The 192,478-nt window shown below is 69.7% G+C and carries 145 protein-coding genes and 7 pseudogenes; 91 read left to right on the top strand and 61 right to left on the bottom strand.

Annotated features, from left to right (window positions below):
- Positions 1 to 337: 337 nt before the first annotated feature.
- The 15 genes and pseudogenes from ABZX65_RS24300 to ABZX65_RS24230 all read left to right on the top strand — a co-directional run bounded on the left by ABZX65_RS24300 (position 338) and on the right by ABZX65_RS24230 (position 21,138).
- Entirely contained in the window at positions 338 to 4,429 is a 4,092-nt protein-coding gene (locus ABZX65_RS24300; RefSeq protein ID WP_355343674.1) for a discoidin domain-containing protein, read from the top strand.
- A gap of 93 nt (positions 4,430 to 4,522) precedes the next feature.
- Positions 4,523 to 5,332 (top strand): phosphatase, encoded by an 810-nt coding sequence (locus ABZX65_RS24295; protein WP_355343671.1) that lies wholly within the window; start codon positions 4,523 to 4,525, stop codon positions 5,330 to 5,332.
- A 215-nt stretch (positions 5,333 to 5,547) separates the two neighbouring features.
- Complete coding sequence (gene msrA / locus ABZX65_RS24290; RefSeq protein WP_355343668.1) at positions 5,548 to 6,060, top strand: peptide-methionine (S)-S-oxide reductase MsrA; 513 nt, start codon at positions 5,548 to 5,550, stop codon at positions 6,058 to 6,060.
- A 203-nt stretch (positions 6,061 to 6,263) separates the two neighbouring features.
- A complete protein-coding gene (locus ABZX65_RS24285; protein ID WP_355343665.1) occupies positions 6,264 to 7,553 on the top strand; it encodes an SGNH/GDSL hydrolase family protein in 1,290 nt (429 codons plus the stop codon).
- Positions 7,554 to 7,853: 300 nt separating this feature from the next.
- Complete coding sequence (locus ABZX65_RS24280) at positions 7,854 to 10,247, top strand: polysaccharide lyase 8 family protein (protein ID WP_355343662.1); 2,394 nt, start codon at positions 7,854 to 7,856, stop codon at positions 10,245 to 10,247.
- A 79-nt stretch (positions 10,248 to 10,326) separates the two neighbouring features.
- A complete protein-coding gene (locus ABZX65_RS24275; RefSeq protein WP_355343659.1) occupies positions 10,327 to 11,868 on the top strand; it encodes a glycoside hydrolase family 88 protein in 1,542 nt (513 codons plus the stop codon).
- Positions 11,869 to 12,000: 132 nt separating this feature from the next.
- Positions 12,001 to 13,236, top strand: a complete 1,236-nt coding sequence (locus ABZX65_RS24270; protein WP_355343656.1) for an epoxide hydrolase — start codon at positions 12,001 to 12,003, stop codon at positions 13,234 to 13,236.
- 124 nt (positions 13,237 to 13,360) lie between these two features.
- A complete protein-coding gene (locus tag ABZX65_RS24265) occupies positions 13,361 to 14,209 on the top strand; it encodes an oxidoreductase (RefSeq protein ID WP_355343653.1) in 849 nt (282 codons plus the stop codon).
- Positions 14,209 to 14,823: a TetR/AcrR family transcriptional regulator gene (locus ABZX65_RS24260; RefSeq protein WP_355343650.1), complete on the top strand. Its 615-nt coding sequence runs from the start codon at positions 14,209 to 14,211 to the stop codon at positions 14,821 to 14,823. Before ABZX65_RS24265 ends, ABZX65_RS24260 begins: the two co-directional genes overlap by 1 nt.
- 227 nt (positions 14,824 to 15,050) lie before the next feature.
- The gene (locus ABZX65_RS24255; RefSeq protein ID WP_355343687.1) at positions 15,051 to 15,473 is read left to right on the top strand and encodes an aldo/keto reductase; all 423 of its coding nucleotides are present in this window, start codon (positions 15,051 to 15,053) and stop codon (positions 15,471 to 15,473) included.
- A 47-nt stretch (positions 15,474 to 15,520) separates the two neighbouring features.
- Positions 15,521 to 15,790: a Gfo/Idh/MocA family oxidoreductase gene (locus ABZX65_RS24250; protein WP_355343647.1), complete on the top strand. Its 270-nt coding sequence runs from the start codon at positions 15,521 to 15,523 to the stop codon at positions 15,788 to 15,790.
- Between the two features lie 196 nt (positions 15,791 to 15,986).
- Positions 15,987 to 16,313, top strand: coding sequence for a LacI family DNA-binding transcriptional regulator (locus ABZX65_RS24245; RefSeq protein ID WP_355343644.1), 327 nt, complete (start codon positions 15,987 to 15,989; stop codon positions 16,311 to 16,313).
- Positions 16,288 to 17,025: a substrate-binding domain-containing protein gene (locus tag ABZX65_RS24240; protein WP_355343641.1), complete on the top strand. Its 738-nt coding sequence runs from the start codon at positions 16,288 to 16,290 to the stop codon at positions 17,023 to 17,025. The genes ABZX65_RS24245 and ABZX65_RS24240 overlap by 26 nt, the downstream gene beginning before the upstream one ends.
- A 137-nt stretch (positions 17,026 to 17,162) precedes the next feature.
- Positions 17,163 to 20,270 (top strand): glycoside hydrolase family 38 C-terminal domain-containing protein, encoded by a 3,108-nt coding sequence (locus ABZX65_RS24235; protein ID WP_355343638.1) that lies wholly within the window; start codon positions 17,163 to 17,165, stop codon positions 20,268 to 20,270.
- 105 nt (positions 20,271 to 20,375) lie between these two features.
- Positions 20,376 to 21,138, top strand: a pseudogene (locus ABZX65_RS24230) (MerR family transcriptional regulator).
- A 49-nt stretch (positions 21,139 to 21,187) separates the two neighbouring features.
- Here ABZX65_RS24230 and ABZX65_RS24225 read toward each other — a convergent pair.
- Together ABZX65_RS24225 and ABZX65_RS24220 are read right to left on the bottom strand one after the other, a co-directional pair.
- Positions 21,188 to 22,444, bottom strand: a complete 1,257-nt coding sequence (locus tag ABZX65_RS24225) for a DUF6596 domain-containing protein (RefSeq protein ID WP_355343635.1) — start codon at positions 22,442 to 22,444, stop codon at positions 21,188 to 21,190.
- Positions 22,441 to 22,812, bottom strand: coding sequence for a YciI family protein (locus ABZX65_RS24220; protein WP_355343632.1), 372 nt, complete (start codon positions 22,810 to 22,812; stop codon positions 22,441 to 22,443). Before ABZX65_RS24220 ends, ABZX65_RS24225 begins: the two co-directional genes overlap by 4 nt.
- A gap of 323 nt (positions 22,813 to 23,135) precedes the next feature.
- On the opposite strand from ABZX65_RS24220, the gene ABZX65_RS24215 reads away from it, so the two are divergent.
- From ABZX65_RS24215 to ABZX65_RS24200, 4 genes are all read left to right on the top strand, one after another.
- Positions 23,136 to 23,429 carry a hypothetical protein gene (locus ABZX65_RS24215; protein WP_355343689.1) on the top strand — a complete coding sequence of 98 codons (294 nt, stop codon included), beginning with the start codon at positions 23,136 to 23,138 and terminating at the stop codon, positions 23,427 to 23,429.
- A 237-nt stretch (positions 23,430 to 23,666) separates the two neighbouring features.
- Positions 23,667 to 24,830: a glycoside hydrolase family 88 protein gene (locus tag ABZX65_RS24210; protein WP_355343629.1), complete on the top strand. Its 1,164-nt coding sequence runs from the start codon at positions 23,667 to 23,669 to the stop codon at positions 24,828 to 24,830.
- Positions 24,831 to 25,051: 221 nt separating this feature from the next.
- Positions 25,052 to 26,290, top strand: coding sequence for an alginate lyase family protein (locus ABZX65_RS24205; protein WP_355343626.1), 1,239 nt, complete (start codon positions 25,052 to 25,054; stop codon positions 26,288 to 26,290).
- A 208-nt stretch (positions 26,291 to 26,498) separates the two neighbouring features.
- The gene (locus ABZX65_RS24200; protein ID WP_355343623.1) at positions 26,499 to 27,296 is read left to right on the top strand and encodes an alpha/beta hydrolase; all 798 of its coding nucleotides are present in this window, start codon (positions 26,499 to 26,501) and stop codon (positions 27,294 to 27,296) included.
- Here the strand turns inward: ABZX65_RS24200 and ABZX65_RS24195 are convergent.
- Positions 27,269 to 27,892 carry a thaumatin family protein gene (locus ABZX65_RS24195; protein WP_355343620.1) on the bottom strand — a complete coding sequence of 208 codons (624 nt, stop codon included), beginning with the start codon at positions 27,890 to 27,892 and terminating at the stop codon, positions 27,269 to 27,271. The two genes, ABZX65_RS24200 and ABZX65_RS24195, sit on opposite strands and share 28 nt — an antisense overlap.
- 10 nt (positions 27,893 to 27,902) lie before the next feature.
- Here ABZX65_RS24195 and ABZX65_RS24190 point away from each other — a divergent pair, with 10 nt between their 5' ends.
- Complete coding sequence (locus ABZX65_RS24190; RefSeq protein WP_355343617.1) at positions 27,903 to 28,175, top strand: hypothetical protein; 273 nt, start codon at positions 27,903 to 27,905, stop codon at positions 28,173 to 28,175.
- Positions 28,176 to 28,742: 567 nt separating this feature from the next.
- Here the strand turns inward: ABZX65_RS24190 and ABZX65_RS24185 are convergent.
- Both ABZX65_RS24185 and ABZX65_RS24180 read right to left on the bottom strand, forming a co-directional pair.
- A complete protein-coding gene (locus tag ABZX65_RS24185; protein WP_355343684.1) occupies positions 28,743 to 29,723 on the bottom strand; it encodes a helix-turn-helix domain-containing protein in 981 nt (326 codons plus the stop codon).
- Positions 29,724 to 29,895: 172 nt separating this feature from the next.
- Entirely contained in the window at positions 29,896 to 30,492 is a 597-nt protein-coding gene (locus tag ABZX65_RS24180) for an HD domain-containing protein (protein WP_355343614.1), read from the bottom strand.
- A 125-nt stretch (positions 30,493 to 30,617) separates the two neighbouring features.
- Between ABZX65_RS24180 and ABZX65_RS24175 the strand changes: the two genes are divergently transcribed.
- Positions 30,618 to 32,993 carry an FUSC family protein gene (locus tag ABZX65_RS24175; protein WP_355343611.1) on the top strand — a complete coding sequence of 792 codons (2,376 nt, stop codon included), beginning with the start codon at positions 30,618 to 30,620 and terminating at the stop codon, positions 32,991 to 32,993.
- Here ABZX65_RS24175 and ABZX65_RS24170 read toward each other — a convergent pair.
- Positions 32,974 to 34,197, bottom strand: a complete 1,224-nt coding sequence (locus tag ABZX65_RS24170) for a cytochrome P450 (RefSeq protein WP_355343608.1) — start codon at positions 34,195 to 34,197, stop codon at positions 32,974 to 32,976. The two genes, ABZX65_RS24175 and ABZX65_RS24170, sit on opposite strands and share 20 nt — an antisense overlap.
- A gap of 124 nt (positions 34,198 to 34,321) precedes the next feature.
- Here ABZX65_RS24170 and ABZX65_RS24165 point away from each other — a divergent pair, with 124 nt between their 5' ends.
- The gene (locus ABZX65_RS24165) at positions 34,322 to 34,861 is read left to right on the top strand and encodes a hypothetical protein (protein ID WP_355343605.1); all 540 of its coding nucleotides are present in this window, start codon (positions 34,322 to 34,324) and stop codon (positions 34,859 to 34,861) included.
- A gap of 31 nt (positions 34,862 to 34,892) precedes the next feature.
- Here the strand turns inward: ABZX65_RS24165 and ABZX65_RS24160 are convergent, their stop codons facing one another.
- Together ABZX65_RS24160 and ABZX65_RS24155 are read right to left on the bottom strand one after the other, a co-directional pair.
- Positions 34,893 to 35,195, bottom strand: a complete 303-nt coding sequence (locus ABZX65_RS24160; protein WP_355343602.1) for a DUF1330 domain-containing protein — start codon at positions 35,193 to 35,195, stop codon at positions 34,893 to 34,895.
- Between the two features lie 171 nt (positions 35,196 to 35,366).
- Entirely contained in the window at positions 35,367 to 38,627 is a 3,261-nt protein-coding gene (locus ABZX65_RS24155) for a family 78 glycoside hydrolase catalytic domain (RefSeq protein WP_355343599.1), read from the bottom strand.
- 451 nt (positions 38,628 to 39,078) lie between these two features.
- Here ABZX65_RS24155 and ABZX65_RS24150 point away from each other — a divergent pair, with 451 nt between their 5' ends.
- Both ABZX65_RS24150 and ABZX65_RS24145 read left to right on the top strand, forming a co-directional pair.
- Positions 39,079 to 43,368, top strand: a complete 4,290-nt coding sequence (locus ABZX65_RS24150) for a glycoside hydrolase family 3 C-terminal domain-containing protein (RefSeq protein WP_355343596.1) — start codon at positions 39,079 to 39,081, stop codon at positions 43,366 to 43,368.
- 159 nt (positions 43,369 to 43,527) lie between these two features.
- Positions 43,528 to 44,754, top strand: a complete 1,227-nt coding sequence (locus ABZX65_RS24145; RefSeq protein WP_355343593.1) for an FG-GAP-like repeat-containing protein — start codon at positions 43,528 to 43,530, stop codon at positions 44,752 to 44,754.
- Positions 44,755 to 44,875: 121 nt separating this feature from the next.
- On the opposite strand, the gene ABZX65_RS24140 is transcribed toward ABZX65_RS24145, so the two are convergent.
- From ABZX65_RS24140 to ABZX65_RS24130, 3 genes are all read right to left on the bottom strand, one after another.
- Entirely contained in the window at positions 44,876 to 45,829 is a 954-nt protein-coding gene (locus ABZX65_RS24140) for a GNAT family N-acetyltransferase (protein WP_355343590.1), read from the bottom strand.
- A 126-nt stretch (positions 45,830 to 45,955) separates the two neighbouring features.
- Complete coding sequence (locus ABZX65_RS24135; RefSeq protein ID WP_355343587.1) at positions 45,956 to 46,573, bottom strand: hypothetical protein; 618 nt, start codon at positions 46,571 to 46,573, stop codon at positions 45,956 to 45,958.
- Between the two features lie 232 nt (positions 46,574 to 46,805).
- Positions 46,806 to 47,246: a protein-tyrosine phosphatase family protein gene (locus ABZX65_RS24130; RefSeq protein ID WP_355343584.1), complete on the bottom strand. Its 441-nt coding sequence runs from the start codon at positions 47,244 to 47,246 to the stop codon at positions 46,806 to 46,808.
- Positions 47,247 to 47,336: 90 nt separating this feature from the next.
- On the opposite strand from ABZX65_RS24130, the gene ABZX65_RS24125 reads away from it, so the two are divergent.
- On the top strand, positions 47,337 to 47,981 hold the full coding sequence (locus tag ABZX65_RS24125; protein ID WP_355343581.1) for a substrate-binding domain-containing protein: 645 nt from the start codon (positions 47,337 to 47,339) through the stop codon (positions 47,979 to 47,981).
- A 128-nt stretch (positions 47,982 to 48,109) separates the two neighbouring features.
- On the opposite strand, the gene ABZX65_RS24120 is transcribed toward ABZX65_RS24125, so the two are convergent.
- The gene (locus ABZX65_RS24120) at positions 48,110 to 48,712 is read right to left on the bottom strand and encodes a PepSY domain-containing protein (protein ID WP_355343578.1); all 603 of its coding nucleotides are present in this window, start codon (positions 48,710 to 48,712) and stop codon (positions 48,110 to 48,112) included.
- A 135-nt stretch (positions 48,713 to 48,847) separates the two neighbouring features.
- Here ABZX65_RS24120 and ABZX65_RS24115 point away from each other — a divergent pair, with 135 nt between their 5' ends.
- Both ABZX65_RS24115 and ABZX65_RS24110 read left to right on the top strand, forming a co-directional pair.
- Positions 48,848 to 49,510, top strand: coding sequence for a response regulator transcription factor (locus ABZX65_RS24115; RefSeq protein WP_355343575.1), 663 nt, complete (start codon positions 48,848 to 48,850; stop codon positions 49,508 to 49,510).
- Complete coding sequence (locus tag ABZX65_RS24110; RefSeq protein WP_355343572.1) at positions 49,507 to 51,111, top strand: HAMP domain-containing sensor histidine kinase; 1,605 nt, start codon at positions 49,507 to 49,509, stop codon at positions 51,109 to 51,111. Before ABZX65_RS24115 ends, ABZX65_RS24110 begins: the two co-directional genes overlap by 4 nt.
- Positions 51,112 to 51,127: 16 nt before the next feature.
- Here ABZX65_RS24110 and ABZX65_RS24105 read toward each other — a convergent pair whose 3' ends face one another.
- The 3 genes from ABZX65_RS24105 to ABZX65_RS24095 form a co-directional block, all read right to left on the bottom strand.
- The gene (locus tag ABZX65_RS24105) at positions 51,128 to 52,108 is read right to left on the bottom strand and encodes an aldo/keto reductase (protein ID WP_355343569.1); all 981 of its coding nucleotides are present in this window, start codon (positions 52,106 to 52,108) and stop codon (positions 51,128 to 51,130) included.
- A gap of 244 nt (positions 52,109 to 52,352) precedes the next feature.
- A complete protein-coding gene (locus ABZX65_RS24100) occupies positions 52,353 to 53,039 on the bottom strand; it encodes a response regulator (protein WP_355343566.1) in 687 nt (228 codons plus the stop codon).
- The gene (locus ABZX65_RS24095) at positions 53,036 to 54,751 is read right to left on the bottom strand and encodes a sensor histidine kinase (RefSeq protein ID WP_355343563.1); all 1,716 of its coding nucleotides are present in this window, start codon (positions 54,749 to 54,751) and stop codon (positions 53,036 to 53,038) included. The genes ABZX65_RS24100 and ABZX65_RS24095 overlap by 4 nt, the downstream gene beginning before the upstream one ends.
- Before the next feature lie 136 nt (positions 54,752 to 54,887).
- Here ABZX65_RS24095 and ABZX65_RS24090 point away from each other — a divergent pair, with 136 nt between their 5' ends.
- From ABZX65_RS24090 to ABZX65_RS24065, 6 genes are all read left to right on the top strand, one after another.
- A complete protein-coding gene (locus tag ABZX65_RS24090) occupies positions 54,888 to 56,324 on the top strand; it encodes a cation:dicarboxylase symporter family transporter (RefSeq protein WP_355343560.1) in 1,437 nt (478 codons plus the stop codon).
- A gap of 264 nt (positions 56,325 to 56,588) precedes the next feature.
- Positions 56,589 to 57,755 carry an ROK family transcriptional regulator gene (locus ABZX65_RS24085; RefSeq protein WP_355343557.1) on the top strand — a complete coding sequence of 389 codons (1,167 nt, stop codon included), beginning with the start codon at positions 56,589 to 56,591 and terminating at the stop codon, positions 57,753 to 57,755.
- Complete coding sequence (locus ABZX65_RS24080) at positions 57,752 to 59,362, top strand: sugar ABC transporter ATP-binding protein (protein ID WP_355343554.1); 1,611 nt, start codon at positions 57,752 to 57,754, stop codon at positions 59,360 to 59,362. The genes ABZX65_RS24085 and ABZX65_RS24080 overlap by 4 nt, the downstream gene beginning before the upstream one ends.
- Positions 59,359 to 60,378 carry an ABC transporter permease gene (locus ABZX65_RS24075; RefSeq protein ID WP_355343551.1) on the top strand — a complete coding sequence of 340 codons (1,020 nt, stop codon included), beginning with the start codon at positions 59,359 to 59,361 and terminating at the stop codon, positions 60,376 to 60,378. The genes ABZX65_RS24080 and ABZX65_RS24075 overlap by 4 nt, the downstream gene beginning before the upstream one ends.
- Positions 60,379 to 60,474: 96 nt before the next feature.
- The gene (locus ABZX65_RS24070; protein WP_355343548.1) at positions 60,475 to 61,536 is read left to right on the top strand and encodes a substrate-binding domain-containing protein; all 1,062 of its coding nucleotides are present in this window, start codon (positions 60,475 to 60,477) and stop codon (positions 61,534 to 61,536) included.
- Between the two features lie 68 nt (positions 61,537 to 61,604).
- A complete protein-coding gene (locus ABZX65_RS24065; protein ID WP_355343545.1) occupies positions 61,605 to 62,813 on the top strand; it encodes a Gfo/Idh/MocA family oxidoreductase in 1,209 nt (402 codons plus the stop codon).
- 43 nt (positions 62,814 to 62,856) lie between these two features.
- Here the strand turns inward: ABZX65_RS24065 and ABZX65_RS24060 are convergent, their stop codons facing one another.
- On the bottom strand, positions 62,857 to 65,097 hold the full coding sequence (locus ABZX65_RS24060; protein WP_355343542.1) for a glycogen debranching N-terminal domain-containing protein: 2,241 nt from the start codon (positions 65,095 to 65,097) through the stop codon (positions 62,857 to 62,859).
- Positions 65,098 to 65,262: 165 nt separating this feature from the next.
- On the opposite strand from ABZX65_RS24060, the gene ABZX65_RS24055 reads away from it, so the two are divergent.
- The 5 genes from ABZX65_RS24055 to ABZX65_RS24035 all read left to right on the top strand — a co-directional run bounded on the left by ABZX65_RS24055 (position 65,263) and on the right by ABZX65_RS24035 (position 71,466).
- Positions 65,263 to 66,348, top strand: a complete 1,086-nt coding sequence (locus ABZX65_RS24055; protein WP_355343539.1) for a LacI family DNA-binding transcriptional regulator — start codon at positions 65,263 to 65,265, stop codon at positions 66,346 to 66,348.
- Between the two features lie 222 nt (positions 66,349 to 66,570).
- A complete protein-coding gene (locus tag ABZX65_RS24050; RefSeq protein WP_355343536.1) occupies positions 66,571 to 67,812 on the top strand; it encodes an extracellular solute-binding protein in 1,242 nt (413 codons plus the stop codon).
- Between the two features lie 49 nt (positions 67,813 to 67,861).
- The gene (locus ABZX65_RS24045) at positions 67,862 to 69,079 is read left to right on the top strand and encodes a sugar ABC transporter permease (protein WP_355343533.1); all 1,218 of its coding nucleotides are present in this window, start codon (positions 67,862 to 67,864) and stop codon (positions 69,077 to 69,079) included.
- The gene (locus tag ABZX65_RS24040) at positions 69,076 to 69,993 is read left to right on the top strand and encodes a carbohydrate ABC transporter permease (RefSeq protein WP_355343530.1); all 918 of its coding nucleotides are present in this window, start codon (positions 69,076 to 69,078) and stop codon (positions 69,991 to 69,993) included. Before ABZX65_RS24045 ends, ABZX65_RS24040 begins: the two co-directional genes overlap by 4 nt.
- Before the next feature lie 201 nt (positions 69,994 to 70,194).
- Complete coding sequence (locus ABZX65_RS24035) at positions 70,195 to 71,466, top strand: isocitrate lyase/phosphoenolpyruvate mutase family protein (RefSeq protein WP_355343527.1); 1,272 nt, start codon at positions 70,195 to 70,197, stop codon at positions 71,464 to 71,466.
- Here the strand turns inward: ABZX65_RS24035 and ABZX65_RS24030 are convergent.
- From ABZX65_RS24030 to ABZX65_RS24020, 3 genes are all read right to left on the bottom strand, one after another.
- The gene (locus ABZX65_RS24030) at positions 71,446 to 72,246 is read right to left on the bottom strand and encodes an SAM-dependent methyltransferase (RefSeq protein WP_355343524.1); all 801 of its coding nucleotides are present in this window, start codon (positions 72,244 to 72,246) and stop codon (positions 71,446 to 71,448) included. The genes ABZX65_RS24035 and ABZX65_RS24030 overlap by 21 nt on opposite strands.
- Positions 72,247 to 72,269: 23 nt before the next feature.
- Positions 72,270 to 72,680, bottom strand: coding sequence for a MazG nucleotide pyrophosphohydrolase domain-containing protein (locus tag ABZX65_RS24025; RefSeq protein ID WP_355343521.1), 411 nt, complete (start codon positions 72,678 to 72,680; stop codon positions 72,270 to 72,272).
- 141 nt (positions 72,681 to 72,821) lie between these two features.
- Positions 72,822 to 73,400 (bottom strand): CGNR zinc finger domain-containing protein, encoded by a 579-nt coding sequence (locus ABZX65_RS24020; RefSeq protein ID WP_355343518.1) that lies wholly within the window; start codon positions 73,398 to 73,400, stop codon positions 72,822 to 72,824.
- Between the two features lie 56 nt (positions 73,401 to 73,456).
- Here ABZX65_RS24020 and ABZX65_RS24015 point away from each other — a divergent pair, with 56 nt between their 5' ends.
- The 8 genes from ABZX65_RS24015 to ABZX65_RS23980 all read left to right on the top strand — a co-directional run bounded on the left by ABZX65_RS24015 (position 73,457) and on the right by ABZX65_RS23980 (position 81,148).
- The gene (locus ABZX65_RS24015; RefSeq protein ID WP_355343515.1) at positions 73,457 to 74,656 is read left to right on the top strand and encodes an MFS transporter; all 1,200 of its coding nucleotides are present in this window, start codon (positions 73,457 to 73,459) and stop codon (positions 74,654 to 74,656) included.
- Positions 74,657 to 74,699: 43 nt separating this feature from the next.
- Positions 74,700 to 75,884, top strand: a complete 1,185-nt coding sequence (locus ABZX65_RS24010; protein ID WP_355343512.1) for an FAD-dependent oxidoreductase — start codon at positions 74,700 to 74,702, stop codon at positions 75,882 to 75,884.
- Positions 75,881 to 76,141 (top strand): (2Fe-2S)-binding protein, encoded by a 261-nt coding sequence (locus ABZX65_RS24005; RefSeq protein ID WP_355343509.1) that lies wholly within the window; start codon positions 75,881 to 75,883, stop codon positions 76,139 to 76,141. Before ABZX65_RS24010 ends, ABZX65_RS24005 begins: the two co-directional genes overlap by 4 nt.
- Positions 76,128 to 77,669, top strand: coding sequence for an NAD(P)/FAD-dependent oxidoreductase (locus tag ABZX65_RS24000; protein ID WP_355343506.1), 1,542 nt, complete (start codon positions 76,128 to 76,130; stop codon positions 77,667 to 77,669). Before ABZX65_RS24005 ends, ABZX65_RS24000 begins: the two co-directional genes overlap by 14 nt.
- Before the next feature lie 10 nt (positions 77,670 to 77,679).
- Complete coding sequence (locus ABZX65_RS23995) at positions 77,680 to 78,609, top strand: dihydrodipicolinate synthase family protein (protein WP_355343503.1); 930 nt, start codon at positions 77,680 to 77,682, stop codon at positions 78,607 to 78,609.
- Between the two features lie 75 nt (positions 78,610 to 78,684).
- Positions 78,685 to 80,133, top strand: coding sequence for an aldehyde dehydrogenase (NADP(+)) (locus tag ABZX65_RS23990; RefSeq protein ID WP_355343500.1), 1,449 nt, complete (start codon positions 78,685 to 78,687; stop codon positions 80,131 to 80,133).
- Positions 80,134 to 80,190: 57 nt separating this feature from the next.
- Complete coding sequence (locus ABZX65_RS23985) at positions 80,191 to 80,406, top strand: hypothetical protein (RefSeq protein WP_355343497.1); 216 nt, start codon at positions 80,191 to 80,193, stop codon at positions 80,404 to 80,406.
- Between the two features lie 64 nt (positions 80,407 to 80,470).
- Entirely contained in the window at positions 80,471 to 81,148 is a 678-nt protein-coding gene (locus ABZX65_RS23980) for a GntR family transcriptional regulator (protein WP_355343494.1), read from the top strand.
- A gap of 10 nt (positions 81,149 to 81,158) precedes the next feature.
- On the opposite strand, the gene ABZX65_RS23975 is transcribed toward ABZX65_RS23980, so the two are convergent.
- The 3 genes from ABZX65_RS23975 to ABZX65_RS23965 all read right to left on the bottom strand — a co-directional run bounded on the left by ABZX65_RS23975 (position 81,159) and on the right by ABZX65_RS23965 (position 82,601).
- A complete protein-coding gene (locus ABZX65_RS23975; RefSeq protein ID WP_355343491.1) occupies positions 81,159 to 81,695 on the bottom strand; it encodes a TetR family transcriptional regulator in 537 nt (178 codons plus the stop codon).
- Positions 81,692 to 82,015, bottom strand: coding sequence for a multidrug efflux SMR transporter (locus tag ABZX65_RS23970; RefSeq protein WP_188282846.1), 324 nt, complete (start codon positions 82,013 to 82,015; stop codon positions 81,692 to 81,694). Before ABZX65_RS23970 ends, ABZX65_RS23975 begins: the two co-directional genes overlap by 4 nt.
- A gap of 181 nt (positions 82,016 to 82,196) precedes the next feature.
- Positions 82,197 to 82,601 (bottom strand): MerR family transcriptional regulator, encoded by a 405-nt coding sequence (locus ABZX65_RS23965; protein ID WP_355343487.1) that lies wholly within the window; start codon positions 82,599 to 82,601, stop codon positions 82,197 to 82,199.
- A gap of 431 nt (positions 82,602 to 83,032) precedes the next feature.
- Between ABZX65_RS23965 and ABZX65_RS23960 the strand changes: the two genes are divergently transcribed.
- The gene (locus ABZX65_RS23960; RefSeq protein ID WP_355343484.1) at positions 83,033 to 84,535 is read left to right on the top strand and encodes a SulP family inorganic anion transporter; all 1,503 of its coding nucleotides are present in this window, start codon (positions 83,033 to 83,035) and stop codon (positions 84,533 to 84,535) included.
- A gap of 48 nt (positions 84,536 to 84,583) precedes the next feature.
- Here ABZX65_RS23960 and ABZX65_RS23955 read toward each other — a convergent pair whose 3' ends face one another.
- Positions 84,584 to 85,417: a tat (twin-arginine translocation) pathway signal sequence gene (locus tag ABZX65_RS23955; protein WP_355343481.1), complete on the bottom strand. Its 834-nt coding sequence runs from the start codon at positions 85,415 to 85,417 to the stop codon at positions 84,584 to 84,586.
- 487 nt (positions 85,418 to 85,904) lie between these two features.
- Between ABZX65_RS23955 and ABZX65_RS23950 the strand changes: the two genes are divergently transcribed.
- From ABZX65_RS23950 to ABZX65_RS23915, 8 genes are all read left to right on the top strand, one after another.
- Positions 85,905 to 87,137, top strand: a complete 1,233-nt coding sequence (locus tag ABZX65_RS23950) for an ROK family protein (RefSeq protein WP_355343478.1) — start codon at positions 85,905 to 85,907, stop codon at positions 87,135 to 87,137.
- Positions 87,138 to 87,142: 5 nt separating this feature from the next.
- Positions 87,143 to 88,429, top strand: coding sequence for an extracellular solute-binding protein (locus ABZX65_RS23945; RefSeq protein ID WP_355343475.1), 1,287 nt, complete (start codon positions 87,143 to 87,145; stop codon positions 88,427 to 88,429).
- A 16-nt stretch (positions 88,430 to 88,445) separates the two neighbouring features.
- Complete coding sequence (locus ABZX65_RS23940) at positions 88,446 to 89,426, top strand: sugar ABC transporter permease (RefSeq protein WP_355343472.1); 981 nt, start codon at positions 88,446 to 88,448, stop codon at positions 89,424 to 89,426.
- Positions 89,423 to 90,265: a carbohydrate ABC transporter permease gene (locus ABZX65_RS23935; protein ID WP_355343469.1), complete on the top strand. Its 843-nt coding sequence runs from the start codon at positions 89,423 to 89,425 to the stop codon at positions 90,263 to 90,265. The genes ABZX65_RS23940 and ABZX65_RS23935 overlap by 4 nt, the downstream gene beginning before the upstream one ends.
- 65 nt (positions 90,266 to 90,330) lie before the next feature.
- Complete coding sequence (locus tag ABZX65_RS23930; RefSeq protein ID WP_355343465.1) at positions 90,331 to 91,800, top strand: glycoside hydrolase family 3 N-terminal domain-containing protein; 1,470 nt, start codon at positions 90,331 to 90,333, stop codon at positions 91,798 to 91,800.
- Entirely contained in the window at positions 91,797 to 92,969 is a 1,173-nt protein-coding gene (gene nagA, locus ABZX65_RS23925) for an N-acetylglucosamine-6-phosphate deacetylase (RefSeq protein WP_355343462.1), read from the top strand. The genes ABZX65_RS23930 and nagA overlap by 4 nt, the downstream gene beginning before the upstream one ends.
- Positions 92,970 to 93,085: 116 nt before the next feature.
- A complete protein-coding gene (locus tag ABZX65_RS23920) occupies positions 93,086 to 93,454 on the top strand; it encodes a VOC family protein (RefSeq protein WP_355343459.1) in 369 nt (122 codons plus the stop codon).
- Between the two features lie 910 nt (positions 93,455 to 94,364).
- Positions 94,365 to 94,877 (top strand): AAA family ATPase, encoded by a 513-nt coding sequence (locus ABZX65_RS23915; RefSeq protein WP_355343456.1) that lies wholly within the window; start codon positions 94,365 to 94,367, stop codon positions 94,875 to 94,877.
- Positions 94,878 to 95,045: 168 nt separating this feature from the next.
- Here ABZX65_RS23915 and ABZX65_RS23910 read toward each other — a convergent pair.
- A pseudogene (locus tag ABZX65_RS23910) lies at positions 95,046 to 95,929 on the bottom strand (transposase); the annotation flags it as partial.
- 107 nt (positions 95,930 to 96,036) lie between these two features.
- Positions 96,037 to 96,537, bottom strand: coding sequence for a hypothetical protein (locus ABZX65_RS23905; RefSeq protein WP_355343453.1), 501 nt, complete (start codon positions 96,535 to 96,537; stop codon positions 96,037 to 96,039).
- Positions 96,538 to 96,777: 240 nt separating this feature from the next.
- Between ABZX65_RS23905 and ABZX65_RS23900 the strand changes: the two are divergent.
- The 3 genes and pseudogenes from ABZX65_RS23900 to ABZX65_RS23890 all read left to right on the top strand — a co-directional run bounded on the left by ABZX65_RS23900 (position 96,778) and on the right by ABZX65_RS23890 (position 100,253).
- Positions 96,778 to 97,358, top strand: a pseudogene (locus tag ABZX65_RS23900) (dihydrofolate reductase family protein).
- 849 nt (positions 97,359 to 98,207) lie between these two features.
- Positions 98,208 to 98,450, top strand: a complete 243-nt coding sequence (locus tag ABZX65_RS23895; RefSeq protein ID WP_355343450.1) for a hypothetical protein — start codon at positions 98,208 to 98,210, stop codon at positions 98,448 to 98,450.
- 885 nt (positions 98,451 to 99,335) lie between these two features.
- Complete coding sequence (locus ABZX65_RS23890) at positions 99,336 to 100,253, top strand: hypothetical protein (protein WP_355343447.1); 918 nt, start codon at positions 99,336 to 99,338, stop codon at positions 100,251 to 100,253.
- Positions 100,254 to 101,302: 1,049 nt separating this feature from the next.
- Here ABZX65_RS23890 and ABZX65_RS23885 read toward each other — a convergent pair.
- Positions 101,303 to 102,994 carry a VCBS repeat-containing protein gene (locus ABZX65_RS23885; protein WP_355343444.1) on the bottom strand — a complete coding sequence of 564 codons (1,692 nt, stop codon included), beginning with the start codon at positions 102,992 to 102,994 and terminating at the stop codon, positions 101,303 to 101,305.
- A 134-nt stretch (positions 102,995 to 103,128) separates the two neighbouring features.
- Entirely contained in the window at positions 103,129 to 106,059 is a 2,931-nt protein-coding gene (locus ABZX65_RS23880; protein WP_355343441.1) for a VCBS repeat-containing protein, read from the bottom strand.
- A 596-nt stretch (positions 106,060 to 106,655) separates the two neighbouring features.
- Between ABZX65_RS23880 and ABZX65_RS23875 the strand changes: the two genes are divergently transcribed.
- A complete protein-coding gene (locus ABZX65_RS23875; RefSeq protein ID WP_355343438.1) occupies positions 106,656 to 112,877 on the top strand; it encodes an RHS repeat-associated core domain-containing protein in 6,222 nt (2,073 codons plus the stop codon).
- Positions 112,878 to 113,205: 328 nt separating this feature from the next.
- On the opposite strand, the gene ABZX65_RS23870 is transcribed toward ABZX65_RS23875, so the two are convergent.
- Positions 113,206 to 115,290 (bottom strand): DUF6531 domain-containing protein, encoded by a 2,085-nt coding sequence (locus tag ABZX65_RS23870; RefSeq protein ID WP_355343435.1) that lies wholly within the window; start codon positions 115,288 to 115,290, stop codon positions 113,206 to 113,208.
- A gap of 16 nt (positions 115,291 to 115,306) precedes the next feature.
- Positions 115,307 to 115,705 carry a hypothetical protein gene (locus ABZX65_RS23865; protein ID WP_355343432.1) on the bottom strand — a complete coding sequence of 133 codons (399 nt, stop codon included), beginning with the start codon at positions 115,703 to 115,705 and terminating at the stop codon, positions 115,307 to 115,309.
- 542 nt (positions 115,706 to 116,247) lie between these two features.
- Here ABZX65_RS23865 and ABZX65_RS23860 point away from each other — a divergent pair.
- Together ABZX65_RS23860 and ABZX65_RS23855 are read left to right on the top strand one after the other, a co-directional pair.
- Complete coding sequence (locus ABZX65_RS23860) at positions 116,248 to 116,460, top strand: hypothetical protein (protein WP_355343429.1); 213 nt, start codon at positions 116,248 to 116,250, stop codon at positions 116,458 to 116,460.
- Between the two features lie 105 nt (positions 116,461 to 116,565).
- Positions 116,566 to 116,973 carry a hypothetical protein gene (locus tag ABZX65_RS23855; RefSeq protein WP_355343426.1) on the top strand — a complete coding sequence of 136 codons (408 nt, stop codon included), beginning with the start codon at positions 116,566 to 116,568 and terminating at the stop codon, positions 116,971 to 116,973.
- A gap of 116 nt (positions 116,974 to 117,089) precedes the next feature.
- Here the strand turns inward: ABZX65_RS23855 and ABZX65_RS23850 are convergent, their stop codons facing one another.
- The 3 genes from ABZX65_RS23850 to ABZX65_RS23840 all read right to left on the bottom strand — a co-directional run bounded on the left by ABZX65_RS23850 (position 117,090) and on the right by ABZX65_RS23840 (position 119,670).
- On the bottom strand, positions 117,090 to 117,521 hold the full coding sequence (locus ABZX65_RS23850) for a hypothetical protein (RefSeq protein ID WP_355343423.1): 432 nt from the start codon (positions 117,519 to 117,521) through the stop codon (positions 117,090 to 117,092).
- Positions 117,522 to 117,772: 251 nt separating this feature from the next.
- Positions 117,773 to 118,177: a DUF6262 family protein gene (locus ABZX65_RS23845; protein ID WP_355343421.1), complete on the bottom strand. Its 405-nt coding sequence runs from the start codon at positions 118,175 to 118,177 to the stop codon at positions 117,773 to 117,775.
- On the bottom strand, positions 118,174 to 119,670 hold the full coding sequence (locus tag ABZX65_RS23840; protein WP_355343418.1) for a tyrosine-type recombinase/integrase: 1,497 nt from the start codon (positions 119,668 to 119,670) through the stop codon (positions 118,174 to 118,176). The genes ABZX65_RS23845 and ABZX65_RS23840 overlap by 4 nt, the downstream gene beginning before the upstream one ends.
- Before the next feature lie 350 nt (positions 119,671 to 120,020).
- Between ABZX65_RS23840 and ABZX65_RS23835 the strand changes: the two genes are divergently transcribed.
- Entirely contained in the window at positions 120,021 to 120,332 is a 312-nt protein-coding gene (locus ABZX65_RS23835) for an HNH endonuclease family protein (protein ID WP_355343415.1), read from the top strand.
- A gap of 102 nt (positions 120,333 to 120,434) precedes the next feature.
- Positions 120,435 to 120,737 (top strand): hypothetical protein, encoded by a 303-nt coding sequence (locus ABZX65_RS23830; protein WP_355343412.1) that lies wholly within the window; start codon positions 120,435 to 120,437, stop codon positions 120,735 to 120,737.
- A 109-nt stretch (positions 120,738 to 120,846) separates the two neighbouring features.
- On the opposite strand, the gene ABZX65_RS23825 is transcribed toward ABZX65_RS23830, so the two are convergent.
- Positions 120,847 to 121,020 carry a hypothetical protein gene (locus ABZX65_RS23825; RefSeq protein WP_355343409.1) on the bottom strand — a complete coding sequence of 58 codons (174 nt, stop codon included), beginning with the start codon at positions 121,018 to 121,020 and terminating at the stop codon, positions 120,847 to 120,849.
- Positions 121,021 to 121,501: 481 nt separating this feature from the next.
- Between ABZX65_RS23825 and ABZX65_RS23820 the strand changes: the two genes are divergently transcribed.
- A complete protein-coding gene (locus tag ABZX65_RS23820; RefSeq protein WP_355343406.1) occupies positions 121,502 to 122,596 on the top strand; it encodes a transposase in 1,095 nt (364 codons plus the stop codon).
- Positions 122,597 to 122,623: 27 nt separating this feature from the next.
- Positions 122,624 to 123,097, top strand: a pseudogene (locus tag ABZX65_RS23815) (transposase); the annotation flags it as partial.
- A 49-nt stretch (positions 123,098 to 123,146) separates the two neighbouring features.
- On the opposite strand, the gene ABZX65_RS23810 reads toward ABZX65_RS23815, so the two are convergent.
- Positions 123,147 to 124,682 (bottom strand): serine/threonine-protein kinase, encoded by a 1,536-nt coding sequence (locus ABZX65_RS23810; protein WP_355343403.1) that lies wholly within the window; start codon positions 124,680 to 124,682, stop codon positions 123,147 to 123,149.
- A gap of 162 nt (positions 124,683 to 124,844) precedes the next feature.
- On the opposite strand from ABZX65_RS23810, the gene ABZX65_RS23805 reads away from it, so the two are divergent.
- Positions 124,845 to 125,027, top strand: a complete 183-nt coding sequence (locus ABZX65_RS23805) for a hypothetical protein (protein WP_355343400.1) — start codon at positions 124,845 to 124,847, stop codon at positions 125,025 to 125,027.
- A gap of 239 nt (positions 125,028 to 125,266) precedes the next feature.
- The gene (locus tag ABZX65_RS23800; protein WP_355343397.1) at positions 125,267 to 125,668 is read left to right on the top strand and encodes an XRE family transcriptional regulator; all 402 of its coding nucleotides are present in this window, start codon (positions 125,267 to 125,269) and stop codon (positions 125,666 to 125,668) included.
- Between the two features lie 250 nt (positions 125,669 to 125,918).
- Here ABZX65_RS23800 and ABZX65_RS23795 read toward each other — a convergent pair whose 3' ends face one another.
- From ABZX65_RS23795 to ABZX65_RS23780, 4 genes are all read right to left on the bottom strand, one after another.
- A complete protein-coding gene (locus ABZX65_RS23795; protein WP_355343394.1) occupies positions 125,919 to 126,263 on the bottom strand; it encodes a hypothetical protein in 345 nt (114 codons plus the stop codon).
- A 685-nt stretch (positions 126,264 to 126,948) separates the two neighbouring features.
- The gene (locus ABZX65_RS23790; protein WP_355343681.1) at positions 126,949 to 127,368 is read right to left on the bottom strand and encodes an SLATT domain-containing protein; all 420 of its coding nucleotides are present in this window, start codon (positions 127,366 to 127,368) and stop codon (positions 126,949 to 126,951) included.
- A 303-nt stretch (positions 127,369 to 127,671) separates the two neighbouring features.
- A complete protein-coding gene (locus tag ABZX65_RS23785) occupies positions 127,672 to 128,943 on the bottom strand; it encodes a hypothetical protein (RefSeq protein WP_355343391.1) in 1,272 nt (423 codons plus the stop codon).
- A gap of 102 nt (positions 128,944 to 129,045) precedes the next feature.
- Positions 129,046 to 131,121, bottom strand: coding sequence for a hypothetical protein (locus ABZX65_RS23780; protein WP_355343388.1), 2,076 nt, complete (start codon positions 131,119 to 131,121; stop codon positions 129,046 to 129,048).
- A gap of 629 nt (positions 131,122 to 131,750) precedes the next feature.
- Between ABZX65_RS23780 and ABZX65_RS23775 the strand changes: the two genes are divergently transcribed.
- Entirely contained in the window at positions 131,751 to 132,242 is a 492-nt protein-coding gene (locus tag ABZX65_RS23775) for a hypothetical protein (RefSeq protein ID WP_355343385.1), read from the top strand.
- Between the two features lie 1,065 nt (positions 132,243 to 133,307).
- On the opposite strand, the gene ABZX65_RS23770 is transcribed toward ABZX65_RS23775, so the two are convergent.
- Positions 133,308 to 134,450, bottom strand: a complete 1,143-nt coding sequence (locus tag ABZX65_RS23770; RefSeq protein WP_355343382.1) for a hypothetical protein — start codon at positions 134,448 to 134,450, stop codon at positions 133,308 to 133,310.
- A 237-nt stretch (positions 134,451 to 134,687) separates the two neighbouring features.
- Between ABZX65_RS23770 and ABZX65_RS23765 the strand changes: the two genes are divergently transcribed.
- A complete protein-coding gene (locus ABZX65_RS23765) occupies positions 134,688 to 137,093 on the top strand; it encodes a Helicase associated domain protein (RefSeq protein ID WP_355343379.1) in 2,406 nt (801 codons plus the stop codon).
- Positions 137,094 to 137,156: 63 nt separating this feature from the next.
- Here ABZX65_RS23765 and ABZX65_RS23760 read toward each other — a convergent pair whose 3' ends face one another.
- The 6 genes from ABZX65_RS23760 to ABZX65_RS23735 form a co-directional block, all read right to left on the bottom strand.
- A complete protein-coding gene (locus ABZX65_RS23760; RefSeq protein ID WP_355343377.1) occupies positions 137,157 to 137,606 on the bottom strand; it encodes a hypothetical protein in 450 nt (149 codons plus the stop codon).
- A gap of 241 nt (positions 137,607 to 137,847) precedes the next feature.
- Positions 137,848 to 138,201, bottom strand: a complete 354-nt coding sequence (locus ABZX65_RS23755) for a hypothetical protein (RefSeq protein WP_355343374.1) — start codon at positions 138,199 to 138,201, stop codon at positions 137,848 to 137,850.
- Positions 138,202 to 138,271: 70 nt separating this feature from the next.
- The gene (locus tag ABZX65_RS23750) at positions 138,272 to 140,665 is read right to left on the bottom strand and encodes an integrase (RefSeq protein WP_355343371.1); all 2,394 of its coding nucleotides are present in this window, start codon (positions 140,663 to 140,665) and stop codon (positions 138,272 to 138,274) included.
- Between the two features lie 29 nt (positions 140,666 to 140,694).
- Positions 140,695 to 141,453, bottom strand: a complete 759-nt coding sequence (locus ABZX65_RS23745) for a TnsA-like heteromeric transposase endonuclease subunit (protein WP_355343368.1) — start codon at positions 141,451 to 141,453, stop codon at positions 140,695 to 140,697.
- Positions 141,454 to 141,680: 227 nt separating this feature from the next.
- Positions 141,681 to 142,187, bottom strand: coding sequence for a pentapeptide repeat-containing protein (locus ABZX65_RS23740; RefSeq protein WP_355343365.1), 507 nt, complete (start codon positions 142,185 to 142,187; stop codon positions 141,681 to 141,683).
- A gap of 128 nt (positions 142,188 to 142,315) precedes the next feature.
- The gene (locus ABZX65_RS23735; RefSeq protein WP_355343362.1) at positions 142,316 to 143,047 is read right to left on the bottom strand and encodes a hypothetical protein; all 732 of its coding nucleotides are present in this window, start codon (positions 143,045 to 143,047) and stop codon (positions 142,316 to 142,318) included.
- A gap of 227 nt (positions 143,048 to 143,274) precedes the next feature.
- Here ABZX65_RS23735 and ABZX65_RS23730 point away from each other — a divergent pair, with 227 nt between their 5' ends.
- The 3 genes from ABZX65_RS23730 to ABZX65_RS23720 all read left to right on the top strand — a co-directional run bounded on the left by ABZX65_RS23730 (position 143,275) and on the right by ABZX65_RS23720 (position 148,296).
- Positions 143,275 to 143,787, top strand: a complete 513-nt coding sequence (locus ABZX65_RS23730) for a hypothetical protein (RefSeq protein WP_355343359.1) — start codon at positions 143,275 to 143,277, stop codon at positions 143,785 to 143,787.
- 462 nt (positions 143,788 to 144,249) lie between these two features.
- The gene (locus ABZX65_RS23725) at positions 144,250 to 146,016 is read left to right on the top strand and encodes a hypothetical protein (RefSeq protein WP_124272249.1); all 1,767 of its coding nucleotides are present in this window, start codon (positions 144,250 to 144,252) and stop codon (positions 146,014 to 146,016) included.
- 240 nt (positions 146,017 to 146,256) lie between these two features.
- Positions 146,257 to 148,296 (top strand): hypothetical protein, encoded by a 2,040-nt coding sequence (locus ABZX65_RS23720; RefSeq protein ID WP_355343356.1) that lies wholly within the window; start codon positions 146,257 to 146,259, stop codon positions 148,294 to 148,296.
- A 287-nt stretch (positions 148,297 to 148,583) separates the two neighbouring features.
- Here ABZX65_RS23720 and ABZX65_RS23715 read toward each other — a convergent pair whose 3' ends face one another.
- On the bottom strand, positions 148,584 to 149,711 hold the full coding sequence (locus tag ABZX65_RS23715) for a hypothetical protein (RefSeq protein WP_355343353.1): 1,128 nt from the start codon (positions 149,709 to 149,711) through the stop codon (positions 148,584 to 148,586).
- 18 nt (positions 149,712 to 149,729) lie between these two features.
- A complete protein-coding gene (locus tag ABZX65_RS23710) occupies positions 149,730 to 150,464 on the bottom strand; it encodes a hypothetical protein (RefSeq protein ID WP_355343350.1) in 735 nt (244 codons plus the stop codon).
- 137 nt (positions 150,465 to 150,601) lie between these two features.
- Between ABZX65_RS23710 and ABZX65_RS23705 the strand changes: the two genes are divergently transcribed.
- Both ABZX65_RS23705 and ABZX65_RS23700 read left to right on the top strand, forming a co-directional pair.
- Positions 150,602 to 150,877, top strand: a complete 276-nt coding sequence (locus ABZX65_RS23705) for a hypothetical protein (protein WP_124272246.1) — start codon at positions 150,602 to 150,604, stop codon at positions 150,875 to 150,877.
- Positions 150,878 to 151,161: 284 nt separating this feature from the next.
- On the top strand, positions 151,162 to 151,722 hold the full coding sequence (locus tag ABZX65_RS23700; protein ID WP_124272245.1) for a hypothetical protein: 561 nt from the start codon (positions 151,162 to 151,164) through the stop codon (positions 151,720 to 151,722).
- 190 nt (positions 151,723 to 151,912) lie between these two features.
- Here ABZX65_RS23700 and ABZX65_RS23695 read toward each other — a convergent pair whose 3' ends face one another.
- Positions 151,913 to 152,935: a hypothetical protein gene (locus tag ABZX65_RS23695; RefSeq protein ID WP_124272244.1), complete on the bottom strand. Its 1,023-nt coding sequence runs from the start codon at positions 152,933 to 152,935 to the stop codon at positions 151,913 to 151,915.
- Between the two features lie 884 nt (positions 152,936 to 153,819).
- Here ABZX65_RS23695 and ABZX65_RS23690 point away from each other — a divergent pair.
- The 5 genes from ABZX65_RS23690 to ABZX65_RS23670 all read left to right on the top strand — a co-directional run bounded on the left by ABZX65_RS23690 (position 153,820) and on the right by ABZX65_RS23670 (position 159,652).
- Positions 153,820 to 154,377: a hypothetical protein gene (locus ABZX65_RS23690; RefSeq protein ID WP_355343346.1), complete on the top strand. Its 558-nt coding sequence runs from the start codon at positions 153,820 to 153,822 to the stop codon at positions 154,375 to 154,377.
- 370 nt (positions 154,378 to 154,747) lie between these two features.
- Positions 154,748 to 157,135 carry an AAA family ATPase gene (locus ABZX65_RS23685; RefSeq protein ID WP_355343343.1) on the top strand — a complete coding sequence of 796 codons (2,388 nt, stop codon included), beginning with the start codon at positions 154,748 to 154,750 and terminating at the stop codon, positions 157,133 to 157,135.
- Complete coding sequence (locus ABZX65_RS23680; RefSeq protein WP_355343340.1) at positions 157,132 to 157,929, top strand: ATP-binding protein; 798 nt, start codon at positions 157,132 to 157,134, stop codon at positions 157,927 to 157,929. Before ABZX65_RS23685 ends, ABZX65_RS23680 begins: the two co-directional genes overlap by 4 nt.
- Positions 157,926 to 159,068 carry a hypothetical protein gene (locus tag ABZX65_RS23675; protein ID WP_124272239.1) on the top strand — a complete coding sequence of 381 codons (1,143 nt, stop codon included), beginning with the start codon at positions 157,926 to 157,928 and terminating at the stop codon, positions 159,066 to 159,068. The genes ABZX65_RS23680 and ABZX65_RS23675 overlap by 4 nt, the downstream gene beginning before the upstream one ends.
- Before the next feature lie 11 nt (positions 159,069 to 159,079).
- The gene (locus ABZX65_RS23670; RefSeq protein WP_124272238.1) at positions 159,080 to 159,652 is read left to right on the top strand and encodes an XRE family transcriptional regulator; all 573 of its coding nucleotides are present in this window, start codon (positions 159,080 to 159,082) and stop codon (positions 159,650 to 159,652) included.
- A gap of 233 nt (positions 159,653 to 159,885) precedes the next feature.
- Here ABZX65_RS23670 and ABZX65_RS23665 read toward each other — a convergent pair whose 3' ends face one another.
- The 4 genes from ABZX65_RS23665 to ABZX65_RS23650 all read right to left on the bottom strand — a co-directional run bounded on the left by ABZX65_RS23665 (position 159,886) and on the right by ABZX65_RS23650 (position 162,513).
- Complete coding sequence (locus tag ABZX65_RS23665) at positions 159,886 to 160,593, bottom strand: hypothetical protein (RefSeq protein ID WP_124272237.1); 708 nt, start codon at positions 160,591 to 160,593, stop codon at positions 159,886 to 159,888.
- A 276-nt stretch (positions 160,594 to 160,869) separates the two neighbouring features.
- Positions 160,870 to 161,586: a restriction endonuclease gene (locus ABZX65_RS23660; RefSeq protein WP_355343336.1), complete on the bottom strand. Its 717-nt coding sequence runs from the start codon at positions 161,584 to 161,586 to the stop codon at positions 160,870 to 160,872.
- A gap of 43 nt (positions 161,587 to 161,629) precedes the next feature.
- Entirely contained in the window at positions 161,630 to 162,301 is a 672-nt protein-coding gene (locus tag ABZX65_RS23655) for a restriction endonuclease (RefSeq protein ID WP_124272235.1), read from the bottom strand.
- Positions 162,301 to 162,513, bottom strand: a complete 213-nt coding sequence (locus ABZX65_RS23650) for a hypothetical protein (protein WP_124272234.1) — start codon at positions 162,511 to 162,513, stop codon at positions 162,301 to 162,303. Before ABZX65_RS23650 ends, ABZX65_RS23655 begins: the two co-directional genes overlap by 1 nt.
- A 632-nt stretch (positions 162,514 to 163,145) precedes the next feature.
- Between ABZX65_RS23650 and ABZX65_RS23645 the strand changes: the two genes are divergently transcribed.
- The 5 genes and pseudogenes from ABZX65_RS23645 (at position 163,146) to ABZX65_RS23625 (ending at position 167,919) form a co-directional block, all read left to right on the top strand.
- Positions 163,146 to 163,748 carry a helix-turn-helix domain-containing protein gene (locus ABZX65_RS23645; protein WP_124272233.1) on the top strand — a complete coding sequence of 201 codons (603 nt, stop codon included), beginning with the start codon at positions 163,146 to 163,148 and terminating at the stop codon, positions 163,746 to 163,748.
- A gap of 22 nt (positions 163,749 to 163,770) precedes the next feature.
- Positions 163,771 to 165,951, top strand: coding sequence for a hypothetical protein (locus ABZX65_RS23640; protein WP_355343331.1), 2,181 nt, complete (start codon positions 163,771 to 163,773; stop codon positions 165,949 to 165,951).
- Positions 165,951 to 166,664 (top strand): helix-turn-helix domain containing protein, encoded by a 714-nt coding sequence (locus tag ABZX65_RS23635; protein WP_124272231.1) that lies wholly within the window; start codon positions 165,951 to 165,953, stop codon positions 166,662 to 166,664. Before ABZX65_RS23640 ends, ABZX65_RS23635 begins: the two co-directional genes overlap by 1 nt.
- Positions 166,665 to 166,993: 329 nt before the next feature.
- Positions 166,994 to 167,281: pseudogene (locus tag ABZX65_RS23630) on the top strand (SUKH-4 family immunity protein); the annotation flags it as partial.
- A 215-nt stretch (positions 167,282 to 167,496) separates the two neighbouring features.
- Positions 167,497 to 167,919, top strand: coding sequence for an SUKH-4 family immunity protein (locus ABZX65_RS23625; RefSeq protein ID WP_355343678.1), 423 nt, complete (start codon positions 167,497 to 167,499; stop codon positions 167,917 to 167,919).
- On the opposite strand, the pseudogene ABZX65_RS23620 reads toward ABZX65_RS23625, so the two are convergent.
- Positions 167,910 to 168,271 (bottom strand): annotated as a pseudogene (locus ABZX65_RS23620) (VOC family protein); the annotation flags it as partial. The gene ABZX65_RS23625 and the pseudogene ABZX65_RS23620 overlap by 10 nt on opposite strands.
- 175 nt (positions 168,272 to 168,446) lie before the next feature.
- Between ABZX65_RS23620 and ABZX65_RS23615 the strand changes: the two are divergent.
- Positions 168,447 to 169,061: pseudogene (locus ABZX65_RS23615) on the top strand (3'-5' exonuclease); the annotation flags it as partial.
- A gap of 183 nt (positions 169,062 to 169,244) precedes the next feature.
- On the opposite strand, the gene ABZX65_RS23610 reads toward ABZX65_RS23615, so the two are convergent.
- Positions 169,245 to 169,931, bottom strand: coding sequence for a hypothetical protein (locus tag ABZX65_RS23610; protein ID WP_124272229.1), 687 nt, complete (start codon positions 169,929 to 169,931; stop codon positions 169,245 to 169,247).
- A gap of 1,145 nt (positions 169,932 to 171,076) precedes the next feature.
- Here ABZX65_RS23610 and ABZX65_RS23605 point away from each other — a divergent pair.
- The 3 genes from ABZX65_RS23605 to ABZX65_RS23595 are packed head-to-tail and all read left to right on the top strand — an operon-like array spanning position 171,077 to position 174,769.
- On the top strand, positions 171,077 to 172,297 hold the full coding sequence (locus ABZX65_RS23605) for an ABC-three component system protein (protein WP_241192747.1): 1,221 nt from the start codon (positions 171,077 to 171,079) through the stop codon (positions 172,295 to 172,297).
- Positions 172,298 to 172,300: 3 nt separating this feature from the next.
- A complete protein-coding gene (locus ABZX65_RS23600; protein WP_355343327.1) occupies positions 172,301 to 172,795 on the top strand; it encodes a three component ABC system middle component in 495 nt (164 codons plus the stop codon).
- Positions 172,796 to 172,819: 24 nt separating this feature from the next.
- On the top strand, positions 172,820 to 174,769 hold the full coding sequence (locus ABZX65_RS23595) for a DUF3732 domain-containing protein (RefSeq protein WP_124272227.1): 1,950 nt from the start codon (positions 172,820 to 172,822) through the stop codon (positions 174,767 to 174,769).
- Positions 174,770 to 174,810: 41 nt separating this feature from the next.
- Here the strand turns inward: ABZX65_RS23595 and ABZX65_RS23590 are convergent, their stop codons facing one another.
- The 4 genes from ABZX65_RS23590 to ABZX65_RS23575 all read right to left on the bottom strand — a co-directional run bounded on the left by ABZX65_RS23590 (position 174,811) and on the right by ABZX65_RS23575 (position 178,236).
- Entirely contained in the window at positions 174,811 to 176,346 is a 1,536-nt protein-coding gene (locus ABZX65_RS23590) for a CHAT domain-containing protein (protein WP_355343324.1), read from the bottom strand.
- Between the two features lie 34 nt (positions 176,347 to 176,380).
- Positions 176,381 to 177,301 (bottom strand): IS3 family transposase, encoded by a 921-nt coding sequence (locus ABZX65_RS23585; RefSeq protein ID WP_355343321.1) that lies wholly within the window; start codon positions 177,299 to 177,301, stop codon positions 176,381 to 176,383.
- Positions 177,298 to 177,606 (bottom strand): transposase, encoded by a 309-nt coding sequence (locus ABZX65_RS23580; RefSeq protein ID WP_164877949.1) that lies wholly within the window; start codon positions 177,604 to 177,606, stop codon positions 177,298 to 177,300. Before ABZX65_RS23580 ends, ABZX65_RS23585 begins: the two co-directional genes overlap by 4 nt.
- Positions 177,607 to 177,672: 66 nt before the next feature.
- A complete protein-coding gene (locus tag ABZX65_RS23575; protein ID WP_355343317.1) occupies positions 177,673 to 178,236 on the bottom strand; it encodes a hypothetical protein in 564 nt (187 codons plus the stop codon).
- A gap of 359 nt (positions 178,237 to 178,595) precedes the next feature.
- On the opposite strand from ABZX65_RS23575, the gene ABZX65_RS23570 reads away from it, so the two are divergent.
- The gene (locus tag ABZX65_RS23570) at positions 178,596 to 180,563 is read left to right on the top strand and encodes an endonuclease domain-containing protein (RefSeq protein ID WP_355343314.1); all 1,968 of its coding nucleotides are present in this window, start codon (positions 178,596 to 178,598) and stop codon (positions 180,561 to 180,563) included.
- 409 nt (positions 180,564 to 180,972) lie between these two features.
- Here the strand turns inward: ABZX65_RS23570 and ABZX65_RS23565 are convergent, their stop codons facing one another.
- A complete protein-coding gene (locus ABZX65_RS23565) occupies positions 180,973 to 185,199 on the bottom strand; it encodes a hypothetical protein (protein ID WP_355343311.1) in 4,227 nt (1,408 codons plus the stop codon).
- A gap of 288 nt (positions 185,200 to 185,487) precedes the next feature.
- Positions 185,488 to 185,757: a hypothetical protein gene (locus ABZX65_RS23560; protein WP_355343308.1), complete on the bottom strand. Its 270-nt coding sequence runs from the start codon at positions 185,755 to 185,757 to the stop codon at positions 185,488 to 185,490.
- A gap of 202 nt (positions 185,758 to 185,959) precedes the next feature.
- Here ABZX65_RS23560 and ABZX65_RS23555 point away from each other — a divergent pair, with 202 nt between their 5' ends.
- Both ABZX65_RS23555 and ABZX65_RS23550 read left to right on the top strand, forming a co-directional pair.
- On the top strand, positions 185,960 to 186,787 hold the full coding sequence (locus ABZX65_RS23555) for a sigma-70 family RNA polymerase sigma factor (protein WP_124272222.1): 828 nt from the start codon (positions 185,960 to 185,962) through the stop codon (positions 186,785 to 186,787).
- Between the two features lie 20 nt (positions 186,788 to 186,807).
- The gene (locus ABZX65_RS23550; protein WP_124272221.1) at positions 186,808 to 188,322 is read left to right on the top strand and encodes a hypothetical protein; all 1,515 of its coding nucleotides are present in this window, start codon (positions 186,808 to 186,810) and stop codon (positions 188,320 to 188,322) included.
- A 193-nt stretch (positions 188,323 to 188,515) separates the two neighbouring features.
- Here ABZX65_RS23550 and ABZX65_RS23545 read toward each other — a convergent pair whose 3' ends face one another.
- A complete protein-coding gene (locus tag ABZX65_RS23545; RefSeq protein WP_124272220.1) occupies positions 188,516 to 191,563 on the bottom strand; it encodes a hypothetical protein in 3,048 nt (1,015 codons plus the stop codon).
- Between the last annotated feature and the right edge of the window lie 915 nt (positions 191,564 to 192,478).

Genomic DNA, 192,478 nt, shown 5'->3' with positions numbered 1-192,478 from the left:
CGGACCGCGCGGCGCCGCCCGGTCGGACCGCGCGCGGGGGAGGGGCGGCGGCTCCCGCGAATCCGCACGAAGGCGTGCCGTTCGCGGGCGGCCGGTACGCACGGGCGGCGCCGCCCCTCCGGGGGCGGAAAGGCCAGCTGACGTCGCGTGTCGGCATCGCTCGACAACGGTCCCTCGCTCGCCGCTCACCCCCTTTTCCATCCGTGTCGGAGATTCGGACATCGCGGCAGGTCTTGACAGAAGCCGGTAGGGATTACAGCCTATGGCAACGTTGTCATCCGAGTTGAGAGCCGGGCCGATCGTTCCGTCGGCTCACGTGGGATTGGACTTTTTGGACATGTCGGATCAGCCGCACCTTTCCCGGCGAAGGATCGTCGCCACCGGCTCCACCCTCCTGGCGGGCTTCGGCCTGGGCACCGCCTTTCCCACGGCTGCCTCCGCTACCACCCCGGCCCCCGCCGCCGGGCCCGCGGCGCCGTCGGGGACCGCCGCCGCGCGGGCCGAACTCGCCGCCTACCGCCCGATCACCGTGTCGTCCACGGACTACGCCCCCACGCCCGGCGAATTCGCGGTCGACGGGATCGGCACCGTCGGCGTACGCGGCACCGGCTGGCGGGCCGCGGCGGGCGACCCGCAGTGGATCTGTGTCGACCTCCAGGCGGACTGCGAGGTCGACTCCGTGAAACTGACCTTCGAGGCCACGGTCAACGACCCGGTCTTCACCCCCTCCGACAGCGGCAATCCGCGCGACAGCACCACAGGGCAGGAGATCCTGTCGAGCTGCGCGGTGGACTTCGTCATCGAGACCTCGCGCGACCAGCACGCCTGGACCACCGTGTACCGGACCACCTCGGGCACCGGCGGCGTCGTGGACATCGCGCTGGACCGCAGGGTCACCGCGCGCTGGGTGCGGCTGACCGTGCGCAAGCGCTCCAACGCCAACCCGCTGGGCCTCAACGGCTTCGCGGTGTACGGCACTTCGCGCGCCCACCGCCCCGCCGCCACCGGCTGGACCGACTGGGGCACCCATCACCACCACGCCCCCGCGCTGAAGACCGCCGCCGACGGCACAGTGCCGCTGGAGTCCGGCTGGACGCTGACCATGGACGACTGGGCGGGCGGCGAGGGCGCCGACCTGTCCCGCCCGTCGGTGGACACCAGCCGCTGGCTGCCCGCGACCGTGCCCGGCACGGTCCTGGCCTCACTGGTCGAACAGGGCCATCTGCCCGACCCCGTGTCCGGCCTGAACAACCTGCACATCCCCGAGGCGCTGTCCCGCCACTCGTGGTGGTACCGGCGCGGCTTCGAGCTGCCCCGTAACCTGACGACCGGCTCGGGCCGCCACATCTGGCTGGAGTTCGACGGCGTCAACCACACCGCGGACATCTGGTTGAACGGCAAGCGGGTCGGCGGCCTGACCTACCCCTTCGCCCGCTCCGCCCACGACGTGACGGCGCTGCTCACCGCCCGCGGCGAACAGGCCCTCGCCGTGAAGATCACCCCGATGCCGTTCCCCGGCAGCCCCGGCGACAAGGGGGCGGCCGGACTGGCCTTCGTGGACGCGGGCGCCACCATGATGAACCGCAACTCGCCCACCTACCTGGCCTCTTCCGGCTGGGACTGGATGCCCGCCGTACGCGACCGCGTCTCCGGGATCTGGAACCACGTACGGCTGCGCTCCACCGGCCACGCCGTCATCGGCGACCCCCGCGTCGACACCGTTCTGCCCGACCTGCCCGACACCCGCAGCGCGGAGGTGACGATCGTCGTCCCCGTGCGCAACGCGGACACCACCGAGCGGCGCGTCACCGTCACCGCCGCCTTCGACGACGTCAAGGTGACCCAGACGGTCACCGTGCCCGCGGGCGGCGGCAAGGACGTCACCTTCACCCCGTCCGTGTACGGCAAACTGCGGCTGCGCAACCCCAAGCTGTGGTGGCCCAACGGTTACGGCGAGGCCGCCCTGCACGACCTGACGCTGACCGCGACCGTCGACGGCCGCACCAGCGACCGGCGCACCACCCGGTTCGGCATCCGGCAGTTCGGCTACGAATTCGCCGTGCCGCTGCCCTTCACCGCCGGCGGCGACGCGTACACGCAGTCCGTCGACCTCGGGGCGCGGACCGCGCGGTACGTACGGGTGCGCTGCCTGACCCGCGCCACCGCCTGGGGCTCGTCGCTGTGGAGCCTGTCGGTGGTCAACAGCGCCGCGCCCGGCACCGACCTCGCGCTGCGCAAGACGGCCACCGCCTCGTCGGTCGACGAGGACGACCACCAGCCGGGCAATGTCACCGACGGCGACCAGGGCACCCGCTGGTCCTCGTCCTTCGAGGACGACCAGTGGGTCCAGGTCGACCTCGGCGCCCAAGTCGCCTTCGACCGCGTCGACCTGACGTGGGAACAGGCGTACGCGCGCACGTACGTCGTCCAGGTCTCGGCCGACGGCTCGGCCTGGACCGACGCGAAGTCCGTCGACAACTCCGCGGTCCCGCTGCCCTTCAACGGCGGCGACGCCAGCCTCCAGACCGAGGACTTCAGCGCGGTGACCGCCCGCTACGTCCGCATCAACGGCGGTGCCCGCGCGACCAGTTGGGGCAACTCGCTGTGGACGCTCTCCGTGGTCGACAGCACCAGGCCCGGCACCGACCTCGCACTCCACAAGACCGCGAGCGCCTCCTCCGAGGACTCCGGCAGCCCGGCGTCCCACGCCACCGACGGCGACCCCAACTCCCGCTGGTCGTCGGAGTATCTGGACAACCAGTGGATCCAGGTCGACCTCGGCTCGGCCCAGAGCTTCGACCGCGTCGTCATCGTGTGGGAAGCGGCCTACCCGAAGACGTACACGATCCAGGTGTCCGCCGACGCGAAGACCTGGACGGACGTGAAGTCCGTCGACAACACGCCCGAACCGCTGAAGATCAGCGTCAACGGCGTCCGGGTCTTCTGCCGCGGCGGCAACTGGGGCTGGGACGAACTGCTGCGCCGGATGCCCGCCGCGCGGATGGACGCCGCCGTGCGGATGCACCGCGACATGAACTTCACGATGATCCGCAACTGGGTGGCCAGCAGCAACCGCGAGGAGTTCTTCGCCAGTTGCGACGAGCACGGCCTGCTGGTGTGGAACGACTTCCCCAACGCGTGGGGCATGGACCCGCCGGACCACCAGGCGTACAACGACCTGGCGCGCGACACCGTACGGCGCTACCGCGTCCACCCCAGCGTCGTCGTGTGGTGCGGGGCCAACGAGGGCAATCCGCCCGCCGCGATCGACACCGGCATGCGCGACGCCGTCACCTCCGAGGCGCCCGGCGTGATGTACCAGAACAACTCCGCGGGCGGCATCATCACCGGCGGCGGCCCCTACGGATGGGTGGAGCCCGCCCGTTACTACGCGCCGTCCACGTACGGCAGCGGCAGCTTCGGCTTCCACACCGAGATCGGCATGCCGGTGGTTTCCACGGCCGCCAGCATGCGCAATCTCGTCGGCGACGAGCCGGAGTGGCCGGTCGGCGCGGCCTGGTACTACCACGACTGGAGCACACGCGGGAATCAGGCGCCGCAGAACTACCAGGCCGCCATCGAGGCCCGCCTCGACACCGCCACCGGCCTCGACGACTTCGCGCGCAAGGCGCAGTTCGTCAACTACGAGAACACCCGCGCCATGTTCGAGGCGTGGAACGCCAACCTGTGGAAGGACGCCAGCGGCCTGATGCTGTGGATGTCCCACCCGGCGTGGCACAGCACGGTGTGGCAGACCTACGACTACGACTTCGACGTCAACGGCACCTATTACGGGGCCCGCAAGGCGTGCGAGGCGCTGCACGTCCAGGCCGACCCCGACAAGTGGCAGGTCATCGCCGTCAACCACACCCCGCACACGGTCACCGGCGCCCGGGTGACGGCCAACTACTACGACCTCGACGGCCGCCGGCTCGTCCCGGAACAGCGCAAGTTGGTGAACATCGCGCCGTCGTCGTCGGTCACCGCCTTCACCGCCGACCGGATGGACACCCTGCCGTCCTTCCACCTGCTCCGGCTCCGCCTGGAGGACCCGCTCGGCCGCGTGCTGTCCGAGAACACCTACTGGCGCTACCGCGACACCAAGGACATGCGGGCCCTGAACAAGGCCAAGCAGACCCGCCTGTCCACCGACCTCGGCCGCCTCTCCCACTCCGGCGCCCGCCGCAACCTCACCGCCACCGTCCGCAACCGCGGCTCCGCCGTCGCCGCCATGGTCCGGCTGTCGCTCCTCGACGACCACACCGGCGAGCGTGTCCTGCCCACCCTCTACAGCGACAACTACCTCTGGCTGCTGCCCGGCGAGTCCCGCACCCTCACCCTGACCTTCCCCGCCGCCGCCCTGCCCTCCTCCCGCCCCGCCCTGCGCGCCGAGTCCTACACCACCCCCACCACCCTCACCCGCCCCTGACCCCGGGACGCGAGGCGGGCGGCGGCGGGGGAATCCGCAGGTCAGTCCTACCCCCGCCGTCGGCGGACGGCGGGGGACACGGAGAATGGGGGCATGGATTCGGTGGACATATGTTTTTCGCGTGACGAGCTGATCGACCATCTGCGACGGACCCGCATCGCCGGGGACGTCGCCACCCCGCGGCAGGGGAATCTGCGGCACTACAGCGAGCTGGTGAAGGGGAACCGGCGCTTCTGGCTGGGGCTGGAGCTGGGGGAGCGGTGGACCGAGGAGACGGTGCTGGCGGTGATGGCCGAGCGCGTCGGCGTGGTGGCCGACCCCGGACACCTCCAGGGTCAGGACACCATCGACGCGCGGCTCACCGTGGAAGGACTCGACCGGATGGCGGCCGTCCTGCGGGAGGCGGCCCGGCAGCGGTGGCGGGTGCTGGTCGCCACCGGGCACCCGGGCGGGCTGCTCGATGTGCACCAGGCCATCGCGCGGGCGCTGCGCGCGGCCGGGGCCACCGTCGTCGCCATTCCCAAGGGCCTGTCCACCACCGAGGGCGACGACGACTCCTACGGCGACGTCCGTCAGTTCGGCAGCGTCGCCGTGCTGGAGGACGGTGCCACCCTGTGGCACACCCACGCGCCGCAGCCGATGTCGGCCATTCTCGACGCGCTGACCGCCGCGGGCGAGCCGCTGCCCGACCTGGTGGTGGCCGACCACGGCTGGGCGGGCCGCGCGGGCCAGCGCGGGATCAGGACCGTCGCCTTCGCCGACTGCAACGATCCGGCGCTCTTCCTCGGCGAGGCGGAGGGCACCATCGCGGTGACCGTCCCGCTCGACGACCACGTGGTGGACCCGCAGGCGTACGAGCCGATGACCGCCTATCTGCTGTCGGAGGCCGGGCTCACCGCCTGAGACCCGCGCGAGCCCGTACGACGCGCCGGTACGACCGCGCCCCGTCCCGTACGACCCCGCGGAACGCAGCCGCGTCGCCCCGGCGGGACCCACCGGCCGCCCACGGCCAGTAGGCTTCCCGTGGGTGCCCGAAGCACCGCAGAGACCGCCGCGGACGCCCCGGAACACGGGGCGTCCGCCGTGTGTTACCGCCAAGGAACACGAGGAGGACTGAGATGACCGCTCAGACACAGAAGGCCGTCCTCGCCGGCGGATGCTTCTGGGGCATGCAGGACCTGATCCGACGCCTGCCCGGCGTGACGGACACCCGGGTCGGATACGCGGGCGGCGACGTGCCGAACCCCACGTACCGCAACCACGGCACCCACGCCGAGTCGATCGAGATCACCTACGACCCGGAGCGGACCGACTACCGGGCGCTGCTGGAGTTCTTCTTCCAGATCCACGACCCGAGCACGAAGAACCGCCAGGGCAACGACATGGGCCTCAGCTACCGGTCGGCCATCTTCTACGAGGACGACGAGCAAAAGCGCGTCGCCGAGGACACGATCGCCGACGTCGACGCCTCCGGCCTGTGGCCCGGCAAGGTCGTCACCGAGGTGTCGCCCGCCGGTACCTTCTGGGAGGCCGAGCCCGAGCACCAGGACTACCTGGAGCGCTACCCCGACGGCTACACCTGCCACTACGTACGCCCCGGCTGGCGCCTGCCCGCCCGTACCAAGGACTGACGCCCGGCACGCCCAGCAAACTCAGCAAGCCCGGCAAGCCCGGCACGCCCGGCGCCGCTGGTTACGGCATCCGGCCTTTCCCCGCCGGCGGTCCGACGCCCCATTGATAGCGTCGGACCGTGGCGCATACAGTGCGCGCGGCGACTCGTATCCGGGGAGGCCAGATGTCGGGTTCACCGTCGGGCGGGACGCCGAGGCGCGCCGTGGGGCGAAGGGCTCTGCTGCTCGCGGGGGCCGCCTCCGCGGCGGCGGCCGGCGCCGGATCCCTGGCCTCCGCGGAGCCCGCGCACGCGCGCCCCGGTGGCCCGGGGGCCGAGTGGGTCGGCAGTTGGGCCGGGTCGCCGAACGCCGCGCCGACGGCCGCCGTCGTCCACCTGGAGAACCAGACGGTCCGCCATGTGCTGCGTCTGAGCCTCGGCGGCTCCGCGCTCCGGTTACGGCTGACGAACGAATTCGGTGAGAGCGCCGCGTCCATCGGCGAGGTACGGGTCGCCCGCCGCGCGGGAACGCAGGGCACGGCGATCGTCCCGGCCACCGACCGCCGGGTGACGTTCGGCGGCAGCGGGTCCGTCCTGATCCCGGCCGGGGCCCCGGCCGTCAGCGATCCCGTCGACCTGGCCCTGCCCGGCGGCGCCGACCTGGTCGTGAGCCTCTACCTGCCGGAGCGTACGGCCGCCACCAGCCTGCACGCGTACGCCCTCCAGAAGAACGCCGTGGCCGCGGGCAACGTCACCGGCGCGACGACGGTCACGCCGACCGCCGAGCCGCAGGCGGTGTATCTCGTCTCCGGTGTCAGCGTCCGGGCCGGACGGCAGGCGTCCGCGATCGTCGCGCTCGGGGACTCGATCACCGACGGCGGCAAGAGCACCGTCGGCGCCGATCTGCGCTGGCCTGACCAGCTCGCCGCGCGGCTGCGGTCGGCCCGCCCGGCCGCCGACCGCGCGGTGGTGAACGCGGGCATCTCCGGCAACCGTCTGCTGCACGACCCCAATCCGCCCGCGGGCGACCCGGCCGAGGCGTACGCGCTCAACTTCGGACCGAGCGCCCTGCGCCGCTTCGACCGCGACGTGCTCGCCCAGCCCGCGGCGGGGTACGTCATCACCCTGATCGGCGTGAACGACCTCGGCCACCCGGGCACCGTGGCGCCGCTGTCCGAGACGGTGACGGCCGAGCAACTGATCGCCGGGCACGGGCAGTTGGCGGCGCGCGCGCACGCCGCGGGCCTGATCGCCATCGGCGGCACGATCATGCCCTTCAAGGACGACACCTTCGGCTTCTGGAGCCAGGCCAACGGCGAGAAGCGGAACGCCGTCAACGACTGGATCCGCACCAGCGGTGTGTACGACGCCGTGATCGACTTCGCCCGCGTCACCGCCGACCCGGCCGACCCGGACAAGCTGGCCGCCGCGTACAGCAGCGGCGACGGCCTGCACCCCAACGACGCGGGCCACACCGCGATGGCCGCCGCCGTTCCGCTCGACCTGTTCCGCTGAGCCGTCTCCGTACGGCTCGGCGGCCACGGCGCGCGGCGGCAGGACGTGCGCGCCTCGGCCCTGAGCGACCCGTGCCCGGCCCTCCGGCACGGCCGCCCCGGCACGCCACCGAGCCCTCCTGGACGGGTCGCTGACCGGCCGTCGGACGCGCGGCGGTCGGCGCCGAGCCCCGTACTAATACGTATTATCCCTTGACTTCCGGGAATCCGGAAGCCACGATCCCTCACGGCGCCGAGCGTCTCCCGATCGGCCGCGCCGCTCCCGTGGCCGATGTCCTCCCCCCAACCGTGAGGGTGCTCCATGTCCGTTGACCACTCGTCCCGCGGCCTCACCCGTCGCTCCGCCCTGCTGGCCGGTGCCGCGCTGGCGCCCGCGTGGTTCCTCGGCACCGCCGGCGCCGCGCCCAGCCGCGCCGCCGCGGCGACGGCCTCGGACTTCGCGACGGTCCGCACCCAGTGGGGCACCACGCTGATCGGCAGCTACGACGCCTCCGACCAGGTGATCTCCGCCTACGCGCAGGCGATGGCCGACACGGCGAACGGCCTGTGGTCGACGCTGAACACCGCCAACTCCCGCACCTACCTGTGGGCGGACCTGAACAGCTCCACCGTCTCGGCCGTCCAGCGCGACGTGATCGGACGGCTGCGCCAACTCGCCCTCGCCTACGCCTCGCCGGGCTCGTCGCTGGCGGGCAACGCGACGCTCCTGGCGGACCTCACATCCGCGCTCGACTGGTTCCTCGCCCACAAGTACGGCGTCACCGCGCGGTACGACAACTGGTGGGACTTCGAGATCGGCATACCGCTGGCCCTCAACGACACCTGCGTCGCCCTGTACGACCACCTCTCGGCGAGCCAGATCTCGACCGCGATGGCCGCGATCACCCGCTACGCGCCCGACCCGACCAAGGTCAACGGCGGGACGGCCACCGGCGCCAACCTCAACTGGAACTGCGCCATCGCGACCGTGCGCGGCGCGCTGAGCCAGGACGCGGCCGTCATCGACAGCGCCATGGCGGCGATCGCACACCTCTTCCCGTACAGCACCGGCGGCGACGGCTTCTACCCCGACGGCGGCTTCATCCAGCACGCGGTCTACGCCTACAACGGCTCCTACGGGGTGTCTCTGCTCCAGTACCTGACCTACCTGCTGGTCACCGTGCAGGGCACCCCGTGGGCGGCGACAACGGACCAGGTGCAGCGCGTCTACACCTGGACGCAGGCGAACTACCGGCCGTGGATCTACCGCGGGGCGTTCATGGACATGGTGCGCGGACGGGCGCTCTCCCGCTTCTACGAGACGGACCACCGTATCGGCCGCCTCACCACCGCCACCCTGCTCCAACTCGCCCGCGTCTTCCCGGCCGACCAGGCGCTCACCGTCCGGTCGCAGGCCAAGGGCTGGATCGGCGCGGACACCTACCAGGACTTCTTCGCCTTCGACGCGGCCCCGCTCGAACAGGTGCGGATCTCGTCCATCGCGCTCGGCCGCGCCGTCGTCGCCGACAGCGCCATCCCGGCGGCGGCGGAGTCCACCACCTCCGTCGTGTCGACCTCGATGGCGCGGATCGTGCACCGGCGGCCCACGTTCGCCTTCGGCATCGCGATGGACAGCACGCGGATCAAGCCGTACGAGTCCGCGAACAACGAGAACCTCCAGGGCTGGTACACCGGCGAGGGCGCCACGTACCTGTATCTGCCCACGCAGCCCGGTCACTGGGTGAACGGGTACTGGCCGGCCGCGGACAAGTACCGGCTGCCCGGGGTCACGCTCGACACCAAGACCCTCGCGCCCGGCGCGAACCGCGGCTCGACCAACACCTGGGCGGGCGGCGCGCTGCTGGAGGGGAACGTGGCGGCCGGTATGGGGCTGTCGTTCGCCGTCCAGACCCTCACGGGCCACAAGTCGTGGTTCTGCGTCGACGACGTCGTCATCTGCCTGGGCGCGGGGATCACCAGCGACGACGGCCATACGATCGAGTCGGTCATCGAGAACCGCAACACCGGCCCCAACGGGCAGGCGGACATCCACGTCGATGGCAACGTTGTCCTGTCCACGCCGAGCAACACGCCGACGGTGGTCCAGCCGCGGTCGATCTTCGTGGACAACCTCGGCGGCTATGTCTTCCCGGTCGGCGGCCACGTCACCCTCCTGCGCCAGGACCGCACCGGCAAGTGGACCGACATGGACCACCGCGGCGTCTACGACGACACCGCCGCGTACACCCGCAGGTTCGTCACCATGTGGGTCGACCACGGCGTGAGCCCGACCGCGGGCAGCTACCGCTACATCCAACTGCCCGCCGCCACCTCGGCCCAGACCTCGGCGTTCGCCGCGTCGAACGACGTGACCGTCGCCTCGAACACCGCCGCGGTGCAGGCCGTCAGCCGCTCCGGCTCCGGCGTGGCCATGGCCAACGTCTGGCAGGCCGGAGCGCCCAAGGCCGCCGGAATCCAGGTCGACAGGACCGCCTCGGTCGTCACGCACCGGACGAACGGAACGCTCAGCGTGGCCGTGAGCGACCCGACCCAGCAGCTCACCGGGTCGGTCGTCGTCACCGTCGACGGCGCCGTCTCGGCCGCCACCTCCGTCGACCCCGGGGTGACGGTCCTCGCCACGACGCCTGACCTCCGCCTCTCGGTAGCGGTCACGGGAGCGGCCGGAAGGACCTTCGTCGCACGCTTCACCGTCTGACAGCCGTCGGCCCGGCACCCAGTCGGCCCGGCACCCCGTCGGCCCGTCGGCCCGCGAGATAAGGAAGTCGCACATGCGCATGAGGGCTTTAGCAGTGGTGATCGGCATGCTCGTCGCGAGCTACGGCGTGACGTCGGGCGCGGCGCACGCGGCGTCATCGCTCTACGAGGCGGAGAACGCCACCGTCTTCCACGGGACGGTGGACCGCGACCACCTGGGATACACCGGGACCGGCTTCGTCAACACCGCCAACGAGGTGGGCGCGTACGTCGAGTTCAGCGTGAGCGCACCGGCCGCGGGCGGCTTCGCGCTGGCCCTGCGCCACGCGAACGGGACGGGGGAGGGACGCGCCGGCACCGTCAGCGTCAACGGCGCGGTGATCTCCGCACCGGCCTTCGCCGCGACCGCGGACTGGAACACCTGGGCCGTCACCCGGATACCGGTGACGTTGCGGGCGGGAACCAACGCGATCCGCGTGACCGGCGCCACGGCGGGCGGCCTGCCCAACCTCGACTCGCTGACCGTCTCCGACCCGCGGAGCACGGACTGGGCCGACGCACTGGTCGACTCCACCATGGAGCGCTACACCCCCGCGACCGTCGGCGGCTGGAGCTACCCGGTCGCGCTCTACCTGATGGGGCAGTACCAGGTCGCCCGGCACACGGCGGACCCCGCGCGCCGGGCGGCCCTGATCGCGTACATCAAGGCGTGGGCCGACCGCTTCGTGGACGCCTCGGGGCACATCGGTATCACCTTCAACAGCCTGGACAGCATGATGCCGGGTCAGGTGATGATCGCCCTGTACCGCGAGACCGGTGAGGCCAAGTACGGCCTGGCCGCCAAGCAGATCCACGACCGGCTGCTGCCCGGCGCCGGGTACCCGACCACGAGCGACGGCGGCTTCTGGCACGCCAACAGCGCCGACCGGGCCAACCAGCTCTGGTCCGACGGCACCTTCATGGCCGACCCCTTCATGGCGCAGTACGGCAGGTACATCGGCGACAGCGCGCAGTCCTACGACATCGCGGCCAAGCAGCTCGTGGTCTACGCCAGCCATCTGCAACAGGCGAACGGGCTGCTGAAGCACGCCTACGACGCGTCCAAGGCGGCGACCTGGTCCGACCCGACCAGCGGCCTGTCCTCCGAATACTGGTGCCGCGCCGTCGGCTGGTACGGCGTCGCCGCCACCGAGATCCTCGACCTGATCCCGGCCGACCACCCGCTGCGCGCCCAGTTGACCGCGACCGTACGCGACCTGGTGCGCGGCATCGCCGCCTACCAGGACCCGGCCAGCGGGCGGTGGTTCCAGGTCGTGGACAAGGGGAGCAGCGCGGGGAACTGGACCGAGACGTCGTGCTCGGCGATGTTCACCCTGACCGCCGACGCGGCGATCAAGCGCGGATACGTCCCCGCCGCCGCGTACCAGGCCACGGTGGACGCCGGAAAGCGCGGCGCATTGGACCGGATCTCCCTGCACAGCGACGGTCTGACGTATCTGACCTCGATCTCGGTCGGCACCAATGTCGGGGACTACGCGTATTACACCGCCCGGTCCCGGGCCACGAACGACTTCCACGGGCTGGGCGCCTTCCTCTACTTCTTCGAGCAGGTCAACGGCTGAACCCGGCTCCTGCGAGCAAATCCGCGGCGGGGGAGTGGCGGTGGAGCGCCGTTCCCGGTTCTGGAACGCTACGACCGTCGGCCCGACAGGCCGACGGCACGGCTCTCCTCGACCCGGTGAAGGAACGACGCCATGACCACCGCGCACCCCATCGCGCTGGAGCCCACCGCGATCCATGTGGCCGACCGCGTCCTCGACGACCTGCGCGCCCGTCTCGAACTGACCCGTCCGCCGCTGGACGAGGGGAACGAGGACTGGTCGTACGGCGTCCCGGCCAGCTATCTGCGGGAGTTGGTCGCCTACTGGAAGGACGGCTACGACTGGCGGGCGGCCGAGCGCGCCATCAACGCCTACGAGCACTACCAGGTGGAGGTCGCCGGTGTCCCCGTGCACTTCCTGCGCAAGCCGGGGCGCGGCCCCCGCCCGATCCCGCTGATCCTCACCCACGGCTGGCCGTGGACGTTCTGGCACTGGTCGAAGGTGGTCGACCCGCTCGCCGACCCGGCCGCCTTCGGCGGCGACCCCGCCGACGCCTTCGACGTGATCGTGCCGTCCCTGCCCGGCTTCGGTTTCCCCGGCCCGCTCACCGGCTTCCCCGACGTCAACTTCTGGAAGGTATCCGACCTCTGGCACACCCTGATGACCCGGACCCTGGGATACGAGAAGTACGCCGCCGGGGGCTGCGACATCGGCGGGATCGTCACCAGCCAGCTCGGCCACAAGTACGCCGGTGAGCTGTACGGCATCCACATCGGCTCGGGGCTGCCCCTCGACTTCTTCACCGGCCCCCGCGCCTGGGACTTCGCCCGGAACCGGCCCCTCACCGACGACCAGCCCGCCGACATCCGCGCCCGCATCATCGAACAGGACCGCCGCTCGGCGACCCACCTGGTGGCGCACATGCTCGACGGCGCCACCCTGGCCCACGGGCTGAGCGACTCACCCGCGGGACTGCTCGCCTGGCTGCTCGAACGCTGGAACGCCTGGAGCGACAACGGCGGCGACCTCGAATCCGTCTTCACCAAGGACGACCTGCTCACCCACGCCACGATCTACTGGGTCAACAACTCCATCGCCACGTCGATGCGGTACTACGCCAACGCCAACCGCTACCCCTGGACCCCCGCCCACGACCGCACCCCGGCCGTCGAGGCCCCGGTCGGCCTCACCTTCGTGACGTACGAGAACCCGCCCGGCGTTCACTCCGCCGCCGACCGCGTCCAGGCGTTCAAGACCGGCCCGCAGTCCCGCTGGTTCCACCACGTCAACGTGAACGCCCACGACCACGGCGGCCACTTCATCCCCTGGGAGAACCCCGACGCCTGGGTCACCGACCTCCGCGGCACCTTCCGCACGCGCAGGCCCTGAGCGCAGGAAGGTCGCTCCCTCCCCGGACGGCGGAATCGACACGGCGGTGATAAAAATCGACACGGTGTAGACTTTTTGACGTGGGAGGACGTCGACTCCCCGCGAGACCGTCGAGGAGGAGCACATGGAGACGCGGAACTGGCTCATCACGGGCGTCAGCACGGGTCTCGGGCGCGCTTTCGCCCGGGCCGCGCTGACAGCCGGGCACACCGTCGTCGGCACCGTCCGCTCGGAGAAGGACCTGCGGGCCTTCGAGGAGCTGGAATCCGGGCGCGCGCACGGCCGCGTCCTGGACGTGACCGACGGCGACGCCGTCACGGCCGTGGTCGCCGAGGTCGAGCGGAGCGTCGGCCCGCTGGACGTCGTCGTCGCGAACGCCGGCTACGGCCTGGAGGGCACCTTCGAGGAGACGCCGCTGGCCGAGGTGCGGCGGCAGTTCGAGGTCAACGTGTTCGGAGCCGTGGCCACCTTGCGGGCCGCGCTGCCCCCCATGCGGCGCCGTCGCCGCGGACACCTGATGGCCGTCACCTCCATGGGCGGCCTCATGGCCGTGCCCGGCATGTCCGCCTACTGCGGCAGCAAATTCGCCCTGGAGGGCATCCTCGAAGCGCTGGGCAAGGAGGTCGCACAGTTCGGGATCCATGTGACGGCGATCGAGCCGGGCTCCTTCCGCACCGACTGGGCCGGACGGTCCATGACGCGCGCCGAGCAGTCCGTCGACGACTACGACGAGCTGTTCACCCCCATCCGCGAAGCGCGGCGGAAGGCCAGCGGGAATCAACTGGGCAACCCGGCCAAGGCCGGAGAGGCGGTCGTGCACATCGCGTCGGTCGACCGGCCGCCCGCCCACCTCGTCCTGGGCTCGGACGCGCTGCGCCTGGTAGCCGCCGCGCGCACGGCCGTCGACGAGGACATCCGCGCATGGGAGACGCTGTCGCGTACGACCGACTTCGCCGAGGGCGCTCAGCTCTGATGCCAGGCCACGAATCCGCCCGAGGCCGCCGGACCGCCGAACGCAAGGGCGATGTCCGGGAGCGCGCCATCCTCGACACCTGCGAGGCACTGCTGGCGACCAAGGGCCACGAGGCCATGACGGTCGCCGACATCGCCCAGGGCGCAGGCATCACCCGCGCCGCGCTGTACTTCTATTTCGGCTCGAAGCAGGAAGTGGTCACCGCGCTCGTGGCCAGAACGGTCGAGCACCTGTGGGAGCGGTCCAGGACCACCGCCCAGGCCGACGAACCGCGCCAGGCTGTCGCGGCGGCCATGCGGCGCACGGTCGAGCTGTGGAACGCGCACGGCCTGGTCATGCGCACCGCGATCGACCTGTCTCTGACCGTGCCCGAGATCGGCGAGCTGTGGAACCACACGGCGGACCTCTTCATCACGGCCATCACCGCCGTCCTGGAACGCGCCGGAATCGCACCGGGCACCGCGCCCCACCAGTCCTCCGCCCTGGCCCGCGCCCTGTGCTGGATGATCGAGCGGACCTTCTACCACGCCTCGCGGGAGTCCCCGGAAAAGCTGCGCGAGGCGTCCGCGACCTGCGAACACATCTGGCTGACCACCGCCGGCCTGACCGCGTGAGCCGTCCGCGGCGACCTCCCGACGATCGAACGGCATGTGCGCACCGGACACTTCGACGTCCTGCTCACCCCCAACCGCTGGACCCTGGTCAACCGTTCCGCCGGTCCGCTCATCGACCTGGCGGTGTCGATGAACGCCGGGGTCGTCAACGCCGCCGTGTCCGGCGGCCAGATCCTGCCGACCGGCATCGGCGGCTCGCGGTGGTGCCCCTACCGTGAGAGGCCGAACTGCTCGCCGCCATCGGCGCGATCGAAGAGGCGTGCCGTGACCGCGGTGTGCCGCTCGCAGCGGCGGCGGTGCGTTTCTCCACGCGCGACCCGCGGATCGCCAGCACCGTCATCGGCACCTCGCGGCCCGAACGGATCGAGCAGACCCTCGCGCTCGACGCGACCGAGGTGCCCGACGCGCTCTGGGACGACGTGGACGCCATCGCCGCGCGCGTCGATCCCGCACACCTGCCCGCCTGGGGCCGACGCGCCGTCATCTCGAAGCCCTCGAAGCCCTCGAAGTCCTCGGAGTCCGATGAGGAGCCCCATGTCCGACCCCCTGCGCGTCCTGCTGTTCGGCTACGGCCTGGCGGGCCGCGTGTTCCACGGCCCGCTGCTCGCCACGAATCCGCACTACACGGTCCGGGCGATCGTCACCTCTGATCCGGCCCGCGCCGCCGCCGCGGCCCGACCACCCGGACGCCCGCGTGGTGGCCGACGCCGACACGGCGTTCGCGGCGGCCGACGGCTACGACCTCGCGGTCGTGGCCACGCCCCACCTGACGCACGTCGAACTGGCCGGGCGCGCTCTGAAGGCGGGTCTGCACGTGGTCGTGGACAAGCCGCTCGCGCTCACCGCCTGTGACGCGCAGGAACTGGCCGACGCCGCCGACGCCGCGAACCGCGCCCTGTCGCTCTTCCAGAACCGGCGCCGGGACGGCGACTTCCTCACCCCCGCTTCGGCGCCACCGCGCTCGTGATGGGCGGTTCGATGACCGGCTCCTGGGACCTGATCGGTCCGGCACTGGCGGGGGCTGGCCGCCGGCCTCCCGCCGCCGCTGCCCGCGGCCCGGCCGGCCGGAGCAGGGCTGATCGGCGCGGCACGATACGCGGCCGAGGTTCCGGAAGACAACGATGCCTCTATTCTCTAGTCAACGAGCCGAGAGGGAGACCACCGTGGCCGGCGCGCCGCTCACCACCGCACCACCGACCACGAAACAGGTCGCCACCCTCGCCGAGGGCAGCGCGATGACCGTGTCCCGCGTCCTGCGCGGCGACACCGGGGTGTCGGCGTACAGACGCGCACGCGTCGAGGCCGCGGTACGGCAGCTCGGCTACCGGCCCAACGCTCTGGCCCGCAACTTCCGGCACGGACAGGGCACCGGCACCATCGGCCTGATCGTCACGAACCTCGCCAACCCCTTGCGCCCGGCTCGCGCTCGGCATCGAGGCGACGGTCGCCGAGGAGGGACTGCGGGTGGTGATCACCAACACGGCCGGTGACGCGGGCCGCGAGCGCGACGCCGTCCGGGACTTCTCCGCGCGCCGGGTCGACGGCGTGATCCTCGTCCCGGCGGGGGCCGACCAGGCCCATCTGGCCGAGGAGTTGCCCACCTCCCCGCCCGTGGTCACCGTCGCCCGGCCCCCGGCTGGATTCGAGGCGGACTGCGTCCTGGTCGACGACTTCGGCGGCGCATACGCGGCGACCAGCCGACTGCTGGCGGCAGGACACCGCAGGATCGGCTTCCTCGGCAACCCGCCGTCGGTGTGCACCGGTTCCGAGCGCTACCGCGGCTACAGCGCGGCCCTCCACAAGGCGGGCATCGACCCCGACGACGCCCTGGTCAAGCGCGGCCGGGAGGATCTCGCCTCCGCCGAGGCGGCTGCCGCCGAATTGCTCGCGCTGCCCGAGCCGCCCACCGCGCTGTTCTGCGCCAACAACCGCAACACCCAGGGCGCCTACCGGGCGTTGCGGCACCACGGCGCCGGCGCGACGCTCGCGGGGTTCGACGACTTCGACCTCGCCGACGTGCTCAGCGTGCCGGTGCTGGTGGTGGACTACGACCCCGACGAGATCGGGCGCCGCGCCGCCCAGTTGCTCGGCGAGCGCCTGGCCCGCCAGGGCGCCGGAGCGCTGCCGCCGCGCCGGGTCGTGGTGCGCACCACGATCATCGCCCACGGGGAGGACCGCGGCCCGGCGCGGGACGTGTCCTAGCCGCGCGCCACGGACAACGCGCCCCGGAAGCAGGCGCGTTGCCCGTCCGGAGCCTCGCGGTCCCTGAGCCCTGCCTCCACCGCGCCACGCCCGTCAGCCATTCGACCCGGCCGCCCACCACACCCCGGAGCCCGTACATGCACGACGACCGCAGCCTCATCGAGTCCCGCCTGGAACGCGTCCTCAACGAGCGCGTCCGCCCCGCGGTGTACGGGGAGCGGGTGCCGCTGACCGTCGGCATCTGGGACGCGCCCGACGAGCCGGTCCCGGTGGCCGAAGGCATCGCCGCGGCCCGCAGGCCGATCGCGCCCGGCGAGCCGTGGGGTCCGCCGTGGGGAACGAGCTGGCTCACCGTCAGCGGTACCGTGCCCGAGGAGTGGGCGGGCCGCACCGTCGAGGCGCTGCTGGACCTCGGCTTCGAGCGGGACACCCCCGGCTTCCAGTGCGAGGGCCTGGTCTACCGGCCGGACGGCACCCCGGTGAAGGGCCTCAACCCGCGCAATCAGTGGGTGCGCGTCGGCGACCCCGTCACCGGCGGTGAGCGGATCCTGCTGCACGTCGAGGCCGCCTCCAACCCGATCGTGCTGGACAACCCGCCCTTCGGCCCGACCGCTTTGGGCGACAAGGCGACGGCGGGCCGCGCGCCGCAGTACGTCCTGGGCCGGATGGACCTGGCCGTGCTGGACCGCACGGTCTGGGAGCTCGTGCAGGACCTCGAAGTGCTGGGCGAGCTGATGCCGGAGCTGCCCGCCGACTCGGCCCGCCGCTGGGACATCCTGCGCGCGGTGGAACGGGCGCTCGACGCGATCGACCTCCAGGACGTCGGCGGCACCGCCGACTCGGCCCGAGCCCTGCTGGCCGACGTGCTGGCCGCGCCCGCGCACGCGTCGGCCCACCGGATCAGCGCGGTGGGCCACGCGCACATCGACTCCGCGTGGCTGTGGCCGCTGCGCGAGACCGTCCGCAAGGTGGCCCGCACCACCGCGAACATGACGGCCCTGATCGAGGACGAGCCCGACTTCGTCTACACCATGTCCCAGGCGCAGCAGTACGCCTGGATCAAGGAGCACCGCCCCGAGGTCTACGCCCGGGTCCGACAGGCCGTCGCCGACGGGCGGTTCGTGCCCACCGGCGGAATGTGGGTCGAGTCGGACACGAACATGCCCGGCTCCGAGGCGATGGCCCGTCAGTTCGTGCACGGCAAGAGGTTCTTCCTGGACGAGTTCGGCATCGAGAGCGACGAGGTGTGGCTGCCGGACACCTTCGGCTTCGCGGCCGGGCTGCCGCAGATCATCCGGGCGTCCGGGTCGAGTTCGCTGCTGACCCAGAAGATTTCCTGGAGCCGCACCAACTCCTTCCCGCACCACACCTTCGCCTGGGAGGGCATCGACGGCAGCCGGGTCTTCACGCACTTCCCGCCGATGGACACCTACAACGCGGGCCTGGAAGGCCGCGAAGTCGCCCACGCCGCACGCAACTTCAGGGAGAAGGGCATGGCCGGGCGGTCGCTGGCGCCGACCGGGCTGGGCGACGGCGGCGGTGGCACGACCCGCGAGATGATCGCCAAGGCCGCCCGGCTGCGCGACCTGGAGGGTTCGGCCCGGGTGGAGTGGGAGTCCCCGGCGGAGTTCTTCGCCAAGGCCCGCGCCGAGTATCCCGAACCGCCTGTCTGGGTCGGGGAGTTGTACCTCGAACTGCATCGCGGCACGCTGACCAGCCAGGCCGGCACCAAGCAGGGCAACCGCCGCAGCGAGCACCTGCTGCGCGAGGCGGAGCTGTGGTCCGCGACCGCCGCCGTACGGGCCGGACTGCCCTACCCGTACGAGGAGTTGGACCGGATCTGGAAGACGGTGCTGCTGCACCAGTTCCACGACATCCTGCCCGGCTCGTCCATCGCGTGGGTGCACCGCGAGGCAGAGGCGACGTACGCCGCCCTCGCGGTGGAGCTGCGGTCGATCATCGACGCCGCCCAACTCGCCCTGGCCGGTGGGCCGTCGCGGGAGGGGGGCGAGGAGGGGGAGGGGGACCAGGAGGGAGAGGGGGCCCTGGTCTTCAACGCGGCCCCGCACGCCCGCGCCGGTGTCCCGGCAGGAGGCGCCGCGCCCGTCGCCGACCCCGGCGTCGACGGGACGGTCACCGCTTCGGCCCGCCCCGACGGCGGCCACGTACTGGACAACGGCCTGCTGCGGGTCGAGATCGACGACCGCGGCCTGGTGGTGTCGGTCCACGACCTCGCCGCGGACCGCGAGACCCTCGCCGAGGGACGCCCGGCCAACCTGCTCCAACTCCACCCCGATTTCCCCACCATGTGGGACGCCTGGGACGTGGACGCGTACTACCGCAACACCGTCACCGACCTGACCGCCGCCGACCGCGTCGAGGTGGCCGCCGCGACGGCCCACGCCGTCACCGTCCGGGTCGAGCGCTCGTTCGGCCACTCGCGCGCCGTGCAGGACCTCACCCTCACTGCCGGGCACAAGCGCCTGGACGTCTCCACCGAGGTCGACTGGCGCGAGACGGAGAAGTTCCTGAAGGTGGCCTTCCCGCTGGACGTCCACGCCGACCGCTACGCGGCCGAGACCCAGTTCGGCCACGTCTACCGGCCCACCCACACCAACACCAGTTGGGACGCCGCCCGTTTCGAGGCGTGCAACCACCGATTCCTGCACCTCGCGGAGCCCGGCTGGGGCGTGGCCCTGGTCACCGACTCCACCTACGGCCACGACGTCACCCGCTCCACAAGCGGCAGCACCCCCGGCGCCGCCGTCACCGTGCGCCTGTCCCTGCTGCGCGCACCCCGTTTCCCCGACCCGCGGACGGACCAGGGCGTGCACCGCTTCCGCTACGCCCTGCTTCCCGGCGCGTCCATCGGCGACGCCGTCCGCGAGGGGTACGCCATCCACCTGCCCGAGCGCCGCGTGCCGGGCGCCGCCGCGGTCGAACCGCTGGCGACGGTCGGCCACGAGGGCGTCGTCGTCAGCGCCGTGAAGCTCGCCGACGACGAGAGCGGCGACATCGTCGTACGTCTCTACGAAGCCAACGGCGCCCGGACCCGCACCACCCTCACCCCCGGCTTCGCCCTCCACACCGCCACCCCCTGCGACCTGCTGGAACGCCCCCTGACCGACCAGCCGCCCGCCGAGATCCGGGACGGCGCCGTGGACCTGCGCCTGCGACCGTTCGAGATCGTCACGCTGCGCCTGACCCCCTCGACGGACACCGCGCCGCCCCTGGCCGAGCACTGAGCCCGGCGTCGGCACCGCCCGCTGTCGGCTTGCGCTTTACGCCGCGTCAACTTCTACGGTCGTCCATGTGGCCGGAACGACCGGCCGGCGAGGGGAGGCAGGGTGATGGCCTGGTCGATCGCGGACGTGGCCCGGCTGTCCGGAGTGACGTCCCGGACGCTGCGGTACTACGACGAGATCGGTCTGCTGCCCCCTGCGGGGACCGGCCGCAACGGGCACCGCTCCTACGAGCGGCGGGATCTGCTGCGGCTGCAACAGATCCTGCTGATGCGGGAGTTGGGGCCTGGGCCTGCGGGACATCGCGGCCGTCCTCGACAGGCAGGCGGACCGGGTGGCCGTGCTCCGGGAGCACCACCGGCGTCTGTTGGCGGAGCGGAACCGACTCGACACCCTGCTCCGCACGGTCGGTCGCACCATCGCGGAGTTGGAGGAAGGAAAGGACGGGGACGACATGGCGGAGATCAACAGGCCGGAGAATCTTTTCGAGGGCTTCGACGCCTCGCGCTACGAGGACGAGGCGCGCGAGCGGTGGCCGCGCGAGTACGAGCGGTCCCGGCGGATCGCCGGCCCGCTCACGGCCGAGGACCAGGAGCGGACGCAGCGCGAGATCACGGCGCGGATGGTCCGCATGGCCGATTTCATGGCGGCCGGCACGCCAGTGGCCGACCCGGCGGTGCAGGCCGAGACGGATGCCCACTACCAATGGCTGTGCGGATTCTGGACCCCCAGCGCGACCGCGTACAAGGGACTGGGGCAGATGTTCACCGACGACCCGCGCTTCCGTTCGGCGTACGACAAGATCGCGGCCGGGCTGGCGGAGTACCAGCGCGACGCGATGGCGGTCTACGCCGACGCCCGGCTGAGCTGACCCACCGCTGACGCCCGTCGGGTACGCGGTCGTCGCCGCTGTCACCCGCTCAGCGCGCGCCGGGCTTCAGACGGCTCGCGCGGGACTCCAGGAAGCGGCGCTCGGTGAGGCTGGCCGTGCCGCGCGCGGCGAGGAGATAGTGCTCGCGGGCGGCCGGGAGGTCGCCGGAGCGCTCCAGGAGATGGGCGCGGACGACGTGGAGCCGGTGGTGGCCCTCGACGCGGGCGTCGTCGTCCAAGGTGGCCAGCAGGTCGAGCCCGGCCCGCGGCCCCTGGATCTCGGCGAGGGCGACGGCGCGGTTGAGGGTGACCATCGGGTTGGGCGCGATCCGCTCCAGGATCTTGTACAGGGTGTGCACCTGGTGCCAGTCGGTGTCCTCGGTGCGCTCCGCGGCGGCGTGCGTCGCGGCGATGGCGGCCTGGAGCTGATACGGCCCGAGCGCCGAGCGGGCCATGGCCGTACTGATCAAAGCGGTGCCCTCGGCGATCAGGTCGGCGTCCCAGAGCGTACGGTCCTGCTCGTCCAGCGGGATCAGGTCGCCGCCGGGCCCGGTCCTGGCGGCGCGGCGCGCGTCGGTGAGGAGCATGAGGGCGAGCAGGCCGGCGACCTCGCCGTCGTCGGGCAGCAGCCGACCGACCACACGGGTCAGCCGGATCGCCTCGCGGGCGAGGTCGGCGCGGTGCAGCGCGGCCCCGGAAGTCGCGGTGTAGCCCTCGTTGAAGATCAGGTACAGCACGTGCAGGACGACCCGCAGCCGTTCCTCGCGCTCGCGTGCCTCGGGCAGGGTGAAGCGGCTGCCCGCCGCCTTGATCCGCTGCTTGGCCCGGCTGATCCGTACGGCCATGGTGGCCTCAGGCACCAGGAACGCGTGGGCGATCTCCGCCGTGGTCAGACCGCCGACCGCGCGCAGGGTCAGGGCGGTCTGCGAGCCGGGCGTCAGCGCCGGGTGGCAGCACAGGAACAGCAGTATCAGGGTGTCGTCACCCTCCGGCGCGCCGTCCTCGCCGGGACCCGGGCTGACGCCCGCCTCCCGCTCGGGGGACTGGGCCGCCGCGGCCGTCTCCCGCGCCTTGCGGGCGTGGTCGCTGCGGATCTGGTCGATCAGCCGACGGGAGGCAGCGGTGATCAGCCAGCCGCGCGGATGGTCCGGCACACCGTCGGCCGGCCACTTCACGGCCGCGGCGAGCACCGCCTCCTGCACGGCGTCCTCGCACTCCTCGAACTGGCCGTGCCTGCGGACCAGCACACCGAGGACCTGCGGCGTCAGCTCGCGCAGCAGGTCCTCGGTCACGGTGTCGGTGCTCACATCTCCAATTGTCCACCGGAGAACATCACCTGGCGCACCTCGATGCCCAGCCCCTCCACCTTCGCGTCGGGGATCATCGTGGCGAGCTCCAGAGCGCGCTCGCGGTTCTCGCAGTCGACCAGGTAGAAGCCGCCGAGGTACTCCTTGGTCTCCAGGTACGGCCCGTCGGTGACCACCCGCTGCCCGTCGCGGACCCGCACGACGGCGCTCTGCGAGATGTCGGCCAGGCCCTGGGTGAGGATCATCTCGCCCGACTCGGTGACCGTGTTGATGAAGGCGTCGTGGCCGCCCATGACCTCGTTGCGCTCCTCCTCGGTCAGCGCGTTCCACACCGCCGGGTTCATGTGCATGATCAGCAGAAACTTCATCGCTACTCCTCTGTCCCGCGTGGACGCCGTCCGCGGATGCCTGCTCGGACGTCTCGCGCGTATGTCGTACGTGTGTGCCGTACGCCGAACCCCTTCCGGGTCCGTGCACCACACAGTCGGAGCCGCGGACGGCTTCTTGACATCGGCGGCGCATCGAATTCCGGCGCGTTCCGATCCGTGCCGATACGTTCCGATCCGCTCCAATGCGGCCCGGTCCGGCCCGCTCCGAAAAATTCTTCCAGCCGGACCTCAAGAAGCCTGTCGCCGCTCCGACCGGTGCGTGAAAGAGACCCGACACGGCGGAGGAGCGGACATGCCGGACAATGGGGATACGGTCGCGCCGGGCGGACCGGCGCGAGTGGCTGGGCCTGACCCTGCTCGCCCTGCCGACGCTGCTGGTGGCGATGGACATGACCTCGCTGTGCCTCGCGCTGCCCCGAGTGACCGCCGACCTCGGCGCGAGCGGTGTCCAGCACCGGATGTCGGGCGCGCCGCCCGACGCGGCCCCGCCGCCGGCCGTACGCTCGCCGGTGCCACCGCCGCCAGTGACCGGCTCCCGCCCGGTCCGGACGCCGAGCTGGTGCGCACGGCCAGGTCGCCCTTCACCGCCGGGGTGAACCTCACCGGAGTCAGCGCGACCGGGGTTGACGTACGGCGGGCGCGGTCATCTAAGCTCCATTGAGTTCACAAGGACACTCATCGTTCATGTCCCTGAATTCGCCGGTGAGCGGGCGTCCCGTACGCGCCACCCGCGCGTCACCCGCATCGAGAGCCGAGAGCCGAGCCGTACCGACGCCACCACCGGCCATCCATGCCCGCAGCGCACCTAGCACGCACGGCACTTGGAGACTCCGATGGACCGACGCCACTTCCTGATCGGCGGTGCGGCACTCGCCGCGACCGCCACCGCGACCGCGATCCCCGCCACCGCGCACGCCACCGCCCGCGCAGCGGCCTCTGCCGCCGCCCCGCCCTCCCCGGTGCTGCCCTCCAGGGCGGCCGTCGTCACGGCACTGCGCCGCGTCGCCGACCACTGGATCGGCGCCCACGCCGACCCCGGCAACAACCAGTGGGCCAACGCCACCTTCTTCAGCGGCCTGACCGCCCTGTACCGGCTGACGTCCGACACCCGCTATCTGGCCTACGCGCGCTCCTGGGCCGAGCGGAACAACTACGGCCTCAACGGCGGCACGACCACCCGCAACGCGGACAACCAGTGCGCGGGCCAGGTGTATCTGGACCTGTACGAGATCGAACCCGACCCGGCGAAGCTGACCGCGATCGAGACCTGCCTGCACCGCATGGTCTACACCGACCAGGCCGGCAAGGGCGACGACTGGTGGTGGGACGACGCGCTGCACATGGCGATGTCGCCCTTCGCCCGCCTGGGCGTGCTGCGCGGTGACGCGAACTACCACCGCAAGCTGCACGACCTGTACCGGCACACCAAATCGGCCGAGGGCGGCCCCGGTCTCCACGACCCGGCCACCGGGCTGTGGTACCGCGACAAGAACTTCCTGCCCGGCGGCATCCTCTCGCCCTCGGGCAAGCCCGTGCTGTGGTCGCGCGGCAACGGCTGGGTCGCCGCCGCGCACACCAAGACCCTCAAGGCGCTGCCCGCCGATCAGGCCGACACCGCCGAATACCGCGCCACGCTCGAGGAGTTGGTACGGGCGGTCGCCGCGGTGCAGCGCACCGACGGCTTCTGGAACGTCAACCTCGCCGACCCCGCGCACTTCCCCGGCCCCGAGACGAGTGGAACCGTTTTCTTCGCCTACGGCACCGCGTACGCCGTACGCGCGGGACTCGTCGACCGGGCCACGTATCTGCCGGTCGCCGCGCGCGCCTGGAACGGCCTGCTGGCCACGGCGGTTCACCCCGACGGCGCCCTCGGCTACGTCCAGAAGGTCGGCGACCGGCCGGACTCCAGCCAGCCTGTGACGTACGACAGCACGGCCGACTTCGGCGTCGGCGGATTCCTGCTCGCCGGGACCGAACTCGCGGCGCTCGCCACCTGATCGCGAGCCGGGTTCGGCCAACTCCCGCACCGCGCAGGGGCTTGACGGGGGTATTAGTCCGTACCTATGGTCTGCGGTCAGTCAAGTGTTCAGAAATGCAAGCTCGGTTCACACTCAGGAACGCCACGGTGCACACCGGGGAACACGCGCTCACCAAAGCGCTCACCCGGGAACGCGCCCGCTCACGAACAGCCCCCCACTCAAGATCGGATGGTCACCGCATGGCAGGCACCCCCACGCCCTCGCCCGCGCGCCACCGCCGCCGCGTACGGCGCCCCGTTCTGCTGGTCACCGCCGCCTGTGCGGCCGCGGCCCTTGTAACCGGTTTCTCCGCCTGGCCCGGAGGCGCCCAGCGCGCCAGCGCCGCACCGGCCGCCTTCGTCCACCCCGGAGTGACCGTCTCCGCCGCCCAACTCGACTTCGCCCGCGCCAAGGTGCAGGCCAACGCCGAGCCGTGGAAGAGCGCGTACAACCAGATGATGGCCAGCTCGTACGCCTCGCTGACCCGTACGCCCAAGCCGCGCGCGAACGTCGAGTGCGGCTCCTACTCCAACCCCAACAACGGCTGCACGGACGAGCGCGAGGACGCGATCGCGGCCTACACCGACGCGCTGGCCTGGTACTTCACCCGTGACGCGCGCTACGCGCAGGAGTCCATCAAGCTGATGGACGCGTGGTCGGCGACGATCACCCAGCACACCAACAGCAACGCCCCGTTGCAGACCGGCTGGGCGGGCTCGTCGTGGCCCAAGGCCGCCGACATCATCAAGTCGACCTACACCGGCGGCTGGCCGAACGCCGGGCGCTTCGGCACCATGCTCCGCAACGTCTACCTGCCCGAGATCATCAACGGCTCGAACAGCAACGGCAACTGGGAGCTGTCGATGATGGAGGCCGCCGTCGGCATCTCCGTCTTCCTCGACGACAAGGCCGACTACGACAAGGCGATGGCCAAGTTCCGCACCCGCGCCGCGGCCTATGTCTACATCGCCGCGGACGGGGCGCTCCCCAAGACGGTGCCGAGCCAGAACCTCGACACCAAGGCCAAGATCGTCAGCTACTGGCAGGGGCAGTCCACCTTCGTCGACGGGCTGACCCAGGAGACCTGCCGCGACTTCACGCACACCGGCTACGGCATCTCCGCGATCTCGCACATCGCCGAGACCAGCCGCATCCAGGGCGACGACCTGTACGGCACGGACATCGGCGAGCGGCTGCGGCAGGCGCTCGGCTTCCAGTCCAAGTACGAACTGGGTACGGCGCCGCCGAGCTGGCTGTGCAACGGCAGTGTCAACCGCGGCCTCGGCCCGATCACCGAGACCGGCTACAACGCGCTGCACACCCGGCGCGGGGTCGCGATGACCAACACGCAGACCCTCACGCAGAACAACCGGCCCGCCGGTTCCAACAACCTCTTCGTGGCCTGGGAGACCCTTACGAACGCCGAGAACCCCAACTGACCCACGCGGACGGTGAATCACGCGAGGGCCGCGCACCCCACCGGGCTGCGCGGCCCTCGTCGCGCGCTCTGCGCGGAGCCCCGCGGCCACGGCGTCCGGCAGGCGCCTGACGGACACCAAATGTTCGGCCCCGGCAGCGGCGGCCGACAGCGTCGCCGAGAGCGAAAACCGGAGGGAATCACGCGGCGCGGTGCGTACCGTCTGCCGGGTGACTCTCTCTTACGACACGGCGGGCGATGGCCCCGCACTGGTATTCCTGCACGCCGGGGTCTGCGACCGGCGGATGTGGGACCCGCAATGGCAGCCGCTGGCCGACGCCGGTTACCGCGTGGTCCGCTGCGACCTGCGCGGCTTCGGCCGGACCCCCGCGCCGGACGCGCCGTACAACAACGCCGACGACGTGATCGGACTCCTCGACACGCTCGGCATCGGTCAGGCGGCGCTCGTCGGCGCCTCCTACGGCGGCAAGACCTCGCTGGAGATCGCCGCGCGCCACCCCGAGCGGGTCGGCGCGATGGTGCTGCTGTGCCCGGGAATGGCCGGGCACGAAGCCTCCGCCGAACTCGACGCGCTGGACGAACGCGAGGAGGCGCTGCTGGAGGCGGGCGACCTCGCGGGCGCCGTCGAGCTGATGGTCGAGACCTGGATCGGCCCCGAGGGCGACGAGGCCGCCCGGCGGGCCGTACGCGTCCAGCAGCGGAACGCCTACGAAGTACAGCTCGCCGCCGAGGAGTTCGACCAGCTCCGCCCGCCGTACGACCTCGCGGCGGTACGGGCGCCGTCCCTCGTCGTCTCCGGCGCCCACGACCTGGCGGACTTCCGGCAGATCGCCGCCCGGCTGCCCGGACTGCTCGCCGACGCCGGCCACGTCGAACTGCCCTGGGTCGGACACCTGCCCAGCATGGAACGGCCCGCCGCCGTCACCCACCTGCTGAAGGACTTCCTGGGGGAGCGGTGGAGCGAGACCCCGCGCGCGCCTCAGGTGACGCCGAAGGTCACCCGGTAGTCGCACCGCCCCTTGCACGACATCGTCGCCGCGTCGTCGAAGGCGTACGAATAGGCGTACGGCGCGGCCTTCTTGAACACCTGCGTGTAGTCCACCGGCCACTTCGACGGCACGCAGTTCTCCCGCCCGGCCCAGGCGCCTTGGCAGCAGTAGGTGTCCCCGCCGAAGGCCGCGCACGGCGGCTTGCAGCCGACGACCCGGCCGCCCGACATGGCCCGCATGGCGCTGGGGCAGTCCACCGGCTTGGTGCACGCGCCCTTGTAGCAGCCCGTCGCGCTCACCGGATCGGCGGTCACGGTGTGCGAGATGTTGATGTACATCGGCAGATTCGCGCCGTCGACCATGCTCACGTCGTAGAAGTCGAGCCCGGCGTACGCGTCGAAGGTGAACTCACCCAGCGTGGTGGGCGGGTTGGCGCCCGAGCACTGCGACGTGCAGTCCCCGGTCAGGCACGCGCCCTGGCCGCCGGACGTGCAGCCGGTACGGCCCCAGATCCGGCCGCCCCATTTGTTGCCCACGGTGAGGGACGTGCTCTGCCCCGGCCGCAGCTCCCGGCCGTTCGGATACGCGGCGGTGCCGGTGACGATCGCCCACACCGTCTCCTGCGTGCGGTTGACGACGGTGATCGTCCGCCCGCCGCCCGAACCGGCCCCGGCCGCCGCTGACTTCGGCGCGGACGGCTTCGGCGGCGACGGCTTGGGACTCGGCCGCTGCGACGGGCGCGCGGTCGCCGACGGCGAGGCGGACGCGCGGGTCGCGGTCGCGGACGCCGTCGGCGACCCGGACACGGTCGGGGCCGCCGGAGCCGTAGCCGCGGCCTGGCGGGTCACCGCCTCCGTACTCGCGGACCCGTCACCGCCCGGCGAGGACGGCCAGTAGTAGACCACCCCGCTCGCGACCACGGCGGCCACGACCAGCCCCCACCAGCCCCGTACGGATCTCGTCCGCCGCCTGCGTCCCATCGTGCCGCCTCCAGCCGTGCCACGTGCATCGGTACATGTCGGAGACCCCGTGGGACGCGGCCGGATAACACAAACCGTCCGGCGACGGCATGGCGAAGGGCGGGAACACCCCCGTGGCTCCCGCCCCTGTCATTCGGACCGCAACCGCCGTCGCGCCCCGGCCGTCCGGCCGAGGCGCGGAGGAAGGGCCGGCGCCTGCCGTCCGGGATTCCGCTAGGTCTCGTCGTCGTGCAGCGGGAGCCAGTTGGCGCGGCGGCGGGCCGCCTTCGGCGTGTCGAGGTGCATGATCGGTTCCTGTCTGTCGGCGAACCGTCCGTGGACCGCCCTCATGGGCGACGGACGGGCCGCCCCGTGGCCGGGGTTCGCGGGTGGCGGGTCCGACCTGGGGCATGCACGGGCAAGCCTGCCGGTCACGGCACCGGCCTGTCGTTAGCAGCCGGTCGCCTGACGACTTGGCAATGCGTCCACAACGGGCGGAGCCACCCTAGGAACCCGCGCCCGGACGTACGGACCGCTGGCGGTGGTCGGTGGGCGCCGCCCCGTGGACGGCGCGGTAGGCGCGGCTGAAGTCGGCCGCCCGCGGAAAGCCCCAGCGGGCCGCGATGAGATGGATCGGCGTCTCCAGCAGCGCCGGATCGGCCAGGTCGCGACGCGCGCCCTCCAGCCGCAGGCGGCGTATGTACGAGGCGACCGTCTCGTCCTCCGCCTGGAAGAGCCGGTGCAGGTAACTGCGCGAAATGTGGTGCACCGCGGCGATATGACGGGGCGTCAGCTCCGAGTCGTGGAGATTCTGCCGGATGAAGGACTTCACCCGCAAGGTGAGCGCCCGGGTCCGCGTCTCCGGTGTCAGCGCCGCCTCGGCGTCCAGGGCGTTCGCGAGGAGCGCCGCCACCAGGTCGACCAGCACGGCGCCCAGCCGAGGACCGTCGGAGGGCGCGTACGGCACGGTGTCCGCGGCGAGCTGGGTGAGGAACTGCGCGAGCAGCGCGCCCACGCCCTCGCGTCCGGTGATGTGCCGCCCGATCACCTTGTCCAGCCGGTGCTGCGGAAGCGGCAGCAGCACCTTGGGGATCTCGACGCCCACCGAGGAGATCGACCCGTGCCCGGTCCAGATCTCGTACGGCCGCGAGGAGTCGTTGGTGTGGATGTCGAACGCGCCGTAGGAGTTCTCCTCCCGGCCCCACGACACCCCGGCCTCACCGCTCAGCAGGAGCGAGAGGTGGTAGACCTCGGGGTCCGACTGCCGGATCAGCTTCGGGGTGCGCAGGAAGACCAGCTGCTCGAAGGTCGCGGGCCAGATCGACACCGCGCCCAGCCCGATCAGCCGCTGATGCGCCTTGAAGTCGGCCGCGCACTCGCTCTCCAGCCGCATCGGGGCGTGCGTACGGTTCATGCACTCGCGCCAGGCGTCGAATCGGTCCTCGACCGCCAGGTCCTCGCTGCGGAAGACCGTCTCCGCCAGCATCGCCACACCCACTTCCGCACCGCGACATCGCGCCGCCGACGTCGTGCCCGCCCCGGCCGTCCCGGAAAGCGGAACGTACGGCGCCGCGTCGGCGACCCCGGTGAGTTTGCCATGCGCCCCGGCGAGCCCCGCACGGCACCCGGCCGGGCCGCCGCCCCGGCACACGCTCCGGTCAGGTCCTTCGCGCGTCACCGCGCAGGACGCGGTGCCCGTACTCGGCGATCAGCGGGTCGAGGTCCGGCTCACCGAATTCGGCGATCAGCGCGCGGAACGCGACCACCTTGTCCGGGCCGAACCGCGCCACCTTCCCGGCGTACGCGGCGGCGTCCAGGAACTTCGGCGGGCTCGACTTCGAATGGAACTTGTCCGCGTACATCACCAGCCGCTCCTCGACGGACTCGGCGACATACTCACCGGGCGGGATGGGCAGCCGCTGCCGCTCGATGTCGGCGCGCGTCAGCCCGACGCCGGTGTGGTGAGAGGCGAAACGGCACAGCTCCTCCGGCAGGCCCTCCGCGCGCAGCAGCTCGTGGCCGAGCACACCGTGCCGGACGTACGCGTCGTCGCCCAGCCGGTAGACACCGATGTCGTGCAGGAGCGCACCGGTCTCGACGAGCCCGGTGTCCACCGGCTCGGGCGAACGCGCGGCCAGGTCGAGGGCGATCCGCGCCACGATCTCGCAGTGGGTGCGGACGAGGGACAGGGACTCACGGGTCGGAGCGTACTTCTCGTGCAGTGCGCGCACGCTCTCGGCGGTGGGAAGAATCACTTCCGCAGCGTATGACCCGACACCCCGCGCCGGGGGCCTGCGGGCGGCCGTACGGAGTGCGATGCTCTGCTGATGACCACAGAACCGGACGCGGCGCGGCGAGCACGACGACACGTGGCACCGCCGTGCTGAACGTCCTGAACTGGCTCCGCACCCGCGACGCGGACCTGTCCGCGCTGCGCCGCGCCGGACGCGCCGCGATCGTCATGCCCGCCCTGTTCGCCCTGTGCGACAAGGTCGTCGGCAACCCGGCCATGGCCACCTTCGCCTCGTTCGGCGCGCTGTCAGGCCTGCTCTTCGTCGACTTCAGCGGCGCGATGGGCCAACGGCTCGCCGCGCAGACCGGTCTGGTGGCGGCGGGCGCGGTCCTGGTCACCGTCGGGACGCTCGCGTCGCGGACGGCGTGGCTGGCCGTCCTGGTCACCCTCGTCGTCGGCTTCCTCGTGCTGTTCGCCGGGGTCGTGAGCTCGGTGCTGGCCAGCGCCTCGACCGCGCTGCTGGTCGCCTTCGTGCTGCCGGTGACGCTGCCCGCCCCGGTGAGCGCGCTGCCCGACCGGCTCGCGGGCTGGCTGCTGGCCGGCGCGGCGTCGGTGATCGCCGTCGGCCTGCTGTGGCCCGCGCCCCGGCGCGAACCGCTGCGGCTGGCCACCGCCACGGCGTGCGCGCTGCTGGCCCGGCGGCTGCGCTCCGAGGTCGACTGCGTCCGCGGCGGCTTCGGACCGGTCGGCGCGGCCGAGTACCGGGCGCTGTCCGACGAGGCGGGCGCCGCCGTCGCCGCGCTGCGCACCTCGTTCTTCGGGACGCCGTACCGCCCCACGGGACTGTCCACGTCGGCGCGCACGCTGGTCCGGCTGGTCGACCAGGTGGTGTGGCTCGACGCGATCTTGGAGCGCATGCCGCTCGACGAGGAGCCCGGGCCGACGGACGCGGTCGTCTGCGACGTGAAGGTGGCCGCCGCGACCCTGCTCGAACACGGCGCGGCCAGCCTGGAGTCGGTCGCCGACAGCTCCGCGGAGCTGGAGCGCGACCTGCGGCGGCTGGAGGCCGCCCGCGAGGCGATGGAGACGGCCGTCACCGGCGATCTGCCGCTGCACCGGCCCCGGACGACGAAATCAGGCTCCGCCGACGCGCCGGGCCCGTCCGGCGCGCCCGACACCCCTGCCGCCGACGACGCCGTGGCCGGAATCCTTGGCGCCCTCGAACCGAGCTTCCGCGCCCAGGAGATGAGCTTCGCGATCTCCGCCATGGCCACCAACATCGGCCTCACCGTCGCCGCCCTGCGCCGCGGCTGGTGGGACCACGTCCTGGGCCGCGGGCCCTCGGGCGTGCCGTCCTTCCTGTCCTCCGCGCAGGAACGCGCCGGGGCCCACGTCGAGCGCCACTCCGTCTGGCTGCACAACAGCGTCCGCGGCGCCATCGCGCTCGCCCTGGCCGTCCTGCTCGCCGAGTCGACCGGAGTCCAGCACTCGTTCTGGGTCGTCCTCGGCACCCTCGCGGTGCTGCGCTCCAACGCCCTGAGCACCGGCCAGAACGCGCTGCGCGGCCTGCTCGGCACGGGCGTCGGCTTCGTCATCGGCGGCGGCATCGTCTACGGCGTCGGCACCCACACCACCGCCCTGTGGCTGCTGCTGCCCTTCGCCGTGGCCTTCGCGGGACTCGCGCCCGCCGCCATCTCCTTCGCCGCCGGACAGGCCGGGTTCACCACCGTCCTGCTCATCCTCTACAACATCATCGAGCCCGCGGGCTGGCAGATCGGGCTCGTCCGCGTCGAGGACGTCGCCCTCGGCTGCGGGGTCTCCCTGGTGGCCGGGGCGCTGTTCTGGCCACGCGGGGCAGGACGCGCCCTCGGCCAGGCACTGGCCGACGCCTACGAGGAAGGCGCCCACTATCTGCGCGGCGCCATCCAGTACGGCGTCGCCCGCTGCGACGCCGCCGCCCCCGCGCCCGCCACCCCGCAGGACGAGCGGCGCCGGGCCGCCGCCGCCTCGCGCCGCCTCGACGACGCCTTCCGCGGCTTCCTCGCCGAGCGCGGCACCAAGCACATCCCGCTGGCCGACGTGACGACCCTCATCACCGGCGTCGCCGCGCTGCGGCTCACCTCCGACGCGATCCTCGACCTGTGGGAGCGCGAGACCGTCACCTCGCAGGAGGACAGGACGGCGGCCCGCGGCGAGATCCTCTACGCGGGCACCTTGCTGGTCGACTGGTACGAGGCCGCCGCGCGGGCCCTCGCGGGCTCCGGCGCCGTCCCCGACCGTGCCGCCCGCGACGAGGCCGCGGACGGGCGGCTGCTCGACGCCGTACGCCGCGACCTCACCGCCGACGACGGGCGCGGCACCTCCACCGCCGTCAAGATGATCTGGACCTTCGACCACATCGACGCGGCCCGCCGCCTCCAGGCGGGCATCCTGCGCCCGGCGCGGGCCGCCGCGACCCTGCGACAGGGCCGCGGCCCGTTCGGCCCGCGTCCGGCGCTGCGGGTCAGGTCGTCGCGGGCGTGAGGCTCAGGTCGAGGCGCTGCGGACCGCGGACGAACACCCCGCTGTCCGGGGCCGGCGTCCCGTCGGCGAAGCCCATCTCGGCGAAGGCGTCCAGGAGTTGGTTGGCGCCGACCTCCACCTCGGCCTTCGCCAGCAGCGCGCCCACGCAGAAGTGCCGCCCGAGCGCGAACGCCAGGTGATCGGCGGCGGCGCTGAAGGCGTTCGCGGTGGTCAGGTCCGTGCGGTGGATGTCGAAGGTGTCGGGCCTGTCGTAATGCCGCTCGTCCCGGTTGGCCGCGCCGATCAGACAGGTGACCGTCGCGCCCGCCGGGATGGTGACGCCGTGGAGCGTGACGTCCTGGGCCGGCTGCCGCATGATCATCTGGAGCGGGGGAGTGAACCGCAGGGACTCCGCGAAGGCCGCCGCCACCAAGTCGCGGTCGGCCCGCACGGCCTCCAACTGCTCGGGGTTGGCCAGCAGATTGCGGAACATCCCGGAGATCGCCTTGTCGGTGGTCTCGCCGCCCGCGGACAGCAGCAGGCTCACGAACGAGGTGATGTCCTGGTCGGTCATCACCGTGCCGTCGATCTCCGCCGTGCACAGCGACGACAGCAGGTCCTCGCCCGGCTCGGCCCGCCGCCGGTGGACGATCGGCACCAGATACGCGGCCAGCTCCCGGCTCGCGCGCATCCCGGCCTCGGCGACCTCGGGGTCCTGCGCGAGATTGGCGAAGAAGCCGACCACGGCGGCGTACCAGGCGTGGAAGCGGTCGTGGTCGTCGCGGTCGAGCCCGAGCATGTCGACGATCACATTGACCGGGAAGCGGGTCGCGAACTGGTCGACCAGGTCCGCCTGTTCGGCGTCACGGAAGGCGTCGATCAGATCGCGCGCGTTGCGCTCGATCACCGGCAGGAACCGCTCCCGTAACTCCCGGCCGCGGAAGGCCGGTGCCACCAGCGCCCGGTGGACGGAGTGCTCCCGCCCGCTCATCTGCACGATGGTCCGCCCGCCGTGCACCGGTTCGAGCTGCCAGGCGTAGTTGTCGGTGGTGAACACCGGGTCGCGAAAGGCCCGTTCGACGTCCTCGTACCGCGACAGCAGCCAACTGCCGGTGCCCTCGTGGAAGACGACGGGGTAGTGCTCCCGCAGGACGCGGTAGGCCGGATACGGGTCGGCGGCGAACTGCGGCGAGAGGATGTCTGGCGGTTGCGGTATGACGGTCACGATACGTCCTCTGCTTCCCTGCTCACGGGCGCGTACGGCATGCGGGCGGTCACGACGCTAGGGCACGGCGGGCAGCCGCACCTAGGCGCTTTCGCGCCCTGTGCGGACCCCTACACTCCTGGCCATGCTGCCTCTGGACGACCCCCGCTGGACCACGCTCGACCACCGCGACCGGTCGAACGGCAAGGGCGGTTCCGACGCCCCCTGCGTGCCCGACGAACTGCGCCACCTGCTCGACCACCCCGCCGACCGCGAACGCTTCGACGACCTCTGGCCGTACCTCTGTTCCGAGGGCACCGCCTGGCCCGCCGCGTACGCCGCCGTGCCGCACATCGTCACCATCGCGCGCGGCCTTCCGGCGGCCGAGAGGGACGACTACCTGTACGTGATCGGGCTCGTCGCCATGTGCTCGGGCGAGTACGGACAGGTCTGGGACGGCCTGCCCGACGACCTCGCGCAGGCGTACCGGCAGGCGCTCCCCGAGGCGCTGGCCCTGCTCGGGGAGACGCTGGTGGCGGGCGAGCACGACCAGGTCACCACGGGTTATCTGCTCGCGGCCACGGCCGCGCTCAAGGGACACGGCGAATACGCCGAAATCCTCAACGACCTCGATGTGTACGCCGAATGCCAGTCCTGCGGCGAGCCGATGCTCGAACTGCCCTGATCCGCGCCGACCGTATACAGCGCCGAACCGGTCAGACCGATTCGCCGAAGCCGGGAAGAATGGCGAGGCGCCGTACGGTCGCCTTCTTGGCGATCTCGATGCCGGGCGCGTAGGTGTCCGAGTCGTACCAGGCCCGCGCCTGCTCCACGCTGCTGAACGACAGCAGCGTCAGGCCCTTGGCGCCGTCCCACGTGCCCTCGACCGCCTCGGGCCTGGCGTTGATCATCAGGTACTCGCCGCCGAATTCGGCCACCGCCTTCTGGGCGATCTCCCGGTAGTCCGCCATGGCGGCCATGTCGGTCACTTGGATTTCCAGCAGGACGTACGCGGTCATCTGCGGTCTCCCCGAATTCGGCTGCGAAATACGTCACATGACGTGGAACGCTGTGGATCACATGCGATCCGGCGCTCAGCATGCCGAATTCGGGACGGCCGCGCAATGGTCCCAAAGTCCCCGTGCCGTGCGGGAATTGGCGTGACTGTCACGCTCCGGTCCGCGATTGGCTCACCGACCCGCCGCGGTGAACCGCCAGTGGCCGGAACCGATCGCGTAGACCGCCTCCTCGCCGTCGCTGTGCAGCAGCCGAGCGCCGTGCGTGGCCTCGACCCGCGGATGCCGTGCGTCGGGCAGCGGCAGATGGACGGTCGCGGTCGAGCCGACCGGCACCGTGACGTCGAGCGTGGTCCGGCCGTTCGCGACGGTCCAGGAACTGGCGACCGTGCCGCGCGGGGTGGCGATCGAGGCCGCGGCGTGCCGCATCCCCGCAGGGATACGCGGCGCGACCGTCACCGTACGGTAGGCCGGCCCGGTCGGCTCGATGCCCGCCAACCGCGTGTAGAGCGAGGCGTTGACACCGGCGAACATCGCGTGGTCGTGGGTCTCCATGTTGGAGTAGTACGTCCACTGCTCCCACGAACTCGTCGCGCCCTGGCCGATCTCGTACCCGAAGCCGGGGTAGGTGCGCTGGTCCAGCACCGTCATCGCCACATCGATCCGGTCGATCGCGGCGAGCGCGTCCATCAGGTAGCGGGTGCCGAAGATGCCGGTGTCGAGGTGTCCGCCGTCCTTCTCGGTGATGGTGGAGACCAGTTGCCGTCCGACGGCCGCCACATGGGCCGCGGGCACCATGCCGAAGGCCAGCGGCAGCACGCTCGTGGTCTGCCGCCCGTCCCCGTAGGTGTCACCCGCCGCGTTGAGGAACGCGGCGTTGAACGCGTCCTTGATGTCCCGTGCCAGCGTCCCGTAGCGGGCGGCGTCCGCGCTGTGGCCCAGCGCCGTCGCCGACTTGGCGACATCCACCGCCTGGAGGTAGGACAGCGCGGTGTTCACCACCGACACCTCGCTGGTGCAGGCGCCCGCGTTCGGCCCGCCGCGACCGCCGTTGGCGTTGGCGCCGCGGTCCGGCGGACACCAGTCGCCGAAGCCCCGGTCGCTCGGCCAGATGTGCCCCGGCACATCGGCGGCGTTCTTGTCGACGAACGCCTTCATCGCCGGATACGTGGCCGCCAGCGTCGCCAGGTCGCCGTACTGCTCGTACAGCGTCCATGCCAGCGTGATCTGGTTCCCGCCCATGTCGGGCTGCTGCGCGTTGCCCGCGTCGTTCGGCAGGGCCGTGCCGGGCGGCATGTCCTGGAGGTACTTGGCGTAGTAGCGGTCCATGCCGAACTCACGGGTGGACGCGTCGTGATACGCCTGCACGTCCATGCCGGGAGGAGTCCGCTCGTCGCGGACCGGATTGTCGGTCGGGACGCTCATCGAGTTGTTGAGGACGCTCCACCGGTTGTTCCGCCAGATCTGGTTCAGCAGCGCGTCGGAGGAGGAGAAGGTGCCCGTGGAGGCCACATCGGCGTGCACCACGCGCGCGTCCAGGCTGCTCAGGGCCGGTTTGCCGGGGAAGCCGGTGACCTCGACATAGCGGAAGCCGTGGTAGGTGAAGCGCGGCTCGTACGTCTCCGCCGTACGGGCGCCCGCCAGAGTGTAGGAATCGGTGGACGCCGCCGACCTGTTGGTGGCCGTGTCCAGCGTCCCGTCCGCGCCGACCTCCTCCGCCGTCCGCATCCGCACTGTCGTCCCGGCGGGACCCGTCACCCGCAGCCGCTCCCACCCCGCGATGTTCTGCCCGAAGTCGTAGACGTAGACGCCGGGCTGAGGCTGCGTCAACTTCACCGCGCGGAGCGTGTCCGTCACCCTGACCGGCGGCATGGTGTCCGCGACGAGCTTGTCGGAGGGCGCCGCCACCGTCCGCACCGGCTGCCAGCCGGAGTCGGCGAACCCGGCGCGGTCCCAACCCGGCTTGTCCAGGCGGGCGTTGTAGCTCTCACCCGCGTAGAGGTCATTGGCGGTGACGGCGCCGGTCGACCACTTCCAGGAGTCGTCGCTGACGACGCTCTGCCGGGTGCCGTCGGAGTAGCGGACATCGAGCAGCACGACGGCCTGCTTGGGCCCGGTCCAGCGGAAGCCGTACGGGCTGAACCGCGGCCCGTATCCGTTGCCCAGCCAGAGGCCCACCGTGTTGGCGCCCTGCTTGAGGGAGCCGGTGATGTCGTACGTGGCGTACAGATCGCGCTGGTCGTACGGCGTGCTCGCCGGTGCGAGCACCCGGTCGCCGACCTTCGCGCCGTTCAGGTGCATCTCGTAGAAGCCGAGCCCGTAGACGTACGCCCGCGCCCTGGTGACCTTCTTCCGGCCGTCGAGGGTGAAGCCCTTGCGGAGCAGGGGCGCCGCGGGGTTCGGGTCGAGCAGTGCCGGGTCGCCCTTGGGTTCGAGCTGCCCGTCGGTGACCGCCGAGTCGGGGAAGGACGGGTCGGGCGAGGCGGAGAAGTCGTCGGACAACAGCGTGGCCCCGTCCAGGCCGCGCACCACGAGGTTGTCGTAGAGGGCTTCCTCGGCGACATGGCCGGTGGTCGAGGTGCGGAAGCCCAGGGTACCGGCGGTGAAGGTGGTATCGGTCCGGGTGTCCACCCGCGTGCCGTCGACCGAGGTGGTGATCGTGGCGCCGTCCGCCCTGACGGTCAGGTGGTGGCGCGCTCCGGCGTTCGCCGTGGTGACCACCGGGCTGAGGTCGACCTCACCGAGGGTGGCGAAGGAGCCGTCCTTCTGGACGTGCGGGCGCAGCAGCACCTTGCCGGGCGTCGAGGCCGCGTTGATCTGCCACATGTAGTAGTCGCGGCTGTCCTTGACGCGGAACAGGACGCTCGCCGCGCCCGCCTTGATGGTGAAGTCCGTGTCCAGGGTGAAGTCCGACCAGGAGTCGGCGCCGCCGGTGTCCGGGGTGATCCACCGCGCGCCCTTCCAGTCCGCCGAGTTCAGCAGGCCCATCTCCCAGCGCCCGACCGGACTCCAGGCCGACGCCCGGCCGTAGGCGTCCCAGACCTGCACCTTCCAGTAGTAGGTGCGCGAGGACTCCAGCGCGGGACCGCCGTAGGGCACACCGGTCGAATCGTCCGTCGCCACCCGGCCGCTGTCCCAGACGTCCGCCTTCGGGGAGTTCAGCCGGGCCGGGTCGCTCGCCACCAGCACCCGATAGGCGCTCTGCCGCTGGCCGTTGGCCGCGGCGCGCAGTTTCCAGCCGAGCGCGGGACGCGGATCGTCGATGCCCAGCGGATCCGTCGTGGCGTCAGCGGTCAGCTCACCCACGGAGATTCCGCCGGACGCGGCCTGCGCGGCCGGGGGGCGAGCGAAGGGCGCGCCGCCCAGGGACAGCGACGTCACCAGCACCGCGACGGCGATCCCGTACGACAGTTTTTCCCGCGCAAAACCGGACATCGGACTCCTTGCGGTGAGTGAAACGATTCACTCCATTGGGGCGTGAGAAACGTATGAGAACGCCCGGCGGGGCGTCAATACTTCTGACGCGGCCCGGTTGCGTGCAGCCGCCATCCGGGGGTGTGTACCCGATCCATCGGATCAGACATCGTTGTCGACATTGAAAGACGTTTCAATTTCCTTGTCGTGGGCTTTCGGGTAATTCCGGGCGCACGCCTATTGACCGGCCGCTGAGATGGACTTAGGTTCTCCACGGCTCCTGTTGAATCGTTATATGGTCTGCCCCGCTTCGGATACGGCGCGTCCCCCGTGGCCCGCGCCCGGCGACCGGCCCCGCACCGCCCCTGTGAGGCGGGCCCGTTCGGCGCGACGACGGAATGAATCGATTGACCGGGCAGGCGGCGCCGCACCACGGCCGCGCACCGCGCGACGTACTCCAGAGGGGACACCGATGACCGCACACCCCGCAGCGCAGCCCGACGGCGGGCGGCCCGCACGGGCCCGACCGGCCAGGCTCGTACGGGCGTTGACCGCCGCCCTGCTGCTCACCTCGGCCACCGGACTGCTGCCCGCCGTCACCGGACAGGCCGCGGCCGACAGTGGCACGGCCGCCTGCCGCTGGCTGCACTCCAAGGCCGCCCCGGAACAGCGGGCCGCGCAGGTGCTCGCGCGGATGACCACCGACGAGAAGCTGTCGATGACCCACGGCAGCCAACTCCCCGGCTACGCGGGCGTGGTGGCCCCCCTGCCCCGGCTGTGCATACCCGCGCTGAACCTCAACGACGGGGGAGCGGGCGTGGTGATGGGCGGCACGACGGCCATGCCCGCTCCGGTCGCCGCCGCCGCCACCTGGGACCCGGCCGTGGAGACCGCGTACGGACAGGTCGTCGGCGCCGAGGCGAAGACCAAGGGCGTCAGCGTCAACCTCGGACCCGATGTGAACCTGGAGCGCGACCCGCGCGGCGGACGCGTCTTCGAGATGGCCGGTGAAGATCCCTACCTGTCCGGCGCGATGGCCACCAAGTACGTCCAAGGCGTCCAGTCCCAGGGCGTGATGGCCGACCTCAAGCACCTCGCGGCCAACGACACCGAGCAGAACCGCAACAACGGCAACGCCATCGTCGACGAACGCACCCTCAACGAGATCTACTACCCGGCGTTCAAGCAGGCCGTCCAGCAGGGCGACGCCGCCTCCATCATGGCCGCCACCAGCCTGGTCAACGGCGTCCACTCCAACGAGGACGCGTATCTGCTGAACCGGACCGCCAAGCAGGACTGGGGCTTCGACGGATTCGTCGTCACCGACTGGGACGGCGCCCGCAGCACCGTCCGGGCCGCCAACGCCGGTCTCGACCTCACCATGCCCGCCCCCGGCAACTTCGGACAGCCGCTCGCCGACGCCGTCCGCTCCGGGCAGGTCGGCATGGCCGTGCTCAACGACAAGGTCGCCCGGCTGCTCACCGAGGAATTCGCCTACGGCCTCTTCGACACCGCACCGGGCTCGCCCTCCGCGACCGCGACCACCCCCGCGCACGTCGTCACCGCGCGCGACATCGCGGCGCAGGGCACCGTCCTGATGAAGAACGCGGGCCGGCTGCTCCCGCTCGACCCCGCCAGGACGCCCACGGTCGCCGTGATCGGCGCCGCCGCCAAGGACGCGCCGATCACCGGAGGCGGCGGCAGCTCGCACGTACCCGTGGACGCCTCGTCCGTCGTCACCGTCGCCGACGGCATCGCCCAACGGCTCGGGACCAAGGGCCGCGTCGACTACCTCGGCGCCTGGGCCGCCCGGGCGTCCTCCTCGGCCGGCCCCTCCGACCAGCCGCACAACATGGTCGACGGCAACGCGGGCACCCGCTGGTCCACCGGCACCCCGATGGCCGACGGCCAGTGGGTCAGCGTCGACATGGGCGCCTCGCACAGCATCGACCGGGTCACCCTGGACGCGGGCAACAGCACCGACTACGCCCGCGGTTACCGCGTCCTGCTCTCCGCGGACGGCGCCACATGGGGCGACCCGGTCGCCGAGGGCGCCGGCGCCGGACAGGTCGTCACCGCGACCTTCGCCGCCCGGCAGGCCCGCTACATCAGGATCGAACAGACCGGCACCGCCGACAGTTGGTGGTCGATCGCCGAACTGACCGCCTTCGGCGCGGACGGCACCGGCGCCCAGGTCGCCATCGGCAGAACCGGAGTCGACGTCCCCGGCGTGACCGACAAGCTGCCGACCGTACCGGCCGCGACCTTCACCACCGCCGACGGCCAACCCGGCCTGACCACGCAGTACTTCAACAACCTCGACCTGTCCGGCACCCCCGCGCTCACCCGCGTCGAGCCGACCGTCGACGACCACTACACGGCCGCGCCCGGCCCAGGTGTCAACCCGGCCGGATTCTCCGTGCGGTGGAAGGGCTACCTGACGGCACCCGTCACCGGCACGTACACCTTCTCGATGGCCAACACCGGCGGCATCCGGATGACCCTCGACGGGCAGCCGGTCTTCCAGGACTGGGCGCAGTACGGCCCCGGCGTGTCCGCGATCCGCCTCAAGGGCGGCGTGCGGACCCCGATCACGGTCGAGAACTACCAGCCGGTCAACGGCCCCACGGGACCGGTCGCCGGGACGCCGACCAGCCCGCCGGGCAACGGCTCGGTCACCCTGGGCTGGCAGGTGCCCGACACCGCGGCCATCGCCGCCGCGGCGGCCGCCGCCCGACAGGACAGCGTCGCCGTGGTCGTCGTCAACGACGACGAGAGCGAGGACGGCGACCGGCAGAATCTCACCCTGCCCGGCGCGCAGGACGACCTCGTCGCCGCCGTCGCCGCGGCCAACCCGCACACGATCGTCGTCCTCAACACCGGCGCGCCCGTGCTCATGCCGTGGCTCGGCAAGGTCGACGGCGTCCTCGAGTCCTGGTACGGCGGCCAGCAGAACGGCGCCGCACTGGCCTCCGTCCTGTTCGGCGACGTCAATCCCTCGGGCAAGCTGCCCCAGACCTGGCCCGCGAGCATGGCGCAACTGCCGACCGCCGACCCGTCCCGCTACCCGGGCACCGTCGATGTGGCCACCAACACCACCGACTACCACTACAGCGAGGGACTCGAGGTCGGCTACCGCTGGTACGACGCCCACCACCTCACCCCGCTCTTCCCGTTCGGCTACGGCCTGACCTACTCGTCCTTCTCCTTCAGCGGGCTCACCGTCTCACCGGGCGTCACCGGCACGACCGGGCCGGTGAAGGTCTCCGCGACGGTGAAGAACACCGGCACCCGTACCGCCTCCGAGGTCGCCCAGCTCTACGTCGGCGACCCGGCGGGCGCGGGCGAACCCCCCAAGCAGCTCAAGGGATTCCAGCGCGTCACCCTCCGGGCCGGACAGTCGCGGCGCGTCACCTTCACCCTCGCGCCCGACGACCTGCGCACCTGGGACTCCAAGGCCCACGCCTGGACGACGATTCCGGGCACGTACCGGATCTACGTCGGTAACTCCTCCCGCGATCTGCCGCTGACCGGCGCCCACACCCTCACCACGGCCACCGGCGCCCGTACCGTCACCGCGCAGGTCCCCGCCGCGCTCGACCCCGTCCACGGCAACGTGGTCACCACCACCCTCACCGCGGGCGGCACGCGCACGCTCCAGCACGTCCGGCTCGGTCTCGACGTACCCGCCGGATGGACCGTACGGGCCCTGACGCCCGCCACCTTCAACCGTGTCGACCCCCGCACCCGCCCGCGCACCTCATGGCTGGTGACCCCGCCCGCCGACGCGCAGAACCGCCTGTGGCGGCTCACCGCGACGGCGACGGCGAGCGGCGGATTCAGCGTCTCCGGCGGCCAACAGGTCACCACCGCGCCGCTGGTGGCCGCGCGACTGACCTCCGCCACCAAGCTGGCACGCACCGGCACCGCGTTCCCCGCGACCCTCACCCTGCGCAACGCGACCGACCAGACCGTCACCGTCACCGCCGACATCAAGGCGCCGACCGGCGTCACCGTCACACCGTCCCGGGCCGCGGTGACCCTGCGCCCCCGCGCCACCGCCACCACCAAGCTGACCGTCACCGTCGGCGCGAACGCCACCTCCGCGGCGCTCGACCTCACCGGTACCGCCACCGTGGCCCGCCACGACCACCCGCTCGACGGCGGATCGCTCGCACTGCCCCTGCTGTACGGATCACTCGCCGCCGCCTACGACAACACCGGGGTCGGCGACGAGACCGCCCCCGGCGCGGCCGACTTCGACGGCGCGGGATTCAGCTACTCCGCCCAGGCCCTCGCCGACGTCGGCGTCAAGCCGGGCCAATCCGTCGCACACGGCCCGGCCACCTTCACCTGGCCGGACCCGGCACCGGGCGGCGCGGACAACGTGGTCGCGGCCGGACAGCACATCGCGGTGGACACGAGCGGATCTGCCCTGTGGTTCCTCGGCGCCGCGAACAACGGCAGCGGATCGGGCACCGGCACCCTCACGTACACCGACGGCAGCACCGCCCCGTTCACCCTCGCCCTCACCAACTGGACCCCGAGCACCCCGCTCCCCGAGGACGAGCCCGTCGCCACCGCACCCCGCTGGAACCGTCCGCCGAACAGCGGCTATCCGGCCGACACCGCCGTCAGCCTGTACGCCACCAGGATCCCGCTGGCCGCGGGCAGGACGCTGGCGTACGTCACCCTGCCGACCACGGTCACCGGCGATCAGGCGGGCACCCGGCTGCACGTCTTCGGCCTGACCGTCACCTAGGGCCGACAGGACCCGCCGGACCATGACCGCCGTTCCCCGTCCACCCCTCCCGGGCGGGGAACGGTACCGCCGAGTGCCGTACACGCCGGGCCGGGCACGACTAAGGTGTGCCCGGCCCGCACCCGCCCGGCGGGCCGGATGTTCCTTGGGGGGACCGTCATGCGTATCTCACTGCGCGCCTCACTGCGCGCCACCTTATTGACCACCGCCGTCGCGCTCGGACTTGTGGCCGGGGGAGTCGCCCCCGCGCAAGCCGCGACCGGCTACGACCGGTGCCCGCAGGGCGCCCTGTGCCTGTTCGACCAGCCCGGCGGCCAGGGGACCATGACGTCCTATACCGCCGCGCAGCCGACCCTCGGCGCGTGGGACGACAAGGCGTCCTCGGTCTACAACCGCACCGGCTACCACGCCCTGTGCATGTACAGCCTGGCCGACTACCAGTACCTCGACGCCGTCCACGACGTCGAGGCCGACACCACCGGCACCGGCGACGACCGCTGGGAGCTTTCGCGGTTCACCAGTCCCGGCGCCACCCTCGACCACAACCTCAGCTCCTTCCGCTGGGCGCACACCCTGCGGGAGTGCCAGGGAGGCCCCGAGTACCTGCCGTGGTTCGCGCCGTACGGAGTCTTCAAACGCCCCGCCCAGCCGTTCGGCGATCTCAACGGCGACGGCCGCCAGGACCTGCTGCTGCGGACGTATTCCGGAAAGCTGTGGCGGCTGCCCGGCGACGGCACCGCCGGTCTTGAGGGGTCCGGCTGGAACTCCATGTCGGCGCTGACCCGGCACGGCGATCTCAACGGCGACGGCACGGAGGACCTGCTGGCCCGCGACACCACCGGCCGGCTGTGGATGTACCCGGGCACCGGCCGCGGCACCTTCGGCGCCCGGCTCCTGGTGGGCCCCGGCTGGAACACGATGACCGCCGTCACCGCCGCCGGAGACCTCGACGGCGACGGCAAGGGCGATCTGCTGGCCCGCGACACCACCGGCCAGTTGTGGATGTACCCCGGCCGGGGCGACGGCACCTTCGGCACCCGCCTGCTCGTCGGTCCCGGCTGGAACGTGATGGGCGCCTTCGCCGCCCCCGGCGACCTGACCGGCGACGGCCGCCCCGACCTCGTCGTGACCGAGCTGTCCACGGGCAAGCTGTGGCTCTATCCGGGCGACGGACACGGCCGCCTCGGCGCCCGCGTCCTGGCGGGCACCGGCGGCTGGACGCCCTTCACCACGCTCCTCGGCATCGGCGACCTGACCGGTGACCTGCTGCCCGATCTCGTGGCCGCCACCACCGGGCAGATGCGCGTGTACTCGGCGGGGACGTCGGAGGGCGTCTTCGACACCGGGGCGCGCGTGAGCCTGTCCGAGGACGACGCGCTGTTCTGATCCCGCCGGTAGACCGGACGGGTGCCTCCGGCGGACGGCCCGCCAGGGAGTCGAGGAGGCCGCGCGTGGCGGTCGGTGCGCCGATCGCCGCGCTGGTCCGGTGACTCCCGGCGCGGACCGCTCAGGCGGAGGCGCGGACCCTGATCAGCGGCGCGTCCCGCGAGAACTCCCGGAATCCGACGCCGTAGTACAGGGCGCGCGCCGCCGGATAGCCCGGCGCGCCCAGGCAGGCGACGGTCGCGTGCGTGGCCCCGGCGGCCCGCGCGCGACGCATGCCGTGCAGGAGCATCGCCCTGGCCAGCCCCAGACGCCGGTATTCCGGATGGGTGCCGACCGGCTCGAACTCGACGGTCGCGTTCGCCTCGTCGAACCACATGATGGTCGAGGACGCCATCGTCGCGTCCGGCGCCTCCACCAGGAGGTGCAGATCCGCGCGGTAGCCCGTCGCCCGCCGGACACCCTCATAGCTCTCGGCCGTGTACGTCGAGGGCGCCCACGCGTCCACATGGGCCCGGACCGCGGCCTGCGGTCCCGCCTCCTCGGCGGTGCGGAACCGGAATCCGTCCGGCAGCAGCGGCTCCTCGACGTCGGTCAGCTCCCGCTCGTTGAGCTGCGTCCAGGACCCCTTCTCGCCGAGCGAGGCCGGATCGGGCTCGTAGCCGTGCGCCGCCCACCGCGCCAGGCCGAACGTGTCGGCGGCGCTCGGCACCACCGTCCGCTCGACGTCCGGCGTCGTGGCGTGGAACCAGTCGATCACCTCATCGACCAGTCCCGCGTGGTCGGGGTGGACCTGATACGCCAGATAGGCGCCGGTCGCATCCCGCACAGAACCGTCGCTGCGCCGCAGCCGGTGTGGAAGCTGGGCCCAGCCCCACGCGACCGGCTCCCCGCCGGAGAACCACAGCCGCCGCGGCCAGTTCGCGCCGCCGGCGGCGTGCCCCTTGCCCCAGTTCCACGCCAGCTCGCCGTACGACGCGTCGGTGTTCACCAGGTCAGGGCGCACGGCGGTGACGCGCTGCGCCATGTCCTGCATGAGCTGTACGTCCGCGGCGGTCAGCAGCTCGAAGTCGGTCATGGTCCGCCACAGTGTCAGGACTCGGCGGAGCCGTCGAACGGTTTTCCGGGCCCACCGGTCGCGGCGGCCGAGAACACGGGCGGGCGTGTCGTCACCGGCCTCGGGTGCGGCAGAGCCGGATCGGGCTCAGCCCTCACCGGGGCGCGGGGCGTCCGATTCGGCGGGGAAGCAGTCCAGCCGGGCGGCGGCCAGTTCCTGGAGTGTGCCGCCCGCCGTCAGCCAGCCGAGCAGGCACGACGGCAGTAACCAGGGCCGCAGCGAGGTCGTCACCGGTACGAAGGTGATCTGCCGGTCCGTGGTGTCGAGCACCGCCCAACCGCCGTCCCTGACCAAGGGAACGGCCGCTATCCGGCAGGTGTCGTGCGCCGCGGTGACGGCCAGCAGCCAGCGGCTCGCGTCGCCTGCCGAGCGCGACCTGCTCCCGTAGAGCACATCGGCGAGCTGCCGCCACTTCGGCGCCTCGTGGGTGTCCGCGTCGACCACGAAGTGCTCGTCCAGGACGCGGTGTTCACCCGGCAGGGCCGCGCCGGGCGCGGCCGACAGGACGGCTTGCCGCCCCGGCGTCCGTACGGCCAGCGAGAGCGCGGGCGCCGGTCGGTCGGCCACCGAGGCCGTGGGCATGTCCCTTTGCGTGACGGCGAGTTCGACGCCGAGGTTCATACCGAGTTCGACACTGACCAGACATCGGCCGCTCGGCGGCTGAGGTCCGTCCGCCCATGCCGCCGACCCGCTGTCCATCGCCATCCGGGCCGTCCTCCCCCCGCTCACCCGCTGGACCCGTCGGAACCGCTGGGTCCGCCGAGCCCCCGAGCCCTGAGCGCCTCCGGTACGGCTCTCACGAAGAGGCCGGGGACCGGGCCGTTCTGTGACTCGACAGGACATCAAACCGGCATTTCGCCCGCGTTACGATCAGCGAACAAGCGATGACGGATTCCCGTACCTGTCTGGCGCGTTGGGGATCGCCGCAGGCGCGCGCTCAGCGCTCCGCGCGGTCGAAGCGGCGGATGAAGCGGCGCTGCCACGGCGTCTCCACGGCGCGGTGGTGATAGTGCCGGCGGATGAAGGCGACGGCCTCGTCCGCCGGGACCCCGTCCAGAACGGCCATGCAGGCGAGGGCTGTTCCGGTCCGCCCGATGCCGCCGCCGCACGCGACCTCCACCCGCTCGTCCGCCGCCCGGGCCAGCGCTTCCTCGAAGGCCGCCCGCGCCTGCCGTCGATCGGCGGGCAGCCGGAAATCCGGCCAGCGCACCCACCGCGCCTCCCAGCGCGTCAACGGCGGCTCGCCGCCCAGCAGATAGACGCCGAAGGACGGCGTCGGGCCCGCCGGAAGCGGTCGGCGCAGACCGCGCCCGCGCACCAGCGCACCGGACGGAAACCGCACGATCCCGTCGCCCGACGGGTCCCAGCTCTCGGTCATCCCGGCACCCTACCGAGACCCGCCGGTCACGACCCGTGCGCGGAGCCCGCCGCCACACCGGGCGCGGCGAGCGCGCGCGGACAGGCGATCATGGCCGGTCTGTCCAGCCGCTCGGTCGACGCCCTGCTGATAGCGGGCGACCGCGACCTCATCGACCACCTCCCGCTGCTGGCGGACGCGCTTCCCCGTCGTGCTCTGCGCCTGGGAGAACGCGGCCCCGAGCTGTTCCCCGTCCTCACCAGCGACTGCGAGGGCGCCGGTCACCTCGCGGGACGGCGCCTGCGCGGCCTCGGCCACGAGCGGGTCGCCGCCGTCGCCAGCCCCGCGCACACCGTCCGGATCGCGGGCTTCCGCCGCGCCTTCGCCGCCGCCGGCCTCGCCGTACCCGACACCGCCGTCCTCCTCGCCCCGGAACCGACCCCCGAGGGCGGCTTCGCCGCCGCGACCGCCGCCCTCACCGCCGACCCGCGCGTGACCGGCGTCTTCGCCACCCACGACGTTCTCGCACTCGGCGCGCTGGAGGCCGCCGGAGCCCTCGGCCGCTCCGCCCCGGACGACCTCTCGGTCGTCGGCCCCGACGGCAACGCCGAGGTCCGGCTCTCCCGACCGGCCCTCACCACGGTCGCCATCCCCGAACGCCAGATGGCCCGACAGGCCGTCGAACTCCTCCTGCGCGCCATCCCCCCCGCACCGGCCCGCGGACCGCCACCCTCCACCTCCTGCGCCCCGACCTGATCGTGCGCCACGGAACCGGACCCGCCCGGAAGCGTTCCGACAGCTGACGCCCGGTCACGACGGGGCCGGGGGAGGCGGGTACGGCGGCGGCAGCGCGAGCCGCCTGACGTACCCGCCGCGACCACGGCTCAGGAGTCGTCGCCGCCTCGGCCCCGGTGCTGACCGCCGTCGTCCGCGCCGTGCCCGCTCCCATGACCGTCGCCCGACCGGTCACCGCCGTGGTCGTCGGCTCCGGGGGAGCGGGTCGGGCTCGGAGTGCCGCCGCCGTGGTCGTCACCTCCGGGCGAACGCGTCGGGCGGGGAGTCGCCGCGCCCCGGCCGCCACCACGGTGACCGTCCAGGCTGACGGTGCCGGAGGTCGCGTTCACCCTCAACTCGCGTAGCACGCCGTCCTTTCCGAGCACCCTGACCTCCCAGAAATCCGCGCCGGAACGCTCGACGGAGACGACCGTCCCCGGATACAGCGTGAGCGCGGCGGTCACGGCCTCGGCCGCCGTGAGGCCGGTGCTGCTGGGAGTCGGGGCGCCGGTGCGCGGGACGCCCGTCGGGGCACCGGTCGACGGCGTACGGCGGTCGCCGCCGTGGTCGTCGCCCGCGTCGTGCGGGGACGTGGCGCTCGGGACTGCCGTCGCACGGCCGCCGTGGTCGTCACCCGCGGCGATGGCGGTGTAGCCGCCACCGGCGAGCAGGGCCGCCGCGGCGACGGCGGCGACGGTGATGTTGCGCTTCATGAGGAGCCTCCCCGGCCGGGCTGTACCCGGCCTGTGTCGTTGCTGTGTCCGTGCCAACACGATGGCCGGAGCAAGCTGAAGGCAGCCTGAAGCGACCTGAAGATCGCTTCAGGTTCGATTTGGGAGGGTGGGCCCATGCGCTTGCTGATCGTGGAGGACGAGAAGAGACTCGCCGTCTCCCTGGCCAAGGGACTGACGGCCGAGGGCTTCGCCGTGGACGTCGTCCACGACGGGCTCTCGGGACTGCACCTGGCCGGAGACCGCGCCTACGACCTCGTCGTCCTCGACATCATGCTGCCCGGCATGAACGGCTACCGCGTGTGCGCCGCGCTGCGCGCCGCGGGCAACGACGTACCGATCCTGATGCTCACGGCCAAGGACGGCGAGTACGACGAGGCCGAGGGCCTGGACACCGGCGCGGACGACTATCTGACCAAGCCTTTCTCCTACGTCGTGCTCGTCGCACGGGTGAAGGCACTGTTGCGCCGCCGGGCCTCTCCCGGTGCCTCGCCGGTCCTGCGGGTCGGCGGCCTCGCCGTCGACACCTCCGCCCGGCGCGTGTTCCGCGGCGAGGACGAAGTGGCGCTCACCGCCAAGGAGTTCGCGGTCCTCGAACAACTCGCCGTCCGGGCGGGCCAGGTGGTCGGCAAGCCGGAGATCCTGGAGCACGTCTGGGACTTCGCCTACGACGGCGACCCCAACATCATCGAGGTCTACATCAGCGCGCTGCGCCGCAAGCTGGGCGCGGCCACCATCCAGACGGTACGCGGCGCGGGTTACCGCCTGGTCACGTCATGAGGCGCCGCCCGCTCGGCTCCGTGCAGGCCAAGACGGTGCTGGGCGCGACCGCCGTGGTGACCGTGGCGATGGTGGCCGCCGGGATCGCGGTCCTCCTCTCGCTCGGCGCCAACCTCACCGAGCAGGCCCAGAGCCAGGCCAACGACACCGCACGCCGCGTCGCCGTGACCGTCGCGACCCGCAAGGCGGACGCCGCGCTCTACTCCGGACTCGCCCTCCCCGACGACGCGCCCGTCCAAGTGACCACCACGGACGGGCGGTTGCTCGCCGCGAGCAGGACCCTGGAGAAGATCAGCGGCACGGGCGTGCCGGACGTCAGGCCGCGTGGGTCTGCGCCCGAGCCGACACCTACCGTCAGTCCGACCTCGGCACCGACGCCGCCACCGACCGCGTCGCCGAGCGGGACCGCCGACGACCACGGCGGCGCAGGCGGCGGCCGTGGCCGGGGCAGGGGCGGGCGCGACGGCGACGCGCAGGAGACGACCCCCAGCGGCCGGGGGAGCGACGACCACGCCACGCCCACCGGCACCGCCGACCCCGTCGTCGGCGAGATCAGCGGCACCGTCCAAGAGGGCGCGGGACACGCCACGTTGGACGGCCGCGGCGCCGCCTACCGGTTCGCGACGGTCAAGGCCACCGACCTCGCGGGGCAGACGGTCCTGGTCCACGCGGGCGCCTCGCTCGCGGCGCGCGAGAGCGCCGTGCGCACCACCACCGTGGTCATGCTGGCGGGACTGCCCGTCCTGCTGGCGGTCGTCGGCGGCGTGACCTGGCTGGTCACCCGCCGCGCACTGGCCCCGGTCGCGGGCATCCGCCGCGAGATGGCCGCCATCACGGCCTCGGAGGACCTCTCCCGGCGCGTGCCGGAGCCCGTGGCGCACGACGAGGTGGCCCGGCTGGCCCGGACCACCAACGAAACGCTCACCGCCCTCGAAGCGTCCGTCGAGCGGCAGCGCCGCTTCGTCGCCGACGCCTCGCACGAACTGCGCAGCCCGATTGCCTCCCTGCGCACGCAGCTCGAAGTGGGCTCCGCGCACCCGCAGTTGCTCGACGTCCCCGGCGCCGTCAAGGACACCGTGCGACTCCAGCAACTCGCGGCCGACCTGCTCCTGCTCGCCCGCCTCGACGCGGGGGAGACCCCGACACAACGGCCGGTCGATCTGGCCGCGTTGGTGCGCGAGGAGGCCGAGGGGCGGGCCGCCGACCGTACGCCGGTCGCCGCCGACATCGGTCAGGACGCCGCCTTGAGAGCGGAAGTCAACGGGTCACGGGGCCAGTTGGCCCGGCTCGTGCGCAATCTGCTCGACAACGCCCAACGGCACGCCCGCACCGAGGTCACCGTGTCCGTACGCCGCGGGGACGGCCGGATCGTGCTCGCGGTTGCAGACGACGGCGCAGGCGTACCGGAGGCCGAGCGCGAGCGGATATTTGAGCGGTTCGTACGGCTCGACGAGGCCCGCAGCCGGGACGACGGCGGGGCCGGACTCGGCCTGGCCATCGCCCGCGACGTGGCGCACCGGCACGGCGGCACGCTCACCGTCGGCGCAGCGCCGAGCGGCGGCGCCCGCTTCGAACTCCGGCTGCCGGCCGCCGATGTGTGACCCCGTCAGTTCCAAGTTAGTTCCACGGCATGCGCGAGCGGTGATCCCAGTACGCGGCCGGTGTCTGCGCCAACTCGGTGACGAGGAGGCCGAGTTGCGCGTCGTCGAGGCGGACGTCAGTCGCGCGCAGATTCGAGGCCAGTTGGTACTCGGTCGCCGCTCCCGACAGCACCACGTCGACCCACGGCTGACGCAGCGCGGCGGCCAGCGCCAGAGCGTCGTAGGAGGCTCCCGTCGCCTCGGCGACCGGAGCCAGCACCGCGTCCAGTCGCGGGTCGCGTTCGGCGAGACGCCCGTTGGCGAGACCTTCCTTGATGATGACGGTACGACCCGCCTCGTGCGCCTCCGCCAAGGCGGGGCCCGCCGACGGCTCCAGGACATTCCAGGTGGACTGGACGCTGCCGAACACCGGACGCCCGTCGACGCCGACATCGAGAGCGGCGCGGATCGCGTCACCCTGCCGGGGCCCGCTGGTCGAGATGCCCACGGCCACCCCCTGATCGGCGAGCGCCACCAGCCGCCGGTGCAGGACGGGATCGGTGAGAGCCGGGCTGTCCGGTGTCACCGAATGCACCTGGTAGAGGTCGAGCCGGTCGCCGAACAGCCCGCGCGTCTCGGCGAGTTGACGGTCGTAGACCCCGACGCTGTGGTCCTTGACCTCATGGGTCTCCGCGTCGACCCGCCAGTCCGCCGTATAGGTGTAACCCCACTTGCTGCCGACCATGACCCCTGGCCGGTCACCGCCCGCGTCCAGCCACTCGGCCAGGAACTCCTCGGCCCGGCCGTACGAGCGCGCCGCGTCGAAGTAGCGCACGCCGTGCGCGTACGCGAAGTCCAGCACCTCGTGCGTCCGCCGACGCATCGCCGCCACGTCCCGGCCCGGCGGCAGATCCCGCTCCCGGCCGAGATTGATGTATCCGGGCCGCCCGAGAGCGGCCAGGCCGAGGCCGATCCGGTGGGGTACGTCGGCGAGCGACGGCGGCGGCTGCGTGACCATGCGACGGCTCCTGACCGTGGGGCGACTGCGACTGCGACTGCGACTGCGACTTTGATGACGAGGACGGCTGCGGCCGTGCGGCGCGGGCGTACACCCGCGACATCCCGCCCACCCGCATGATCACCGTACGTCGCCCGCCGCCGCGCCCGTCACCCGCCGCACCGACCGGGCCCGCACCGGCCGTGCCCGCCCCGACCCGTACCGTCCTTGACCGGCCCGGACCGTACCGCCCCGGCGTACCGCCCTACGGCTTCGCCCCGTCCGACCAGCGGTAACACAGCTCCGGGCGGCCGACCTGCCCGTACTGCGGGCTGCGGACCGCGAGCCCGGTGTCGACCAGGTGCTCCAGATAGCGGCGGGCCGTGATGCGCGAGACCCCCGCCGCCTGCGCCGCCGAAGCCGCCGACAAACCGCCGTCCGCCGCCGCCCGCAAGGCCGAGGTCACCGCTTCGAGGGTCGCACCGCTCAGCCCCTTCGGCAGCACGGTGGCCTGCGGACTGCGCAGCGCCCCCAGCACCCGGTCCACCTCGTCCTGCCCGGACGCCTCACCGCCCGCCGCGTCACTGCGGTAGCGCGCCCAGCGCTCCAGCCGGTCCCGCAGCGAGGGGAAGGTGAACGGCTTGAGCAGATACTGCACGACCCCGAGCGAGACGGCCTGCCGTACGACCGCGAGATCCCGCGCCGAGGTCACCGCCACCACATCGGCGCTCTGCCCCGCGCTGCGCATCCGTCGTACCAGGTCGAGACCGTGGCCGTCCGGCAGATGGAGGTCGAGCAGCACCAGGTCCACAGGCTGCCGGTCCAGCAGGCGCAGGGCGGCGCCGCCGGTGTGGACGACGGCCACCACCGCGAAGCCGGGCAGCCGCTCGACGTACATCCGGTGCGCGTCGGCCGCCACGGGATCGTCCTCGACGACCAGGACCCTGATCACGCGCGTGCCTCCTGCCCCAGCGGCAGCCGTACGGTGAACTCCGCGCCGCCGCCCTCGGCGCGGTCGAGGCCGACCGTGCCGCCCGCGCGCCGCGCGGCCTGCTCGACCAGGGCGAGGCCGAGACCGTGGCCCTCGCTCTTGGTGGTCCAGCCGCGCCGGAACACCTCGCGGATGGTGGCGGGGTCGACGCCGCGCCCGGAGTCGGTGACTTTCAGCAGCAGCTCGTCCTCCTCGACCTTGGCCCGTACGGTGACCGACGGCCGGCCGCCGCCGCGCGCGGCGCCCTCGACGGCCGCGTCGATCGCGTTGTCTATCAGGTTTCCCAGCACGGTGACCAGGTCGCGGGCGGTGAGCGCGGGCGGCAGGACCCCGTCGTCGATCCGGCTGTCCTCGGTGACGGTCAACTCAACCCCGCGCTCGTGGCTCTCGGCGGCTTTGCCGAGCAGCAGCGCCGCGAGCACCGGTTCGCCGACCGCCGCCACCACCCGGTCGGTGAGCGCCTGGGCGAGTTCCAGCTCCGAGGTGGCGAAGTCCACCGCCTCCTGCGCGCGGCCCAGTTCGATCAGCGACACGACGGTGTGCAGCCGGTTGGACGACTCGTGGGCCTGGGAACGCAGCGCCTCGGCGAAGCCGCGCACCGAGTCCAACTCCCCGGTCAGCGCCTGGAGATCGGTGTGGTCGCGGAGGGTGACCACGGTGCCGCGGCGCTCGCCGCCGCGTACCGGCGAGGTGTTCACGACCACGACCCGCTCGGACGTCAGGTGCACCTCGTCGACCCGCGGCTCGGCGGCCAGCAACACGCCGGTCAGCGACACCGGCAGGCCGAGCGTGTCCACGTACCGGCCGACGACCTCCTGCTCGCCGAGACTCAGCAGCTCGCGCGCCGCGTCGTTGCACAGCGCGACCCTGCGGTCGGCGTCGAGCAGGATCAGGCCCTCGCGCAGCGCGTGCAGCGTCGCCTGGTGATAGTCGTACATCCGGCTCAGCTCCGTCGCGGCCATCCCGTGGGTGTGCGTGCGCAGCCGTCGGTTGGCCACATACGTGCCGAGGCCGCCGACGACGAGCGCGGCCAGCGCCACCGCGACCAAGGCGGTGAGCTGCTTGCGGACCTGCTGGCTGATGGTGTCGACCTTGATGCCGACGCTCACCAGCGCGACGATCCGGTCGCCGGAGCGGACCGGCGTCACGACGCGTACCGAGGCGCCGAGCGAACCGGTGTACGTCTCGGTGAACGTCTGCCCGCGCAGGGCGGGGCCGATGTGGCCGAGGAAGTGCTTCCCGATCAGCGACCTGTCGGGATGGGTCCAGCGGATGCCGTGGGTGTCCATGATCGTCACGAAGTCCACGCCCGCGTCCGCGGCGACGCGGTCGGCGTACGGCTGGAGGGCCGCGGTGGGATCGGCGGAGCGCGCCGCCCGCACGACGGTGTCGGAGTCCGCGACGGCGGTGGCCGCGGCGGAGACCCGGTCACGGGCCGCGTCCTCGGCCCGGCTGCCCGCGTTGACGTACGCCAGCACGGCGCAGCCGCCGACCACCAGGGCCACGATCACCACCTGCACGGCGAAGAGCTGACCGGCCAGGCTGCGCGGCCGGGTCCGAGTGCGGCGGAAGCGGCTCAGTCCGGGCACGGTGAACCGGGCGGCCGGGCTCGCCGCGCCGGCCTGGTGCGTCGGTCCGGCCGCCGTGCTCGACGTGGGGGGTATGGCGGGCATGCACAACAGTGTGCACGCCAACCCGCGAACTCAATGAACGCAAACGTGACCTGGCTCACGCCCCGAGCGCATAGTCACCGGGACCTGTCCGATCGCGGGCGTTCGGGACGGCGCCCGCGGACCGAGGGAGACGAAGGTGTCAGCCCAGGCCCCCAGCGACGTCACGAGCCGTCGAGACCATACCCACTACCTCTACACCGCCGTCATCCTGGCGACGATCGCGGGCGCCGTGCTGGGCCTCCTCGCGCCCGGTGTGGCCGTCGAGCTGAAGCCGATCGGCACCGGCTTCGTCAATCTCATCAAGATGATGATCTCGCCCATCATCTTCTGCACACTCGTGCTCGGCATCGGATCCGTCCGCAACGCCGCCAAGGTCGGCAAGGTCGGCGGCCTCGCGCTCGGCTACTTCGTCACCATGTCGTTCGCCGCGCTCGCCGTCGGCCTGCTGGTCGGCAACATCCTGCACCCCGGCAGCGGGCTGCACCTGACCGAGGCGCTGAAGAACGCGGGCCAGGCCCAGGCCACCGACGCCCCCACCGAAGGCGTGGACTTCGTCCTCGGCATCATCCCGACCACCCTGGTCTCCGCCTTCACGCAGGGCCAGGTGCTGCAAACGCTGCTGGTGGCGCTGCTCGTCGGCTTCGCCCTCCAGGCCACGGGACCGGTCGGGGCGCCCGTGCTGCGCGGCGTCGGGCACATCCAGAAACTGGTCTTCCGCGTCCTGTCGATGATCATGTGGGCGGCCCCCGTCGGCGCGTTCGGCGCGATCGCCGCCGTCGTCGGCTCCGCGGGCGTGGACGCGCTCAAGGCGCTGGCCACGATCATGATCGGCTTCTACGTGACCTGCCTGATCTTCGTCGTGGCCGTCCTCGGCGCGGTGCTGTGGCTGTTCGCCAAGGTCAACCTCTTCCACCTGCTGCGCTACCTCGCCAGGGAGTTCCTGCTGATCGTCTCCACGTCGTCGTCGGAGTCGGCGCTGCCGCGGCTGATCGCCAAGATGGAACACCTCGGGGTGAGCCGGCCCGTCGTCGGCATCACGGTCCCGACCGGCTACTCCTTCAACCTCGACGGCACGATGATCTATCTGACGATGGCGTCGCTGTTCATCGCCGACGCGATGGACCAGCCGCTCTCCCTCGGCCAGCAGATCTCGCTGCTGCTGTTCATGATGATCGCCTCCAAGGGCGCCGCCGGGGTCTCGGGCTCCGGCATGGCCGTGCTCGCCAGCGGACTCCAGTCGCACCGTCCCGCGCTGGTCGACGGCATCGGTCTGATCGTCGGCATCGACCGCTTCATGAGCGAGGCCCGCGCCGTGACCAACTTCGCGGGCAACGCCGTCGCCACCGTCCTGATCGGCACCTGGACGAAGGAGTTCGACCGCGACCGCGCGCGGCGGGTCTTCGCGGGAGAGCTGCCCTTCGACGAGTCGACCCTGTCCGACGAGGACGACGCCTCCGCGCCGTCGGCCACGCCCGGCCAGCCCGTACCCGGCCGGCCCGCGCCTGATCAGTCCGCGCCCGATCGGTCCGCGCCCGAGGGAGCCCTGGTCAAGAAGGAGACCGCCGCCCTCTGACCTCCCGCGCCCTCCCGAACGGCCCCGTCGGAACTCCCCCTTCCGGCGGGGCCCGCGTGTGTGCCCGCCGCCCCGGAACGCCCGCCACCGGATCAACTCCCTGACGCGTGGCCGGAAGTGATCCACCTTCAGTTCGGACCGTCCACTCTTTTTGTCATCCCTATAACAACTTTTAGCAATCTCTGTGAAAGCTCTAGACCGACCCTTGGTGCGGTCCTAACGTTCCGTCACAACTTCTGATGCCGTCAGAGGAAGTGTGGGCCTGTGAGCATCCAGTACCGCGTACTGAGCCGACTGCGTGACCTCGGGCCGCTGTCCCGGGCGCAGCTCTCCGACGAGCTGGAGATGCCGCGCCCACGGCTGGTGGCCGAACTCGACCGGATGATCGCGAGCGGCACGATCCTGGAGGCGGGACCCGCGGCCTCGCGCGGCGGTCGCCGCTCCACCCTCGTCCAACTCGACCCGGAACTGCGCTTCGCCGCGGTCGACCTGGGCGCGAGCTCCATCGACATCGAGATCACCGACGGCCGCCTGGCGGCGGTCGCCTCGTACTCCGAGAGCGCCGACATCCGCCAGGGACCCGGACCCGTGCTCGACCGGGTCAGCGAACTCCTGCGCAAACTGGGCGCGCAGAGCCGCAGCGCCCGGCTCGACACCATCGGCATCGGCCTGCCGGGACCGGTCAGCTTCCGGGACGGCGTCTCCGTCTCCCCGCCGATCATGCCCGGCTGGGACCGCTTCCCGGTGCGTTCCACTCTGACCAGCGAGCACGGCTGCCCGGTCGTCGTCGACAACGACGTGAATCTGATGGCGCTCGGCGAACACCACAGCGGCGTCGCCCGCTCCGTCGACAACCTCCTGTTCGTGAAGATCGGCAGCGGCATCGGCTGCGGTGTCCAGGTGCACGGCCAGATCTACCGTGGCTCGGAAGGCTCGGCGGGCGACATCGGACACATCCAGGTCGAGGCGGCGGGCCTGCCCTGCTCCTGCGGCAACACCGGCTGTCTCGAGGCGCACTTCGGCGGTGTCGCCCTCGCCAGGGACGCCACCGCCGCCGCCCGCGCCGGACGCTCCGAGGCGCTGGCCGAACGGCTCGCCGCCCACGGAGCGGTGACCGCCGCGGACGTCGCCCAGTGCGCGGCGGGCGGCGACCTCGTCTGCCTCAACCTCGTCCGGGACGGCGGCCACCGCGTCGGACAGGTCCTCACCCACCTCGTCAGCCTCATGAACCCGTCGATGATCGTCATCGGCGGCGGCCTGGCCGGACTCGGCCACCTCCTGCTCGCCGAGATCCGCAGCGTGGTCTACAAACGTTCGCCGCCGCTGGCCACCGGCAATCTGGCGATCGTCCTGTCGGAACTCGGCCCGCGGGCCGGGGTCGTCGGCGCCGCGCTGCTGGCCAGCGAACTCCACTACGGGAGACAGCTATGACCGCCAACCCTCCCAGCCCACCCGCCCGTTCCGCCGCGTCCACGGGCCGCCACCTCGTCCGGGAGCCGATCCTCCGTCTGGACCGGGTCGTCAAGACCTTCCCCGGCGTCCGGGCCCTGGACGGCGTCGAGTTGGCGGTCCGGCCGGGGGAGGTGCACTGCCTGCTGGGCCAGAACGGCGCGGGCAAGTCCACCTTGATCAAAGTGCTTTCCGGAGTGCACCGGCCCGACTCCGGCCGTATCGAGTGGCGGGGCAGACCGGTCACCTTCGCCGACCCCCAGGCGGCCATGCGCGCCGGGATCGCCACCATCTACCAGGAACTCGACCTCGTCCCGCACATGACCGTCGCGGAGAACGTGCTGCTCGGCCACGAACCGCGCACCGCGGGATTCGTCCGCAGGCCCGGCATGCGCGAGCAGGCCCGCGCCGTCCTCGGCCGCCTCGGCCACGCCGAGATCCCCGTCAACCGCACCATCGGCAAACTGCCCGCCGCCGCACGGCAGATCGTCAGCATGGGCCGCGCCCTGTCCCGCGAGGCCAGGCTGCTGGTCATGGACGAACCGAGCGCGGTCCTCGCCCACGACGAGGTCGCCAACCTCTTCCGGATCATCCGCGAACTGCGCGGCCAGGGCATCGCCGTCATCTACATCTCGCACCGGCTCGACGAGATCCGCGAGATCTGCGACCGCGTCACCGTGCTCAAGGACGGCCGCACCACGGCCGCCGACCTGCCCGCCTCGACCCCCACCAAGGAACTCGTCGGCCTGATCACCGGCCGCTCCCTGGAGTACGTCTTCCCGCCCCGCCCCACCCTCTCCAAGCGGTCGGCCGCCGCAACCGCCGCCCGTCAGGAGCCGAAGGCCGAACTGCTGCGGGTGGAACACCTCAGTCGCCAGGGCGAGTTCAGCGACGTCTCGCTCACCGTCGCGCCCGGCGAGATCGTCGGCATCGCGGGACTCGTCGGCTCCGGCCGCTCGGAACTGCTGGAGACGGTCTTCGGCGCGCGCCGCCCGGACCACGGCCATGTCCTCGTACGGGGGCTGCGGTTGCGGCCCGGCAGCGTCCCCGCCGCCGTGCGCGCAGGGCTCGGCCTGGCGCCGGAGGAGCGCAAGAGCCAGGCGCTGCTGCTGGACGAGGCCGTCCAACGCAACATCGGCCTGGCCTCGTTGACCCGGCACACCACCGCGGGGTTCGTACGCGGCGGCGCCGAACGCACCGCCGCGCGCGGCATCGCCGACCGGCTCGACCTGCGCCCGCGCGATGTCGGACGCAAGGCCGGCACCCTGTCCGGCGGCAATCAGCAGAAGGTCGTCGTCGGCCGCTGGCTGCTCGGCGGCACCAGCCTGCTGCTGCTCGACGAACCCACCCGAGGCGTCGACGTCGGAGCCCGCGCCGAGCTGTATCGGGTGATCAGGGACCTGGCCGACGAAGGCGTGGGGGTGCTGCTGGTCTCCAGCGAGGTCCCCGAGGTGCTGGGCCTGGCCGACCGGGTCCTGGTGATGCGCGAGGGCCGGATCGTACGGGAGGCCCCGGCGCGCGAGCTGGACGAACACCTGGTCCTCGACCTGGTCATGGCGGGGGCACTGCTGGAAGGGACGGACCAGTGACGACCGACCTCACCTCGCCGCCGCCGGCGGCGAAGACCGAACCGACGAGTTGGTGGAGACGGGACGCGGCCGAGCCCGTACGGCGCAATCTCGGACTCACCGCGGTCCTGGCCGCACTCGTGGTCATCGGCCTGATCAGCGCCAACGACCGCTTCCTGACCAGCGGCAACATCCTCAATGTGCTCACCCAGGCGTCGGCGATCGGCGTGATCGCCATCGGGATGACCTTCGTCATCATCGGCGGCGGCATCGACCTGTCCGTCGGGGCGCTCACCGCGCTGGCCGCCGTGTGGTGCACGACGATCGCCACCCAAGACTTCGGCGTGCCCGGCATGGTCTTCACCGCCGTGATCGTCGGCGCCGTCGCCGGTACGGTCAACGGCCTGCTGATCGCGTACGGCCGCCTCGTCCCCTTCATCGCCACCCTCGCCATGATGGTCAGCGCCCGCGGTCTGGCCGCCAAGATCTCCGACAAGAAGACCCAGGAGGTCGACGTCGGGGCCGTCAACCGCTTCGCGGAGAACAAGTTTCTCGGCATCCCGCTGCTGGTCTGGCTGTTCGCGGCCGTCGCCGCCGTCGGCTGGGTGCTGCTCAACCGCACCGCCTTCGGCCGCCGCACCGTCGCCGTCGGCGGCAACGCGGAGGCGGCCCGCCTGGCGGGCATCAACGTCCGCCGCCAGACGGTCTATCTGTACGCGCTGTCCGGCGTGTGCTGCGGCATCGCCGCGATCATGGTCGTCGCCCAGGCCAACGCGGGCTCCTCGGGCCAGGGCGACCTGTACGAACTCGACGCCATCGCCGCCGTCATCATCGGCGGGACCGTACTGACCGGCGGCCGGGGCACCGTCGTCGGCTCGCTGCTCGGCGTGGTGGTCTTCACCACCATCACCAATCTGTTCATCCTCAACAATCTGCCGGCCGAAGTGCAGAACATCGTCAAGGGCGCCATCATCGCGGGCGCCGTCCTGGTCCAGCAGTTCCAGCCGAGCAAGCTGCTGCTGCGCCGCCGTCTCTGACCGCCAACGGCGCTCTCCTCCTTCCGGTCTCTCCCAGCCGCCCGCCGTACGCCGTACGCCACGCGCACGGCACCACCCACCCTCGCGGAGGACGAAATGTCCGAACAGTCAAGAAGCTCCCGTGTCTCCCGCAGAAACATCCTCTTCAGCGGCGCGGCCGTCGGTGCCACCGCCCTGGTCGCCTCCTGCACCTCCAACAGCGAGGACAAGCCGTCCGCGCAGAGCTCTGCCCCGGCCGCGCCCGTGGACAGCGGCGCACCCGGCAAGGCCATCACCATCGGCTTCTCCGCCCCCGCCGCCGACCACGGCTGGCTCGCGGCCATCACCACCAACGCGCAGCGCCGCGCCAAGCAGTTCTCCGAGGTCACCTTCAAGGCCGTGGAGGCGGGCGAGGACGCCACCGCCCAGCGCGCCGCGATGGAGACGCTGATCCAGTCCAAGCCCGACGTCATCGTGGTGCTGCCCTTCGACGGCGCCCAGCTCACGGCCACCGGACGCAAGGCCATGCAGGCCGGTATCCCGGTGGTCAACCTCGACCGGCAGTTCTCCGACGAACAGGCGTTCCGGGTCCTGATCAAAGGCGACAACTACGGCATGGGTGTGGCCGCGGGTCACTTCATCGGCAGCCGCCTCAAGGCGGACGGGAAGACCAACGCGACGATCGCCGAGATCGCCGGGATCGACAATCTGCCGCTGACCCAGGACCGCAGCCGCGGCTTCAAGGAGGCCCTGGCCACGTACGGCATGAGCGTCAAGCACCGCGTCTCGGCGCAGTTCACCATCGACTCGGGCCACCAGGTCACCTCCGACCTGCTCCAGGCGGCGCCGAAGCTGGACGCGGTGTGGAACCACGACGACGACCAGGGCGTCGGCGTGCTCGCCGCGGTCAAGCAGGCCGGGCGGGACGAGTTCTTCATGGTCGGCGGGGCGGGCTCGCGCAAGGTCATGGAGCAGATCCGCGACGACAACACGGTCCTCAAGGCCACCGTCACCTACAGCCCGACGATGGCGGGCTCAGCCGTCTCGCTCGCCCGGCTGCTGGCCAACAACCGCGGCATGGCCGACCTGACGGAGCTGGGCGTGCCCAAGGAACTGCGGCTCGCCTCGGAGACCATCACCCAGTCCAACGTGGCGGACTACCTGCCGCTGGGCTTCTGACCCCGGCGGCTCCCCTTCCTTTCACCGCGCGCTTGCGCGCACCGAACCCCGATGAGCAGGGAGACCACATGACCACTCAGCGGCTACGCGTCGGCATGGTCGGGCACGCCTTCATGGGCGCCGCGCACTCACAGGCCTGGCGTACCGTCGACCATGTCTTCGACCTGCCCGCCCGCGTCCATATGGCGGCGCTGTGCGGTCGCGACCCCAAGCGGGCCGCGACCGCCGCCGAGCGGCTCGGCTGGGCCGAAAGCACCGCCGACTGGCGGGAGTTGATCGCCCGCGACGACATCGACCTGATCGACATCTGCACACCGGGCGACAGCCACGCCGAGATCGCCGTCGCCGCGCTCGCGGCGGGCAAGCACGTCCTGTGCGAGAAGCCGCTCGCCAACTCGGTGGCCGAGGCCCGCGCGATGTGCCGGGCCGCCGACCGGGCGCGGGAGTCGGGCGTCCGCGCCATGTGCGGCTTCACCTACCGGCGGGTCCCGGCGCTCGCGCTGCTGCGCCGCCTCGTCGCCGACGGACGGCTCGGCCGGATCCGGCACGTACGCGCCGTGTATCTCCAGGACTGGATCGTGGACCCGCGGTTCCCGCTGGTGTGGCGGCTGCGGCGCGAGCACGCCGGATCGGGCGCGCTGGGCGACATCGGCTCGCACATCATCGACCTCGCTCAGCACCTGACGGGCGACCGGCTGTCGGGCGTCGCCGCGCTCAGCGAGACCTTCGTGCCGACACGACCGCTGCCCGGCGCCGTGCCCGCCGCGCGGGGCGAGGTGACCGTGGACGACGCCACGGTGTTCCTCGGCCGCTTCCACGGCGGCGCGCTGGCCACCTTCGAGGCGACCCGTTTCGCCACCGGCCGCAAGAACGCCCTGCGGATCGAGATCAACGGCTCCCTCGGCTCCGCCGCCTTCGACCTGGAACGCCTCAACGAACTGGAGTTCCTCGACGCCGCTCAGCCACCGGCGGAACAGGGCTTCCGCCGCATCCTGGTCACCGAACCCGACCACCCCTACCTGTCGGCCTGGTGGCCGCCGGGCCACGGACTCGGCTACGAGCACGCCTTCACCCACCAGGCCAGCGACCTGGTCACCGCCATCGCGGAGGGGCGCGACCCCGAGCCGTCCTTCGCGGACGCCCTGGAGGTCCAGCTCGTCCTGGACGCGGTCCAGCGCAGCGCCGAGCACGACGCCGCCTGGACCCCGCTCCCTGCCCGTACCGCCGAGAACACCGACTCCGGACCGGGACCGGAGCCCACCGACCGGGGGCAGTGACCGAAGGAACGGCCCCCTCACGGCTACGCGGGCGCGGCGGCGCTCAGCCCGCCGCGCCGAAGCGGTCCGCGCCCTCCACCGTCAGGCTGTCGGGAGCATCCGCCCCCGCCCGGCCGTCCGCGTCGAGCCGTACGGCCAGCGGCTGTTCGCCGACCCGCAGACCGCTCATGGTCAGCGGGCCGAGACGGCCCGCCGCCAGCGGGGACATCCGCAGCGACCCGCCGGGCACATCGGCCTCCAGCCCGAGCGCGGCCTGGACCAGCAGGACGGCGGAGGCCGCCGACCACGCCTGCGGACGGCAGGCCGCCGGATACGGGGCGGGCGCGCTGTCCAGCTCGGAGCCGTGCCCGGCGAAGAGCTCCGGCAGCCGTCCGTCGAAACCGGCGGACGCGGCGATCAGGCCCTCGGCCAGCTTGGCGGCCTCGCGGGGGAATCCGGCGCGGACCAGGCCGTGCACCGCGATGGCGGTGTCGTGCGGCCAGACCGAGCCGATGTGGTAGCCGAACGGGTTGAAACCGGTGGAGTCCGTGCTCAGCGTGCGCAGCCCGAAACCGCAGTCCAGCTCGGGTCCCGCGATCCGGGCGGCCAGCAGGGCGCTCTCCCGCGGGTCCAGCAGCCCGGTGCCCAGCAGGTGGCCGAAGCCGGAGGTCACGGCGTCCACCGGACGCTTGTCGGCGTCGAGGGCGACGGCCGGGTAGCGGCCCTGCTCGTCCTCGACCCAGAAGCTCTCCCGGAAGCGGCTGCGCAGCCGGTCCGCCCACTGCTCCCAGCGCTCGGCGCCCGGCCGGTCGAAGGCCCGCAGCAGCGCCGCGCCCGCCATCGCCGCCTCGTACCCGTACGCCTGGACCTCGCAGAGCGCGATCGGCGCCTTGGCGAGACGGCCGTCGCGCCAGCGGATCGAGTCGCCGGAGTCCTTCCAGCCCTGGTTGGCGAGCCCGTGGCCGGTGGTGTCGATGTACTCCAGCAGCCCGTCGCCGTCCGCGTCGCCGTACGTGGCCAGCCACTCCAGGGCGGCCTCGGCGTGCGGCAGCAGCTCGCGCACCTGCCGCGGGTCGAGACCCCAGCGCCACGCGTCGTGCAGCAGGATCACCCACAGCGGGGTGGCGTCCACGGTGCCGAAGTACACCGGCGGGAGCTTCGCGCCCTCGGCCAGGTGCAGGGTCTCGCGGCGCACCTCGTGCAGGATCTTGCCGGGCTGCTCCTCGGTACGGGGATCGGTGACGGTGCCCTGGCGGCGGGCCAGCGTGCGCAGCGTCCCCGCGGCCAGGTCCGTGCCCAGCGGCAGCAGCATCCGCGCCGCCCACAGCGAGTCCCGGCCGAACAGCGTCAGGAACCACGGCGACCCGGCGGCCAGGAAACGGTCCTCTGGGTGCAGCGGGTCCGACAGAAGCAGCCGCTCCAGGTCGCCCACCGACCGGGCCAGCAGCCGGTCCAGACGGCCGTCGGCGCTGCGCAGCTCGGTGGGCGACCACGGTACGGCGTCCCGCGCGACGGCCGGGAACTGGTCCGGCTCCGCGTCGCTGACACCGCACTCGACCGTCGCCCGCCAGGTGCCGCCCGACGGCAGCTCCACGGTGTAACGCAGCTCACCGCTGTCGGCGTCGACCAGCGGCTCGCGCGGTCCTGAACCGTTGCCGGAGTCCTGTTCCGGCATCGGCGCGCGGCCGGACGCCGGACCCGACACCGTACCGGCACCGGCACCGGCACCGGCACCGGGAGCGGTCACGGCCACCGACACCGGCCGCAGCCGTACGGTCAGCTCGTCGTCGCCCCAGGTCAGCCCGGTGTCATCGGCCCTCGCGGGGAGCGCGGCGACCGTGCGCCCGGACTTGACGTCGGTCATCCGCGCCAGGTCCGTGGCCGCGGCGACCACCACGTCGAGACGGATCCGCCGCAGCCCCGCGTTGACGATCTCCAGCTCCTCGCGGAGCGTGCCCGGCGCCACCGAGCGGACCCGGCGCAGCGTGACCGCGGGGTCGGCGGTGTGTTCCCCGACACCGCGCAGGATCGCGCGGAAGGCGGTCCTGTCGGCGGGGCCGAGGGTGTGGCCGACCGGGATCAGGGGGACGCCCTCGACCCGGACCGCCAGGCTCGACAGCACCCGGCGGTCGCCGTGGAAGAAGCCGTCCGCACCGGCGGAGATGTCCCCGCCTGGTCGGGACAGCACCAGGCTGGGCGCGTAGAGCGTGGTGCAGGCGTCGTGCAGGAAGGGCTGCAAGCCCTCGGTGACGACGTCCGTGGGAGACGGGTTCGCGGTGCTGTGCCCTTGGACGGCCGTGTTCACAGGGTGGTGCCTCTCGTCGGTGGACCGAGATGGTGCCTCAGAATTTGGATCGATCAAAATTCACTCTAACCCTTGCCAACCAGCAGTGAAAGGGAGTTTTATCGATCCATCGAAGATGCAGCGCCGCATTTCGAGTGGTGCGGCGCATGGACAACGGAGGCCGTGGTGCCGCGTACGACCAGCTCAGGCGGGCGCAACAACAAGCCGGTCACACTGGCTCTGGTCGCCCAGCGCGCCGGCGTGTCCGTACAGACCGTGTCCAACGCGCTGAACTCGCCCGACCTGCTGGCGCCCCGCACGCTGGAGCGGGTCCGTGAGGCGATCAGCGAGCTGGACTACCGGCCGCATCAGGCCGCCCGCTCGCTGCGCACCCGGTCCAGTCGGCTGATCGGCTATGCCATCCAGCCGACGTTCGCGGGGGAGTCCACCCCCGTGCTCGACGACTTCCTGCACGCGCTGTCGGACTCCGCGGACAAGGCGGGGTACCGTGTGCTGCTGTTCGCGGCGCGGTCCGGCGCGGACGACGAGGTCGACCGCTACGACGCGCTGCTGCGCGACCACTCGGTCGACGCGTTCGTGCTGAGCAACACCCACCGCGGCGACCGGCGCCCGGCCTGGCTGCATAAACGTGGCGTACCCTTCGTGGCGTTCGGCCGGTCCTGGTCGGCCCGTGACACCGGCGACTGGGTCGACGTGGACGGCGCGTACGGTACGTCGGCGGCCGTCGACCAGCTCGTGGCCGCCGGACACACCCGGATCGCCTTCCTCGGCTGGCCGCGTGGCTCGGGCGTCGGCGACGACCGGGCCGCGGGCTGGCGAGAGGCGATGCGGCGCCACGACCTGCCGGTGCGTGACCTGCGGGTCTCCTCGGTGGGTGACGTGAACGCGGCGCGGGACGCGGTGGCGCGGGTCCTGCCCCGCGTGACCGCGGTCGTCACGGCCAGCGACACCCTGGCACTGGGCTGCTACCGGGCGCTGCGGGACAGCGGCCGGACCCCCGGCCGGGACGTGGCGGTGGTCGGCTTCGACGACTCCCCGGCGGCCGGTCTGCTCAGTCCTGGCCTCAGCAGCGTCCGTCAGCCGCTGGAGGAGGTCGGCCGGATCTGCACCCGGCTGCTCATGGCGCGCATCGGCGACCCGCAGGCCGATCCCGAGCATGTGCTGCTGACGCCGGAGCTGATCGTCCGGGAGAGCTCCGCGGCGGGACCGTCCGCCGCGACGTCGCCCGACGACCGGCCGTCGGCCCCCTAGTTCCCGACGGACCGCCTGGTCCGAAGGGTTGAAGGACCGTGGGGTGACATGGACCGCGCCCCACGGTCCTGACCTGACAGACCGGACACGTCTGTCACGCCATAAAGCTACAAAGCGATAAAGCGGCACGGCCACGCTGGCCCACCGCATCGGGCGCCCTCATCGCCCGGCTCGCGGAGTTCCGTAGGTTCCGGATGATCCGGACAGTCCTGGAGAGAAACGATGACAGTACGCAGAGCCGCGACCGCCACCGCCGTGTGCGGGGTGTTCTTGGTCGCCGGGTGTTCGTCCAACTTCGGCAGCGACAGCAGCGGCAAGCAGGACTCGGGCGGCAAGCAGAGCCTCACGGTGATGATCGGCTCCTCGGGCGACAACGAGACCAACGCCGTGAAGCAGGCCGCGACCGCGTGGGCGAAGAAGACCGGCAACACCGTCTCGGTGATCGCCGCCCAGAACCTCGACCAGCAGCTCGGCCAGGCCCTCGCGGGCGGCAAGCCGCCGGACGTCTTCTACGTCGGCTCCAGCGTCTTCGCCAACTACGCCAAGGGCAACTCGCTGTACGCCTACGGTGACCAGCTCTCCGACAAGGACGACTTCAACAGCGCGCTACGCGCGTCCTTCACCTACGACAACAAGTTCGTCTGCGCGCCCAAGGACAGCTCCACGCTGGCGCTCGCGGTCAACACGGCCATGTGGAAGGAGGCCGGGCTCACCGACGCGGACTACCCCAAGACGTGGGACGACCTGGAGAAGGTCGCCAAGAAGCTCACGACGAAGAAGACCACCGGTCTGGTCGTGAACGCCTCGTACAACCAGCTCGGCCCCTTCATGAAGCAGGCCGGCGGCTGGGTCACCAACGCCGACCAGAGCAAGGTCACCGCGGACAGCCCCGCGAACGTCGAGGCGCTGACGTATGTGAAGAAGCTGCTCAACGAGGGCGTGATGAAGTTCCCCAAGCAGGTCGACACCGGCTGGGGCGGTGAGGCACTGGGCACCCAGAAGGCCGCGATGACCATCGAGGGCAACTGGCTGACCGGCGCGATGACCGCGGACTACCCGAAGGTCGGCTACAAGGTCGTCCCGCTGCCCGAGGGTCCCAAGGGCAAGGGCACGCTGTCCTTCAGCAACTGCTGGGGCGTGGCCAACAAGAGCGCCCACCACGACGCGGCCGTCGATCTGGTGAAGGCGTTCACCACCGTCGACCAGCAGTTGTCCTTCGCCGACGCCATCGGTGTGCTGCCCTCGCGCGACAGCGCGCTGGCGACGTTCAAGGAGAAGCACCCGGCGAGCGTGGCGTTCGCCGACGGCACCGCCTTCGCGCAGGGTCCGGTGACCGTCCCCGGCTTCACCAAGGTCCTGGCCCAGTTCGACACCGACCTGTCCGGGCTGGCCACCGGCGATCCCAAGAAGATCCTGTCCAGCCTCCAGACCAACGGCGACCAGGTACTCAAGAGCGACAACTGACCGTACCGGCCGGGCAGCACCGCGGGGGCAGGAGCAGGAGGAGAAAGAGATGAGCCAGCACGGCAGCGGCGCCGTCGCCGCACCGGCGGGGCCGGGAGCCCCGCCGGGAGGCACGGGCACACGGGGCGCCCGCGGCGGCGGGACGGCGAGCGCCGGTACGCGCCGCGGTCCCCGCTTCGGCGGCGGGCGCCGCGACCGGGCGATCAAGGGGCATCAGGGCCTGTGGGGCTGGCTGTTCGTCAGCCCGATGGTGGTCGTGCTCGGCCTCTTCCTGCTCCTGCCCATCGGCATGGCGCTGTGGGTCAGCCTGCTGCACTGGAACGGGCAGTCGAACCCCTTCAGCGGCGCCGCCGACTTCGTCGGGGTGCGCAACTACTCCGATCTGCTGACCCGGCCGGGTCAGGACCGACAGCTCTTCATGACGTCGATCCGCAACAATCTGTACTACGTCCTGCTGGTCGTCCCCGTCCAGACGGCCCTGGCCCTGGCTCTGGCCGTGGCGGTCAACAGCCGCCGCGTCAAGGGCAAGAGCCTGTTCCGCACGGTCTTCTACTTCCCGTCCGTGACCAGCTCGATCGCCATATCCACGGTGTTCCTGTTCCTCTTCCAGGGCAGCGGCGCGGTCAACGCGCTGCTGAAGTGGGTGGGCATCACCGGACCGAAGTGGTTCACCGACGCGCACGGCCTGGTGTGGACCGTGCTCGGCGGCCTCGGCATCGTCGACCCGGACAAGCCCGTGCCCGCGCTCGCCGCGCACGGCTTCCTCGGACTGTCCTGGTGGGACTGGCTGGCCGGACCCTCCATCGCGATGTGCACCATCATCATCCTCGCGATCTGGACCAGCTCGGGCACGTACATGCTGATCTTCCTCGCCGCGCTCCAGGACGTACCCGCGGAGCTGGAGGAGGCCGCGCTGCTCGACGGCGCAAACCGCTGGCAGTCGTTCCGCAACGTGACGCTGCCCGCGCTGCGCCCGGTGCTCTTCCTGGTCGTCACCCTCGGACTGATCGGCACCTGGCAGGTCTTCGACGCGGTGTACGTCATGAGCCAGGGCGCACCCGCCAACACGACCCTCACCCCCGCCTACCTGTCGTACACCGCGGGATTCCAGGACGCCGACTACGGGCGCGCGGCGGCCATCGCCTTCCTGCTGCTGGCGATCATCCTGGTGATGACGCTGGTGCAGCGCGTCCTGCTGCGCGACCGCGACGCGGTCACACGATTCAGCCGCCTGCGGGCGCGGCTGGTGCGAGGGAGGACGTCATGAGCGCCGGGACGATGGAACGACGCTCCTCCGGCCGGTCGGCGAAAGGCCGTCCCGGCGGCCGGTCGTCCGGCAGCCGGGTGCTGCGGATCGTGGTGTACGGGCTGCTGATCGGCATGGGACTGCTGTACGCCCTGCCGTTCTTCGTCCAGATCGCGACCTCGCTCAAGACGGACCCGGACGCGGCGGCCCATCCCCTGTCGCTGCTGCCGAACCCGTTCTCGCTGGACTCCTACCGGCGCCTGTTCGGCCTCGGCGGCACCGGCGACGCGGTGCCGTTCACCCGCTGGCTGGCCAATTCGATCGTGGTCACGGTCTTCATCACCGCCGGACGCGTCTTCTTCGACTCGCTCGCCGGATACGCCCTGGCCCGGCTGGACTTCCGGGGCCGCAACCTGCTGTTCAACGGGCTGCTGACGATCATGTCGGTGCCCGGCGTGGTCCTGCTCATCCCGAAGTTCCTGGTGCTCAACCAGCTCGGGATGTTCGACAGCTACGCCGGAATGATCGTGCCGCTGCTGGTCGACGCGGCCGGGGTGTTCATCATGCGGCAGTTCTTCGTGTCGGTGCCCAAGGAAGTGGAGGAAGCGGCGCGGATCGACGGCGCGGGCGTCTTCCGCACCTTCTGGTCGGTCGTCCTGCCGATGGCCAAGCCCGCGCTGATCACGCTGACCATCCTGTCGTTCCAGGGCTCCTGGAACGAGTTCACCCACTTCCTCGTCGCCACCCAGTCCCCGCAGTACGAGACCCTCACCACGGGCCTGGCCCACCTGGTCTCCGGCGGCCTCAGCGCGGGTACGCAGTATCCGCTGAAGCTCACCGCCGCTCTGCTGTCGACGATCCCGGTCGCGCTGCTGTTCTTCGTCTTCCAACGGCACTTCGTCCGCAGCGCGAACTCGGGCGCGGTCAAGGAGTAGCTTCCCGACCCGCACTCCGCACTCCGCACTCCGCACTCTGCCCACGGCCTCCGGGCCCCTCAGTCCCCCGGCGGGCGCCCACCTGACAGGGCGCCCGCCGGGTGTGGTGTGCCGGCGTCCGCGTCGGGCCGCCGAGGGTGCCGCGGCGCGGCGGGGACGCTTCGGCCGGCGCCGAAACGATCCGGTCGTAGCGTCGGGGCCATGAGGCATCAGACGCATGAGTTCGGTCGCTGGGCGGACGTACGGGCGGCGCTCGCCGACCCGGCGCTCGTACCGGAACCGCCGGCCGGGGACGTCGGGTCCGCCGGGGCGAGCGTGGCGTGGCTGCGGTCCGCCGTCGCCCGCTTCAGCTCCGGGCAGACGCACCGCCGACGGCGCGCTCTGGTCGAGGTGGAACTCGCACGGCTGGAACCCGTGACGCTACGGGACGCGGCAGCCGCCGACGGCTCGGAAGGTTCGGACAGCGAGACCCGAGTGCGGGTGCTGCGGGAAGCCCCGCCGGTACGGGTCATGCGGCGCGTCGCCGTCGCGGCCACCCGGATCGCGGGCCGCGAGATCGCCGCGGGCGACACCGTGCTCCTCGACCTCGCGACCGCCAACCGCACCCACCCGGTACCCCTCACCTTCGGCGCCCCGCCCCGCGTCTGCCCCGGCCGCGCCCACGCGCTCGCCCTGGCAGAAGGGCTGCTCCGGCGCCCGCTCACCCCCTTCGCCCGCCTGCACCACCAGGCCGCCCCGCTGCTGCTGCCCAACGCCTGGGACTACGCCAGCGCCGCCGCCCTGGCGGCGGGCGGCTTTCCCGCCATCGGCACCACCAGCCTGGGCGTGGCCGCGGCCCTCGGCCTGCCGGACGGCGCCGCCGCCACCGCGGACGCGACCGTGGCCCTGGCCCGCCGACTCGGCCGCGGCTCCTTCCTGTTCACCGTCGACGCCGAGGGCGGCTTCAGCGACGACGTGGCCGAAGTCGTCGCACTGGCCGAGCGGCTGTACGCGGCGGGCGCGGCCGGGATCAATCTCGAGGACGGCCGCGCCGACGGCACGCTCGTCCCCGTCGCCCTGCACGCCGCGAAGATCGCCGCCGTCAAATCCGCCGTACCGGCGCTGTTCGTGAACGCACGCACCGACACCCACTGGCTCGGCCGCGAGCAGGACACGACCTCGTCCCGCCTCGCGGTCTACGAACTGGCCGGTGCGGACGGGGTGTTCGTCCCCGGACTGTCGGACCCGGACGAGATCACCGCCCTGACGTCGTCCCTCGTCGTACCGCTGAACATCCTGTACGCGCCGAGCGGACCGCCCCTCGCCGAACTGGCCGCGATGGGCGTACGCAGGGTCAGCCTCGGCTCCCTCCTCTACCGAGGAGCCCTGGCCTCGGCGGTCTCCACCGCGACGGCCGTCCGGGACGGGCGGCCGACGGATCTCACCGCCCCCTCGTACGCCGAGGTCCAGCGGCTAGGGAACCCGGGCGAGTAGCGCGTAGAGGTTGACCTGCTCGGCCGGTACGGGGGCGTCGCCGGGGCCGGGGCGCCAGTCGGCAGGATTGACGACACCGGGGGAGACGACGTCGAGTCCGCCGACGAGCGCTTCGATCTCGGCGCGCGAGCGGGCGCCGCCGTCCGTGACGTCCTCGCGGTACAGCCGGACGAGGGCGTCCATGACCTCCGGCGCCCAGTCGCGCGTGATGTGCGTGAGGGTGAGATGCGAGCCCGCCGCCAACGGCCCGGTGAAGGCTTCGACCAGCCCGCGCGCCTGGGCGTCGTCCGCGAAGAAGTGCAGCAGCGCGTTCATGCCGAGCGCCACGGGCCGAGTGAGATCGAGGACGCCGGCGATCTCCGGACGCTCGTACAGCGCCGCGCCGTCGGTGACATCGGCCTCCACGTACACGGCCCGGCCCCGCGGTGTGCTGGTCAGCAGCTCGGCCGCGTACGCGCGGACGGCCGGGTCGTTGTCGACGTACACGACACGGCAGGCCGGGTCGACGGCCTGCGCGCTCTCGTGCAGATTCGGGTATTCGGGCGTACGGGTCGGGATGCCCGACCCCAGGTCGAGGAACTGCGTGATCCCGCGGGAGCCGACCAGATACCGCACCGACCGGTCGGTGAACCGCCGGTTCACGCGCGCGCTGGTGATCAGATGCGGATTGACGTCCAGCATCCGCCGCGCGGCGGCGCGGTCGGCGGCGGTGTGCAGGGTGCCGCCGAGGTAGAAGTCGAGCACGCGTCCCGCGTGCGGCCTCGCGCTGTCGGCGTCCATGGACGGCGATTATGCCGGAGTCCTCAACTCGCGCCGCCGGGCGCCCAGCCCTGGCGGCGCAGCACCGCTGACACGTCCGGAGCTTCGTAGTGCTCCCCCTTGAGCACCTTGCCGTCGGCCCGGCGCGAGACCTGTCCGTCGGGGCCCAGCTTGGTCATGTTGGACCGGTGGATCTCGGCGATGACCGCGTCGAGGTCGATCCCGTGCACCAGGGCCGTGCCGTACGCGATGTAGACGACGTCGGCCAGTTCGTGCGCCAGACGGTCCAGCGGACCGGTCACCGAGACCTCGGCGACCTCCGTCGCCTCCTCGGCGAGCAACTCCCCGCGATGCGCGGCAAGAGCGGGCGACACCTCCGTCGGCGTATCGCGGACGTCGAGTCCGAAGGCGCGGTGGAACGCGCGGACCAGGTCGGCGGGTGAGGAAGCGCTCATGCGCCGACTCTAGCCAACCGCGTTGTCGACACGGGCTGTTGGGTATTCGCCACCGCCACCGCCACCGCCGGCCGCCCGTCCGGGGCCGGTCCTCGCGCCCCGGAGCGCGCGGACCGTCCGCCGGTCGGCGCCCGCGACGCGCTACGTGACCTCGCCCGACTGTCCGGTGGCGTGCGCGCGCCGATGGGCCGCGACGCGTTCGCGGGTCGCGCATCGGCGTGAGCAGTAGCGGCGTTCGGGACCGCTGCCCTGCGCGAGGAAGACGTTCCGGCAACTGGGGGAGGCACAGGTCCCGCCGGGCGGGCGCTGGCGGTCCCAGACGAGAACGGTCAGGGCCATGCACGACGACGCGAGGAGCCATTCGTCCCAGGGGGCTTTGTCGTCGTGGTCGAGGTGCGGATGCCACGGCGTGCCGCCGCCGTGCGAGGACAGGCGCAGCGGTCCGGTGTGGTCCTTGAGCAGGCGGTTGAGGACGGCCGCGGCGGCGTCGGCGTCCTCGGCGGCGAAGGCGGGTCGCAGCAGGGCGGCGGCCGCGCGCATGGCCGCGACGTCGCCGGTGGTCAGGTCGATCGGCTCCGCCTCGCCGTACGCGCGGAGCGTGTCGGCGACCCCGGCCGGGTCGGGGCGCTCGTCGGCGAGGACGTTGAGCAGGGCGGCCGTCCGCCGCGCGGTGGCCAGCACCGAGTGCCGGGTGGACCAGTCGTCGCTGTGGGAGGACATCTGTCGAATGTAACGCATCTTGCCGATATTTGAGTTACCTGCGTAACGTCCTGGAGATGAGTAACCGTTACACGCTCCGCCGTTATCTCACCGGAGCGGTCGCCGCCCGTACCGGCGACGAGATGTCGGGACCGGCCCTGATGCTGGCGGGCTTCGCCCTCGCCGGTTCGACCACCGCCGCGTCCTCGCTGCTCGCGGGTATCACGGTCTCCGCCGCGGTCGGCGGGCCGCTGCTCGGCGCATTCCTCGACCGAGCCGTACGACCGGGGCGCCTGCTCGCCTGGGCCCTCGCCCTCTACGCGACCGGGCTCGGCGTGATCCTCGCGGGGCTCGCCCGCCTGCCGTTCCCCGTCACCATCGTGATCGCCGTGGCGACCGGACTGCTGGGACCTGCCCTGTCCGGCGGATGGACGGCCCAACTCCCGCGCGTGGCAACGGGCGACCGCCTGCACCGCGCGAACGCCCTCGACGCGATGACCTTCAGCGCCGCGAGCCTCGCCGGTCCGGCTCTCGCGGGCGGTGTGGCGGTGGCGCTCGGCGCCTCGACAGCCGTGGTCGTCTCCCTCACGCTCATCGCCCTGGCGCTGCCCGCCGCGTGGACGCTGCCCGACCGCCCGGGTCCGGTGCGTGGTGTCCGGGCCACGTCCGTGCTCCGCGACCTCGCCGCCGGAACCCGGGTCATCCTCGGCCGACCCGCGCTGGCCCGGGCGACCCTCACCTCGGTGATCTCCTGCGTCGCCCAAGGCATGGTGACCGCCTGCCTCCCGCTCCTGGGCGAGCGGGTCCTGGGCGGCGCCGGCCGCGGCGCCCTCCTGCTGTCCTGCGCGGCGGTCTCCGCCCTGCTGGCCACCACCGTGCTCGCGCGCTTTCCGCGTGCGGCGGCCCCCGACGCGATCATCTGGTCCGGGGCCCTCGTCCAGTCCGCCGCCTGGGCCCTGGCCGTAGGGGGCCACCCGGCCGCGCTCGTCGCGGCCTTTCTCCTGGCGGGAATCGGCGAAGGCCCCCAACTCGCCGCCCTGTTCGCCGTCCGCCACCGCGAGGCCCCCGCGCACCTGCGAGGCCAGATCTTCACCACGGGCGCCAGTCTGAAGATCACCGCCTTCGCCCTGGGGGCGGCCACCGCCGGACCCCTGGCGAGCCGGTCCCTCTCCTGCTCGCTGACCCTCGCCGCGGTCACGGCGCTGCTGGCCGCCCTGGCGTTCTCCGTCATCCCCGCGTCGGGCCGCGCGTCCGGTGGCCTGCGCGTATCGCCCTGAGCCACGTCTATCAATGATGCGTGATATGTGACATGCTACTGAAATGCGGAGTGCGGACGTCGTCATCGTGGGGGCCGGGATCATCGGGGCCGCCGTGGCCAGGAAGTTGGCCATGGACGGATTCCGGGTGACCGTCCTGGACCGCGGCGCGTCCGCCGGAGGGACGTCGTCCAGCGGGGAGGGCAACATCCTGGTCTCCGACAAGGGCCCCGGCGCCGAACTCGACCTCGCGGTGCTGTCCGGCCGCCTGTGGACCGAATTCGCCGCCGAACTGGGGGAGGAGCTGGGGCCCGGCTTCCCCGACCTCGAGTTCGAGGCGAAGGGCGGCCTGGTGGTCGCGACGACGGGGGCGGGGGCGAACGCGCTCCTGGCATTCGCATCCACCCAGCGGAAGGCGGGCGTGGACGCCCGTGCGGTGACGGCGGCGGAGGCCGCCGAGTTGGAACCCGACCTGACGCCGCGCGTCGAAGCGGCCGTCTTCTATCCCGGCGACGCCCAGGTCCAACCGGCCGTCGCGACGGAGGCGCTGCTCGCCTCTGCCCGTCGGCACGGCGCACGGGTACGACAGGGCGTCACCGTTCTCGGCGGCGTCGTGGACCGCGGACGGCTCGTCGGTGTGGAGACCACGGCCGGGCGCTTCGCCGCCGAGCACACGGTCGTGGCCGCCGGACCCTGGTCCGCCGAGGTCGCGGCCGGCCTCGGCGTCCGCCTCCCGGTTCTGCCCCGACGCGGGACCGTCCTGGTCACCGCGCGCATGCCGCACCGCGTCCGGCACAAGGTGTACGACGCGGATTATGTCGGAGCCGTCGAGTCGGGGGACGCGGCCCTCCAGACGTCCAGCGTCGTCGAGTCGACGGCGGCCGGGACCGTACTCATCGGCTCCTCGCGCGAGCGCCGGGGATTCGACGAGCGGATCGAGGCCGCGGTGGTCGGCGAACTCGCCGCCAAAGCCATGCTGCTCTTCCCCTTTCTGGCCGACGTTCCGGTCATGCGCGCGTACGGCGGCTTCCGGCCGTTCGTACCCGACCACCTCCCGGTCATCGGGCCCGACCCCCGGCTGCCCGGCCTGTGGCACGCGACCGGACACGAGGGCGCGGGCATCGGGCTCGCGCCCGGCACAGCGGAACTGATCGGCGCGCTGATGACCGGCGCGGAGCCCGAGATCCCGGCCGCCCCGTACGCCGTGACCCGGCCGTCGCTGGGACTGAAGGAGGAGACCACCGGATGAAGATCTTCGTGACGCTGGACGGCGAACGGCTGTCCGCCCCGCAGGGACAGACCGTCGCGGGACTGCTGATGACGCGGGGCCGGGTCTCCTGGCGCACCACCGCCGGCACCGGTCGGCCCCGCGGCCTGTTCTGCGGCATCGGCGTCTGCTTCGACTGCCTGGTGACGGTGAACGGCCTCGGTGACGTGCGGGCCTGCCAACGGCTGGTGGCCGACGGCGACATCGTCGAGACGGGGGCGAGCGATGTCGAGCGTTGACGTGCTGGTGATCGGAGCGGGACCGGCCGGGCTCGCCGCGGCTCGGGCGGCCCGGCTCAGCGGGGCGCGGGTCGTCCTGCTCGACGCGTCGGCCGTCCTGGGCGGCCAGTTCTGGCGACACGCGGCGACCGGGAATTCCGCCCCGGAAGGCCACGCGGTGGCTGGGTATCCCGACGAGGACAGCCACGCGGCGGCCGGGACTTCCGCCCCGGACAGCCACGCGCCGCAGCACAAGTGGTCCCGCTTCACCGCGCTGCGCGCCGCGCTGACGCGGGACCCCGACTGCGAGATCGTCACCGGCGCCCAGGTCTGGGCGGTGGACCGCCGAGACGCGGGGCCGCCGGTCGTCCACACGCTGGTCGGCCCGGCCGACGGCGCTGACCGGCGCCGCCGGGTCTTCGAACCCCGCGCCCTGGTGATCGCCACCGGAGCGCACGAGCGCACGCTGCCGTTCCCGGGCTGGGACCTGCCGGGCGTCTACACGGCGGGCGCCGCGCAGGCGATGGCCAAGGGCGACGGCGTCGCCGTGGGCGGGCGGGTCCTGGTCGCGGGCACCGGCCCGTTCCTGCTTCCCGTGGCCACCGGCCTCCTCCACGTGGGCGCGAGCGTGGTCGGCGTCGTCGAGGCGAGCAGCTGGCGGCGGATCGCCCGCGGCTGGCTGCCCCGCCCGTACGAGATGCGGCCGAAGGACGTGCTGTCCAAGTCCACCGAACTCGGCGGATACGTCGGCGCGTTGGCCGTACGGCGCGTCCCCTACCGCACCGGCGCGGCCGTCGTGGCCGCGCACGGCGACGACCGGGTGACAGCCGTCACCGTCGCCCGGATCACCGACGACTGGACATCGCGCGAGGGCACCGGGCGGCGTATCGAGGTCGACGCGGTGTGCGTCGGCCACGGGTTCGTCCCGCGCACCGAGATCGCCATCTCGGCGGGCTGCGCGCTCACCGCCGACGGAAGCGTGCGCGTGGACGACGAACAGCGCACCTCCGTACCCGGTGTCTACGCGGCCGGTGAGATCACCGGTATCGGCGGCGCGGACCTGGCCCTCGCCGAGGGCGAGGCGGCGGGACGAGCCGCGGCCGGTCGGGCTGCGGCCGGTCGGCCCGCTGCGGGCCGGGCCGGTGGCACCGCTGAGGTGACCCACCACCGCGCCTTCGCCGACCGCATGCACCGCGCACACGGCATCCGGCCCGGCTGGCGGTCATGGGTCGACGACAGCACCGTCGTGTGCCGCTGCGAGGACGTGACCGTGGGGCAGTTGCGCGCCGCGGCCACCGCCACCGGGAGCTGCGGGCTGCGTTCCCTCAAGCTCAGCTCCCGCGCGGGTCTTGGCATGTGCCAGGGCCGCACCTGCGGCCGGAACGTCGAGGACCTCCTGCCGACCGCGCCGCTGGACCAGGGACGTATGGCCCAGCGCCCGATCGTCGTACCGGTCCGGCTCGGCGACATCGCCACGGTCCAGCCGGCGGCGGCCCCATCGACCACCACCCCCCTCCCGCCGACCCACCTCAGAACACCCCACCGATGAAAGGCAGACCATGACCAGTGAGCACTTCGACCTCGGCGGCGTCATCGTCGCGACGGCGCTGCCCTACAAGCCGGACAGCTCCGCCCCCGCAGGGCTCGCCGTCGACTACGAGCGATACGCGGAGCACTGCGACTGGCTGATCAGCAACGGCTGCCGCGGTGTCGGGCCGAACGGCTCGCTCGGCGAGTACTCGTCGCTCACCGACGAGGAGCGCCGCCGCGTGGTGCAGGTGGCCGTCGAGGCCGTCGGCGGGCGCGGATTGGTACTGGCCGGTGTGCACGGCGCGGGCTGGCACCAGGCCGAGCACTGGGCCGAACTGGCCAAGGCAGACGGCGCGGACGCCGTACTCGCCCTGCCGCCCACCCTCTACCGGGCCAGCGACGAGCAGGTGGTCGAGCACTACCGGCACATCGCCGGGGTCGGCCTGCCGACGATGATCTACAACAACCCGGTCGACACCAAGGTCGACCTCCTGCCGCCCCTGATCGCGGAACTCGCCGAGATCGACGGGGTGGTCGCGGTCAAGGAGTTCAGCGGCGACGTCCGGCGGGCCTTCGAGATCAGCGAACTCTGCGACATCGACATCATCGCGGGCGCCGACGACGTCCTCCTGGAGCTGATGCTCGACGGCGCCGTCGGCTGGTTCGCGGGCTTCCCCAACACCTTCCCCGCCGAGTCCGTCGCGATCTACGAGCACATGGTCGCCGGGCGGTACGACCAGGCCCGGGAGCTCTACAAGCAACTGGTCACCGTCTTCCGCTGGGATTCGCGGACGGAATTCGTGCAGGCCATCAAGGTGGGAATGGACATGGTCGGCCGATACGGGGGCCCGTGCCGCCCGCCGCGCGGACCGCTCACCCCTGACCACGAGAAGCAGGTGCGCGCCGCGATGGACCGCGCGATCTCCGGCATCGAAGCGCTGTCCGCGGAAGCGGCCTGACATGCGGGCGCGACGACGGCTGCGCCCGGCAGCCGGCCCGTGCCCGGCGGCTCTCGCGCCGTCCGAGGAGGCGGCATGGATCTGACCGAGACCTCCCCGGCCGAGCGCGCGGCGCTGCTCAACGCGATCGCGGACGAGTTGTCGTCCGCGGCCGACGAGCTGATCCCGCTCGCCATGGCGGAGACCGGACTGGCCGAGGCACGCCTGACCGGAGAGCTGAAGCGTACGGTCGTACAACTGCGGATGTTCGCCGACGTGTGCGCCGAGGGGGAGTTCCTCGACGTGCGGCTCGACGCGGCCGACCCGGACTTCGTCCTGGGCCCCCGTCCCGACCTGCGGCGGTTCAATCTGCCGGTGGGTCCGGTGCTGGTGTTCGCCGCGAGCAACTTCCCCTTCGCGTTCTCCGTCGCCGGAGGCGACACGGCTTCCGCGCTGGCGGCCGGCTGTCCGGTGATCCTGAAGGCGCACCCCGGCCACCCGCGGCTGTCGGCGCTGACCGCCGAGAAGGTGCGGGCCGCGGTGGCCACGGCCGGCCTGCCCGCGGAGACCTTCGACGTGGTCCACGACCAGGACGCCGCCGTGCGGCTGCTACGCGACGACGACCGGATCGCCGCGGCGGCGTTCACCGGCTCCTACAAGGTCGGCCGACTGCTCGCCGCGATCGCCGCCGGACGTGAGCGCCCGATCCCCTTCTACGGCGAACTGGGCAGCGTGAACCCGGTCATCGTGACACCGGGCGCGCTGGCCGAGCGGGCCGACACCCTCGCGACCGCCTTCGTGGCCAGCGTGTCCGGCTCGGCGGGACAGCTCTGCACCAAACCCGGCTTCCTCTTCCTCCCGGACGGCCACGGCCTCGCCGACACGCTCGGCTCGGCGGCGGGCGCGGTGCCCGGCCACCCGCTGCTGCACGAGGGCATAGCCGCCGCCTACGCCGCGCGCCGCGCCGCCGTGCTCGCGACCCCGGGCGTGTCCGTACTGGCCGAGGGATCGGTGGAGACCGAGCCATCCGGCCGGAGCCTGGCCGCACCGACCCTGGTCGAGGTCGGACTCGGCGATCTGCTGAAGCACCGCGCCACACTGCTCGACGAGGCGTTCGGTCCCCTGTCGATCGTCGTGCGCTACGACCCCGACCGCCCCGACCTCCTGGTGGCGGCGGTCGGGGAGCTGTTCCCCGGCGCGCTCACCGCCACGGTGCACCGCGCCGCGGGGGAGAGCGACGCGTGGCTGCGCGGCCTTGTCGCGGTGCTGAGGGAACGGGTGGGCCGCCTGCTGTTCGACGGCTGGCCGACCGGCGTCGCGGTGACCCCCGCGATGCAGCACGGGGGGCCATTTCCCGCCACCACCGCCCCGGCGACGACGTCCGTCGGCACGGCCGCGATCCAGCGCTTCCTGCGCCCAGTGGTCTTCCAGGACTGCCCGCCGGAGCTGCTGCCTGCGCCGTTGCGCGACGACAACCCCTGGCGGGTTCCCCAGCGGCGCGCGGCAGCGGGTGCGTCGCAGAACTGGGGACACCGCTCCGCCTGACAGCGGCCGGCGGCGGTCACCGGGCGGAACCGGAATCCGGACACGTCGATCGCCGCCATGGCGCCGGGCAATCAGATCCGGCGCACCGCCCAGGTGGCACTCGACGCGACCCGTCCGTTCCACGACCGGGACACCTACCGCCGGTTCGCCGAGGACGCGGCAGCGGCCGGATTGGACGGACTCACCGTGCGCGGGCCACGCCCCGACGGCCGGGGCGTTCCGGCCGCCGCATTCGACACGGTCGTCCCGACACACGCCGCGTGCGGGACCTGACCGATCGGTAAGATGTGCCATTGCACTGACAGGGAATGGCTGTCGACTGGTGATGGGGACGATCATGGCGATTGAGGACAGCACATCTCTGGGGCTGCTCACCCCCTCGACCAGCCTGCGCGAGCGGGTCGAGGAGGCGATCGCCGCGGCCATCGTCTCCGGTCAGATGCCCGCGGGCGAGGTGTTCTCCGCGCCGACCCTCGCCGCCCGCTTCGGCGTCTCGGCCACCCCGGTCCGCGAGGCCATGCTCAACCTCGCCAAGCGCGGCATGGTCGAGATCCTGCGCAACAAGGGCTTCCGCGTCACCGCCGTGAGCGAGGACGATCTGCGCGCGATCGTCGACGTCCGCCAACTGCTCGAAGCCCCGGCGGTCCGCCGCCTGTCGGGCCGGCTCACCCCCACCGACCTGGCCCATCTGCGCGGCCTCGCCGAGGAGATCGTGCGCGGCGCCCGTGACGGCGACCTCGCCCGCTACCTCCAGGCCGACACGACCTTCCACCTCACCCTGCTCAAGCTCGTCGGCAACACGCGGCTGCACGACATCGTCGCCGACCTCCGCGCCCAGACCCGCCTCACCGGCCTCGCCGACCTGGTCGCCACCGAAGAACTCCAGGCATCCGCCCGCGAGCACCTGGAGATGCTCGACCTCCTCGAAGCGGGCTCCGCCGACGCGTGCGAAGACCTCATGGTCCGCCACATCGGCCACGTCCTCGGCTGGTGGTCCGGCCACACCGAAGCCTGACCCCTTCCCCCTAGCCGAGCAGGGCGGCGAGGGTCGCCGACAGCGAAGCCGCGCTCAGGGGCTCGTCGCGGGTGAGTCCGTGGAGGAGAGCGCCGTCGAGGTACGTGACGGCCGCTCGCGCGGCTCGCGGGGTGGCGTACGCGGTGAGGATGTCGGTGAGGCCGTCGGCCCAGACACGGGCGGCGGGGCGGAGTTCGGGGCGGTAGGCGGCGGCGAGATAGAGCTGCATCTCGGTCAGGGCGCGGGGACGGTCGGCGAGATACGCGGCGGTCAGCTCGGCCAGCGCGGCCGGAATGTCGGCGCTGTCGTGGAGAGCCGTCTCCCAGGCGCGCAGTTCCTGCGCCGAGAGGTCGGCGGCGTAGCGGAGCGCGGCGGCGGTGAGGTCGTCCAGGCTCGCGAAGTAGTACGTGGTCGCGCCGAGCGGCACCCCGGCGCGCGCGGCGACGAGGCGGTGCGTGACGGCGTCCACCCCGGACTCGGCGATGACCTGGCACGCGGCCTCGGTGATCCGCCGCCGACGCCCCTCGGGATCGCGCCGCCCGGTCAATGCGCACCGCTGAGGTTCAGCACCGCGACCCCGGCGACCACCAGGGCCACCCCGAGCACCTTCACCGCCGTGACCGGCTCGCCCAGGAAGAGCGCCCCGATGATGACGATCAGCGTCGTCCCCAGCCCCGACCACACGGCGTACCCCACACTGACCTGCAATCCCTTCTGCACGGCCACCGCCAGGGCGACGAACGCGCCCGCGTACGCGACCAGGCACACCACCGTCGGCCACAGCCGGGTGAACCCCTCGGTGCTCTTGAGCAGGCTGGTGCCCAGCACCTCCGCCACGATGGCCAGACCGAGCAATACGTACGGCACGCCGGACGCCTCCCGAGTAGTACGGATGTACAAGTACAAACGTACTACTCGGTGGTCTCACGTCGTGGCCCGGGCGCCGGCGAGAAGACGCGCGAACGGCGGGACAGAGGTCGGCGAGAGCCGCCCTGAGGGCCGCTCACGGCGAGGACCGCTCCGGGTCCGGACGGGCGGTGACGGGAGGTCAGGGCCGGGGAGCGCGGTCCAGGCGTACGCGGAGGGTCGCGGCGAAGTCCTCGGCGCGCGCCAACTGGACGCGCAGATCGTGGATCTTCTGGACGGCGGCCTGCTCGTAGGCCCTGACGCGCTCCAGCAGCGCGTCGCGCTCGGCGCCCGGAGCGAGGTCCGCCGCGTCGAGCCGGTCCGTGGCGTCGAGGAGGTCGCGCATCTCCTCCAGGGTGAAGCCGAGCGGCTTCATCCGGCGGATGACCATGAGGCGGGCGACGTCGGTCTCGGTGTAGAGCCGGAAACCGCCCTGGGACCGGGCGGAGGGGGTGACCAGTCCGGCCTCCTCGTAGTGCCGGATCGTCCGCAGGGACAGCTCGGTTCGTTCGGCGACCTCGCCGATCTGCATGTGTGTGCTGCCCACGACCGTCTTCTCGGCCCCTTCTCGTCGCGGGACGCCGCCCCGGTGGTGAACCGCCGCGTCCCGTGCGGCCCTGAACCCATCTCTACCCTAACGTTAGGGTAGAGTCGCTGCTGTTGAGGACGACGTGCGTCGTTCCCCAACGGTGCGCGGCTCCGTCGTGTCCGCCCACCGCCGTGTCGGGGCCGACGACGCCCCCGCTCATTTCGCGAGCAGGAGAGACGAAGCGTGCGCATGCCACAGCCGTACGCCGCCTGCTGCCCGCCGTGACATCACCAGCGTACTGAGTCGCCTCCGCCAACTGCCGTGCGGCTCGGCCGCGCTCCCGGACGTCCGCCCGCGCCGACGGGCGATCCGCGCACCGCCGTCCCGGCCCTGCGCCCCACGACCGCGCTGCCCCGACCGGCCGCGCCCGAGCACGACAGGTCACCCCGGTGTTGCCGACCTCCTTCCCGTTCCCGTCCGCGCGCCTGCGCGCTCTGCCCCCGCCCCCGTGGCTGTCCCCGAAGGTCTTCCGCGTCGAGGTCCTGGCCGGTCTGGTCGTCGGACTCGCGCTGATCCCGGAGGCGATCTCGTTCTCCGTCATCGCGGGCGTCGACCCGAAGGTCGGCCTGTTCGCCGCCTGCACCATGGCGATGGTCATCGCGTTCGTCGGCGGCCGGCCCGCGATGATCTCCGCCTCCACCGGCGCGGTCGCGCTCGTCGTCGCTCCCGTGGCCCGCCAGCACGGGCTCGGCTACCTCATCGCCACGGTGATCCTCGCCGGGATCATCCAGATCGCGCTGGGCGCGCTCGGCGTGGCCACGCTCATGCGGTTCGTACCGCGCGCGGTGATGGTCGGCTTCGTCAACGCGCTCGGCATCCTGCTGTTCGCCGCGCAGATCCCCAACCTCCACGACGTGCCCTGGCAGGTCTATCCGCTGGTCGCGGCCGGTCTGGCGATGATGGTGTTCTTCCCCCGGCTGACCAGGGCGGTGCCCGCGCCGCTGGTCTCGATCGTGATCCTCACCGTGGTCACCGTCGCCGCCGGTATCGCGGTGCCCACCGTCGGGGACAAGGGCAAACTGCCCTCCTCGCTGCCGGTGCCAGGACTGCCGGACGTGCCCTTCACCGTCCACACCCTGACCGTCATCGCCCCCTACGCGCTGGCGATGGCGCTGGTGGGGCTGATGGAGTCGCTGATGACCGCCAAGCTCGTGGACGAGATGACCGACACCCACTCCAACAAGACCCGTGAGTCCATCGGGCAGGGCGTCGCCAACATCGTCACCGGCTTCTTCGGCGGCATGGGCGGCTGCGCGATGATCGGCCAGACGATGATCAACGTCAAGAACGGCGCGCGGACCCGCCTGTCCACCTTCCTGGCCGGGTTCTTCCTGCTCATCTTGTGCATCGTGCTCGGCCCGGTCGTCTCCCACATCCCCATGGCCGCCCTCGTGGCCGTCATGGTCCTGGTCTCGGTCGGCACGTTCGACTGGCACTCGATCAAGCCCGCCACCCTCAAACGGATGCCGGTCGGGGAGACCGTGGTGATGGCCGTGACCGTCGCGGTCGTCGTCGCGACCAGCAATCTGTCCATCGGCGTCGTCGTCGGCACGATCACCGCCATGGTGATCTTCGCCCGCCGCGTCGCGCGCTTCACCGAGGTCACCGCCGTCACCGACCCGGACGGCGACAGCGTCGTCTACGCCGTGACCGGCGAGCTCTTCTTCGCCTCCGCCAACGACCTGGTGACCCGCTTCGACTACGCCGCCGACCCCCGTACCGTCGTCATCGACCTGACCGACGCGCACATCTGGGACGCCTCCTCCGTCGCGGCCCTGGACACGGTCACCGCCAAGTACGCCGCCCGCGGCAAGAGCGTGGAGATCGTCGGCCTCAACCGGGCCAGCGCCCAGATGCACGGCAATCTCACCGGTGAACTCACCAGCACGTGACACGCGTGTCCGGGGCGGCCGACCTCAGCGGCGGTCGCCCCGGACGGGTCACCACCCGCCGGCGAAGAAGTCGGCCAGCGCCTGCGGTGAGTGCGCCGCGCTGCTGGCGTTCGCGAAGGCGATGACGAGCACGATGAGCGTCATCGCCGCGCCGGCGGCGACGCCGAACGTCATCGTGCGCTTCGACCGGGCGTCGGCCGCCGCCCTGGACCGCCTCCACAGCAGGACGCATCCGACCGCCGCCGCGAGCGCGACGAGCGCGGCCATGGCGGCCAGGACGGCGTGGTAGACGGCGAAGTCGTTGACCATGACGGTGAGCGCGGGGGAGTGCTGACCGGCGGGATAGTCGGCGAGCTGCCTGCGTACGTCGGTCAGGGTTCCGTCGAGTGCGCGGTCCGTGCCGCCCCCAGTCAGCATGGGAAGCAGCGAGGCGAACGGCGCCGCCGCACCCTGCACGTTGGCCACCAGCGCCACCAGGGCGAAGAGCCCGAGGAGCGTGACGACGGCCCCGGGCGCCACGACGGACAGGCGTCCCACACGCCCGCCGGTCCGCTGCCTGGCCTGGCGCCACAGGACGACGCCCAGCGCCACGACGGTGGCGAGGAGCAGCGCCGAGACACCGGCTTTCACCACGTGAAAGCGGAACCAGAAGCTCACCGTCGCGTCCAGTTGGCCCGGAAAGCCCTCCCTGCCCGAGCCCCAGTAGGCGACCATCCCGCGGCGGAACGTGTGGCTGACGTTCCCCGTGTTGACCGAACTGCGGGCGAGCGCGTTCGGCGCGATGAAGAAGGCGACCAGAAGCGCCCCGGTCAAGGCGGTCAGCGCCCCGGCCTGCCGTCGCGGCGTGGCGGTCAAGCGGGGCAGAAGTCCCAAGCTGTTCATGTAGATCTTCCCGAGTAGGAGCGAGCGCCGTTCCGCGCGAGGTCCGGGAGCCGCGTCTCCTCCGCGATCCCCGCAACCGGAAGCTATCGAGACCGCGCCCCGCCGGTCTGTGGGGCCAGCCTCCAACTCGGGGTGGGGTTAACCCCCTTCCGCGGGCGGCGCGGACGTCTCCCCGGTGCGCGTGCGTACATGGCGACGCCGAACTGCGGTGCGCCAGGCCCGCGTTGGCTCCACGCGTCAGACGCCCCGCGCCCCCCGACGCGCTCCCACCCGGCCGCGAACTCCCCCCGCACAGCGGCGCGCCCCGGCCCCGGGCCCATCACACACCCCGCACGCCTCCGCGGCACCGGCGGCTCCGCCGCATCTCGGAGCCGTCACCATCCGTGACCACTCGTGCTTTACCGGAATGTGATCCGCATGTCTGGATCTGTTCGCCGATTGGTCGCTACAGTAAGCGCATCGAATTAATCTCAGCCTGAGAGGAATTGTGGCAACTACCTCGCTACCCCGAGCGTCCAACCGCAGCGCGGTCCTGGCGGCGCTGCTCTCGGGTGCCCAGATGGACCGTCAGCAGTTGATCGCGACCACCGGCCTGAGCCGGGCGACCGTGTTCCGGATCGTCGACGACCTGATGGAGGACCGGCTCGTCCACGAGGGCGAAAGACTGGTGCGCGAAGGCCCCGGCAGACAGTCCACCGCGGTCGGTTTCAACGCCGACTCGGCTCTGGTCTGCGGAATCGACCTCGGCGGCACCAACTGCCGGGTCGTGGTCGCCGACGCGCTGGGCCGCGCGGTGATCAGGAGCCGGGACGCGACTCCGCGCGGCGCGACCGACGAGGAGCTGGCCCGGTGGGTGGCCGACCGGGTCACCGGCCTGGTCACCCGGTACCGGGAGGACGCGCCTTTGCGGGCGGTCACGATCGGCCTGCCCGGTGTGGTCAGCGGCGACGGCACGACCGTCCTCGCGTCGCACAATCTCGGCCAGATCAAGGGCACCGCTTTCATCGACGCGGTCTCCGACTTCGTCGGAGTTCCGCTTACTGTCGGTAACGACTCCAATGTCGCCATGCTCGGTGAGCTCCAGTACGGATCGCTCCCCGACCGGGAGACCGCGGTCCTGCTGGCGATGGGCACCGGCCTCGGCTCCGCGGTCTCGATCGACGGGCGCGTCCTGCTCGGCGAGCAGGGGCTGCTGGGCGAGTTCGGACGGCTCCCGCTGCCCGGCCGCGCCGAGCGGCTGCGCGATCTGCTATCCGGCGCGGACCTGGTCGCGTACGCCGCCACCCGCGGCGTTCAGGTCCGCGGCGCCCAGGAACTGTTCGCCGACCCGGTGACGTACGCCGATCTCCTCGCCGAGGTGCACGCCTCGCTCGCCCACCTCGTGTCGATCGTCGCGCTCGCCTACGAGCCGAAGACCGTGGTGCTGACCGGCGGATTCTCCGAGTCGTTCGGCGCCGACGCGCTCACGGCCATCAGCGACCAGGTCGCGGAGACCGTCGGGGTGCGCAGCGCGGTCAGGCACTCCGACCTGGGCGACTCCGCGGGGCTCCTCGGCGCCATGGCGTCCTCCCTCGACCGGCACTACACGTCGCTCGGCATCAGCGCCGAGCACATCGCGGGCATCGACGTCGACCGGCACCTGGTGCTCGAACGGCTCGGCGCGTGCCCCACAACCAGCACCACGCAGGGCGACCAGCCCACCCCAGCAGCAGAAAGGTGAGAAGGATGAACCGTGCACGGTGGCGGTACGCGGTCACGTCGGTCCCGGTCATGGCGCTCGCGCTGACGGCCTGTGGCGGCAGCGGCGGCGCGGACGCCGCTTCCGACGGCAAGCTGACGGTCTGGATGATGACCGGCGGCCCCGGTGACAACGCGCTCATCAAGGACGTCAACGCCGCGTTCGCCAAGCAGCACCCCGACATGAAGGTCGACGTCCAGATCCAGCAGTGGGACGGCATCGCCACGAAGATCACCACGGCGCTGGCCAGCGGGAATCCGCCGGACATCGTGGAGATGGGCAATACGCAGACCCCGCTTCAGACGTACTCCGGCGGCCTCGCCGACCTCACCGCCGAGAAGGCCGGCTTCGAGAACTCGGCGAAGTGGCTGGCGGGGCTGTCCGGCCCGTCCCAGTACGACGGCAAGCTCTACGCCACACCGCTCTACGGCGGCACGAAGGTCGTCATGTACAACAAGAAGCTCTTCGCCGACGCGGGCATCCAGCAGCCGCCCACGACGGTCGCCGAGCTCCAGGAGAACTGCGGGAAGCTGGCGGCGGCCAACAAGAAGACGGCGAATTTCTCCGGCTTCTACCTGCCGGGCCAGTACTGGTTCAACGGCATGCCGTTCCTGTTCGGCAAGGGCGGCACCATCGCCACGCAGAAGGACGGCAGCTGGAAGGCCGAGATGTCCTCACCGGCCAACCAGGCGGGCCTCGCCGCGTGGCGCACCTTCCAGAACACCTGCTCCACCAAGTCCTCGGTCGGCGTCAACACCGACAGCCCCGACCAGGACCAGCTCTTCGCCGACGGCAAGGCCGCGATGGTCTACGTCAAGGCGTGGGAGCCCGCGGCGGTCCTGGAGAAGAACCCCGCGCTCAAGGACGACATCGGCTTCTTCGCGATGCCGGGCTACACCGCGGACAAGACCATGCCGGTGATCGTGTCCGGCTCGACCATCGGCATCGCGGCGAACAGCCCCGACAAGAAGGCCGCCCAGGACTGGCTGCGGATCATCACCGGCAAGCAGTTCCAGCAGAAGATGGCGCTCACCCTCAATCTGCTGCCGATCTCGCCGGACTTCACCCCGACCGGTGTTCCCGAGCAGTTGACCGTCGCGTCGAAGGCGGCGGAGATCAGCCAGCCGCTGCCGGGCAGTCCGGGCGAGGCGACGCTGGAGACCGAGCGGTACAACGAGCAGTTCTTCTCGAAGATCGCGGGCGGCGCCGATATCGCCAAGGCGTCCGCCGACTACGACAAGCACGCCACCGACGCATTCAACTCGCTCCACTAGGACCTCGGGGAACCCGATGGCAATGACCGAAAAGCGGAGCGCCCGGCGCGCTCCGACCGGTGTCCGCCCCCGGCCGCAGGCCCGGGGCGGCGCCGCCCGGCGGCGTCTGCTGCCGTGGGCGATGATCGCCCCCGCGGCTGTCGCGCTGCTGTTGATCCAGGGGTATCCCCTGCTCCGCCTGCTGGTGCTGTCCACGCAGGATTTCGGCCCCCGGTCGCTGTTCACCGGGCACGCCGATTTCGTGGGCGTCGACAATTTCACCCACCTGTTCTCCGACGCGGACTTCCGCTCGGTCCTGCTGCGCACGGTGGTCTTCACCGTGGTGTGCGTGGCACTGCTGATGGTGCTCGGATTCCTGATCGCGCATCTGCTGACCGGCGTCTCGGCGTGGGCCCGCGTGGTCACGACCGTGTCGCTGGTCCTGGTGTGGGCGATGCCGATGGTCGCGGCGACGCTGGTGTGGCAGTGGATGTACCAGCCGCAGTACGGGGTCGCGAACTGGCTGCTCACCAAGGTGCGGGTCTTCGGAGACCTCACCGCGTACGACTGGTTCTCCCACCCCCACCAGGCGCTCGGGCTCGTCATCCTGCTCACGGTCTGGAAGGGCCTGCCGTTCGTCGCGCTGACGCTCTTCGCGGCGCGCGGCCAGATATCCGAGTCGCTGTACGAGGCGGCGCGCCTGGACGGTGCGGGGACGCTACAGACATTCCGGCACATCACGATTCCGGTACTGCGGCCGGTGCTGGCGATCCTGACCCTGCTGGAGGTCATCTGGTCGGTGAATTCGTTCACCCCGATCTGGGTGCTGACGCAGGGCGGGCCCGACGGGCAGACCACGACGCTCGGGGTGTACGCGTACATCACCGCCTTCAGCCGCAACGACTACGGCAGCGGCGCGACGATCGCGGTGGTGACCGTACTGATCCTCGCCGTGTTCTCCGTCGCCTACGTCCGCAGGACGGCGAAGCAGGGAGACGACCAGGGAGAGACGGCATGAGTATGCGCATGACCCCCGCGCGGCGCCGCCGCAGCGTCAACAACACGATCGCCGTGGTGATCTCCGCGGTGATGCTCTTCCCCGTCTACTGGATGGTGGCCACCGCGCTGAAGCCGCGCGGGAAGATCCTCAGCGCGGTGCCGCAGTTCATTCCCTGGCCGATCAGCCTGGGCAACTTCCAACGCGCCCTGGCCAAACCGCACTTCTGGGTGTTCGTGCGCAATTCGCTGACGGTGACCCTGTCGTCGGTGGTGCTGTCGCTGGTCATCGCGCTGTTCGCGGCGATCGCCATAGCCCGTTTCCGGTTCGCGGGGCGGAAGGTGCTGCTGGCGATCCTCGTTCTGGTGCAGATGATTCCGGCGGCGGCCATGGTCATCCCGGTGTATCTGATGCTGCGTTCCATCAACGCGCTGGATTACGTACCCGGCCTGGTGCTGACGTACATGACGTTCGTGCTGCCGTTCACGATCTGGACGCTGCGCGGCTTCGTGGACGGGGTCCCGGTGGAACTGGAGGAGGCGGCGCTGGTCGACGGGTGCGGCCGGTTCCAGATGTACGTACGGGTGCTGCTGCCGCTGCTGATGCCGGGCATCGTCGCCACTTCCATCTTCGCGTTCGTCAACGCGTGGGACGACTATCTGTTCGCCTACGTGATCATGAAATCGCAGGGCAATTACACGCTCCCGGTGTGGCTGGTGTCGTTCAAGACGTCGGAGAGCGTCGATTACGGCGCGATGATCGCCGCCTCCACCATTTTCTCGCTGCCGGTCCTGGTCTTCTTCCTGCTGGTGCAGCGCCGTCTTGTCGGCGGTATGACCAGCGGCGCGGTCAAGGGATGACCCGCGTGCCGCGTTCCGGACCGGCTTTCGCTGTAGGGCTTACCGATCGAAGGAGTGAGGATTCCATGACCGAGCTGTCACGCCTTGCCCATGGCGTGCTGTTCCCCGCGCTGGGGCGCAAGACCGTGCCCCGGTGGGCCCGCGCCCGTGTCGAGGAGGGACTCGGCGGCTTCGTCCTGTTCGGCAAGGACATCGCCTCCGCCGAGCAGATCCGGCAGTTGACGTCCGACCTGCACGGCCTGCGTGAGCATGTGCTGCTGTCCGTCGACGAGGAGGGCGGTGACGTCAACCGGCTGGAGTCGTACGGGGGTACGTCGGTGCCCGGCAATCACGCGCTGGGGCGGCTGGACGATCCGGAGTCGACGCGTGAGGCGGCGTACCAGATCGGGCTGTCGCTGGTGGCGGCCGGCATCGACTGGGACCTGGCGCCCGCCGTCGACACGGCGGTCAATCCCCTGAGCCCGAACGGCATCCGCTGTTTCGGCGCGGACCGGACTCTGGTGGCCCGGCACGCCGCCGCGTGGGTGGAGGGTCTCCAGGCGGCGGGGGTGAGCGCGTGCGCCAAACACTTCCCCGGCCACGGGCTGAGCTCCACCGACGCCCACCTGGGCACGCCCACCGTCGACCTCTCCCGCCAGGAGCTGGTCGACCACTATCTGGACCCGTTCCGAGCGGCGATCGCGGCGGGCGTCGACAGCATCATGGTCTCCCACGTGCTGCTGACGCAGCTCGACACGGTGCCCGCCACGATCAGCCCGGCGGTTCTGACGGGTCTGCTGCGCGGTGAGCTCGGGTACGACGGGGTCGTGATCACCGACGCGCTGGAGATGCGCGGCATCAGCGATGTGGCGGGGCTGCCGGAGGCGTCGGTCCGGGCGATCGCGGCGGGCGCGGACGCGCTGTGCCTGGGCGCGTGGGCGTTCGGCGACGACGTGGACGCGGCAGCCGCGGCCCTGGTCGCGGCGGTCGAGGACGGCAGGCTCCCGGAGGAGCGGCTGCGCGAGGCCAACGCCCGTATCGCCAAGCTCGGCACGCGCCCCAGGGCGACCGGCGCCGTGCACGACGACGCGGTGGGCGCGCGGCTGGCGCGCGAGGTGGTCGAGGTCCACGGCGACCCGGTGCTGCGCGGCCGGAAGGTGATGGTGGTCCGGCTGGACCCGACGCATTCGCCCGCTCAGGGCGGTGCGTCGTGGGGGATCGCGGAGCCGTTGCGGGCGGCGGGTCTTGAGGTGGAGTCGGTGGCGGTGGCCGGTGACACGTACAACGCGGAGGGAGTGATCAGGGCCGAGATCGGCCTGTACCTGGACGAGTTCGGGCCGGACGCCGACGTCGTGCTGCTGGTCCGCAGCCCGCACCGCTTCCCCTGGCAGCGGCCGGTCCTGGACGAGGTCCTGGCCCGGTGGCCGGAGTGCGTCGTGGTCGACATGGGCGTGCCGGGCGACGACTTCGGCGGATTCCGCGGCTGGGTGCGGACGTTCGGCGCCTCCGGGGTGTGTGCGCGGGCTGCGGTGGACGTGCTGCTGGCTGCCGGGTGACCGGCGGCGGGCAGGTGCTGACCGGCGGGCGCTTCGTGCGGGCCGACGGCGGTGTGACACCGGGGTGGCTGCTGGTCCGCGACGGTCTGATCCATGCCATGGGCGAGGGCGGTCCGCCCCCGGTGCCGGAGCCGGTGGTGGATCTGCGGGGGCGGCTGGTCGTGCCGGGGTTCGTCGATCCGCACTGTCACGGCGGGGCGGGCCGTTCGGTCTACACCGGCAACGCCGACGACGTACGGATCGCCGCGGCCGGGCACCTAGCCCGCGGCACCACGTCGATGCTCGCGTCGGTGGCCAGCCTCGCCCTGCCCGCGATGGAGGCGGCGGCGCGCGCGGTCGCCTCGGTCATCGACGACGGATCCGCGCCCAACGTGGTGGGCATCCATTTCGAGGGCCCGTTCCTGTCGCCGGGCCGCCGCGGCGCGCAGAGCCCGGACGCGCTGCGGGCGCCGGACCGTGCGGTGGTCGAGCGGCTGCTGACCGCGGCCGGGGGCCATGCGGTGTCGATGACGGTGGCTCCGGAACTGCCCGGTGCGCTGGAGCTGATCAGGGAGTACGCCGATCGTCTCGTGATCAGCCTCGGCCACACCGAAGCGTCCGCGGCGGTCTTCGCGCGGGCGGCCGGTGCGGGCGCCCGCTCGGTGACCCATTTGTTCAACGCGATGCCCCCGCTGGACCACCGGCAACCGGGCCCCGTCGCGGCGGCGCTCCTGGACCCCCGGCTGTCCTGCGAGCTGATCGTCGACGGCCACCACCTGGCCGACGACACGGTGCGCCTGGCCCACCGCACGGCAGGCGCCGACCGCCTGCTCCTGGTCAGCGACGCGATGCCGGCGGCGGGCATGGGCGACGGCACGTACCGTTTCGCGGACCGTGAGGTGACGGTGTCGGGAGGCGCGGCCCGGCTGTGCGGCACGGACACTCTCGCGGGTTCGACGCTCTTCGTGTCCCGTGCGTTCGGCCGCTCGGTCACTACGGTGGGTCTGCCGCTCGCGGACGCCGTCCGCATGTCGTCCACCACCCCGGCCCGGCTGCTGGGCCTGTCCGACCGCGGCGCCCTGCGCCCGGGCCTGCGGGCGGACTTGGTGGAGCTGGACGCGTCCCTGTCCCCGTCCCGTGTCTGGCTGGGGGGCCGCCCGGTCCTGCCCGGCGGCGGCGCGGGGCGGTAGGGGAATGCAGTGCGTGGGCGCCCGGTGCCGGTCCGGGTGCCCGCGTGCTGGGTCCGATGAGTTCGCCGTCGCCGAACGGTCTACCCAGCGACACGACCGTTCTCGACAGGAGTGCCATGTCCACCATCCAGCCCGTGATCGTGACCGCGAACCAGGACGTTCTGCTCGGCTTCTATACGCAGTTGTTCGGCGCTGAGGAGATCTTCCGGGAGCCGGCGGAAGGCCCGGCCTTCTACCTCGGCTTGCGCATCGGCGACACCGACCTCGGGCTGGTGGCCAAGGCGGACCCGGGTACACCTGCGGCGCCGCGGATCCTGCTCAGCATCGGTGTCGCCGACGTCGAGGAGACGCTCGGGCGGGTGGAGGCGCTGGGCGGCTCGGTCCGCGGCGGCCCCACCGACATGCCGTGGGGACAACGTGTCGCCCACATCTCGGATCCTGACGGCAATCCGGTGAATCTCACCCAGCCGGTCCCGGCGTGCTGAGGCTGCTGTGGGGTGGGTCCTGGTGGTGGTTGTTGTCGTGTATTTGATTCGCGGTGGCTGGTGGTCTGTGCGGCGTCCCGTGGCTTCGTGATGCGGGGCGGTATCTGTGCGGGTCAGGGGGTGGGGCGGCCGGTGAGTGTGTCAGAGAGCCGGGCGGTGCGGTCCGCCCTGCGCCGCCACGACCCCGGGACAGCATTCTCCTGATGGAGAAAAGGGGCATGACAGCACTGATGTTCAAGGCCGCGTCGGCGTCGATCGGCGCGCTCGCTCCGGTGTGCGGGGCGTTCATCGTGGGTCCCGCACAGAGCGCTTCCGCCGCGGGCTGCGGGAGTTGGGGCAGCACCGGCACGGCCGGGGACATCGCGGGGGCCTGCACGCACGGGGAGGGATGCACCGCTGGGCAGCGGCAGGGTCCAGATCGGCGTCACCGTTGAGGACGCCGAGGGCGAGGGCAAGGGGGCCTGCGTGCAGTTCCGCGCCACGTATGCCGACGGTGGGACCCGGGATGAGTGGGTGTACGTCGCGGGGGCCGGCCACACCCTGGACAAGTCCTTCAGCTATGCCTTCAGCGTCCGCGACATCTGGGTCCGGGAGGGCCGGGCAACAACGGTAAGTGCACCCGGATGGCCGGGGGCGTACACACGGTCCGGCCCACGTAACAGGGGCCCGTTTCCCCGGTGGGCGCGGCAGCGTCGCCCGCCCGGATCTCACCGAGTGCCAGGGGCCGGACTCCGGGGCCTGGCACTCGCCGCCGTCACCCCGTACGCCGACCGTGACCTCGTCGCCCGGCAGGTCGCCCGCGAGGAGGAGAGGCTCGGCAGCGACGGGTCGGGCCAGCGTCCCGGACCGGCACCAGCGCTCCCACGGCACCGCCTGCTTCGTGGCTTTCCGGCTCCGGCAGGATGGGGGCATGCTCATTGTGATCGGCGGACTCCCCGGCACCGGCAAGACCACCCTGGCCCGGCTGGCTGCGGCGCGCATCGGCGCGGTCCACCTGCGTATCGACACCATCGAACAGGCCATCGTCCGCTCGGGGCTGGCACAGCACCCCGTCGGACCGGCGGGCTACGTCATCGGATACGCCCTGGCCGAGGAACATCTCCGGCAAGGACTGACCGTGATCGCGGAATCCGTGAACCCCATGGCGGTCACCCGCGACAGCTGGCAGAGCGCGGGGACCCGGGTGGCTGTCCCCGTCGTCGAAGTGGAAGTCATCTGCTCGGACCCTGCCGAGCACCGCGAGCGCGTGACCACACGATCGATCGACATCCCCGACCTGCCCCTGCCCGACTGGCAGCAGGTCCTCAACCGCGACTACGAGCCGTGGAACCGCGAACACCTCGTCATCGACACCGCCGGACAGGACCCGCAGCAGTCACTCGCCCTGCTCCTTCACCATCTTGATCGCTCCGGCGGCCGCTAACCGAGGCCACCGAAGGCTGACGCACCGCGCTATGTCATGACCGGCTCAGCAACGGGCTCCTACCTTGTTTTTTAACCAGTTCGCCGGGGTTTGGTGCCGACCTTGTGGTGGGCCGGTCGTTGGTATGCCTCGCTGCCGGTGAGGACTCGTCCCACGTCGTGGCGCGGCGAGCCATGCGGCCCACTGGGTCAGCCTGGGGTGCAGCCGGTCCCACGCCTGGGCGGCTGCCGTGCCGTGGTGCCGGGTGTCGGTGACGGCCTACTTCTGGCCCCAGGTGGCGGGGTCGCCGAAGACGAACTCCCCGCCGTGCTTGGGCAGCCGGTCGCCCTTCGGGTGTGCCCGGTAGAACTCCTCCCACGAGGGTGCCGGCCGACGCATCACCCGGTCCGAACGGGGTCGGCCCAGGACCTCGACCGGCAGACCGGACAGCGGGTAGGCGATGCGCGGCGCGTCTAGCCGGCGTCCGGAACGATCAGGATGTCCGGATCCCCTTCACCCGACTGACCTGCGGCGATGAGGCGATCGATGACCTCACGGACCTGGGCGGCGGTAGTGGCGGCAAGGTCGACGCCGGGGGGTGAGACGGACCGCGTCCAGGGGGGGCGGACCAGGAGGTGCGGCCGGTCTCCAGCGCGACGATGACCGAGTACGGCCAACCGGGCATCATCTGATGCTTCGCGCCGCCGCGGCCGTAGGTGTGGCAGAACGAGCGGTCCGGCACGGTGCCGGCGTCCGGCCGCAGCCACGGTCAAACGTCGACGGCCAGGACCAGCCGCCCGCCGGCCGCTCGCGGCAACGGCACCCCGGCCAGAGCCCGCAGCCGGGCGACATCGAGCCCGCCGCGGTTCAGCCCGGCGTAGAGGGAAGCGTGACCCCGGCGATGCTCCGGCGCCAGGGCGAGATCGATCAGCGACCGCACCGGCCCGTCGGTGCACAGCACCGCGTCGGCCAGGTCGAACAGCGCGTCGGCACGGGGGGGTCAGGCAGTCCTGGAAGTCCGTCCGGAACCGGGACAACCCAGCCAGGGACTCGACGCGGACAGCGTCGTGCAGCAGCCTCACCTCGCGGCCTTGGCATGATCGACAACGCACATGATCACACCAAGACTGCGCCGCTTTCCGGAAAAGGTGGAAACGCTCCTGGCGCTGGCAGGAGACAGTCAGGCACAGACCAGTGATGCGCGGATTCGAGCGATGCCGCGCAGGATCTCGTCCCGATTCTTCGCGCGCTTGATCCACGGTGGCAGACGGGCGACCAACGTCATCTTCTTCCCGGTGTCGTACCAGGGCGCTCGTTCGCGCAGCGACGCTTGGACGAAGCGCCGCAGCAAGTCGAGGTGTTCCAGGTCGTAGGCCCACAACCACCCGTGTCGAGTCTCAATTTGGAGCCACAACGGCACGCCGAAGTATGGATCCGTCGCTGGCGCGGCGGTGCCTCGGGAGAGGGCGACAGCACGGCCGTTCCACAGCCGTGACAAGCCGCAGCTACGGCAGACCAGACGCCTCGGCCTGAACAGGGTCCGACCTCCGCAGCCAGAGCTGTCGGCCGCTGGAATGACAAGGGCGGCTTTCGCGCAGCCAGGGCATCGCACCATGATCGAGCTAAGGAAGTCGTACTTGGTGCTGCGCGGATCTCGGAACCGACCGGAGGACGAGGCCATGCGGTGAGTATGCAACTGCCCACGGAGCTAGCGCACCCCGATTCGACGCCTCGTGTGCGACCCCCTGCCATCCCCGCCGAGAGCCACGCGAAGGTTGAACAACAAGCGTACGGCGAGTGTGGGCCGCCGCAGGTCGGGCTTCCTGGCTGTGGATTGACCGGGATCAAGGCACGGCGAGCCCGGAGGCGACAGTTCACGACACGCTAATTTTGCGGCACCCCAACAGCAGAGGAGAGCCCCGTGGGCAAGGTGGTCATGTACAGCTCGGTGTCGGTGGACGGCTTCGTCGCCGACGACAAAGACCAGCCCGGACGTTGTTCGACTGGCTGTCCAGCGGTGACGTCCCGCTGGACGAGAGCGGCGTGCTGACGGTGTCGCAGGCGTCCTACGACTACATCCGGCCGTACTGGGACCAGATCGGAGTCACCGTCGTCGGCCGCCACGTCTTCGACCTGACGGACGGCTGGGACGGGAAGCCGCCGAGCGGGATCGACCACATGGTCGTCGTGACCCACCGGCCGACGCCCGAGGGTTGGGACCCCGAGGCGCCCTTCCACTTCGTCGGTGGCGTCGAGGCAGCCGTGGCCAAGGCACAGGAGCTCGCGGGTGACCGCCTGGTCGAGGTCGCCGCCGGCGACGTCGGTGGCCAGGTGCTCGCCGCCGGCCTGGTCGACGAGGTCCGCATGGACGTCGTACCCGTCGTGTTCGGCTCCGGCAAGCGCTACTTCGGTTCGGCCCCCGCGCAGCACCTGTTGGAAGACCCTGACGTGGTAATCCAGGGCAACCGCGTCCTTCACCTGCGCTATCAGGTGCGCCGCTGACCGACCTGAGCCGACTCCGCGAAGAAGTCCACCGCGATCGAACACACACAGGGCGCCCCCTCGTGGCCAGACACAATGCGGTCCCCAATGCCGGGAGTTGAGTCTGTCGCCTCGTCCGGTGCCTGCGGCTGAATCTCTTGGGAGGGGGGGCTGTCTGCTGTGCGGAGGCGCGGTTTGTCCGAGGGAAGGGTGGTTCGCGGGGTCGTCGTCCGGCGCGGTGTATCTGCTCTGGGAGTCGTTGCGTGCCGAACTGGGTGTGCACGGGGCACTGTCCGTCGAACGACTCGGGGCCAAGGCGGCGGCGCTGTCCGGTGCCCGCGTGACCCTCCAGCAGGAACGACGGTGCCTGCAGGCCCGACACCCCGAGTGGCCGGCCGCTTCCCAAGGCGGATCCCGGCTGGCTGGTGGCCGGGGCATGGTATGCGCGCCCGGCCGCTGTCCGCTGTGTGGCCGTTGTGCGTTCCTTGTCGGGTTCTGCAGTGCGGGGCGGGTGCCCTTTGTCGGCGGATCGTCTGGGGCTGTGCGCGGAGTTGTTGGCCGGCGGGCTTGGGGTGCCAGGGCGTGCTGGGCGTGGGTGCCGGTGTCAGACCGGCCCGAGGGCCTCGTCGCGGGTCCTGAGGGTGTGGACGTCCTGCCCGGCGGCGTCGGCCACGCTGGCGATCTCCCCGCGGGGCGCAGGGGGCAGCGTGGTGGGTAGACCGTTTCGATGGTGCCGGAGCGGATCTTGCCGTCCACCGGGTTGACGTTGCTGCCGTGGAGGGTGACGGAGTCCTGCGGTGCGTCCTTCCCCGTGGTTTCCCGGGGGTTCGCCAGCGGTTTGGGGGTCAGGTGCGGGGGCATCCGGCCGCTATGGCCGATGAGACGACTGGAACACCCGCCGAAGACCACCTCCTCCTCAGCGTCGACACCAACGGTGACGGAAAACCCGACGTATGGATGACCGACACCACCGGTGACGGCAAGCCCGACCTCTACCAGTTCGACACGACCGGTGACGGCGCGGTGGACGTGACCATCGTTGAAGAGCCCGGTGCGGGGGAAGCGGGACGCACCGTCATCGAAGGCGACGGAGGCCACCCCGTCTCTTCCTGACTGTCGTGCCTGCCCCGCCCCCTGTGTTCCCGGGGGCGGGGCAGGCTGGTGTGATGCGGGGTGCGGGGTCTGCCTCGTGCTGCGCGTGGTCGCTCTGGCCGCCCGGAGGCGGCAGGCCGGTCACCCGTGCGGCCTTCCTCCTGGGCCGCGACCCCAGCGGTCTGCGCCGCTCCCTTGCCGAACTTCGTCGAGTTTCTGCTGCCGCGCCGCCGTCACCGACGCGCGGGGGTGCGGGCGCGGACGGCCTGCCGTGCCCTGCTTGTTCGGGCCATGTCTGGTACGCGGCTCGCGGTGGGCTGCTGTCCTGCTCCGGGCTGTGTCCGGTATGCGGCTGCCCCTGTGTCGTGGGCGCCCCGCGGCAAGGATGTCGCCGTGCGCCGGGTGTGCGAGGTGCGCCGGGACGGGGCGACAGCGCGGGGTGAAGATGGCCGCGTCGTCGGGCGGCGGGTCGATCCGCCGGATCGCCGGCCGCCTGCCCCCCGGGAACCTGGGCCGCCCGGTGCGCGCGGGCCTGCGGGGTGCCGCGGGGCGGCGGCTTCGGCGCATCGCCTCCGGGGGCTTCCGGGAGGTCTGCTTCAGGGGTCCGCGGTCCGCCGCGCGGCGGACCCTGAGGCACAGTCCACAGGCATCGGTTCCGTCGGGCTCGGCTTCCAGCAGCCAGCCCGTGTGGGCCATCGGCTGCCGGGCCCGCACGGGCGCGGCGTGTTGTCTCCGGGGGGGGGCGGGGCGGGACGTACCTGTCGGCGTATGACACGACGCACACGAACAGTCACAACGGTGGGCCTGGCCGCGGCCGTCTGCGCGATGACGGCCGGGGCTGGCCTCGCACCGGCGCACGCCGGGACAGCGCCGGGGACGGCCGGGGACCGGGGTCTCGTGGGCTCGATGGGTGACAGCTTCATCTCGGGTGAGGCGGGGCGCTGGCAGGGCAACAGCACCGCGGTGACCGGCAGCCGGAACGGCACCGACCGGGCCTACCGGAACGGGGCCTACCTGCCCGCGCTGGTGTACGGGGCAAGCTACGCCGACCACTGCAACCGTTCCGACTCGGCGGAGATCGACAATGCGCCGTTCACCGACGGCGCCCCCGAACGCGTCAACCTCGCCTGCTCCGGCGCCCTGGCCAGGGCCGTGTACGCGAAGGGGGACGGCGGAGAGCGGTTCAAGGGCGAGGAGCCGCAGGCGGACCAGTTGCGCGCGGTGGCCGCCGGGCACCGGGTGAGGCTGATCGCGTTGTCCGTCGGCGGCAACGACATCGGCTTCTCGGACGTCATCCTCGCGTGCGCCAAGGAGTTCCTGAAGCCGGGCAGCAGCCACACCTGCGCCGCCGCCCAGCAGAAGGCGGTGGAAGGCCGCTTCGCCCGGATGCGCGAGGAGGCCGGCAGAGCCGTGGACAGCATCCGTGCGGTGATGCGCCAGGCGGGACAGCAGGACGGCTCCTACCGGCTCGTCCTGCAGTCCTACCCCTCCCCGCTGCCCGACGCCGCCCGGAACCGGTACCCGGCCAGGGGCTACAAGCGCTTCACCACGGGCGGCTGCCCGTTCTCCGACACCGACCTCGACTGGGCGCACGACACCCTGGTGCCCGAGATGACCGCGGAACTCGCACAGGTGGCCACCGCGCGGCACACCGAATTCCTCGACCTGTCAGCGGCCTTCCAGGGCAGGGAGGTCTGTGCCGACCAGGCCCGCCAGGCGACCGCGGGCGAACCGCCCGCCCCCGCCGCCAGTGAGTGGGTCCGCTTCCTGGTCACCGGGCTCGCACAGGGCGAGCGCCAGGAGAGCCTGCACCCGGACTTCTAGGGCCAGCTCGCCCTGGGCCTCTGCCTGGCCCTGGCCGCCGGCGAACAGCAGAGCGAAGGACACTTCCGCTGCGCCGACACCGCCGGCAAGGGCCCCGAAACGATGACGCTCGCACACGAGTAGCACACCGCCCGGGCGGCAGCTGTCAGCCGGCCGGTGACGAGCGGGGCCGCACGGCCGGCAGGACCCCGCCGCCGCCGACGCCGCCGGCCAGGTCCGCCCCGCGGCCGGCGGCCCCTGGAGTTCCTGCGGCCGGCCTCCGCACCCGGCGGCCGCCGCGGCCCGGCCCTTCCCCAGGTCCGGCGTCAGCGCCGACGCCGGCCTCCTTGACGCCGGACTCCTGCCGGACGTCAAAAGCGCTGCGGCACCGCACCCGACGGCAGACTCTTCCGCGCAGCACGCGGCGGACGCGTCCGCTCCACCGAATACTGCGGCATCTGGCAAGACGCCTGACAGGACACACTGCACGCACAGGATGTAGAAAGCCTTTTTGCCGAGGTCCACTACTGCCTACGCCACGCGGGCATCTCTTCGTGGATCACCGCCGGGATCCCACCCGCCGAAGCCGCCCGGCGTGCCGGGCACAGCCACACCGTTCTCTACCGCGTCTACGCCAAACCGCTCCAGGGCTACCAGCAAGAGGCCAACCAGCTCATCGCAGCCGCTATGCATGAGATTCAACGGTGAATCGTGGATGCGCGGATGTACTAGCGCCCGCGCACACGGCCGCAATCATGATGACGAACCGCGAGCACATCCGCCCGTTGCCCATCCGCCTGGTCGGGTGTGGCGACGGCAATGGTGAGCGCTGTGGGCAGTGAAGATCTCCAGTACGTAGCTGAGGGACTGCGCAACGCTGCCGACGGTCTCGGCATGAGGCCATCGGCGTGAGGCGCGATGAATGAACGTGGCGCGTGCCATGCTGACCGACGAGGGCCTTCTTGCGGGGCGGGAGCCCAAGCAAGGATCCGGTCGGCAGGTTCCTCTTGGCGTCCTTGTCAGGACGCCAAGAGGAACCCACGGGTACGAGGTCCGGTTCGACGACGCGGTCAGAGCAGGACGGAGTACATGTTCCAGCCGGTGCCGACCTGGACCCGGCGCGCGTAGGGCGCCTTGGGGTCGCCGGTGCCGCGGTAGTACCAGAGTTTCCCTGCGGAATCGGCGGCCAGCAGATCGGGGTGTCCGTCGCCGGTCATGTCGCCGACGCCGACGATGCGGCTGTAGGTGTTCCAGCCGGGACCGACCTGCGTGCGGCGCGTGTACGGATCCGTGGTCCTGCCGGTGCCGCCGTAGTACCAGAGGGTTCCGTTGTGGTCGCGGGCGATGAGGTCGGGGTGTCCGTCGCCGTTGACGTCACCTGCGCCGACGATGGTGGTGTAGGTGTTCCAGCCGGGTCCGACCAGGGTCCGGCGTGCGAAGGGCGCCTTGGCATCGCCCGTGCTGCGGTAGTACCAGAGGGTTCCGTTGTGGTCGCGGGCGATGAGGTCGGGGTGTCCGTCGCCGTTGACGTCTCCCGCGCCGACGATGGTGGTGTAGGTGTTCCAGCCGGAGCCGACGCGCGTGCGTGCCGAGAACGGGCCGCCGGACTTGCCGGTGCCCCGGTAGTACCAGAGCACGCCGTCGTGGTCGCGTGCCACCAGGTCTCCGGTACCGGCCGCGGTCAGCGAGCCAAGCGGGGCGATCGTGGTGTAGGTGTTCCAGCCGGGGCCGACCCGCGTCCTGGGCCCGAGCTTGCCGGGAGCGGCCGGGTCGGGAGTGGCCTGGTACTGCCACAGGGTCCCGGCGCTGTCACGGCCGTAGAAGGCGGCGCGGTGGCCGGCGGGGACCGTGTCGGCCGTCAGCGTCAGGCGGGTGGCCGCACTGTCGTAGGGGCGGCCGTCGGCGCCGATGGTCTCAAGACGGCCGTCGAGCGTACCGGCGGGCAGCCCCCAGTCACTGGTGACTTCCAGGCGCTCCAGAAGCTCGCCGTCCGCCGTGGCGTCCCACTGATGGGCCGGCAGTTGCAGCGTGAGGGATCCGTCGTCGGTGATGCTCCAGGAGGCGGTGCGGAAGGCTGTGCCGTCGGTGGCGTAGGCGACGTGCAGTCCGGCCGCGAGTTGCCGGGCAGTGTATCCGGCGGCGGTGATCGCGTCGGCAGGCAGTGTCCATCGCGTCGACGAGGCGGCCGGAGCCGTACCAACCCGTCGTGTCCGTACGGTTGCCGTCGTCGCCCGGGTGTCGCCGGTCGCGATCGGGACGGCGGCTCCCCACGGCACCTGCGTGCCGCTCGCGGACGTCCAGGAGGCCGAGAGGTGGGGTTGGGCGATGAAGATGCCGCCGTTGGTGGCGATCGTGCTGTGTGCGACGACCTTGCCGTCGGAGCCGGCGATGATGGAGCCGGTCACCGGGATCGCCTCCGCGATCGGGTATCCGGCCGACACGTGGAGATGCACCGTTCCCGCTTGGAGCGGTGCGCCGGGAATGCCGTTGTGATCGCTGTCGGTGTCGCCGATCGTGACGGTCGCCGCGAGGCCGGGCCGCCGCACCACGGGTACGGCGTTGCCCGTGTCGTCGGTGACGCGGAGCTGATCGAGCCCGGAGTCCTGCAGGTCCAGGCGTATGTAGGCATCCGCGGCCGGAGGTGCGGTCACGGTGACGTCCAGATCGCCCGGCTCTCCGTACATGGCGATGTGCGCGTCACCGACGGCGATCGCCGGTCCGGAAGGCGGTGCGTCCGCCGCGGCGACGGGCGGAAGGCTCACGGCGGTGCCCGCAGCCAGAGCCACGGCGGCCGCAGCCGCTACGCGTCGGTGAGAGACGTGCTTCACGTGCGATTCCTTGAGGTGGAGGGGCGGGCCGCGGTGCGGCCCGCCGCGAAAGGAGTGCGGACTTCGGGTCAGGCGATTTGCTGGAAGCCGTTCCAGCCGGCGGTGCCGACCGCGGTGCCGGAGCCCTGGATGCCGGAGTAGAAGTAGAGCTTGCCGTCTCCTCCGGAGGACCAGACGTCGGGCTTGCCGTCCCCGTCGGCGTCCGGGGCCGCGGTGAGCAGCGGGCGGTTGGCCGGCGTCCAGTTGGTGCCGATCACGGTCGGAGCCGAACCGAGCCCGTCGCCGTTCGTTCCGGTGCCGTTGTAGAACCGCAGGTCACCGTTGGCCTTGCTGCGGGCGACGAGGTCGACGTGGCCGTCGCCGACACGGTCCCCGGGCGCGGTCAGGTCGAAGCCGGACCAGCTGCCGTTGCCGACCAGGACGGGCGGAGTGGTCTCGTCGAGGTAGAAGGAGTCGGACCCGAAGTAGAGCCAGAGCAGGTCGCCTTCCTTCACGAGCAGGTCGGTGTGCGGAGGCACGTCGATGGTGCCGTCGCCGTCGGTGTCCAGCCCGCCGTCGACGTCGCCGATCGCGAGGATCTGGTCGGCGTCGGAGAAGTGGTCGTTGGCCGGGTCGTAGACGCTGAGCTGCTGTTCGTCGTAGAGGCAGGACTGGGACTGTCCGTCGGCCTGTTCGTCCCTGGCGGTGCAGGCGTAGCCGAATCCGTTGTTGGGGAAGACCTCCAGCGACTTTCCGTCGGTACCGGGAAGGAGAGCGACGAGGTCCTCGTAGCCGTCGGCGGTCCAGTCACCGCGGTGGGTGATGGAGGCGCCGTTGAAGTCGGTGGCCCCTCCGGCGGTGTACGGGGCGAGGAAGCCGCTGCCCTGGCCCGCGTAGAAGCGCAGATCGCCGTCGGTGGTGACGCCGTACATGTCGGAGGTGCCGTCGCCGTTGAGGTCGCCTGCCTTGTCCGGGGTGGCCGGGCCGTTGGCGTAGAAGCGGTAGGAGAAGGTGTCCGACCTGTTGCCGCCCTTGTCCAGGCTGCGCACGGCCAGCGTGTGGGCGCCGGCGGCGGGCGGTGTCAGCTTGATGTCGACCGAGCCGCCCGCGGTCTTGGGTGCGGCGTTGCGGACCGTCGGGTCCCAGTCGGTCCAGTACTCGTAACTGGCGACGTCCGCGATCCCACCGCTGCTGAGGGTGAAGGTGCCTTCGGTGCGGGACCGGCCGGTGGTGGCAGGCCAGCCGTCCACGGCTTCGGGAAATTGCTGGGAGTCCGCACTGGGCGGGTTGCTGGGCCGGGCGGCGTCGAACGTGAAGTGGCAGTTGGTGCTCCACGGTCCGCTCAGCGAACTGTCCTCGGCGCTGGCGCGCCAGCTGAAGTTGCCCGCCCCGGTGATGCCGTCGTCCTTGAGCAGCTTGGTCAGGGTGGCCTTGGGGATGAGGAGCCTGGCGCTCTTGCCCGAGGTCACGCTGACCGTCGTGTTGACCTCGTTGGTGGCGCCGCCGTGACCGGTGGGCCACAGGTTGAAGTGCGCCTTGATGGTGCCTCCGTCAGGGTCGGAGAAGGTGCCGCCGAGCGTCACATCGGTGTTGCCGATGGTCGTGTACGTGCTGTTGGCCCCGCAGTCGTTGCCGGAGGACGGGTTGGTGTAGAGGCCGGACGGCTTGCCGGGGTAGGTGTTGTAGTCGGTGGAGAGCACCGCGGTGCTCGCCGTGAACTTCTTCCACGCGTACACGTCGGTCTCACTCGTGGCCCGCATGCCGAGCGTGATGTTCGGCCAGTGCTTGGTGGCGGCTTCCTTGGCCGCGGCGGTGACGTCGTAGGCGAGATTGCCGGCGGGGCAGGAGGAGTTGTAGCCGTGGGAGTCCGTGCTGGTGGACAGCTTGGTGGACCACGACGGCTGGTTGTTCCAGCTGGTCGACGAGGAGATCGATCCCGTCAGCCACGTCTCCGCCTTCGCGTCGTTGCACGACCATGACCACGAGTTCTTGATCCGGAAGGTGGACTTGGTGATCGCCTTGTTGGTGTTCCAGAGGTTGTTGGAGTCCATCCGGAAGAACGAGCGGGCCAGGCCGTTGGTCTCGTTCTCGTAGCCGACCCGGGCGTCGCCGGTGGAGGAACCGCTGCCGCCCCAGCCGGCACCGTTGTAGAACGTGCCCGTCGGGTACTTCTTGTACGCGATCGTCCACGCCTCTTTGGAGCCGCCGATCGTGGGGTCGATGTAGACGGGGTACGTGACGTCGTCGCCGGTCAGCAGGGACTGGTCGGGCGTCAACGTCACCGTGGAGGACGTGACGTCGATCGGGACGGCCGCCTGCTGCGAGCCGTGGCCGGGCTCGAACTCGTCGGTGGGGACGGCGGGTCCGGGCGTGTCCTGCGCAGACGCGGCGAGCCGGGACCGCTGTCCGGCCGAGGGCGCGGCCGCCGGTGCGGTGGTGCTGTCCCACATGCGCGGGACGGGCGCGGTGAAGACCTCCTGCCCTGCAGGGTTGACCGCCCGCAGATTGCCGGTGGCGTCGGTGCTGACGTCGACGCCGTCGGAGGCCAGCTTGAGTCTGAGCGTCTTCAGCGCCGGATCGGCCGCCGCATCCGCCGACTTGACCACGAGCAGCTCGCCGAAGCCCGATGTCCCGGCACGCACCTTCAGGTCCACGCCCGGCAGCACCTCCGGGTACGTGGCGCTGTCGCCGTTGACCGTTGGCGCGGGCAGGGCCGTGGGCCAGGACAGCGACATGCTGCGGCCGTCCCGGGTGATGGTGGCCAGCGGAGCGGTGCCGCCGCCGGAGAACTCCAGACCGACTGCGGTCGCCGCGGGCGCGATCCGGCCGTCCGTACCGCGGTGCAGCGTCGTGTCGATGTCGACCAGCTTGTTGCCCTGACGGACGCGCTGCTCGGTCGCGTACTGGTCGCGCGTGAACGTCCCGTCCGGATTGGCGAACAGCTGTGCCGTCTCGGTGCGTTCCGAGAGCACCTCGGCCCGCTGCCCGGTCTCGGCGGCACGGGCGACGGCCTCGGACACCTCATCGGTCGTCCCGGTCCCCCCGGTGGCCGTGGATGACGTGCTGTCAATTGCCTGAGCGGGTAGGGCAGTTGCCGCCGGAGACAGCACGGCGGCCACCACGAGAGCGGCGAGTGGAATTCGCCACCTTCCTGTGCGCATCGCTCCCCTTCGATACTTCAAACCAGGATCCTTTCAGTTGCCACGTGAAGCACGGATCGTCGTGTGGCATCGGAGAAAACCGCGCGGTCGCCCGCGTTCGGAGGCGGGTCTGCGCGTGCATTGAGTATGCACATGGATCAAGCCAGTCCGGACCGCCCGTGGAGTCCTTCTGGTCATCTGTGCAGCTCACGATGGCGGAGCAAGTTGGGCATAGGCGTCCATTAACGCCGGTAAGCGGTGAAGCCTGTCAAATATTCAAATTCTTGTGCTATGGGAATCGAAGCGAAGAATTCGCGGTCGGCCTGATTCTTTGGCGGCTCTTTGCGGGTGCTAATGTCAGCCGAATCGTCAACGCTGCGTGAGCCCTTGGGGGGGGTAAAGTGTCCGTTTTGCGGACCCATTTTCAGCGGAGTCCCGCACGGGCCAGGACACGTCGGCAAAGAGCGGTCTATGCCGTGAGTCTTTCGCTCGTCGTGTATCTGCTGCTCGGATTGCTGGCCGGTCCTGTGGCGGCCGCTGCCGAACTGAGCCTGCTCAAGTTGTCCAAGCCGCACCCGGTTCCGGCCACACCGGTCGGGGCGAAGCCGAAGGCGCGTACCGACGAGGCCGCGCAGCACGCCTGGAAGGGTGCGCCGAAGGTGACCTGGCCCGCGGCCGGGACCGCGACGGCGGCGATACCCGCGGCGGGCACGGCCCGTAAGGCGGCCGGTTCGCTCCCGGTACGCCTCCGGCAGAGCGCGGCCCGAACACACACGGCCGAGGGAGCCACCGACCCCGGCCCACAGCAGGCACAGGTGCAGGTGCTCGGCCAGGACACCGCTAAGCAGCTCGGCATCGACGGCGTCGTGATCGCGGTCAAGCCCGCTCAGGGCGCCAAGGGCGCAGTCGACGTCCAGGTCGACTACTCCGGCTTCCGCAGTGCCTACGGCGGTGACTGGGCGTCCCGGCTGCAGCTGCGCAAGCTGCCCTCCTGCGCGCTGACCTCCCCGACGGCCCCTGCGTGCACCGCCGGCGAGGCTCTGACGACGGACAACGACACCAAGGCCGGAACGCTGGCGGCGGCCGTGGACCTGACGGCCGCGACGGCCTCCACCGCCGGTACGCAGACCGCACCCGTCGGCAAGGCGCAGCCGGCCGCGCGTTCCGTGACCGGCCTGAGCGCCACCGACGGCACCGTGCTGCTGGCCGTGACCGCTTCGGCGGCCGGTGCCGCCGGTGACTTCAAGGCGACGTCGCTGGCCGCGTCCGCGTCCTGGTCGGCGGGCGGCAGCAACGGCGGCTTCTCCTGGACGTATGGCATCGACACCCCCGAGGCGGCCGGCGGTGTGCAGCCGGACCTTTCGCTCGGTTACGCCTCCCAGTCGGTCGATGGCCGGACCGCGGCCACCAATAACCAGGCGAACTGGATCGGCGACGGCTGGTCGATGGACCCCGGCTACATCGAGCGGCAGTACGTGTCCTGCGCTGACGACACGTCGGGCAGCAACACCACCGCCCAGGTCGGTGACCAGTGCTGGAAGAAGGACAACGCCGTTTTGAACCTGAACGGCCACAGCAACACACTGGTCAAGGACGACACCACTGGCGAGTGGCACCTGGAGAGCGACGACGGCACCAAGGCCGAAAAGCTCACCAGCTCCACGAACAACAACGGTGACAACGACGGTGAGTACTGGAAGGTGACCACACCGGACGGGACCGTCTACTACTTCGGCCTCAACCGCCCGGCGGGCTGGACCACCGGCAAGGACGAGACCAACTCCACCTGGACCGTGCCGGTGTACGGCAACCAGGCCGACGAGCCCTGCCACGCCACCGCCTTCGCGGACTCCTGGTGCCAACAGGCGTGGCGATGGAATCTGGACGCGGTGGTCGACCCGCACGGCGACGCGATGACGTACTACTGGGCCAAGGAGTCCAACTCCTACGGCCGCAACGTCAATCCGGACACCGGCGCCGCCACGTCCACCCCCTACACCCGCGGCGGCTACCTCAAGCGCATCGAGTACGGCCTGCGCTCCAGCAACTTCTACGCGACGCCCGCGGCGAAGGTCGACTTCACCGTCGCCGAGCGCTGCCTGACCGACTGCGGTACGTTCGACAAGGCCCACGCGGCGAACTGGCCCGACGTGCCCTTCGACCAGTACTGCGCGACCGGCGCGACCTGCACCGGGAACTACTCGCCGTCGTTCTGGACCCGCAAGCGGTTGACGAAGATCGACACCTCGGTGCTGGTCGGCACCGCCTTCAAGCCTGTGGACACCTGGGACCTGACCCAGCAGTTCCCGGCCACCGGCGACGGCACCTCGCCCGCTCTGTGGCTGGCCTCGATCGCCCGCACGGGCCACACCGGTACCGGCGATGCCGCGCTGCCCCGGGTGACCTTCCTCGGCCAGCAACTCCACAACCGGGTCGAGGGCGCCACGACCGGGGGCTCACCCGACCCGGTACCGCCGATGATCCGCTACCGGGTCTACGGCATCGACAGCGAGACCGGCTCGAGTCTGGGTATCACCTACACGGCCAGGGACTGCAAGGCGGGCGACGTACCGTCCCCGTCGTCCAACACGCGCCGCTGCTACCCGGTTATCTGGTCCCCGCCCCAGGCCCCCGGCGCCGAGTACGAGCCGTACCTGGACTGGTTCCACACCTATGCGGTCGCGCAGGTGCTTGAGCAGGACAACACCGGCGGCGCACCCGCTAAGGAGACCGATTACAGCTATGTGGGCGGCATGGCCTGGGGCAAGGACGAGGACGAGTTCACCAAGGCCAAGTACCTCACCTACGGCGAACGGAAAGGCTACGGCCTGGTCCAGGTCCGCACCGGCGCCGGCTCGGACCCGAAGACGCTCAAGGAATACCGCTACTTCCGGGGCATCGACGGCGCCCAGGTCACGACCCACGACGGCGCCGCCTACACCGACCACAGCTCCTACGCCGGCATGACCCGCGAGGAGATGACGTACAACGGTGACGGCGGCAAACTGCTAACCGCCACCAGCTACGAGCCCTGGCACGGCCCGGCGACCGCCAAGATGAGCCGCACCGGCCTGTCCGCGCTGTCGTCGTACGCCACCGGCAACGGCTCGGAATCCACCGCGACCGCGGTCGGCACCGGCTGGCGCACGACCAGGACCGAGCGCACCTATGACGCGGACGGAAAGGTCCTCACCGAATCCCGGCTCGGCGACACCGCCAAGTCCGGTGACGAGGAATGTGCGACGACGACGTACGCGCCCAACGCCGCGGCGAATCTTCTGACGCTGATCGCCGAGGTCCGGACCGTCGCCAAACCCTGTGGCACGACTCCGTCGTTGCCCGCGGACCTGGTCTCCGTGGAGCGCCACTATTACGACGGCGCCACCAGCCTGACCGCCGCGCCCACCAAGGGCGACATCACCCGCGTCGACGAGCAGGACGCGGCCGGCACCGGTTACCTGACCACCGCCACCCACACCTACGACCAGCACGGCCGTGAGCTGGCCGAGACCGACGCGCTCGGCCACAGCACGACCACCGCCTACACCCCTGCCACCATCGCGGCGCCGACGTCCTCGACCGAGACCAACGCGCTCGGCCAGACCGTCACCAGCGAGTACGACCCGACACGCGGTGTCGTGACCGGCTCGACCGACGCCAACGGCAAGCGCACCGACGCCGTCTACGACGGACTCGGCCGACTGACGAGTGTCTGGAAGCCCGGCTGGGCCAAGGCCGCCCACGCCACTCAGCCATCGGTCCAGTACGCCTACTCCATCTCCCGTACCGCCGCGAATGTAATCACAACCAAGGCGATCAAGAGGGACGGCACCTACAGCACCATCTACAGCTTCTACGACGGTCTGCTGCGCCCCCGCGAGACGCAGACGCCGGCCGCCGGCACGCAGGACCGGCTGGTGAGCGAAACGCTCTACGACACTCGCGGCTTCACCCGCAAGACGTACGGCACCTACTACGCCTCCGGCTCCCCCTCTGCCACGTTGGTCAGCGGCGACGACACCAAGGTGCCCGACGCCACCTCGAACGTCTACGACGGCAGCGGGCGGATCACCGACGCGATCACCGTCAAGTACGGTGACGAGCAGTGGCGTACGACCACGGCCTACGACGGCGACCGCACCACGGTGATCCCGCCGAAGGGCGGCACGGCCACCACCACCGTCACCGACGCGCTCGGCCGCAAGACAGCCCTCATGCAGTACACCGACACGGCTCGGACGGCATCGCAGACCACCACGTACGCCTACGGCAAGTACGACGAGCCGGTGAAGGTCACCGACCCCGCCGGCAACGTGTGGTCCTACACCTTCGACAACCGCGGCCGGCAGACGAAGGCGGACGACCCCGACAAGGGAGTGTCCACCACCGGCTACGACAACGACGGCCGTCCCGTCACCAGCACCGACGCCCGCGGCGTCACGCTGACGACGGAGTACGACAAGCTCGGCAGGAAGACCGCGCTGAAGCAGGGCGGCACCACGCTCGCTTCCTGGACGTACGACACGCTTGCCAAGGGGCAGTTGACCAGCAGCAGCCGTTTCGTCGGCGGCGCCGAGTACACCACCGCGACCGGCGGCTACAACGACCGCTACCAGCCGACCTCCACCTCGGTGACCATTCCGGCCGCGGCCGGCGGACTGGCGGGCACCTACTCCTGGACCTACGGCTACAACGACCAGACCGGTCTCCAGGACTGGACGTTGACACCTGCCGTGGGCAATGTCCCGTCCGAGCGGATCACGACCAACTACAACAGCGACGACATGCCGATCCGCACCAGCCGGGCCGGCGTGGTCCTGGTCGCGAACACGACGTACGACGCCTTCTCCAGGCCGGTGCGCACCGAATTCGGGGGCACGGTCGGCAAGAAGGTGTACCAGTCGCAGCAGTACGACGAGTCCACCGGCCGCCTCATCCAGCAGACCACCGACCGTGACCTGGCACCGCAGCGGATCGACGACACCTCCTACGTCTACGACCCGGCCGGCAACATCACCTCGATCAGCACCGCCAGCGGCCAGGACGCGGCCAAGTCCACCGACACGCAGTGCTTCACCGACAACGCGCTCGGACAGCTCACCGAGGCGTGGACGGCGGCGACCGACTGCTCCAAGGCGCCCGCCACGAGCACCGTCGGTGGCCCGGACGCGTACTGGCAGAGCTTCCGTTACGACCTGGCCGGAAACCGCAGCGAGCAGACCGACCACGGCACCGGGGCCTCCGCGGGGACCGATGCCGTCACCACCTACACCCAGCCCGAACCGAACACCGGGCTGCCGCACGCGGTGCAGCAGACGTCGGTCGCGGGCGGTGCCGACAACGGTGCGACCAGCACCTTCGGCTACGACAAGGCGGGCAACACCACCAAGCGCACCACCGGCGGCCAGGTCCAGGACCTGACCTGGGACGCGGAGGGCCACCTGGCCACCCTCACCCAGGCCGGCAAGACCACCAGCTACCTTTACGACGCCGACGGCAACCGGCTCATCGCCAAGAACGTCGACGGCACTGGCACCCTGACCCTGCCCGACGGCAGCGAACTCAAGCTCGGAGCCGACGGCACCACCAAGACCGGCACCCGCTACTACACGCACAACGGCGACACCGTCGCCGTCCGCAGCGGCGCCACCATCTCCTACCTCTTCACCGATCAGCAGGACACCGCGACCACCGCGGTCGACTCGACCACCTTCGCGATCACCCGCCGCAAGGAACTCCCCTTCGGCCAGATCCGGGCGACCTCAGGGACCTTCCCCGGCACCCAGGGCTTCGTCGGCGGCACCACCGACCCGACCGGCCTGACCCACCTCGGCGCCCGCGAATACGACCCCGTTCTCGGTCGCTTCATCTCCGTCGACCCCGTCATCGACACCGGCGACCCGGCCCAGATGAACGCCTACTCCTACGCTCACAACAACCCGGTCACCCTCTCCGACCCCGACGGCACCCGCCCCCTCGGCCCCACCGACGGCGGCACCACCACCGACAACCAGTGGGCCAACGACCGCGGCATGAACGCCGGCTACACCTACAAGAACGGCAAATGGGTCTGGCAGCAGTCCCCGAAGAAGGACACGACCTCCCGCCAGAAATACGCCGCCTACCAGGCCAACCCCACCCACTACATGATCGACGACGGCTACGCCTACGCCCGCGCCCAGCAGCAGGCCGCCGCAGCCGCCCGGATCAAGGCCCAGGCCGCGGCACGCGCGAAGAAGCTCGCCGAGGAGAAGCGGCGGAAGAAGAACAGCATCTTCGGCAAGATCAAGTCCGGAATCAACAGCGGCTGGGACGCGGCTTCTTCAGGCGTGAAGACGGCTGGTCAGTGGGCCTACGACAATCGGTCCAACATAGTGAAGGTCGCCGCTATCGGCGCCTTCGGAGTCTGCACTGTGGGCACGGCAGGTGCCTGCGCCGCAGTCGGGACCGCGGCATTCACGCTTTCGGTGGCTAATCGCGGAATCGCCTTCGGGCAGAGCAAGAAGACCAACGCCGACTGGGCGGCACTCGGTAGCGGTGTGGCCTTCGACACTGTTGCGTGGCGGGTGAACGTGGTCAGGGAGGGAGGTACGTTTGTCAAGAACCTGCCGCTGCTGTACTCAGTCGGCACCAGAGCAGGCCAGGCTCGCCTGTACCAGCAGGCGGCGGCAGCGGTGTGGGGGACGCTGGGCTGGTAGCCATGGCATGTGAAGTGGCGTGGCGCCCGGCGGTGGGTTTCCACCGGGCGCCACGGTCTCGCGCGGTTGTACAGGATTGGACAGAAAATCCATGGGTCATGATTTGATCGCCAAGTATTCGTCCACTGGAGGCATTGCGCCGGTGGGCATACTCGTCATGGTGGCTCTTTTGGCTGGATTTGTTTGGGATGCTCGTAGGTTCCCGGACGGGCCGTTGCTGCGATGGCTTCTTCCCGTCGGTCTTATCCCATTTATGGTCGGGGCGCTCCTCAATATTCTTGCTCTCATTATCGGTGGGGCCGTGGTCATGGGCGTCGGCTTCTGGGCCTCACGAATTTCGCGCTCCAAGAAGAGGGACGGGCAGCTCTGGAAGTGAACGGAGCTCCCGCCGACGACATGCCAAGCGCGAGTGCCACCGCTCTGACCGAGTGACATCGGAAGAGCGGCAGACCCGGGTGCAAGCGGACGCCTGGCTCCCACACTCGGTACCTCGCCCTATCAGCTTCAGCATGCCGGGAACCCGGTCGAACTGGCGGGTGGGTGAGGTGGCGGGGCCCTGGTCGGCCCAGACTCGGGAGGGGCGGCCGGAGGCGTCGTAGTCCTGGTGGACGTGGGCTTTGTAGAGGGTGTGGTTGTTGTCGGTGCCGTACCAGGTGTCGGTGCGGCGGCCGTGGTCGTCGTAGGCGAAGCGGATCTTGGTGGAGGCCGGCGCTGCGGTGATGAGCTGGGTCAGCAGGTTCGCGTCGTCGTAGCTGTAGGTGGCGGTGCCGCGGGCGTCGGTGAGGGTGACGAGGTTGCCGGCCTTGTCGTATCCGTAGGTGAGGGTGCCGCCGCCGGAGGTGGCGGTGCGGGTGGCCAGGTGCCCGAGGTCGTCATAGGTGTAGGTGGTGGTGCCGGTGGCGTCGGTGCGGGTCCAGACCCGGCCGAAGCCGTCGTAGGTGTAGCCGATGGCGTGGGTGCTGTCGGAGTAGGTGACCGAGGTGATGCGGTCCGCGTCGTCGTAGCCGTAGGTGGTGGTGATGTTCCGGCCGTCCTTGGCCGTGGCCAGGCGTCCGTACTTGTCGTAGCTGAAGGTCTGCCCGCCCAGGGAGCCGCCGGTCACCGGGGTGACGGAGGTGGCCTGGTGGGTGGCGGAGTCGTAGCCGTAGGTGGCGCTGGTGCTGTTGCCCGGGTCGGTGGAGGTGGCGACGGTGCCGTCGCTGTTGTAAGTGACCTTGGCGTTGGCGGCGTTGGCGGCGTTGGCGTCGGTGCTCTCGTCGCGCTGCCCGGCGCCGGTGTAGTGGTAGGTGCTGGCGTTGGACTGGGCGTCGGTCGAGGAGGACGGCAGGTACTTGCTGGCGGGGGCGGTGTTGCCGTAGAGCGCGGACTGCGACGAACCCGTGGGGGAAGTCGTCTTGGTCAGCGACTCGCCGCCGTTGGCGTTGAACTCGTTCGACGTGGTGGACGCGCCGGTCCCGGCACCGATGGTGCTGGTGGACGTGTCGAAGTTCGCGGTGTACGTCTTGGAACGGACGTTGCCGTCGGCGTTGGTGGCCTTGGTGACGTGCGCGGTGTTGTCCGAGGTGAGGTCGTAGGTGGTGTGCGGAACCGTGGAAACCGACTGCGTCTGGTCGGTGTCCGGCGCAGCCAGCAGGGTCTGCGTGGCAGACGGGTACGACAGCCGGGTGACGGAGTCGCCGGGGGAGCCGGTGGCGGTGTTGTGCTGGGTGACGGAGGTGACTCCGCGGCCGCCGTACGCGAACTCCGTGATGCCGCCGCCGGGGTTGGTGATCGACGTCAGTTGGTGGGCGGTGTAGCCGAAGGACGTGGTGCGGTTGAGGGTGTCCTTGGCCGAGGCCAGGTCCCCGGATGCGTTGACGGAGTAGGCCACGGTGCGGACCGCACCGTCGGATGCCGTCTGCTTCAGCGTCGTCACATGCCCGGAGGCGCCCGCGTACACACCGGTCCGCTGCGTGGTGGTGCCCCGTGTCGCCACGATCGAGCCAGGCAGTGCGCCGGAGTAGCCGAGAGTGGTGGCGTTGCCGTTGCGGTCGGTGATCTTCGTGAGTTTGCCGGAGGAGTCGAAGGTCTGCTTGGTCTGGCTGGCGTGGTCGGTCAGCGTGTAGGTGCCGTCGCTGTTCTTGACCAGGTCCGCCTTGAACCCGCCCGGCGCGGTGAAGCCGGTGCCGTTGGAAACGAACAGGCCCGTCACCCCGGCCCGGCCCCGGTAGGTCACCGACCCTTCCTCATGCACCGTCAGCGAGATGTCGTACGGCGTCAGGAGCCACCCGTATCCCGCCGGAGCCGACGTCGAGGTGAAGCCGGAACCCACTGACGCGCTGTTGTAGGAAACCCCGAGGCCGATATCCCCGTTGATGCCGGGTAGCGTCAGGTCGCTGGTGGACACCAGCAGATTGCCCGACGCGACATCCACCTGTGCGGAGACGTGATCACCGGCCGGGAACGACAGCCGCGTCGCCCCCGGCCGCCAGCATCGGCGAGACGTGCGTGTCCTGAAGCGTCGTCAGAGCCGAGCACGTCGTGCCCTGGCACGCCTGCACCTGCCAGTCGAACTGTGTACCGAACGGCATCGACACCGGCAGCGTCAGCCGGGCGACCGAGCCCGACGCGACCGTGACCGTGCCGCCGTTGACCAGATCCCACGCGCCGTTCGCGGCGTAGGTCCCGGCGAAGAACTTCGCCGTGACCTGCCCGCCCGACGGGCTCGAGACCTTCGCCGTCAGCACCGGCTTCACACTGTCCACCAGCGCAACAGCCTGCGTCGGAACATCCGGCGCGGCAGCCACTGCCGGCGCCCCCGACGCGATGACCACCCCCGTGGTCACCACACCAACAACCGCTCCCCAGCGGCCGAACACACATCTACGCACCCGCAGCCCACCCCCGTCAGATTCAGCGCGCCGTCCGGCGGCACGCCTGAGACATCCTGAGGCAGGCCACGTACGGAACGTTGCCGTCCGGCAACTGATTGCGGAGCGTGACGGGGGTGGCGTTCGGTCATCTCGGGAACATTCCGGCGGTCTGCCAGCAAATCACGGGGCAACAGGGACCCTGCCGATGGAGTCCCGGCCCGCGGGAGTCATTGACCGGGGATTGAGCCGGGCAACGAGGAGGGGTGACCTTCCTCATGACATGACCCGCGTCATCCGGGGGAAGGCGCGCAGCCATCGGGGTGCCCCCACGCGGGCATCGAGTCCTCACCGCGGCCGGGCCGACATCGCGGGGCGGCCGAAAGATCCGTGTTATGGCCGGTACCGTCCTGCCGGCCACGGGCCAGTGGCCGGGCCACAGGTGCGGCTGCGGGTCAGCGCCACGGCGTGGGCGGGCCTGGACCGCGGGCACGGGATCCTGCGCGGGCGCCGGGCCCCGGGTGACTGCCGCCGGGACCGGCATCCACCCGGGCCGCGCCGTCGAGGTGTGGCTGCCCGGACCGGACGGACGCGCCGTCCAGGAGTTCGACAGCGAGGTGTTCGACCTCTTGGACGGCGGCCTGCTCAGGACCGGACACCCCGCCACCGCGTCGCGCCGCGGTCGACACCTGGACGGCCGGACCGGGGGTGCATCGGCGGTCACCGCGGTCTGACTTTCCGGCGCCTGACGGATCGAAGGGGGCGGCTCCTGGTTGGCGACGTGCCCGGCAGGGGTGACGGTGCCCGGTGCGGGACGGGTTGTCCGGTACGAAGCGGTCATGATCCTTTCTTCGATGCGGCGTACGGTCTTCGCCTCCGGTGCCGCTCTGGCCGTCCTGACCCTGCCGCTCGCGGGCCCGGCTGCCGCGGCTTCCGTGCCCACATCCGGCACGGCGGGGGAGACGGTTTCCCTTCCGGTGAGCCAGGCGCTGGCGGCGCTTCCGGTCCGGGCGGAGGACCGCACCGGGTACGAGCGCAGCAAGTTCCGGCACTGGATCGACGCCGACGGCGACGGGTGCTCGACCCGGCAGGAGGTGCTGAAACGGGACGCGCTCACAGCCCCGGTCCAGGGCCCGCGCTGCGCGCTGACCGGCGGCACCTGGCTCAGCCCGTACGACGACATGTACATCGACGACGCGAGCAAGCTCGACATCGACCACCTGGTATCTGCACCTACGGCGAGCTGAGAACGCGATGTCCCAGGTACAGCTGTCGACGGCATGGCGCCCACAGAACTCGCCGCAGGCACGCGCCTTTCCGCTCCTCCTGACACTGGAGCTGTGAGCGCTGACGCCCAGGTTGGCTACCAGTGCTCAGTAATGGTGCCGTCAGCGTTGATCTCCTCGCGTACCGTCGCGGCGTGCCGCTTCCAGACCGGCATCTCCGCTTCCGCAGTCGCACGAAGCCAGTCTGTGAAAGAGGCATGGCTGCGGAAGGGAACGTCGCCGTTCATGCCCTCGGAGTAGGACCAGACCTCGGGGTCTGGCCCGGTGCCGCGCATGAACTCGAACTGGTAACCCTGATGCATGGTGAAGACGCGGTCAGTTGGTTCGAAGTGGAAGGGGGAGTCGTTCTCCTCGAGCAGCTCGCGGGCCGCCTCTCCCAGTCCAAGAACGCGGGAGTAGTAGACGTCTTCCCCACGCATGAATCGACCTGCGCCACCGCCGATCAGCGAGAGGAACTCTCGGTAGGCATCTGCCATCGGAACCTGCTGGTCACGCTCGACCGCCAGCACGGCCTCTGCCGGCAGGCCCCGGATCTGCTCGGGGCGGGCCGTGGTCCCATCGGTGATGGCGTGGACGACAGCGCGAACCCGCTGCGCCGCTGTAAGCCTTCCAGGTTCGTCCCACGCGGTCGGCCATCGCTCCGTCGGAGAAGGTACGGCTGAGCTCTCTTCCCGGCGTCGCTTCCACCACATCTGGCACCTCATGCCCTTTGACGACTCGGTCACAGGCTGTCTACCAGAGCGCGAGGTGCCTGGGTCTGTCAGGCCTCGTAGCGGGCCAGGCGCCTGCGCAGGTCCAGATTCTCACCTTGGGCCACCTCCAAAGCCTTGCGAAGCCGGTCAACCTCTGCCCGATGATCCTGCTGTTGGCGTGTGAGGCGCGCGCTCAGCGCCCGCACCGCAGCTGAGGTTGACCGATCTTCCAAGGGTTCTGTTGGCCTCGTCAGAGTCTGCCCGGCCTTGTCGCGGTGCCGTTCGATCTGGGCGCGTAGGTCCGGGCTTCGATACAGGAAGTCGGTGCTCACCTCGGCCTCCCGGGCCACGGCGGTGAAGCTGATGGGCCTTCCCGCCTTGGCCAGCTGGGCGAGGGCGGCGCGGGCCCGTTTCTCGGTTTCCTCGGTCCGGGCACGGATGGCTTGGCGGAGATGTTCGGGCAGCGGTGTCATGCGGTCGGCTCCTGCGGTGGGGTGGTGGCCGGCAGTTCGGGGCGGTCGGCCGCACCGGCTCCGCGTACCGCCCGCAGTTGCCCGTCCTCGTGGACGCTGACCTGGTCCAGGGCGACGAGAACCTTGGTCAGTGCGCGGGTCTCGGACAGGCGACCGGCGAGCCAGATGTTGTCCTCACCCATCGGCTCGCCGTGGCGAACGGTGAACTGGGTCTGACGCCGGGTGATCAGCGCCTCCGACTGTTGAAGCTGGTGTTGGAGTTCCTCGCGATGGCTGGCATCGGTGACGAACTTGTCGCAGCTCAGGCAGGCGTTTCCCTTCGAACAGACTTGCCGGGGCGGCAACATGCACCAGCCGTTCGGCAGAACCCGGTCAGCGCGCTGGTCCAGGTGCAGGAGGTCGTAGAGGTCGCTCGGATCGACCTCGGCGGTCCGGCCGTCGGCCGTCACCTTCTTGTAGCGCAAGAACTCGCGCTCGGCCGTCACCGCCAGGGTCTTGGCGTAGTGCATGGTCATGGTCGGAGTGATGTGGCCCAGGTAGCGCATGACGACGTGGATCGGCACCCCGGCGTTGATCAGGTCGGTCGCCCGGGTGTGCCGGAAGGTGTGGGTCTTGGACACCTTGACGGGGCGGCCGACACTGTCGGTGATGGCCAGCTCCTCGGTCAGCACGCCAAGTCGACTGTGGAACGTCGCCGAAGCGTAGGGCCTCTTCCCGAGCCGGTTGTTCTTGGTCTGCAGGAAGAGATACGGCGGGTCCGTTCCCTCTGGGGCGCCCCGCGCGGCGATGAACTCGCGGGCCCACTTCTGCTGGAGACGGCCCCGGTACAGGTTGCAGAAAATGTAGGCGTCATCCCAATCGTCGAGTTCGACGTCGGCGCCGGCCTCGCACAGCGCCCACACCCAGTCCCCGTACAGCCGGTCCAGGGATGAGCCGACGAAGACGCGTCGGTAGCCGCTCTCGGCCCGCAGACCGTGCGGATGGTCCTCGCGGTGCACCACTTCGACCTGGGCGGTGGTACCCGTGCCGGTCTTCCAGTCCCGGTGCCGCAGCCCCAACGCCTCGCCCAGCCGCAGACCGGTCTCCTCCAGCAGCGTCCACAGCAACCGGTACCGCAACTCACCCGACCAGGCACCGACAACCGGATCCCACAACGCCTCCGACTCGCGCAGTGACGCCATCTGCCCTGGCAGAAGAACAGGGACGGGCTTCACCCGGACCCGGACCTTCACGACACTCGAATGCCGGCCCTGCTTGCGGGCCACATGCTCCAGGAACGGCAGATAGTTGCCCGGCCTGGCATGTACCGTCTCGTACAGACGGCCCGCGACCTCGACCCCACGTGCGGCCTGGTAGCGGTAGAAGCCCAGCACCGCCCGCACCCGACTCGCCACCGTCGCATCGGCCGCCCTCTCCGCGGCGCGCAGCGGGACGACGGCCTCCGCGACCCCACCGCGACGCAACTGCCCTACGAACGTGCCGAGTTCGGTCACGCCGACCGTGTCCCATCCCTGCGAGCGCTACTCCAGGAACGACCACCACAGCGCCAGGCCCCGGGCTTAACTCCTGATCGTGTTCGGTGACCGGTCCGTCCCCCGCAGGTACTCCAGATACTGCTCAGCCGGCTCCGCGACCCGGAAGTCACCCGCGACCACCGTCCACGTCGGCCCGGCCCCGGTCGCCACCCGTTGGGTGCTCGCCACCACATCCCCCTGCCTGTCATCACTGTCAGCGGCAAATAGCCGCTGCACCGGATAACGCAACGCTCACAGAAAGGAAACCGGGCAATCGCCCTCTGTCACGGATGTCAGCGGCAGGCACGTGAGGGGGCGGATAACACCTGGTGCCGCTCGCCGAAGCCTGGGGCAGCGGTGCCTCGGCCTGGACGCCCAAGGAACGACAGGACTACGCGAACGACTTGGGGGACCCGCGGGATCTGGTCGCGGTCTCCGCGAAATCCAATCGGTCCAAGGCCGACAGGGACCCGTCGCAGTGGCTGCCGCCGGCCGCCGGTTACCGCTGCACCTACGTCACCGACTGGATCGCCGACAAGACCCGGTGGGGCCTGGACATCGACACCGCCGAACAGACCGCCCTGACCAGTACCCTCGCCGACTGCCCCGACACCGTCATCACCGTGACCACAGCCCGGTGACCGCCGGTCTCTGGCCGCTGCCCTGCTTGAGGATTCGGCGGCGGGTCCTCCGGGCGGCGTAGCAGGCCGTGCCCTGCCGCTTCGGCGGTCGTTGGCCCGGCCATGAAAAAGATGATCATGCGCGGGGCGCTGACGGCCGCGGCGGTGGCTTTGGCCGCCACGGCCGGTGCCACTCCCGCCTTCGCGGACAACGACAGCAACTTCGGCAGCGGCGTGAACGCCGCGAACAACTGGAACTTCACCGCCGCCGCGGTGTGCCTCCAGGAAGTCGCGGTCGTACCGGTGCTGGGCGACTACGTCAGCGACCACGCCAACAACTGCTCGAACGGCAACGTCATCGACCACACCGCGAGAGCCGTGCAGGGAGTGGAAGGAGATGTGACCAGCGACCTGACCGGCCACTGACACTGATCCGTTTCCGCCGGGCCTGGTGCGCAGCTGGGATCCGTCGGCCACCGTTCCCCTCACCTGACAGCAGCCCGTGAGGGGAACGGCGTGGTCGCCAGCGTGCCGACTACCGGCGGGCGTTCGGCCGGCGGTGGGTGCGGCGGCCGCGCCTGGGCTGGAGTTCGCGCAGGGCGGCGCGGATCTGTGGTGCGGTCGGTGCGGGGCGGCCGTGTGCGGCGAGGCCGTCGAGGAGGTTGTCGACCAGCCGCGTCAGGTTGTCGATCCTCGGCTTGTGCCTCATGGTCGTCTCCTTCGGTCGGGGTAGCGGGGGCCGGTTGCTGCCCCCGTCCATGGGCCGCCCGTGACAACCGGCGGCGCTTCCCGGTGGCAGTGAGTGCCTGACGCTGTCGGGAATCTTGGTTCCCGAGGTTGTTGATCATGAGGAAGATGCCGGGCGAGCGATCCATTTCCGCTGTTCAGGGACTCAGCGGACAGACTGGCGACTCGATGGCGAACGCGGCAGCGGTCTGGTGACCGTTGGGTGAACGCATCGTTCGTGCTATCTGGTGTTGGAGTTGCTGTCGTGTCTGGTGCGTCGAGGACGTTCACCCGTTCGGGGTAGTCGCTTTGGGAACCGCGGCCTTGGTGATTCAGGTGGGTGGGACGGTTGGCGCCTGCGATTTCGGAGGTCCGAGATGTGTGTGCGCTCCCGTACCGGCTGTGTGGTTCCGGAACTGACCGTTCAGGTGGCGCGGGCGTGCAACCCCCACGGCACAACGGCGATGGCCATCCGTGACCATCTCAACGGCCTGTGGAGTAATGAGGACTTTGAGGAGTGGTACCCGCGGGACGGCAGGCCGGGCCTGTCACCGGCTCAGTTGGCGACGGTGTCGGTCTTGCAGTTCCTGCTGGAGCTGTCTGACCGGCAGGCGGCTGAGTCCGTGCGCAACCGCATCGACTTCAAGTACGCCCTGGCCATGGAGTTGGAGGACCCAGGCTTCCACCACAGCGTGCTGGCCGACTTCCGCGAGCGCCTGGCGGAAGAGGGCCGGGCTGACAGGCTGCTCGACCTGGCGCTGGAGAAGATCCGGGCCGTCGGCCTGGTCCGGGAACGCGGTCGACAGCGCACGGACTCCACCCACGTCCTGGCCGCGGTCCGCGACCTCACCCGCCTGGAGCTGGTCACCGAGGCCATGCGCGCCGCCCTGGAGGAACTTGCCCGCCGAGCACCGCACGAGCTGGTCGCCCTGGTCACCGAGGACTGGGGCAAGCGCTATGGCCGCGCCGCCCGGCTGGGCAAGAACCCGTCCAAGCCGAAGACCCGGATCAAGCAGACCGGCGAAGACACCCGCCTGCTCCTGCGCTACGTCCACCGCTACCTGCCCGCCCTGCGCGACGGCGAGCAGGTCCAGGCCCTACGCCAGATCTTCGTGCAGAACTACTTCCTCGACGCGGCGGACCGGCCGCAGTGGCGCGAGCCCGAGGACACTGGCCTGCCGCCCTCGGCCCTGGCGATCGTCTCGCCCTACGACATCGGTGCGCGCTACGCACGCCGCGGCGAGACCCGCTGGAAGGGCTTCCTCGCCCACGTCACCGAGACCTGCGACACGGACACCCCCAGCGTGATCACTGACGTCACCACCACCAAGGCCCCCGTCCACGACACCAAGGCCCTGCCCGGCATCCTCGCCAACCTCGATGCCCGGAACCTGCTGTCGAAGGAGCACTTCGTCGACGGCGGCTACCTCTCCGTCGCGCTTAAACAGCAGCTCGCCCGCGAGCACGGCGTCGGCCTGGTCGGTCCCATCCGGGCCAGAAGCACCCGCCAGTCCCGCAAGGGCACCGTCTTCCACCGCGAAGCGTTCACCATCGACTAGGACGCGAAGCAGGTCACCTGCCCGCAGGGCAATGTCAGCCGCCGCTGGTCGACACCGCCCTCCCTCGCCCCCTACATCAACGCCGAGTTCGCCATGGACGACTGCCGCCAGTGCCCGGTGAAGTCCGCCTGCACCCGCACCGACGCCCGCAAGGTCACCTTCCTGCCCCGCGAGCTCTACGACATCCAGTCCGAGTCACGCACCGAGCAGCAGACCCAGGAATGGCTCTCGCACTACGCGCTTCGGGCCGCCATCGAGGGCACGATCAGCGAGTTCGTCAACGGCCACGGCATGCGCCAGTGCCGCTATCGCAGCGAAGACAGGACCCACGTCCAGCACGTTCTGACCGCCATCGCAGTCAACCTCGAACGCATCGACGTCTACCTGCCACCCACGCCGGCCCGGAAGCCTAGGAACCCGACAGCCCTTCAGGGCTTCCTCGGCTGGCAGCACATCCCCCGGCCCCGGTCCTGGCGCGCTGCCACCCACCCCGCAGGATGAACTGACCATTCAGAAGTGCTGACCAGCACCTTCATCTGGAGTCAGGAACTCAGGGGTCGGGGATGTCATGCGGGTCCTCGTAGATCCCGTTCGCGTAGCGCTTCAGGGCGTCGCGGAGCCGCTCGGGGTTGACCGTGCGCGGACTGGTGGCGTCATCCCGATAGACCCAGACACCGCCGCCTTCCCGCATTTCGGCGCCGTGCTTGCTGCGCCAGGCTTTGGAGGGCTTGTCGGCCGACCGGAACCACACAGCGATGGCAGGGGGATCCGACTTGTTCGGGTGCTCTACGGCGATGCGCTCCAGCACGTCCCACCGCAGGGTGAAGGTCTTCGGCCCGGGTGGTTCGAGGGTGCCGTCCTCTGCCACGCGGCGCTCCTGGTTGCCTCGCCAGGTGCTGACGGTGAGACCGTGCGCGTCGAGGGTGATCACGTCGGACTTGGCGCGAGCCCCGGCTATCCAGCCCATCAACCAGAAGACGGCATAGAGGACACCGCCGACCACCGCAGCTCCCACTGCGGCGTTCCCCCAGCGGTTGTCAACGCCGATCTGCAGCGATCCCAGGCTCACGACCGGGTCTGAGGCGTTGACGGCGCCCATGAGAGCGCCGATCCCGTAGCCCGTGTACCCGCCGATCTTTGCCGCGGCCTGTGAGTAGCCTTCTGTGATCTCGCGCCGTTTGCTGGTGATCGTTATGGACTCCTGGGGCGGGATTTCCTCCAAGGTCCGGTGTTTCTGGGGCAGCATGTTTCGCGCCGCGTCCGCGGTGGGGCGCCGGGCCGGGTCTTTCTCCAGCAGGGCAAGGATCAGGGGGGCCAGCCCTCCCGCCCGTTCCATCGGCCGTGGGTCCTGCGTCAGGATGGCAACGGGGTTTTCCGGAGGGAAAGGAAGGACTCCTTCCAGCGCCTCGTACAGGGTCACGCTGAGCGAGAAGAGGTCGGAGCGGCCATCGCCGTCGGCTTTCTGCCAGCGTTCGGGTGCCATGTAAGCGGGCGACCCGATGACAACGGAAGCGCGGGTGAGCCGGGGGTCGCTCTGCGCGACGGCGATGCCGAAGTCGGCGAGCAGGACCGATCCGTTCGCGGCGAGCAGCACGTTGGCCGGCTTGACGTCGCGGTGTACGACGCCTTCGCGGTGTGCGGCCTCCAGCGCGCCGAGCAGTGCCTCGGCGACCCGAACCGCCAGCCCCAGGCTCAGCGGGCCGTCGCGCTTCAACTCCTCGGCGAGGGAGCGCCCGTCAACCCACTGCATGACGATCCAGGGGACGCGCCACATGCCTTCGTCGACCTCGACGACGTCGTACACGGTGACGATGTGCGGCTCATCGCGCAGCCGAGCGGCGTTCCGGGCCTCGCTGGCAGCGCGGGCCATCAGCTCCGCGCGCGCCTTGTCGGGCAACGCCCGGTCGAGACGCACTTGTTTGACCGCGACGTCCACCCCGAGTACCCGATCGTGCGCCTGCCAGACCTGGCCGAAGCCGCCGGCGCCGAGCAGGCGGGTCAAGGTGTAGCGTCCGCCGATCATCGTGCCCGGCTGAGCCTCCTCTGCCATCGCTTCCCCCACTCCGATCCCACCGTGGATCACCATGGTGCGGCGGAGAAATCATAGGGACACCCTCCATGCCGAGGGCGGCTTTCACAGGATCGCTACGCGGCATCGTCACACGCGGGAGAAGACGACCCGCCGGTGGGCGTGCTTGCCATGATCAACAACCACGAATGCCAAGATTCCCGACAGCGTCAGGCACTGATGACCGCCACCGACCCGGCCCCCACCAACGAGCGCGCGGAAGAGGAAGACGACCCCGGCTTCCGCAATGTCGGTGTGGAGATCATCTGCACGCCGGACGTCGCCGACGCCATCGCGCAGCAGCTCCGGGACGCCGTCGAAGAGATCCTGGACGGCTACACCGACGATGACATCATCGACTGACAGCCCCGGCGGGCCGGCCGACCACGGCCGTACGACAGCGCCCCTTCCCGGCATTCGAGCTGCCGGGAAGGGGCGTCGCTCATCGTAGGCGGTCCACGACGGTCTGAAGGCGGCGGAGCGGGCGGAGTTCACCCGGCCGGTGCCGAAGGGCGCGGCCGTGCAGTTCCGGTTCCTCCTGACCCTGGGCGAAGGGCTCCACGGCGGCTGTGGCGGCCGGTTTGGGCACGTCCCGCCGCACGGTGCAGCGCTACGCCGCAGGCAAGCTCAAGCGGCCCCAGAAGGCGCTGCGGGCCGCGTTGGAGGAGGAGACCGCGCGGGACTGGCAGCCGGGCGTGCGTGCCCGGGTCCGCGAGCAGGCGGCCAGCAGCGGCGGCCTGCTGATCGAGGCCCGGGCCCGGTTCGGGTTCCGGGCCGCGCTCGGCTCCACCGACGACCCGCGAATCCGGCTCGTCACCCAGACCGTCTCACCGGACCACGCGGGCCGCATCCGCGCCGCCCGCGAGCGGGGCGCGACCGAAGCTGAGTTGCATGGGCTTGTTGCCGAAGCTCTGGGATATGCCTACTTCCAGAAATTCGGAGAGCGTGCGCAGGGTCCGGAGGTGGTTTTCAGCAACGTGGAATACATAGATTTCCGGTTCTGAGCGGGCCGCCCGACGGAGACCGAATTACCGGCCGCCGGAGCCGAAGCGCGACAGCTGTCACCGAGGCGGGCATGTTGTCAGCGGGTTTTGTTCCGGCGGCAGCAGGCTCGCCTCGCGTACAGAACCCGAGTGCAAGCGAAAGGCGCGCACCTGGCGGACCGTGATCCGTCAGATGCGCGCCCACGTGGCGCCCTGTCAATTCGGCGTCAGCTTCTCAGTACTGTGGCCGCGGGCGCCGGGACAATGCAACTCAGTTGCCGGTGAAGACGATCGAGCTCAGATTCGCCCCGTAAGTGGGCGTGCACGCGCCCCGGTAGAAGTTCCAATCGTGTCCCGAGGTGTCATGCACGTATCCCGTGTAGCTGTTCGAGCACACCTGGGTGGAATGCACGATGTTCATCCAGCCTGTGTTGGCGCTCCCACCGTCCCAGACGTAGCAGTAGTGGCCGCCCGAGCCGTAAGAGACGTTGACGACGGACGACAGGTTGCACGTGGAGTTCACGACCGTGGCGCTGGCCGGGGTCGCAGCGAGGGCGCCGGCGGTGGTGAGGCCGGCCACGATGGCTCCGGTTGCCAGCTTTCGGGCGAGATTCATGTGGTTCCCCCTGAGGATGTGTGCTTGGCGGGTTGTCTCCCATGCGAGCAGTGCCGCCGAGAGGCGGTGACGCGCTTTCGTGCATGACGGCTCGTTACGGGGACGTAGTGCGAGGTCGAGGCTAAGAGCTGCTGTCCTAGATCCGTCCTAGGTCCGTCCTTGCGCACTCCGTACACATGAGCGCATGTGACAAGTCGAATGCCTTGTTGGTGACAGCCAGACTGCTTCGACCGGTCCGAATCGCCGGCTCATCCCTCTCCGCTGGTGACAACTACGGTGCTTCGGCTCACCGCCCCACATCCGGGAGCGAACGTGACAGCGTTACACCCGTGTGAGGTGGCGCCCTGGTAGCAGCGGTTGGGTGTCAGCCGTGTTCGCTTGCTGATTGCCTGGTCATGCGGGGTGGGCGCAGGTTGGTCTGCTGTCGCGGGGTGACCAAGCGGCTGCCGTTTAGCGGCGAGGCCGGGGTGGGTCGGCTGTCGTGGGGGTGGCTGCCGCACTCCTGTCCCGTGGGTGAACGACCCCGTCTCCCTGAACAGCAGGATACCGAACGATGCAGATCGCAGCGAAGCCTCCACACCGCGCCGGTGGCGCGCCTTGGCCTCGCGTTCGGTTTGTGTGGGTGTCAGCTGCCGCAAGAAGAGGTCAAATCCCTGGGTCACCGTCAGTGCCATCGTTCTGCTCTCTACCGTGCGCCAGACTGGGCGTCAGGTTCGTCGACGGCGTAGGTCTGCCCGCCGCCTTCCACGTTCGCTTTTCCCCGCTGGTATGCGCGCCGGCTAGGAGGCTCGGCCGTCTTGTTCTGCTCGCCACGACGTGCAGTGAGTTCGGCAAGCGCAGCCCGGGCTTCGTCTATTGACCAGGAAGACAGATCGATCTCACGGGCCTGACGGGCGGCAGTTTGGATCTCCAGGTAGGCGTTGGCTGCAGCCGCGGCCTGGTTCATGCGGTGCGAGGCGTTGATGGTAGTCAAGATGGCCCCTAGGCCGGCTGCAACGAGGGCAACGCACCCGGCGGCCACACGCCCAGCGGCTGTCACCAGGGCGGTAGCACCAGCGACAGCAGCCAGGCCACTGGCTGGGACACCTAGCCAGAGATTGATCACGCGCCAGCGCTTGGCCTGTTCGAACTGTGACTGTGCGCTGTATTTTCGCACTCTCCTCCAGCCGCTCCAACTCAACTGATATGGACTGGCGGCGTTCGACGTCGGCTGGCTGTGTAGTCTCCGGCATGGAGCCACGCTAGCGGTGAGCACCGACAACGTGGAGCACCATACTGTTCGACCCACGAGGGTCACGGACGGCCCCTACAACAGCGACGCCGCGGCGTGGGCCTTCAGGCAGGCCTCCAGCCTGGGCTGACCGAGATCCCAATGGCGGATTGGGCCAGGGAGTTCTGCGCCATGGCGCTATCCGAATCCAAGCGGCGGGACGAATCGGTACGGCTCCCAGCAGTTCAGGCGCCATTGGCCGGGCAGAAGCGACGAGACCGGCTCCCCATCGTCGTCCTCGTACAGCCATCGAATCGCCGTCCGCAGAGGTTCGTCCTCGGGCTTGCCAGCCAGGCGCAGTTCGATCTCGACCAGGCAGGAGGCCGGCGCGACGTGATCGACGGCCAGGACGGCGAAGTCCGTCAGCACATGGTCGGCGTACTGCATCCGCACCTCGCGGGGCATAGCAGCACCGTGCGTGCCCTGGAGGGGCTGCGAGATCCACTGCGCCATACGCCCGTAGTTGCGCTGCGTCCAGGCGGTCAGGAACTGCCCGGTCGCCGAGGCGGGGGCCTCCTGGGCGAAGCCTGCGTCGTCCTTGCTGACGCGACGCGGATTCCACGCGTCGTTGGCCTGCTGGTGCCTGCTCAATTCGGACAGCGATCGCCACAGCTGTTTCCAGGTCGGTCGCGGCGGTGGCGGGGTCTTCTCCTTGATCGTTGCGTTGGCCCAGTCGACGACTGCGAACAGTCGGTTCCAGGCCTTGGTGGCCACCACGACGTTGTCGTAATTGAGCAGGCTGCCGTGGACGATGCCATTGCGGTAGAGCTCGTAGACGGGCTCCTCGTTGGTGGCGCTCTTTCCCTTGGTGAACGTCTTGTGCGCGTTGGCCAGACCCATGTGGTGCCCGACGACGCTGTCCCAAGCGTGGAGATCCTCGGCCTGCCGGGCATGCAGGCCCCGGCGTACGGTCTCGAACTCGTTGACGAAGCCGTCCATGACGCTCAACAGCAGGTGGATGCAGCTGTAGTAGCGCCCAGCAGCGTAGTCCTCATGGGCCTTGAGGATCAGGTACCGACGCTTGCGCAGGGCTGGCAATTTGTTGATCACGTGGAGGCGAAGAGCGAGCGCGTCGTAGTCGGTGTACAGGGCGATGAACGCCTCCTCGGCGGCCTCTGGCCCATCACCGGATGCAAGGAGCTCCTCGACGTCATCGACGGGGAGATTCTCGTGGAAGATCCAGTTCTTGGGCCCCAGGACCCGGTAGAAGTCGTCCACCGTGTCGCACAGCCGTTGCAGTTGGCGCTCGATGGCCGCAAGGTTCGGGCGCTGGTCACGGGGGAGCAGGAACCGAAGCACCCGCGCCTGACCCAGTTGCTGACGCAACTGGCGAACCGATGGCAGATCCTGGGCCGACGCGTAGCCTGCGGGACCACCCGAACTGGCCGTATCTGTCCTCTCACTCTCCATTGCGTTAAGTTAGGCACCCCTACGGCGAAGCGCGACCGGTTTGCCGCCTGCGCCGAGCCCTTGTACGTGAGCCTGTAGCTCAGTGCACGTCCTGTCGTAGACTCATTCTGAGGCGATCTGAGTGCGCCCGACGCCGCTCAGAATATCTGCCGCGTAGTGCAGCCACAGGTCACTGGTGATACGACCGCGTACTCCCAACGGATGCTCGTTCTGTGTTGCCCACGCCTTAACGGGTGTCTCGTGCAGGAGGCCGTCTGAGCCCAGGTGCTCTTGGTAGCCTGCGCGAGCCATACGGAACGAGGCCACAAGCCTGCCGGGCGTGCGGCCGGTTCTACCGATCGCGATCCCCTGCTCTTTGGCCCAGGTCCGCACCTCTTGAGTTTCCGCGGGGGTGATCACAAGACGAGGGTTACGCCTGGCCTCGGCAGCGCGGCAACCGCAACTGGTGGTGGTGCCGTAGGAGACCTGGCTTTGGACTGCGGTGCAAGAGTTGCCGCACCGGCATTGGTAGTCGCGGACGATCTCGCTCGGCTTGTCTGGGTTGCGGTAGGGCTCTCCGTTCGGTGTGAGCCAGCTGTCCGCGCTGGGGACGCTCGCGGTTAGTGCACGAGGACTTCGTTCCTTCTTCGGCCGTGGTCGACGCGGGGGGCGTATTTCGCCCCATACAGCGACGATGTACGCCTCGGCCTGGTGCTGCCCGGTTGGCACTCCGCCGCTGCGATAGTCCTTAAGGCCGGGGCAGGAGCCGGGAAAGCGTTCCTGTAGCAGTGCAGCAACAGCGCAAGCCTGCTCGTGCGGACTGCTTCCCTCGGCCAAAGCCACCGTCAGGGCGTGTTCGCCCTCTACGGGCTTAAGATCGCCGATGCGGACGTGGACCAGCGCATTCGTCAGTCCTGCGGCGGCCAGAACCGCGCTCTTCTCGCCTTCTTCGCGGCGGTTGTGTCTCGAGCGCAGCTGACTGCTGTGGTGGTAGGCGCCGTCGTACTCGACGCCGATGATGCCGCCGGCCTCGGGCAGGCGCAGCAGTATGTCCACCTCGACGTCCCGGTAGCGCCAGTGGACAGGCTTGTGGGCCTCGGGTATCGATAGGCGGTGCGAGGCGAAGTCCGTGACAGCTGCGTCCAATCGGGGATCTCGCGGTGTGGGTTGCACGAGGTCGAAGAGTCCGGCGAGTTCAGCGGCCAGTCTCACCTGCTGCTTGGAGACTCCCGATGTTGAGCAATCTCGGCAGTCGGAGCCCTGGACCCGGTTCAGGACTGTCGCTTCCCACTTGTGGTCGTGACGACAACGCCAGGGCACGGTCGCATACGTGGGCCTCTCACCGTGGCGGGCTCCGCGTGCGTTGTGCTGGGAAGTCGACATCCGTCTCGCGTCCAGGCAAGGGTCATCGAGTTCGTCCGCGAGTTCGGGGAACCACGTCCAGAGGCTGTTCGTGTCGTCGATGCAGTAGCCGGCGCAGACCAGGCAGCTGTCTTGCTGCAGTGCTCGGCTCTTGATCACCGCTTTGAAGTGATGCTCAACCTTGTGCCACTGCCCTGTCTCCGGGTCCACCGCCCACGTTCGGCACTGCCACGGAACGCTCACCTGTGAGCCGTAGGCCAGATCCTCGGCTGAGGATGGTCCCTGATACTGGGCAGCTAGCGTGGGTAGGTCGCTGAGCCGCGTTAGTTTCCGACACGCTGGGCAGCCCGAACCTGACGGGACGCGGTCCTTGGGCCAGGCTGCCCAGGGTGTGTGCTCGTCGGGGAACAGAGGGCACTGCCACCGGTAGGGACTCAGCACCCCTTTGGTCTGGGCGGTGGCAAGGACCTCCCTGGGACTGTGAGGGTTACTTGGATCCCACTGGCCAGCAATCTCGGGCACGTCGGCAACCGTGGTTCTGCCTCTACCGCCAGCGCGATTGTGCCATCGTGCCTTCACAGCAGCCTTGTGCGCGTTCCAGTAGGCGTTCGCCTCTGTCTGGCGCTCCCGAGCGTGCTTCAGCTCCAGCATGACGCGGCTGCTGCGCTCGGCGTTGACCTGTTTCCAGTACTCGCGCATCTGCTGCAGCATCCGCCGTCGGTCTTGGCGGCTGCCACTTCCTGGCGTCAGCGCCGGTGGCTCTTCCGGCCATGACGCCGATTGCGACGTGTCTGAGGTGAAGCCGAGATGCGCGTGAGCGCTGATTGCTGTGGGCACGGCGGCAATGTATGGCGAGCTACTGACAACCAGGCCCGGGCCGGGGCCGGCGGGCAGCCTTCGTGACAGCACGCACAACCCGCCCTCAAGATGAGAAGACGCCTCGAACGCGAGATCGCGAAGGCGGGGGGCGGGGCGTGCGGGGCAGCGCGTTGGTGCCGGATCGTCCTGTCGGCCATCCAGGGGCAGTCTCCGATCTTGGAGGCCGCCCTGTGAGGCGGTTGATCTTCCCCGCATGGGTATTGACCAGGCAACTTGCCGAGGTGGGGAGGGCCCGGTAGCTTGCTGAGATTAACACTTGACACAAGCAAGGTTTGAAGGGAGGGTGGGGTGGGGTGACATCTCGGATGGATGTGCTCCTGGCAGCGCTGGACCGGCAGGGATTCAAGAGTCGGCAGAGTCTGCAGGGGTCCTGGTTCTTTACTCGGAACGGTGACACCACTGTGGTCCGCGAGCCGCAGACACCACGAGAGTGGATCGATCTGCTGTACGTGCTTCGGAGCGCAGGGTTGATCTACCCGGAAGAGGACTAGTCGGGTGTGGGTGGGGGCCAGAAGGCCGGGCCCCCTCCCGCCGTCCATCCGTTGGCATTGCTCGATACGCCAGATTGAGCAGGAGAGGAGAAGGACATGACAAAGGAGTGGCGGGCGTCGGTGACCGCAGTGGATATCGATGCTCTCCTGGACGAACAGTTCGAGGTGTTGCTGCAGTCTTTGCGCGCTGTCATCAGGCATGAAGCCGAGCGTCAGCAGCTTCATATGGTGTGGCGCTTGCAGGCCCCTTGCCTGGCTGAGGCTACAGAGACCGCCTTGAGCACGGTCACCGAGAGTCTCCGAACTGCACTGGGGAGCTATCCGCAACTGATTGACTTGCGCGTGGTCGAGTCTGAACAGGCGGATGCCGAGCGAGACCACCCCAAAGAAATGGAACTCATGGGATACACGGAAGCCGCTGCAGAGCTAGGCGTCAGCCGACAGAGGGTAGCTCAGTTGGACGGTAGCAACCCAGACTTCCCCCGCCCGATTGGGCGCATGGGGGCAGGTCCGGTCTTCACCGCCGACTCCATTCGATCCTTTGCTCAGCGGTGGGACCGCAGCCCAGGCAGGCGAAAGGCGGCCTAGGCAGCGTTTCGAGTGCGCAGGACCTCGCTGGCTCCTGGCCTTCATCAGCCAGCGAGGTCCTGCCCCTCGGGCGCTTCTAAAACGGAGGAGGCGACTGAGTGCTACTCCCCGTAGTGATCCAAGTGGTCGTTGAGCTCGACAGCTGATCGATCGGGTACCCCTTGCGGGCGTCATAATCGAGCGACGGGTAGCCGATGCGCACATAAGCCGGGGTCTACACCAGCGGCCCCGGGAGGTACTTAGCGAGCGTTTGGCCTATGCGGCATTGCCTACATCCTCCCGCCTTCGGCGTGCAGGAAGTCGCGGAGGGCGCGTCGCAGGGTTGGTAGGGGGGCGGTGGCGCCGGCGCGGTTCAGGAAGTCGGTGACGGTCCAGGTGATGAGGTGTCCTAGGCGGGAGAGGTACAGCCCGACCTGGCCGATTCTGTATTGGTTGTCGTAGTCGAGTAGGAGGTAGCCGGCGGCGCGCAGCCTCGTTGGCGATTGATTTGTTGAACGCCACGTTCAGGCCGCGCTTCTTCGTGGACTGGCCCATCAGCGCCAGCACGGTGGTCTTGCCGGTTCCGGCGCCGGCCGTCAAGGCCAGTTCACGGTCGGACGCGAACGTCTCGCGGGCATTGTGCTGCTCATCCGTGGGCATCAAAGCGGAACATCCCCATCCTGAAAATGACTGTGCTGCCGCGCCGGACAGACGTGGTGGCAACCAGGACTGCGGTGCACGCGGGCGCGCGGCGTGTCAGGGTCTTGAAAGCGGAGAGCGCCGTCAGTGGCGATGCAGCGCGATGGGTGACGCCGGACGTATTCGAACGTGCTGTCGTGAGTTCCTGGGAATCCGGTCGTGCGTGATGTCTAGCGCCGTGAGCTGGCTGGTGAAGCAGGGCACAGTGGCACCGTAGGACACAGCACTGACAGTCCAGTTCCCGAGCGGTCGCTAACGACGAGCCAGGCAGGGGCAGTTGGGACGAACCAGGCTGGTCTCGCCCGGTGAAGCACGGGGTGCCCCCCTGATCGAGCGGCGTATGCCAGGCAGGCACTCCTCCCGGAGGAGGGGGTAACGGCTCTCGGCTCATGCGCGGCCGTCCACGGTCCAGCCTCCCAGAGCCGGCTGGAGTTCGTTGGTGAGCAGTTCGCCGAGCTGCCACTTCAGGCAGGAGCGTTTACCCAATGGGGCATGGAGAACGTGAGTCCCGTCTGCCACCGGCAGACGCCGGAAACGACCGCGTGCCGGCCGCTCCACCGGCAGCGGTGTATTTTGCCGCCGCGGTGTCAGCGGTGGGTGGCGATCAGCCCATCGTTCCACCGGGTCCAGCCCAGGTTCGTCCGGGATGCCCCAACGGTCCATGAGAGATGCGACTCTGGCTAGCCATCGGTGGTGATCATTGAGCGTGAGGGTGCCCCGTAGCCGCCGCCGCTCACGGGTGGCGAGCGCCTGGGCGAGGCTGACGGCCTCGGGGTAGAACACCAGCGGCGCCACCCGCAATCCGTCGCGGCCGGCCCGCCCCAGTACGAGCTGACGCTCCCGCCACACGGGCGCATTCAGTGCGCGGATGTTCCACCAGAGCGAGACGATCGCGTAGGCATCGGCGAACAGCGCGCGACCACCGGCACCCAGCCGCCGCTCGAACAGCAGCCGCTGCTGGTGGGCGTAGACGACCTCGGGCAGTCTGCGAAGTGGGATGGCAGCTGTCCCGGGTTCGCGGCGATTGTCGAGCCAGCGTTGGTGCACCGCGCAGACCTGCCAGGGCGCGTCGCTGGCCAGGTAGGCCAGCAAACCGGTGCCCTTTACGTGGGCGCACATCTCACACATCCGCACCAGGAAGCAATCGCGGTCGTCCCAGGGCCAGTCCCACACCGGGCCGCTCTCATCGGGCAGCAGGCGGTGCGGGCGCAGGTTCGGCAGGGCGAACTGCAACTCGGTGACCTGCCGGCCGGACATGACAGCCAGGCGCTCCAACGCCTCGGCATTCACGTACCCGTCGCCGTAGCGGGGGTCGCTCGGGCAGCCGTCTTTGCGGACCGACGTCCCGAACATGGCCCAGAACTCCTCGTCAGGGATGCCGTTGGCGTTCGCCAACCGCCGGGTGTAGGAGCCGGTCGATTCCCCGCCGATGAACCGCACCGACAGCGCCAGCTGTCGCGCCGGCCGCCAGACCTTGGCCCGGCGCGACGGGGCCGAACGGGTTCTGCCGGAGCGCGCAGCCGCCACCATCTACCAACTCCTCTCACCACACTCGGTCCGGGCTGCAGGCCCCACCGCGGTAGGGCTCGCGTGACCAACGGCTCCCATCTATCTACGGCCTCACGGCTCCGAACGCGCAGGGTTCCCCTCCTCGTCACTGACAGAAATGGATCTTTGGCTGAAAGTGATCGACGGGCTCATTGAGACACGTGATCTGCCAGGTACAGTCCCGCGCGCGATCCGACAAAAGGGTCACCGGGAGGGGAAATGGAGTTACGTGCGCACCAGATCGCCGCGATTGCCGCTATCGAAGTGGCTGCGGCGGCCGGCGAGCGGCGCATGACGGTGGTGTGCGCATGCGGCACGGGCAAGACCTTGATAGCCATCAAAGCAGCGCAGTCCCTCGCGGAAGAGGGCTCGGTCCTTGTGCTCATGCCGACGATAGACCTGGTTACGCAAACCATCCGACGCTGGCGTGAGGCCGGCCGTGCGGGGCGTGCGCTGGGCGTGTGCTCCCTTAAGCAGGCCGACACGGGGTTGTCCACCGAGCAAGTGGTGATGACCCGCAACCCGCGCAAGATCGCGCGCTCTGCCAGAGCAGATGGCCCGTTCACCGTTTTTGCCACCTACGCCTCGCTCGACCGTATCCGAGATGCCCACGAGTCGTTTGGCCTGCCGCCCTGGGACCTGGTCGTCGTTGACGAAGCCCACCGCACATGCTCTGCGTTCGGCGACGGCTGGGGCACCATCCACGACGACGGGACGATCCCGGCGAAGATCCGTCTGTACATGACCGCTACGCCCAGGATTTGGGGGAGCCCGGCTGTTCAGGACCCGTCGCTGCCGTTCATGGAGCGGATCCCACTGGCCACCATGGACCGCCGCGAAATATTCGGGCCGACGGTGTACGAACTGGGCATGGCCGAAGCCATCGAGATCGGCATCCTGGCCGACTACCAGGTCGTGCTGCCCATCGTCGACGACAGTGACCTGCACAGCATCCTGGCAGCCCGCGCCCCCGGCGTCACCGCCCACCTAAATGGACTACGCAACGCCGCCATCCAGGTTGCTGTCCTGCGTGCGATCAGCGAACACCGCCTGCGCCGCGTCCTCGTGTTCCACAACCGCATCGACGTTGCCGAAAGATTCGCCGCGACCCTCCGGCAGACCGCCGAAGAAGTCGGCACCCCCCTGCGCCGCGAGAAGTTGTGGTCACGAGCCATCCACAGCAAACAATCGAGCGAGAAGCGGCGTGACCTGCTGGAAGACTTCGCCAACCCCCACCGGTCCTGCGCCGTCCTATCCAACGTCCGGGTCCTCAACGAGGGCGTCGACATCCCCGACGTCGATGCCGTGGTCTTCAGCGATCCCCGCTACAGCCTCATCGATGCGATCCAAGCCATCGGCCGCGGACTGCGCCAGCCCCCCGGCGCACGCAAGAAGACCACATTGGTCATCCCTGTCTACCTCCACCGCGGTGCCGAGGCCACCGACCTGCTCAAGAACACGTCGTTCGCGACGCTACTCACCTTGCTGCAGGCGATGCGCGCCCACGACGAGTCGTTCATGGACCGCATCGCCCTACCCAGCCTCACGCGCGGCAGCAGCGTCCTGTCACACCACATGCTCTACGCCCAGCCCGAGCGGGCTGCCCAACTCGCCAGGGCACTCGGTCTGGAGATCACCGTCCCCGCGATCGGCACGTGGGAGGAGGCCCTGGCCGCCGCCACCGCCTACAGCACCCGGTTCGGACACCTAAACGTTCCTCCCGACTACATCGACGACGAGTCCTTCTCCCTGGGTCTCTGCCTGAGCAATCTTCGTCTGCGCTACCTGCTGGGTCGCCTGGCCGACGAGCAGCAACAGGCGCTGAACGCGCTCGGCATGCGGTGGACCGCCGACCCAGGACTGTTCGAGACCATGCTCGAACAAGCCCGAGCCTGGGCCACGGAGCACGGCCACCTTCTCATTCCTGAAACGGAGGAGGTCGGCGGCCACAAACTGGGTAGGTGGATGGCCTTGCAACGCAGAAAGGCTGAGGACGGCCGGCTACCCGCAGCACTTCAGCAGACGCTGGAGGCCCTCGACCCGTACTGGAACCCGCCCTGGCCCCGGATATGGCAGCGCAAATACCTGCGTGCCAAGGCCATGTCACCGGGCCCGGAAGCCTGGCGGCCCGAAGCGGGCCGCGCCCCGTACATCCGCGGCGACGGCATGATCGGGGAGTGGGTCTACCGCCAGGAGAGCGACTTCTTCCGGCTGCCCCACCAAGAGCAGCGCGACCTGCTGCGCGCCATCGGGATCGGCCCGCGGCCCGACGGCCAGGAATACGGGGGTACCAAATACGCCCCCGCGCGGCGCCCCTCCGCCGTTCAGACCAGCGAGCTCGAGAGCCCACAGAATAAGCACGCCGAGACAAAAACACCCATCGACCATGCCCTTGAAGATGCCGCGGCGTTCCTGAAGCGTGAAGGGCATCTCGACGTCCCACCCCGCCACATCGAGCAGCGCCAGTCGGCCGCCCACCGGCCCTCGCGGATCCCCCTGGCCTGGTGGATCCAGCGCTTCCGTACCGAGCCGCACACGCTCAACGCAGAGCAGCGTCGCGCCTGGGAGACGATCCTGAAAAAGGCGAAGCGTAGCGAACCTCCTGAACCGCCACCTGCCGCGTAGTGGCACCACCCCACCAGGGGCCATACACGGGTGAGCGGGCGAACTTCCGGTCCTAGCGGCCAACTACAGCTGCATCACCCGGCCAAGCTGCACCTCGTCCAGCAGTTCTTCGGTGATGCGCTCCTCACCGCTGAGGATCGCGTACTGCGCCACCTGGCAGATGAGATGGGAGAGCGTCCGCATGTAACCGTGGCTGCGCTTGTGCAGGTAGGGCGACAGTTTCGTCAGGTCCTTCCGCTCATGCTGGAACAGCCGCAGGTTCTGGTCGAACCGGTCGACGATTGTCACGAATGTCCTAGTATTGTCCTCGCTGAAGCCGATCCTGCTGGTCCGCAGCTTCAGACTGTCGCTCCACGGCACTTCTCCGTCCTCGGGCGGGGTGTCGGTGTCGCGGAGCTGCGCGTCGACGATGACGTGCGCGTTGCGCCCGCACCAGACCACTGTGGCGCCGGTCTCCTCGCTGATGACGTCCAGGTACTGAAATGCCTGCTCGGCCTCGACGCGGCTGCGCACCGTTCGACGCCGTCGACCAGAACCAGCAGGGTGCGCGCATTGCGCATCGCGCGGATAACCGACTCTGTTGGATCCCCGCTCTCACGCTCCTGACCCATAAAGCGGGCAAACGCGCCGGCCCAGTTGCGTACATGGCCGCGCCCCGGCGGCGGAACAGTCAAGGCGACCACTGGGATCCGGTTCTCGTCCGGCCCGTATAACCGCATCAGCCGTCGATGCCAGTGCACGGCGATCGCGTCCATCAGCGTGGACTTGCCCGTGCCACGCGGCCCTCAATAACGATCATGACCTTGCCTCCGACGCGCTGCCGGTTTGCTCTGACGACCTCGGCAACCGCCAAAATCCCGGCATTGACAGCAGGCGTGATCACCGTGTGCATGTTCGCGCTATACAGCAGCCGCTGGTCGTTGTCGGCGACCTTGGTACCCGGTGGGGCGCAGTCCGCCAGATCCGGGATGGTCTGGCGCAGCTCGGCTCGTGCCCGCCAGGTGTGGCTGTCCTCTGGCCACATCGGCACCGGCGGTGTCAGGAGCATCTGCGCCGGCACCGTGGGGTTGCTGAGTGCCTGCAACTCCTTGCGCGTCAGGTCCGCCATCCTCGATTGCTCCCTCGGGTAGATGCGTACGGGATCCCAGCAGCCTGCGGCTGTTGGGATACGCCGCCGGTCACAGGAAATCCGGGTCGTCGTCAGCGTCGTCCTGCTGCTGATCGAGCTCCTCGATGATCCGCCGGTACCGGGCATCGAGATCCTCATCTGCTGCGGGAACATCTACTGCACCGGGCTGCGGTGCCTTCTGATCTTGCAGAGCAGCGTCCGGAGGCCGGGGCGGCTGCGCCCAGTCGACGTTCACCGCCGCGGAGGTGCGCCAGTAGAAGCCGACGTCGTCCAGTTCCAGCAGGTCGTCGTCTGGCAAGACTGCTTCGCCGGCGGCCAGCAGCTCCTCCACGTCCAGGCCGGCGTACGGGTCGAACTGCGGGACGGGCGCGGGGGCGGGGTGTGGGCGGTACCCATCGGGCACCGTCACCGGCCCGGAGCGGTCCGGGCCCCGTGCGGCGCGCTCCAGCAGATCGGCCAGCGCGTGCCCGATCGCCTCGTCGTTGCCGATGTCACCGCCGCGCTCGAGATGCTGGGAGACGGCGATGTCCCACAGGAACTGCGTGAACGGCACCTCGACCAGCCGCTGGTGCACCCACGGAGCCTCAACGAATTTGTTGGTGTGGTGATCGCGCAGCCACACCCGCGACAGGTCGTTGGGGGAGTACCGCAGCTCCCAGCCGTTGTGCTTCTTGCCCTGCAGCCCCGAGGGCTTCCTGCGGTACGGATTGAGTCCCTGCTCGGGATCGCGGGAAGGGTGGTCGTAGGTGCGGTTCTTGAAGCGGATGCCCTGCTCGCTCACCCCCACCCACGCGGTGGGCAGCAGCCGCAGGTAGTCGTCCTCGGTCAGCGGGATCGGCACGTAGCCCTCGGCTGCGACGCACGCCGCGTACATCTGGTTCGGCGTCAGCTCGGGCATGTAGGCGTCGAAGGGATCGACGAGCTCGGGGTGCGGTTTGTTCTGCCACTCCAATGCGATCCACTGCTGCAGCAGGTCGTCGAGCTCGGCCAGCGTCCACAGCTGCTTGCCGTCCACGCTCGTGCGCATCCGCATCGGCCGGTTGCCGGTGTAGGAGTTCACGTACTGGCTGAACCCCGACTTGATCGACAAGAACGCCCGCTCGACGATGGCCTTGTCCGAGCCGACGCCCTTGCGCGCGGTGCGCAGCGAGATCCCCAGGTATGCACACGCGTCGCGGAACGTCCTGCCCGCGAATACCTTGCCGTGGTCGATCACCACCAGATCCGGGATGATCACCGGCCGCGCCGCGGCGTGCGCGAACCGCGGATCGACCGCCACGAGCTCCTCATAGGGCAGGTCGGAGAACGAGGCGTGCACGGCCTGGTCGAACCCCGGCCGCATCGCAGCCGGCACCAGCGCCTGCGCCAGGACCTCGCAGGCGTCCACGGCCTTGGTCGCCCGCCCCTTGCGCCGCCGGCCGCGGACCAGACCCCCGCCGGAAGCCTTGCCGGGTTCCTTCCGCTGCTGCGGCTGCTTGGGCCGCAGCACTGCGGCGACGATGCTGCGGGTCGCCACACACACCGCGCCCGTCAGCTCCACCCGCGCCGGCCGCCCGTCATCGCCCAGCACCCACACGTCCAGGTCGGTCGAGTCGATCTGTACCAGCTCGCCGGGCATCGTGGCCGTCGTCACCGAGTACGGCGGCACCGCCCCGCCACCTGTCCGCAGCCGCCTGCCCCGGCCACTGGAGCCGGACAGGTCACGGGCATCGACCCCCAGCCGCTGCAGCAGCTTGTACAGCGTCGGCTCGGCCGGGACCTTCACACCATGCCCGTGTGTGGCCCGCACCAGCCGGCGCAGCTGCTTGAACATCTTCCGGGCATCACTAGGCGTATCCAGACGCTGCTGCTGGCGCTGCACCAGCGCCATCAGCGCGTCGACCACCCGCGGGTCGGTCAGCCCGAACTGGCGCCGCGCCTTGGTGCTGCGACCGTCCACCAACGACAAAGCAGTGCGCTGCTTGCAGTACTTCAACCGCTTGGCCTGCACGGTCTGCCAGGACACCGACCAGCCCAGCACCGCCCTGAGTTCAGCGGCCTTGGCCTGGTACCGCTCAATGAGCGTGGTGGTCGCCGGGTCGAACGCGGGCCTGGGCACCGACCCCGGCGCCGCCCCCAGTGCAAGGCCGGTGTCCACCTCGACAACCGCCTGCTCCCAGCGCCGCGCCGCTTCCGCCGCATCTCGCGGAATGCCTTCCATCATCGCGAAGTTCGGCAGCTCGCCGTTCACCAGCGGACGCCCGCCGACGTCGAGCATCGCGAAGTCCTCGGCCGCTGCCAGCACCGTCAACAGCACCGTCACCACCGGCGCATCCTCGCCCGTCGTGGGCGCCGCCAGAACGACCTTCACGCCGTCCAGATCGGCGACGACGTACTGCGCGCCGCGCCACCGCACCCGGTCCCCCCGCAGCAACGCACCGCGCGGCGCCGTACGCACCTCCACCGACGCCCGCCTCTGGTTCGCAGCCGCGGTCACCGGCCCTCCACCGCCAGCGGAACCCGCACGGCGTCTGGCTCACCCGCACCCAGCGGACCGATCAGCGAATCCGGACCCAGCGGGACACCCCAGTCGACCCCCAGCCGCCGATGCCAAAGCATGTGATGCAGCCGCGGCAACGCCAACATCCGAGGCACCCCGCAGGCATCCACGCCATCCATCAGCGGCCTCGGCACCGCGAAAGCACCGGCCAGCGCTGCCTCCACGAGCTCGTCACCGAACCTCGGATGCCTGCGCCGCGCCACCCACCGCAGATTCGCCACCGCCACCGCCCCAGGCAGCCGCGGAACAGCCAGATGCCATCCAGCTGCGGCGCACGCCCCACGCAGCACCGCAAGCTGCCGCTCGAACCTGTCACCCGGTCCCGTCTGCGGCGGGCACAGCACCGCCACCGTCGCCTGAGACGCAGTGCGCACGAAGAAGTCCGGCACCAGCCGCCGCTCCCGGCCGCCCTCGCGCCACACCAGCTGAGCCGACCATGCACTGAACTCCACCACACCCGGGTGGAAGTCCAGCAGCATCGCCGTCGCCAGGCGGTCCAGCGACCGGCACCCCACGTGCTTCCTTGTCGTCACCGCCCACCACCAGGTGACGATGCTGCGCTGGGAGACATGACGCGACGGCGCCCACACCTCACCGCGCTCCGTCAGCGACACCCCGGCCAGTTGTTCGACCGGCGTGGTACGCCGGATCTCGTGCCGGTCTTGATGTACGACCTGTAACTTCCGTGCCACCACGGCCCCTCGGATCGTTTGCGGCGCTCATGCAGAGCCCAGACCGCACGACCAGATCCATAGCATCACCGCCTTCGCCCGGCGAGCGCTGTCGGCGTTTTCCGAACGGTCTCGCGCAGCTCCTTCTGGTCGGTCGGTGAGGCGACACGCCCGCGACGGACCATGCGCCCAGTCCGGGGCGGTCGTCCGCCAGCGCGTGCCGGGGCGCAGGGCTCCAGAACTCAGACTCAATGCATGCGACGCTGGCTGCACTGGATCATGGCGCTGTCATCGCCGGACCGATTGCAGTGACACTCTCGGACTTGCGAACCCGATAGCAGCCGCCTCGAACGCTCCCGCACGACATCGATAAAGGAACCAGGCCAGCGCGTCCGCTCTGACCACAACGCATCTGCCGGATTCGCCTCATCGAGAATCGCGTCGGTCAGATCGGCGCCGCGCAGATCGGCATGGACCAAGATCGTGCGGCGCAGATCGGCGCAGACGAGACGCGCACAGGTCAGAGTCGCGTACGTCAGGTCTGCATCAGTCAGCTTCGCCTCGTCCAGATCGGCGTAGTACAGGTTTGCTCGAGTCAAGTCTGCGCTGGTCAGATTCGTGCGGAGGATTGTCGTCCGAGTCAAGTTCGCGCCCGTCAGTTTCGCGCGGGTCAAGTTCGCGCCGGATAGCTCCGAGGCGGTCAGATCCGCTCGGCGCAAGTCGACTCCGATCAGCTCTTCCTCACGCAGGCTCACGCCGAAGAGGTCTAAGCCGCCTACGTCCGCGTTGGCTTGCAAGATTGTTTCGGGAAGACCTGATCGCACCACCGTTGCGTCTTCCTGTTTGGTCCGGTGAGCCTGGTTGTGAGGCTGGGGGGAGTGCCTCATCCGGTGTGGTCGGGTTGGAGTTTGCGCCGTCGTCGTAGTTCGCGTTGGGCTTGGGCGCGGGCGCATTCGCGGGAGCAGTACTTGATGCCGCTGGTGCGGTGTTGGCCGTATTCGGCGCGGCCGCGCTGGCGGACGAACTGCCGGCCGCAGTTCTGGTTGGCGCATCGCCGTACGGAGGCGCCTTCGGCGAGGTGGTTGTACAGCTGCAGGAACGCGACAGAGTAGACGGTGAGGTGGCGGTCGGCGAGATCTCCGACGCCGATGCTGAACGGGCTCAGCGCCCTGTTCAACACGGTCTCCAGCGTGTTGATTCGGTCCTGGATGAGGAGGGCCTGCAGATCCTCGAGGGAGGGCGGCCATGGCGGCTCACGGTGCGGGTTCTGGACCTGGATACTGGTCAGATTCTCCTCGGTGATCTCCGGCCGGACCAGCTCTTCGAGACCGCCTTCGACCTGGCAGGCGAGCCATGTGGTGATCGCCTCCTGGGCGGTTTGCAGGTAGAGCCGGACCACGTCGTGGTGCACACCGAACGGGTAGGGCTGCTCGTCACCGCCGGCCTCCGGGACCGCTTGGAGGTCCTCGTAGTCGTCCTCGGCGTCCACGTAGAGATCGCTGTGGTCTGGATTGAACAGCGACCCGTAGGTCTGGAACATCTCAGCTGCGCCCTGGATGTCGTCGGGGGGCAGTTCCATGAGTTCACGCAGGTAGAAGTCCTCCGGCAACTGCACCAGGGGGCGTTCCTCGAGTACCGGAGTCCACAGGATCCAGTCGCCCTTGACCCGGACGTCCTCGATGCGGCGTCTGAGCGGGGGTGCTGGGATGGCAGTCCCCGGCCAGAGCGTGGGACGAAAACGTGGGTCAACGTATGCCGCCATGGCGCCAGCCTAGCGGGTACTGTCGTAGTACGGAACCACTAATTTTGGTACCACGACATGGTGTCAGGGGAGGGGCCTGGATGGCCGATTGGGCGGCGCGCAAGGTGATCGGGGACCAACACGAGCAACGGGTCATGGAAGAACTGCGAGCGCGGGGCTGGGAAGTCCATCCATTCGGCCAAGGCACCTACCCATCCGCGATCCAAGCCGCACTGCAGGCCACCAACTCCCCGCTACGCCACCTCCCTGACGTGATCGCCGCGCGCGGTACGACCGTGGTCACCATCGACGCCAAGACCTCTATGCGCAGCAGGGCTTCGGGCCGCTACGCGATCTCCACCAAGTGCCTGTTAGCGGGCCTGCAGTTCACCGGACTCAACGCCCCCGTGCCCTTGTACTACGTCTTCGGCGATCTCACCGTGCTCACCCCGGCCGATGTCATGCACCACAGCGGTCATGGCCAACTGCAGCCCAGCGGCTCCTACTACCTGGTCAGCACCCGCCAGGCGTACCGTTTCGACGACCTATTCGGCCGACCAGCCGAGGTAGGCCAACTCTCAGCGACGCACAGTCTCCGAAAGGCAGCAAGCTGAAGCCGCGGCGGGCTTGGGCAGTTGAGTGAGGACACAGATTCGGCGGTGCGCACTTGGGCGGAAACCCAGCGTCTCGTACTCGGAGCGCGGGACGAAGCCCGCCTGGCCTACGTCGCCGTCACCCGCGCCAGCAGCCTCCTCGACCTCGGCGGTGTGAAGTGCCGTTGCGATGCCAGCGCAGTGGTGTCATTACTGAGCCAGCGTCAGGTTGATGGCTTCGACCCTGTGAGCTGTGCCTCTGTAGTTGCGCTCGATGGCACGGCTGTGAGGTCACCAGTGGCAGGACGTGACATCTCTGCTGGGCAGCGTGGTGACACTTCCCATGTGGCCCTACGGGCGCGGTGGTTGGTGCCATCTTCGGCTGCGCGCGTTTGTGCAGGTGTGCACCCTCTGGTGTCGGGGGCCGGGGGAAGGACCGCGGGCGTAGTCCTATGTGGTGTTGCCGCAGATGAAAACCGGTAGGTGGCAGATGTGACGCGGCCGATACTGGTCTTCCAGGAGGTTCAGATGGGAATCGACCCGGCCGTGCTTGCTTGCATCGACGCGACAGCTGCTGAGTTCGCTTCTCTCCAGGAGCTGTTGCAGCGCTGGATCGAGCATGCCAACGCAGAGGCATGGCAAGGTCAGGCCGCAGCCGAAGCTGACGCGATATGGGCTGCCCTGTGTTTCCACGTCACGGAACGGGGAGGGCTGGCGGGGGACTTCATCGGCCGGGGCGCCGATCGGTGGCCTGCGAACCCTCAGGCCGTCTCGGACAGTGCCATGGAGACCTGGGCCGGTTATGCGGAGGCTGTGGGCCACCCCATGCTGCGTGCCCGCCTGCATCACCTGGTGTGGGAGGCGCGCAAGAGTTTCCCGCATGCCCGGAAGGCGATCGAAGACTACACGGAGGCTGTGCCCCGATTTCTGGGTATGGCGGACCGCTCCGCGGGGCGCTGCCGGGCCAGTGACTGCCTGTGCTTCGCGTACGACCTTGCGGTACGGCTGAGCGTGCGCGACCTGGAACTCACCACCAAGCAGGCCATGATCAGCTTTGTGTCTGAGCTTCTCGACGACTCCCAGGAAGCGGCGCCGGGCCTGGTCTTGGAGATCTTGAGGAAGCTGGTTGGCCGCCACGCCTCAGATGCTGCCGTGCAAGCACTCCTCAGCAGGGCCACCGGCATCCACGGAGGGGACGTTCCGGTGGTGGTGGAACTGCTGCAGCTGCGTATCGCGGGGACGCAAGACCCGCAAGAACGGACGGCACTGCAGCGACAGATCGTCGAAGCGCTGCTCACCGAAGCAGAACGGTTCACGGGCTTTGTCCGCGTGGACCGGCTCAACGCGGCAGCCACCGCAGCACGTGACTACGGTTTGGAGGACCTGTTCGATGACGCTCGGGTACGGATGCAGGCGATCGCTCCGGACCAACTCGGCATGGAAAGTTTCCACTTTGAGTTCCCTCTGCGGCGAGACGAGATCGAGGACTACTCCCAGAGGGTCCTTGGCCAGGCGCAGACCCTCGGGCAGGCCTTCAGCGCACTGGCCAGCCTGCCGGCCCCCTGCGGAACGCGGCAGGCTGCCCAGGAACATGCAAGGAGGCTGGCATCCGAGGGGTTGTTGTCCTCCTTCATCCCCAGCATCCGGATCAATGCCGCCGGCCCCGTTCCTGTGGCGGAGGCCCGAGTGCGCACGGCAGCGGACGACGAGAGCGAGTGGCACGTCACCGCAATGATGATCACCTCTGTCTACGTGCACCACCTCCTGGAGACGGTGGGAGACCGCTTCGACCCGACCACCGCCCAGCTTGCCCAGCTGTTCACGGCCGACCCCATCATCACGGGGATCCGCGCCACCAAGCTCGCGCGCGCCTTCCGCTACTACTGGAGCGGGGAGTACGACGCAGCCTTCGCGATCGCCCTGCCCCGGATCGAAGGAATCCTCCGGGAGACCCTGCGCTATCACCGCATTCCGATCATCCAGCCGCCACAGGGCGACAGCCGCGGCCGAGTGACCCTCCTGGCCACCCTCATCGACCGCGCGACCGACGCCGGCATGCACGCCGACTGGCAGGCTTTCCTGCGTCTCCTACTCGTCGACAGCGACGGAGGACTCAACCTCCGCAACAGCGAACTCCACGATCTATCCGACACGGAGACGGCCCCTCAGACGGTGGCACTCGTGCTCTTGGCTGCCCTGCATGTCACCGCACACGCTCATCAGGCGGCTGCACCCGCCTCCGGAATCTGAAGGGAGCAGTAGCCAGGCCGATGCTGTTGTGGGTGGCGGCGCGACAGGCCACGCTGGGGCAAGCGGGAATAAGCAAGGGCACCATGTCTCGGTACGGTGCGCAGGTGGAGAACTTGGAGACTTCGGACCGGATCGCACTGAGCGCAAGGCCGAGAGATGCTGCCTTAGGCTGACCTGACCAGGAGGTGCGGGACGCGGGCCCTCGTGCTGTTGGCTCGGTTCACTGGGTAAGGTCCGGGGATGTTCTATCCCGGATCTGAGCCGGAGCTTGTCGCCGGCATGAGCGAGGCTGGTCTGGCTGGCCATCAAAGACTGCTGATACAGGCGACGTTGAGAGCGATGCATCCCGGTGCGTATGCCACGCAGCACGCGGCGGCCGGGGGAGCAGCCGTACTCTCCCTCAGCCGCGCCGAAGCTGTGCTCCGATCCCGAGCCGGCGCGAGCGACAGCAAAGACGCCCAGCCGAACGAGAAGCTGGCCTACACGGTCATTGAGCGAACCCTAAAGTCAGTGCTAGCACTGGAGACTGTTGTAATCCCGGCCAAGCAGCCGCTCGCGGATATCCACGATCTGCTGGCAGACATGGTGCTCCGTGGCCGGAACGATCTCAAAGAGCCGTCCCGCTGCGGCGTTCTGGCTCATCAGCTGGCAGCGTTCGTACCCAAGATCGAGCGCATCGTTCTGGATCTCTTTCAGCAGGCCTGGGACACAGCAATGCCTGTGACGGCGGCCGAGCGCGCCATCGCCGAGGTCGCGAGTCTCGCCGTGTGGCGTGGACGAGACTATGAATGCCTGGTTGCGGATCTGCAGCGCTTCCTTCGGAAAGCGCCTTGCGGGCAGGGACTACTCTCGGTGCTGCGGCCAGCGCATCGCCAGATCCGGGTGGCTGCCGTCGTGGAGGGTGCCCGCACCTTGGCCGGGCTTGGCCAGCTGTTCGACGCCGACACCAATGTCCGGCAGTTTCCAATCGGCAAGAAGGCACCGGACGGCTGGAGCCAGGGGACCGCGAAGTTGAGGAAGTTCGCAGCGCTACACGGCCGTCACCCTGGCGAGGACCCACGGGAAGGGGAACGCGCTGCTGCTGCCGTCCTGTTGACCTTGTCCGTCATGGCACCTGACCGGGGCGTCGCCGTTCACCTGGCCAGGCGACGGATTGAAGAGGCGCTCGACACTTATGTCGCGGGCCACCGGCTTGCCGAACTGCGCCTGGCGCCCGAGACGTTGGTCTTCGAGGAGTCAGACGACCGCTCGCGTCGTTACACCTCTCGAGGGCCCACGGTCGACACTGCGTGGCCACTGACCAGGCACTGGCCTGCGGAAATCCGCGAATGCCTCCGCATGGCCCACATCGCACGTTCCACCTCCTCACCACTCACCAGCGCAGCCCTGTCCTGGGCCGCCATCGAAGCGGCCGGAATCCGTCACGGCTACAACGACAGTGCCGCTCATGTGGAACTCGCCCGCGCTCTCAGCCTTCAGGCAATGCGCCAGCAGCTGCTCAGTTCCCATCAGTGCGTGCGTCGTGTCGCCAGCGCGATCCATGGCGAGGTGACGGAGCGTGCGGCGGGGACCGGTCGTGCTGTGGAGGGCTTGGAGCGGCACCTCGCCAAGAAGGGCGCTCAGTCGGCCCTGGAACAGCAACTGCGGGAGGCGCGTGGCCGAGCGGCCACTGCCGAACTGGAGGCGGCAGACGCCGACAACCTGTATCTCCAGCCGCTGAACGAAATCGACCGAGCAGCCCCGGTCAACGGCCATGGCCTGCTGAGCGACCTCAATCGGTGGGCCGACTTGCTTGCCGAGCCACCCGGAGCCGCTCAGGAAGTGAAGATCGGCTCAGCAGCCCTGTCACGCCTGAGGACCGTCCTGCACGGCCTGCCCGCCTATGACATCGACGTCTGGCGAGCCCGCATGAGCAGCCCGAAGCAGTGCGCAGCATGGCTCAGGGACGCCGAAGAACGCTGCCGAGCTCAGCTCAGCTGGATGTACGTGCTGCGCAACACAGCACTGCACCAAGGGGTTTTCGCGTCGGTCGCGGACAGCCATGACGTTCATGGGGCCCGCGGAACTCTCGATCTCACACTGGAAGTGCTGGGTAACTGGTATGCGGTGGCCAGTTCGGCTCAACTTCCGGAAGCCACCTGGACAGCACACCGAGTGATCACCGAACTAGCAAAACGGCAGCAGGACGTGATCCGTCATCTCGAGGCAGACGCTGCCGTGGTGGGCCTGCAGTTCACACACCTGACCAGCCCCACATCGAACGGACACGACCGACTGTGACGTGAAAGACGGACAGATGAGGAAGGAAGGGAGTGTCTTTGCCTATTGGACGACCCGCACAGCGGACAGGGACTCGAACCCTGGTCTCTCCCAGGTGGGCCGGAGTGATTGCGAGTCACTACACCCGAAGTGACCGGCCCTGGAAAGAGCTTAGCGGAGGATCTGCTGGCTGAGGTTCTGGCTTCCTGTTGTGTGCTCGCCCTGCGGTAAGCGTCCGTTGGAGCGCCGGCGCGGACTCGGGCGCGGGCCGGCCGCTTGCCAGTGACGAAGATCGCGGCAGTCAGCTGCTAGGGCTTGTAGGCCGTGCTGCCTGACAGACGGTCCCGGGCCCACGCATCGCATCGATCGCGGTGCGCCTCGTGCTGATCAGCTACAGGCGTTCCTTCTGCGAGTGCGGTGAGGCTGGACAGCAGTGCCCCTCCCGCTAGTTGGTGCACGACTGGGGCGACGCTGGCTGCGGCGGCCGCGGTGACTGGGCCGCCGTGGGCGAGGGCGTTGCGGACCAGCCGCAGGCGGCCCAGGGTTCGCGTCCACCGGTTCTCCAGGTCCGTGTACCAGACGCGTACGCCGGCAGGGGTTGATATCCGGTGGGCTGCAGCAGCGGTCCGGCGATGCTGCAGGGTGTGCTCTGGGAGAGCTGCTGCCAAGGAGGGAAGTTCGACAGCTACCTGGGCCATGTCAGCGCGAGATTCCCAGTTTCGATGACGCAGCAGTTTGTCATGGATCGTGGTGATCGCTTCCTGTTCCTGCGGGCTCCACCCGTGGAGGTCATCGCGCGCATGCCACACCACATCGAACAGCTCGGATGTCATGGAGCGACGGATCCATGAGTTCTTGTGGAAGGCGTCGAGATATCCGTACCAGGTCTGGCCGTGCCCGCACACCGCCGTCGCCACGGTCTCCAGGATGCGCACATCCAGCAGTACTGACGCGTGCGGAGGCTGCACTCCCGAGGCCTTCCACCAGCCGATGGCATCGACTACACCGGACACGTTCGCAAGCCCGGAAGCCAGGTGCGGAGCTACGCGCGGTGCCATTTCGGACAGGCGCTTCGCAGTGATGTCCATCGGCCCGTAAGGCATCCGGGCGTCGATGTCCTCGTCGAGCAGACTGAAAACCTTCCAGCCGCAGGCACCATCGGCGACATGTATGTAGCCCTCGTAGAGCTCCCAGCCGTGCTGGTCTTCGGGGAATGTGGCTGCCAGAATCAACGACTGCACCAAGACTCGGGAGTCGGCCGGAGCGTCGGCCCTTGCTCCGGAACCCAAATCGACTCTGGCTATCACCACATCCTTCCCCTCGGGCAGCATCTCAGCGGGAAAGAAGCCGTCGTCGGCTCTTGTCTCGGCAGGGAGATCGCCCCTGAAGGGCCCGTCCTTGAGCAGGTTCCCGCGCAACCACTCGCTGTCGTACAACGTAACGGGCCCGTATTCCTAGACCATCCTGCTGATCGCTGCCCGTCTGAATGCGTGCCATACCACGTGATGGGCCGTGAGGGGCTGAGTCACCACCAGCCGCTCGCACAGATCAGCGCGTGCCTGTGGGCTCCAGCCGGCCGCACAACCCGCGATGTCTCTCCACGGTGCAGAGACATCGAGATCACCCAGCCGCAGCTGGGCCCCCTGTACGGACACTGCGTCATCGCGCATCACCCCGGACAACTGGCTGCACACCTGTTCGGCTCGCTGCTGTGAACGCTGCAACAACACGTACAGCAGTTTTCGGCACCCGTTGAGTGCGTCGAAGCCGACATCATCGCGTGCCGAGCCCACCAAGTCCTGCCACGCCGCGGGCAGCAACTGCCCACTATCAGCCTGCATGAGCAGCTCATCAGCCAGCCGCGCCGCCTTGGCGATGCGGTCTGTGGCGCTGGCGTTCGGTGGCGTCGACAGAGCGGAAAGGAGCTCGGAGAGACGAGGCTCCAACTGTGGTCGTACCGCCGGACCCAACTGGACAGCCGCATGCGTGAGATCGGAAATGGTCGCTTCCCAAGGCTGCCGCTGCTGCCCGGTGTAGGGACCGTCGCCAGCCCGCGCACGCAGCTGTTCCAGCGCCTCCGGCCAGGTCAGCTCCCTCTCCGCGGAGTGCAATCTGTTGCTCCGTAGGACCTGCGCCACCTCATCAGCCCACGTCCGTGTAGTGCGCACCTCACTCTTGCCCTCACCCATGGACTGCAGTCTGCCACCGCTGTGCAACAAGCGGCCCACTGCTGGCGGGTAGTGGATTGCGCACACCCTTGAAGGTGGTGTAGAGCTCGAGCCCGGCACGAGTGCACCCGATGCCGGCGCAGCCGCCCCCTCCGTTCGTGGCGAGCCCGGTGCTGGCCGAGGTGTGGGTGTACGGCTCCAACCTCAGCGGCCACTACCAGGGCCGCTCCCACGCCGGAGGCGGGGGCTGCCGACACGGCCGCTCACTCACCCTGGACACTGAGCGGATGACCCTGGCCCAGCTCCTCGACCTGAACAGCTTCTGGGTTTGGAACGGGCCCCGCTGCTTCTTCTGCCACGGATGGTCCGGTCAGCGCCTGACTCCTGACCAGTACGAGCACTACCTCACCGTGCTCGCCAGCCAACGGCGCTGACCGGTCCGGTCACGAGACCGGTCTTGGATACTGTGGGTCAGGTGCTGGATCGCGCTTCGCCGGGCGCTCTCATGGGTGTTGGGCCCCTTGACCGGTGGGTCGGCGGCTTCGGATCGGGAAGTCGCGAAGGCCGGACTGGCACACCGATGTCACCTGGGCGGCCGGTTGCGTTAGGCAGCTCCCGGAGGGCGCGCTTGGCTGCACGCAGCCGATGCGCCGGACAGTGAGTCCCTGGCGGATGCATCGAGAGCGTGGTGCGGGCGAGCGTTGGCTACTGTGGCCTGGTGGATGCCGCGAAGATCGGTTTGCTGGGGGCAGTCGCTGCTGCCCTGATCGCAGCGCTGGCTGCGACGATCGGCCCTCTGACTGTTCAGCGCAGAAAAGAACGCGTCGACAGCAGGCAGAGGCTGGAGGACGCTATCGCACGGAGAATTGACGTCGTCAACGACGCCGGCGTGTGCTGTCGTGCGTGGCTTACCTTCCTCGTCCGCGTCTTGGAGGACGCCCAGGCAGGCAGAGTGCTTCCTGTCGACGACTTCGACGAGAAGAGCGAGCCGCTCAGGTCTGCTGCCGAGAGCGCCCTCGCTCGAGCGGTACACGCAGGCTATGAGCTGCTCGACAGCGAACTGGCCCGCGCCATGCGCTCCGTGGAGTCCGCAGTGCGCAGCGCGTTGCTGAACCCCGCCCACGCACCACTGGACCAACTGCGGGACCGGGCAAACGCCTACTTCGCACCCAGGGAGGTGATCAGGACCCACATGCTTCGCGAGGTCACCAGGTTCGAAAAGCCGACCGATCCTCTCGCAGGCACGGTCTTCGACTCTCGCAGGCTGCCTGCCCGGTAGGCACAAAGCGGCTGTCGGCCGCTACGTCGACGAGAGCCCCGTGCAGCCCGGCAGACCTGAGATGTCCAACAGGTTGGGTGTCCGAAGGCCCGCGCGACGCGACGGGCCGACGGCCGCGCCAACGTCTGACCGGAGACGTGGCGTGCGTTGTGGTTGAGCACCCACCCAGCCCCGCCTCCGGCCAGCAATTTCAGTCGAAGAGGCTCTCCTGTACGGCAGGCGCGTTGCGGGGGCGGGGGAGCGGGCGCCGCATCGCTTCCGCGGGCGCGGGCGCGCCGGCGGAGCCCTCGGTCAATGCGTGCTGGCATGCTGCCCGTAGCTCAGGCAACGTGAGTCGGCATCCTTGAAGATCCAGGAAGTCCTGCACGCTCCAGTCGATGAGCGCGCCTTGCCGGGACAGGTACAGTCCTACATCTGTGACGGCGTAGGCGTCGCTGTAGTCGAGCAGGAGATAGCCGGCGAGCTGGTAGATCTCGGCCCGGCTCATCCGCTCCGGCCGGATGGTCGCTTTGCAGTCGATCAGCTGCCTGTCGAGGATGAAGTCGGCGTCCGCTCCGCCGACATCGCGACTGCCGTCGAACACGGGGCCGCCGATCCGTGCAGCGGCGGGCAGCTTGATGAAGCGGTCGAACGGGCCCGACGTGCCGGCCAGCCGCATCTGGCTGCGGATGTCGGCCACCACGTAATCGGGCACCGCGGCGGCGATGTCATCGAGGGTGTCCCCGGGGCGGGTTGAACCGAGATTGTTGCCGCGTACCCACCCCACACAGCGGAAGATCGCTTCGAAACTGGAGGCGACGTGGCACAGACGCACGAGACGGTCTTCGGATGCGTCGTCGAGGGCGAGCGGCCGACCATCAGCGTCCTCGTACCGGGACAGTTCCTCCAGCAGCACCTGCCCCGCCGCCTGCACGGTCCCGATGACTTCCATGCTGGGCCACCCGTCGTCGTCGAGCGCGGCGCGCACCACACCCTCCCGGATCGGCTGACCGGTGGGCACACCGAGGCTGATACGGAGCCGGTGGTCGATGGTGTGCCCCAGCATCCGGTACTCGGCGCGCCGGCCCGCTTCAGGCGCGGGCTTGATCGGAGGTGAGTATTGGGCCAGGCGATCGCGGTAGTCGCACAGCACGACGTCAGGGAAGGGGAGGTGTTCCGCCAAGAAGCGCGAGATGGCGGAGGCGGGGTCCTTCAGGCAGGAAGTGAGACTCATGCGATTCATCGTTGTGGCTACCTCTGACAACGGGTCAGGAGCGAATCGTTTCCTCTCTTCCTGAAGGGAATGAAACCGGCCAGACGGAAGGAAGTGATGTGTGCCCGTGCAGCTCGAGAGACCCCTGATTCTTCAATGTGTGAGTGAAAGGAGAGTGGTCCAAGGCGCGTTTACAAGCCATTAATTATCGGCGTACAGCGGGACGGGGTTCAGGCCTTCAGGTCACTACGTAGTTGCGCACCCGCGCGATGCGGAACATCGAACACGCATTCCCCTAACGGGTTGATATAAAGCCAAAGCAGAGTGCGTTTCCGCCAAATATAGTGACGGGTGATCAGGTTACTTTCTGGTAGTCGCACGTGTTGTCAGTGGTGGGTACTACGGTGACGGCCCTTTTGGCCCACCAGTCGGCTTGGCGTCCATCCCTATCGCCACGCGAAACAACGAATGATCGGCCTGACCCCACTTCCTGAGTCGTGTGGCAACCCTCCTGCGCGACACCGCAGAACATCTGCCAACCCCACTCCCACCTAGGCTTTTGAGCCGACCGTGGCAGCAGCTGCGGGCTGTGCGCCGCGCATCTCTGCTTCCACGCCGTAACCGCTTTGTTCCTTCGGCGTCCCTAAGGCGAATTTTGCGATGGTTCAGAAATGAACGATTCTCAGGTCATTGACTACGCGCGTTGCGCGGTCGCTCGCGCAACGTCCGCGTAACGGTTAGCGAACCGAGTGCTGGCATATCGTCCTGCCATCCGGTGTGAAACAACACGTCACCGGCAACGGCCCACGCCACTTGCCCTGCCTGTGCCTCTGGCGTCACACAGCGGACCGACCACGCGCTGTGCCGTTCAATTCCGCACAGCAAACGACACACAGGAGCACGCGATGGGATTCGGAGAACTGGGCGCCGAGGGCCTCGAAGGAGGACGAGCCCTTGCCAAGACGTTGGACGTGCGAGTCTTCGACGACGTCGAATGGACCCGTAGCGACCGGGAACGCCTGGAGCAAGCGGTGAAGTACCTGTCCTCGAGGAAGGGTGCAGCAGTGGCCCTTCAATCCCACCACATCACAACGGATCCGTCCGCTCTCACTCAGTGGTTGTCGACGGACCACGTGCCGGACCTGGACACACAGCAACGCGTGCGGCATGCCTTCCGGGACCTACGGCGCCACAACATTGCCCCGTGGCTGACCCGCTACCTCAACGCCGGCGGCGGAACCCGCATCGAGATCCATCCCGTCGACCAGGAGGGCGTCGAAGCCCGCCATCGGCGCCCACTGCGGGTGAGGAACAAGAACATCTACCGCTGGGGCCCGATCGTGCAGGCCTGGGCCAGCCAGAACTTCCTCGAACTGGAGCACCAGTGGGAGTGGGAGATCAGCGACCTGGACTCCGACCACCGCAGCTACGCATACGTCTCCCACATCGGCCTTCTCGGCTGACGTGCTGCCCCTCAAACCCTCTCAGCCCTACCGACAGACCGCATCAACAAGAAGGGAGTGCTGTCCCCATGCGCCGGGCCCCAATCGGCACCCTCGCGGACGAACCCGTCCTTGCCCCTTCCGCCCGCGAAAAGAGGGCATTGCTGACCGCCGGAGTCCGCTCACTGGTCGTGCTGCGCGAACGTGGGGAACTGACCAGCGCCGAGGTGAAGACCGTCGCACGTACGGTCGGCGTCCATGAGCGCACCGTCTGGCGGCGCCTGGAAAAGGCCAGGCCACTAGCACCGCCGACCTTGCGCCCCGCAGCCGCTACAGCGTCACCGACGAAGTTCGCATCAAGCTCGCCTACTACCGCGGCAACATCAAACGCGTGCATCAAGAGATGCTCGAGGAGGCTGACGACCCGAAGCAGGTGCCCAGCCTGTCCACGCTGCACCGGGCGGTGAAACTGGACCTCGCCCCCGGCGACCTGGCAGGCCTCCGATCCGGCATCCCCGCCTCCCGAGCCCTTGACCCCCACCTGAAGCGCCCGCCCACCTGCCGGAACGAAGAATGGGAAGGCGACCACAAACAGGCACCCGTGCTGGTGTGGGCCGACGGCAGACTGGTCAAGCCCTGGATCACCTGGTTCTGCGACTGCCACACCGGCGTGACCATGGGTTGGGCCGTCACCCCGCACTACCCGCACCGCGGATCGATCCTGGCCGCCCTGCGCTCCTGCATCCTCACCGACGACATCCACGGTCCGGCCGGCGGACTGCCCCGCCGTATCCGCATCGACAGAGGCAAGGACTTCCTCTCCCGAGCCGTCACCCAGGCCATGGGCAGCTTCGGCGTCCACGTCGAAGTACTGCCGCCCTACACCCCGCACCTCAAAGGAAGCATCGAGAACCTCAGCCGTGCGGCAACCAGCATGTTCTTCTCCACCCTGCCCCGCTACACCAAGACCCAGAAGCTGGACACGAAGCACCGGGCGGGGGAGAAAGACCCGGCGCTGACGTTCGAGAACTTCGTCGACCTCTTCGCCCAATGGGTCCGCACCCGCAACACCGAGCACCGCATGGCGGGCCGCGGCAATCTGACGCCCATGGACAGCTGGAACAGCGACACCACCCCCCTGAGAGAGCCACCGCTGAAGGACCTGCACGTCTTCCTGATGGAAGGCGAACGCTCCACCCGCATCATCCACGGGCACGGGATCCGCTGGCAGGGCCGTGACTACATCGGCGCATGGATGACCGGCCGCACCGGCACCCAGGTCACCGTGCGCTACCAGCCCCACCACCCCCGTGCCATCGAGGTCTTCCACGCCCAGACGCACCAACATCTGGGCACCGCCCACCTGGCTGACGAGGCCAGCGAAGAGGAGATCCAAGCCGTCTACCAGGCCCGCGACGACCGTGTCCGACGCATCCGCCGCGACCTGGCCGAAGCGCAGCGCCGACGACGCCGCCGCTTCCAGCCCGCCACCCAGCCGGGCCCAGCCCCGCCTGGCCGGAACGATGACACGCAAACAAGCCGTGGCAGAACTGACCGCTACCCGCCCTGCGCGGCCCAAGGACGACGGCGTCCCCGCCGGCTACATGCCCCGCCGCGTGATCCCCGGCGCCCGCTGGGCGATCCCGACCCCGTCGGCCAGCACCCCCAAGGACACCGCATGACCCCACCTCCAGGAGCACACCGGCGGATCGGGCCCCAAGGACACATTCGCTGGCAGGGCCGCACCTACACCGGCGCCCTCACCCAAGCCCACGCCGGAACCCGGGTCACTGTTCACCCCTCACCGCAACAGGGGCAGATCGAACTGACCGACCCCGCCACCGGCCATGACCTCGGCACAGCACACGCCCTGCATCCCACGCCGCCCGTACCGGTCATCACCACGCCACAGCCCGGACCAACAGCGATTCCTGAACCACCCCTTCATCCCACAACCCAAGGAGCAGAGCCCATGACCATCACCGACACCACTGCCGAGACAAGCGACGACCCCGACTTCTACCTCGACCTGGCCGACGCCCGCATCGTGGCCACCGAAGCCCTGCTGGAAGCGGGCGAGAACATCGCTGACACCATCGACGCTCGCGCCATGTCCTGCATCTACGGGGACGCCGGTCTCGGCAAAACCTTCTCCGTCCTCGCCGCACTCAAGGAAGTCGCACCCGACCTCGTCCTGCTCCTGCAGTTCCGCTCCCGCCCCACCCCGCGAGACATCCGCATGGAACTGTTCGAAGCCCTCCACCTGGAAGGCAAGCCCCCCGCCCACCCCAGCGAATTCGACCGGCTCCTCAAGCAATCCCTGGCCCGACGCCCTTACGTCCTGGTCTGCGACGAGGCCCAGCAGTTCAGCCGCGAGTGCTTCGAATTCGTCCGCCACCTGTGGGACACAGGCAGGAAGAAGAACCGGCCCGCCGTCCTGTTCGTCGGCGGCGAAGAGTGCTACAAAACCCTCTACAACGAGCCCGCTCTCGCCTCCCGGATCTACATCTGGCAGGAATTCACGCCCATGGAACCGGACGAAGTCCTCAAGAACATCCCCCTGTTCCACCCCGTCTGGGCCTCCGTTCCCGCCGACCTCATCAACTTCATCGACCTGGAAGCCGGCGGCGGCACCTTCCGCATGTGGTCCAAAATCACCCACCACGTCCTCGAAGGCATGAAGCGCCGCGGACTGAGCGAAGTCGACGAAACCATTGCCCGCTGGGCCGTCCGCCGCGCCCGCCCCGCCCGCCCCGTACGGCGCGACGACGACCGATGACCGCACCCTCCTACCGGACCACGCGGACCACGCGGACCACCACCATCAGCACCGCCCACGGAAACGTCCGCTCCGCCCGCCACCACTTCGACCTCACCGGCGCTCGCACCGTGCGCACCCGCCAGGTCGCCGCCGCCACATCTGCCCTCAACGCCACAGTCGCCCAACAAGGCATGCTGTGCATCGCCGCTCCCGCAGGAGCAGGGAAGACCTTCACTCTCCATACCGTTCTGGACCAGCATCCCGCCTGGCACCCCATCCGGCTCCTGCCCCAGCCCCAAGCCCGCCCCGACGACCTCCGCCACAGCATCCACCACGCCCTCGGCCTGCCCAGCCCCCCACCCAAAGACCCCGGCACCAGCGACGACCTCATCCGCCACGCCCTGCACCACCCCCCACGGCTCCTAGCCATCGACGAAGCCCACCAACTCTCCGCGTCCTGCTTGGAATACGTGCGCTACCTCTACGACGACCCGCACACACGCGTGACCGTCGCCCTGGCCGCCGGCAGCCACCGCCTCCGCGCCCTGCGTACGACCCCTGTACTCGCCTCCCGCGTGACCTGCTGGCACGAACTCGACGTCATCGACGAAGACGAGATCACCACCGTCATCCCCGCCTTCCACCCCCACTGGAAGCGAACCGATCACGCCGTACTCCGCGACCTCGACCAGACATGGGCCCAAGGCAACTTCCGACGCTGGGCCACCCTCACCCACCGCAGCACCCAGCACATCACCAGAGGCCCGCAGGAACTACTGCGCCAACTGGCCCCCAGAGCGGCCAAAACATGACTCTGACCCCCACAGCACCACAAACGGCAGAACCCGACGACGCGAAGAGAGGCGAAAAGTGGTGCCCGACCTGGCAGCCACATCACCACACCGCACTGCCCCTCGTCACCGTCGTCGTCACCCCACACGACGAACCGCACTACATGCGCCTCGCCTTCGCCGCATCCACCCCGCCCCACGGACGCATCACCGTCCACCCCACACCCCTGGCCGGAACCGGCGCATACCTTGCTCACGACCTGATCCGCGCCCTCGGCAAACACCTGCCCGTCCCCGACGAAGCGCACCCTTTACCCGCATGGACCAACAACTCCGACCGCAGCTGGCGCATCGCCGCGTCCTGGTTCATCGCACTCGGGATCACCCACACGACCGTCTGCCGGGCCCACCGCCTCAGCAAACCTCAATGGGAACACCTGCTGGCACTCAGCGCCCTCACCGGCACCCGTCTCACCCTCCTCTGCAACGGCCCCCTCCCGCGCCCCACCGCCGCCCTTCTCGACACGATTCCCCACCGCGTGCTGGACACCACGCGCGCCGCGACCACCCACTGGAATCCCCCGAGCGGTCCGCCGGAATCCGACAACCACCCGTGGTGGCAGCACACGACCGCCTTCCCACCCCGTGATGCCGAACTCTGGTTCCGCCTGCCCCCGCAACCGCGCGAGCCCCTCACCCTCACATTCATTCCCGGCTCCGAGCCGACCGGCATCACCCCACCTCTGCCAGTACCCGGACCACACCAAGACCCCTGCCACCCCCATACCGCCCAGATCGCCGCCCGAATCCACACCCGCGTCGCCCACCCCGTCCACGCGGCGTGCGTCGCCCTGCGCGCCCTGACCGGCTACAGCAGCCAGCAGATCAAAAGCCTGCACGAAAGATCAGGAAACGGTCTGGCCGAAATGCCCGCATGGGCACAGCCCCTCCTGAACGCCGCCCGTCACCTCACCCACCTGCAAGGCCATCCAGACGCCCCCAACGTGCTCTCCACCCCGTCCTGGGAGCACCCAGAGATCGAACAAGCCCTGCGCGCCTGCCGCCTGCTGGCCACACCGCCTGACCGCCACCGCACCGCACCTGTCACCACTGGAACACGCCGTGCAAACCGCAGCATGCTGCGGGCACGCGTCCTGTAAAGGGCCAAAACATGCTCGACGACTTCTACACCGCCTCCATCGCCGAAGCGCTCGACTTCGCCGACACCCACCACTGGACACGCCAACCGCCGCGCTCCGACAGCGCCCGCCTGCGCTTTCTCGCAACCCGCTACGCCGACCTAGGGGCCCTGGCCAGCCGACTGGGCACCAAGCCCCGCCTCGTCAAGGAGGTCATGAAGGGCCGGCGGAGCGCGCCGGGCAGCGTGCTATCCCAGGCCATTGCCAAAGACGTCGTACGCCTCTGGCAGCCGCGCGTGCGACGCCGCGCCCACCACCTGATCTCCACCGGCCACGATGGCATGCTCGTGCACTTCAAAGCCTGGTTCGGTTTCACCGGAGCAGCCGGCTCCTCCGACGACGGCCGAGTACGCCACATCACCGAATGGCTTCCTACGGCCTATGCCGCCCGCTTGTTCCAAGCCCGATACCGCAACGCCGACGACAGTGAACTCCGAGAAATCATTGCCGACGCCGTCGGCGAGGCGTACTTCAACGTCTCGCCCAGCGGCAAGCTCCATATGGTGGCGCTTACCGACATCGTGTACATCGAGTTCTCTTACTGACCCCACTCCAGCCCGCAGGCGCCAGCGTTGTACCGGTTCCGGAGACCCAGCTATGTCCCCGAGTCGGGAGCACGCTCGCCGTTCGCGTTGCGAGGGCCGAGCGGTGAGTCGGCAGCGCAGAGTGCCGAAACACCGTTCTGGTAAGGCTCTGAGCCTCGCAAGCCCTTCCTGTGAGGTGGCGTCCTGCGGCCCGGACGCCCTGCGGTGGGCCACCGGGCGGGCTTGCTCCCCTCCTACAGCTCCTGGTCACGGCTCCGCTGCTGCACGATCGTCAGGACCTCAGGGGCAAGTTCCGTGGCGTACTCCACGCAGGAGGCGGCCAGCGCGTACAGCTGTTTTCGGTGCGGCTCTTCGTGGTCGCCGCGAGCCACCAGGGCTTGGACCATTTGCGCACACTCTCGTGGTCGGGCGTGGCCGATGGCCATCTTCACCACGTTGCGCCATTGATCCTCGTGGGCGTTGGCTACCGGCAGACTGATTTCCTCGGCCTCAATGGCGGCCCGGGCACCCAGGAAGTCCTGGAAAGTGCGGTGGATGAACTCCAGCCGGTCGGGGGCAGGCTCTCGAAGTACGCCGCATCGTTCGAGCAGGAGCCTGAGAACCTGCGCGGCATCGCCGGGTGCGGTAGGCATGGCCGCGAGGACTGGGCCGAGGAGCCGTATGGCGGTCGTCGGATCGGTCTGGGAGTGGCCGTTGCGTATCAGCCAGTAGGCCAGGGCTTGGAGTAACTGCACGCTCTGTCGCTCGCTGATCTGAACTCCCGCAGCGCCGATGCCGCGCTCAGCGTCGCGCCGCACCAAAAGCATGCTTAGGGCGGCCTCATACAGACTCATCACCGACTGCGGCAACAGACCGTGACGGTCACGATTCAAAGCGCACAGCACTGAGCAGAGCGGCGGTGAGGTGGCCAGGGCAGTCAAGTTCGGGTCGTGTCGAACCACGGATTGGAGCGCCTCCTCCAATCTGCTCAGGTTTTGCAACTCTCCAGCCCCGACGGGTGTGTCCGCGAATCGTTCCTGCGGTGAATGCCCACGTCCGTGCGGTTGAGCGCTAGCTACCGGGCATGCGCCGGGCGTAGTACGGCTGGTAGAACGCGGGGGTGAACCCTTCTGTTCGGACCACGGCTTCGTGCTGGCCTGTCCGTTCGGCAACCCGTACACAACCTGGCAGATCCGGCGACTGACCTGGTGCTGTTCAACGGCGGCGCTGATGCAGTGTCACTGTGTCGTGTTTCGGATGCCGAGGACGTCGTAGAGGTGCTGGCCGTGGGCCCACTGTTTGAGTTCCGGGCGTCCGACGAGGATGAGCTTGTGGTGTTGGGCGAAGTCGGTCGCGGGCCGGGTGAATCCGTTGAGCGCGATCATGATGGGCAGGTCGGCCCCGTGGTGGGGGCGAGCTGTCCCGTTGAATTTCTGTACGTGTCCCGATCCGACCGGGCTCTGGTATTGCTTGCACTGCAGGATCAGGAGACGGTTGTCGCTGTCCCGGGCGGTGACGTCCACGCCGAGGTCACCGGCGCCGCCAACCCGGTGTGGGCTGAGGAATCCGTCTCGTGCCAGCAGGTCAGAACATGCCTGTTCGAAGCCCGTCGCGCTCATCGAGGACAGCTCCTTCATTCTGAAGGTGAGCATGTCCGGTCCGGCAAAGGCTTCGGGAGCTATGAGCGTGTCCTGCGGGCTGGAGTAGACAGCGGACGAGGCGTCGGACACGAACGCCACCAGCCGGCCCAGCATGAGGAACATGAGCAGCCCGCCGGCCACGATGACCCCGGTCCACCACGGGTGGCCAGTGATCACACCCCACAGGCCCACAGTGATCCACCGGCTGACGTCCTCGGTGATCCACTCCCAGAGCATCTTGCCGATGGCCAGCGTAAGAACGGAGTAGAGCAGGAACTTCAGCAGCGGGTCGAGCGACCCGTCTTCTTCGAACACCACACCTCCCGACCTGATGAACGAGGGATCCGGATCCTGAGGATCAGGCAGCCCGCTTGAACCGGCCCGCACGGGCTGCGGACAGGCCTAGAAGCTCGTGCAACGCTGCGCCGTCCCGGGCCCAGCGCTCCAGCCTGTGTCGGTCGACCCAGTGCACGCTGTGCCGCTCGCCCCACGCCATGGCGTCACGGGTGAAGGTCCCGTTGGTGATGACGACAGCATGCGCCGCTTTGTGTACCGGCCAGGCGGTGCCCTTCACCGCGTACATCACCGAGGAGCCCACCTTCCCGCTGACGCGGGTGTGTTTGGCCTGTACCACGATCCGGCCGAGCCGCGGATGGTCCCCGATGACATCGGCGGCCTGGTCCCCGGCACCTCCGACCCTGCGGGCCGCACAACCGTCGCGGACCAGCAGGTCCCGCAGGGCATGCTCGAAGTGCCGGTCGTCCATCGCGTCGAACTCGACGAGGGTGATCCGAAGCGCCGCCACCCGCGCTGCCTCCCGGCGCCGCCGTGTGCTCGCCTGCCGCAGGCGCCATACGCTCACCGCTCCCACGAGCAGGACGAGTGCCAGCAGAACGGGCCAGGCCTGCACCAACGCGCCTGCCGCTGCCACCAGCATCCGCAGGGCGAGCACGAGCATGGCCACCACGACAACAGCGGCTGAGACTACCTCGGCCGTGCCGCGAGGACGCCGCAACCGCGGCAGCGCCATCAGTGTGCGCTCTGTGCGGAGGCGGCCGGCTTCGGATCAGCAGCCGGTGTGGGGACAGCGGACTCGCCGAACCCGAAGACCTGCCCCCACAGCCACGCGCCCGCCAGCAGACCGGCGATCATCCAGCCGCTCATCCGCTTCGCGCTGCGCGGCTTCGGGTTGCGGCGGATGTGCCCGCGTACGCGATGGAACCCGTCCGGCACCTTCGACATGCTGTTCCCCTCCCGCCGGCGGGCCGCGGAATGCGGCCCGTCCCTTAAGGAATTGGTGTAGCAGCGGGCACTGACAAAAACTGGTGGATCATTACGAGGCACAGTCCGGCAAAGCTTCGATCAAGCCACCACAGCCACCCCAACCCTGCCGTCCCGGCTCTCCATGCTCCAGGCGGCTCCACCTCGGGCGACCTGCTTCCCGGCTCCCTGCCACACCTGCCCTCACCCCACAGCTGGTCCGGCACCCAGCACCCCAGTGAAGCCCTCCCACCTGCACACTTGATGGTCGGTGACGCCGACGGTCCAGCCAGGGCGAATTGGCGAAATGCAGCAGGCGCGTACTCGCAGCCTCAGTGCGCCGGGGCCGCCTGCTCCTGACCGCCACCCCGGCGTCCGGAGGTGGTGGGGTGCCGTCCCGGAAGCCACGGTCGGCTGGCCCTGTCCCGCGACCGGGCCGGTCGGGCATTTCCAGCCGCTCAGCGACGGACTGTACGACCAGTCGGGCCAAGGAACTTGCGGCCCCGTCCAAGGGCTACACCAACTAGAATCAGATATCTGATCAGACTTGCGTGGATGGTGGGACTGCCGATAGCGTCCAAGCGCGGCAGCGCCCGGATCCGAGGAGGCAGGCCATGTTGCTGACCACCGGACAGGCCGCAGAAGAACTCGGCTGTGCGATTACCACATACCGGCGTCTCATCAGAGCAGGCGTACTGCCCGGTCTATCCCGGCGCGGTGTTCGCGTGATGACGCCGCTTTGGGTCGTCCAGGCCCTGCATAAACGCGCCCCTGCGCCCGTGGACCGCCTGGACGCCGACCTGCTCGGGGTCCTGCGCGTCGACGCGGCACAACAAGTCCATGACACCCACCGGAAATGGGCAGGCTACGCGCCAGACCTTGGCCCCGACGACCTCCTCAAGGGCTTGAGAGGCTGGTGGCGCTGTGATGCCGCGAGCGTCGCGGCCGGGGGAGTACTGCCGGTGACGGTGTCGGGCTATGTGGTGGCGGTCCTGACCGGCCTGGACAGGTGGGAGAAAGGCGAAGGCGGGCGGCACGCATTTCCCGATGCAGTCCTCACTGGATATGTCAGCGACCTGGCCACCCCGATAAAACATCTGACCGCACCGCGCCAGACCGACCGGGACGTCGCGGATCTCCTCCTAGGAACCCGCTTGCCCTCGCAGTCGAGCGGCGCGATCGCGTACGTCTCAACCCGTAGCAGTACCGCCAACTGACCTGCAGGCCCAAGGGATCGTGATGGACGCAAAGACCTACAACGCACAGCTGGCCGAGCTGCGGGCTCTGCGCGATGACATCAAGAAGACCCAGGCCGCCCTCGCCAAACTCGAGACGGACCGCGCCCGGCAGATCACCGCGCTGGCCGGATACGAGAAGGCGAAGGCGGAGCGCATCGCGCCCGCAGCCGGACTCAGCCTCGCCGACATCGTGGCGATCGCTCCCATTCTCGCCCCCGACCAGCTCACCAACCCCGCACCAGCAGCCCCGACCGGCGCAGCCGTCGCACCCCCTGAGCCTGCCAGGCAGACAGCACCGCCCAGCGGTCCCGAACCCGCACAGGAGCAGGCCCCGTCCCGGGCAGGCACGGTCGCCCCGGCAATGACCCGCCCCGCCCCTGAAGCGGCAGCGGAACCCGAGCCGCCTGCAGCCCTTTCAGCGTCGCTTTCTGCGTCGTCTTCTGCGCCGGCCCCGCTCACGGCTGCTCCTCTCGCGGCCCATGGAGCGCAGCGCACCCTTCCCGGCATCCCGGAAGGCCCTGAGGGAGACCGCTGGTTCGCCCACACGGCGAACCTGGCCTCCACGCACCCGAACTTCACCCAGCAGGCCCGCAGCACCGTCTTTCTCGATACCGAGGCGGGTGTGCTGGTCCACCGCGACCAGACGTTCCGCCTCGACCTGCCGACCGCAAGTGCCGCAGAAATCCTGAACACCGTCTTCCACGTTCTGCCGGACGGTGTTGAGCGGATCTACATCACCGCGGGCGCCCCCTGGCACCGTCAGGCCGACCAGCACCCCTTCCTCAAGGACGCCGTCGGAGCCTGGCTGAACGCCCCCACACCCGGCTGGCGCACGGACACCGGGCGGGGTAAGGACCGCATGGCCGGCCACTTCGTCCACCCCCGCAACCCTGTCGGCCGCTACCAGCGCGAACAGGGCGAACAGCACGTCGAGATCCGCTCGGCGGGGGAGTGGTTCGACACCGAGGGCACCGAGCCCGCCGTCATCCGCGACGCGTTCGTCTTGCTGTGGAAAGCCCTGCGCCGCCACTGGCCCGACGCCGTCCTGATGGGCTCACCGTCCCAGACCGGCCGGGACCTGTGGACCCGCACCATCCCCACCAAGGGCCAGTACGCCGGCGGCTACCCCGTCCTGTCCGAAGAACTGCGCGGCCTCTTCCACGCGACCGCCGGACAGGGACGCACCGAACTCCTGACCCCGCCCTGTGTCCCTGAGCAGCTCCCTGCCCTGGTTGAGTACGACCGGACCTTCGCCTACGCCAAGCACACCTGGAAAGCCGGCATCGGCACCCCCCGCCGTGTCACCGCCGCCAGGTTCGCCGCGTGGTCGGAAAAGGAACAGGCCAAAGCGCTGTTCGCCTGCGGGCACTGGCACGTCCGCGTTACCGTCCCCCAGAACTGGGGCCACGTCGGCATTCTCCCCGCGCCAGCCCCCGGCGACCGGGCCTGGCACTACCCCGCCACCCCCGGCACCACGTTCACCACCTGGGCGGGTGGGCCCGAGATCCACACCGCTCTTTCCAACCCCCACGGCCCGTGGAAGGTCGAAATCCTCGACGGCATCCTCTTCGACGACGGCAAGCCCCTGGACGACTGGTCCAAGAAGCTCAAGGAAGCCTGGTCCTCCCTCACTGCCCAGGCCGACCTCAACGGCGACCCCGCCCAGCGCACCGCCGCCCACCTCGCAGCCCGGGCGGTGCGCGCCATCCTCCTTTACGGCATCGGCGCCTTCGCCCAACGCCCCCGCACCGTCACCGGCACCACACCCCGCACCGCAGAACGTGACGTCCCCACCGATGCCGAGATCATCGGCTTCGACGACCAGACCATCACCTGGCAACGCCCCACCGGCTTCACCCGCGACCCCAACGCCCACCCCGAATGGGCCGCCCACATCTGGTCCTCCGCCCGAGCCGCCCTGCTCTCCCAGCGCCACCGCGACGACAACACCTACGTCGGCGCTCTCCACGCCCCGCCCGGCAGCGTCGTTGCCTTTCGTACCGACGCCGTCTACCTCACCCAGCCCCAGGCCTGGCCCTACCACGGCCAGCCCGGCGACTACCTGAACAAGGGCCACCTCACAGGCCCCCTCACCGCACCTACCACCGAAGACGAACTCCTGACCCTGCGCGACAAGGGCCGCACCATCCAGCCCACCTCCCCCAACAACGAGGGGTCCTGATGCCGCCCCGCCGCCGACGCGCCCCCGCACCACAACTCAACGACGCAGCCCAGCTCGCCGACCAGCTCCAGGCAGCCGGCTACACCAAACGCGACATCGCCCGCATCATCAACCGCGACCCCTCCCTCGTCTCCCAGTTCTACACAAAGAACAAAGGCGCAGTCTTCGTCCCCGCCCTCACCCAAGTCCTCACCGCTGTCCAGAGCGCAGGTATCACCGACACCGCCGAACTCGCGGCCATCGCCGCTGGGCACATCACCCGCCGCACCACCGCCGCCGGCACCAAAGCCCGCGTCCGCACCAAAGCACTCCTGATCACCCCCACCGGCACCGGCACCGGCCGCGCAGGAGCACAGGCCATCGCCTCCGGCTCTGCCCGCCTGCGCCCCCTCATCGCTGAAGCCGCCCGTCAGGGCCTGCGCCTTGCCTTCACCGTGCGCCTCGCCAAGACCGGCTACGTCCACGCCTCCGGAAGCCGCACCGACTCACCCGGTATCCGCCGCGACGTCATCCAGCGCACCGACCACACCGAAGAGCGTTCCTACGGATCCGCCGCCACCGGCGGCTTCGATGCAGGAGACTTCGCCCGCCGCGTCGACCGCTCCGGCGGAGACGTCACGACCGCCATTCATCAGTGGCTCGTCGACACCGGCCGCATCCACCCCGGCGCCCACATCACCCACCTGGAAATCCGCACCTGGCGCCCACGCTGACCCTCGAACCAGCCGCAGGCCACATCCTCCGCATCACAACCGGGGCAATACGAGGGAAACCCCAAATGTGCCCTGACCTTTGACACCGCCTTGAGGAGCAATACGTAGTCATAACCGAATCGATCACCACGCACTTCGGCACTGACGGAGTCCGCCGATTCCACCCCGTATCCCTCCACGGCGCCCCGGTACCTGAGGACGCTGTCCGCGCGCTGCGAGACCAAGGTGTTCCGGTCGCTGTCGCGCCCTACTTCCGCGCGGCGGCCACCAACGACGCCGCCCAACTCGCAGCGTTCGCCTCCCAGTAAAAGCGTCCGTCCCCGCCCGGCATGCTCAGCCGCTGGCTGCGCCTGGGCACGGATGGAGGAGCCGAGCTGTGCGTCAGGCCGGACGGCGCCGTCCAAGCCGTCTTCCTGGCCGAGGAAATTCCGGACATGTACGTCAGCGCAAGCGTGGATCTGTTCAACGAAGCACTGATGCTGCTCGACCGCGGCCTGCCACGCCTCGCCTCTACAGAGGGCCTTCAGGACGCGCTCCCCGTCCTTCGCAGCCTCATGACCGGCCTCAAGGACCTCGACCCCCTGGCCTTCGCCGAACGGGAAAGCTGGTGGTCCCGAGTCCTGGACGACGTGCGGCACACTCTGAACTTCCCGTTCTCGGCCTCCTTCGAGTTCAAGCTGACCGAAGGCCGCAAGGAAGTCGTCACCGACAGCACGGGCCCTGGCCGGCTCCATCCCGAAGAGCGCATCTGGCAGCGTCTGCCGAGCTGTCACGCTCGACTCGCATCCTGTACGAAGTGGGTCTCCCGCACGACGACCTCTTCCTCTCACGCATGGACGTCAAAAATCCCAGCCAAGAGTCCGTGTACCTCGGTGAGTTCCTCGAAACCACGGGGCGGTCCTACCCCGCCGAGGCGCAAAAATGGCTCTTCCTGGGCTACTTCAATGACTCAGTCCTGGCCCTGGACCCCGACACCGAACACATCTATGCCTTCCTGGAAGGCACTTCACGGCACCTCCTCATCCACCGTGATGTCGAATCCCTGATCCACAGTCTCTGCGCACTGCAGACCTACCATGCCGAGCGCGACGAAGTCGACGATGAAGAAGCACTCGCACAGCAGACACACGCCAAGATCAAACAGTTCGACCACGCCCCTTTGAGGATCCCATCTCGGAGTGGAACATCACTTTCGAAGAGATTTTCGAAGGTTCTTGGTGATTCCAATGAGATCGTCTCTTGGCGCAGCTGCTGAGCCACGGCAAAGATGATGCCCTCCGGACTGTGGATGCAGCAGATCGGGTAGCTGTTCCTGGACCGAGCCATCTCGCGCGCGAATTCGACGCCGTGAGGGTGCAGGCAGGTAACGGTGTCCTCGATGTCGTTGACGGCGAACATGACGCGGTGCGTGCCCAGAATGTGCGGCCCGGCGCTGATCGCGCGAGGCTGCGGTGCTTCGCCAGCTCGAACCGGCTGTGACCGTCCGGGGTCCAGACCGTCGCGATGTCACGGCGGACGCCGTCAAGTGCGGTGTGCTGGTCGGCGATGGGGCCCTCGACCTCCGCCCTGTCCTCCAGCTCCATACCGAGTTGCACAAGGAACACGATGTTCGTGCGTGTAGACCTGCCCGCCCTGGTGTCCTCCCCCCTGCGGGTCTTCCTGAAGGTCGTGGCGGCGACTGGGCCGGCGAGCGGTACGTGCTGCGGATCCGCGTCACCTAGAGCGAAACCCGGCGACGGCCGGCATGGCCGGGACTGGACAGCCCGTCCATTAGCGCACGGGGTCTTCAACGCCCAGCGCGACCATGCCCAGCTCGTCATGGTCGGAGACTCCGCCCAGGCCATTACCAGTGGCGCGGCGCCCGCGGCATCATGACCGCCTTCTGCGGCACGGGCCTGACCCTGGCCCAGTCCTTCCGCTTCGGCCCCGACCTCGCCCACGAAGCCAACCGCTGGCTCTCCATTGCCACCGCACCCCTGCGCGCACCTTCCACCCCGAACTTCTACTCTTCCCCACCTGGAGTGACCTGCAGGACTACGCTGCGAACGACCCCGCGGGACGAGATTTCCAGCCGCTCGTCGACCTCGTCGATACCCACGGAACCGACGCCATCCTCAACGCTGTTCACCGCCTCGAACCCGAGAGCACCGCCCACGTCACCGTCTCGACCGCCCACAAGTCCAAGGGCCGCGAATGGGCAAGCGTCATAATCGCCGACGACTTCACCCCACCCCGCGACACCGACAAGAAAGACGCCAACGGGCGCCCTGTCCCCGCCCCATCGACAGAGCCGAAGCACGCCTCGCCTACGTCGCTGTCACCCGCGCCCGCCACAGGCTCGACCTGGGCGGCCTGTCATGGATCAACGACCACCCCGACGGAACACCCACGGCATAGCGCTTCTTCACCGTGCGAATCGGCCAGCGATCCGGCTGATGGCCATTTCGAATGCCTCCTGCCAACTGCCGGGATCATGTTGTGACCTGCGGCCACCGTCTCTTCGTAGGTCCACACAACTCGCGATGATCAACCGTGGCCGCACCGGCCCGACCAGCAAGATCACGATCTGCGGCTGGAGTACTAGTTGTACTCTTCGCGGTATTCCTCGTACACCCTCTGCCACTCGGTGGGATAGCAGTCGCTGGCGGTGGCGTAGTCAGAGCCTTCGCACAAGCTGTAACGGTAGGAACCGTAAGCGTCCCGTTCCTGAGGATCGGGCAGACCGGTGTCAAGGGTGAAGTCTCCGGTGTACGTGAAGTCGGGGTCGTCAATGGTGCGGTAGCTGTCCTCTGTCGGGATGTCGCTTGTGTCATCTGCGGTGGGCTCCGTCGCCAGCGCTTTCCCCTGTTTGGCAATGGCGACGTATCGTTCGCGGGCTTCAGCGGTGATCTCGCCGCCCTCGCAGTCTGACGGCTTCTCGACTAGGTAGAGAAAGAGGACCCAGTCGCTGCCGTCTTTTTCAGAAGACAGGTCGCTGGGGTCCTGGGAGCAGACGGTCCACGAGAAGTGGGCTGGATCATCCTCGTCGAACTCCCGCTCATGGTAGTTGTTGGTGCTTCCAGGGGCGGTGTAGGCGTTGGCAGACTGACCGTTGACGCCGAACTCGCTGCCGTATCCGGCCTGGATAGCATCCTTCTTGGCTTCCTCAAAGGTTTTACCTGACAAGTCCGCTACTTCGGGTGCCACGGGCCCGCCACAACCCACAAGAAGCAGAGCCGATGTGATGGCGGCGAAAAACGCGGTGGCGGTTCTTGTGCGATTGGTCATGGGCTTCTCTCCAGACAGGATCTCTCCCCATGGGCATGGTCCTTGTCAGAAACGATGCGGTCCCACCGCTGCCCACGTAAGTCTGTCTGATCCGCCCCCAGCGGGCAGCGAGATTCGATAGGTCGCGCGGAGGACTCGCGATGCCTGCCTCGGAGATGGCACTCGACAACCACTGCCAGCTCCGGCCCCTGCCCGATGTCGGACGGTGGACGGTGGACGCGGTGACAGCGCAGAGCGGTTCCCGGCAGTAGGCCAGCGACGACGTGGGATCGGAGCTCTTATGCATGACGCGGGGTCGCAGGTCGCCCCCGGAAGCACTGCCGGCCTAGGCCGCGGACCCTGTGTGCTATCACCAGTTCCAGTGCCTTGCCGCAACGCGAAGACGGCACCCGTACATGCTTGCGCGGCGATCCCGGCGTCCCTGCTGTCCTCCACAGGAAGCCCAGCTTCTCGACGGATGGACATCGAATGCGATGTAGCGGGGGGTGTCGACGACATCTCTCTGAGCTCGAGTGCGGGATCGGCTGACCCGAGACCGCTCGTCGGTCTGGCCGTTGCCCGCATCGGGGCAGTCCGCCCTTGAGTCCGGGGCGGGACCATCTACCTATGCTTCTAAAATGTCGGCCGTGTGGCAGCAGATCTTCCGTACGGTGCCTCGTGATGGCTCTGTACACGTCGCAGAGCAGCGTTTCGACAGCAGTTCGGGAGGCACCTCCCGCGCCGGATGTTTCGTGAGAACGGGCAGCGCCTCTGTGACGACTGGTGGAGCGCCATCTATCGCCAGGCTGGATGCTGGGGCAAAAGCCCTGGCTACGGGCGCAGGTGGCACCCGTCCTCGTACCGTTGCCGAGTGCCGGCAGGCGCCTTGCGTTCTCGTGAACATCGACTTCGCCGGTCTGCAGGGTGCCTCGCGAAGTCATCGTCATCTGCACGTCGGAAGTCGTGAACAAAGCCACCCGTGACCGGTTCATCCCCGCGGGCATCTGGTTGCAGCGCCGTCATCCAGCTCGACGACGGTCTGCCCGACGGCCGGAGCTCACACACATCGGGCAGGGCGGCATCATCTTGGCTGCTGCCGGAGCGAGTTGCATCGTGAGGCGACTTGCCCGATATCACGACGCGTAACTATAGTTTCGCCCATCGTGATGCAGAAGATGCCGCACTCAGCAGCCGGGCAGATGATCGGCTACCTGTATCAGTGTGAATGGGCGCTGGTAGAGCTCGCCCGCCGCTGGTTCAAGGACCCTCAGGCCGAACTCCGCATGGAGATGCTCGATGACATCGACATCCTCCACGAGGACAACCCCGTTGAGCTCGTGCAGTCCAAGCATCACGGTCACCCAGGCGAACTCGGGCTGACCAGCGCTGACCTCTGGCGCTCCATCAACTCGTGGTGTGACGCTCTCGACCACGTACAGCCCGGGCAGATGCCCATGCTGCGCCTGGTCACCACGCAGAGCGTCCCGCCGGGTAGCTTGCTGGCCAAACTCAAGGCAGAGGACCGCGACGTACCCGGAGCGCTGGCGGTCCTTGAGGCCGTGGCGAAGGATCCCGACGGTGCCAGGACCACACGACCCTGGCGTGCACGATTCATGTCCTGCAGCCCGCAAACCCGCGCAGCCCTGGTCGGAGCCGTCGTTCTCGACGATCAGGCACCACGAGTGTCAGAGGTCGACTCTACGCTGCGTGAAGTGGTCGGGATCTGGAAGAACGACAGACAGAGCCAGGAAATCCTTGAAGAGCTGAAGGGTTGGTGGTGGACGGTGTCGCACGAGATGCTCGACCACGCCACGCCCGGCAGACGCCTATCGGTCACAGCTGAGGAACTGCGCACGCAGATCGACTACGTCTTCAGCAAGTACACACAGACCGCCCTGCCCGTGGTGGACAGCCTCGACGACCTGACCGAGCAGGAGATCGCCCAGTACGACGGCCATGTGTTCGTCGCGCAGCTGAAACTGATCGGCCTGGGGAACCGCAGCATCCGTGCCCACATCGGCGAGTACCACCATGCCTGGGCACACCGCTCACGCTGGGTCTACCGCCACCACGTCACCCCCGGCGAACTGGCGCAGTTCGATAGCGACCTGCGCCAGGAATGGAACCTCGTCTTCGCCAAACACGCCGACCGTTTCGAAGCGGGAAAGGCCGGCAATGACGCTGAGGCCGTCGGCGAGAACATCCTGGACGGCACCTTCGGCGCGGCCCAGGACATCAAACTCCGACAGGTCGACAAGCGCTGGATCGCCCGGGGGACCCTGCATTCACTCGCGGACAACGCTCGGACAGAGCTCAACCCACTCGGCTGGCATCCCCACTTCCGGGAACTGCTACGGGCACCCGACCAGACGACGAGCGGGGAGTAGCAAGTGCCCACCACCCAACCGCAGCTTCCCGAAGCGGCAGCGCTCCTCAACCCGGCCTTCGGCGCCTACATCCTCATGCACTGTGCCGCCGCATACACCGCGGCACACACGGAGCCTGAGGCCGCCCTCCCATGGCCCACCGCATTCCTTGCCCTGCCGCTGATCCTGCCCCCTGACTCACGGCGCGCCTTGCCCCGCGACACCCGGACCCAACTCGCTGGATGGCTTGCCGACAACGCCATGATCCGAGCCGCCTTCCCTCAACGCGCACCAGCCCTCCGCGGCTACACACAGGGCTGCATCCGCTTCGGCATCCGCCACCGCGCGCTGACGCTCTCCCCTGATGGCCTGCAAGCGGCCCGAAAGCTCAGCAAGCCTGATCCCGGCGAGCACGGTGAAGAAGCTGTCACCTGCGTCCGGGCCGCCACGCTTGTCGGCCGATGGTTCGCCGCCGCCGACCCCGCCACCGTCTTCACCCTGCTGGGCGTTAGGCCCTAACCCTTCCAAAGGAGCCTGCACCCCATGCATCTGCTCGCCCTCGCCCTCTACCACCGCGACGGTAGGCCCGACCCCCGGGTGGTCCACTTCCGCCCCGGTGCCCTCAACATCCTCACCGGAGAGTCCGAGACGGGGAAATCCGCGGTACTCGGAATCGTCGAGTACTGCCTCGGTCGGCAGACGTTCACCCTTCCCGACGGCGTCATCACCAATACAACCGGCTGGTATGCGCTGCTTGTCCAGATCGGCCCTACCCGACTCGTCCTCGGCAGACCCGCCCCCAAGGGCGCCTCGACGAACAAGGCCATGCTCGTCATCGGCGATCACACGCTCACCCTGCCCACAGCCAGCCACCTGAACGTGAACGCGGACGCCACCGCTCTGCGAGCCGAACTCAGCGCCCGCATCGGCATCGAAGACTTCCGCTTCCAGCCACCGCCAGGAGCTGGACGCCACGCCTTCGATGTCTCCATCTCCCAGGCCGCGCTGCTGTGTCTGCAAAAACAGAACGAGATCGCCAACCAGACCCTGCTCTTCCACCGTCAGGGAGAACCCGGGATCGCCCAGGCGATCAAGGACACCCTGCCCTACTTCCTCGGAGCCGCAGGACCCGAGCAGGCAGCCCGACGCCACGAACTCGCCGAGATCAAAAAGGCGCAGCGCCGCATTAGCAAACTGATCGAGGAAGCCAGACGCCGAGTGGAGGGCGGTGAAGCCCACCGCATCGCGCTGGCCCGCATGGCGGCGGACGCAGGCATGATCGCCGAAATCCCCGAAGCGGTGTCCGCCGCAGCGCTCGACCAGTTGCTGCACCGAGCCCTCGAAGCAGTTCCTGATGTGCCCTCCTTGCCCGGCCAGGACAGCCGCCGCGATCGGCTTGCCGCCGAACGCCGTGAACTGCGCAGCCAGCTCCAGGAACTCACCAATGCCCGGGGCATTCTTGACACCTGGAACGAAGAGAGCACCGCGCTGACCGGGGAACTGCACACCCAGCTCAGCCGACTCAAGCCCATCGGACTGCTCGCAGCCGCCCACCCGGAGAACGCGGGATCTGACACGTGCCCCGTCTGCTCGCAACAACTCCCCTTTCCCGACCCTGACATCGGCGACCTCGAAAGCCTCACACGCCGACTGGACCGTGAACTGGACGACCTTGCCGCTCTCCAGCCGGCCCGCAACCGCCACCGCGAGGAACTCGACGGCCGCAGCAACGAGATCCAGGCAAGGCTGCGCAACAATGCCGCGACCCTCGACGCCATCAACACCAGCGACCGGCAACTCAGACAGGCACAGGACCAGCGCACCCGCCTCGCCCACATCCAGGGCCGGATTCTGCAAGAGCTGCAACGCACCACCCCCCTGGGCAAGGACGAACTGGCAGACCTCCACCGCAACGCCGACCGGCTCAATGAGCAGGCCGAGGCACTGCAGCTGATGGTGGACGCCGACGAGGTCGGCGCCGAGACAGAGAACCGCCTCAACGAAGTCGCCGACCTCATGACCACCTGGGCGAGAACCCTCGACCTCGAGCACGCGGATACGGCAGAGGAAGTCCGGATCAGCCCCAGCCTGCTCAACGTCGTCCTACGCACCCCGGATGGACGCCGCCCACTGACCCGCATCGGCAGCGCGAAGAACTGGATCGGCTACCACCTCGTCGCGCACCTGGCCCTGCACACCTACCTCAACCGGCACAACCGGCCGGTGCCGGGCTTCCTCATGCTGGACCAGCCCACGCAGGCGTTCTTCCCGGAAGAAGTGCACGATGCCGATACCGTCCTGGACGCCGACTGGGAGGCTGTCCGCGCGTACTTCTCACTGATCTCCCAGGCCGTCTCATTGAACGAAGGAGCACTCCAGGTAATCGTCTGCGATCACGTCAACCTCCGTGACGACTGGTTCCGCGAAGCCGTCGTGGAGAACTGGAGAGGCGGAACAGCCCTGATTCCCACGGATTGGATCACTGAGGCCTGACCAGAAGACGAGACGATGTCCTTCGCAGCGGTCCGAGCGCTCTACTCGAGGAAAGTGGGACTGCTCCGGTCGAAGAACGTGGGGTCCCGGAACTCGTGCAGTGCCTCGGCGATCTGGGCACCGAGGCCACGGTCGCCGAGAAGGCCCGCGATGTCGTGCCAGGGATGCTGGAACGCCCGCAGCGCAGCCTCGAAAGCCTGCGTGAAGCCGCTCCCATCCGCCAGCTCGCACGCCAGCAGGGCGCCGAAGACAACGGCCGCTCCTCCGGGGACCGGCCACAAATGCCCGACGACGGCCTGCCTGGGGGAAGCTACCGAACGGGCAAGACCATGATCGTCATAAGGGCCCTGGGCATTAGCGGCAGCGCTGTGACAGGTGTTGAGAACCAGCAGTCTCCGTACCGTCGCGGACGGCAGCGCAGCGGATGCCAGCTCCTGTAGCGTCACCTGCTCGTCTGAGGTGAGCAGCACAGCCGACTCGTCCGGGTCCAGCACCGGGTGATGGCCATGTGCCACCACCCACAGCACGTCGTAGGCGTCGCTCTCGTACGAGGACAGGAAGCCAGAACGCGTCACCTCCTCGCCCTCCACGACGTCACAGCGGATGCCAGCCCATGAGAACACCGTCTCCAGCACCTCGATCTCGGCCCGGGAGAAGGGGGCATCTCCGCACCACAACTGGACCGACTTCACCAGCCGGTCCGGCAGCGGCTGACGCAGACTGACAGCCAAGGGCAACACAGGACCGCCCCCACGCGCCAGGAGCGCCTGCACAGGGATTAGGGCAGGCAGCAGGGCCACGAACGCCTCAGCGTCTTCGGCACGCGCGTACTGCGCCAGATCGTCCACATCGACGTACGCCAGCAGCGCAGCCTCCAGCTCGTCGACGTGCTCGAAAGACTTGCTGCCGGTAGCGGGTGTCACCAGCACCGCATCGCTGAGACCTGGTGTGACCAGGCTCCGCCCGAGGGCCGCGTTCATCGCAGCAGCCAACCGCACCAGCCCAGCGTCATCCTCCTCGGGAGGAGCGGTCTGCGGCCTATACCAAGCGCGGCTACCGCCGGCCGCGAGCACAACGCACCCTCCGGAACGCCGCTCATCGGACCTGGTGCCGTACCAGACCGACAGCCACTGCATCAGCCGCTCCTGATCACCTGCCTGCAGCAAAGCATGAACCAGCGGCTGGCACACGGACCACACCACGCCCCGGTCCCGAGACCGCTGCGCCACGTCCTGTTCCCGCTCGTTGAAAGCGACGACCTTCTGCAGCTGCGAGACGACGTCGTCGAAGGAGGAAGCCAGCTCAGGCACTTCCATCCGCGCCGCCGCGACCGTCTTCAAGGAGAGCACCGTAAGCGGGTCCAACCCGATGCGGTCAAGGGCCCACTGAGCGATCACCTCCGGCCTCTGATGGGTGATAGGAGGCTGTGCACCAGCCAGCAGCACAGCGATCGAGCCCGCCATGGTGTGCCCAGGACGCGTATACAGCATTCTTTCTAGTACGTGACCCAGCACCTTCGCGTCGTGATGCCGCCCTGCCCGCACCAGGTGATGCACCAGAGCCACCGCCGCTTCCACCACTGAGGTTCCCCCGCGGTGCGGGAGTGGCTGACTAGCTGGTCAGAGCGGGTTGATGTGGTTTCAGGTTCACTTGTTCGGTCGCTGCCTGGTCGGCGTAGTGCTTCTCCTCGTACTCGATCGGGCTGAGGTAGCCGAGCCGTTTCTGGATGCGGCGGGGGTTGTAGAAGCCGTCGATGTACTCGAAGAGCGCGAGGTTCGCGTCGGCTCTGGTGGCGAAGACGCGGCCGCGGATGCATTCGGTCTTGATGACCATCCACAGGTTTTCCGCCAGGGCATTGTCGAACGAGTCGCCGACCGAGCCCATGGACGCCTGGATACCTGCCCTGAGCAGGCGTGTTGTGAGCTTCACGGACGTGTACTGACAGCCGTGGTCGGCGTGGTGGATGAGCTCGCCGGGGGCGACTTCGCGGCTGGCCAGGGCGTACTCCAGCGAGGTGAGGACCAGGTCGGCGTCGGCGCGGGCGGAGGTCTCCCAGGCGACCACCCGGCGGGAGAACGCGTCGCGGATCGCGGACAGCCACAACGGGCCCTCCCCGGTGGAGATCATGGTCAGGTCGGTGACCCACAGCCGGTTTGGCCTGTTCGCGGTGAAGTCGCGTTGCACCAGGTCGGGGGCCAGTTCGGCGTCCGGATCACGTCGGGTGAAGCCTGTGCCCCGGCGGGGGCTGATCCCTGCCAGGCCGGCCTGGCGCATGAGCCGCTCGACGCGTTTGCGGCCGACGTGGACGCCCTCGCGCTTGAGGACGGCGTGCACTCGGGGTGAGCCGTAGATCCCGCCGGACTCGTCGTGGACCTGCCGGATCCTCCCTGCCAGCTCGGCGTCCCGGCGGCGCCGTTCGCACGGCTCGGTCTCGGCCCGGCGCCACCGGTAGTAGCTGGAGGAGGGGATGTTCAGTTCCCGGAGTACGGGCTCGACCCCCAGATGCGGGTGCTCGTCAACGAGCGCCGTCACCTGGGCCGGGTCGGGTCGAGCTGGGCCGCGAAAAAAGCCGAGGCCGTCCGCAGGACCTCATTCGCACGCTTGAGCTGGGCATTCTCCTTGCGCAGGGCGGCAAGCTCCTCACGCTCGGCGGTGGTGAGCAGGTCGCCGCGTTCGCCGGCGTCGGCCTCGGCCTGGCGGATCCAGTTGCGCAGGGCCTCGTGGTGCACGCCGAGTTCCTCGGCCATGCGGCGGATCACGGGCTTCGGCTCGGCGGTCCGGTACATCCGTACCGCACGCTCACGCAACTCCAGCGGGTACTTCCTCGGCGCAGGCATCGTCTGGGCTCCTCTCATGAGACCCATCTGACCTTCTGTCACCCATCCCCGCATCTCGGGGGAACCTCACACCGACGCAGGGCCATGGGCGAGCATGACCCCGCACAGGACGAGGACAGGCCGACACAGCTGCTGCGCCAGGTCCTGCGCCGAGTGAGCGGTGGTGTTCAGGTGGAACAAGATCGGGGCCAGCATGATCAAGGCGTGCCCTGCCAGCGGGCGCCACGTGCTACTGCGCAGCGCGCGGTCCACCGCGGCCAGGTCAACATCAGCGGTGGTGGCCCCCAGGGCGACAGGAGCACCCAACGCGCTGTGCAGCCACCGCCACATCTCCAATGGCTGCGCGTACTCATACCCCCGCCGCGCCGGGTACCACCCCACCAACATCGCCAGCACCACACAAGCCTGCTCTGGCACCGCGGGGTGCGCTGCCCTCAACCGCCAGGTATCGCTCAGCGCTGCGTGAGTGAACTGATCCAGCAGATGGGGTGCTTCCTCCAGCTGATCCTGCTGCTGGCGCAGCACCAGTGCCACGGCCAGAACCGTCTCCGGATCGCCGAGCCCACCGGTCACTTCCTTCCCAGTCGGCAGATGCGCGGCCACTGAAGGAAACAGCTCGTCCAGACGCATTGCTTACCCCCGTTGTCGACGGGTAGCGGCCGTCGGCAACTTCTGAACGGTCCCAGGCCTACCCACCGCATCATTTCACCCGGCAGCCACGGGCAGCCGGCAGGGCATACCTGTGCTGCACGGCCTTCCACCGACAAGCCCTCAACGTGAGACCGGCCGACCCGCCACGTCCCCACAGCCCTGGCTGGAGCGCACCGCCCTGCCCATAGCCGCGAAAGGTCAAGCCAACTGCAGTCAAGGTCAGCGTGACGCACCCCATTCATCCGCTGACGGCCCCGCCCGGCACTGTCACACCCACCCCATATCGTCCCAGCCATGATGCATACCGCGGCAATCGGCATCCGGCGCGCACTCCTCCGATGGGGAACAAACCCTGCCTGCCCAGACGGAGACCAGGCATGACCCTCTGCGACTTCGAAGGATGCACGCGCCCCGCACGCGCCAAATCGGGAGGGCTGTGCGCGGGTCACTACACCCAGCGCAACATGGGCCAACCCCTGCGCCCGCTGCGCCACGTTCGCAGGACCGCGCCAGCCAAGGCACCCTGCTCCTTCAGCTCCTGCGAAAACCCCAGTCGCTCCCTGGGACTGTGCGGTGGCCACTATGCCCAAGCCAGAGCCAGCAAACCCCTAATCCCGCTCAGAACCCGCCGCCCCAACGGGCCGGCACCCACAGGGTGCGAGGTACCCGACTGCACCCGGACCCACCACGCAAGCGGTCTGTGCCGTCCCCATCACAGAGAACACGCAGGCGGCGAAGAGCTTCACGCTCCTGCACCGGACAGCGTCAACTGCCGTTTCACGCCATGCGCGGGCAAGGTCGTGGCACGCGGGCTGTGCAACGGACACTACAACCAAGAAACGGCAGGGAAGCCACTCACAGAACTGCGCGAGCGCTCCCTCAGTAACCCCGCCGCCTGCACATATACCGGCTGTAGCAGGCCTTACCACGCGAAGCAACTGTGCGCCGCGCATTACACCCAACTGTGGCGCAACGAGCCTCTGCGGCCACTACTCCTGGACGACAGGCCCGCCGACCAACGCCCGGAGCACTGCACCTTCTCAGGATGCACACACCCCTGCAAGGGGCGAAGCGGACTGTGCAACGGGCACTACACCCAAGTTCAACGCGGGCAGTCCCTCCGCCCGCTGGGCACCTTCACCCCCACCGGCACCCGACGCGAGCTCTGCGCCTTCCCCGGATGCGACAAACCATCCAAGTCCAAGCAATGGTGCACCGGGCACTACACCCAGACTCTGCGAGGCCAGGAACTGCGCCCACTGCGCACGAAACAGGCCGAGAGCCCGTGCAGTTTCGAAACATGCCCCAGGCCCGCACGAACCGCTGGCCTGTGCGGATCCCACTACTCCCAGAGCAGGAGAGGGCCCCTGAAGCCCCTGCCGGCGAAAGCACCCAGCCCCTGCAGTTACGAGGAGTGCGGCCTTCCAGCGGAGGCCCGGGGCCTGTGCTCGGCGCACTACAGCCAAAACCGCCTGGGCCGCTCCCTGGCACCTCTGAAGAAGCCGGGTGGCCGCGACTGCTCCTTCCCCCGCTGCGACAAGTACGCCACCACCCGGGGCTGGTGCCCAGGCCACTACACCCAATACCGGCAAGGACGCGAACTGCGCCCCCTGCACATTCCCGGCCAGCCCTGCACGTTCGACGGGTGCGACAAGCTTCAGGACGCACGGGGATGGTGCAGAGCGCACTACACACAATCCCAGCGAGGCACCGAAATGAGGCCGGTGCAGCAACCCAAGACCGGCTGCGACTTCCCGGGCTGCGACAGACCGCACCTGGGTCAAGGCCTGTGCCGGGCCCACTACACGCAACGCCGCAAAGGACGCGTCTTGCACCCTGTCCGCAGCACCCGGGACCCCCGGTACCTAGCCGAACTTCGCGCCCAGGACACCAGCGAGTGCAGAGCCTGCACCAAGATCCTTCCGATCGAGACATTCAGGGTGCGCCGGGACGGTCTTCCCCAACCGTATTGCCCCTCCTGCGCCTCCTTGCGAAGCCAGTCGAAAAAGTTCAACGTCACCGTCGAATTCCTTGTCCGACTCGCCGAAAGGCAGGAGGAACTCTGCGGCATCTGCCGCACGAACAAAGGACAAGCGGCATGGCACCTCGACCACGACCACAGCTGCTGCCCCGTGGACACCAGATGCGGCACCTGCGTCCGTGGCCTGCTCTGTCACGCCTGCAACACCCGCGGTCTGGCTTGGTACGAGCAACTGCCCCCACACCTGCGAACCTTCCAGCTCCTCAACGACTACCTGGACAACCCGCCAGCGCACATCCTGCAGAGCACCGACGAGGCCCTGTGAGCGGCCCTGAGCCCGCAAGGCCGCCGAGCGCGGAAGTGGCTTCGGCCCCAACATGAGTCTCGGCAGGGGAGACGAGACCTGTGCGCGTCAGGCCGCACGCAGGCGGGGGCGTGAGCCAGCAGGCTCACGAAGGGAAGCGGCCGACGGCTTCAGGGCCTGCTTCGGAGTCGGAGCCGGACCTGAGCCCGCCCCAGTGGAATCGAAGGCTTTGCTGCGCCTCGGCGTTTTGGAATGCAAGGTATGAAGGGGGATCTCCTGGCGAAGCCGGTTGCCGCAACGGCCCTCGGTCGTCACTCGGCGTGGCCACACCACGAAACTGAACCGGAGGCGAGACTGGTTCACCTGGCCGCAGCCGATCAGCTGCCGCCGACGACTGGGCCCCAGGCGCCCTGCTTCACCTGGTGTGGGCTCAGACGGGCCCGCTGGAGGCGCCGTTGGCCAGGTCGATCTGAGTGGCGGCGATGGTGCGACGCGACCAGTTGCTGGGAACGGGGAGCCCTGCGTTGACCACGACGACAGCCACCAGTGAGGGCGCCGGAGCATCAGGAGCACCGTGGAGTTCCGGTCGCATGAGCCACAGGTAGTTCTCCTGCATGCCGACCGGTTGCGTCTTGCGGGTGCTGTCCAGGACCAGCAGGATGGACAGCTGCTGCTGGACGGCGGAGGCGTACTGGGTGGGCTGGCCCAGATACCGGCGGGAGCGGTCGATGTCGAAGTGCTTGCTGCGTTCGACTTTGAGTTCACAGGTCACGCCGTCGTGCACGACGTCGGTGATGCCGAGCCCCTGCCGGGTGGCGCGGGCCACCCGGCCGCCGAGGAGCGGATCCTGTTGGAGGCGCTGCTCGACCTCGTCGTGGAAGCGGGCCTCGGTCACATACCTGCCGCGGCGGAAAAGCTGGTCGTAGGTGAGTTCGGCGGCCACGGCGGTGACGGCGGCCAAGAGGCGCCCGAATGCCTGCAGGGTTTCCTCGTCCTCGGTGAACTCCCGGACCCTCTCGTGCAGGGTGAGCAGGCGGAAATCCATCTGGGGGAGCGAGGTCAGCGCGTCGCGGGTGGAGTCGAAGGGGCGCAGACGCAGCTCCGGGTAGCCGGCCAGGTCCGCGGCACACACCCTGCCCTCCTGCGACCAGAAGCGTGCCACCACCCGGACCGCCTGAGGCGGCTGCCCTGCTCCGAGGGCGAATCTCACGACCAGTGTGCCTTCACCGCCAACCGAAACGCCGTCCTCGCCTTCCTCCGCGCGGCCGCCGGCGGGGGACGCAGGACGGGACAAGGAGAAGGACGGCACGACCAGTTCGTCAGGGCTCAACACCGACAGCAGCTCGACCTCCAGACGGTCGGCCCAGTCCGGCCAGGCATCCATGCGGAACTCGACGCGCAGCGTGTAAGCCCGCGCGGGATGGACGACCTGGCCGTGGGTGACACGGCGCTCGTCGAGCCACAGCAGACAGACCAGCACCAAATCCTCCTCGGCCGCCGCGTCAGCGGACGGCACCGGGACACCGCCCCGCGCAGTGACGCCGCGGGCGGCCCGCAGCGGCACCGGCACATCGGCCAGCAGCCCGGCCAGCCGGTCGCCCCGCACGCCCCCCGCCAGGACCTGCTCGAGCCAGACAGCGAGCGCACCGTGCAGCGGGTCACTGCCCTCGAGCTCCTCCCGCAGCTCCTCGGCACGGACCCGGGCAGCCTGGGCATGTGCCCGCTCCTGGTCCGCGTCCGCCCGGCGCAACGCCTCGTGAGCCCGCATCAGATACGCCGCTACACGCAGAGATCCCGCCCACACCCGCAGGAACCCGGCCGTGGCGGTGGATGGCAGATGGTCCTGCTCCACGCGGCAGGCGATGTCCTCCAGGCGTGCCGATGCCGCCGCGACCCTGCGGGCAGCGGGATCCGTCCCACCCGGAGCAGCGATCACGCCGGCCGTTTCACCGCGCAGCGCCAGACGCGCATGGACCGCCAGGTCACGCTGAGCAACAAAGACGTCTTCCAGGTCGCCCTGATGTTCCGGAAGAGGCCACACGGGCGTGTGCCCGGACCGGTGTGCCGGATCGGCCTGGGACAGGGCGTGATCGAGCACGGGCCGCAGCAGGTCCCGGTGACCGTCATAGGCGGGCACAGGGGGCAGCAGCTCGTTCACGTGGCACGCCAGGGCATGTGCCTGCGACCAGCGCCCGAACCGCTGGAGGACCTCCACCAGCACCACGGCATCCCACAGCCCGTCGGCAGAGACCAGTTCCTGGAACTTGCTGAAGGGCACATGCACCCCTCCGCCGGCCGTGTCCATCAGCAGGACATAGCGCAAATCGTCATGATTGTTGAACGGGTCGTTGAGGTCGGGGTCGCTCAACGCAGCCATCCGCACGGCGGCCATCGCCTCGCTGCACGCCGTGGTGCTGCTCCACCCGGCACGGTCCGCCAGCCGCTCGGAGCGGTGCGCGGACAGCGCTTGAGCCTTGCCGAGAATCCACAGCTCGACCTGCGGAACCTGCGCCGCGTCCCACCGCGTGCGTTCGTAGAAGATCACGTCGAGCGCCAGGGCCACCAGGTCCTGCCGTTCCGCGTCATCCTGGTAGGCGGTAGCAACGCTCGCTGCCAGATTGATCAGGGACCACATGTGCTGGTCGTGCAGCAGACGGCGGCCGTGGGTCAGCATGGCCCGTACGACGGCCACATAGGGGTCCTGCATCAGGACGGGCCCGCAGTCGGCCAGACTGCCGGGCAGCTGATGCCGCTGTGCGAGCCCGGCCCAGCCCTCCACGGCTGCTGCCCGCAGCAGCGTGTCCTCGCCGAGCAGGCGCCGGTACAGCAGCGGCAGCGTCCGCGCCACGACACCGGGCCGCTCTGCGTACCTGCCGGCAATCCGGCAGGCGAGTTCCAGGCAGTCACGGCGGATCCACCGCACCTGCTCCGGTGTCCGCTGTCCGGCCTGCACATACTGATCCGTGGCGGCGTCCGCAGCCAGAACCGCATCCAGGACGTGCACCGGAGCCTGTCCCGCGCAGCGTGCCAGGGCACTGCGCACCTCCCGAAGTACGGCCTGCACCCGGTGTTCCCGGCTGAGATGCTCCAGCACCGGGGGAACACCCGTCGCGGAGGAGGGGTGCACCAGCGCGCTGTGCGGCGTGGGCGGGGTCCGCAGCAGGAGCATGTGGCCCAGCAACGTCTCCGCGTGGACCGCCATGACCTCAGGGAACTGTTTCGCCAGATCGTCCACCAGTGTGGCCACCTCGAATCCCGCCTCCTGCCCCCACCGGCCGTCCAGGAGACCGACGGCCGCCTGGCACAGCATCGGGGCAACGGCCTCCCGCACCTCGGGGGCCACCTGCCGGCGCAGGAACCGGTCGTCCTGGCTGAGCAGCCGCCGCAGGTGATCGAGACACTTCACCAACCGCTCGGCGTGTTCGGCGCAACGAGGGGTCACGCGGGCAAGATCCGCGAAGACCACCTCGAACTCGCCCAGCATGGCCTCAGCCACCGCCGCAGCGACCTCCATGGAAGGCACAAGATCGAAATGGTCCGCGTCCGGCTGCGCCAGGGCCTCGCGCAACGACCCGGACATGTCCTGCCACCTGCAACGCCCGCCTGCCAGCAACAGGCGTGCCGCAACAGCCCCTTGATGGCGCCGTACCTCCGCCTCCCGCACCGGCTGCACCGCGGCTCCGGTGGTACGCCCGGCACTGCCCGCGGGAAGAACCAGCGCGGGCCGCCCGGGTACGGAAGCGGTCAACAGTTCGGCCACCAGGTCCAAGGCCAACGGCAGACGCGCGTCGGCTACCGCGATGAGACCGGCCGGATCGGCTGACCGCGGGCTCTGCCGACGCCCTGACCGCGTGTACACGGGCCCGGCCACCAGACGCACACACGACATGATCACTTCACGGGTGATGTCCTGGGGCCCGTAGGAGCGGGGGAAGTCGACCAGGCAGGCGGCAGCCTCGGACGAGGGCCGCACGCGCAGAACCTCGCAGGCCAGCGCAGCCACCTGGTCCGCCCGGGTGACACCAGCCCGCACCAGGGAACGCAACGGCGTCAGCAGCCTGTCCTCATGCTGTTCACGCACCAGCGCGAACAGCTGCCCGACCAGATCGCCGGAGAACAGATCGGGGGCCCGGCGGGCTGCAACGGCCAGCCGCCGGTGTGCAGCGGCAACCCGTTCATCCGGACTGTGACCGGGGGAGTCAACGATGTTGAGGTCCTCACGCAGCTGGTGCGTTCCGGCATCGTTCGCCGCCAGCAGCGCCGTCCGAGCGGCACGCCGCCGCCGTGCCTGCAGCGCCGCCGCCTCCTGCAGCGCCTTGTGCTGCTGATGCTGCTGTTCGGCGGTGGCATCCGAGGCGTCCACGACGGTGAGCAGATTGGGCATCCGGCCCGTCGGCGCACGTGAGGGGCAGTCACGGCAGTGCTCGCGCACGTAGTCTCCGGCGATCAGCTCCAGGTTGCTGGCCATGCTGCCGTGGCCGCCGACCTCGCAGTAGATCTCCCGCATGTCGATGGGCAGCCCGCTCTCCGCTTCCGCCAGGCCGTGGCCGCCGGAGTAGCGGAACTGCATCCGGGTGCAGTGGTGATGGGCCAGCTCGATGATCCCGCGGTTGCGGTGCCCCGTCTCCAGCGCCCGCTCCCACTGATGCTCGTTCACCCGAACCCCGTTCTCGCTCGCAGCCCGCCGCCGCTTTCCGGCTCAGGGGAATGGACCTGACCACCGTGCGGGCCACAGCCCGCGGGCCGCCGTACCCGCCACCGAAGCCAGGCCTCACGCCGTGAACGTACCGTCAGGCACTGACAATCAGCCCGGCCCGGCACCCGCTGCCCCTCCGCAACAGGGCATCACCCGGACGCAGTCGGCGTCTTCAGGCACGGGGCGGCCAAGGTGCCGCAGACGCCGCCGACCGGACCCGCCCCTGGGAGATGTGGAAGCAGACAGACATCAGCCGGCCGGCCGATCAACGGATGATCTTGTGGAAGAAATACACCGCGGCCGCGAAGGCACCCCCGGCGGCGAGGACACCTGCGGCGAGGGTGCCGTCGTTTGGAAGAAATACACCGCGGCCGCGAAGGCACCCCCGGCGGCGAGGACACCTGCGGCGAGGGTGCCGTCGTTGAGGCGGGTCAGCGCACCCGCCCCGACGGCGGCCAGCACGCCGAGCAGGAGGACGAAAGCGGTGCGTTGGTCGAGAAGGGGATCGTGGTCGTTCACAGCAGCTCCGTAAGAAAGCCCGACACCACCGGCCGGGTTCGCTGATGCTGTAGCGAACGGGCCCCGCGCCCCCCTCGGGTGACCCATGTCACGCAAGGGATGCGCGGGGGAGCCGAGGGGAAAAGCGCGGCTCGGCCCTATGAGGTGGGGGTGAGGCAAACCCAGTCAACCGACGATCCGGCCGCGGCACAAAGGAGTGCACATGTCTGACGATGCGGCGGGCACTCCCCACCATTTCGGCCTGTCCCTGCACGGCGGAGCGGAACTGCTCACGCTCGAAGGCGACCTCGACCGTCTCGAACAGCTCATGGCCCCGGGTGCCCCCGGCGAGAGCGGACTCGAGCGGGCCGACCGCCGTGCCAGGGATGCCGAGCTGGTCCGGATCCTGCACGGGCAGGGTTTCGAGGGGCCGATGTTCGAGAAATTCGCCGGCCGGCTGATGGAGTACGCCTGGCCTGTCCTGCTCAACTGGACCCAGACCGGGGAGATCTTCCGCCAGGCCCGTGACAACGGGTGTCCGGTCCCCGCTGCCCTGATCGTCCCCGACTGGCCCTGGGAGGACCGCTACGGGGTGGTGACCGACTCCGTCCTGGACGGTCTGGAGACCTTCCGTGCCAACGCACTGGTCCGCGGAAGATGGAGCCCCGTAAAAGGGGCGGCACTGACGACCTACTACGTGCGCGCCTGCATCTTCGCCTTCCGCCGGGTCTACGTGGCCTGGAGCAAGCAGCACACCAGGGACCGGGCTGCGCAGACCTGTACCGGGCTCGAGGACGACCCCGTCCTCGCCCTTCCCGACCAGCGTGCCGCGGATCCCTGCCACACCGCCGTCGTCAACGACACGATCGACCGCATCCTGCCGCTGCTGACCACGCCCGAACTCCGCGTGGCCGTGGCCTGGCGCGGAGCGGGATGCACGCAGGAGGACGCTGCCAAACTCGCCGACCTGAGCGTGAAGCAGCTGGAAGGCCGCCTTGCCCGCGTACGCACCAAGATCCGCGAGCAGTACAGCGAGGGAGGCACGCGATGACAACCCAGACAGGAGGGGCCATGGATGCCAACCAGGTGGCCATCAGCCACGACGCCTTCGACGCCCTGCTGGACGCCTCCAGCCTGGGGGCCCCGCGGGTGCAGGCGCTGCGCCGACTTACACCTTCCGCTGTGCAGGAACACCTCGCTTCCCGCCTTGCCCGCCAGGACGCCGCTGACCCCGGTCGCATCGAGCGCGTCGAACCTCCGGCCGAGCTGGACGTGGATCAAGTACAACCCCCGACGCAGCGTCACGAGCAGGAACAGGACCTGGACCACGAGCGACAGGATGATGGCAGCAGGTCACACAATTCAGAGCAACTGAACAGCTTTACCGTAAGCTTCGTGACCAGAATCATCACGCCCATTTTCTTCCTGAACAATTCCCCTTCAGGATGGCCTGACGACTCAGCAGAACACTTCGCCGAAGCGGCAGAAAGGATTTATGAAAATGTAATTCAGGAACATTCCGTGCATGACGCAGGAAAAGCTGTTCCCGTTCCTGGGAATCCTGGCAACGTGAGGTTCCACAGGAAATACACATTCTACCCGAGCAGTGGATTCGACGGTACGGACGAGCTGGGCGCAGGACTGGAGGCAGTCCGGTATTCGCATTCCGGAAACCTCTACAGCGACCTTCTCGACACCCTGTCCCGCATCGGTGCAGGAAACCGCGCACGAACCGACCACCAACGAGGCGGCGGCAGGGACGCCCGGGGCCGGCGCGATGGCACCAACCTTCTCGCCCCTGGGGCATCCGGTCTCCTGATGCGGGCGAGCGGCGCCGACCTCACTCCGTGGCAGAGCGAGCACCTCGACGCCAGCCAGGTGCTGTACGTGGTGGCTGCGCCCCGGGCGCGGCCGCGGGGGCAGGAGACCTGGCGGCCTGCTGCTGCACGGGAATACCTTGCTGCTGTTGCGCTCACCTGCGAACTCCGTCGCATTCTCGCCGGGCAGGGGAGCGGCGGATGGAACGCAAGACGCTCCTGGCTCGACCGCCTGGACTCCCACCAGGAGCCGGGGGCGGCGGCCCACCCGATGCAGGGCACCGGGTGGGAACACCTCGTGCTCCGACTCGTGCTGCAGCCGCCCCTCGGATGGCGCGACCGCTTGGCTGCGGCGACGTGCCGGGACGCCGTGCGCTCAGCATTTATTGACGAACATCAGATGCTGAAAGAAAGAATTCTGGCAGTCACCCGCAACGCTCTCCTCGAGGAACTTTACTGCCCTGCCGACAAGCATCACGGATGGAACGGAGAGACTTCCCCGGCACGTTTCCAAACCGACTGCCATGTCCCCCTGTCGAATCAGGAACTATCTACATTCACCTGCAAGGGAAAACCTCCACGGCTCGATTCGGATGAAACATTCACAGAGCTGGTGGCGGCAGCACAGAAACTGCTGAACCTTTTCCAGGGTGACAGTTCAACTCTGGTGCTCCCAGCAAACAAAGAAAGCATCGAGGGTCTGCAGGAAAAAGCAACCGTACAAGCAGCCGTCAGACGACTCTCAGCGACAGGGAAATCCCGCCAATAAAGGGGGAAATCGCCACGACCTCCGAGTGCTTCCCGGAAGGAGAACTCCGTGGACCGAAACCCACGCGCAGCCGCGGGAGGAATTACTACTCCCAGGTCAGAAGAAGACCCCACTTACCCCGAAAGCCGGGTGAACAGAAAAGGTGGGCCTGTCACACACGTTGCGCCGAATGCGACCGACGCGTAAAGGCCCGTCAGCCCGCATAGGCGTCGTCGATGGCGGCTGCGTTGATCAGGGCCACCCGCAATGCGTCACGCTCGGGGTTGTTGTTGTCAGGGGCCTGGGAGTAGAGGGCGGCCGCGTAATGGACGGTCCTGGTGCGCCGGTAGCCGTCGACGGGTCCGTGGTCGAGAGCGGCGGCAGCGATGAGCTGGGCGGTAGGGGAGCGCGGTGTGCGGGCGGCGCGTGCGGCGATGCGGTCGGTGTCGTGCAGGCTGGGCTGCTGGGCGAGGGTAGCGGCAGTGAGCTCCAGCCAGGTGTCCTCATCGAGAGCATCGGCAAAGGCGAAGTGCCCCGCCCCGCGCAGCGCGGACCCGGGCAGAGTGGCGTCCAGAGCGGCCCGCCACAGGACAGCGGCCCGCCCGGCCACCTCACCGCTCCCGGCACGAGCGGTGTAGGTGGCCAGCCGGGACAGCATGGTGGAGACGCCCTCGTCCCCGCCGGGACAGCCGGCGAGCCCGGCAATGAACTCCCCAGCAGAGCCCAGGGGCTCGGCTTCGTCCAGCAGAGCATGCAAGGCCCGGTCGATGGGGCCTTCCGCATCAGACGCACACATGGCGCACCACAGGCCGGTCCGGTCCAGGCGGGCCAGCAACGATGAGTCGGGCCTGCCGTGGGCGAGCCAGACCCGCGCGGGGCGCCACACCGCATCCAGAGACAGGAGCGACCCGGTGTGGGCGGCCGTCCACACCGGGTCGCACACGTGCAGCTGAGTGAGACAGAACCCGATGACGGCGAGGGCCTGGTCGTCCGGCTCAGCACCCAGCAGCCCTTCCAGGGTGGCTGTCAGCTCCTCGGGCAGGCCCTGACCGCTGCGCACCGTCTCCCGCAGCCCCCACGCGATCAGCGACAGCAGGGCACTGCCGCCTGGCACCACCGTGGCCGCCGCCAGCGGCATGGAAGTACCCAGACGCGGTGTGCTCCAGCCCGAAACCAGGCCGTGCAGCCACACCACGGCATCCGCTTCCGCGGCTCCCATGGACTCACCACGATCCCAGGTACGGTGCAGGAGGTTGCATATGACTAGCTGGAGCCGGACGGCTCCCGGAGCGCCGGCGTCCTGCGGACGCACGGCAAAAGCTGCCTCGGCGAGGGAACCCAGCATTCCTGGAGCCAGCAAGCCGCTGGCAGAGGCGTGGTGCAGGGCATTGAAGTAGGCGGCTTGCAGAGCCGGGCGCGCGGCGGCCGCCGCGATCGCACCCGGCCCGCCAGCCCATTCCTGAGGGTCCTGGGCGACGAGCTCGCCCAGGAGGGCGGCGCGATCACCATCACCATCGTCGTCATCGACAGGCGCAGCGGCGAGCGCAACAACAGCAGTGACCATTCCGGCGTCCTGGGCCTGGCTCGCGAAGGTCTCCAACTGAAGCCCTCCGTAGGCTTCCACCCAGGTGCTGATCTTCACCACGGGCTCGGGCCGCCCAGGGGGCGGCCCGTACTTCTCCTCCAACAGAGCAAGCAGCGGCTGCCACGGCGCACGCACTGCCTCGGGCAGCACCACCGACAGTCCTCGAACGATCCGCCACTGATCAGGCACCGGCCCCGGGAAAGCCCCGGCCCACGCACTCATCTCCTCCGCGCCCGGCGGCGCACCCAGACCTTCCCCGAGCGCTGCCTCCATCTGCGCCCGCAGCGGCTGCGGACACCGGGTGCCAAGGAGCGCCAGGAAATCGGCCAGGTCCGCACTCGGCCACGACCCGCCGCCTATGTACCGGGCGACCTCGACTGCGGCCTGCCACCACGCGGCCGCAGCCTGCGTATCCAGACTGTCGTGGGCCCAGCACTCACTCAGGTGCACAGCCACCAGCCGTGACCGGTGCGCGGTGGCGGGCAGCTTCGCGTGCACTGCTCGCAGCCGCTGCACGAGCGACACACCCAACTGCGCCTCAGCCAGGCAGAGATCGAGCACGGCACGCATCAGCGTCACCACCATGTGCTGCGGCGGGTCCTCCAACGTGACCTTTGCGAGTTCGTTGACGAGCTCGGCCTGCAGACTCGTGGCCTCGTCATCCAGATGGTCGGCCAGAACACCGGCGAGCGCGAAGCGGATGATCCCGCCGAGCCGGTCCTGACCGGTGCGCAGCCGACCATCGGGGTGAGCGGTGGCGACCAGAGCCCCCAGCAGTTGCTCGCTCTCCCATGACTCGTGTGTGGTGAACGAACGGGTCCGCAAAATGCTTTCCGCAACGATGACCCACGCTCCGGTGCGCTCGGAGACAGGGATGTCTCTGGCCCACAACGCGGCGCGGAGCAGGACGAACCTCTCGGAATGGGCTCGCACGAGCGTAGTCATCAGCCCGCACGCGGCTATGCCCGTCTCACTCACCAGAGCGACCGTCTGCGACAGCGCACCAGGCCCCTGCGCACGGATCGCATCCAGGTTCTCCGCTACCCAGCCACAGACTCGTTCCGGCTCATCGGCCAGTACCCGTCGCAGGTACGGTGCAGCCGGCCAGCGGCGTTCCTCGGGAAGAAGCCGGGAGAGCGACAACAACCCGAGCCAGTGCCCGCTCACGGCCGCCCGGAAGAAGTACGCCCCTGCCCGCGGATCAGTCATCCGCGCGATCTCATCCGCGTCCTCCTGCACTGGGGCATCTAGTCGGGCAAGCTCCCGCAATCGGTCGGCCCGCTCAGGCAAACCGAGGAACAGCTGCTCCATGGCGGCAGTGACGCCGTCGAACTGGCGGCGCGCCTCGTCCGCCCCGCTCCTGGAACCGTGCAGCACGCTGGAGGCGGCACTGTAGAAAGCGCTCCAGCTGCGGGCTGCTTCCGTCTCAGCGAGCCCCATCTCCTGGCGGGTCTGCTCAAGCACCAAGCGCCCGATCTGCCGTGTACGAAACCCTCCACGATCGGCCCGCTCGGCGTGCAACTGGGCGACCGCATCCACAAGGACGTCGAGATCCCCATCCCCCACATCACCTTGCTGCCACGAAGCGGCCACGGCCACGGCCGCCTCGGTGACAGCCCGGGTAGCGCTAAGAAGCCCAGGGAAGTCCATGCCCGCGATCTTCCCCACACTGTCCATCGCCCCACGCAAGCACGACTGCGCCACTTCGTAAGGAGCCTGGAACACAGCAGGCCCGTTCAGGACGTGAGCCGCGTCCAACAACAGGCTCAGCGCCCGCCGCCCGTCAGCACCCTGGGCCTGAAGGGCAGAAGCGAGCTCCGAACGCACTGAACACCCAGCCGGCACCGGCTCGGCCTGCCCGCTGACAGGAAGAGGACTGGACATCGGCCCACCGTAGCTGCCTATGCGGCCCCACAACCCAGGGCCCTGCACCCGCAAACACGACGCCCAGACCCAGCCTGCAGCCCACTCAAAAGACACGGCCCACCTGGCGACTACGCCAGCCACACCAAGGCTCAAGGGGCAAAGCCACCGCACCGCATAGAAGGCACAACAGCCGCGTCAGCGGCCCCAGCAAAGAACCGCCAACGCCCATAACAGCAGGCCCACAAGTACCCACTCCACCACAACACCGCCCACCCCCACCCATAAACACAACAAAACCATTGAAACAACTCAAAACATCCCACGCCAAAACGCCGCCAGGCGCACCCCTTCAAACACCGGAACGCCACCAACCCACACCACCGACTCACAAAAGGCCGCGCCAGCGGCTAAACAAAACACAGAAAACAATTTGCCGCCAGGCAAAAACACAACCCACAAACCCCACCCACACACCAGAATTCGCCGTCAGGCAAATTCGCACCCCAAACAGGGACGCGCCAGCGGCCCAACATAAACAACAAAGAAATCACTCCCACATCAGAATTCGCCGTCAGGCGAATTCACATCCCAAACAAGGGACGCGTCAGCGGCCCCGGCATAAACCACAAAGAATTCGCCGTCAGGCGAATTCCGGGGGCAGGAATTCCGTCAGGAATTCCCTCTAGGGCTTACCCTCCGCCCCCCCCCCTCAGCTACGGTCGGGCG

Origin of the sequence: Streptomyces sp. NPDC003300 (genome assembly GCF_040610915.1) — a bacterium.
Lineage (GTDB): Bacteria > Actinomycetota > Actinomycetes > Streptomycetales > Streptomycetaceae > Actinacidiphila.
This window is presented reverse-complemented; position numbering and strand designations above follow the sequence as displayed.

Coding starts and splice junctions, on each gene's coding strand:
- ABZX65_RS24300 (WP_355343674.1), top strand. CDS start 338: ATGTCGGATCAGCCGCACCTTTCCCGGCGAAGGATCGTCGCCACCGGC.
- ABZX65_RS24295 (WP_355343671.1), top strand. CDS start 4,523: ATGGATTCGGTGGACATATGTTTTTCGCGTGACGAGCTGATCGACCAT.
- msrA (WP_355343668.1), top strand. CDS start 5,548: ATGACCGCTCAGACACAGAAGGCCGTCCTCGCCGGCGGATGCTTCTGG.
- ABZX65_RS24280 (WP_355343662.1), top strand. CDS start 7,854: ATGTCCGTTGACCACTCGTCCCGCGGCCTCACCCGTCGCTCCGCCCTG.
- ABZX65_RS24275 (WP_355343659.1), top strand. CDS start 10,327: ATGAGGGCTTTAGCAGTGGTGATCGGCATGCTCGTCGCGAGCTACGGC.
- ABZX65_RS24270 (WP_355343656.1), top strand. CDS start 12,001: ATGACCACCGCGCACCCCATCGCGCTGGAGCCCACCGCGATCCATGTG.
- ABZX65_RS24265 (WP_355343653.1), top strand. CDS start 13,361: ATGGAGACGCGGAACTGGCTCATCACGGGCGTCAGCACGGGTCTCGGG.
- ABZX65_RS24260 (WP_355343650.1), top strand. CDS start 14,209: ATGCCAGGCCACGAATCCGCCCGAGGCCGCCGGACCGCCGAACGCAAG.
- ABZX65_RS24235 (WP_355343638.1), top strand. CDS start 17,163: ATGCACGACGACCGCAGCCTCATCGAGTCCCGCCTGGAACGCGTCCTC.
- ABZX65_RS24220 (WP_355343632.1), bottom strand. CDS start 22,812: ATGAAGTTTCTGCTGATCATGCACATGAACCCGGCGGTGTGGAACGCG.
- ABZX65_RS24215 (WP_355343689.1), top strand. CDS start 23,136: ATGGGGATACGGTCGCGCCGGGCGGACCGGCGCGAGTGGCTGGGCCTG.
- ABZX65_RS24210 (WP_355343629.1), top strand. CDS start 23,667: ATGGACCGACGCCACTTCCTGATCGGCGGTGCGGCACTCGCCGCGACC.
- ABZX65_RS24205 (WP_355343626.1), top strand. CDS start 25,052: ATGGCAGGCACCCCCACGCCCTCGCCCGCGCGCCACCGCCGCCGCGTA.
- ABZX65_RS24185 (WP_355343684.1), bottom strand. CDS start 29,723: ATGCTGGCGGAGACGGTCTTCCGCAGCGAGGACCTGGCGGTCGAGGAC.
- ABZX65_RS24165 (WP_355343605.1), top strand. CDS start 34,322: ATGCTGCCTCTGGACGACCCCCGCTGGACCACGCTCGACCACCGCGAC.
- ABZX65_RS24160 (WP_355343602.1), bottom strand. CDS start 35,195: ATGACCGCGTACGTCCTGCTGGAAATCCAAGTGACCGACATGGCCGCC.
- ABZX65_RS24155 (WP_355343599.1), bottom strand. CDS start 38,627: ATGTCCGGTTTTGCGCGGGAAAAACTGTCGTACGGGATCGCCGTCGCG.
- ABZX65_RS24150 (WP_355343596.1), top strand. CDS start 39,079: ATGACCGCACACCCCGCAGCGCAGCCCGACGGCGGGCGGCCCGCACGG.
- ABZX65_RS24145 (WP_355343593.1), top strand. CDS start 43,528: ATGCGTATCTCACTGCGCGCCTCACTGCGCGCCACCTTATTGACCACC.
- ABZX65_RS24140 (WP_355343590.1), bottom strand. CDS start 45,829: ATGACCGACTTCGAGCTGCTGACCGCCGCGGACGTACAGCTCATGCAG.
- ABZX65_RS24135 (WP_355343587.1), bottom strand. CDS start 46,573: ATGGCGATGGACAGCGGGTCGGCGGCATGGGCGGACGGACCTCAGCCG.
- ABZX65_RS24130 (WP_355343584.1), bottom strand. CDS start 47,246: ATGACCGAGAGCTGGGACCCGTCGGGCGACGGGATCGTGCGGTTTCCG.
- ABZX65_RS24125 (WP_355343581.1), top strand. CDS start 47,337: ATGGCCGGTCTGTCCAGCCGCTCGGTCGACGCCCTGCTGATAGCGGGC.
- ABZX65_RS24120 (WP_355343578.1), bottom strand. CDS start 48,712: ATGAAGCGCAACATCACCGTCGCCGCCGTCGCCGCGGCGGCCCTGCTC.
- ABZX65_RS24115 (WP_355343575.1), top strand. CDS start 48,848: ATGCGCTTGCTGATCGTGGAGGACGAGAAGAGACTCGCCGTCTCCCTG.
- ABZX65_RS24110 (WP_355343572.1), top strand. CDS start 49,507: ATGAGGCGCCGCCCGCTCGGCTCCGTGCAGGCCAAGACGGTGCTGGGC.
- ABZX65_RS24105 (WP_355343569.1), bottom strand. CDS start 52,108: ATGGTCACGCAGCCGCCGCCGTCGCTCGCCGACGTACCCCACCGGATC.
- ABZX65_RS24095 (WP_355343563.1), bottom strand. CDS start 54,751: ATGCCCGCCATACCCCCCACGTCGAGCACGGCGGCCGGACCGACGCAC.
- ABZX65_RS24080 (WP_355343554.1), top strand. CDS start 57,752: ATGACCGCCAACCCTCCCAGCCCACCCGCCCGTTCCGCCGCGTCCACG.
- ABZX65_RS24070 (WP_355343548.1), top strand. CDS start 60,475: ATGTCCGAACAGTCAAGAAGCTCCCGTGTCTCCCGCAGAAACATCCTC.
- ABZX65_RS24065 (WP_355343545.1), top strand. CDS start 61,605: ATGACCACTCAGCGGCTACGCGTCGGCATGGTCGGGCACGCCTTCATG.
- ABZX65_RS24050 (WP_355343536.1), top strand. CDS start 66,571: ATGACAGTACGCAGAGCCGCGACCGCCACCGCCGTGTGCGGGGTGTTC.
- ABZX65_RS24045 (WP_355343533.1), top strand. CDS start 67,862: ATGAGCCAGCACGGCAGCGGCGCCGTCGCCGCACCGGCGGGGCCGGGA.
- ABZX65_RS24040 (WP_355343530.1), top strand. CDS start 69,076: ATGAGCGCCGGGACGATGGAACGACGCTCCTCCGGCCGGTCGGCGAAA.
- ABZX65_RS24035 (WP_355343527.1), top strand. CDS start 70,195: ATGAGGCATCAGACGCATGAGTTCGGTCGCTGGGCGGACGTACGGGCG.
- ABZX65_RS24030 (WP_355343524.1), bottom strand. CDS start 72,246: ATGGACGCCGACAGCGCGAGGCCGCACGCGGGACGCGTGCTCGACTTC.
- ABZX65_RS24025 (WP_355343521.1), bottom strand. CDS start 72,680: ATGAGCGCTTCCTCACCCGCCGACCTGGTCCGCGCGTTCCACCGCGCC.
- ABZX65_RS24020 (WP_355343518.1), bottom strand. CDS start 73,400: ATGTCCTCCCACAGCGACGACTGGTCCACCCGGCACTCGGTGCTGGCC.
- ABZX65_RS24015 (WP_355343515.1), top strand. CDS start 73,457: ATGAGTAACCGTTACACGCTCCGCCGTTATCTCACCGGAGCGGTCGCC.
- ABZX65_RS24010 (WP_355343512.1), top strand. CDS start 74,700: ATGCGGAGTGCGGACGTCGTCATCGTGGGGGCCGGGATCATCGGGGCC.
- ABZX65_RS24005 (WP_355343509.1), top strand. CDS start 75,881: ATGAAGATCTTCGTGACGCTGGACGGCGAACGGCTGTCCGCCCCGCAG.
- ABZX65_RS24000 (WP_355343506.1), top strand. CDS start 76,128: ATGTCGAGCGTTGACGTGCTGGTGATCGGAGCGGGACCGGCCGGGCTC.
- ABZX65_RS23995 (WP_355343503.1), top strand. CDS start 77,680: ATGACCAGTGAGCACTTCGACCTCGGCGGCGTCATCGTCGCGACGGCG.
- ABZX65_RS23990 (WP_355343500.1), top strand. CDS start 78,685: ATGGATCTGACCGAGACCTCCCCGGCCGAGCGCGCGGCGCTGCTCAAC.
- ABZX65_RS23985 (WP_355343497.1), top strand. CDS start 80,191: ATGGCGCCGGGCAATCAGATCCGGCGCACCGCCCAGGTGGCACTCGAC.
- ABZX65_RS23980 (WP_355343494.1), top strand. CDS start 80,471: ATGGCGATTGAGGACAGCACATCTCTGGGGCTGCTCACCCCCTCGACC.
- ABZX65_RS23955 (WP_355343481.1), bottom strand. CDS start 85,417: ATGAACAGCTTGGGACTTCTGCCCCGCTTGACCGCCACGCCGCGACGG.
- ABZX65_RS23945 (WP_355343475.1), top strand. CDS start 87,143: ATGAACCGTGCACGGTGGCGGTACGCGGTCACGTCGGTCCCGGTCATG.
- ABZX65_RS23940 (WP_355343472.1), top strand. CDS start 88,446: ATGGCAATGACCGAAAAGCGGAGCGCCCGGCGCGCTCCGACCGGTGTC.
- ABZX65_RS23935 (WP_355343469.1), top strand. CDS start 89,423: ATGAGTATGCGCATGACCCCCGCGCGGCGCCGCCGCAGCGTCAACAAC.
- ABZX65_RS23930 (WP_355343465.1), top strand. CDS start 90,331: ATGACCGAGCTGTCACGCCTTGCCCATGGCGTGCTGTTCCCCGCGCTG.
- ABZX65_RS23920 (WP_355343459.1), top strand. CDS start 93,086: ATGTCCACCATCCAGCCCGTGATCGTGACCGCGAACCAGGACGTTCTG.
- ABZX65_RS23915 (WP_355343456.1), top strand. CDS start 94,365: ATGCTCATTGTGATCGGCGGACTCCCCGGCACCGGCAAGACCACCCTG.
- ABZX65_RS23905 (WP_355343453.1), bottom strand. CDS start 96,537: ATGGCCTCGTCCTCCGGTCGGTTCCGAGATCCGCGCAGCACCAAGTAC.
- ABZX65_RS23895 (WP_355343450.1), top strand. CDS start 98,208: ATGGCCGATGAGACGACTGGAACACCCGCCGAAGACCACCTCCTCCTC.
- ABZX65_RS23890 (WP_355343447.1), top strand. CDS start 99,336: ATGGGTGACAGCTTCATCTCGGGTGAGGCGGGGCGCTGGCAGGGCAAC.
- ABZX65_RS23855 (WP_355343426.1), top strand. CDS start 116,566: ATGATCCTTTCTTCGATGCGGCGTACGGTCTTCGCCTCCGGTGCCGCT.
- ABZX65_RS23845 (WP_355343421.1), bottom strand. CDS start 118,177: ATGACACCGCTGCCCGAACATCTCCGCCAAGCCATCCGTGCCCGGACC.
- ABZX65_RS23830 (WP_355343412.1), top strand. CDS start 120,435: ATGAAAAAGATGATCATGCGCGGGGCGCTGACGGCCGCGGCGGTGGCT.
- ABZX65_RS23825 (WP_355343409.1), bottom strand. CDS start 121,020: ATGAGGCACAAGCCGAGGATCGACAACCTGACGCGGCTGGTCGACAAC.
- ABZX65_RS23820 (WP_355343406.1), top strand. CDS start 121,502: ATGGCCATCCGTGACCATCTCAACGGCCTGTGGAGTAATGAGGACTTT.
- ABZX65_RS23810 (WP_355343403.1), bottom strand. CDS start 124,682: ATGGTGATCCACGGTGGGATCGGAGTGGGGGAAGCGATGGCAGAGGAG.
- ABZX65_RS23805 (WP_355343400.1), top strand. CDS start 124,845: ATGACCGCCACCGACCCGGCCCCCACCAACGAGCGCGCGGAAGAGGAA.
- ABZX65_RS23795 (WP_355343394.1), bottom strand. CDS start 126,263: ATGAATCTCGCCCGAAAGCTGGCAACCGGAGCCATCGTGGCCGGCCTC.
- ABZX65_RS23785 (WP_355343391.1), bottom strand. CDS start 128,943: ATGGAGAGTGAGAGGACAGATACGGCCAGTTCGGGTGGTCCCGCAGGC.
- ABZX65_RS23775 (WP_355343385.1), top strand. CDS start 131,751: ATGACAAAGGAGTGGCGGGCGTCGGTGACCGCAGTGGATATCGATGCT.
- ABZX65_RS23770 (WP_355343382.1), bottom strand. CDS start 134,450: ATGGTGGCGGCTGCGCGCTCCGGCAGAACCCGTTCGGCCCCGTCGCGC.
- ABZX65_RS23765 (WP_355343379.1), top strand. CDS start 134,688: ATGGAGTTACGTGCGCACCAGATCGCCGCGATTGCCGCTATCGAAGTG.
- ABZX65_RS23755 (WP_355343374.1), bottom strand. CDS start 138,201: ATGGCGGACCTGACGCGCAAGGAGTTGCAGGCACTCAGCAACCCCACG.
- ABZX65_RS23730 (WP_355343359.1), top strand. CDS start 143,275: ATGGCCGATTGGGCGGCGCGCAAGGTGATCGGGGACCAACACGAGCAA.
- ABZX65_RS23720 (WP_355343356.1), top strand. CDS start 146,257: ATGTTCTATCCCGGATCTGAGCCGGAGCTTGTCGCCGGCATGAGCGAG.
- ABZX65_RS23710 (WP_355343350.1), bottom strand. CDS start 150,464: ATGGGTGAGGGCAAGAGTGAGGTGCGCACTACACGGACGTGGGCTGAT.
- ABZX65_RS23695 (WP_124272244.1), bottom strand. CDS start 152,935: ATGAGTCTCACTTCCTGCCTGAAGGACCCCGCCTCCGCCATCTCGCGC.
- ABZX65_RS23690 (WP_355343346.1), top strand. CDS start 153,820: ATGGGATTCGGAGAACTGGGCGCCGAGGGCCTCGAAGGAGGACGAGCC.
- ABZX65_RS23680 (WP_355343340.1), top strand. CDS start 157,132: ATGACCGCACCCTCCTACCGGACCACGCGGACCACGCGGACCACCACC.
- ABZX65_RS23675 (WP_124272239.1), top strand. CDS start 157,926: ATGACTCTGACCCCCACAGCACCACAAACGGCAGAACCCGACGACGCG.
- ABZX65_RS23670 (WP_124272238.1), top strand. CDS start 159,080: ATGCTCGACGACTTCTACACCGCCTCCATCGCCGAAGCGCTCGACTTC.
- ABZX65_RS23655 (WP_124272235.1), bottom strand. CDS start 162,301: ATGGCGCTGCCGCGGTTGCGGCGTCCTCGCGGCACGGCCGAGGTAGTC.
- ABZX65_RS23650 (WP_124272234.1), bottom strand. CDS start 162,513: ATGTCGAAGGTGCCGGACGGGTTCCATCGCGTACGCGGGCACATCCGC.
- ABZX65_RS23645 (WP_124272233.1), top strand. CDS start 163,146: ATGTTGCTGACCACCGGACAGGCCGCAGAAGAACTCGGCTGTGCGATT.
- ABZX65_RS23640 (WP_355343331.1), top strand. CDS start 163,771: ATGGACGCAAAGACCTACAACGCACAGCTGGCCGAGCTGCGGGCTCTG.
- ABZX65_RS23635 (WP_124272231.1), top strand. CDS start 165,951: ATGCCGCCCCGCCGCCGACGCGCCCCCGCACCACAACTCAACGACGCA.
- ABZX65_RS23625 (WP_355343678.1), top strand. CDS start 167,497: ATGGACGTCAAAAATCCCAGCCAAGAGTCCGTGTACCTCGGTGAGTTC.
- ABZX65_RS23610 (WP_124272229.1), bottom strand. CDS start 169,931: ATGACCAATCGCACAAGAACCGCCACCGCGTTTTTCGCCGCCATCACA.
- ABZX65_RS23605 (WP_241192747.1), top strand. CDS start 171,077: ATGCAGAAGATGCCGCACTCAGCAGCCGGGCAGATGATCGGCTACCTG.
- ABZX65_RS23595 (WP_124272227.1), top strand. CDS start 172,820: ATGCATCTGCTCGCCCTCGCCCTCTACCACCGCGACGGTAGGCCCGAC.
- ABZX65_RS23580 (WP_164877949.1), bottom strand. CDS start 177,606: ATGCCTGCGCCGAGGAAGTACCCGCTGGAGTTGCGTGAGCGTGCGGTA.
- ABZX65_RS23575 (WP_355343317.1), bottom strand. CDS start 178,236: ATGCGTCTGGACGAGCTGTTTCCTTCAGTGGCCGCGCATCTGCCGACT.
- ABZX65_RS23570 (WP_355343314.1), top strand. CDS start 178,596: ATGGGGAACAAACCCTGCCTGCCCAGACGGAGACCAGGCATGACCCTC.
- ABZX65_RS23555 (WP_124272222.1), top strand. CDS start 185,960: ATGTCTGACGATGCGGCGGGCACTCCCCACCATTTCGGCCTGTCCCTG.
- ABZX65_RS23550 (WP_124272221.1), top strand. CDS start 186,808: ATGGATGCCAACCAGGTGGCCATCAGCCACGACGCCTTCGACGCCCTG.
- ABZX65_RS23545 (WP_124272220.1), bottom strand. CDS start 191,563: ATGGACAGTGTGGGGAAGATCGCGGGCATGGACTTCCCTGGGCTTCTT.